The organism is Pseudomonas extremorientalis (assembly GCF_001870465.1).
Taxonomy (GTDB): Bacteria; Pseudomonadota; Gammaproteobacteria; order Pseudomonadales; family Pseudomonadaceae; genus Aquipseudomonas; species Aquipseudomonas extremorientalis.
This window is the reverse complement of the sequence record NZ_MDGK01000063.1, coordinates 115343-346028: the sequence shown is the minus strand read 5'-3', so window position 1 is coordinate 346028 and position 230686 is coordinate 115343. Positions and strand designations below refer to the sequence as shown.

Below are 230686 nucleotides of genomic sequence, written 5' to 3'. Positions count from 1 at the left end.
CTCCGGCCAATGCCAAGCCGGCGCATCCAGAATCCCCTGCCCGTCAATCCGGGTTTCCCCCAGCACCTTGTTCGCCGGCAAACCGGTAATTGGCCACCGCGTGGGTCTTGAGCATGGGCATCCAGTCGCCTTGGGAACCATTGGAGTATGGGAGCCTCCATGCAGATAAGGAACCCTGAACTAAGCTCACAGTCGCATACACACTGGCACGTCGGCATCACGCAAAAGGAGCCTGCATGGGCGCTCGCATTTCCACCTGTATTTTCGGCCTTGGCCTACTGGCGCTGTTGAGCGGCTGTGGCGAGGACAAGGCTGAACCCAAGGCCCATTCGCGGGTGTTCGTGCAGACCGTGCAGCCGGCGGACTTCGCGGCGGCGGTCACGCTGACCGGGGATATCCAGGCTCGGGTGCAAACCGATCTGTCCTTCCGCGTGGGCGGCAAAATCATCCAACGCATGGTGGATGTGGGCGACCGCGTGACCGCCAGGCAAGTGCTGGCCAAGCTCGACCCCAAGGACTTGCAGACCAACGTCGATTCCGCGCAGGCCCAGGTCGTGGCCGAACAGGCGCGGGTCAAGCAGACCGCCGCCGCCTTCGTGCGCCAGGAAAAACTCTTGCCCAAGGGCTACACCAGCCGCAGCGAATACGATTCCGCCCAGGCCGCGTTACGCAGCAGCCAGAGCGCCCTGGCTGCCGCCCAGGCTCAACTGGCCAACGCCCGCGAGCAACTCGGCTACACCGCGCTGATCGCCGAAGCGCCTGGGGTGATTACCGCACGCCAGGCCGAAGTCGGCCAGGTGGTACAGGCCACCGTACCGATTTTCAGCCTGGCGCGCGATGGCGAGCGTGATGCGGTGTTCAACGTCTATGAGTCCCTGCTGGTGGAGCCGCCGCCCGATGCGCCGATCACCGTCAGCCTGCTGGATAACCCCAGCATCAAGGCCGTGGGCAAGGTCCGTGAGGTCACCCCCGCCGTGGCCGCCAACACCGGCACTGTGCAGGTGAAAATCGCCCTGCAGGCCTTACCCAAAGGCATGGAGCTGGGCTCGGTGGTAAGCGCCACCGCCAATGGCCCGGCGAAGGCCAGTATCGAATTGCCGTGGGCCGCGCTGACCAAAGACCTCAGCGAACCCGCTGTGTGGTTGGTCGACGGCGACGGCAAGGCGCAATTGCACAAAGTCACCGTGGCACGTTACCTCACCGGCAAAGTCATCATTGGCGACGGCCTCAAGGGCGGCGAAAAAGTTGTGGTCGCCGGCGGGCAATTGCTGCATCCCGGCATGATTGTCGAGATCGCCCAGCCAGGAGCGCAGCCATGAAACGCCTCACGGGGATACTCGCCGCCAGCCTGCTGCTGGTGGCCTGCTCCAAGGAAGAACCGCCGCCCGAGCCCGTGCGCCCGGTCCTGTCCATGGAAGTGAAGTCGCAAGACCAGGAAAACCTCGGTCGCTTCGCCGGCACCATCCAGGCGCGCTACGAAAGTAATTTAGGCTTCCGCGTACCCGGCCGCATTGCCCGCCGCGCGGTGGACGTGGGCGCCGAGGTGGAGAAGGGCGCCTTGCTCGCCGTCCTCGACCCCACCGACCAACAGAACCAACTGCGCTCGGCCCAGGGCGACCTGGCCCGCGTGCAGGCGCAATACATCAACGCCCAGGCCAATGCGCGCCGCCAGCAGGAGCTGTTCAACCGTGGCGTCGGCGCCCAGGCCCAGCTGGATATCGCCCAGACCGACCTGAAGACCACCCAGGCCTCGCTCGATCAGGCCCAGGCCTCCGTCAATCAAGCCAAGGACCAGCTCAACTACGCCGAACTGCGCACTGACCACGCCGGTATCGTCACCGCCTGGAATGCCGAGGCCGGCCAGGTGGTCAGTGCCGGCCAGCAGGTCGTCACCCTGGCGCGCCCGGATATCAAGGAAGCCGTGATCGACCTGCCCGCCGGCCTCGCCGAGCGCTTGCCACCGGACGTGGTGTTCCTGGTTGCCGGGCAGCTCGACCCCAGCGTGCATACCACCGCTATCGTGCGCGAGATCGAACCCCAGGCCCAAAGCGCCACGCGCACCCGACGTGCGCGCCTGACCCTGGCCGACACGCCGCCCGCGTTCCGCCTGGGCACGGCGATCAGCGTAACGTTGAGCACCGCCATCGCCCCGCGCATCGAAGTGCCCCTGAGCGCCTTGCAGGACGTCGACGGCAAGACCCGCATCTGGCTGCTCGACACCCAGAGCCAGACGGTACAACCGCGTGATATCACGGTGATCAGCCGCGATGCCGACAGCGCCTTGCTCAACGGCGGCGTCAAACCCGGCGAGCGCATCGTCACCGCCGGCGTCAACAGCCTGAAACCTGGGCAAAAAGTCAAAATCGACGAGGACAGCCCGCGATGAAAGGGAGCTTCAACTTATCCGACTGGGCCCTCAAGCATCAGTCCTTCGTCTGGTACCTGATGTTCGTCGCGCTGCTGATGGGCGTGTTTTCGTACATGAACCTGGGCCGTGAGGAAGACCCTTCCTTCACCATCAAGACCATGGTGATCCAGACCCGCTGGCCGGGCGCGACCCAGGAAGAAACCCTCAAGCAGGTCACCGACCGTATCGAGAAAAAGCTTGAAGAGCTCGATTCCCTCGACTACGTGAAAAGCTACACCCGGCCGGGCGAGTCCACGGTATTCGTGTTCCTCAAGGACACCACCAGCGCCAAGGACATCCCCCATATCTGGTACCTGGTACACAAGAAGATCGACGACATTCGTGGCAGCTTCCCACCGGGTTTGCAGGGGCCGTCGTTCAACGATGAGTTCGGTGATGTATTTGGCTCGGTGTACGCCTTTACCGGCGATGGCCTGTCGATGCGCCAGTTGCGTGACTACGTGGAGCAGGTGCGCGGCGAGATCCGCTCGGTGCCGGGGTTGGGCAAGGTCGAGATGATCGGCCAGCAGGATGAAGTGATTTACCTGAACTTCTCCACGCGCAAACTGGCGGCGCTGGGGATTGACCAGCGCCAGGTGGTGCAGAGCCTGCAATCGCAGAACGCGGTGACGCCGGCCGGGGTGATCGAGGCCGGGCCGGAGCGGATTTCGGTGCGCACCTCGGGGCAGTTCGCCTCGGAGAAGGACCTGGCCAACGTCAATCTGCGGCTCAATGACCGTTTCTATCGCCTGGCGGATATCGCGGACATCAGCCGGGGTTATGTGGACCCGGCGCGGCCGATGTTCCGGTTCAACGGCAAGCCGGCCATCGGTCTGGCGATTGCCATGCAGAAGGGCGGTAATATCCAGTCGTTCGGCAAGGCCCTGCACGAGCGCATGGACGAACTCACCGCCGACCTGCCAGTGGGCGTCGGCGTGCACAAGGTGTCCGATCAGGCGGAAGTGGTGGAAGAGGCGGTCGGCGGTTTTACCAGTGCCTTGTTTGAGGCCGTCATCATCGTGCTGGTGGTGAGCTTTATCAGCCTCGGCATGCGCGCCGGACTGGTGGTGGCGTGCTCGATTCCGTTGGTGCTGGCCCTGGTGTTCGTGTTCATGGAATACAGCGGCATCACCATGCAGCGTGTGTCGCTCGGCGCGCTGATCATTGCCCTCGGCCTGTTGGTGGACGACGCGATGATCACCGTCGAGATGATGATCACACGCCTGGAAAAAGGTGAGACCAAGGAGCAGGCGGCGACCTACGCCTACACCTCCACGGCGTTCCCCATGCTCACCGGTACGCTGGTGACCGTCGCGGGGTTCGTGCCGATCGGCCTCAACGCCAGCTCGGCGGGCGAGTACACCTTTACCCTGTTTGCGGTGATAGCTGTGGCGATGCTGGTGTCGTGGGTGGTGGCGGTGCTGTTTGCGCCGGTGATCGGCGTGCATATCCTGAGTGCCAACGTCAAACCTCACAACGCAGAGCCGGGGCGGATTGGACGGGCTTTCAATGGCGGCATGCTGTGGGCCATGCGTAACCGCTGGTGGGCGATTGGCATCACCGTGGCGCTGTTCGCGGCGTCGGTGTTTTCCATGCAGTTTGTGCAGAACCAGTTCTTCCCCTCGTCGGACCGCCCGGAAATCCTCGTCGACCTCAACCTGCCGCAAAACGCCTCGATCAACGAGACGCGCAAGGCCGTCGACCGCCTGGAAGCGATCATCAAGGACGACCCGGACATTGCCCGCTGGAGCACGTACATCGGCCAGGGCGCGATCCGTTTCTACCTGCCCCTCGACCAGCAACTGGAAAACCCCTACTACGCGCAGTTGGTCATCGTAAGCAAGGGCCTGGAAGAGCGTGGCGAGTTGATCGCGCGCCTGCAAAAGCGCCTGCGTGATGATTTCGTCGGGATCGGCAGCTACGTGCAGCCGCTGGAAATGGGCCCGCCAGTGGGCCGGCCGATTCAGTATCGCGTGTCGGGCAAAGATACCGACCAGGTGCGCAAGCACGCCATCGAACTGGCGACCTTGCTGGACAAGAACACTCACCTGGGCGAGATCATCTACGACTGGAACGAGCCGGGCAAAGTGCTGCGCATCGACATCGCCCAGGACAAGGCGCGCCAGCTGGGGCTGTCGTCGGAAGACGTGGCGCAGTTGATGAACAGCGTGGTCAGCGGCGCTTCGGTGACCCAGGTGCATGACGATATCTACCTGATCAACGTGGTGGGTCGTGCCGAAGACGCTGAGCGCGGTACGCCGGAAACCTTGCAGAACCTGCAGATCGTCACGCCCAACGGTACGTCGATTCCGCTGCTGGCCTTCGCCACTGTGCGTTACGAGCTGGAGCAGCCGCTGGTATGGCGTCGCGACCGCAAGCCGACCATCACCATCAAGGCTTCAGTGCGCGATGAGATGCAGCCGACGGACCTGGTCAAGCAGCTCAAGCCGGAAATCGACAAGTTCAGCGCTGGCCTGCCGGTGGGCTACAAGGTCGCTACCGGCGGCACCGTGGAAGAAAGCGGCAAGGCCCAGGGGCCGATTGCCAGCGTGGTGCCGTTGATGCTGTTTCTCATGGCGACGTTCCTGATGATCCAGCTGCACAGCGTGCAGAAGATGTTCCTGGTGGCCAGTGTCGCGCCGCTCGGGTTGATCGGTGTGGTGCTGGCGTTGATCCCTACGGGCACGCCCATGGGTTTCGTGGCGATCCTCGGCATCCTGGCGTTGATCGGCATCATCATCCGTAACTCAGTGATCCTGGTGACGCAGATTCATGAGTATGAGGTGGCCGGCTATACGCCGTGGGATGCGGTGGTGGAAGCCACCGAGCATCGGCGCCGGCCGATCCTGCTCACGGCGGCGGCGGCGAGCCTGGGCATGATCCCGATTGCCCGTGAGGTGTTCTGGGGGCCGATGGCCTACGCGATGATCGGCGGGATCATCATCGCGACTTTGTTAACACTTTTGTTTTTGCCTGCGCTTTATGTGGCTTGGTACAAGATCCGGGAGCCCAAACCAGAGCAGAGCTGAACATGCCTCACTCCCTGCGCCACGGTCTGTTGATTTGCACACTGTTGCTGTCACCCATGGCTTTTGCCAGCACCGTATTGGAAAACCTCCTGTGGCGGGTCGAACTCGACCCGGCCACCCTCGCCATCCGCGTGACGCCCCACGGGCAGGCGACGGTACAAGCTTCCAGCGGCTTGCCGGCGCGTGCCGTCAGCCAGCTTGTGCGGAGCGATCAACAGGCCAGTTGGCAGTGGGATGACGGCGCCTTCCGGGTGAGCGCCAGTCTTGAACAGCGCGACCTCAAGTTGACCCTGCGCGCGCGTGGGCCTGGCGAGCTACCTATCCTTCAGCAACCCGCCAGCGCCCTGGGCAACGGGCTGATGTGGCCGTTGGCCGAAGGGCATTACGTGCCCGCCGACAACGCTGCATGGAAAGCGTTTTTGCAGGAACAAGGTGATCTCAACACCACCCAGGACCTCAGCCTGCCGCTGTGGGGCCTGGACCACGGGCGCTTCACCTTGAACTGGTTGCTGACCAACCCCTACAACAATCGCCTGCGCTGGCAGGAAGGGATGGCGCTGTCCGTGGCCCATGAGTTCACCGCGCTCGACCCTGATGCGCCGATGACCCTGCTGTTGCACCTGGGGGAGGCCGATCCCTTGGCCGGCGCCAAGCGCTACCGCCAATGGCTGGTGGAGCAAGGGCGTTATGAACCGCTGGCGGAAAAACTGCGGCAGACACCCGAGGCCGAGAAGTTGCTGGGTGCCAGCCATGTCTACCTGTGGGGTAATGACCTGCTGGCGCTGGAGGATGTCCGTGACTGGCCGTTGTTGCTCAAGCGCCTGCGTGGCCATGAACTCAAAGGCTTGCTCGACAAGGAGTCGACAAAGATCCTGGGGCAGGCGACGGCCTTGAATCGCTATGAGCAGACCGCGCTGCTGCGGGGGCTGAATGCGGCAATCAACAGCAAGGCCCGGCAGAGTTGGCAGGTGCAAGAGCCGGATATGAAGCGCCTCGCTGCACGTTATGGTGAGCTGCGCAGCGAGTTGGCCGTCGCGTTCGCCGGTGCGCTGAGCGACAACCCCCAAGCCTGGGGCAGCCGGGCGATCCAGTCGCTGCGTGATACAGGTCTTTCACGCTTGCTGCTGACCCTGGGCGAAGGCTGGGAGGGCGGCCTGTGGCACCCCGAGGCGATCCGCGCCGGGGTTGAGGCGGGTTACCTGATGGCGCCCTACGATTCCTATGAAACCGCGTTGTCTGCCACGGAAAATCCGGATTGGACCACCGCCCATCTGGGCAGCAGGGCTTACCGCGACTGCGCGATTATGTTGAAGGGTGGCACGCTGAAAACCGGCTTCCAGCAGTCCGGTCACTACACCGACCCACGTTGCGTGCGGCCTTTGCTCGAAGCCCGTGTGAAGGCCGTGCAGGCCAAGGCCGGTTTCAACGCCTGGTTCCTCGATGCCTATGCCACCAGCATGGTGTTCGACAGCTACCGCGCCGGCGCCGGGATGACCCAGGCGCAAAACGCCGAGGGCAATATCGACGCCTCGCGCTGGCTCAACACGGTGCTCAAATTGCCAACCGGTTCCGAAGACGGCAACGCCATCACCGCCCAAGGCATTCTGTTCGCCCATGGCATGCAGACGCCGGTGATTGGCTGGGGTGACCAGGCCATGACCCAGGACAAGCAATCGCCTTACTACGTGGGCAATTGGTACCCGCCGGAGCAGCCGACGGTGTTCTTCAAGCCGGTGCCGCTCAAAGAGCCGTTTCGTACGATCTACTTTGAGCCGAGCATGCGGCTGCCGTTGTACCAGGCGGTGTTCCACGGCTCGGTGATCACCACACACCACTGGCTGTTCGACAGTCTCAAACTGAACAATGTGCGGGTCGAGAATGAGCTGACGCAACTGCTCTACAACGTGCCGCCGCTGTATCACCTGAGTGCCTCGACCGTTAAGCAGCGGCTGCCGGTGATCCAGCGGCAGGATCGGTTCTTCCGGCCGCTGCACCAGCGTTTGGCGACCCAGGCGATGACGGATTTTCGTTGGCTGACGGCGGACAGGCAGGTGCAGCAAACCACCTTTGCCGATGGGACGCGGTTGGTGGCGAATTTTGCTGTCGAGGAAAAGGAGGGCTATGCCGGGCGCAGTGTGACTGCATATGGGGTGGGTGAAAAACCGCTGGTGTATCGGGTGGAGTAAGGTTGCTTCAGCAGGCGTCATCGGGGGCAAGCCCCCTCCCACATGTTGACTGTATTCACACATCAAACTGTGGGAGGGGGCTTGCCCCCGATGGCGTCAGACCAGGCAACGAAAATCTACCGCTTGCGCCACACACTCGCCAACCAGGGCTGCTGCGCCCTGGGCAATCCTGCCGGCCGGTAGTAATGCTCCAACTCCACAAACCCGGCTTGCGTCAGGAGTGTTTGCCACGCCGCCAGGTCGTGATAAGACCCGTACCGTGGCCCATTCCAGCCTTCCTGGTTGTCACCCCGAGGGTTGGAACTGAACAACACGCCGCCCGCCTTCAACGCCCCATGCAATTGCTTGAGCACACGTGGCAGTTCCTGCTTGGGGATATGAAACAACACCGCATTGGCGAAGATCCCGTCAAAGCGCTCGACAGGCAGGTCGAGCTTGAGGAAATCCTGCTGCAACACCTCGCAGCCACTGTCCTCCCGCGCCATCTGCGCAAACCGCTCCGAGCCGTCGAGCCCCACCGCGATATGGCCCATGCGGGTAAAGGTCTGCAAGTCACGCCCTGGGCCGCAGCCGAAATCCAGCACAGTAAACGGTGCCGGACCCTGGATATGCCGCAGCAGGGCATCGATGTTCTGGCTCACATCGTGATCGCGGGTGCCTTCACGGAAGTCCTCGGCCACTTTGTTGTAGTGGCCGAGGGTGGCGGAGGTGATCTGCTTAAGGTCGTCGGGTTTGAGTGTCATGACGGGTAATACCGGGCGTCTTCGATGACCCGACTATACCTCACCTCTTATTGAGCCCCCGCGCCAGGCGATCCCCACCCACCTGAATCACCGCCACCAGAATCACCAGCAGTACGATCACCGTGAGCATGATCTGCGTATCAAAGCGCTGATACCCATAACGGTACGCAATATCCCCCAAGCCCCCCGCACCAATCGCGCCGGCCATGGCCGATGAGTTGATCATGGTCACCAGCGTGATGGTGAAGCCGCCGACGATCCCCGGCAGCGCTTCCGGCAACAGCACGTGCCAGATGATGTGCCAGCGGCGGCAGCCCATGGCTTGTGCGGCTTCGATCAGGCCGTGGTCGACTTCGCGCAGGCTCACTTCGGCAATGCGTGCAAAGAACGGCGTGGCGGCGATGGTCAAGGGTACGACCGCTGCCCATACGCCGTAGGTGGTGCCGACGATCAGCCGAGTGAACGGGATCAGCGCCACCATCAGGATCAGGAACGGAATCGAGCGGAACAGATTGACGAACGCCCCCAGCACGCGGTTCAGCGCCGGGGCTTGGTAGATGCCGCCTTTGTCGCTGGTCACCAGGAACACCGCCAGCGGGATGCCCACCAGCAGCGCGATCAGCGATGACACGCCGACCATCAACAACGTGTCGATGGCGCCCTGCACTAAACGATCAAACCACATAGCCCAGCACCTCCACCTGTTGTGCCCAATTGCCGGCGCGGTTACGCAGTTCTTCCGCGCTGTGGGGCGAGCCATTGACCGCCAGCAGCAGTTGACCTAGGGCATGCCCCTGGATGCGTTCCACGCCGCCTTGCAGCAAGCGCACGCGCCCGCCTAGGGCGCCGAACAGTGCGGCCAGGTCCGGCTCGTCGGTATCGCTGCCGGTGAAGCGCAGGCGCAGCACCACCGAGGCATTGGCAGTCGCCGGTTTGGCCTGCAAACGGCTTTGCAACTCGTCCGGCAGACCGTGTTGCAGGGGGGCCAGCAGGGTTTTGCTGACTTCATGCTGCGGGTTGCCGAACACGTGCCACACCGGGCCTTGCTCGACGATGCGCCCATGTTCCAGCACCACCACGCGGTCGCAGATTTCGCGGATCACCGCCATCTCGTGGGTGATCAGCACGATGGTCAAACCCAGGCGCCGGTTGATTTCGCGCAGCAGGCCTAGGATCGATTGGGTCGTCTCCGGGTCGAGGGCCGAGGTGGCCTCGTCGCACAGCAGGATCTCGGGGTCGTGCACCAGCGAACGGGCAATGCCCACCCGTTGTTTCTGCCCGCCGGACAGCTGCGCCGGGTAAGACGTGTGCTTGTCCTGCAACCCCACCAGTTCCAGCAGCTCGCGTACTGTTTGCTCGCGCTGCTGCTTCGGCACGCCCGCCACTTTCAACGGCAACTCGACGTTCTGCCACACCGTTTTGGCCGACATCAGGTTGAAGTGCTGGAAGATCATGCCGATGCGTCGACGCAGGGCCACCAGACGGCCTTCATCAAACTCACCGATGTCAACCTGATCGATCAGCACCCGCCCGCTGCTGGGTTGTTCCAGGCGATTGATGGTGCGGATCAGCGATGACTTGCCGGCGCCGCTGCGGCCAATGATGCCGAACACTTCACCGCGCTGGATCGCCAGGTCGATGCCTTGCAACGCATGCACCGTGCCGTCGTAGGTCTTGCCCAGGTTGATGAAACGCACATGCGCGCGATTGAGGTTCGGGTGCAATTCGCTCTGCTCGGCGTCCCTGGGCGGCAGGCCCAGGTCGCGCAGTTGGGCATGGGCGGCGGTCATTTTTTATCTTCCCAGCCGACTTGGTAGAGCTTGCCGAGGGATTTATCCAAGGCGGCACGCACCACCGGCGAATGCTGGTAGATATCCACAAACTTGATCACCCGTGGGTCGGTCTTGCTTTTGGGCTGGATCACGAACTGGATCACGTACTCCGGATGGTCGAGGCCGTCGAACAGCAGCGCCGACTCGGCATCGAAGGTCTTGGACAGGCGGATATACGCCGGGTAGCCCTGCACCAGGTCGGCATCGTCATAGGCGCGCACCAGTTGCACCGCTTCGACCTGCAGGATCTTGATCTTCTTCGGGTTGGAAACGATGTCCTCTTCGGTGGCCTTGTAGCCCACGCCCGGCTTGAGCGTGATCAGCCCCGCCTTGGCCAGCAGTTGCAGGCCACGACCGCTGTTGATCGGGTCGTTGGCAATCGCCACGCTGGCGCCCTGGGGCAGGTCGTTGATGCTTTTGTACTTCTTGGAATACAGCCCGACGTTGTTGATGATGCCCGGCGCATAAGGCACCAGGTCAAAACCGGCGGCGGCCTTGGCGTTTTCCAGGAACGGGATGTGCTGGAAATAGTTCACGTCGATATCGCCGGCAGCCAGGCTGACGTTGGGTGCGATCCAGTCGGTGAACTCCACCAGCTCGACTTTGAGGCCTTGCTTGCCGGCTTCGGCTACAGCGGCTTCCAGAGGAATCGCAAAGGCGGCGGTGGTGCCGATCTTCAACGGCGCATCGGCGGCGAATACCGCTGAGCTGAACAGTCCGAATGCCAGGGCCAGTGCTTTGACTGGATGAGTGAGCAGTGTCTTTTTCATTGGGTATTTCCAGTCAGAGAAGCAATTTGTCGGTAGGTGGAACCGGTGTGTTGTTCGGGTAGGCGGGCGCTGCCCTGGAAGACTTTTTCCCGCAGCGTTCCCTGTTCATATTCAGTTTTGTACGACCCGCGCTTTTGCAGCTCCGGCACCACCAGGTCGATGAAGTCCACATAGCTTTCCGGCGTGACGATGCGCGTTAGGTTGAAGCCATCCAGGCCGGTCTCGCTGATCCACGATTCCAGCTCGTCGGCGACCTGTCCGGGCGAGCCGACCAGGGTGATGTAGCGCCCGCCCAGGGCGTGCTGTTCCAGCAATTTGCGTCGGGTCCAGTCGTTGTTCTGCAGGTTCTTGGTGGCCGACTGGATCGCGTTGCTCTTCACGTACTGGATCGGCTCGTCCAGTTCGTATTGGGCAAAGTCGATGGCGGTGGAGGCCGAGAAATGCGCCACGCCGGCTTCCGGGCTGGCGTAGCTGAGGTACTCGGCGTGTTTGGCCCAGGCCAACGCTTCTGTGGCACCCACGATCACGTTGAGGCCCATGAACACCTTGATGTCATCCGGGTTGCGCCCGGCCTCGACCGCGCTGGCGCGCACCTTGTCCACCTGGACCTTGGTCGCCGCCTTGTTCTGGCCGCTGATGAATACGCACTCGGCATGGCGCCCGGCGAACAGCAACCCGCGCTCCGAACTGCCGGCCTGGAACAGCACCGGCGTACGTTGTGGAGAGGGCTCGCACAGGTGATACCCGTCCACCTGGTAAAACTCACCCTGGTGCTCGACCTTGTGCACCTTGCCCGGCTGCGCATACACCCGCGCCTTGGGGTCGTTGAGCACCGCGCCGTCTTCCCAGCTGCCTTCCCAGAGTTTGTAGAGCACCTCCAGGTATTCATCGGCCTGGTCGTAGCGGCGGTCATGCTCGACTTGTTCAGTGAGGCCCATGGCCTTGGCGGCGCTGTCGAGGTAGCCGGTGACGATGTTCCAACCCACACGGCCACGGCTCAGGTGGTCCAGCGTGGACATGCGCCGGGCGAACAAATACGGCGGCTCGTAGGTGAGGTTGGCGGTGAGGCCGAAGCCGAGGTTTCTGGTGACGGCGGCCATGGCTGAGACCAACAGCAACGGATCATTCACCGGCAGTTGGATCGACTCTTTGAGCGGCACATCAATCGAGTTCTGGTACACGTCGTACACACCGACGATATCGGCGATGAACAAACCGTCGAACAGCCCGCGCTCCAGGGTTTGCGCCAGCTCGGTCCAGTACTCGATCGTCTTGTACTGGGTCGAAGTGTCCCGTGGATGCGTCCACAGGCCGTGGTTGATATGCCCGATGCAGTTCATGTTGAAGGCATTGAGCAGGATTTTTTTCTTCGCCATCAAATGGTCCCCCGCAGTGGCGGGTTTTCATCATTCAGGTAGTAATTACCCACCGCGTGGTACTTCCACCGCACCGGGTCGTGCAGGGTGTGCACCCGGGCGTTGCGCCAGTGACGGTCCAAGCCATGTTCAGCCAGGGTCGCCTGGCTGCCGGCCAGTTCGAACAGGGTGCTGCCGGCGGCCAGGGAAATTTCGGTGCTCAAGGCGCGTACTTCCGCGACGGCAATCGAGGCGGCAGCGACGGTCTCGGCGTTGCTGTCGGCCTGGGCGCGGTCCAGGTATTCGCCCGAGCGCTCCAACAGCGCCTCGGCGGCGTGCAGGCGGATGCTCAAGTGGCCGAAGCTTTTCAGGGTCAGTGGGTCTTCAGTGGCCTTGTCGTTGCCGGAGTCGATCCATGGGCGGGTCTTGGTGCGTACAAAGTGCAGCGCATCTTCAAAGGCCGCACGGGCGATCCCGGTGTCGATGGCAGCGTGAAGGATCTGGGCCAGCGGGCCGACGGTGGTCGGGCGTTCGAAGGCGCTCTGGAACGGGATCACGTCCTGCGCGGCCACCCACACGTTATCGAACACCACCGAACCGCTGCCGGTGGTGCGCTGGCCGAAGCCGCTCCAGTCGTCGATCACGCTCAGGCCTTCGCTGTCGCGTGGCACAAAGGCCAGTTGCTGCACGCCGTGTTCATCCACCACCGAAGTGGGGATGCGCTGGGCGTAGATCGCGCCGGTGGAATAGAACTTGCGGCCGCTGATACGGAAACCGTCACCGTCGCGGGTGATTTTGGTGACGCGGTCATGGGCGGTCTTGGTGCCCAGTTCCGCCAGGGCGTTGCCGAAGCGCTGGCCGGCGAGTACCTCGGTGTACAGGCGTTTTTGCTGTGCCGGGCTGCCGTTTACGCGCAGCACTTCCAGGGCGTAGAAATGGTTTTGCGGGATCTGGCCCAGGGATGCATCGGCCTGGGCTATCAAGGCAATGACCTTGGCCAGGGTGACATTGGATACGCCCGCGCCGCCGTATGCCTTCGGCACGCTGATGCCCCACAGGCCGGAGCGCGAGAACGCATCCAGCTCGGGCAAGGGCAGGCGGCGCTCGCGGTCGCGCTGGGCGCTGTCGCGGCGAAAGTCTTCGGCCAGGTCGCTGGCGACAACAAGGGCTTGTTCGTCGCTGGTGATGACCGCGACGGGATGAGAGAAAGTCATGATGTTCTCCAGATGTCTGGTCGGTCAGATCCAGGAATGGCGAGCCGGCAAGGTACCGTTCAAGCGATAGGCGCCGATGGCGTGATACTTCCAGCGCACCGGGTCGTGCAGCGTGTGCACCCGGGCGTTGCGCCAGTGACGGTCGAGGTTGAATTCGGCAAGGGTGGCGCGGCTGCCGGCCAGTTCGAAGAGCTTTTCGCTGACCAGCAGCGACACTTCGGTGGTCAGCACCTTGGCCTCGGCCACGGCGATGGAGGAAAGCGCGGCGGACTGCGCGGTGATCGGCGCGGCGCTGACCTGGTCCAGCACTTGCCCCGCTTTGCGCAGCAAGGCTTCGGCGGCGTGCAGTTCGATCTTCAGCTTGCCGATGTCGGCGATCACATACAGGTCATCGCTGGCACGTTCGACCTTGGCGTCGATCCAGGGGCGCGAGCGTTCGCGTACGAACGCGATGGTGTCATCCAGCGCGCCACGGGCGATGCCGGCGTCGATGGCCGCCTGGATCAATTGCGAGACGGCGCCCTGTATCGTCGGGGTTTCGCCGATGCGCCAGTTTTCCACGACCAGTTCGGCCTCCACCGGCACCTGATCCAGCAGCACCGTGCCGCTGGCGGTGGTGCGCTGGCCGAAGCCAGACCAATCGTCAACGATGCGCAGCCCTTCAGTACCTCGGCGCACGAACGCCATGACCTGCTTGCCATCATCGTTCAACGCCTTGACCGCGACCCAATGCGCAAACAGCGCGCCGGTGGAATAGAACTTCTGGCCGCTGATTACGTAACCGTCACCGTTGGCGGTGATGCGCGCCTTGAGCTCCAGGGTATTCCTGGTGCCGCGTTCCGGGCCGCCATTGCCGATGCGCCAGCCGTCGAGCACGCTTTGGAACAGCTGCTTTTTCTGGCGTTCGGTGGCGGCGCCCTGCAACAGGTGCAGGATGCCGAAATGGTTCTGCGGGATCTGACCGAGGGCCGGGTCTGCCGCGCTGATGATCGCAAACACCTCGGCCAGGGTCACGAACGACACCTGCGGGCCGCCGTACTCACGGGGAATGGAAATACTGCCCAGCCCGCTGCGGGTGAACTGCTCGATCTGCGCCCACGGCAGCTTGCGTTGCTGGTCGCGCCTGGCGGCTTGCAGGCGTGCCGCCCGGGCCAGCTCATGGGCAGCTTTCAGCGCCTCTGCGTCGTTGCGCAGCACGGTGGCCGGCAACAGCAGGGGGGCTACGTCCAGATCATTCTGGGGGGGTGTTAGAGCCAAGTTAGACATCAGCGCCGCTCCTTGGCTGCACGTAATGCCCTGGCGTTGCGCACCGGGGTAATCCTGACCATACCGACCTCGCATTCAATGAAATAAAAACAGAAAAATCAGAGATGTCCGGTGGTCCGGTGTATATACCCTAAGCGTGTTAAATATTTAAATAAACTAACTTTTGGGAATATGCATAGAAGGTCTGTCACCCAGGTTCACAGGGCGATCCCAGCGCTCGTGGCTGATAGGTCAGCGCGGTCCCGGCCGGGCGGGGCTGTGCCCCCGCTGCGATGCGCAAGGTGCGCGCGGGTGCCCAGCGTGAATTGTTGCCGACGCGGTCAAGAATGCAGTACGTGACTTCCAGCCGGCAGTCGTCGCCCGCTTCGATAATCACCGTCGAAGGTACCCATACCTGTACCGCCAGGCCGACTTCCCTGGCCCGGATCTTCGGCAGATCCAGGCGTACATCGCCCCAGCGCAAGGTGATGGCATCGCCGGTGGTCATGTGCAGGTAAGGCTCGATGGTCAGGGGAATACCGCGCCGAACCTGGCTGGCATTGACGCCGTAGCGGCGGATGATATCGGGCAGGCCCACGGGGGCGAGGTTCTGGTTTTCGTCACCGCAAAGGGGCGAGGGTTGGCCGCCTGGGCACAGGGTCTTTACACGCACTCGCGTCACGGCTGAGCGAGCAGGGCCGTGGCCGACCTGCATGACTTGGTAATGCACCTGCGTCGGCCCCTCCAGCACAAAACTCTCTGGTACTCGCAGGTGAGTGAACTCGCCGATCTTGCCTGTGGTGATCCGACGTGAAGCGGCGAAACAGTTGTTCCAGAACAGCTCGATCAGGTCGCCTTCATCCATGCCGGGATACGGCGGGATGTCAACCTGCAAGTGTGCGGCGGCCAGGGCATTGATGCCATTGCCGACGGCCTGGGGCAGTGTCGGGGCGGTGAGCAGGGGGTGCGTCATAAGTAATCTCCTTGATGCAGCCAGCAGCAATCGCTCCGGACCTTTGGCGCAGGTGTGCGCGGTGGGCCGAACGAAACGATTCAGTGAGTAGCCGGGATAGGATCCAATCCTCTGGGCGCTAGATAAGAGGGTTGGCCGGGGGGCGTCAATGGCGGCAAAGGGCTAAACGGCGGTGTTGGAGAGATTCAGAAGGGTCTGACTGAGGCGGGGATATTCGGACGGATGCCGTGGGGTGTTTTGCTGGTTGGAATGAGCACCTCGTGTAGGAACAGGCTTGTGTGGGAGCTGGCTTGCCTGCGAAGGCATCGCCCCGGTGTGAGAGGTTCACCGAGGTGGCTGTATCGCAGGCAAGCCAGCGCCTACCCAAAGCTTCAGTGGGCGAGAAACTTGCTCAGGAACTGTTTGGTACGCTCTTCCCTGGGGTTGGCGAACAGCGCCTTGGCTTCGCCTTGTTCCACGATCACACCCTTGTCGAAGAAAATCACCCGGTTGGCCACATCCCGCGCAAAACTCATCTCGTGGGTGACGATGACCATGGTGCGGTTTTCTTCGGCGAGGCTGCGGATGGTCGCCAGCACTTCACCGACCAGCTCCGGGTCCAGCGCCGAGGTGGGTTCGTCGAACAGGATCACCTCCGGCTCCATGGCCAGCGCACGGGCAATCGCCACGCGCTGCTGCTGGCCGCCTGACAGACGCCGTGGGTAGGCGTCTTCCTTGCCTGCCAGGCCTACCCTGGCCAACAGCTTGCGACCCAGTGCGACCGCGGCATCGTGCGGCATCTTCTTGACCACGGTGGGGCCTTCGATGACGTTTTCCAGCGCGGTGCGGTGGGGGAACAGGTTGAAGTTCTGGAACACAAAACCCACGTGCTGGCGCAGGCGCCGCACCAGGCTTTGTTGCTGGTTGATCGGCTTGCTGGTGTCGATCTCGATGTCACCCACCTTGATGCGGCCGCTGGTGGGTTGTTCGAGGAAATTCAGGCAGCGCAGGAAGGTGGTCTTGCCGGAACCGCTGGGGCCGATGATGGCGATGACTTCGCCTTCCTTGACCTCCAGGTCGATGCCGTTGAGCACCACCTGACCGTTGAATTGTTTGGTCAGTTTTTCAACCACGATCATGCTTCAGGACTCCAGGTCATGCCGGTTGACCCGGTCTTCCAGGCGGTTTTGCAAATGCGCCAGGATGCTCGCCAAAATCCAGTAGATCAGGGCAGCGGAGAGATACATGGTGAAGATTTCGAAGGTCCTTGCCGACACCAGTTGCGCCTGACGGAACAGCTCGGGCACCTGGATGGTGGCGGCCAGCGCCGTGTCCTTGACCAGCGAAATGAAACTGTTGCCCAGCGGCGGCAAGGCCGTGCGCATTGCCTGCGGCAGGATGGCCCGGCGCAGGGTTTGCGCGCGGGTCATGCCGATACTGGCGGCGGCTTCCCACTGGCCACGCTCGATGGAGCCGATAGCGGCACGCAGGATTTCACAGGCGTAGGCGGCCATGTTCAGCGAGAAGCCGATCATGGCTGCCGGGATAGGATCCAGCTCGATGCCCACTTGCGGCAAGCCGTAGTAGATCAAAAACAGCTGTACCAGCAAGGGCGTGCCGCGAAAGAACGACACGTAGACTCGGGCGAGCCAACTCACCAGCTTGAAGCGCGACAGGCGCATCAAGGCCAGGCCGAAGCCCAGCAGCAAGCCGAAAAACATCCCGCCGAGGCTGAGGATCACCGTGTAATACGCGCCCTTGAGCAGAAAGGGCGCGGAGTCCAGCGCGAGTTGGAAACCTGCTTCCATTATTGAGTGACGTCAGCGTTGAAGTACTTCTCGGACAGCTTCTTCAAGGTGCCGTCGGCGCGCAGTTTGTCGAGGGCCTTGTTCACGGCATCAAGCAGTTCTGGCTCACCCTTGCGCAGGGCAATACCGGCTTCCTGGCGGGAGAAGGCGTCGCCGGCAGCGGCGGTGTCCGGGGCTTTCTTGGCGTATTCCAGGGCGGCCAGGCGGTCGATCAGGATGGCGTCGATACGGCCGATGCGCAGGTCCTGGAACTTGGTCGGGTCGTCGTTGTAGGTCTTGATGATGGCTTTGGGTTGATTGTCCTTGAGCCATTGTTCGTAGTTGGTGCCCAGGCCTACGCCGACTTTCTTGCCGGCCAGGTCATCGGCGGTCTTGATGGTGTCGACGTTTTTCTTCAGGACCAGCGCCTGGATACCGGAGACGGTGTAAGGCTGGGAGAAGTCGTATTTCTTTTTACGTTCTTCGGAGATGGTCACCTGGTTGACCACGGCGTCCAGGCGCTTGGATTCCAGGGCGGCGAGGATGCCGTCCCATGGTGTCGCTTGCAGCTTGACCTTCACGCCCAGCTCCTTGGCCAGGGCTTCGGACAGTTCCACTTCGAAACCGCTGAGCTTGCCGCTTTCATCGACGAAGCTGAACGGCGGGTAAGTACCTTCCAGGCCGATCTTGATCTCGCCGGCTTTTTTGATGTTGCCCAGTTGTTCACCCGCGACTGCCTGGCCGATCAGGCCAGCCCCGAGTGCCAGGCCCAGAGTGCCAACCAGCAACGTGCGACGGAATACAGAAATAGTCATGAAGAGCCCCTGTGTTTTTATGGTGTGCGAAGCAGGTGACGCAGTAGTCGTATCCTGCCTTAAAGCGCGTAGCGCGTCTTCGCCTACGGCGCGACTATAAAGCCGGTTTTTAAGACTTGAAAATAATATAAATTAAATCTGATATTCCAATAAGAAATATATAGAGGTTCTAATGTGGGAGAGGGCTTGCCCCCTCCCACATGTTGGTCCACATTTAGTCCGCGTTGATTCAGTTGAAGGCGCTCTTGTAAGCAAACAACGCCGGCGCGCCACCGGTATGCAGGAAAATGATCGGGCCATCCTCGAAGCGCTGGCGCCCGATACCGTCCAGCAAGCCGGCCATGGCCTTGCCAGTGTAGACCGGGTCCAGCAGCAGGCCTTCCTGGCTCGCCAGCAACTTGACCGCCGCCAGGGTGCCTGCGTTCGGTTCGCCATAGCGCGGGCCAAAATATTCGTCCCACAGGATCACCTTGAAGGCCTCGGGAATATCCACACCCAACAATTCGGCGGTGCGTTCGGCCAGGCCCTGCACTTTCGGGAACTGTGCTTCTTCGGTGCGCGATACGGTGATACCGATCACGGGCAACTGCGGCAGCACTTCGCTCAACGCCAGCGCCAGGCCGCTGTGGGTGCCCGCACTGCCGGACGCTAGCACCACGGCGGCAAACTCGATGCCGCTGGCTTCGATCTGCGCGGCCAGCTCCAGCCCGGCGCGCACGTAACCCAGTGCGCCGAGGGCATTGGAGCCGCCGATGGGCACCAGGTATGGCTGCTTGCCGTTGCTGCGCAGGCGGTCGGCGACGGCACTGAGTTGGTCGTCGACGTTGTCGAGGTTCTCCACCAGCTCCACCTTGGCGTCGAACAGGTCCAGCAGCAGGCGGTTGCCGTTGCCCAGGTAGTTGGGGTCTTCGGTGCCGGTGGGGTTCTCCAGCAGCGCGACGCAGCCCAGGCCGAGCTTGGCGGCCAGCGCGGCGGTCTGGCGCACGTGGTTGGACTGGATCGCGCCAGCGGTCACCAGGGTGTCGGCGCCTTGGGCGATGGCATCTGCGGCCAGGTATTCGAGTTTGCGCAGCTTGTTGCCGCCCATGGCCAGCGGTGTGGTGTCGTCGCGCTTGACGTAGATGTCTCTGCCCGACCAGGCCGACAGCCGCTCGAGTTTTTCCAGGGCGGTGGCGCCACCCAGCAGTTCCAGGCGGTTAAAACGGTCGAGCTGTTGTTTGATCATGGCTACGCACGGTTGATGAGGATGGGGCGACTATAGGCAGGCACTTTTCATCGGGCAACCGCCAATCGCTTATTCCGGATGGTTCTTAGTATTGCACCATTGGTTCTTAAGGGCGGCCAGGGTGCATACCGTAAAGTGAGCGCCATTACGTCAGGAGTGAAAACCGTGAGTGAGCGTTCCAGTCATTGGCAATTACAGACCATCGTCAGCCAGTTGCGCGGCGCCCGGGACCAGTGGCGAACGCGCAATGGCCGCTTGAGCGGTGAGCATGGTGGCCGCGAGTTGCCTTCGCGTGAAGCGGTGGCGCAGATCCTGGAGTCGTTGTGTGGCGCGTTGTTCCCCATGCGCCTGGGCCCGGTGGACCTGCGTGAAGAAAGTGAAGACTTCTACGTCGGCCACACCCTGGATGTGGCGCTCAATGCCCTGCTCGGCCAGGCGCGCCTGGAACTGCGCTACGCCGCGCGCCAGAGCGGCGAGGACGACAGCGCCGTTAACGCCCACGCCATCCGCCTGATCCAGGATTTCGCCCTGGCCTTGCCGTCCCTGCGCAGCCTGCTGGACACCGACGTACTGGCCGCCTACCACGGCGACCCGGCCGCTCGCAGTGTGGATGAAGTGTTGCTGTGCTACCCCGGCATCCTGGCGGTGATTCACCATCGCCTGGCCCACCACCTGTACCGCGCCGGTCTGCCGCTGTTGGCGCGCATCAGTGCCGAGATCGCCCACTCGGCCACCGGCATCGACATCCACCCCGGCGCACAGATCGGCCCGAGTTTTTTTATCGACCACGGGACCGGCGTGGTGATCGGCGAAACCGCGATCATCGGCGAGCGGGTGCGCATCTACCAGGCCGTGACCCTGGGCGCCAAGCGCTTCCCGGCGGATGAGGACGGACAGTTGCAAAAGGGCCACCCGCGCCACCCGATTGTCGAGGATGACGTGGTGATCTACGCCGGGGCGACCATCCTGGGGCGCATCACCATCGGCAAGGGCTCGACCATTGGCGGCAACGTGTGGCTGACCCGCAGCGTGCCGGCGGGGGCGAATATCACCCAGGCGAACCTGCAGCATGATGACGGCACGCAGAAGTGAGCATGTCAGCGTTCAAGCCGCTCCAGTGACAGGTGGGTCTGTTCGCGCAGCCACTCCATGCGACGTTCCGACAGGTCATTGTAGAGCTGGTTGTACAGGTCCTCGGACATGACCTGGTCCGGGACGACTCGGTCCTCGATCTGTAACTGTTCGATCCGGGACTTCAGTGCCTCGCGTTTTTGCGTTTTCTCCTGCTCGTTCAGATCCTGCGCCTGGGCAAACGCTTTTTGTTCGGTATCCAGTTGCTCCAGGCTTTCCAACTGTTGAACCGTGTTTTCTTCGTTGGCTGCGTAGTCTTTTGCGTAGCGTTCCTTCAGGAAGGGCTCCCAGTAGGGTTCCTGCAACATGCGGTTCACCAGTCCGTCGCCTTCACTCAAGTCTTTCACGGCTTTGCCCGCATGGATGATGGAAGACTCGGGCACATTGGCGGTGTTTCGATACGTCATGCTGTCGCTGACCCAGGGCAGGTTGAGGCTTTTCGACAGGCGTGTCTGGTAGGCCAGGTAAACTTCCACCTCGTCGACGCTGCCGGGCTGTCCGTCCACAACCTGGGTGGACAGTCGCAGTCCCTGGCCACCTTGATTGGCAGGTTTGAGACGGTTGGCGATGTCCGCCCGGGCGACATCGTTCACCATTTTGAGACTCGCGGCGCCTTGGGCTAGACGGGTGATTGTCTCTTCATGTTCAGCTTGCGTTCGACTGTATCGCCTGGCCGTGGTGGCGGTGACCTGAATCCCCATTTCGGTGAATATCTGGCGGCTTGCGTCCGGGCACAGCCCCGGGAAGCTCGACATTTTGAACAGCTCCTGACGCAGCATCGTGTCTTCGTGCATGCTCAACAGCATATGCCGCACCTGATCGGTCAGGATTCTTCGGTTTTGTTCGTAACGCATCTCGTCCATCGGGTCCTCGAAAGCCTCGGGTTGCTCCAGTTTCTTGATGACTTCGAAAAAACCCTGGGAGCCTTCTTCATTTTCCAAGTCAAACCAGACATTGGCAAAACGTATCTGGTTGTCATCGTCCAGGTCATCCACCCAAAAGTCAGCATCGCCCTTGGGCGGGTAAGTGCGATAAGGGTCCAACCCAAAGTCAGTTTTGTGCTCGTCCCAAAGGGCCCTGGCTTCAGGCGTGAGGGTTGCGCGGTCCAGCCAGGTGTTAGCCACGGTAAATGCCTCTGCGGACTCCCTGGCGACCTCTGGAATTGTGGTAATGGGGTTGCCGCGAAGGTACAGGTCAAAAGACGCGTCTCGCTCGTGCGCAAAGAGGCCCGCGGGCCATTCGCTGATCCCTGTGTGGGACAAGTCCAACGCCGTCAGGTCGCGCATGTGACTAATATCCGGTACCCGTCCCAGAGGGTTTTTTGAAAGATCCAGCCCCTGCAACCGCCGCAGTTTTTTCAACTGCTGCACAGCGGTGTTGTCCAAGGCAATAGCGTTGTTGCTCACGTCAAGGGCTTTGAGCGAGCGCATGTTTCCGATGGCCTCGGGCAGTGTGACCAGACGGTTATCCGCTAAATCAAGCGTCTTCAATTTAGGGAAATGCGCCAGGAATGGCGTATGTTCAGCGGCAAACCCACTGCCATTCATATGCAAGTGCGTGACCAATCCCAACTCAAAGGGCAGCACGGGCAGTTCAGTCGGCAGCACTGTATCGCTCAGGTCCAAGTACACGTCGTTGCCTGCCGTATTGAACTCGTCGTGCAGTTTTGTGTACCCCTCGCGCCAGGCTTCTTTCAACTTCCTGGTAAATGCCTTCCTGGCAAGCACCTCTTCCAGCGAGTTGCGATAAGGAAATCGGGTACTGTCTTTCAAATAGGTGTGTAGTGCCTTGTCCAAGGCTTTGCCTTCGGCTTTCAGGTGTTCGAGTTGTAATCGTCCCTCATCACTCTCGGCTTTTTCAGCGAAGCGTTTCACGCCTTGCTCGGACATCCCCGGCAGCCAGTGTTTGATATTCCCCTGCACCGTAACGGGATTTACCTCGACATCGACCACGCGGCTCATGCTGTTGCCGCCACCGAGCAGGGTCAGTGTTTTACGTTCAGGATGGGTGGGGATAGGCGCCTCGGCGAGGGCCAAGCGCCGTTCGGTGGGCGCTTTGTTTTTTTCAATCAGCCATGTGCGCAGTGTGTCGCTATCGCGCAAGGAGCTCTCGGGCGGCAATGCCTGGAATACAGCATTGTAGAAGTCAGTTGGGCCGTGTATCAGCTTGCCTCCGGCGTCGAACACCCGATACTGGCCTTTTCGGTTACGCACCAGGATCTTGAGGTGTGCGGCATCCTCTGCGCCGACCTGGGTTCTCAGGTCGCCGGTGGGGGTTCGTTCACGCACCTGGATACGCAGATTCGCAAAACTGTCTGAGTGAATTCTGAGGGTATTGAGTGCCAGGTTTTCGGTGTGTGTCGAGGGCGGGGTACCCTGGACAAGCTGTTCGAACATGCGCGTACTGCGGACTTCGAAATCCAGCTCCAGCGCTTGGTTTTTTACCTCCAATGGAAGGCGTTTCTTTTCACTCATAATGCTCAGGTGGCGACGACGGGTATGGCGAACCAGGCTCTGAGCGATACTCAGGGGGAGGTCCGGGTACTGGCTGCGCAGCAATTGGATAGAGGGCTCGTCGCTGGCCTCCTGGCGGGAGTAGTCGCTGTGGGCGAGGGAGGCGCTTTGCTGCTCGACATACGCGGCCAGCCGTTCACGCAGCGCCTGTACGCGCTCATTCTCAGGCAACTGTTTGCCGAGTAACTGGGTCAGTTGTGGTTCATCCAGGTAGTCCACGACTTTTTCCGCCAGCCTGCCTGACATGACATCGGCGATGTTCAGGCTCAGGGTATCGGCGCCTGTTGCTTGTGCATTGCCATAACGACGGGGCGTGCCTGATGAATCGCCGCGCGGGTACACCAGCAAGGCTTTGTCGCGAGGCCAGCCCTCAAGCTCGGTGACCATTTGTTCGAACCAGTCCGACGACGGGTCAAGGGGCTGGCCTGTACGGATAGCGTCTCCGGCCTCTCTGATGCCCTTCTCACTGTTAAAGCGTTTGAGGGTATCGGCCAACAAGGGTGGGGTGGGTTCATTGTTGACATACATATGGCGTAAATCCCCGAACTCGACACCGCTTATCTGCCGTACCTGCTCCAGTTCACCGGCCGTCAGACCGTTTGTCTGTGGCCCGAGGCGTCTCAGCAGGCGAGCATTGTTCCAGGTCCTTGGCTGTTCACCGGCCAGCACGCACGCGCCGCTGCCATTGAGCGCCACGGGAGGCTGGTAGGCACTGGTGCGTTTGGGATGGGCAAGGGTGTACGTTTGGGTGACAGGGTCCTTGCGGACTTCATAGTGGTGGTTTTCCACTTTCGCAATCTGCTTGCCCTGATGGTGGTGAAGGCCATTTTCGTGCGCAATGGAGGTCTCGGGCAGGCGCAGGTTGGTATGTTGGTAAGGCGCGAGGTCAGGGGCCCAGAGGCGCGTCTGCGCGGAAGGTGTCTGTACGGGTTGGAGTTGCTCGACAAACGTGGACAGTTTCACCTTGGCAATTTCACCCACTCTGGCTCCCGCATCGAATAGCGCGAGCTGCAGCGCGTTCTCTGCGATCGAGAGCAGATGTTCTGCCGCTTCGCGCTGCAAGCCTTCGGCCCAATCGACGATGCCTTCAAATACATCGTCGAGCATCTGGTAGGTGGTGTAGGCCAACATCAACTCCCCCAGCAAGGGAACGAACGGAGTGATGACCAGGAGCGCGGCATTGAAAATGTCCGAGAGCATTTTCTCCAGGTTATCCCACCACTCCCAGCGCGCCATGCGATCGGCGTAGGCTGTGGAGATGGCAATCTCTCGGGCGTCGTTCACGCATTTGTTCAGTTTGACGCGGTAGAGGTAGTGCCAGAGATTATCCTGGCCCGGATTGTCGCCACGGTTTTGAATATCGTCACGAACAGCCAGGGTGCGAAATTGCAGGTTGGGTGTTTCTACCGGCTCTGGGCGCCAGTTGGGGCGGCTGTCCCCAGGTTCTCTGTCGTGCCAGCGCACAGTGGAGAGCAACTGATTGAGTTGGTAAAAAAAGCGCCCACGTTCCTGATGGGCCACGAATTGGCTGAAGAACTGCTGGTAGCTGCGGCGGGATGGGTCGTCGGAAGGCGTGCGGTCACGCAGTTGACCGGTCAGCTCTTTGACGAAGGCCTGGGCTGAGATGTAGTCCTTGAGAGGGTGGGCGGGGTCATCAGGGATATAGACCAGGATTTTATGAAGCGCTGCGTCCAACCGTGCGGGTGCGATGATGAAAATGCCCGGCAGGCGTGTATCCAGCAGGCTCAGCGCGTAGACGTCCATCGTTTGCCCGCCCAGTTGAAGCGGGCCGTCTCTTTGGAGCAGCGACTGAATGAGGGTGTAGCTGTCTTCGGTGATGTCTTTTTTGGCGAGCGCCACGTGAGCGGCACTGTTGAGGGCGGCTTTCAGGTTGTGGATGACTTTTTGTCGGAAGGAGGTGGCGACCGAGGCGTTGCCGAACCCCACTGTCAGGGTGAGGTTTTGCACATAGCGCGCACCGATATCCAGGTTTCGGCACACGGTTTTGAAATGGTCGGCGGTGAGGGGTTGACCTGTCACCCTGTGTTTGAACGTGAGTATCTCACGCTGCCCACGGGCATCCTCTGCTGCAAGGAAAGCGTAATCGACAAAGGTTTCCGAAGCTGAAAAGTTGTGCAAGGCGGCGTCGAGCAGCGTCGTTGTCCGGACGGAGACACCCGGGTGCGTCCCGAACGTCCACCAGGGCAGTGTGGCCGGCGCGTATAGACGGATCGAAGTATTCAACACATCAATAGCGCCGTAGTCACGCAGGGCATTTTTCAGCAAGGGCTCGGCGAAGGCCTTAATGTCGGTGAGTGTCTCGAATAGCGTGTCCAGTGCGTTCTGGCTGGCCCAGTGGGTGTCCAGGGCGTGCTTGAAGGGCAGTCGCTGCTCCGAGCCAGGGGCATTGCGATAGAGTTCCGTGAAGTCTGGGCGCTGTTTTTTCAACGCCGCAAAACGTTGCAGTGACGTGCTCCGCAACCATGGCGGCAATTGTTGCCGGATAAAATCAAAATGCTTCAATGTCTCTGGCATGGCTGAATGACCTCAGGTGGGCAGTGGTCATTCGATTGTGGTGAATGCAACAGGAGGCAGGCTGCACATATTGAAAGGCGTGCTGAACGTTTTTCAGCGCGATCCGTCATACCTTTCCTTGAGCTTGTGTAGGAATCACCTACCACTCAGCCCTGCGATTAGTCCCAGACCGCCTATCCATGTTTAACTTGAATGCTCGTTCAAGTTAAACCCGGTGGTTCGCTGCCCGCTCACAACAGGAGGCTTACCTTTGCTGAGTCCGTTTTTCACAGCCATATCCCTCATCCTTGGGGTGCATCGTTCATGAGTGCATCGTCCACCCCATCCAGCGGCCTGGTGCGCATGAATGCGCCGGTCTTCTACTTTGCCGCGACGTTTATCCTGCTGTTCGGCATCACCGTCATCGCTATCCCGCAACAGGCCGGTGCCTGGCTGCTGGCGGCGCAAAACTGGGCGGCCAACACGGTCGGCTGGTACTACATGCTGGCGATGACCCTGTATCTGGTCTTCGTGGTGGTCACCGCGCTATCGGGCTACGGCAAGATAAAACTCGGTGCCGACCACGACGAGCCCGAATTCAGTTACCTGTCCTGGGCCGGCATGCTGTTCGCCGCCGGGATCAGCATCACGCTGTTCTTCTTCTGCGTCTCCGAGCCGCTGACGCACCTGGTGCAACCGCCGCAAGGCGCGCCGATGAACGCCGACGCTGCGCGCCAGGCCATGCAGATCCTGTTTCTGCACTGGGGCCTGCATGGCTGGGGCGTGTTCGCGTTTGTGGGCATGGCCCTGGCGTACTTTGCCTACCGGCATAACCTGCCGCTGGCGTTGCGCTCGGCGCTGTACCCGCTGATTGGCAAGCGAATCAATGGCCCCATCGGTTACGCGGTGGATGGCTTTGGCATTATCGCCACGGTGTTCGGCCTCGGCGCGGATATGGGTTTTGGGGTGCTGCACCTCAACTCCGGTCTCGATTATCTGTTTGGCATTGCCCATACCCAGTGGATCCAGGTCGGTCTCATCACGCTGATGATGGGCGCCGCGATCCTGGTCGCTGTGGCCGGCGTCGACAAGGGCGTGCGGGTGATGTCCGACATCAACATGCTGCTGGCCTGTGCGCTGCTGCTGTTCGTGTTGTTCGCCGGGCCTACCCAGCATTTGCTTAACACCCTGATCCAGAACATCGGCGACTACCTGGGCGCCTTGCCGACCAAGAGTTTCGACGTATACGCCTACGACAAACCCAGCGACTGGCTGGGTGGCTGGACCGTGTTCTACTGGGCCTGGTGGATCGCATGGTCGCCGTTCGTGGGCCTGTTCATCGCACGGATTTCCCGTGGTCGTACCATCCGCGAATTCGTGTTCGGCGTGCTGCTGATCCCGCTGGGTTTCACCCTGGCCTGGATGTCGATCTTCGGCAACAGCGCCATCGACCAGGTGCTCAACCACGGCATGGCCGCGCTCGGCCAGTCGGCCATCGATGATCCGTCGATGAGCCTCTACCTGCTGCTGGAAACCTACCCCTGGAGCAAAACCGTCATCGCGGTCACGGTGTTTATCAGCTTCGTGTTCTTCGTCACCTCGGCCGACTCCGGCACCGTGGTGCTGTCGACCCTGTCGTCCAAGGGCGGCAACGCCGATGAAGACGGACCGAAATGGCTGCGTGTGTTCTGGGGGGCGATGACCGCGCTGGTCACCAGCGCCTTGCTGTTCGCCGGCAGTATTGATTCGCTCAAGTCAGCGGTAGTACTGACCTCGCTGCCGTTCTCGATGATCCTGCTGCTGATGATGTGGGGGCTGCACAAGGCGTTCTACCTGGAGTCGCAAAAGCAGATCGCCCAGTTGCATTCGCTGGCGCCGGTTTCGGCGGCGCGCAAGGGCCGAGGCGGCTGGCGTCAGCGTTTGAGCCAGGCGGTGCATTTCCCGTCGCGGGATGAGGTGTATCGCTTCCTGGAATCAACCGTGCGTCCGGCGATTGAGGAGGTAACGGCGGTGTTCGTCGAGAAGGGCCTGAGTGTGGTCACCCAGCCCGACCCTTCCAACGACAGCGTCAGCCTGGAAATCGGCCATGGCGAGGAACATCCCTTCGTCTACCAGGTGCAGATGCGCGGCTACTTCACGCCGTCGTTCGCCCGTGGCGGCATGGGCTCCAAGGAGATCAACAACCGCCGCTACTACCGCGCGGAAGTGCACTTGGCCGAGGGCAGCCAGGACTACGACCTGGTGGGCTACACCAAGGAGCAGATCATCAACGACATCCTCGACCAGTACGAACGGCACCTGCAGTTCCTGCACCTGGTGCGCTGAGGTTCAGGCCCTGATGTACAGGGCCAGTGCCACTCACGGCGCGCCGAACACGCCACTGCCGATCACCAGCTCTGACACCTGGGCTGGCCGGCAGTGACTACCCCTTGCCCAACGCATTGTCCAGGGAGTAGCGGCCTGCACCGCGAAACACCAGGTACAACGCTAGCAGCGCCATCAGTACCGGGTACTCGATGCCCCGGTCGATCCATGCCCACGTCGGCCCCAGTAAGTAAGCAATGGTCAGCATCTGCACGGTCACCATGGCCGCGACCAGCCGTGTGCCCAGGCCGAGGATCAACAGCAACCCGCCCACCGCTTCCAACAACGCGACCAGCAGGCCGATCAACTCCGGCTGCGGCAGGTGCAGGCGGTTCTCGATCAGGTTGATGGATGCCGCCATCGGATCGGCCATCGAACCATGTGCACGGCCCAGCAATTTGGGCAGGCCGTGGGTGAGCATGATTACCCCGAAACCTGCGCGCAGCAGCGCGTAGGCAAGGGGTTCGGCGAAGCGGTAAAGCGGGGCGAGTGCGGGGATCGATAAGGTTGGCATGAAAGAACTCCACAAAGTGAACATCGCTGGCCCAGATGTACGACTCAGACCAGCCCGCCATTGGCGCGCAGGATTTGCCCATTCACCCAGCCACCGGCCGGGCTCACCAGAAACGCCACCACGCGGGCGACATCTTCCGGTTGGCCCAGGCGTTCCAGCGGCGGCATCTTGGCCATGCCCTGGATCTGTTCTTCGGTCTTGCCGTGAAGGAACAGTTCGGTGGCGACCGGGCCTGGCGCCACCGCGTTGACGGTAATCCGGCGCCCGCGCATTTCTTTAGCGAACACTTGAGTCAGGGATTCCACCGCCGCCTTGCTGGCGATGTACACCGCGTAGCCGGGGAAATTGAGGCCGACGGTGCTGCTGGAAAAGTTGACGATGCGCCCGCCGTCGTTCAGGCGCGTGGCGGCTTCACGCAGGGCGTTGAAGGTGCCACGGGTGTGGATATCGAAATTCTGGTTGTAGAGCTCATCGCTGTGCTGGGCCAGGGGCAGGGTCTTGAGGATGCCGGCGTTGTTGATCAGTACGTCGACCTTGCCCAACTGTGCCTCGGCCTGGTCGAACAGGCGCGTGATGTCGGCGGGGTTGGCGACGTCGCCTTGAATCGCTATGGCCCGGTGACCGGCCTGGCGCAGTTCCACCACCAGCTTCGACGCCTCGGTGGCACTGCTGGCGTAGTTGATGGCCACGGCGTAACCGTCGGCGGCGAGTTGCTTGGCAATGACGGCGCCGATGCCACGGGAAGCGCCGGTGATGATTGCTACTTGAGTCGTCATGATCTGGGTTCCTTTAACGGTGGGTGGCAGCAGGTTCACATGTTTACCCAGGGCGATAAATGCGCCAGAGTTGCCTTGACTGTTCAATAATCGCCAACAATCGGCGCGACGGAGTGCAGCGTGGATCAAGTCAAGGCCATGAAGGTTTTCGTGCGGATTTACGAGCGTTCCAGCTTCACGCTGGCGGCCGATGACCTGAATCTGCCCCGGGCGACCCTGACCCACACCCTCAACCAGTTCGAAGCGTGGCTGGGCACGCGCCTGCTGGAACGCAGCACCCGTCGCGTGCGCCCGACCCTGGATGGCGAGGCGTATTACCAACGCTGTTTGCAGTTGCTGGCGCAGCTGGAAGAGGCCGAACTGGCATTTCGCAGCGTGGCGCCCAAGGGCCGTTTGCGCGTGGATTTGCACGGTACGCTGGCCAAGTATTTTGTGGTGCCGGCACTGCCGCAATTCATGGCGCGTTACCCGGAGATCGAGCTGTCGATCAGCGAGGCGGATCGCTTTGTCGACCTGATCGCCGAAGGCGTGGATTGCGTGCTGCGCGCAGGCGCCCTGGGTGATTCCGCGCTGATCGGCCGACGCGTCGCCAACCTGCGCCAGGTCACCTGCGCAAGCCCTGCCTACTTGCGTAAATACGGCGAACCCAAGAGCCTGGCCGAGCTGAGTGAGCACCGCGCGGTGAACTATGTTTCGCGCACCACGGCCAAACTGTTTCCCTTCGAGTTCATGGTGGACGGCGAGCTGCAGGAAGTGAGTATCCAGGGTGCGCTGTCGGTGTTCGGCGCCGAGATTTATTCCGCCAGCGCAGTGGCGGGATTGGGCATTATCCAGTGCCCGCACTACCGCATGGCCGAATTGATCGAGCAGGGCGTGATGCGCGAAATCCTTCCTGACACACCGCCGCCGTCGATGCCGGTGTCGGTGTTGTATCCGCAGAACCGACACTTGTCGCCGAGGGTGCGGGTGTTCGTCGACTGGCTTGCCGAAGTCTTCGAAAATGCCCGCTAAGCCGCGTAATAGAAGGGTTTCTTAAATTTAATTTCATCCGTTCACGCCACGGTTTGACGCGTAACTGTCATCTGGTCACTGCGTAATTGTGTGCAGCGTTTGACGCTTTCATTTCAGAACAGTGACGGAGACCGGTACCAATGAAGACGTTGATAAGCCCTATGGTGGGTGCCGCCATGGCGAGCTTTATGCTGTCCGCCCATGCCGATTTTATCGATGACAGCCACGCCGATGTGACCCTGCTCAACCGCTACCTCAACCAGCAGGGGCGTGACGTGGTGAACAGCAACGCCAAGGCCCACAGCATTCGCGATTGGGGCCAGGGTTTCGAGTTCAACTTCAAGTCCGGCTACACCGAAGGCCCGGTGGGGTTCGGCCTGGACCTGCAGGCGTTCTATGGGTTGAAGCTGGACTCCGGCGGCGACCTCAACGACAAGGATCACCAGGGCCGCTACCCGGGCAGCATGTTCCCGCTGGACAACGGCAAGTCCGCCGACCAGTTCGGTGTGTTGAGCCCGACGTTCAAGATGCGTTTCGCCAAGGACGAGTTGCGCTTGGGTACGCTCTACGGCAACAACCCGGTGCTGGCCAACACCGACGGGCGCCTTTACCAGCAGACCAACACGGGTGTACAGCTGGTGTCCAAGGACCTCAGTGACTTCACCTTCACCGGCGGCGATATCTTCAAGACCAAGATCCGCAACGAAACCGGCGACCAGGGCATGATCACCGCCGGTGGCACCAAAGAGAGCGATCGCTTCCTGTTCGGCGGTGCGGACTACACTGGCATCCAGAACACCACGGTCAGCCTGTGGTACTCCAACCTTGAGGATTACTACCAGCAGTTCTTCCTCGGCGCCAAGCGGCATGACGCCTTGTCCGTGGGCGCGATCGACACCGACTTGCGGGTGTTCCGCAGCCTGGGCGTGGGCGGCAACGCCGATGGCGACAAAGACTACGCAGCCGCCGGCCTCTACGGTGACGGCACGGGCAAGGGGCGTATCAACCAGACCACCGCCAGCCTGCTTGAGAGCTACAGCCTGGACGGCCACACCGTCGGCCTGGGCATCCAGAAGAACAGCGGCGACAGCGACTTCCCCTACCTGAATTCCGGCCTGAACAGCGGCGACAACCGCCAGGGCCCAGGCTCAGGCGCCGACACGCCGGCGCTGACCAACATGCAGTTGAATAAATTTCAACACGCCGGTGAGCGCACTTGGCTTGCGCAGTACAAGTATGACTTCGGTAAGCTTGGCCTCACGGGCCTGACGTTCTCCGCCGCCTATGCCCACGGCGATGACATCCGCACGGCGCAAGGCACTACCAGCGAATGGGAACGTAACGTCGCCGTGGCCTATCAAGTGCCTACCGGCACCCTCAAAGGCCTGGGTGTCACCTGGAAAAACGCCCACGCCAGCCCGGACATCAGCGGTGCCACCGTGCAAGATGAAAACCGCTTCTATGTGAGTTATGTCGTTCCACTCTGGTAGGCAATTGCTGTAGAACGGAACGGCAGACTTAAGCGATTCAGCTGGTTAAAAGGCCTGGGAATACCCTTATTCCCAGGCCTTATTTGCCGACGTCCAAGAGAGGATTCGATGACTTACATTGCTGCCGAAAACCGCTATGAATCTATCCCGTATCGCCGCGTAGGCCGCAGTGGGCTGGTGCTGCCCGCACTGTCCCTGGGCCTGTGGCACAACTTTGGCGACAGCACCCCGATCGACACCCAGCGCGCCTTGCTGCGCACCGCGTTCGACCTGGGGATCAACCACTTTGACCTGGCCAACAACTATGGCCCGCCCTACGGCAGCGCCGAGATCAACTTCGGCCGTTTGCTGCGTGAAGACTTCAAGCACTACCGCGACGAACTGATCATCTCCAGCAAGGCCGGCTGGGACATGTGGCCCGGCCCTTACGGCCAGGGCGGCGGTTCGCGCAAGTACGTGCTGGCCAGCCTCGACCAGAGCCTGCAACGCCTGGGTGTCGACTATGTGGATATCTTCTATTCCCACCGTTTTGACGCCGACACCCCCCTGGAAGAAACCGCCAGTGCCCTCGCCACTGCTGTGCAACAAGGCAAGGCGTTGTACATCGGTATCTCGTCCTACTCAGGGGTAAAAACCCGCGAAATCGCCGCCCTGCTCAAAGAGTGGAAAGTGCCGCTGCTGATTCACCAGCCGGCCTACAACCTGCTCAACCGCTGGGTGGAGAAAGACCTGCTGGACACCACCGAAGAGCTCGGCGCCGGGGTGATTGCCTTCACGCCGCTGGCCCAGGGTTTGCTGACCGACAAGTACCTCAATGGCGTACCGGCGGATGCACGGGTGAATCGCCCGGGCGGTGGTTCGTTGCAGGCCAAGCACCTGTCCGAAACCAACATCGCCCACGTGCGTGCGCTGAACGAGATCGCCCAGCGTCGTGGTCAGAGCCTGGCCCAACTGGCACTGGCCTGGACGTTGCGTGATCCACGGGTGACCAGTGCGCTGATCGGTGCAAGCCGGCCGGAGCAGATTATCGAGAACGTCGGTGCGTTGAAGAACTTGAGCTTTAGCGTGGAAGAACTGGCGGAGATCGATCGGTTTGCCCAGGAAGGCGGGATCAACCTGTGGGAAAAGCCATCCACGGCTGAATAAACAGTCCATGTGGGAGGGAGCAATCCCCCTCCCACATTTGATTTCTGGTGTGATGACTAACGGGCCTGGCCTTAGAACGGCACATCCCCGAGAATCGTCGCCCGATGCATCACCCGCCGCTGCGGCCGGTAGTCATCCACCGCGTAGTGCTGTGTCACGCGGTTATCCCAGAACGCCACATCGTTTTCCTGCCAACGCCAGCGAATGGTAAATTCCGGGCGTGTCGCGTGGGCGAACAAGAGCTTCAAGATGGCTTCACTCTCCGCCGGTTCCAGCTCATTGATCTTGGTGGTAAACCCATCACTCACGAACAGTGACTTGCGCCCACTCACCGGATGCGTACGCACCACCGGGTGCGATAACGGCGGGTTCTTCCTGCGGGTTTCTTCCCAGCGTGCCAGGTCTTCGGCGGTGTTGCCAAAGCGCTCCAGCGGAAAGGACTTGGTGAAGTCATGGGTCGCCGTCAGCCCGTCGAGCAAGCGCTTCAGCGGTTCGGACAATGCTTCATAGGCTGCAATCCCGCTGGCCCACAGCGTATCGCCACCAAACGCCGGCAGCAGCTTGGCGCTGAGTACTGCACCGAGCGCCGGAGTGGGCAGGAAGGTCACGTCGGTGTGCCACACGGCATTGTCGCGCACGTCGGTGACGGCGGTGTCGAGGATCAGCACTTCGGGCTGGTCCGGCACGTTGGGGTAGATCGGGTGGATATGCAGGTCACCGAAATTCGCCGCGAACCGCGCTTGCTGCTGCGGGGTGATCGACTGGCCGCGGAAGAACAGCACCGAGTGGGTGAGCAACGCCTGTTCGATGGCGTCGCGCTGTTCAGGGGGCAGCGGCTGGGTGATATCGACACCGCTGATCTGGGCGCCCAGGGCGGTGCTTAATGGGGTAACGGTCAGGCTGCTCATGCGGTTCTCATTCACTCAGTGTGCCTGGCCATGCCACGGCACCAGTTTACGCTGCAGGGCACGCAGGCCCATTTCCATGGCGAAGGCGATCAGGGCGATCACCAGAATCCCCAGCACCACCACATCGGTGACCAGGAACTGCGCCGCCGACTGCACCATGAAGCCCAGGCCGCTGGTGGCGGCGATCAGCTCGGCGGCGACCAGCGTGGACCAACCCACACCCAGCCCGATGCGCACGCCGGTCAGGATGTCGGGCAGGGCGCTCGGCAGGACCACATGGCGAATCAACTGGGCTCGGGTGGCACCCAGCGACTGCGCCGCACGCAGTCTGGCCGGGTCGACGGTGCGCACGCCGGTGGCGGTGGCGATGGCTATCGGCGCGAAGATTGCCAGGTAGATCAGCAGCACCTTGGACAGCTCGCCGATGCCGCACCAGATCACGATCAACGGCAGGTAGGCCAGCGGCGGGATCGGTCGGTAGAACTCGATCAGCGGGTCGAGGATGCCACGGGCGATTCGGTTGGAACCGATGGCGATCCCCACGGGCACGGCGGTCAGCACCGCGAAGCCCAGGCCCAGGCCGATACGGCTGAGGCTCGCGCCAAGGTGCTGCCACAAGGTGGAGTCCATATAGCCGGTGGTCGCCAGCAGCCAGCCCTTTTGCAGCACGGCGGACGGCGGCGGCAGGAACAGCGGTTCGATCAAGCCGCTGGCGGTCACGGCCCACCAGAGGGCCAGCAAGGCGACCAGGGTCAACACGCTGATCCAGCGCGTGCTCAGGCTGCGTCGTACCGCGACCACTGCGTGCGCCACCGGTTTGGTCACCGTGGCGGGAAGTTCGTAGCTGCTCATGCGGACACCTGCCGTTGGGAGAACACTTTGCCCAGCACGTGTTCGCGGGTTTCGATAAAGCGTGGGTCGGACTTGATCGCCCGCGCCGACTCACCGGCGGCGTAGCGTTGGCCGAAGTCCAGGTGCAGGCGTTCGACGATCTGGCCGGGGTTGGGCGCCAGCAGGATCAAATCGGTGGCGAGGAATACCGCCTCTTCGATGTCGTGGGTAATCAGGAACACCGGCTTGGCCGTGCGCCGCCAGACTTGCAGCAACAGCTCTTGCATCTGTTCGCGGGTAAAGGCATCGAGGGCGCCGAAGGGCTCGTCCATCAGCAGTACACGAGGGTCGGCGGCCAGAGCGCGGGCCAGGCCGACACGTTGTTTCTGGCCGCCGGAAAGCTGCCAGATGCGTCGGTTGTCGAACCCGGCCAGGTCGACCAGCGCGAGCATTTCCCGGGCGCGTACTTCGCGTTGCGCCTTGGGCACGCCGGCCAGCTCCAGGCCGAAGCCGACGTTGGCCAGCACATCCTGCCAGGGCAGCAGGGCGTCGTCCTGGAACACCACGCCGCGTTCAGCGCTGGGGCCTTTGACCGGCACGCCATCGAGGGTGATGCGCCCGGCGCAAGGTTCGACGAAACCAGCAATCAGGTTCAACAGCGAAGTCTTGCCACTGCCGGACGGGCCGAGAGCCACCAGCAACTGCTGGGGCCCCAGGTCGAGTGAAATGTCTGACAGCACCGGTTCTGTGGCGCCTGGGTACTGTGCGCTGATGCGCTCCAGTTGTAGCAAGGCCATCGCAATGAACTCCCGATCAGTGAGTGATGAATTTGGCGCTGACGTAAGGGGCGTAGTCCGGCAGCACGGCGTCGACCTTGCCTTGTTCCTTGAGGAACGCGGCGGTGTCGGTCACAGCCTTGGTGGTCGGTGCGCCCAGCAGGGTCACCTGGTCAGCGGCCAGCGGGTAGACGTTGCCTTGCAGCAGCAGTGGGATGTCGCTGGCCTTGGCGCCGGAGAGTTTCACCAGTTTGTCGACGTTGCCTTTGTCGGCGAGCCAGGCTTGTGGGTCTTTGCGGTACGCGGCGTAGGCATCCAGGGTGACTTTGGCGAACGCGGTGACGATTTCCGGGTGCTTCTCGGCGAAGTCCTTGCGCACGATCCAGGCATCGAAGGTCGGCGCGCCGAACTTGGCCAGTTCGCCCGAGGTGATCAGCACCTTGCCGTTTTCCTTGGCCACGCCCAGGGCAGGATCCCATACGTAGGTGGCGTCGATATCACCGCGCTTCCAGGCGGCGATGATCGCCGGTGGCGCGAGGTTGAGGATGGTCACTTTGGACGGGTCGATGTTCCAGTGCTTCAGCGCGGCCAGCAGGCTGTAGTGCCCGGTGGACACGAAGGGTACGGCGACTTTCTTGCCGACCAGGTCCTGCGGGCTGTTGATGCCCGAACCGTTGCGCGCTACCAGGGCTTCGGCGCCGCCGATCTGGGTGGCGACCAGGAAGGTTTCCACCGGTACCTTGCGGGTGATCGCGGCAGTCAGCGGGCTGGAACCGAGGTAGCCGATCTGCACGTCGCCGGAAGCGATGGCGGCGATGATGTCGGCGCCATTGTCGAATTTGCGCCAGTTGATCTTGGCGTTTGTGGCTTTTTCATAGGCGCCATCGGCCTGGGCGACTTTGGCCGGGTCCACGGTGGTCTGGTAAGCAATGGTCACGTCCGCCGCCTGGGCAAACAGGCTGGCACCGGCCAGGGACAATGCGGCCAGGAGACGCAGAGGGGTTAACAGTTTCAAGGGGAAGCTCCTCAATCAGGCGGCCGAGGGTCGGCGTGCGAGGAGACTAAATGATCTAAGAATCCGAAAATAAATAACATTTTCGAATTAGCTTATGAGAAGAACCGTGAGCGCTGATCGTCAATTGAAATGAGGTGAAATGTGAGAAGGGGCTTGCCCTCTCCCACATTTGCCCCGGTTTGAGCTTACTTAGTTGCTGATGGCGAGGATGCTGGCCTGGTACGACCCAACAAACACATCGAAATCGCCCACTTCGTTCTGCTCCAGCTCTGCTTGCTGCGCCAGCGACGTCCGCGCCAGCTCTTCAAAGCGCGCCTGCTCTTCAGCCGCCAGCGGCTCCTTGCGGAAATGCTCGGCGTGCAACTGGCTCTGATGCAGGGAGAATTGCGCAAAACTCTCTTTACGCTCGGCCATCGCCGCCAGCACCTGGGCCGACGGGGTCAGGGACGAATCGTTGACCTTGGCCAACTGGGCGTCGAGCGCCTGGCTGTGCTCAGTGATGCCGTGGCTCTCGTCCAGCAAGGCAGCCAGCGGTGCAATCTGCTCCAGCAACTCGGACGCCCACTCTTTCATGTCCACCGGCTGGCCCTGGCGTTGCAATTGCAGGCCCGGACGGCGACCTTCCTTGACCACGCTGAGGAAGTTGGAGGTGGCGTTGCCGCACTCGTTGTTGGCGAACAGCGGGCTGTCGTTCAGTGCGCAGAACAGCAGGAAGGCGTCGAGGAAGCGCGACTCTTGCAAGTCGATGCCCATGGGCAGGAACGGGTTGATGTCCAGGCAGCGCACTTCGATGTACTGGATGCCACGGGCCATCAGCGCCTGGATCGGCCGCTCGCCGGTATAGGTCACGCGCTTGGGGCGGATGTTGGAGTAGTACTCGTTTTCGATCTGCAGGATGTTGGTGTTGAGCTGTACCCACTCACCGTCCTTGTGCGTACCGATTTCGACGTAGGGCGCGTAGGGCGTTGCCACCGCTTCGCGCAGGCTGTCGGTGTAGCTGGCCAGGTCGTTGTAGCACGGCGTGAGGCCCGCCTGGGCGTTGCTCTGGTAACCCAGGTCACTCATGCGCAGGCTGGTGGCGTAGGGCAGGTACAGCGTGTCGGCGTCGAGCACTTCCAACTGGTGCGAACGACCGCGCAGGAACCCGGCGTCCAGGGCCGGCGAAGCACCGAACAGGTACATCAACAGCCAGCTGTAGCGGCGGAAATTGCGGATCAGCGCGATATAGGCGTTGGACTGGTAGTCGCGGTCGGTGCCGACAAACCCTTCCGTCTCCTTGAGCAGCGGCCACAGCTGCTCCGGCAGGGAAAAGTTGTAGTGGATGCCGGCGATGCACTGCATGGTCTTGCCGTAACGCAGGGCCAGGCCCTTGCGGTACACGTACTTGAGCTGGCCGATATTGGAGGTGCCGTAGTAGGCAATCGGAATATCTTCCTCGGCCGGCAGCGGGCACGGCATGGAGGGGCTCCACAGGTATTCGCTGCCGAGCTTGGTATAGGCAAAGCGATGGATCTTGTCCAGGCTGCTCAGGGTATCGGCCGGGTCGGGCAGGGCGGGAGTGATGAACTCCAGCAGCGATTCCGAGTAGTCGGTGGTGATCTGTTCGTGGGTCAACGCAGCGCCCAGGGCTTCGGGGTGCGGCGTTTGCGCCAGTCGACCCTCACCGGTGACACGCAGGCATTCGCGCTCGATGCCGTGCAAGCACTGCTCTAGCAGGGAGAGGTGTTCGCGCTTGCCGAGCAGGGCCAGGCGGCGGTTGAGAAGTTCGCTCAAGTTGGATTCCTTCACGCGTCAGTCGCCCCAATATGGGGGTGGGCAGGACGGTCTACAAGGGTGAAGTTGAAACTGGCGTGATCGCCTGGTTTTGAGTCGATTTGACCCGCTCTGAATATGCCGACTTCACTCCATGAATTTGGCTACAGCGCAGCGAGAAAATTCCGACGCCGTTAGTGCAGCGCCGAAATTAACTCAAATCGGGGGTGGGGAGCTATAGGACAGCGAACGTGCCCTGTGCTTTTGCGACAAGTCTTTCGTCCTGATACACCTCCGCCTCGACCACCAGCGTGCGGCGGCCGGCATGAATCACCCGGCTGGTGCACAGCACGTCACCGTCCGACACGGCGCGGATGTAATTGATCTTGCACTCGATGGTCGCGCTCTGCTGGTCGAAACCATGGGCGCTGGAACAGGCCAGCCCCATCGTAATGTCCACGAGGCTGAAAATCGCCCCCCCATGGAGCTTGCCCGCGCGGTTGCGCAGTTGCGGCTCCAGGGTCAGGGCCACCTCGGCAACGCCTTCTTCAAGGCGTTGCAGGCGGCAGCCGATCAGTTCGCTGAAGGCGCTCTGGGTCAAGCCGGCCGGGATCTCCATCAGCGCTTCTTCAACTGCTTGGCGTTGGCGAACAGCGAGGCCATGGCGTTGTTGCTTGGGGCTGCGGTGGCGGTTTCCTTGCGAGCCGTAGTGTTTTGCGACTGGCGCGGTGCCGAGCCTGGGCGCGCGCCACGGGCACCGTCGATTTTCTCGCCGGGGGTGTCGCTCATGCGCATCGACAGGCCGACGCGTTTGCGCGGGATGTCGACTTCCATGACCTTGACCTTGACCACGTCACCGGCCTTGACCGCTTCGCGGGGATCCTTGATGAATTTCTCCGAAAGCGCGGAGATATGCACCAAACCGTCCTGATGCACGCCGATGTCCACAAAGGCGCCGAAGTTGGTCACGTTGGTCACCACGCCTTCGAGGATCATGCCCGGTTGCAGGTCCTTGAGGTCTTCGACACCGTCCTGGAACTCGGCGGTCTTGAACTCGGGGCGTGGGTCGCGACCAGGTTTTTCCAGCTCTTGCAGGATGTCGGTGATGGTCGGCACACCGAAGGTTTCGTCCGTGTACTTCTTGGGATCCAGGCGCTTGAGGAAAGCGGCGTCGCCGATCAGCGAACGGATGTCGCGGTCGGTCTCGGCGGCGATGCGCTGCACCAGCGGGTAGGCTTCCGGGTGGACCGCAGACGCGTCAAGCGGGTTGTCGCCATTCATGACGCGCAGGAAACCGGCGGCTTGTTCGAAGGTTTTTTCACCCAGGCGCGCGACTTTTTTCAGCGCGGCACGGGTTTTGAACGCGCCGTTTTCGTCACGGTGGCTGACGATGTTCTGTGCCAGGGTGGCGTTGAGGCCGGAGATTCGCGCCAGCAGTGCCACGGAGGCGGTGTTCACGTCGACGCCCACGGCGTTTACGCAGTCTTCCACAACTGCATCCAGGCCGCGCGCCAGCTTCAGCTGCGACACGTCGTGCTGGTACTGGCCGACACCGATGGATTTAGGGTCGATTTTCACCAGTTCGGCCAACGGATCCTGCAGGCGACGGGCGATGGATACCGCGCCACGGATCGACACGTCGAGGTCCGGAAATTCCTTGGACGCCAGTTCCGACGCCGAGTACACCGAAGCGCCAGCTTCGGAGACCATGACCTTGGTCATCTTCATGGCTGGGTATTTTTTGATCAGTTCGGCGGCCAGCTTGTCGGTCTCGCGGCTGGCAGTACCGTTGCCGATGGCGATCAGGTCCACCGCGTGCTTGGCGCACAAGGCGGCCAGGATCGCGAGGGTCTGGTCCCATTTGTTGTGCGGCACATGCGGATACACCGTGGCGTGGTCCAGCAGTTTGCCGGTGGCGTCGACTACGGCGACCTTGCAGCCGGTACGCAGGCCCGGGTCGAGGCCCAGGGTGGCACGCGGGCCGGCCGGGGCGGCCAGCAGCAGGTCGTGCAGGTTGTGGGCGAACACGTTGATCGCCTCGGTTTCGGCGCCGTCGCGCAGCTCGCCCAGCAGGTCGGTTTCCAGGTGGGTGTAGAGCTTGACCTTCCAGGTCCAGCGCACCACTTCACCGAGCCACTTGTCCGCAGGACGGTTCTGATTCTGGATGCCGAATTGTTGGGCGATCATGCCTTCGCAGGGGTGCATGGTGCCCGGCAATTCGTCGCCGACCTTCAGCGCGGAGCTGAGAATACCTTCGTTGCGGCCACGGAAAATCGCCAGCGCGCGGTGGGACGGCATGCTCTTGAGCGGCTCGTCGTGTTCGAAGTAATCGCGGAACTTGGCGCCTTCTTCCTCTTTGCCGGCGATGACGCGGGCGCTGAGGATGGCTTCCTGCTTCAGGTAGCTGCGCAGCTTTTCCAGCAGGCTGGCGTCTTCGGCGAAGCGTTCCATGAGGATGTACTTGGCACCTTCGAGGGCGGCCTTGACGTCGGCGACGCCTTTTTCGGCGTCGATGAAACGGGCGGCTTCGGTTTCCGGGGTCAGCGACGGGTCGTTGAACAGACCGTCGGCCAGCTCGCCCAGGCCGGCTTCCAGGGCGATCTGGCCCTTGGTGCGACGCTTCTGTTTGTAAGGCAGGTAGAGGTCTTCGAGGCGGGTCTTGGTGTCGGCGAGCTTGATGTCGCGCTCGAGTTGCGGGGTCAACTTGCCCTGTTCCTCGATGCTGGCGAGGATGCTGATGCGCCGTTCGTCGAGTTCTCGCAGATAGCGCAGGCGCTCTTCCAGGTGACGTAGTTGGGTGTCGTCGAGGCTGCCGGTTACTTCTTTACGGTAACGGGCGATGAACGGCACCGTGGAGCCTTCATCCAGTAGAGCGACGGCCGCTTCGACCTGTTGTGGGCGTACACCGAGTTCCTCGGCGATGCGGCTGTTGATGCTGTCCATAAAACCACCTGAAATTCTGAAAAGCAGCTCGCAGGCCCGGAAAACAAGGCTCTGGGAGGCTGGTTGAGCGGCCCGACTGGCGCCGCTGCCTGGGTCAAGAGGCAGCCTATTGACCCTCGAAATCGAAAAATTCGCGACAAGCGGGTGAAAAAAGCCTCGGCAGCAAACGGTAACGATCTGACGTTGCCCTGCACGGCGGCGGCGCATTATAACCAGCGTTCTGTCCTTGGGGGGGATTGCGCCAACGGTTGTAGGGCGCGGGTTCGCTGGCGGTAGAGGAAAAATCTGCTAACAATGCACACGGTGCGTATAACGGCAGCTAGGCCATAATGCGCGCCGAGATAAGAGGAGCATCCAATGAGCAGCACTGCACAAACTGCTGAAGGCGAAAAAATTCTCATCGTTGATGACGATCCGGGGCTCAGCAGCCTGCTGGAGCGTTTCTTCAACTCCAAGGGCTACCGTGCCCGCGCGGTGCCGAATACCGAGCAGATGGACCGCCTGCTGGGGCGCGAAGTCTTCAACCTGGTCGTACTCGACCTCATGCTGCCCGGTGAAGACGGCCTGACCGCCTGCAAGCGCCTGCGCGGCGCGAACAACCAGATTCCAATCATCATGCTCACCGCCAAGGGCGATGAGCTGAGCCGCATCAAGGGCCTGGAACTGGGCGCTGATGACTACCTGGCCAAACCCTTCAACCCCGACGAGCTGATGGCGCGGGTCAAGGCCGTACTGCGTCGGCAGGCCCCACCGGTACCGGGTGCACCGGGCAGCGAAGATGAAAGTGTCACCTTTGGCGACTACGAACTGTCGCTGGCGACCCGTGAGCTCAAGCGTGGCGATGAAGTGCACATGCTCACCACCGGCGAATTCGCCGTGCTCAAGGCCCTGGTGATGAACGCTCGACAGCCGCTGACCCGCGACAAGCTGATGAACCTGGCCCGTGGCCGGGAATGGGATGCGCTGGAGCGCTCCATCGACGTGCAGATCTCCCGACTGCGTCGGATGATCGAGCCGGACCCGTCCAAGCCACGCTATATCCAGACGGTGTGGGGCGTAGGTTATGTGTTTGTGCCGGATGGCAACAAAACCAGTTGACCGATGATTTGCAGTTACGGGCCTCCCGGTGTCTGACTCCATGAGGGTCGACGGGATGCCCGGCGTCTGCAATTCTGCGAGCGCCGCTCGTTTCTGCAAGGTATCCAGCTGTCTTCTATGAAAACCCCGTTGTGGTTCCCCCAAAGTTTCTTCTCCCGCACCCTTTGGCTGGTGCTGATCGTCGTTCTGTTTTCCAAGGCACTCACGCTGGTTTATCTGTTGATGAACGAGGACGTGCTGGTGGATCGACAATACAGTCACGGTGTTGCCCTTACCCTGCGTGCCTATTGGGCAGCTGACCCTGAGAATCGCGAAAAAATCGCCAAGGCCGCTACGTTGGTTCGTGTGGCGGGCGCGGGTGTGCCGGAAGGCGAGCAGCATTGGCCCTACAGTGAGATCTACCAGCGCCAGATGCAGGCTGAACTCGGTGAAGATACCGAGGTGCGGTTGCGCATGCATGTATCGCCGGCATTGTGGGTGCGTGCGCCGAGCCTGGGCGAGGACTGGTTGAAGGTGCCGTTGTATCCGCATCCGCTGCGGGGGCAGAAAATCTGGAACGTGCTGGGCTGGTTCCTGGCGATCGGGCTGCTTTCAACGGCGTCGGCGTGGATCTTCGTGCGTCAGCTCAACCAACCGCTCAAGCGTCTTGTGTTTGCCGCCCGCCAGTTGGGTCAGGGGCGTAGTGTGCGCCTGCCAGTCAGCGATACGCCCAGCGAAATGACCGAGGTGTATGGCGCATTCAACCAGATGGCGGAAGACGTCGAACAGGCTGGGCGTGAGCGCGAGCTGATGCTGGCGGGGGTGTCCCATGACTTGCGCACACCGTTGACGCGATTGCGCCTGTCGCTGGAGTTGATGGGCAACCATACTGATCTCACCGATGACATGGTCCGCGACATTGAGGACATGGACGCGATTCTCGACCAGTTCCTGGCGTTTATCCGCGATGGCCGTGATGAGGTAGTGGAAGAAGTCGACCTGACGGACCTGGTGCGTGAGGTGGTCGCGCCCTATAACCAGAACGGCGAACAGGTGCGCATGCGTCTGGAGCCGATCCGGCCGTTTGCGTTGCGTCGGGTGTCGATGAAGCGCCTGTTGAACAACCTGATTGGCAACGCCTTGCATCACGCCGGTTCTGACGTGGAAGTGGCGGCGTATGTGTCTGGCGACAGTGCAGCGCCCTATGTGGTGCTGAGCGTGATGGACCGTGGGGCGGGCATTGACCCGGACGAGCTGGAAGGCATCTTCAACCCCTTCACTCGTGGCGACCGTGCCCGGGGTGGCAAGGGCACTGGCCTTGGGTTGGCGATTGTGCGGCGGATTGCTTCGATGCATGGTGGCAATGTTGAGTTACGCAACCGCGAAGAGGGTGGCCTGGAGGCGCGGGTACGCTTGCCGCTTGGGCTGATGTTGCCCAGGGATGCGGTATAGGCACAGTTGCAAGCTCCCAGTTTAAAGCTGCAAGAGAAAGGTGAATTGCTTTGCCTGTCCTTGCAGCTTAAAGCTTGAGGCTGTTGGCTGCTTCTCTAGCCCTTGCCCTTGGTCCTGGTCATATTTGGCCCACCATTCTTCTCCAGATGCTGAATGATGATCCCCGCCACATCCTTCCCGGTGGTGGTCTCGATCCCTTCCAGACCCGGTGATGAATTCACCTCCATCACCAGTGGCCCATGGTTGGAGCGCAATATATCCACACCCGCCACACTCAACCCCATCACCTTGGCCGCCCGCAGTGCGGTCATGCGTTCTTCCGGGGTGATCTTGATCAGGCTGGCGCTGCCGCCACGGTGCAGGTTGGAGCGGAACTCCCCTGGCTTGGCCTGGCGTTTCATCGCCGCAATCACCTTGTCGCCCACCACGAAGCAGCGGATATCCGCACCACCGGCTTCCTTGATGTATTCCTGCACCATGATGTTCTGCTTGAGCCCCATGAACGCCTCGATCACTGATTCCGCCGCCGTCGCAGTTTCACACAGCACCACGCCGATACCCTGGGTGCCTTCCAGCACCTTGATCACCAGCGGCGCGCCATTGACCATGTCGATCAGGTCGGGGATGTCGTCGGGGGAGTGGGCGAAGCCAGTCACCGGTAGGCCGATACCACGGCGCGACAGCAACTGCAGCGAGCGCAGCTTGTCCCGCGAGCGGGCAATGGCTACCGATTCGTTGAGAGGAAACACCCCCATCATTTCAAACTGGCGCAGCACTGCGCAGCCATAAAACGTCACCGAAGCGCCGATTCGCGGGATCACGGCATCAAACCCTTCCAGCGGCTTGCCCCTGTAGTGGATCTGCGGCTTGTGGCTGGCGATGTTCATATAGGCACGCAGCGTGTCGATCACCACCATTTCGTGGCCACGTTCGGTGCCGGCCTCAACCAGGCGGCGGGTGGAATACAGACGCGGGTTTCGCGACAGCACAGCAATCTTCATGCAGCACCTGGGGCAGATAGGGTAGAGACCGGGAACACCGGCTTGTCTTGTACGTACTTGATGCCGGGATTGACCACCAAATGGCCGTCAATCAAGGCTTTGGAACCCAGCAACAGGCGGTAACGCATGGCCTTGCGACAGGCCAGGGTAAACTCCACCCGCCATACCCGATCACCCAGCGCCAGCGTGGTGCTGATGACATAGCGCACCTGCGCATGGCCATTGGAGCTCTTGATGGTTTTCATCGTCACCAGCGGCGCTTCGCAGCGGCGGTGACGCAGTTGCACGACGCTGCCCAAGTGTGCGGTAAAACGCACCCACTGCTCGCCGTCGCGCTCGAACGGCTCAATGTCGGTGGCGTGCAGGCTCGAGGTGCTGGCACCGGTGTCGATCTTCGCGCGCAGGCCTGCGACTCCCAAGTCGGGAAGTGCCACCCACTCACGCAGACCCACAACGGTCAAATGGTCAAATGTCTTCAATATGGATAACCGATCAATTTGCCCAGGCCTGAGGGGATATCTCGGCCAGGGCTTTAAATGCAGGCTTGGCGAACCAGTAGCCTTGCATCAGAAATATTCCACAGTCGGAGAGAAAGTCCCGTTCGCCGGCACTTTCGATGCCTTCGGCGATGACAGTAACGCCCAACTGCTCACAGATTGTGACAATCCCCTGGACGATGACCTGACGGACACGGTCCTGATCAACATCGCGGATCAGCGCCATGTCGAGTTTGATCAGGTCAGGTTGGAAGTCGGCCAGCAGGTTCAGCCCCGAATAGCCCGCGCCGAAATCGTCGATGGCGGTCTTGAAGCCGAATTCGCGATATTCACGCAGAATATTCGTCAAATGGCGATAGTTATCTACATGCTCGCTTTCCAGGGTCTCGAAAATCAGCTGGTTCAACGGAAAATTATGTACGCGAGCCGCCTCCAGGGTGCTACGGATGCACAGTTCCGGGCGGTACACGGCATTGGGCATGAAGTTGATCGAAAGGTGAGTTTGCATTCCCAAGGTTGCCGCACCGGCGATCGCCTGGGTTCGGCAGCGTTGGTCGAAGCGGTAGCGGTTGCGTTCGTTGACCTGGTCCAGCACCGACAGCGCCCCTTCGCCTTGTGTGCCACGCACCAAGGCTTCATGGGCAAAGATCGAATGGTCCCGCAGGTCTACGATAGGCTGGTAAGCGAACGCAAAATCGAACCCGAGGGGCTCGCTTTGCTGGCAACCCACGCAGCGCTGGTTGGGCGAGGTGAGTGAAAGGGGGAATTCGGTCACAACATATCCTCGCGAAAACAGGGTGCTACCTGGCGTATCTTAGGTGAGCCTTGGGATTTATGCGTCGAAGGGTTTCAACGGTAAAGTTGCGACATTTTTCAGAGCGAGGAATTCAAGTGGCTCAAAAGCAGGAAGAGGAAGAAAAGGTCCGTCTGGACAAGTGGCTGTGGGCGGCGCGTTTCTATAAAACCCGTGCCCTGGCCAAGGCCGCCATCGAGAGCGGCAAGGTGCATCATCGTGGCGAGCGCTGCAAGCCGGGCAAAGAGCCACGTGTCGGTGATGAGTTTCAGATTCGTGCAGGGTTTGATGAAAAGACGGTCGTGGTTCAGGCGCTTTCCATCGTTCGTCGTGGCGCACCTGAAGCGCAAGCGTTATACGCCGAAACCGAAGCCAGCATTGCCAAGCGTGAAAATGCGGCGGCGATGCGCAAGGCCGGTGCCACTGGCATGACCACCGATGGCAAACCGAGCAAGAAACAACGCCGCGACCTGTTCAAGTTTCGCGGCAGTGGCAACCATGACTAGCCTCAATCGAACGGGCTTTTGTAGTGAGCGGGACAAGCCCGCTCGCCACAGATTATTGCCGTGTTCTAACGACGCTCATTCGCCCCACTATGGGTAAACGAGCAGCCATCCCGAACACCGGCGCCGTTACCCGCAACAACCCACCCGATACCTTCGCCGCAAACGGTGTGTAGTACCCCCAGCCCAACGCCAACAGTGCCAGCAACACTCCGCCGATGTAATCGTCTTGCCCCCAATGTGCCCCCGCCACCAGACGCGGCATCATGAACAGCAGCGCCAGGCCCCAGATCACCAGCACCTGGCCGATGCGCTTGGCGAACACGGTCATGAACATCCCCCAGATCAGCAGCACCGAGGCATGGTCCCCCGGGAAGCTCTGACTCGAACGGTCCTTCAACTCCCAGGTCTTCTCCAGGCCCGGGAAGTAGTCACTCATCTGGATCGCCCCGCTGATCACCATGGACGGGCTATTGTGTTGCCAGCCCATGTGCGCGGCGAGTTTGGAAAACAGCATGCGGATAAACAGCAACAGCAACAGAATGCCGACAAAACCTAACAAGGCCTGGCGCACTTGCACCGCCTTGAACACCCAATCGCCGCGAATCAACAGCATCAGCAGAATCACCCCGACCACTGCATCGAACGGTCGCAAACTGGCGACAGCCCACACGTGCAGCCATGTGGAGCTGCTCGCCAGCGGGTCATTGAGCAGGTGAAACAGCCACTCGTCGAACATCACACACAGCATCTGGCCGGTGGGCCACAGCCAAAAACACAGCAGCCCGATAGCGAGTAGATTGCAGACGGCCCATCGCCCGAGGTTCCACTTGGCTTGGAACAAACCCGGATTGTTCATAAACTGTCCCTCATGGCTCTAGAAACCGCACCAAAACGGTGCTAAAGCGTTTAATTCTATAAACCTTGTAATCATTTTGTCATCAATTCAGATACCCAGACCTATGACTGATCTACCGGATACCGACTTCACCCAACGCTTCATCTTCGACGAGAGCGACGCCCGCGGCGAACTGGTCTCGCTGGAGCGCAGCTATGCCGAAGTCCTTGCCAAGCACCCTTATCCGGAGCCGGTCGCGCAACTGCTCGGTGAGCTGATGGCCGCGGCAGCGTTGCTGGTGGGCACCATGAAGTTCGACGGTTTGCTGATTCTGCAGGCGCGTTCCGAAGGCCCGGTGCCGATGCTGATGATCGAATGCTCCAGCGAGCGTGAAATCCGTGGCTTGGCCCGTTATGAAGCCGATCAGATTGCGCCGGATGCCACCTTGTCCGACCTGATGGCCAACGGCGTGCTGGCAATTACCATCGACCCGACCGAAGGCCAGCGCTATCAGGGCATCGTCGATCTGGATGGCGAAACCCTGTCGGACTGCTTCACCAACTATTTCGTCATGTCCCAGCAGGTGGGCACCAAGTTCTGGCTTAACGCCGACGGCAAGCGCGCCCGCGGCCTGTTGTTGCAGCAATTGCCGGCTGACCGTATCAAAGACGACGATGATCGCGCAGAAAGCTGGCGGCACATCATCGCCCTGGCTGACACACTGAAAGCTGAAGAATTGCTGGGACTGGACAACGAAACCATCCTGCACCGCCTTTACCACGAAGAGGCCGTGCGACTGTTTGACGCACAGGGCCTGCGCTTCAACTGCAGTTGCTCGCGTGAGCGTTCGGCCAATGCGCTGGCCAGCCTGGGCCTGGAAGATGCGCAAAACCTGGTGGTGGAGCACGGTGGCCATATCGAGATCGACTGCCAGTTCTGCAACGAGCGCTACCTGTTCGATGCGGCCGATGTAGCGCAATTGTTCGCCGGCGCAGGCATCGACACCCCTTCCGACACCCGCCACTAAAACGTTTAAGCACAGGTAAATCACCTGACAAACGCCGGATTAGCGCAGTTCTGACGGGAGGGCCCTACTCTTTTTGGGCTTTTCTGGCATAATCCGGCCCACTTTTTTCGCGGTAGTAGTGCGCAACTTTCTACTACAAAACGTTTGGAGCACTCGGCCATAGGCCGACGGGGAACCTCATGACGCAAGCCAACAACGCCGTATACACCGATCTGAGTGTTGACGATCTGGTTAAAGAAGCCCTGCAGCGTGGTGAAGGCGTGCTCGCCGATACTGGCGCGCTGGTCGTCGAAACCGGTCACCGTACTGGCCGTTCGCCGGTCGACCGTTTCATCGTTGAAGAGCCATCCACCCAGGCTTCCATCGCCTGGGGCCCGATCAACCGCAAGTTCCCGGCCGACAAGTTCGATGCCCTCTGGGCTCGCGTCGAGGCATTCAACAACGCGCAAGAGCATTTTGTTTCCCACGTTCACGTAGGGGCTTCCGAAGACCACTACCTGGCTGTGAAAATGACCACCCAGACTGCCTGGCAGAACCTGTTCGGTCGTTGCCTGTTCATCAACCCGGCCCAGTACAACCCGGCCGGTCGTGACGAGTGGCAAGTGCTCAACGTGGCCAACTTCGAATGCGTGCCAGAGCGTGACGGCACCAACTCCGACGGTTGCGTGATCCTCAACTTCGCACAGAAAAAAGTCCTGATCGCCGGCATGCGCTACGCCGGTGAAATGAAAAAAGCCATGTTCTCGGTGCAGAACTTCCTGCTGCCGGCTTCCGACGTACTGCCGATGCACTGCGCCGCCAACATCGGCGAAGCAGGCGACGTGACCCTGTTCTTCGGTCTGTCGGGCACCGGCAAGACCACCCTGTCCGCCGACGAAAGCCGTTACCTGATCGGTGACGACGAACACGGCTGGGGCGAAGGCGTGGTGTTCAACATCGAAGGCGGTTGCTATGCCAAGTGCATCGACCTGTCCGAGAAGAACGAGCCAGTCATCTGGAAAGCCATCAAGCACGGCGCCGTGCTGGAAAACGTGGTGATCGACGAAGCCGGGCACGCCGACTACACCAACGTCAGCCTGACCCAGAACAGCCGCGCCGCCTACCCGCTGGAGCACGTGGCCAAGCGTTCCGAGAAGAACCTGGGCGGCGAGCCAAATGCGGTGATCTTCCTGACCTGCGACCTGACCGGCGTACTGCCACCGGTGTCGATCCTCAGCGAAGAACAAGCGGCCTACCACTTCCTGTCCGGCTACACCGCACTGGTGGGCTCGACTGAAATGGGTTCCGGCGGTGGCATCAAGTCGACCTTCTCCACCTGTTTCGGCGCACCATTCTTCCCGCGCCCGGCTGGCGAATACGCTGAACTGCTGATCAAGCGTATCCGTGGCTTCGGCTCCAAGGTCTACCTGGTCAACACCGGCTGGACCGGCGGCGGCTATGGCGTCGGCAAGCGCTTCAACATCCCGACCACTCGCGGCGTGATTGCAGCGATCCAGAGCGGCGCGTTGGTCGGTGCTGAAACCGAACACCTCGACACCATCAACCTCGACGTGCCATTGGCCGTACCGGGCGTTGAGACCGGCCTGTTGAACCCACGTAACACCTGGGCCGACAAGGCTGCCTACGACGAAGCGGCGAAGGCGCTGGCCGGTCTGTTCATCGAGAACTTCAAGAAGTTTGAAGTGAGCGATGCGATCAAGGCCGCGGGTCCCAAGTTGTAAGATTCAGTGGTTGTGAAAAAGCCGCCTCTTGTGAGGCGGCTTTTTTGTGCGTGTCGGATTAGTCGGCGATATGTAAAACCACTGCGCCGACCAGTACCAGCACAACCCCCAGCACCTGCACCGCCGACAACCGCTCCTTGAAAAACACGAATCCCAGGATCGCCGCAATCCCGCCCGACAACGTACTGATCACCGTCACTACCGAAACCGACCCCGCCATCGCCCCCCATGAAAACGCCGAGAACCCGCCGAGGTTCATCAAGCTCGCCCCGGTCAGCGTCGCGCAGTTTTTCAGCGGTGGGATTTTCAAGCCGTCCTTGATCTTCAACACCATCACCAGCAGTACGCACAGGCCTACCAGGTAACCCAGCCACAGCATGGTGATCGGTCCCAGCGCCGGCAGTGTGTAGCGGCCTTGCAGCCAGAAGCTGGTGCCATACAGCAGGGCGGCGAGCATGGCGTAGGCGATCGACTGGCTGGGGTTGTTGTGGGGGACGCCGTTGTCCTTATGGATGCTGGAGAGGATCACGCCGATTACACACAGGGCGATGCAGCCCAGTTGCGTCGGGCTGATGTGTTCACCGCTGGCCCAGGACAGAAGTGTGGTCACCACACCGTAGGACGTCACCAGCGGCGCCACGATGGCGGCTTTGCCCAGAGCAAAGGCCTTGGACAGTGCAAGAGCGCCGGAGACAGTGAACAGGGCGGCAGCGATGCCCAGCAGCCAGACGCTCAGCGCGGCGTCGAGGGCTTTGAACAGGAAGGTCGGGAGGATGACCAGCAGCAGGGTCATGATCAGAAAGCCCAGCGCCTGGCCGAAATACACCGCGCGTTTTACGCCCACGGCGCGGGCGTTGAGGCCCACGAGAAAATCCGTGCCGCCCCACAGCAGGGCGGCCAGCAGGCCCATTGTTACGTCCATGTAAGGTCCTTGTTGTTTTGAGCACGCTCATCGAATGTGGGAGGGGCTTGCCCCCTCCCACATTTGAGTACCGGTGTGCCTGGAATTTGTGTTCGCTCAGCTCAGGTTTTCCAGCGTCTGCGTGTCCCAGCTGTGGGTCTTGATCGCCAGGTAGAGCATGCCGATGGTCAGCGGCACTTTTTCGCCGCGCCCCTTGGCCCGGCGCTTGAGGAACACATCAAACACCGGCGGGTTGAAGTAACGATAAGTGTCGTAGTCACCCAAGTCGAGGGCGAATTCCTGCTCCAGCGCTTCCATCAGGTGCTTGGCCTCACTGCCGTCGCAGCCCAGGTCGAAGTTGATCGAAGTTTGCAGGCGGATCGTCTTGTGTTTTGGCAGGCCGATTTCTTCGTGCAAGAGCTGCAGGAGTTGCTGCATAACGGGGTCTTCGGGGAAGTTGGGGGCGAGGTTCATGGTGGGGGCACGCAGGAGTGGGTGATTGGCTTTTACTTTGCAATAGATATTCTGAGTGCTCAATAACCCGATGCCTGTCACGAAGGCGATTATCGGCAGGCTCCCAAGCTGGGCACCTCTGATCCATGAGGTGGCATACAACAGAAGTATTGGGCCGGTGACCAAGAGGCAGAGTCCAAACCATCTTCTGAGCACTGGTAGCCTTATTGACCTGTCAATTATGGCGGCCAGTGCGATGAGGAGGAGCAGATAAATCCATTCGATGTATTCGTTCATCGTCTTAGCCACTCTGGAGCTGTTGAGCCGTGGCCGATATGTTGAGTCCTTTCAATGTTCACTTGTATTTGCCGGGGCTGCTGAAAGGGCGCCAGTTTCAGTCAGAGAAAGGTGAGTTTTATAGAGGGGTGGGCAGGAGTTTTAAGCAGTTTCAGAAGGGGATGTCGTGGTATTTGGAGGTTTCTTACAGGGCTTTCCGGGATTTGTGGCTTGCAGTGACTTAACAGCAAAACAGGCAAGTGATGTGAGGGGGGGCTGGGGGTGTGTCAGTTGCCGACCGGCCTACTCACACACCGCTCAAAAATTGCCTCCAACCCCCGATAATCACAGGCCACCGCATCAATATTCGCCGGTATCCACGCCGCGTGTTTCACCAGCCACCAGTTCACTGAAAACCCGGCATTCACGATGATCTGCTCAAACAAGATCCGTTGTGCTCGGCCATTACCTTCGCGGAAGGGATGGATGACGTTGAGGTCGCCATAGGCTTCGGCAATCTGCTTCACCAGTTCGGCCTGGCTCGCCCCGACATACCAGTTCGCTGCCTCCATTTGCCGGATGATCTTCGCCGCTTCCGGCGGGATGCGTTCCGGGGTGCAGAACAGCGTGTCGCCCTTCTGGATGTTGACGCTGCGCAGTTCACCGGCCCAGTCGTAGAGGTCGCCGAACAGGACGCGGTGGATGTGTTGCAGGCGTTCGAGGTCGTAGGGCGGCGGGAAGAGAGGTAGGTTGCCTACGGCGATTTCGGATAATTCCCGCTCGGCCTGGTGCAGTCGGGTTTCGTCGTGCAGATCGAGGCGGTTGCGCAGGACGCTGCTACCGGGATAGCAGTACGGATCCTGGCCCACCCCGTATTTGTCGAGCATCAGCGTGGGGTGTTGCGGTACTTGGCAAGGACGGCTTCACGGGTCGGCAAGGGCTTGTCGACGTCGGCCGGTTGGGTGTCGAACCCTTCCAGGCGCAGGCTGGCCAGGTAATTGGAACGGCGGATCTTGTGGTAATGATCCTGTTTTTGCTCAAACGTCGGTTCGCTCATGACAGCGTACTCTTGGGTAGCAAGGTTTGATTGTAGCGCAATGCTTCAACAGGCAGGCGGGATAAAAACCACGTCACATTCTGTATAAATAATCCGCCAGCGCACGCATTTCGGAGTATGTTTCACCGCAAAATCTTGCAGGGCGATTCCGCCCGCTACTTAAAGGGAGTTAAGCATGGGTTTGCTGCGTGTTGCTTCGGCAATGTCATTGTGTGCGGTCGCGTTTTCAGTCCAGGCGGCGCAATTGCCGATTGAAGTGCTCAGTGCGGTGGTCAAGGACCAGAAAATCGCCGACGCCGAGGTGTTGCTGCAACGCAACGGTGCGCAGAACGTAGTGGGCCGTACCAACGCCCAGGGGCAAGTGACCCTCACCAGCGAAGCCGCAGACGATGCCACCAATCTTCTGATCATCAAGAAGCCCGGCTACTCGAACCTGGTGGTGAAGTGCCCATGCGCCGGGATGACGTATGCCATCAGCACGGTGATGGAAAACCTCGACGGCCTGCGTGTGGTACTGACCTGGGGCAAAACCCCGGAAGACCTCGACTCCCACATGATCTTCCCTGGCAACAATATCTACTTCGAGAACAAGACGGGCACCGACGCTGAACTGGACGTGGATGACGTCGACAGCTACGGCCCGGAAACCATCACCCTGCAGAAAAAACACTACGGCGAAAGCTACGTGTATGCCGTGCATGACTTCACCAACGGCGGCAATCCAGGCTCGCGCCAGCTGTCCAACAGCGAAGCCAAGGTATTCGTGTACATGGGCCAATCGCTGGTGCGTACCTACTACGTGCCGAAAAACCGCAGCGGCAACCTGTGGACCGTGTTCCGCATGACCGGCAGTGGCGACTTCCAGGACATCAACACCTTCAGTGGCGTGACGGTGAACGCGGCGAACGTGCTTAACGAAGTCAAACCGTTGCTGGATGACAGCGTGGCCGTTACCGCTGTGGCGGTGAGCTCTTCTGCACAAGCCGATGCGAAACGTCTGAACGTGCAAGGTGAAGCGGCTTACCAGGCCGGCAAGCTGGACCAGGCTATCGACCTGTTCCGCCAGGCTATCGAGTTGGACAATGGTTTCGGCAAGGCCTACGGCAACCTGGGCCTTGCGTATCAGAAGGCCGGCAACACCGCCGAGTCGATCTGGGCCAACCGCAAGGCTATCGCCCTCGCCACGGGCGCGAACGCTGCGACGGTGCGAGCGGGCGCTTACTACAACATTGCGCGGATCTACGAAGCGGCGGGGCAGTTCCCGGATGCGTTGCGTCACTATCAGTTGGCCAAGGAGCAGAAGGCTAACCCGGTGTATGACACGGCGATCGAGCGGGTGCAGAACCGCTGATACACAGCGACAAATGTTCTACCGACAACGCGCCTTAGGGCGCGTTGTTCGTTTGGGCACGATTACAGGCGCGAGGCAGCGTCCAGGTCCATCAACCCACGCCCATAGGCTTCGCTGTTGGCGTAGATGCCTGTTCGATTGGCGGTGCTGAGCAGGCGGTCACGCACTTGTTGCGGCGTCATTTCGGGAAAGCGACTTTGCAAGGCAGCCAAGGCGCCGCTGACCAGCGCAGCGGCTGGCGAAGTGCCGGCCGTAGGTCCGTAGCTGCCGTCCTTGTTGGTGGTCAACAGCCCTGCACCACCGTCACCTCCCGGTACCGCGATGCACCAGCGCGCCGCGAGGCCGCAATAGTTGGACTTGAGATTGATGGCGGTGCCGTCGCTCTTGAGTGCCATGACGGCTATCCAGCCCTTCTCCAGTTCAGGCACCAGTGCCGGCAGGCCGGGCTCGGCAAGCGGCTCACGCTTGACCTCATTGCCGGTGGAAAACACGAAAACATCACCCTCGGCGACCAGCTTTTTCGCCACGTCCAATGAGTCCCCCATCAAGCGTTCATAGATGGGAACTTCGTTGGTGTTGGCTTCGATGGGATTGGCCCATGAGTTGCTGAAGATCCGTGCGCCCTTTGTGTGTGCGAGCGTCCAGGCCCGGGCAATTTCACTGTCAAAATAAAAAGGCTCCTTGTCATCACCGAAGCGCATGGGAATCAACTGGGCGTTAAACGCAATGCCGTGGATGCCCTGGTCGTTCTTGTTGGCGGCGAGAATACCGGCCATCTGGGTGCCGTGACCCTTGATATCGAGCGTTCCTGGCTGGCTGCGCACAAAGTCGTAGCCCGGGTCGGCCACGCGACCGTAGAACTCAGGCAGGTCCTGGTTCAGGCCTGAATCAATCAGTGCCACTTTGACACCCTGGCCTGTGCCACCCCGTGCGTAGAGTGCTGATGCTTTGACGACGGGCAGGGCTTTTTGCGCCAGGTATTCGAGGGTTTCAAAGCGCTGTGTATCCGGCTCGGCGGGCTTTGGGGAGGGTGGGGTCACGCACCCCAACAGCAACAGCGGCAATGTGAGCAGGCTCAGGCGTAGCGATGAGAATACTGGCTTGTGCGACATTCACGACTCCGTGTCGGGCGCTTGTGATCAGGCATGTTAATGTCTTAGTTTTTGCGTCGGCCTGCTGGTTTTCTCTGTATCAGTTTGTAGCGTTTATCCCCGACCTATTCTCGATCGCTGATCTATGTTTTTGACTCCCTCAGCGGTCAATGGAGTGACAGCCTATGCACGACACCCTCCAACAGGTCTTTGGTTATCCACAGTTTCGTCCGGGCCAGGAAGAAACGGTCAGCGCCATACTGGCCGGGCGTTCGGCGGCCGCTATTTTCCCTACCGGGTCGGGCAAGTCCCTGTGTTACCAGCTGTCGGCGGTGTTGCTGCCGCACCTGACGCTGGTGGTATCGCCGCTGTTGGCGTTGATGCAGGACCAGCTGGGTTTCCTGCAGCGCCATGGCATTGCGGCGGGCAGTATCGACTCGGCCCAGAACCGCGATGAGGCCAATGAGGTCATGGCCCGTGCGCGGTCGGGCGAACTCAAGATCCTGATGATTTCGGTGGAGCGCTTGAAGAACGAGCGCTTCCGTAACTTCCTGCAAAGTGTGCGGATCTCGTTGTTGGTGGTGGACGAGGCCCACTGTATTTCCGAATGGGGTCACAACTTCCGTCCGGACTATCTGAAACTGCCGGACTACCAGCGTCAGTTCAATATCCCACAAGCACTGCTGCTGACGGCGACAGCCACGCCCAAGGTGATTGCCGACATGCAGGCCAAGTTCGCCATTGCCCCGGACGATGTGGTCACCACGGGCTTCTACCGGCCCAACCTCAACCTGCTGGTGGAGCCGGTCAGCGGTGCGGACAAGCGTCGCCGGCTGGTGCAGTGGATGAGTGAGCGCGTCGAGCAGCCGAGCATTGTCTACGTGACCTTGCAGAAAACCGCCGAGCAGATTGCCGAGCACCTGAATCGCAACGGCATCCAGGCCGAGGCCTATCACGCGGGTCTGCCCCACGATAAACGCGAGGGTATCCAGCAGCGCTTCATGGGGGGGCGCTCCAATTGCATCGTCGCCACCATCGCGTTTGGCATGGGCATCGACAAGAGTGATATCCGCAACGTGGTGCACTTTGACCTGCCCAAATCCATCGAGAACTACAGCCAGGAGATTGGCCGGGCGGGGCGTGATGGGCAGCCATCCGACTGCCTGGTGCTGGCCAATCGCGACAGCCTCAATGTGCTGGAAAACTTCGTGTACGGCGATACGCCAGAGCAGGAAGGTATCCGGCGGGTGCTGGAAGAGTTGCAGGCCGCGCGGGGCGATGGGCAGTGGGAGTTTTTGCTCAGGTCCTTGTCGGACCTCAGCAATATCCGCGAGCTGCCGTTGAAGACGCTGCTGGTGCAGTTGGAGCTCAAGGGCGTGATCGCGCCGCGTTACGCGTTTTATGCCGAGTACCGTTTCAAATACCTGGTCGAACCTGAGGCTTTGCTGGCACGTTTCTCCGGTGAGCGGCAGCAGTTTGTCGCGGCGATCATCCAGGTTTGCAAGCGCGCGAGGAGCTGGGCGACAGTGGATTTCGACGTGCTGTATCAGCAGCACAACGCCGAGCGCAATCGGGTGGTGAAGGCGCTGGATTATTTCCAGGAGCAGGGCCTGATCGAACTGGAAAGCAAGCAAATGACCGAGGTCTACAGCCTGCTGGAGACCGATTTCGATCCACAGGTGTTGAGCGCTGAGTTATACACAGGCTTCAAGCAGCACGAGGTAGCAGAAGTCGCGCGGATTCACGCCATGCTCGATCTGTTTGCCACCGAACACTGCCTGGGGCAGCGCCTGGCACAGTACTTTGGCGATGAAAATGCACCGCAGCGTTGTGGGCATTGCTCGGTGTGCCACGGTCATGTTGCGCGCCTTCCTTCGCCGCCGGGCTTGCCGCCGCTTGTGGATAAGAACTTCATGGAGCTGTGCGGCGATTTTATCCACAGGCATCATGAACACACCGGGCAACTGCCTGGCGCGGAACGCCTGACGCGTTTCCTCGGGGGCATCAGCGTGCCGTTGTTTACCAAGCTGAAGGCGCGAGGTATTCCGGGTTTTGCTGTGCTGGAAGAGTATCCGTACGCCGAGGTACGCGAGTGGGCCCAGGCCCATTTGAATGACCTGTAACTCACTTTCACGAGATGACCCGATGCCTGATACCGTACCGCAACGCGCCGATTTCCCTCACTTCCAGCCGATCATCACGCGTTGGCACGACAACGATGTGTATGGCCATGTGAACAACGTGACCTACTACAGCTTCTTTGACACGGCAGTGAATACCTACCTGATCGAGCAAGGTGGTCTGGATATTCAGGACGGCGATGTGGTGGGGTTTGTGGTGAGTTCGGCGTGTGATTACTTTGCGTCGATCGCCTTTCCCGAGCGCATCGACATCGGCCTGCGGGTGGGCAAGCTGGGCAACAGCTCAGTGCAGTACGAGTTGGCGGTGTTCAAGGCGGGCGAAGAAGACGCCTGTGCGGCGGGGCGGTTTGTGCATGTGTTCGTGGATCGGGGGACGAACCAGCCGGTGACGATTCCGGGGCGGTTGCGCGAGGCATTGCAGCGGTTGATCACCCTGTAGGAGCCGGCAAGCCGGCTCCTGCACTCAGCAACTATCAGTCGCGGTAGTGATGCTTGTTCTTGCGATGCCCATAGGCATGACCGCGCCCACGGTGGTCGTCACGGTCATAACGGCGGTGATCACGGCCACGGCTGCGACGGTCGTCGTCATCGCTCTTGTTGCCCATGTAGTTGCCCAGTGCTCCACCGGCACCACCGCCGGCCGCTGAACCGATCAGTGCGCCGGTGCTGCCGCCGACACTACGGCCCACAACGTTGCCGCCGGCTGCGCCCAATGCGCCGCCAATAGCGGCTTCGCCACGGCTGCGCTTGTCGGCGCCCACCGCACTACCACCCGCGCCACCCAAGGCTGCGCCGATGGTCGAACCCGTGTTGCCGCCTAGCTGCTGGCCAACGACCGAACCCAGAACCCCGCCCAATGCGCCGCCCACACCGGCTTCGGTGGTGCCACCGGCCATGGCTGCGCCACTGACCAGGCCAAGGGACAACAAGAGAATCGAGGAGAACTTCATTAGGGAGACCTCAAGAGGATGACGGCGCGATCCTGAGGCTGTATCTGGATTGTGACAATAGAAATCCGACCAGTAGCACGAGTTGTACACAATTCTATAAGTTACTGTTTTTACTCGGGAACTTAAGTCTGTTTTGCGAGTCTTTAGCTACTTCGGAACGGCCGCTTTTATGCAAAAGCGGCCTTTTTTGTGCCTGAAATTCCTTTGCGGGTAATTCCCTGTGGCGAGCAGGCCAATACAAGTCTGCCCACCACAACGGTCCCGATCAGGCCGAGCGCGCCATGATCAAGCCATTGTCGCTCGCCGCTTCCAACCGGATCGCCACGAACTTCGACGTCGGTGTATGGCTGCCATCCCCGGTGCTTTCCAACGGCACCAGCGGGTTCACTTCCGGGTAGTAAGCCGCAGCCTGCCCCGCCGGAATATCGAACGCCAGCAAGGTAAAGCCCTTCACACGGCGCTCGCGGCCGTCCTCCCACAATGACACGATGTCGGCCTTCTGCCCCGGCTTGAAGCCCAGGCGGATGATGTCGGCTTCGTTGACGAACAGCACGTCACGCTGGCCCTTGACCCCACGGTAGCGGTCGTCCAGGCCGTAGATGGTGGTGTTGTACTGATCGTGGGAGCGCATCGATTGCATGATCAGGTCCGGTACGCGGCCGGTCGCGTGGGTGCGTTCGTGGATCAAGTCCTTGGGCAGGATGTTCGGGCGGAAGTTGGCGCGGCCCGACGGGGTATTCCAGCGGCGCGCGCCCGCGGAGTTGCCCAGATAGAAACCGCCCGGATGCTTGATCTTCTCGTTGAAGTCCTTGAAGCCGGGAATGGTGTCGGCAATCAGGTCGCGGATGCGGCTGTAGTCGGCCACCAGCCAGTTCCAGTCCACCGGCTTGCTGCCCAGGGTCGCGGCAGCGATACCGGCCAGGATTGCCGGTTCGGATTTCATGAGTTTCGACAGCGGCTGCAACTGGCCATTGGAACCGTGGACCATGCTGAACGAGTCTTCCACCGTCACCGCTTGCGGGCCTTCGGCCTGGATATCGATGTCGGTACGGCCCAGGCACGGCAGGATCAGTGCATCTTTGCCGTGCATCAAATGGCTACGGTTGAGCTTGGTGCTGATCTGCACGGTAAGGTCGCAATTGCGCAGGGCTTCGAAGGTACGCAGGCTGTCCGGCGTGGCTTGGGCGAAGTTGCCGCCCAGGCCGATAAACACCTTGGAGCGGCCTTCGAGCATGGCGTGGATGGCTTCCACCACGTTGTGCCCGTTTTCACGCGGCACCTGGAATTGGAAGCGACGCTCCAGGGCATCGAGGAACGCCACCGGAGGGCGTTCGTTGATGCCCATGGTGCGGTCGCCCTGCACGTTACTGTGGCCACGCACCGGGCACAGGCCGGCGCCTGGGCGGCCGATATTGCCGCGCAGCAGCATCAGGTTGGCGATTTCCTGGATGGTCGGCACCGAATGGCGGTGCTGGGTGATGCCCATCGCCCAGCACATGATCACGTTCTTGCCTTTGGCGTACATGCGCGCCGCTTGCTCGATCTCGACCAGGGTCAGGCCGGACTGTTCGACGATCTCATCCCAGGAGGTATCGTCGATCTTGCCCAGGTATTCCAGCACGTTGGCGGTGTGCTCGTTGAGGAAGTCGTGGTCGAACACGGCCTCCTTGCCTTCGGCCTGGGCTTGGCGTTCCCACAGCAGCAGGAACTTGGCCATGCCGCGCAGGATGGCCATGTCGCCCCCCAGCGCCGGGCGGAAGTAGGCGGTGTTGGTTGGCTTGTCGCCGTTGGTGAGCATTTCCAGCGGGTGTTGCGGGTGCTGGAAGCGTTCCAGGCCGCGCTCTTTGAGTGGGTTGATGCACACCACCTGAGCGCCGCGTTTAACCGCTTCACGCAGCGGTTCAAGCATGCGCGGGTGGTTGGTGCCGGGGTTCTGGCCCCAGACGAAGATCGCATCGGCATGTTCGAAGTCATCAAAGGTCACGGTGCCTTTGCCGACCCCCACGCTTTGCGCCAGGGCAACGCCGCTGGCTTCGTGGCACATGTTCGAACAGTCCGGGAAGTTGTTGGTGCCGTAGGCGCGCACGAACAATTGGTACAGGTAGGCCGCTTCGTTGCTGGCGCGACCCGAGGTGTAGAACTCGGCCATGTCAGGGCTGGGCAGGGCGTTGAGGTGCCTGCCGACCAAGTCGAAGGCCGCTTCCCAACTGATGGGCGTGTAGCGGTCGGTTTCGGCGTCATAGCGCATCGGCTCGGTCAGGCGACCCTGGTATTCCAGCCAGTAGTCGCTCTGTTCCAGCAAGGCGGTGACGCTGTGCTTGGCGAAAAATGCACCATCCACACGGCGCTTGGTAGCTTCCCAGTTGACCGCCTTGGCGCCGTTTTCGCAGAACTTGACCATGCCGCTCTCCGGCGAGTCACCCCAGGCGCAGCCCGGGCAGTCGAAGCCGCCGTTCTGGTTGGTCTTGAGCATCATGCGCAGGTTTTTCAGCGCGTTGTCGCTGGTCAGCCAGGCCTGCGCCACGCTGATCAGTGCGCCCCAGCCGCCGGCCGGACCTTTATAGGGCTTGTAGCGCGGGGTCGGGGTTTGGTCGGCTTGGTGGTGCTGGCTCATGGCTGGTTCTCCATCGCAGGGCTGTAGACCCGCGGCGCACTTTTCTGCGGCAGGTGGATGAGATTGAGGTTATGCCGGCGCGCCCATTGCAGGGCGAGGCCGGTGGGTGACGACAGGCTGACCAGGGTCTGGATACCCGCGCGCAGGACTTTCTGGATCAACTCCAGGCTGCAACGGCTGGTAACAATCGCCAGGCCGCCTTCGGTCGGAATTTTTTGGCGGATCAATGCACCGATCAATTTATCCAGGGCGTTATGTCGGCCAATGTCTTCGCGGCCCAGCAACAATTCGCCCTGGCCGTTCATGAATACGGCGGCATGCACGGCGCCGCTGTACTGGCCCAAGGGCTGGAACGCGCTGATGCGTTGGCGCAGGCCATCCAGCCATTCGGCAGGCGGCAAAGGCGCACCCGGCAGTACATCAAGGTCAGGCAATGCTTGTTCTACCGCCTCTACACCGCACAGACCGCAACCACTGGTGCCGGCCAGTTGCCGGCGCTGTTGCTTGAGGTTCCAGAAGGCACGGCTGGAGATCTGCACCTGAGCGTATTGAGCAGAGCCCGATCCGCTGAGTTTTAGATCATAAATGTCGCTAACGTCGGCGATAATGCCGCTGCCTATACTGAAGCCGACGATAAAGTCTTCCAGGTCTGTCGGCGTCACCAGCATTACCGCTTGGCTGATGTCGTTGTAGGCAATCGCCAACGCCACTTCCTCGGCCAGGGCTGTGCTGGCGAATTCCGTATGTTCGAGATTGCAATACTGGTAGCTCTGGCTGGCGGCGGGCGCTGGCGTTTCAAGAGCGGGCGCCGCGCAGACTGGGCGCTTGGCGTTCATGGGGCAGTACCACCGGCGGATTGATCAGTGTTTAGACTAGGCGCGACAAAGCGTCGCGTCTAATCGCCAGTACTGATCTTCCGATAGATGACGTCGATCAAGACTCGTTTTGCGATTTCTGATACAGCGCGAAACACGCCTCTGCCAGCGCCGAGCGCGGTGCACTGCGGCGCATGATCAAGCCCAGGCGCGCGAGTGTATGGGCGTCTTCGATCGGCTGCAGGCGCAGATGCTCGGTGAGTGCATCCAGGCGACCGTCCAAAGGCATCACGGCGCAGCACAAGCCGCCATGCACGGCTTGCAACAACTGATGGACGGCATCGGTCTGCAACAATGGCTGCGGGTTGAGCCCACGGCTGTGGAAGTTGTGGTCGATGGATTGGCGAAAGTGCATGCCGCTGGTGAGCATGCCCAGGGGCAGTTCGATCAGGGCTTCCCAGCTCAATGGCGTGTCGCCAAAGCTGAAGAAGCGTTGGTCGTAGAGCAGGCCCATGCGGGTTTCGCCCAAGGCCAGCGAGTCGAAGCGCTCGGTGTCCAGGCGCTCCAGGTAAGACACGCCCAGGTCCAGGCGATTGCTCGCCAGTTGCTCAAGGATCTGTTCGGAGCTGAGCGCCGACAGCTCGAAGCGCAGGTTTGGGTGTTCTTTGTGCAGTTGCTGCATCAATGCCAAGGGATCGAAGCTCGACAACGGCACCACGCCCAGGCGCAATGTGCCGACGAGGTTGCCGCGACAGGCGGCCGCTTCGGCCTGCAAGCCGTCGTACGCCGCCAGCACCGTGCGTGCCCAGGCCAGCACGCGCTCACCGGGGGCGGTAAAGCCCTCGAAGCGCTGGCCGCGATTGACCAAAGGCAGGTCCAGCTCTTCTTCAAGGCTGCGCAGGCGCATCGACAGGGTCGGTTGAGTGATGTGGCAACGCGCGGCCGCCTGGCCGAAGTGGCGGGTCTCGTCGAGGGCGATGAGGAATTTCAACTGTTTGATGTCCATCTTCGCTCCAGGGCTTATTCCAATGGCGGGGGGATTCTAGCGCGTTTGGGTCTTTTGCCGGGCTGGAACCCAAGTCGGTAGGACTGGTCTAGTCTTGGGCATCTGGAAATCAATTAACAAGGAGCGCGCACTATGAGCATTTTCAGCTTTATCAAGGAAGCCGGCGAAAAGATTGTCGACCTGTTGACGCCGGGTAATGCAAACGCCAGTGAGCAGTTGAAGGAGCACGTGGCCAAAGTGGGCCTGGGTAATCCGAATGTGCAGACCACGGTGGATGGCGACAAGGTGACGGTGACCGGTGAAGTCGCCACCCAGGAAGAGAAAGAGAAGATCCTGCTGGCGCTGGGCAACATTGCCGGTGTGGCCAGTGTAGATGACCAGATCACCGTTTCCGGGCCTGTTGTGGCTGCCGCCCGTTTCGTCGTGGTGAAAAAGGGCGACACACTGAGCGCGATTTCCCTGGCGGTGTATGGCAACGCCAACCAGTACAACAAGATCTTCGAAGCCAACAAGCCGCTGTTGTCGCACCCGGACAAAATCTACCCAGGGCAGACGCTGCGTATTCCTGAGTAAAACGCAGGACGAAAGGTGGGATGGGGCTTGCCCCCGATGGTGGTGTGTCAGTGACTGAATGTGTCTCTGATGCACAGCAATCGGGGGCAAGCCCCCTCCCACATGGGGTCAGAGTCCGGCAATGAGATCTCGGTAGTCGTCGACCGCCGCAAATTCCGCCGTGTCCTTTGGACCTTTCTTGCTGTCCGGCTCCTTTACCGCCAACAAATGCCCCACGCCAAACGCCTGGGCGCTGCGCAGGATCGGCAAGGTGTCATCGATAAACAAACTCCGTGCCGGGTCGAAGCCGATATCGGCTTGCAGGGCATCCCAGAACTGCGGGTTCTCCTTGGCGAAACCGTAATCGTGGGAGCTGATCAACCGCTCGAAATACGGCGCCAGTTCAATGCGTTCCAGCTTCAATGACAGGGAATCACGATGAGCGTTGGTGATCAGGATCACGCGCTTGCCGGCCCGTTTGATTGCCGTGAGGAATGTGTCGGCATCCGGGCGCAGGGCGATCAGGTGCGCGGTTTCCAGCTTGAGTTCGCGCACCGGGATCTTCAGTTCGGTACTCCAGAAGTCCAGGCAATACCATTGCAACTGTCCGGCGTTACGCTCGAACAGCGGCTGCAACTCCATCTCGGCCAGGGCGCGGCTCACGCCATGCAGTTCGGCGTAGCGCTGGGGCAGGTGTTCCATCCAGAAGTGGTTGTCGTAATGCAAGTCGAGCAGGGTGCCGTCCATGTCCAGCAGGACAGTGTCGATGGCGTGCCAGGGCAAAGAGGGCATGGGGCGGTCTCATGTAAGTAAAGATATCCGACACAGACAATCGGAAAAGCCACGGTATAGTAACCCGATCACGCCAAGGAGCCGCTCATGCGCCAGAAACCCACCGTCCTCGCCCGCGAAATAGTCGCCAGTAGCCGTTTGTTCCGCGTGGAGGAAGTGCAATTGCGCTTCTCCAATGGCGTTGAGCGGACCTACGAGCGCCTGGTCGGTCGCGGTGCCGGCTACGGCGCGGTGATGATTGTGGCCATGATCGACGCAGACCATGCGTTGCTGGTGGAAGAATACTGCGGCGGTACCGACGAATATGAGCTGTCGTTGCCCAAGGGGTTGATCGAGCCCGGTGAAGACGTACTGGCGGCGGCCAATCGCGAACTCAAGGAAGAGGCGGGCTACGGCGCACGGCAGTTGGAGCACCTCACGGAACTGTCGCTGTCGCCTGGCTACATGAGCCAGAAAATCCAGGTGGTACTGGCCACCGACCTCTATGAAGAACGCCTGGAAGGCGATGAACCTGAGCCGATGCGTGTGGACCGGGTCAACCTGCGCGAGCTGTCGATGCTGGCGCAAAATGAGCAATTCAGCGAAGGTCGGGCCCTGGCCGCGCTGTACCTGGTACGAGACCTGTTGACCCAGCGAGGAGCGTTTAACGCATGAGCGAACTGTTTTTAGGCCACCCGTTTATTGCCCCGGTGATCGAGCTGGCCCGTCAGGCCGGTGAAGTGATCCTGCCGTACTGGCGCGCTGACGTGGCCGTTACGTCCAAAGCCGATGATTCGCCGGTGACGGCCGCGGACCTGGCCGCTCATCACCTGATCCTGGCCGGCCTGACCGCGCTGGACCCGAGCATTCCGGTGCTGTCCGAAGAAGATGCCGATATCGACCAGAGCGTGCGCGCCGGCTGGCAGCGCTGGTGGCTGGTGGATCCGTTGGATGGCACCAAGGAATTCATCTCCGGCAGCGAAGAATTCACCGTGAACATCGCCCTGATCGAACAGGGCCGCGTCGTGTTCGGCGTGGTCTCGATGCCCACCAACGGCCGTTGCTACTTCGGTGGCGCCGGCTTGGGTGCCTGGCGATCCGATGTGAATGAAGCGCCCAAGCAGATCCAGGTGCGTGAAGCACCGGCAGCGGGCGAGTCGTTCACCGTAGTTGCAAGTCGTCGGCATACCAGCGCGGAGCAGGAGCGTTTACTGGGCGGGCTGAGCGAAGGCCTGGGCGCGTTGAAGCTGACGAATATCGGCAGCTCGCTGAAGTTCTGTTTGTTGGCCGAGGGCAGTGCGGACTGCTATCCGCGCCTGGCGCCGACCTCGCAGTGGGACACGGCGGCAGCCCAGGGCGTACTCGAAGGCGCGGGGGGCGAAGTGTTGGAGCTGAGCGGTGAGCCGTTCAGCTACCCGGCGCGGGCATCGTTGTTGAACCCGTTCTTTTTGGCGTTGCCGGCCAAGGCTGCGTGGCGCGAGCGCTTGCTGACCCTGGCCAGATCCTGAGGCGGACGGTGGGAGGGGTGTGGCAGTCAGCGGTGCAGGACGTACTGCCCGGTAAAGGCCACTGCACGCTCCTCGCTGCCTTCATTCACAACCCACGTCTCCAGCGTGATGCGCGCGCGGCCATAGCGCTGGTACGTCGCTAAAAAGCGCTTCCACACCTTCTCCTCCGGCGCCTGGCACACCACCGTTGCATCCCGCGTGACCGGCAGCGGATAACTGATCTGCCCTTCCTGAATCACGATGTGCCCGTCTTCGATGCCTTCTTCACGCAGTTGCAAGTGCAGCCAGCCCCAACCCCCCAGCACTGCGCCGCAATACAGGCTGCCGCCGAACATGGTGCTCTTGTGGTTGATGTTGGCGTGCAAGGGCAGATGCAGTTCCAGCCGCCCGTGGTGCCAGTCGAGCACCTTGAGGCCCATTTCCCGGGTGAGGGGGATGTCGTGGTGAAGAATGGATTCCAGGTAACGGCTGTCGCGGTTCATGGGGGCCTCTTGGCGAGTGGGAGCGGTCATTCGTCATCGCCGCTTTGGTTGGCGAAATTCAGGCCGTGCTTGCGCAGCTTGTCGTGCAAGGTCTTGCGCGGTACGCCGAGGGCTTCGGCGAGGCTGCGCATGGAGCCGTGGGGGCGGGTCAGCTCAGCGGCGATCAGGCTTTTTTCGAACTGCTCGACCTGTTCGCTCAGGCCACCCGAGGTGGACGTCAACACACCGGCGGCAGGGTTGTCCGGCGTGGCATCCAGTGCCAGTTCCAGCCCCAATGCGAAGCGTTCGGCGGCGTTTTGCAGTTCGCGTACATTGCCCGGCCAGTTATGGCGCAGCAGCAGGGCGCGCTGGCCCGGTTGCAGTTCGTGCAGCGGCAGGCCGTGACGACTGCTGGCTTCATCGGCGAAGTGCTGGAACAGCATCAAGGCATCCTCACCCCGCTCACGCAGCGGCGGAATACGCAGCGGCGCGACGTTGAGTCGGTAATACAAGTCGGCACGGAAGCGACCCTGGTCGGCGGACTGGCGCAGGTCTTCCTTGGTGGCGGCGATGATGCGGATATCCAGCGGGATCAGTTGATTGCCGCCCAGCCGCTCCACCACACGCTCCTGCAGCAGGCGCAAGAGTTTGACCTGCACGTCCAGGCTCATGCTTTCGATTTCATCGAGGAACAAGGTACCGCCGTTGGCGAACTCGAACTTGCCGATGCGGCGTTTCTGCGCGCCGGTGAAGGCACCAGGCTCGTGGCCGAACAGCTCGCTTTCGACCACCGATTCAGCCAGCGCCCCGGCGTTGATCGCCACGAACGGCCCGCTGCGGCGGCTCGACAGGTCGTGCAGCGCACGCGCCACCACCTCTTTGCCGGCGCCGGTTTCGCCGAGGATCAGCACATCGGCCTTGGTCGCGGCCAGGGCGCCGATCTGTTCACGCAGGCGCAGCATTTGCGGCGAATGCCCGACCAGTCGCGTGCTCAATTGCTGACGATCGCTGAGGGCCAGGCGCAGGCTGCGGTTGTCCAGTACCAGGCGGCGCAGAGCCAGGGCACGGCGGACGCTGTCGAGCAGGGCGTCGCTGGCGAAGGGTTTTTCCAGAAAGTCATAGGCACCGGCGCGCATGGCTTGCACCGCCAGCGGCACATCGCCATGACCGGTGATCAGCAGCACCGGCAGGTCCGGGTCCTGGCCGTGCAGTTCGGCGAGCAGCTCCAGGCCGTCCATGCCGGGCATGCGGATATCGCTGACCACCACCCCCGGCCAGTCCCGCGACAGGCGTGCGGTGAGGCCGCTGGCTTCGCCCAGGGGCAGGACTTTCAGCCCGGCCAGGTCCAGGGTCTGGCACAGCGCCTGACGCAGATGTGGATCGTCGTCGATCAACACCACCTGAATCTGGTTATCGATACTCATACACTGCGGTCCTCGGACGGTTGCAGACTGACGCCCGGCGAGCCGGCGCGCAATTTCAAGGTTAACAGCGCGCCGCCTTCCTTGTGGTTGGCAAACAGCAGTTCGCCGCCGAAGGCACGCATCAGGGTCTCGCAGATCGCCAGCCCCAGGCCCAGGCCCTGGGTGCGTGTCTTGGTGGTGTAGAACGGTTCGCTGGCGCGCCCCAGGGCCTCCATGCAAAAACCCGGGCCGTTGTCGCGAATGTACAGGTTGACGCCCTGTTCGGTGGTTTCGGCACTCAGCCAGAGTCTGCGCGGCGGGCCTTTTTCGGTGAGGGCGTCGAGGGCGTTGGCCAGCAGGTTGCCCAGCACCTGGCGCAGGCGGGTTTCGCCGGCTTGTACCCAGAGGGTGGCTTCCGGCAAGTCGCGGATCAGTTCCACTTCCATCGACCGTCGCCGCTTGGCCAGCAACGCCAGCGCATCGTCGAGCGCCGGTTGCAGGGCCACGCTTTCGGGCGCATGGCGGTCGCGACGGGCGAAAGCGCGCAGGTGGGCGATGATCGAGGCCATGCGCCCGGTCAGTTCGCTGATCAGCTTGAGGTTGCCGCGGGCGTCATTGGTGCGTTCATGGTCGAGCAGGATTTCGGCGTTTTCCGCGTAGCTGCGAATGGCGGCCAGGGGCTGATTGAGTTCGTGACTGATGCTCGCCGACATGGTGCCCAGCGCCGACAGTTTACCTGCTTGCACCAGGTCGTCCTGGGCCCGTACCAGCTCCTGCTGGGCGTGTTCGCGCTCCAGCACTTCCTGTTTCAGGCGCCGGTTGAGGCCCTCCAGGTCACTGGTACGCTCGACCACCCGCGCTTCCAGCTCGCGGCGGGCCTTGGCTTCGAACGCAATGCGCTCCAGGTAGTGACGGCGACGTTGCATCATCAGTCCCAGCAGCAACATCAACACCAGCAGCGTCGCGCCGCCGACGGCAACCACGGTGCGCACCGGCCGGTTGATCAACGAGCGTGGCGCAAGGATTTCCACATTCCAGCCCGTTTCGGCGATGGCCGTGGATTGGCGCAGCCACGCGGTGCTGCTCAGGCTCAACGGCTGCGGGTCGCGGGTCGGGTAGGGCTGGATGGCGATGATGGCCTGGCGTTCTTCAGCGGTCAGCGGACGGGTCGCGCGGAATCGCCATTGCGGGCGCGAGGTCAGGATCACCACGCCGTTATGGTCGGTGACCAGCAGTTGTTCCGGGGTGTTGCCCCACAGGCTTTCGGTGTGGTCCAGGTCGACCTTGACCACCAATACACCGATGATCTTATCGCCGTCACGTACGGCGGCGGCGAAGAAATAACCGCGCTTGGCCGATGTAGTGCCCAGGCCGAAAAACCGCCCCAGGCGCCCGGCCATGGCTTCGCTGAAATACGGGCGGAACGAGAAGTTGCGCCCGACAAAGCTATCTTGTTTATCCCAATTGGACGCCGCGAGGGTCTTGCCGGTGGTGTCCATCAGGTACATCACTTCCACCCCGGCCTGGGCGGCGACCTCCTTGAGCAGCAGGTTGGCGTTGACCAGGTTGGTGCTGACGTTGGGCGCGTCCAATGCAGTGCGCAGGGCCGGCAGGTCGCCGAGGATTTGCGGCAGCACTTCATAGCGGTGCAGGGTGCCGAGCAGGTTGGCGACGTACAGGTCGAGGGTCTGGCGGTTCTGGCCGGCCAGTTCGCTGCGGTAATAACGCTCGGCCAGATGCTCCAGCGGCCACAATAGCGGCGCCAGGCAAAGCGCCAGGAGGGCGAGGCTGCGCCAGCGGGGTCTGCGCGGGAGGGGTGGAGTCATGGGAGTCGTGCGCCTGTGGGTACAGGCGCATTATGCCTAGTGCTGCTGTGCAAGACACTCGCGCAATGCGTCTTGCCACTGCGGCTGGCTGACGTGCCATTGTTGTTGCAAGCGGCTGCAATCGAGGCGTGAGTTCAAGGGACGCTGGGCGGGCGTCGGGTAGGCGCTGGAAGGGATGGCTTCCAGCTCGGCACAGGCTTTGCCCTGCTTGCGCAGATGCTCGCCGATGGCCTCGGCAAAACCGAACCACGACGTTTCACCTTGGGCGGTCAGGTGATATACCCCCCATTCCCCCGCTGTGCCGGCTTGCCAGCGCTCGATCAACGCAAGCGTACTGTTGGCGATGCTACCGGCCCAGGTCGGTGCGCCGATCTGATCGGCGACGATGCGCATCTGCGGTTTTTCCTGCAGCAGGCGTTGCATGGTCAGCAGGAAGTTCTTGCCGTGGTTGGAGTAGACCCAACTGGTGCGCAGAACCAGGTACTGACCCCCTACGGCTGCAATCGCCTGCTCGCCGGCCAGCTTGCTCTGGCCATAGACGCCCAGCGGGTTCGGCGTGTCGGCTTCGGTGTAAGGCGCCGGTTTGCTGCCGTCGAACACGTAGTCGGTTGAGTAGTGGATCAACGGGATGCCCAGTGCCTTTGCTTCCTCGGCGAGAATGCCGGGGGCGATGGCGTTGATGGCAAATGCGGCGTCCGGTTCGCTTTCGGCCTGATCGACAGCGGTGTGAGCCGCTGCGTTGATAATCAGGCTGGGGCGGTGGGCGCGCACTCGCTGGCGGATCTGTTCTGCATTGGCCAGGTCAAGCTGGTCGCGGCCCAGGACGATGAGTTCGCCCAAGCCCTGGAGGCGTTGTTGCAGTTCGCGGGAGACTTGGCCGTGCTGGCCACAGATCAGGATCTTCATGGGAACAGGTCGGCTTCCATCAAGGGTTTGGCTGCCTGGTCCTTGGCGGACAACTGTGGCGCTTCGGTCAGATGCCAATCGATGGCCAGCGTCGGGTCATTCCACAGGATGCTGCGTTCGGCGCTGGGCTGGTAGTAATCGGTGGTTTTGTACAGGAACTCGGCGTGATCGCTCAGTACCACGAAACCATGGGCGAAACCTTCCGGCACCCACAGCTGGCGATTGTTCTGTGCTGACAGCCGCACGCCGACCCACTGGCCGAAGTTCGGCGAGCTGCGGCGGATGTCCACGGCCACGTCCAACACTTCCCCGGCGATGACGCGCACCAGTTTGCCCTGGGTGTGTTCGAGCTGGTAGTGCAGGCCCCGCAGCACGCTTTTTTGTGAGCGCGAATGATTGTCCTGCACGAAGTCACGCTTGAGCCCGGTGGCGGCTTCAAAGGCGCGTGCGTTGAAACTTTCGTAGAAAAAGCCGCGTTCATCGCCGAACACTTTGGGTTCGAGGATCAGTACGCCGGGCAAAATGGTTTCAACAACGTTCACTTGTTCTCTCCGGCCAGCGAGTACAGATACTGGCCATAGCCGGTCTTGCCGAAATACTTGGCGCGTTCCAGCAGGTGGTCGCGGTCGATCCAGCCGTTGCCGTAGGCGATTTCTTCAAGGCAAGCGACTTTCAGCCCCTGGCGTCTCTCGATGGTCTGCACGTATTGCGAGGCATCCAGCAAGCTGTCGTGGGTGCCCGTGTCCAGCCAGGCGAAGCCTCGGCCAAAGCGCTCAACCTGCAAGTCACCCCGGTGCAGGTAGGCATTATTGACGTCGGTGATCTCCAGCTCGCCTCGTGCGGAGGGTTTGACGGCCTTAGCAATGCCAATCACGTCGTTGTCGTAGAAATACAGGCCTGTCACCGCGTAGCTCGACTTGGGCACCGTCGGTTTTTCTTCGATAGACAGTGCGCGGCCCTCGCTGTCGAAATCAATCACGCCGAAGCGCTCCGGGTCTTTGACCCAATAGCCAAATACCGTAGCGCCTTTGCCACGTTTTACCGCTGCGTGCAGTTGCGCGCTGAAACTCTGGCCGTGAAAAATGTTATCGCCGAGGATCAGGCATACCGGGTCGTTGCCAATGAACTGCTCGCCAATCAGAAAGGCTTGGGCCAGACCGTCTGGCGAAGGTTGCTCGGCATAGCTGAACGTCACGCCGAATTGGCTGCCGTCGCCCAACAGATTGCGATATTGCGGTAAGTCCGCCGGAGTGGAAATCACCAGGATTTCCTTGATGCCCGCCAGCATCAGCACCGAGATCGGATAGTAGATCATTGGCTTGTCGTAGACGGGCAATAGTTGCTTGGACACGCCCAGCGTGATGGGGTGAAGACGAGTGCCGGAGCCGCCGGCCAATACGATTCCTTTCATCATGCGATCAGATCCCTCATGTTGGTGTTGCCCAGTCGTTGGCCCTGATAACTGCCGTCCTGGACCCTACGGCACCATTCCAGGTTTTCCAGGTACCACTGCACGGTTTTGCGTAGCCCGCTTTCAAAGGTTTCCAGGGGCACCCAGCCCAGTTTGCGCTCGATCTTGCCGGCATCGATTGCATAGCGTAGATCGTGGCCGGGGCGGTCTTTTACGAAGGTGATCAAGTCGGCGTATTGCTGGACGCCTGTTGGGCGTTGCGGGGCCAACTCTTCCAGCAAGGCACAGATGCTGCGTACCACGTCGATGTTCTTTTGTTCGTTGTGGCCGCCGATGTTGTAGGTCTCGCCCACCACGCCCTCAGTCACTACCTTGAGCAATGCCCGCGCGTGGTCTTCGACGAAGAGCCAGTCGCGTACCTGCAAGCCATCACCATAGACCGGCAGCGGTTTGCCTGCGAGGGCGTTGAGAATGACCAGTGGAATGAGTTTTTCGGGGAAATGGAACGGCCCGTAGTTGTTCGAGCAGTTGGTCAGCAGCACCGGCAAGCCATACGTGCGCTGCCAGGCGCGCACCAGATGGTCGGAGGCCGCTTTGCTCGCGGAATAGGGCGAGCTGGGGGCGTAGGGGGTGGTTTCGGTGAACAAGTCGTCCACGCCATGCAGGTCGCCATACACCTCGTCGGTCGAGATATGGTGGAACCGGAACGCTTTTTTTTCCGGACCGGCGAGTGTTTGCCAATAGCCCCGAGCAGCTTCCAGCAGGCTGTAGGTACCGACGATATTGGTTTGGATAAAGTCCGACGGACCATCGATCGAACGGTCAACATGAGACTCGGCGGCCAGATGCATGATTGCCTGGGGGGCGAAACGCGCCAGTACAGCGCTGACGGTGGCCTGGTCGTTGATATCGGCCTGAACAAATTCGTAGCGGCTGTTAGAGGCGATGCTGGTCAGTGATTCGAGGTTGCCCGCATACGTGAGCTTGTCCAGGTTGAGCACTTCGTGCTCGGTGTGCTGAATCAGGTGACGTACCAAAGCAGAACCGATAAAACCGGCGCCACCGGTAATGAGAATGCGCATGTCGGAGGCCCTTTTTCTTAGACGAACGATTAGCGAGCATAGCCTGTGTTGCGACGCAGGGCAGGTAGGTATGCCTGGGGGGTTGCGTAAGCCCCCTGAACAATGGCGATATACACCCCTAAAAAACCGAGGCCACCCCCATGCTGCTCGCCACCCTGATCCATCGCGCCAGTCTACCCTGCCCGCAAGTAAGTCCCGATCAGGCGGCTCAACTGCTCGAGCAGCATTACGGCCTCACGGGCACCTTGCAGTCATTGGGCAGCCAGCAGGATCTCAACTACAAAGTCGACAGTGCCCGTGGCCGGTTCGTTCTGAAAATCTGCCGGGGCGACTACGCTGCCGTTGAGCTTCAGGCCCAGCACGCGGCGCTCAACACCCTGCAGGCCGTGCGCGCACCCAAGGTCATCAAGGCTCTGACCGGTGAAGAACTGCTGACCCTGACCCTCGACGGCCAAAACCTGCATGTGCGGGTGCTGGATTACATCGACGGCCAGCCGTTGACCCATCAGGTGCATTTGGGGCACAGGGTGATCGCAGGCTTCGGCGACCTGTGCGGTCGGATGAGCCAGGCGCTGGCGTCGTTCGAACATCCGGGCCTGGAGCGTACGTTGCAATGGGACCCGCGCCATGCCCTGGAATTGATCAAGCATCTGCTGGCCACCCTGGAAGATTTGCCCCACCGCGAAGCACTGGAGCAAGTGGCTGAGCAGGTCAGCAACCGTATGCGCTCCCTGGCCGACCACCTGCCGTGGCAAGCCGTGCACATGGATATCACCGACGACAATGTGGTGTGGCAGCGTGATGCGCAACGCCACTGGCAATTTCAGGGCGTGATCGATTTCGGCGATCTGGTGCACACCTGGCGCATTGCCGACCTGTCGGTGACCTGCGCCGCCCTGCTGCACCATGCCGAGGGCGATCCCTTTGCGATTTTGCCGGCAATCCAGGCTTGTCATGCGGTGACGCCCTTGCAACCCGCAGAATTACAGGCGCTATGGCCGCTGATCGTCGCCCGGGCGGCGGTGCTGGTCTTGAGCAGCGAGCAGCAACAACGGCTGGATCCGCATAACAGCTACCTGCTGAAAAACGCCGAGCATGAGTGGGAAATCTTCCATGTAGCGACCTCGGTGCCGTTTGAGCTGATGGAGGCGGCGATTCTCAGCTGTGTTGGCCAGGCACCCGCACCTATCGTCAGTCAAGGTTTTGCGCCTTTGTTGCCGGGGTTGGTAGGCCGCGAGTTTGCGCTGATCGACCTGGGTGTGCTCAGCCCGCATTTCGAGGCGGGCAACTGGGAGCAAGCCGGCATCGATCAACGCCTGTTGCAGGATGCGGCGGCGGTACATGGGCTGGCGGCGAGCCGCTATGGGCAATACCGTTTGTCGCGTACCCGGCCCGACAGTGCGACCGAGCCGGAGACGTTTGCGTTGCACGTTGAGCTGCACGTGCCATCGGGGACTTCCGTCGAAGCGCCGTTTGCCGGTGTGATACGACGAGGAGCCAATGATGAACTTCATGTGCATAACAGCGAAACGACCGTGCGGCTATGGGGTGTAAAGCCGCTGCTGCAGCCGGGGGCTGCGGTGCTCAAGGGCCAGGTGATCGGTGAGGTCGAGGGCCCGCTGACAGTGCAGCTTTGCCGTGTTGACTTGCCCGCACCGCTATTCTGCGCACCGTCCCGGGCAGCGGCGTGGCAAGCGCTTTGCCCATCGCCGGCTGCGCTGCTGGGGCTGGCTTGCGACGCCGAGCCCGAACTGGACCCCGAGGCCCTGCTGGCCCGCCGCGACGCCAGTTTCGCCCGTTCGCAAAAGCACTATTACGTCGATCCGCCGCGCATCGAGCGTGGCTGGCGCAACCACCTGATCGACATGCAGGGTCGTTCCTACCTGGACATGCTCAACAACGTGGCGGTGCTTGGCCATGGCCACCCGCGCATGGCGGCGGTGGCGGCGCGGCAGTGGTCGTTGCTCAACACCAACTCGCGGTTTCACTACGCGGCGATTGCCGAGTTTTCCGAGCGCTTGCTCGCGCTGGCACCAGAGGGCATGGACCGGGTGTTCCTGGTCAACAGCGGCACCGAGGCCAATGACCTGGCGATACGCCTGGCCTGGGCCTACAGCGGCGGGCGCGACATGCTCAGCGTGCTGGAGGCGTACCACGGCTGGTCGGTGGCGGCGGATGCGGTGTCCACCTCGATTGCCGACAACCCCCAGGCCTTGAGCAGCCGCCCGGATTGGGTGCACCCGGTGACCGCACCGAATACCTATCGCGGCGAGTTCCGCGGGCAGGACAGTGCGCCCGATTACGTACGAAGTGTGGAGCACAACCTGGCGAAAATCGCCGCGAGCCAACGCCAGCTGGCCGGTTTCATCTGTGAGCCGGTGTACGGCAATGCCGGTGGCATCTCGTTGCCGCCGGGCTATTTGCAGCGGGTGTATGCACTTGTCCGCGCCCAGGGCGGCGTGTGCATCGCCGATGAGGTGCAGGTGGGTTACGGCCGCATGGGGCATTTCTTCTGGGGCTTTGAAGAGCAGGGTGTGGTGCCCGATATCATCACCATGGCCAAGGGCATGGGCAACGGCCAGCCCCTGGGTGCGGTCATCACCCGGCGTGAAATCGCCGAGGCGCTGGAGGCTGAGGGCTACTTCTTCTCGTCGTCGGGGGGCAGCCCGGTCAGTTGCCGCATCGGCATGGCCGTGTTGGATGTGATGGAAGAAGAAAAACTGTGGGAAAACGCCCAGGTGGTTGGCGCGCATTTCAAGGCACGCCTGGAAGCTCTGATCGAGCGCTATCCGTTGGTTGGCGCCGTCCACGGTTCCGGATTTTACCTCGGCCTGGAATTGGTACGTAACCGGCAAACCCTGGAGCCCGCCACCGAAGAAACCACTTTGCTGTGTGATCGCCTGCGGGAGTTGGGCATTTTCATGCAGCCTACCGGCGACTATCTGAACATTCTCAAGATCAAGCCGCCGATGGTCACGTCGAGGCGCAGCGTGGACTTCTTTGTCGACATGCTGTCGAAGGTGCTGAATGAGCAGGTGTGATTAATCGATTGTTATCGGTTAACTACTGTCATACTCATCAGCTATGATCCTTTATCGCTTTTAAAGCCGATTTTTATCCGTTATAAAGTCGGCTTTTACCCCATTCGGAGTCCTGATCGCCATGACCACCCTGCACAGCACCCCTCGCGCCGATGGCTTCTACATGCCTGCCGAATGGGCGCCACAGACGCAAACCTGGATGATCTGGCCCGAGCGCCCGGACAACTGGCGCCTGGGCGGCAAGCCGGCGCAGGCTGCCCATGTGGCCGTGGCCAAGGCGATCGCACGCTTTGAACCGGTGACCGTTGCCGTATCTGCCGGCCAGTACGAAAACGCCCGCGCACGCCTGGATGTACCGAATATCCGCGTGGTGGAGATGTCCAGCGATGACGCCTGGGTGCGCGACACCGGCCCGACCTTCGTGATCAACAACAGCGGCGAAGTGCGCGGCGTGAACTGGGACTTCAACGCCTGGGGCGGTTTTGACGGTGGCCTGTATGCGCCGTGGAACCGCGATTCCCAGGTTGGCGGCAAGATCCTCGAGATCGAACGCGCACCGCGCTACCGCACCGAAGGTTTTGTGCTGGAAGGCGGTTCGATCCATGTCGACGGCGAAGGCACCCTGATCACCACCGAAGAATGCCTGCTCAACCGCAATCGCAACCCGCATCTGGGCCGGGCCGAGATCGAAGCGGTGCTGAGCGCCAACCTGGCTGTGGATAAGATCATCTGGTTGCCGGATGGCCTGTTCAACGATGAAACCGATGGCCATGTGGATAACTTCTGCTGTTACGTGCGCCCGGGCGAAGTGTTGCTGGCCTGGACCGATGACGAACAAGACCCCAACTACGCGCGCTGCCACGCCGCAATGGACGTGCTGCAAAGCAGCACCGACGCCCAGGGTCGCTCGTTCATAGTGCATAAAATGCCGATTCCCGGGCCGCTGTACGCCACCGAGGAAGAATGCGCCGGTGTCGACCCGGTTGACGGCTCCCAGGAGCGGAATCCGTCGGTGCGTTTGGCCGGTTCCTACGTGAACTTCCTGATCGTCAACGGTGGCATCATCGCCCCAAGCTTCGACGACCCGCTGGACAGCCAGGCCAAGGCGATCCTGCAGGACCTGTTCCCGCAGCACGAAGTGGTGATGGTGCCGGGCCGCGAACTGTTACTGGGCGGCGGTAATATCCACTGTCTGACACAGCAACAGCCGGCACCGCACAAAGAGTGAGTGCAGTTGTAACAGCGTCGAGGCGATAGCCGGGCGCAACCGGTTCCGGTGCCCACAGCAAGCCCGCGGCCCAGCAAGGTCGCGGGCTTTTTTGTGTCCCAATGCCTATAAACACGAGACATTGGCATAGCTCTTGTATCGGTGCTGTCACAGTGGCCCAAGGTGATGACTGCGCAGTTCTGTCATAAACCTTGAGTAAGTTAGCCGCTCACGCAGTAGGAGAGAGCGCTGAAATGAATGCCGATATCAACCTGATGTACACGCGTGCGGCCCACCCCTTGCGGGTCAGCGGCGACGCGATTCCCGCACTGGCGCTCTGGTTGAAGGAAAACGGCTCGCGACGGATCAGGCGCCAGCCTGACTTGCGCAGCGTGATGAATGAACGCTACCCGGCGGGGCTGTTCAGCGAGGATGAAGTGCACGTGTTGTGCGACCTGCTGAAAAACTGAGTAACACCGAGCACAAATGTGGGAGGGGGCAAGCCCCTTCCTACACCCTTTGGATGTATTCGATTCAGAAACTGTAGGTCCCAGTCACCACCACGCTGCGCGGTTCTCCCGGCTGGATCTGCGCCACGCTGGTCGCCGACGCATAGTAGGTGTTGTCCGCGATATTGTTCAGCGCCGCCCTCACGTCCCATTCTTTCTGGCGGAACCCCGCCAAGGCATCCCAACGGCCATAACCCGGCAGCACCACGGTGTTGAGACTGTCGGCGTAACGATCCCCCACCAGCGTCAAACCGGTTTCGGCGTACCAGCCCATCTCGGGTTTCCAGGTGATGAACAGGCTGCCGTTGCGCTTGGCCACATCACTGACGCGCTTGCCTTCAAAGCCGTTGTTGTCCTTCACGACCGTGGCGTCCTGCAGGCCGATTCCCCCGCGAACGTACCAATTGCCGACGATCTTGCCGGTGGCGGTCAGCTCCACGCCGCGTGAGCGTTGCAAGCCGCTGAGCAGGGTGATGGTGCGGTCCAGCGGGTCGCTGGTGCGGCGGTTGTAAAGCTCCAGTTCGTACACCGCCAGGGTGGTGCTCAGGCGGTCGTCGAGCCAATCGCTCTTGACCCCGATTTCCTTCTGTTTGGTCAGCTCGGGGCTCAGGTCGTTGACGCTGCCGGCGGCATTCGGGGTGATGCCGATCAGGCCGCCACCGGCCGGGGAGAACGTCTTGCTCCACGAGGCATAGAACGAGTGATGTTCCAGCGGCGTCCAGACCACGCCAAAGCGCGGGCTGGTGCTGTGGCTGTCGACGGCCTGTTGGGTGTTGAGGATTTTGTTCCTGGTGTCCACTTCGAAACGGTCGTAGCGCAGACCGGCCAGGAGCTGCCATTGATCATTCAGGCGCAGCTGGTCTTGTACATAAACCGCACGACTTTCCACTTCGGTGTGGTTGTTGCTCGACACGCTCATCCGCCCGTTATGGCTCAGGTGGCGGTTGGGCTGGTTGAGGTCCAGGCTCGGCACGGCCTGGCCACCACGGCTGACGGCGGTGGCGGTGTAGAGCTTGGGATCGCGGCGCTGGCTGCCCAGCTCGAGGCCGGTGAGCAAACGATGCTCCAGGCCGAAAGTGCTGAAGCCGCCTTCCAGTTCGACGTTGTTGAAGAGGTTCCGCGTGGTCAGGTCTTGCTGCCAGCGCTGGCGTGTCACGCTGTTGGTCGCAGGCACGTAGGCGGTCTGGTAGGTGTTGTCGAAATCGCTGTCGAGCTTGAATACGCCCAGGGTCTGGCGCAGTTGCCAGTTGTCGTTGAGCTCATAGGCCAGCCTGGAGCGCAGGGACTGGGATTTGTCGTCGATGTAGTCGCGGCTGTCGAAGTAAGTGGTGCTGCGGCTCACATCCGCCGGCCGGCCGTTGACCCCGGGAACGCCACGGTCCGGCGTGCGGTTGTAGCGGCTGTATTCGTATTGCACCAGCCAATTCAGGTCCGGCGTGAGCTGCCAGCTCATGGACGGTGCAAACAGCTGGCGATTGCCGCTGACGCCATCGCGCCAGCTGTTGTTGTCCTGGTTGCCCATGTTCAGGCGCAGGCTGATGTCATCGGTGGGGTCGGTGCTGAGGTCGGCATACAGACTGCGCAAATCGTTGCTGCCGCCTTGGGCCTCGATACTCGACTTGTGGCCGGCGCCAGGCAGTTTGCTCACACGGTTGACGATCCCTCCCTGACCGCCTCGCCCGTAGAGTACGGCTGCCGGCCCCTTGAGCACTTCGATGCGCTCGATGTTATGCAGGTCGCGCACGTACTGGCTGTCATCGCGGATGCCATCCAGGTAGAAGTCGTTGCTCGCGTCGAAACCCCGGATGCGCAGGCTGTCGAAGCGCGTATCGGCGCCGCTGCTGACGTTGGGAATGCCGCTCAACGCCTGGCCCAGGTCATTGGTGCCGTAGGCGCGCAGGCTTTCGGTCTTTACCGAGTCGATGGCCTGGGGCACATAACGCACCGGCGTGGCGGTGCGGGTGGCGGTGCTGGTTTCCTTGACGCGTGGGTCGTCTTCGTCAGCTTCGGCGCTGATCGAGGTTTCGGGCAACGTGGTGGCCGCGCAGGCAAAACCGGCAGACAGCAGAACGGAAAGCCCAAGGGTGATGGGCGTCAGGCGAGGGGCAGGCATTAAGAAATGTATCCGAGTGGTTTGGGAGAAAAACAGCACGTTAATGGTAATGCTTTGCATTTGCGCGCGTTATCCATTGCCAAACGTATCGGCTTTGAAATGTGTTACGAGATGTGTTTTTTGTCGTTTCGGATGCGGTTTTTTGTCGCTTTCGATGTGACTGTAGGCCCTGGCTTAGAATTATTTCGCCTAAATACAGACGATTCGCGAAATTGACACATAGTTCCGGGCGCGACTAGGATTGCGCCCAACGCCTGTGGCTAACCGCCATGACTCATCCAATAAAAAAGGCCCGCGGCATGTTCAGTCGTCCGCGGGCCTTCTTTTTTCCGGATTCAGTCGACACCAGAAAAAGCATTACGGAGCCTGGTGTCACAGCGCGTACTCAACCAGGAATAAGGAATACAAGAAAATGTTGAAGCAACGGATGAGTCTGATCGCTCTGGGGATTTTGAGCGCATCGACAGCAATGGCAAACGACCAGGACCAGTCCAAGGGTTTTATCGAAGACAGCCACCTGAACATCGCCGCACGTAACGCCTACATCAGCCGCGACTACAAAAACGGCAAGCAAGACAAAGCCGAGTGGGGCCAAGGCTTCATCGGCAAGCTGGAGTCCGGTTTCACCCAGGGCACCGTCGGTGTGGGTGTGGACGTGATCGGCCAATACGCTATCCGTCTGGACGGTGGTAAAGGTCGCGCCGGCGCGGGCGGTATCGACTTCTTCAAACCGGGTAATGGCACTGCCGACAACCCTGGCTCGGCACCACACGACCTGGCCAAGGGCGGCGCTGCCGTCAAGTTCCGCGTTTCCAACACCGTGCTCAAGTACGGTGATCAGTTCCCGGCCGTGCCTGTGCTGCAGTACGACAACTCCCGTCTGTTGTCGGAAACCTACACCGGTACCTCGATCGTTTCCAAAGAGATCGCCGGTCTGCAACTGGACGCGGGTCACTTCACCAAAGAAGCGCGCAAGAGCATGGAAGGCACCGACAGCGGTCGCCTGAAGAGCATCGACTACATCGGCGGTAGCTACAAATTCACCGAAAGCCTGTCCGCCGCGCTGTATGCCTCCGACATGCAGGACGTGCTGAAGAAGCAATACGTCAACGTCAACTACGTGCTGGCCCTGCCAGAGAAGCAGTCCCTGACTTTTGACTTCAACGGCTACAAAACCAAGCTGGACAAGAGCTTCGCCCTGGAAAACCAAGGCAGTGAAGATGCTCGCGACAACAAAATCTGGAGCCTGGGCGCGACCTGGGCCGTTGGCCCGCACAGCTTCACCGTGGCTCACCAGCGCAGCACCGGCGACACCGGCTACCTGTACGGCGGCTACCGCAATGCTGGCGGCATCGGCGACGGTGGCAACACCATCCTGCTGGCCAACTCCTACTGGTCCGACTTCAACGGCAAGGACGAACGTTCGTGGCAAGTGGGCTACGGCATCGATTTCGCCACCTTCGGCGTGCCGGGCCTGACCTACAACGTTGCCTACGTACGGGGTACCAACATCGACGACGGTACCAACCGCGGCGACGGCACCGAGCGTGAAATCTGGAACCAGTTCAAGTACGTGGTCCAGAGCGGCCCGGCCAAAGACCTGAGCCTGCGTGCGCGTGCGTCCTGGTTGCGCGTTTCCAACAACGCCAGCAACTACAACGTAGGCGGTAACGAAATCCGTCTGTTCGCCGACTATCCGATCAACGTTTTCTAATTGATCCTGCGTCGCGCCTGAGTGTCAGGCGAAAAAAACCCCGACTGGTTCGGGGTTTTTTTATGCCCGTCTATGCAAGGCGGACTTGTTACATCGGATCACCAATGAAGTAACCGGGCCCACCTTTATCCCCTTCCAGCGCAAGCCTAAATTGGCCCACTGCTCGCCCATCACCCCGATGGTCGACCACTGGAGTCCTCGCCATGCCCTTTGTCAGCCTGCGCATCACCCGTGACGGCGTTACCCCCGAGCAAAAAGCCCAGGTCATCGCCGAATTTACCGAAACTCTCGAACGCGTCCTGCACAAACGCCCGGACCTGACCCATATCGTCATCGAAGAAGTCGACACCGATAACTGGGGCTACGCCGGCATCACCACCACCGAATACCGCAAATCCCAAGCCTGAATCCCTACCGGAGCATCCTCATGAAAAAAGTCGTCATCATCACCGGCGCCTCCCAAGGTATCGGCGCCGCCGTCGTCCTGGCCTACCGTGCCCTCGACTACCGCGTGGTCGCCACCTCGCGCTCGATCCAGCCGTCCACCGACCCCGACATCCTCACCGTCGCCGGCGACATCGCCGACCCGGCCACGGCCCAGCGCATCATCCGCGACACCCTGGCCACCTTCGGGCGCATCGACAGCCTGATCAACAACGCTGGCATCTTCATCGCCAAACCCTTCACCGCCTACACCCAGGCGGACTACGCCAACGTGCTTGCGGTGAACCTCCATGGCTTCTTCTACATCACTCAACTCGCGATTGCCGAGATGGAAAAGAACCACGCCGGCCACATCGTCAACGTCACCACCAGCCTGGCTGACCACGCCATTGATGGCGTGCCGTCGGTACTCGCCAACCTCACCAAAGGCGGCTTGAATTCGGCAACCAAATCGTTGGCGATTGAATACGCCAAGCGTGGAATCCGTGTGAACGCAGTGAGCCCGGGCATCATCAAGACGCCGATGCACGGCGAAGAAACCCACGCGGCGCTCGGGCAATTGCACCCGGTCGGGCACATGGGGGAAGTGAGTGACATCGCCCAGGCAATTGTCTACCTGGAAACCGCCGGTTTTGTGACCGGCGAGATTCTGCATGTCGACGGCGGGCAAAGCGCCGGGCACTGATACACACGTCCCGGCCTAGCCCGGCCGGGCGTTGTCATCCCGAGGCGAGCGGCCGAAAAAAGCTTTATAGGCGCGACTGAACGCCGCTTCGGATTCATAGCCAATTGCAAAACCCACTTCTCCGATGCGGCCGTCCTGTTTGGCCAGCATGGTTTTCGCCAGGGTCAGCCGCCATTCATTCTGATACCGAAGCGGCGAGCGACCGACCAGGGCGCTGAACCGTTCGCAGAAATTCGACCGCGACATGCCCGCCACCTCAGCCAGGTTGTCGATGCGCCATTGCCTGCCCGGTGTTTCGTGAATGGCTTTCAGCACGCGGGCGATACGCGCGTCCGACAACCCACCCAACCATCCGGAAGCGGCGCCCTGGTGCACCCAGGTGCGCAGGATGCGAATCACCACCAGGTCGATCAGGCGCGAAATCATTAATGCCCCGCCCGGTTGCGTGTCGTGGGCTTCGAGCAACATGAAATGCAGAATGCCTTCCGCCCATGCGGCGGCGTCGGCTTGCTGGATGTGGATCAGCCGAGGCAGGGCGAACAGCATGGCCTGGAAACTGCTCGCGTCGAACCAGAAGCGGCAGATGACTACGGTTGCCGGCCCATTCAGGGCGGTCAGCGTGATGCCCGTTGGATCGTGGGGCAGCAGGATCACATCGCCTTGCTCCTGCGCTACGGGAGGCTGATCAGCAACGTTGAGATGCAACCGGCCGTGCTGGAGCACGCAGATGTGCGCGCTTTTTTCATCCAGCGTGAGGGGCTGTGCCTCCGTCAGCGTGCAGGAATGAACCCGATCACCCGTCAGGCGGATCTGCGCCAGTACCTGGGACAGCAGGTCGCCCTTGGCCAGCCCTTCCAGCTGCAATTGGGGATGAATGATCAAGTTTTCCAAGGGATTCATCATGTCGGTTCGACCCCGCCCTCACTAAGCTGACCGCCGAGATCATAGCGCGCCGGCGCCATCGGGATGAGTCTTTCCCGCGCTGACCGTTTTTGCACATCATCCAACCACATGGGAACCCCACTATGTTCGGAATCTCCGCTCTCGGCTGGCTGCACACCCTCGGCAGCCTGCCGGCCATTCCACTGGCCGCCTACATGTTTATCCGGCATGGCCGTATCGTGCCTCGGTCAGTGCCGGGGTTGTTGTATTTCGTGTCGATGATGATCGGTGGCCTCACCGTGTTCCTGGTCGCGCATCAGCCCGTCAGCAACGCCATCGGCATCATTACGATTGCGCTGCTGTTGGCGGGCTATGGGGTAGGGCGCGTGGCCTGGCTGGGGCGAGCCCGGGTGTATGTGGAGACGATCTTGCTGAGCCTGACGGCTTTTTTCCTGATGGTGCCCACCGTGTCCGAGACGTTGCGCCGCGTTCCCGATGGCCACCCCTTTGTCACTGACCTGAAATCGCCGGTGCTGCTGGGCGCGCAGGCGGGCATTGCGCTGGCGCTGGTGATCGGCGTGACGGCGCAAATGGTGTACCTGCGCAGGCAGTCGCGCCTCAGCACTGCCCAACGCTGAAAAACCGGGCAGGAACTACCAGCTTTCATCGCCCAACAGCGTGTAGCCACCCATGAAGTAGGAGCCAGCAATCGTCACGCAAGTCGTCTCGACCACACAGCCTGGGCCACGAATATGGGTGCAGTAGACGTGATACCTGGAAGGGTGAAAAAAAGACTGCGCCCTATTAGTAGCGTCAAATAAGTGGCAATTTTGACTCGGGTTTGCCGTCTGGCGGCATCTTAGACAATTTGTTGACAGTCTCTTTTGGATCCACCATGATTCCCGCGATGTTGATGGCTCTAAGCCATTAAAGTGACATTAGTAACGCGCATTCGTCCCATGCTGTGGTTCTTCAAGATTCAGGGATAAGGCGGCTTGGACTCGGATGGCCAGGCGACGTTGGTCAGGGTAGCCCTAAAACACTGTCACCTTTAATTAGCAGGCTCGTTTGTCGGTGCCTGCGCTCGAGTCTCTAGGAAGTAAACTTCATGGCTGTAGGACGAATTCTGGTCACCGGTGGTGCAGGTTTTATTGGTTCACATCTGGTAGATGCGTTGCTGGGCAAAGGCTACAAGATTCGCGTATTGGACAACTTGTCGACCGGTAAGGTGGCTAACCTGCCCGCCGGTAATCCTGATCTGGAACTGCTGGTTGGCGATGTCGCCGACAGCGCCGTGGTCGAGCAAGCCATGGTTGATTGCAGTGCAGTCGTGCATCTGGCTGCGATTGCGTCGGTGCAGGCCTCGGTAGACGATCCTGTCGCCACTCACCAGGCCAATTTCGTCGGCACTCTCAACGTGTGCCAAAGCATGCTCAAGGCCGGTGTGGCACGTGTGGTGTTTGCCTCCAGCGCGGCTACCTACGGCAACAACGGCGAAGGCACGGCCATCGCCGAAAACACGCCCAAGTCGCCACTGACGCCTTATGCCAGCGACAAGTTGGCCAGTGAGTACTACCTGGACTTCTACCGTCGCGAGCACGGCCTGGAGCCAGTGATCTTCCGCTTTTTCAATATCTTCGGCCCACGCCAGGATCCGTCTTCGCCTTATTCCGGCGTGATCAGCATCTTCACCGAGCGTGCGCTGGCAGGTAAGCCGATTACCGTCTTTGGTGACGGTGAGCAAACCCGCGACTTCGTCTACGTGCAGGACCTGGTGAGCATCCTCGTCCAGGCGGTGGAGACCCGCGAACCGGCACCTGAAGCCATCAACGTAGGGCTCAGCCGTTCGACCAGTCTCAACGACCTGATCGCTGAGCTGGGCCGTGCCACCGGTACTGCATTGAACGTGACGTACCAAGCTTCACGTCAAGGCGACATCCGTCATTCGCGCGCGAATAACGCCCGTCTGTTGGAGCGCTTTGCACTCCCGCAACCGACCTCCATTGGCCAGGGTTTGGCGCAGCTGTTGCGCAGCTTGTAGTTCGTCGGTCACTTCGCCCGACGTCTACGCAGTATTGGCTCAGTCATCTTCAAGAGTGAATTATGGAAATCGTTTTCCGCAGGACGCGTATCCGCGCGATCGCTGAGCGGCTGTTGGCTGCTTTTGCCTTATTCGTCGGCGTGCCGACTGTGCACGCTGCTGCCTTGGCTCAACCGAACAGCGTGGCTTTCTGGTACGCCGAGCAACCACCGCTGCCGGAACTGGCGCAGTTCGACTGGGCCGTGGTCGAACCGGGCCACATGACCCCTGGCGATGTGAAAACCTTGCGGGCGTTGGGCAGCCAGCCATTTGCCTACCTGTCCATCGGTGAGTTTGACGGCAATAAGGCTGAGGTCGAGAAAGCCGGGTTGAGCAACGCGGTTTCCCCTGTGCGTAATCACGCCTGGAACAGCCAGGTGATGGATCTCACGTCGCCGGTCTGGCGCGAGCATCTGTTCGGACGTGCCAAGGCTCTGGAAGCGCAAGGCTATGCGGGTCTGTTCCTCGACACCCTCGACAGTTTCCAACTGATGCCCGAGGCTTCGCGCGAGAACCAGCGCGTCGGCCTGGCCAGCTTGCTGCGTGAGCTGCACAAGCGTCAGCCGAACCTGAAGCTGTTCTTCAACCGTGGTTTCGAAGTGTTGCCTGAGCTGGACGGCGTTGCCGCCGCCGTGGCGGTCGAGTCGATCCATGCCGGTTGGGATGCTTCCACCAAACGCTATCGCCCGGTGTCCGAGTCTGATCGCCAGTGGCTCGAAACCCACCTGCAACCGCTGCGCGCCAAGGGCGTGCCGCTGGTGGCCATCGACTACTTGCCACCCGAGCGTCGTGAGGAGGCGCGCACGCTCGCCAAGCGTCTGCGCGATGAGGGGTTCATTCCCTACATCAGTACCCCGGACCTCAACACCCTGGGCATCAGCAGCATCGAGGTCCAGCCGCGCCGTATCGCGATGATCTACGACCCGCGTGAAGGTGCACTGGAAGATGCCGCTGGCCATAGCAACCTGGGTGGTTTGTTGGAGTACCTCGGTTACCGAGTCGATTACCTGCCCGCCGACAGTGACCTGCCGCTCTACGGTTTCAGTGGCTTGTACGCGGGTGTGGTCACCTGGATGACCAGCGGCCCGCCGCAGGATGCATCGGCGTTCAATCGCTTTATCAATGCCCGTCTGGACGAGCAGGTACCAGTGGTGTTTTTCAGTGGTCTGCCGGTTGAAGACAAGTTGTTGCTCAAGCGCCTGGGCCTCAAGCTGGATGCGCCGCCCGCCACTCAGGTGTTGACCATCACCCACCAGGACAAGGCCCTGCTGGGCGCATTCGAGGCACCGGTGGTGCCTCGCTCCCGTGACCTGGCAGCGGTCTTCGTATTGCCCAACGGCCCAACCCCGGCGTTGTCCTTGAGCGGTGCCAATGGCGCCGTTTTCAACCCGGTGGTGGTCGGTAAATGGGGGGGACTTGCGCTTGCGCCTTACCTGCTCGAAATCAACAACGAGCGTAGCCGCTGGATTCTCGACCCTTTCGCGTTCCTTCAGGCCAGCCTGCGTCTACCGGCTCAACCTCGGCCGGACACCACCACCGAAAATGGCCGGCGCATCGCGACCGTGCATATCGATGGCGACGGATTTCCCTCCCGCGCCGAAGTGCGCGGCACTCCCTATGCCGGTCGTCATACCCTGGACGACTACATCAAGCCCAACCCGTTCCTGACGTCGGTGTCGATCATCGAGGGCGAGATCTCGCCGCGTGGCGCGTTCCCCTTCCTGGCCCGCGAGCTGGAGCCGATTGCCCGCGAGATCTTCGCCAACCCTAAAGTCGAAGTGGCCACGCACACCTACAGCCACCCGTTTTTCATGCAGCCGGATAAGGCCGAGAAGCGCGAAAATTTCAACCCCGAATACGGTTTGAACATGAAAATCGCCGGCTACGAAAAAATCGATTTTCGTCGGGAGATTTTTGGCTCGCGCGATTACATCAATCAGAACCTGACTACGCCACAGAAGCCGGTGAAGATGGTGTTCTGGCCAGGCGATGCGCTGCCATCCGCCAGCACCATCAAGCTGGCCTATGACGCGGGCTTGAAAAACGTCAACGGCGCCGAAACCATCATGACCAAGGCCAACCCGTCCCTGACCGGGTTGAACCCGTTGCTGCGGCCGACGCCTGGGGGGTTGCAGTACTACGCGCCGATCATCAACGAAAACCTCTACACCAACCTGTGGAAAGGCCCGTACTACGGCTTCCGTGAGTTGATCGAGACGTTCGAACTGACCGACAGTCCGCGTCGCCTGCGCGGGCTGCACCTCTACTACCACTTCTATTCCAGCACCAAGCAAGCCTCGATCAAGGCCATGCACGAGATCTACGGCTACTTGCGCGAGCAACAGCCGATGTCGTTATGGATGAGCGACTACGTCGACCGTCTGCATGGTCTTTACCAGTCGAGCCTGGCCCGAACTGCGGACGGCGCCTGGCAGATTCGCGGGATGGACGCTCTGCGTACCGTGCGCCTGGATGCACAAATGGGCTGGCCGGACTTGCTCAAATCCCAAGGTGTCGCGGGTGTACGTGACTTGCCGCAAGGGCGCTATGTGGCCCTGAGCAGCGACAAGGCATTGCTCGCATTGCGTGCGGACAGAGATCCCCGCCCTGCGCTGGAGGAGGCCAACGTGCCGTTGCTCGATTGGCGTTACCTGGACGATCGGCGCGTGAGCTTTTCCTTCGCCGGTCAGTTCGACCTGACCTTCACCGTACGCTCGGCAACCGCCTGCCGCGTGGAAGTCGATGGGCAACGATTCGCAGGCAAGGCCTCGGCTGGCCTTTGGACTTTTCAACTTCCCATGAAGCAGGTGAGTAATGGTCAACTCCTCTGCAACTAAAAGCAGCCGCCTGCTCAACCCATGGGCACTGGCGGTGGTCGCTGTCGCCGTGGGCGGCCTGCTGTGGGCAACCTTCCAGCGTGAAGAAGTGTTCCAGCCCGACGGGCGCGAACCCGACGCCGTGTCGGCCAACTATGCCGAGCTGTTGCTGACGGCGCACCCGGATGACGACCATTTGCGTTTGCAATTGGTCGACTTGCTGATTCGCCTGGGTGACTACACCAAGGCGCGCCAACACGTGGACGCCTGGCCCAAGCCGCAGCCGGAGATCCAGGCCTACTATCGCCTGGAGCTGGACGCGCTGATCGCAGCCAGTGGCAACGACCTGATTGCGCAGCATGCGTTGGTCGAGCGTCTGCAAAGCTTCGATCATCGCAAGCTGCCGGTGGCCCAGCTGCAAAGCCTGGCGAAGCTGGCGTTGACCCTGCAGGCGCCGGCGTTTGCCGCCAGTGTGTTCGAAGAGATCGCAGGGCGTGACCCGGCGCAGCGCACCGAGGCGCTCAAATTCGCCGCGCAGTGGTACTTGGCGGGTGAGCAGCCTGCGCACGCGGCAGACATCTATCTGCAACTCAAGCGTGACGCCCAACAACCGGCCGAACGACGGGAGTACGCGCAACTTGCGTTCAACAGCCTGCTCTCGGCCGGCCGTGACGAGCAGGCCGCGCAAGTGCTGGCTGACGAGCTGCCCCGGCTGACGAACCCGCAGACCGACGTGGCGTGGCTGGAGCAAGGCGTGGATATCGCCGTTGCGACCAGGCAGTTCGACCTGGCCCAGCGCGTGCTCCGGCAGTGGCATGACCTGGAGCCTGGCAACCGCAAAATCCTGGTCAAAGAATTCCAGGTGCGCCTGTCTATCAATGATCTGGCGGGTGCGTGGGAAACCGGTCAGGAGCTGGTCATCGATTACCCGGATGACACCGAGTTGCTGGGGCAAATGGCCAAGCTCGGTGAGTGGCGCGGTGATAACGAAGCCGCGCTGGATTACTGGATTCGCTTGCTCAAACTCAAAGAGGACCCGAAAACCCGCGAGCACGCCTGGCGCCTTGCCAGCCTGCAATTCGACTTCGCCCGCTCGATCCCGTTGCTCGCCGACATCATGCAGCAGCGTGCGCTCACGGACATCGAGCTGGATGCGTTGATCTACGCTCATGAATCCCGTGGTACACCGGCTGAAGCCGAGGCATGGCTGCGCACCTACCTGCGCAAGTACCCGGCCCATCGCCTGGCCTGGACACGCTTGCTGCACAACCTGGAAAACACCGGGCAGTTCGCGGCCAAAGGCAAACTCTACAAGGACTATGCAAAACGCTACACGCTGACCACCGCCGAATTGGTCGATTGGGCCAGCACGCAAATGAAGCTGTTTGATGAGCCGGCGGCCTGGGAAGTGGTCAAGTCGGACGACTCATCCATCGATGACCCGGAATACTGGCGCACCCGTGCGGCGCTCGCCTGGGACCTGGAGCGCGACGAAGACTTGCGCGTCTCCCTGGAAAAACTGCTGTCCCTCAACGGCAAGCTGACCAGTGGCGACGAGAGCCAGTTGATCACCCTCTATCGCACCCGTGACCCGCAGCGTGCCTTGACGTTGATGGTCGACAGCTGGCACCGCGCCCAGGATCCGCAACGGTTGGTCGAGGCGCTGCAACTGGCCCAGGAGCTGCACGAGTGGGATCAGGTCGTGACCCTGCTGGAAGACGCCAGGCAATACCCGCAGGCCTACGAGCAAGCCCAGGTCCTGGCGGTACGCGGTGCCTTGGCGGTGGAGCAGGGCGATCCCTCCGAGGCCGAGCGTCTCTATCTGCTGGGCTTGTCGCGCTACCCCGATGACAACCTGTTCCGCGAGCGTTTGACCTGGCTGTATGTCGACCAGGCCGACACGGCAAAACTCAAACCCCTGCTGGCCAAATGGCGTGCCTATGCACGGGCAGACCGCCTGCTCTGGCTGCCGTTTGCCAGCGCCAGCCAGCTGTTGGGGCGCGATGCCGAGGCGTTGGCCTGGTATCGCATGTACCTCAAGCTCAGCCCGAACGACTGGCTGGTGCAGGCCGCGTATGCCGATGCACTGGACACATCCGGCTACCAGGACGCCGCCCAGCGCCTGCGCTTGAAGTTGCTGCGCAGCCCCGAGGCCGACAACCTGCAACCCTCGTCCCAACGCTATGCGATCTGGCTGCGCTTGATGTCGAGCAGCTACTCGCCGCAGAAGGCCCAGCAAGAATTGCTGAAGTGGAAAGACGGTTCGCCGTCGATGAAACAGCTGTGGTTCGAACGCCTGCTGGCCCGCCTGGATGCGACCAACCAGCAAGCGCAGAAAGACGACTGGCTGGCCTGGGCGCGCACCCAAGGGCTCAAGGTCGACCGTTACGAGCAGATCCAGGAAGCCTTGCGCAGCCGCAATAAAGCCCAGGTCGAAACCCTGTTGGCCAGCAGCGACCTGAACCCGGCGCAGCGCGCACAGGCGCTCAGCCGTTTGGGGCGTACCAACGAGGCACTGGACACCAGCCTGTCCGCACTGGGCGACGACCAGCCGGATTCGGTGAACGAGCAACTGCGTCGCCAGGCGGTGGAGATCCACGAAGCCACCCCGCAAGGCGCATTGCTGTCGTATCAGAAACAGGATTTCGGTGGCTTGTCGTTTGACTCGCCGCGCCTGGAAATCGCCCACAACCTGGGTGACAACTGGTACGCCGATGTCGAGATGGAACACGGCAACTATAAAGGCGACGACGTCATCTCTTCGCGCATCGGCGACGAGAGCAACGCGACCCTGACCTTGGTGCGCGCGGTGGAAAACGGCAGCTGGAAGCTGTTCGCCGACACCAGCCAACGCAAGGACGACGACCGTAACGGCCTGGGCCTGTCGCGCCTGTGGCAGTTGGGCAACAGCCACCAGATCGAGACCGGCCTGGACTGGCATCGCAAGAGCGACGACAGCGGCCTGATGCGTGCTTTCGGCCAGCAGGACCGCGCCTGGGTCGGCGGCCGTCACGGCCTGACTGCGCGGGACCAGTTGAGCTGGGAAGTGGCGCAGCGCTCTTTCTCGACCCGTGCCGGCGACTCGTTGGGCAGCGGTCATGCATTGAAGCTGGAGCTTAACCACACGCTGGAATTCGCCGGGCCTAACTGGACGGTGCGCAGTGGTGTGGATTACCAGAAGAACAATGTGAAGGATCGCAACCTGGATTACCTCTCCAGCGACTTCAAAGGCCCGATTCGAGTGCCTGATGTCGCGCCGCCTGAGCCGGGTGACCCGATCGAGTTGCAGACCATCCCGTCGGGCGACCTCCTGCAAAGCCGCTACGGCCAACTCTATGTCGGTACGTCATGGCGTCGCGGCATCCCCGGTGCGCTGGTGCGCAGCAAGCCGCAATACACCTGGCTGGTGGACATGACGGCGGGCTGGCAGTGGACCGACCAAACCTTCAACTACGGCGTCAACACGGGCATTGGTTTCGAAGTGCTGGGTGACGACGAACTGGCCCTCACCTTCGGCTACCAATCTGCGCCACAAGGCGGGGATGGCAAGTCCGGCGGCACACTGGGCATGAGCTACGGCGTGCGTTTCGGGCGCTGATTACAGAATCTACGGGAGAAAAACCTATGCAAGCAATTCGTAACCTGAGCCTGGCCCTGACAGTGCTGTTCGTCGCCGGCTGCTCCAGCTTCACCAGTGAAAACAGCCCTGACCTGCCGCGTAACGCGCAGTGGGGCATCGTGCCGATGATCAACTATTCGCAGACCCCGCAAGCCGGTGAGCGCAGCGAGCAGATCCTGCTCAGCGTACTCAGCAGCCATGGCCTGCAACCGCGTGTTTACCCGACCAGTACCCAGGGTGAGCAGGCGCTGATGGACGACAACGAGCGCCTGACCGGTGCCCTGGAATGGGCACGTGAGCAAAAGCTCGATTACGTCATCGCCGGCAGCGTCGAAGAGTGGCAGTACAAGAACGGCCTGGATGGCGAGCCGGCGGTGGGCATCAGCCTGCGTGTGTTGGACGCCAACAGTGGTCGTGTGCTCTGGAGCAAAAGCGGCGCGCGCGCCGGTTGGTCCCGTGAAAGCCTGGCGGGCAATGCTCAGACGGTAATCGACAAACTGGTTGGCGCCCTTCGATTCGAGTGAACGCAATGAATTCTCCACACATGGATTACAGCCTGGCGCCTCGCGCCAGCGGGCCGGTGTCTTGGCTGGAAACACTCCTGGTAACGGGCTTGGCCATTGGCCTCGGCTTCTGGCTGACTCCCGAAGACCCGTTGCAAATGCACGGTGGTTTCCCCTGGCCAATCCTGGCGCCACTGCTGTTGGGTGTGCGTTACGGTTTTGTGCGCGGCCTGTTCAGCGCCGTGCTGCTGGTGGCGGCGCTGTTTGCCCTGCGCTACACCGGGCATGCAGGTTATACCCAGCTTGAGCCCTCGTTCATCGTCGGTGTGCTGGTGTGCGGGATGCTGGTGGGTGAGGTTCGCGACCTGTGGGTGCGCCGCCTGGAGCGTCTGCAGATGGCTAACGAATACCGTCAGTACCGCCTCGACGAATTCACCCGTGCCCACCAGATCCTGCGGGTGTCCCATGACCTGCTGGAGCAGCGCGTGGCCGGCAGTGACCAGAGCCTGCGCAGCTCGTTGCTGGGCCTGCGTGAAAAACTGCGCGGCATGCCGGTCGAAGGCGACGCATTGAGCGAGCTGGCTGAGCCGATCGTGGCGATGCTCGGCCAATACGGTGCATTGCGCGTGGCAGGTTTGTACCGCGTCGACGACAGCGAGAAAAACCTACTGCCCCAGGCCTTGGCGATGATCGGCGTGATGGGGCCGCTGGAAACCGATGACGGTTTGATCCGGCTATGCCTGGAGCGCGGCGAACTGGTGAGCGTACGCCAGGAACTGATCGACGCCGGTAACGCCGCGCAGTTTTCCGCGCTGCAGGCCTGCATCCCGTTGATCGATGCCGAAGGCCGCTTGCTGGCGATCCTGGCGGTTCGGCAAATGCCGTTCTTTGCGTTCCAGGACCGCACCTTGAGCCTCTTGTCGCTGCTGGCCGGCCACATTGCCGACCTGTTGCGCCGCGATCCGCAAGTGCTGAGCCTGCCCGATGCGCACGCCCAGCAGTTTTCGTTGCAGCTCAAGCGGTCGTTGGTGGACGTGGAACAGCACACATTGCCCGCCGGGTTGTTCGCGTTCGAGATGACGCGCGCCAACGAGGAACTGTCGCGTCTGATGGAGCGCAGCCAACGTGGCCTGGACTTGCACCTGGCGGTGCGCAACAACCGCGAACATCGCCTGCTGCTGGTGCTGTTGCCGTTGACCAGCCCGGAAGGTACCGAAGGCTACCTGGCGCGGATTGGCATGCTGTTGCACGAGCACTTTGGTATCGACACGGACCTGGACAGCCTGGGTGTGCGGGCCATGCCTTTCAACCTGGAGCCTGGCTGTGATCGCAACGGGCTGCGTAACTTCCTTTACAACGAGTGTGGCCTGAATGATCAGCAAGTGGCTGTTTAGCGGCGCCGTGCTGCTGGAGGCGGGCAGTTGGGCCAGTCTGTGGCTCGATGCGCCGCAGATGCACCAACTGCTGGTGTTCACCTTCAGCCATGGCTTGGCCTGCCTGATGCTGTGCGGCGCCGTATGGTTGCTGTTGCCGGCGCGCTACCGGGCGCCTTTGCCGTGGAGCCCACTGTTCATTTTCAGCCTGGCGTTCTTTGTGCCGGTGATCGGCACCCTGGGCGTGGTTGCGTCGATCTTCCCGGCGCTGTACCTGCCGCGTAAACGCGACCAGCAGGCGTGGCGATCGGTGGGGATCCCAAGCCTGCCGTTCCGTGCGCAGGCCCAGACACGCACGCCGATTTTCGCCGATGGCGGTTTGCAGGACGTGCTGCGCCACGCGCCCGATCCCGATCAGCGTCTGGCCGCTTTGCTGGCGACTCGCCGCATGCCTGGCAAGGACGCGGTACCCATCCTCAAGCTGGCCTTGGGTGACCCCAGTGATGACGTGCGTCTCCTGGCGTACTCGATGCTCGACAAGCAGGAAAGTGACATCAACCTGCACATTCAGATGGCGTTGGAACAGTTGGCCGGCGTCAGCCCCCGAACTGCCGGCCCGGTGCACAGCATGCTGGCGCGATGGTATTGGGAATTGGCCTACCTCGGCCTGGCCCAAGGCAGTGTGCTCGAACACGTGCTGAACCAGGCCAGCGAGCATGCCGAGCAAGGTCTGGCGGCCGGTGAGGGCGGTGAGCTGTTGCTGCTGGCCGGCCGTATTGCCCTGGAGCGCGGTGAAAACGAGCGAGCCGAGGCCCTCTTGCACGAGGCTGAGCGAAACGGTCTGGGTGAGGCTCAGTTACTGCCTTTCCATGCCGAGCTGGCGTTTGAAGCGGGTCGCTATCACGAAATCCCCGGGCTGCTCGCCAGGCTGCCGGAAGAAACCCGTCAGCGGCCACCCTTTGCTGAGTTGGTGAGGAGCTGGAATGAATCATAAGGAAGCCACCCCGACGGCCGACATCTGCCTGCTGCTGGAAGGCACCTGGCCTTACGTGCGCGGCGGCGTATCGAGCTGGATTCACCAGATGATCCTCGGCCTGCCGGAGCTGACTTTTTCGGTGATGTTCATCGGTGGTCAGCGCTCGGCGTACACCTCGCGGCGTTATGAAGTGCCGGTGAACGTGGTGCACATCGAAGAGGTGTTCCTCGAAGACGCGACGCACCCCGCCGATACCCGTGGCACGCCGCGCGATGCCGACCCGCAGCAGTTGGCCGACCTGTATCGCTTTTTGCACCACCCGGACCCGCCCGAGCGGGAGCTGGGTGAGCGCCTGCTCAATTGCATCGTCGAGGGCCATATGACCCTGGATGATGTACTGCGCAGCCGTGCCAGTTGGGAAACCCTCAGCGAAGGCTACCGCCAGCACTGCGCCGACCCATCTTTCGTCAACTATTTCTGGACCCTGCGTTCGTTGCAGTCGCCGTTGCTGATGCTCGCCGAGGCCTCGCGCAAGATGCCGCCAGCGCGGGTGCTGCACTCGATTTCCACCGGTTACGCCGGGCTGCTGGGCTGCATCCTCAAGCACCGCTGGAAATGCACTTATCTGCTGAGCGAACACGGTATCTATACCAAGGAGCGCAAGATCGATCTGGCCCAGGCCACCTGGATTGCCGAAACCTCCGGGCAGGCGCTCAACCGCAGCCTCGACGGAGGCTCGGGGTATATCCGGACCCTGTGGGTGCGCTACTTCGAACGGATCGGCCAACTGGCCTACAACAGCGCCGACAAGATCATTGCCTTGTATGACGGCAACCGTCAGCGTCAGATCAAGGACGGTGCCGATCCGAGCCGCACGGCGTTGATCGCCAATGGCATCGACCTGTCGCAGTGGTCCCGCGCCATGGAAACCCGTGAGCCGGGCATTGCACCGGTGGTCGGGTTGATCGGGCGCGTGGTGCCGATCAAGGACGTGAAAACGTTCCTGCGTGCCATGCGCGGCGTGATCAGCGCCATGCCGCATGCCGAAGGCTGGATTGTCGGCCCCGAGGAAGAAGACCCGGAATACGTGAGCGAATGCCGCAGCCTGATGGCGAGCCTGGGGCTTGAAGGCAAAGTGCACTTCCTGGGTTTCCAGCGCATCCAGGACATCTTGCCCAAGCTTGGCCTGATGGTGCTGACCTCGATCAGCGAAGCACAACCCTTGGTGATCCTCGAAGCCTGGGCTGCCGGTACGCCGGTCGTCAGCAGCGACGTCGGCTCATGCCGCGAACTGATCGAAGGCGGCAGCGCCGAAGACCGCGACCTGGGCGTGGCGGGCAAGGTGGTGGCGATTGCCGACCCACAGGCGACGTCCGCCGCGATCCTGGAACTGCTGCGCAGCCCCGAGCGCTGGCAGGCTGCACAGGCCGCCGGCTTGCTGCGGGTCAACCGTTACTACACCGAAGCCCTGATGCTGCAGCGCTACCGCGACCTGTACCAGGCCGCCATGGAGAATAGTTAAATGGCCGGTATTGGCTTCGAACTGCGCAAGATCCTCTCGCGCGACTCATACACCGCCACCTTGCACGCCTATGTGTATGCAGGCCTGATCAGCTCCGGCCCGTGGGTGCTGTCGATCATCAGCGTAATGCTGGTGGGCATCATCAGCCTGGGCCTGCTGTTGCCCAACTCATTGGTGGGGCAGTTTCTGGTCACGGTGACGTACCTGATGGCCAGCTCATTGATCCTGACCGGTGGCCTGCAGTTGTTCTTCACCCGCTTCGTGTCCGACCAGTTGTTCGAGCACAACTACGAGCAGATTCTGCCCAACCTGCTGGGCATATTGTTGATGGTGACGGTCGGTGCCGGGGTGCTGGGGGTTATCGTGCTGGCGCTACTGTTCGATCAACCGCTGGTCTACCGCGTGCTGGTGCTGTCGAACTTCGTGGTGCTGTGCAACCTGTGGCTGGTGATCATCTTTCTCTCGGGGATGAAGAAATACAACCGCATCCTGCTGGTGATGGTGGTGGGTTACTCGCTGATGGTCGCGTGCGCCTACCTGCTGAGCTTTCTGAAGATGCCCGGCCTGTTGCTGGCGCTGTTGATCGGGCACGGCAGCCTGTTGTTCCTGTACCTGTACGACATCCTGCGCGAGTACCGTGCCGAGAAAATGATTGCGTTTGATTTTCTCAATCGTCGCAACGTGTTCCTCAGCCTGCTGGTGACCGGGTTCTTCTACAACTTCGGCATCTGGGTGGACAAAATCCTGTTCTGGTTCAACCCAGGCACTTCCAACGAAGTCATAGGCCCGCTGCGCGCCTCGATCCTGTACGACATGCCGATCTTCATCGCTTACTTGGCGATCATCCCCGGCATGGCCGTGTTCCTGGTGCGTATCGAGACCGACTTTGCCGAGTGGTACGACCGCTTGTTCCGTGCCATCCGCGATGGCGAGACCTTGCAGCACATCGGCTCGCTGAAAACCGAGATGACCCTCTCCATCCGCCAGGGCCTGCTGGAAATCTGCAAAGTCCAAGGCCTGACCGTGGTGCTGCTGTTCCTCTTCGCCCCGCGCCTGCTGGAATGGATCGGCATCTCCAGCTACTACCTGCCACTGTTCTACATCGACTTGATCGGCGTGAGCATCCAGGTGGTCTTCATGGCGTTGCTCAACGTGTTCTTCTACCTCGACAAACGCCGCGTGGTCCTGGAGCTGTGCGTACTGTTTGCCGTACTCAACGCAGCCCTGACACTGCTCAGCATGTACCTGGGGCCCAGTTTCTTCGGCTACGGGTTTACGTTGTCGTTGCTGGTGTGCGTATTGCTGGGGCTGGCACGGTTGTCGTCGGCGCTGGAAGACCTGGAGTATGAGACGTTTATGTTGGCGCGGTGATTGGGTTTCAGGTGGTGTGAGAAAGGCACTTGGCGTTCGCGGCAAGTGCCTTTTTTGTTGGAGGAGGGCGGTTTGGCTTAGCTGGCGCTTGCAGCAGGCGTGGGGGTTATCTGTTCAATGAGCCAGACGCCCAGGTCAGATATTGAGTAAGTCACGGGCGCGTTTGTGGCAGAGAACTCAACATTGCCCTCAAGTGCGTTGTTGCTGATGAACGAGTCGTTGAGCAACCCCTTTGAAATGAGATCTGACACACAAGAGGCAATCAGCATGGGGTCCAGATCGCTCGGCAGTAGGTCTTCAATTGCACTTGTGGCGAGTGACAGTTTCCTTCCCACCGAAAACATACCTTTACCGGGTTGTTCTACGTTGAGCTTGTTTGCTTCTGAAAGCACTAGGAAATGAACATCTTCCAGGTCGCGCACCAGACGCAAGGTTTGAGAGGTCGCGTCCCAGTTACTGGTTTTCTGGTGCCAGATATTGGCCAGAATCGAGGCGAAAACACGGACTTTCTCCTCGCTCCGTGACTCATTGAGCGCGTTGAGTGAGATTCGTAACGCGGGGATGAGGTCTGGTGAATCCGAGGGGGTGGTGCCTAGCGAATATTTTTCAAGCTCGGCAAGGAGCAGGCGGATTTGCCGGAGCTCGAAGTCCACTGCCTTTTTTGACAGATAACGGTCAACAATCCCGAGCCCACTTGCGTTAAGAATCAGGAACAGTGGTGCCCATAGTGGGTGTTCATTCTCGTAAATATGACCCAGTTTCTCACGTAGGTTTGCGTTATCCAGCGTGGATACGTCCATGCGTTTTCTCCCTTGATTGAAGTGTCCCAACCGATGGTTTACACCTGAATTGAGGCCGGCTGCGGTGGTGTCATGGTAATGACAAATCAATCAGGCGTGGCTGATAAACGTTACCGCTATTGCCTGGGCGATAGCGGTTGTGCGGGTATGCCACCGGATGGCGCTTTATATGGAGCGATAAAAAACCATCAGGCGGGTGTCGAGAGCAGCGAGATGCTTGAAGATGCGACTGAGATATGTGGCCCCGTCAAAAAGTGCAAAGCACCCGATTGAACCCTGAAGCGGCCCCTGCGCTCGGCGTATTCGACCTTGTGCGCGACTTCTTCCCGCATGTGAGGCCGATCCATTAAAGCCTGGAAACTACTCAAAGCCCAGGACACGATCCAGGGCCGTCGCATCGAATGGGACGCCAGCTGGAACGACATCGCCGCCGCGTTCCTGACCATCAAGCGCGGCGCCACCACCAGTGGCCAGATCACCTACAGCGCCTCACGCACCGACGCCACCGGCCACGCCGACATCGCCTGGGCGGTGATGCACGCCTTGGCCCACGAACCCCTCAACGTCCACAAGAAGCGGCGCAGCCGCTGGTCCACCCTCGAAGGCACCCATGAGCGATCCCAGACCCCCGGCCACTCTGCGCAAGGTAAAAACATTCAGCTTCGGCGCGCCCGAATCGGTACTGACCGGCCACCTGGGGGAGTACATGGGCGTGTTCGCCAGCGACGACGGCCAACTCTACACCCCGCCCGTGTCCCGCACGGGACTGGCCAAACTACTGCGCGCCAACGCCCATCACGGCACCATCCCGCGCTTCAAACGCAACCTTCTGCTGCGTGACTTCATCCCCTCGGCCGGGTGTAGCGCGCAGACCATGGGGCGGGTGGCGTTAGATTTTATGGTGTTTGGCGAAGGCTACTTTCAGCGTAAAACCAATGTGCTGGGGCAGGTGCTGGAGCTGGAACACCTGCCGGCGTTGAACATGCGCAGAAAGGTCGGCGGCGGGTTTGTGCTGCTGTTGCCCGGTGGCAAGCACCTGCACTTTGACGAGGACCAGGTGGAACATGTGATGGACTACGACGTGGAACAGAACATCTACGGCGTGCCGGACTACCTGGGCGGGATGCATGCGCTGTTGCTCAACGAATCGGCTACGTTGTTTCGGCGGCGGTATTACAACAATGGGGCGCACGCGGGGTTCATCTTCTACACCAATGACCCGAACCTGTCGGAGGCGGATGAGGAACGGATGCAGGCGCAGATCGGGGCGAGCAAAGGCGTGGGGAATTTTAGGTCGCTGTTTGTGAATATTCCAGGGGGTGGGGATAAGGCGATTCAGATCATCCCGGTGGGGGATATTGCGACGAAGGATGAGTTTGAGCGGATCAAGAACATCACCCGCAATGACGTGATTGCGGCGTGGCGCATGAACCCTGCGCTGGCGGGGTGCATGCCGGAGAATGCGGCGGGGTTTGGGGATGTGGAGAAGATTGATCGGGTTTACATGAATAACGAGATACGGCCGATCAGGCAGTTGTTTTTGCAGGTGAATGAACGAATGCGTAGGGATTGTAGAATGGGTTGGGCGATAGTTTAGAGCTCTAGAATCTAATTCGTACATTGACTTTTAGCCATGTCTGGCATGGTCACCGTGGCGCCATCTACGAGGCGCACCGTAGGACCCATCCAGCGCTAGAAGGATGGCGCGTTGCTGATGATCGTGTTGAGCGCGACAACGATGAAATCTTCATTGCCGGTAGCTCAAGGCTCTAATACTTCGGTTTTTATGGGTTGTCAAAAAAATAGCTATATCCGACAAACAGAATCGGTATAAAAAACTGGTAGTTCTAACAGGTTTCAAAGGATGCATAGCCCATTAGTCTTTTTTGCGAGACATTTAAAAATGACACTTACGATTCATATGCAAACTAACGATCTTGCTAGAAGAGGTGAAAATCATGGGGCAAGTTAATCCAAATGGGACTTATACCGGAGCCGTATATGATCCAGGCGAGCGTAATGCGGCGGTCTTGATGATTTACGCGTCAGACCCACAGACTGGTAATATATCCAATGCCCAGTTGAACTATTATGGACTTACTTTCAAGGTTGATGGAACATTCACCTATCAAAATCTTTCCGACGAGAGTCCTGTTTCTTTTAATCTTCGAGCAGAAGTTCAAGGTGGCGAGAATAATCTACTCACTATCACCTTGACATCGCCTGACAGGAGCTACCAGAACTTGAACGGTAAAGTTTATGTCGCGCGCGGTGGGCCGAATGTAGGCAAAACATACGACATTACCTTCCAAAAAGGCTGACCCCAAAGCAACCATTTAGGACTTGTGTATTAAGCCAGATTTATTAAGTCCTCATTAAAAAACCGTCGAGCGACGGTTTTTTTAATGTCGGTAGTTTATATTTTTTTAGTTGGCCTAAGCGTCCAGTCAAACTTTTATGTAACGCTGGTACGTCGCGTCCGACAATATCGACTTAATCTTCGATGCATTACCGGCAGTGCCGAAGGCTTGATAATGTCTGAAGCAGCCTAGGGGGGTATGCACACACAAATCGCGAGCAAGGTTGCGGGGAATTTTATCAGCTGTCTGTGAGCCTTCTAAGGGGCAGGCGAATCAGATCATTCCGGTGGGGGACATTGCGACCAAAGATGAGTTTGAGCGGATCAAGAACATCACCCGCAATGACGTGATCGCGGCGTGGCGGATGAACCCCGCGCTGGCGGGCTGCATGCCGGAGAATGCGGCGGGGTTTGGGGGGGTGGAGAAGATTGATCGGGTGTACACGAATAATGAGATACGGCCGATCAGGCAGCTTTTTTTGCAAGTGAACATTCATTTGCGCAGGGATCGCAGGATTAAATGGGGGGATGCAGCAGCCTGATGAGGTTGGTGAGGAACTCCATTCGCATTTCGTCCTAGGAAAAGAAGTTATCGCTATAGACGGAATGCATAATCATTCTAAAAACTGTTAATTCTGACAGTGGATAAGCAACATCGTATGACTTGACAATAGAGAGGTCGTATTCTTTTTGATGAGTTTGATAGTGAATCGTATTTTTTTGGAGAAGGGTGATGGAACAAGAAAAAGTGTCAGACGTAACGAACATAGAACTCGGTACCAGTCCAGAGAAGGTGAGAAAGACTCTTGAAGGAATTGGCATAAAAATTAAGTCACTGGATTACACGGTTGGTGAAACTCGAGCGACTGTAGTTCACTTTGTGGACGGAAGTAGCGCGGCTGACGGTGCGCAGTCAAAAGTGCGCGGACTCATTAATATATTGCTGATAGGGCATGTTGACAGTGGTAAGTCTAGCTAGGATTTACGCTGATAGTTTGCGAAATGTTGAGATTGCACACTGTAATAATAAAACGCTGAACGAGTAGCAACGTAACTCATACGGAAGCTGAAGAGTAGCGCCCGGTGCATTGGCCGGGCGCGTTCTATTTACTGTGGATGCGGACCGCCTGGTTGTATAGCCAGGTGCAGATCGTCAAGGACCGCTTTGCCCATTTCACACAGATAGTGCGCGGCAAAGGCTAGCCTCGCGTTTCTGGGGTCCATGGCAACTTCAAGCGAGAGGGTGGTGGCGCAGTCGAGGACGTGCGCTGCGTGTTCAAGGGCTTCACGCAACGGGATCCCGGCGTTTACACGGAACAGCTTCAAATGGTGTTTGCCCTCTCCGCAGTCTGCGAAGGTTTGGGCGCCAATGGTTGTGGCTGAGGGTGGGGTGCTCATTGCTGACCTCCCACACGATCGGTGGAGGTATTGGTACGGACGGCGCTACGGTAATCAAGCATGGTGTGAAGCCTCTCTGATGACCAACTGAGACGTCCACACATCGTTTCCAGGCGATGGGTGGCAGCCGTGCGCAGGCTGGAAACCGAGACAGAGACTACTCGGCAGACACGAATGTCTCCCACACACGGCCGCCAAAAAGCACAAACGGCAGACATAAAAAAAGCGCCTGCTGATTGTTTGACGACGCTGCGTGCGTCTCGGTAACGGGTTTCCAGGCCCGGTCGCTGATGAGCAGCGACTAGTAGAGATTAGCGTGATGCCGATTCATCTGCAACGTAGTGGTATAGGCCCAATAAAATCTACTGAAAGCAGGAGCGCGGATCACGGCAAAAAATGGTTCGTTGGAGGGGGCCAATGTTAGAAAGCTTAGAAAATTTGGGTCTCGTACGTAGGATGCAGGCTGTATTTTCTGTACGATTGATGAGGTGAACGAATGACTCGTAGACTATTTTAAGATTTGGTTTTTTCATCAGGAGTTAATATGGCAGGTAAGCTGGCTAACTTTCATTCTGCAGTTCAATCACTGAAACTTTATCGTAGGGCTGAGTTGCCAGGTCAAGATAATAATGCTGGTATTGTAGAGAAATTGTACGTTGATCCGCTTCCGAATGATCATGTTTTTGATACGGTTCGAACTCCCAATACTTCATTTATTATTGGGCGCAAAGGCACAGGTAAATCGACAATTTTTCAACGCCTGCAGTACGATCTCACAAAAGACAAGAAGAAAACTTCAGCATATGTAGATATCAAAACTATATTCGAGTCTTCGCAAGTTGATAGTAGGCTATATGCAAAAATCGCCGCAATGGAAACGGCATTGCCGCAGCAAGAGATTGAGCGCGTCTTACTCCTGAAGTCTTTTATTGTTTCGGTAATTGTTGAGATTAAGAAGGAGCTAAAAAAACGAACTGAAAGTTCTTTTTGGGAAACTATTAAGGACTCTTTCTCTGGAGGGTTGGATGAGCTATTCGAAGAGCTTGATGAGCTTGTTGATGAGATTGATGTAGAGAAATTTGTAAGCGTATTGGGTATTAAGCATATTCAAGGCAAACGTCAAGAAGAAGCTACTCGTTCTCAGTCAGGCAATGTAGATTTAAAAATTAAAGCAGATCCCAAGCCGATAGAGTTTTCCATGGGGGGCCAGATTGGGTCAAGTGGAAAGAATGCCAATGAAGTAAATTATAGTGATATTTTAATAAGTGTATTCGATATAAAAGACCTTCTCACTAAGTTGAAAACAATCCTGTCTAATCTTGGTGTTCGTCATTTGTACATTCTGGTTGATGACTTTTCAGAATTGCCCGAAGATGCTATGAGGGTTGTTGTTGATTTGCTGTTGGCACCTCTGAATAACTGGTCTGAGGAGTTTGTAAAGCTAAAGGTAGCAGCATATCCAGGTAGGATTTATTACGGTCAGATTGATAAGACGAAAATAGATGAGATTTATTTGGATATCTACAAGCTCTACGGCTCTAATGATGTTTCGACAATGGAGGATAATGCTACTGAATTTGTACGTCGTTTAGTGTTGATGCGTATCAAGGTTTATAAAGCAGGTAAGTTGTTGGATTATTTTGATAGTAATACTGACGAAATATTAAAGGAGCTATTCTACGCCACTATGGGTAATCCAAGGATAATTGGTTATATACTGCATTATTGCCATGAGTCTCATCTGATTTACGATAGAAAAATTGGTGTGCGAGCTATTCAGCAAGCAGCAAAAAAGTATTACGAAGATAAAATCGAGAGCTACTTTAGTCTTTCTAAATTTCTCCATGAGTCATTTGGGGAAAAGTCGTCGATATATGGGTTGAAAGAACTGCTTGAGATGTTGGTGGTTCGTGCCAAAGAGCTCAGGACTCACAGTTCGACAATATTTAATTCAATTCAAGGTCGCCCGCCTACCAGTCATTTTCATGTTTCGGTCGCGTATGAATCTATTCTTCATACCCTAGAGCTTAATTTTTTTCTGACCAAATACTATGAGATGAGCGACAGAGATGGTAAAAAAGTTACCGTCTATGCAATGAACTATGGTTTGTGTCAGAAGTACACTCTTGCGTTTGGACGGCCAAGCCGCGAGAGAGCTTATAGACTTTATTTTGTAGAGCGTGTTTTTGATTACTCTCCTATACTTCACAAGTATATGGCAAAGAACCAAGAGATCATATGCCAAGATTGTGGGTTCAAATATTCTATCGAAGACCTTGACGCAATTCGATGGAATAAGATGAAGTGTCGGGAGTGTGCGTCGGGAATTTGTGAGGTCGTTAATCTATCAAAAAAATATGAAAGCGTTTTGCGTGATGTTGATAAGTCGCTATTACTACCTGCTGCTGAGTTGGGTATATTGCAGACCCTGTATTTGGGTGCGGATAAAATGTTTGCAGGTGATATTGCTTCAGAACTTGATTGTTCTTACCAGTTGGTGGGCAGAAGAGGAAAGTATCTTCACGATAAGGGACTTGTAAATAGAGCTAAAAATGATTCTGGACGCCGCGTGTTTGCCATTACCGACCTCGCTGAAGAGTCTTATTTCTCACAGCGAGACGATGATGGACTAAGCGTAGAAACTGCAGACGATGACTTGGCTTAGAGTGATCCTTGGCCCAGATTGAAGAGAGCGGCAACGCTCTCTTTGATATTAGCCTGCGTATGGTGCTGGTATTTTTTTCACTTCCGAATTCTATTTATATTCGGTCAGGTGATAAAATATTATCTGATGTCCAGTCTGGCGGTGAGTTATGCGTGTTCGTTGCAAAATCTGCGGTGAGAAGGGACGCATTATTTCTCGTGACGAGCTCTCATTAGAGTTCGCCCGCCTCTACTGCCAATGCAACTCCCCCCACTGCGGCCACACCTGGGTCGCCAACCTGACCTTCTCCCACACCCTGAGCCCCTCCGCCCAGGCGGTCGACCGTTTGCTGTTCGACCGCCTGCGCAGTTTGTCCAAGGTCCAGCAGCGGGACCTGTTTGATCAACTCGGCGTGGTCTCCTCCACGTAGCTGCGCAACATCGCTTCGGCTTGTTCATAACATTTGAGCTGGGCCACGCCGTAGTCGATCAGGGCGAGTCTGGCGCGTTGGGAAACAGGGGTCAGACCACCATTATTGAAACCATGCTCTGACCCCTATGTTCACCTATTTTCATTGGCTGACAGCGTGAGATTAGATGTCGCCACCGGTGGATCACTTTTCGAAGGGACTACAGATCCAGATGGTTTCTGTGAGTCAGAAGATTTGTTGGAGGCTGCGATAAAAATCGGCCTTGAGCTGACTCACGAGGCAAACAAAAAGAAGGGAAGTTTGGAGAAATGCGGGCTGTGTTTTTTTGAGCTCGGGCATTTTGTGGACGTTTTCCCGAAAACCGTAGTATAGATTTTCAGTGTCTCCCAAACCCCAGAAACCACAAAGCCCCGCATTGCGGGGCTTCGAGATATGGTGCCGGCACCAGGAGTCGAACCCGGGACCTACTGATTACAAGTCAGTTGCTCTACCAACTGAGCTATACCGGCGTGTTAGGGCGACGATTATAGCGATTGGCAAGGTTCTGTAAACCCCTGAATTCTGACTATTTTTGCAGAACCCATGCTTTTTCCACGCTCGCCCCTTTTTCCAGCTGGCGAGTGTAGGATTTCTCCCTTGCCACCGAAGGGTCTACCCCGGCAAAAATCCTCTCCAACCCCAAGGAAGCCCCACGTGAAACGGATTCTCTCGCTGTCCCTCATCCTCCTCACTGTCGCGCTCGCTGCGTGTTCGTCCAACAAACCCGCCAACGACCCGGCGCTGGTGGGCACCTGGAAAGGTCTGCGCACCGAGACCGGTAAATGTCAGTTCCTGTCGTGGACCAATACCCTCAAGCCCGACGGTCGTTTTGTGATTACCTTCTACCGCGATGCACAGCAGACCAAGGTGATCCAGACCGAGCAGGGTTCGTGGTCGGCGGCCAATGGCAGGAATGAGTTGCGTACCGACGGCGTGCGTTCGCCGGATGTGTACACCTATAAGCTGCTGGACGCAGACACGGTGCATTACGTGAGTGTGGCGTCGGATCCGACCAGCGATTGCCAGGATGACTACGCGTTCACCGAGCGTCGTGTGCGCTAAGCCTTCAGAAACGCTCCGAAACCGGGCACTCAGGTGCCCGGTTCGCGCAAGCCTCAACTGCCTTCTGCGCAGTTATCTGCGAACTTTTTGTAGTCCAATACCTGTTGCTGCCCGTGGGAATCCAGGTAGGTCATGTGCGCATTCACGATCCCACACGCTCCGTTTGTGTCTTCGACAGTGGTCAGCACGCGCTGGATATCCAGCTTGGGCTGTACGTCGGCGTGGGCGTTGACGGCAAAAGCCAGCAGGCTGACGGCGATCAAGGTGTTCCAGTTCATGGTGAGTATCCTCCGGGTTCAACAAGTGGGTGTGGGCTTATTGAGCGCCCTGGAGGTATCTGCACTGTGTCATGCGGCGCGGGTTTTGCTTCGTTGTGTAGCGAGGCCGTGGCTGCATACACAGCGATACACGGGCGGTGGCTTTATGGACCATTTGGATCGACCGCTCAGCCGGTTTTCCCTTGAATACAGGTGAGGTTTCCGTATTCTGTGCCGCGATATAAACCGTCAGTTTTATCGCGGTTCCTTGTAGGCAAATTTCCGAGACAATGTAGGGCAATTGAAAATCTGTTGAAGCGTATGTCAGTTTTGTGCCGTTTCTGTCCACTCGGCCAACTTTTTTTGCGAAATAATGATGCAAGTTCATGTTCTTACAGCGAATGGCGTTTTCTGCACAAAATAGTCATAAAAATGGCGTTACGCCGTTCGTCGGATAAATTTGAACTAAAATCATCAAAATACTGACACCATCAATGTGATATCACAGAATGCGCCCGACACCACATAACTAGAAAAATACGAGGTCAGCTCATTGCTGGCCTTTTTATCGCCTTTTAAAGCGCAAATCAGGTGGGGGGGCAGTGAGTGAGTCGGGCAGATGATATTTCAAAGCTATTCAACAAGCTGGGTGCCAATCCGAGCGGCTATCGCGAAATCGACTTTGTCCATGAGTTCATCGAGGACGAAATAGAGGTCCTGGAAGCCCCCGCAGTCACTCCAGCCCCACCTGTGATCGAAGCTCCCTCGGCGCCGCTGCTGCGCCTGCTGGAGGAACTGAGCCAAGGTGAAGCCGACCACCTGCAGCCGCCCGAAGTGGTGGAAGGGCGGGACGGCCAGGTGTACTCCGAGCAATCCAGCCCTAAAGTCGTGGTGTTGGTCTCGGTCAAGGGTGGCGTTGGCCGCAGTACCCTGGCCGCCGCGATTGCCAGCGGTCTGCAGCGCCAGGGCCGCCCGGCGCTGGCCCTGGACCTGGACCCGCAAAACGCCCTGCGCCACCACCTGTGCCTGGGCCTGGACATGCCCGGCGTCGGCGCCACCAGCCTGCTCAACGAAAGCTGGGCCGCCCTGTCCGAGCGCGGTTTTGCCGGTTGCCGGCTGGTGGCATTCGGTGGCACTGACCACGAGCAACAGCACAGCCTCAATCGCTGGTTGGGCCAGGACAGCGAGTGGCTCAGCAAGCGATTGTCCGGCCTCAGGTTGAGCGGCCAGGACACCGTGATCATCGACGTCCCCGCCGGCAACAGCGTCTACCTCAGCCAGGCCCTGTCGGTCGCCGACGCTGTGCTGGTGGTCGTACAGCCGGACGTGGCCTCGTTCAGCACACTCGACCAGATGGACAGCCTGCTGGCGCCGCACCTCAAGCGCGCCAAACCGCCACAACGCTTCTACGTGATCAACCAGCTGGACGGTGCCCACCGCTTCAGCCTGGACATGGCCGAGGTGTTCAAGACCCGTCTGGGCGCTGCGTTGTTGGGGACTGTCCACCGTGACCCCGCGTTCAGCGAAGCCCAGGCCTACGGGCGTGACCCCCTCGACCCAACCGTCAACAGTATCGGCAGCCAGGACGTCCACGCCCTGTGCCGCACCTTGCTCGAACACATCGACTCGGACCTTCCATGACCGACACTACGTCCTCCACGCCCTTCGTCGAAGGGCGCGCCGAACAGCGCCTCAATGACGCCATCGCGCGCTTCAATCGGTGGCCTGCGGCGCTGCGTACGGTGCTGGTTGTCGCCAGTTGCGTGCTCGGCGCGCTGCTGTTGCTGGGCATTATCAGCGCGCCGCTCGATCTCTACAGCCAATGCCTGTTCGCCGGCGTGTGCTTCCTCGCGGTGCTGGTGCTGCGCAAGATCCCGGGGCGCCTGGCGATCCTCGCGCTGGTGGTGCTGTCGCTGGTGGCGTCGTTGCGCTACATGTTCTGGCGCCTCACCTCCACCCTCGGCTTTGAAACCTGGCTCGACATGTTCTTCGGCTACGGCCTGGTCGCGGCCGAGTTCTACGCCCTGGTCGTACTGATCTTCGGCTACGTGCAAACCGCCTGGCCGCTGCGCCGCACGCCGGTATGGCTCAAGACCGAGCCGGAGGAGTGGCCGACGGTCGACGTGTTCATCCCCACCTATAACGAAGCGCTGAGCATCGTAAAACTGACCATCTTCGCCGCCCAGGCGATGGACTGGCCCAAGGACAAGCTGCGCGTCCACGTGCTCGATGACGGTCGCCGCGACGACTTCCGCGACTTCTGCCGCAAGGTCGGGGTGAACTACATCCGCCGCGACAACAACTTCCACGCCAAGGCCGGTAACCTCAACGAAGCGTTGAAAGTCACCGACGGCGAATACATCGCGCTGTTCGACGCCGACCACGTGCCGACGCGCTCCTTCCTGCAAGTGAGCCTGGGCTGGTTCCTCAAGGACCCGAAGCTGGCGATGCTGCAAACGCCGCACTTCTTCTTTTCGCCGGACCCGTTCGAAAAGAACCTCGATACCTTTCGCGCCGTGCCCAACGAGGGTGAGCTGTTCTACGGCCTGGTGCAGGACGGCAACGACTTGTGGAACGCCACGTTCTTCTGCGGCTCCTGCGCCGTCATCCGCCGTGAGCCGCTGCTGGAAATCGGCGGGGTGGCCATCGAGACGGTGACCGAAGACGCCCACACCGCGCTCAAGCTCAACCGCCTGGGCTACAACACCGCTTACCTGGCTATCCCGCAGGCCGCGGGCCTGGCTACCGAAAGCCTGTCGCGCCATATCAACCAGCGGATTCGCTGGGCGCGGGGCATGGCGCAGATTTTCCGCACCGACAACCCACTCCTGGGCAAAGGCCTGAAGTGGGGCCAGCGCATCTGCTACGCCAACGCCATGCTGCACTTCTTTTATGGGTTGCCGCGCCTGGTGTTCCTCACCGCGCCACTGGCCTACCTGATTTTCGGCGCCGAGATTTTCCACGCCTCGGCGCTGATGATCGTCGCCTACGTGCTGCCGCACCTGGTGCACTCCAGCCTGACCAACTCACGGATCCAGGGGCGTTTCCGTCACTCGTTCTGGAACGAGGTGTACGAGACCGTACTGGCCTGGTACATCCTGCCGCCGGTGCTGGTCGCGCTGGTCAACCCCAAGGCCGGTGGCTTCAACGTCACCGACAAGGGCGGCATCATCGACAAGCAGTTCTTCGACTGGAAACTCGCCCGCCCGTACCTGGTGTTGTTGGCGGTGAACCTGGTCGGCCTGGGCTTCGGTATCCACCAGTTGGTCTGGGGCGATGCGTCCACAGCCGTGACGGTGGCGATCAACCTGACCTGGACCCTCTACAACCTGATCATCACCAGTGCCGCCGTGGCCGTGGCCTCGGAAGCGCGTCAGGTACGTTCCGAGCCACGGGTCAGCGCCAAGCTGCCGGTGAGCATCATTTGTGCCGACGGCCGTGTGCTGGACGGCACTACCCAGGACTTCTCGCAAAACGGCTTCGGCCTGATGCTCAGCGATGGGCACTCGATCACCCGTGGCGAACGCGTGCAACTGGTGCTGTCGCGCAACGGCCAGGACAGCCTGTTCGATGCGCGCGTGGTGTTCAGCAAGGGCGCGCAGATCGGCGCCCAGTTCGAACCCCTCAGCCTGCGCCAGCAAAGCGAACTGGTACGCCTGACCTTCTCCCGTGCCGATACCTGGGCCGCGAGTTGGGGTGCCGGCCAGCCGGACACGCCGTTGGCGGCCCTGCGCGAAGTCGGCGCCATCGGCATCGGCGGCCTGTTCACCCTCGGCCGCGCCACCCTGCACGAACTGCGTCTGGCCTTGAGCCGCACCCCCACAAAACCGCTAGATACGCTGATGGACAAGCCATGACCTCGAAGATATTCGCTCGCCCTCATCCGCGCCGTGCACTCGCGCTGATGATTGCCTCGCTAATGGGCCTCAACACCCTGGCGCAAGCTGCCGAGCAAGCGGCTGCCACCGTGCCGGTACAAAGCACCGATAACGGCTACAGCCTGACGCTCAAGCAGTTGGGCCGTCGCGACACCATGAACCTGCAAGGCGTGGAGTCGTCCGACAGCGTCAACTTCGATATCCGTGCCGATGAAGTGGTGAAGGGCGCACAACTGCTGCTCAAGTACAGCTACTCGCCGGCGCTGCTGGCGGACCTGTCGCAGATCAACGTGCTGGTCAACGGCGAAGTCGCCGCCAGCCTGGCGCTGCCCAAAGAAGGCGCGGGCACCCCGCAAGAGCAACTGGTGCAGATCCCGCCGAAGTTGATCACCGAGTTCAACCGCCTGAGCCTGCAGTTCATCGGCCACTACACCATGTCCTGCGAAGACCCGTTGCACAGCAGCCTGTGGGCCAAGATCAGCAACAGCAGCGAGCTGAAAGTGCAGGTCGAGCCGATCGTGCTCAAAGACGACCTGGCGGTGCTGCCGCTGCCGTTCTTCGACAAGCGCGACGCTCGCCAGGTGAGCCTGCCGTTCGTGTTTGCCACCGCGCCGGACAGCGCCGCACTGGAAGCCGCTGGCGCCTTGTCGTCGTGGATCGGCGGCCTCGCCAGCTACCGGGGCGCGACCTTCCCGACCACCCTCGGCGAGCTGCCGGCCAAAGGCAACGCCATCGTGCTGGTGCAAACCGCCGGCGCGATGGACGTGCACGGTGTGGCCATCGCCAAGCCGACCGGCCCGACCCTGACCCTCATCGCCAACCCCAACGACGCCAACGGCAAGCTGCTGATCGTCACCGGGCGTGACGGCGAAGAGCTCAAGCGCGCCGCCAACGCGGTGGTGCTGGGCAACCCGGTGCTGGCCGGTAACAGCGTGGTCATCACCAAGCTCGACACCCTGGCACCGCGCCGCCCGTACGATGCGCCGAACTGGCTGCCAAGCAACCGCCCGGTACGCCTGGGCGAGCTGATCGAACAGCAGAAACTCAGCGTGTCGGGCTACAACCCGGGCGCCATCAGCGTCGACATGCGCCTGCCGCCGGACCTGTTCAACTGGCGTGAAGAGGGCGTGCCGCTCAAGGTCAAATACCGCTACACGCCGCAGCAAGTGTCGACCAACTCCTCCCTGTTGATCGGCCTGAATGACCAGTTCATGAAGTCCGTGGCGTTGCCGTCGGTGGCCAACCTGGGCGGCGGCCAGACCCTGCTCGACCAGTTGAAGAAAGACGATAGCCTGCCGCGTGAAGTGACCACGCTGTTGCCGATCAGCTCGGCATCGCCCAAATCCAAGCTGCAGCTGCGCTTCATGTACGACTACATCAAGGAAGGCGAATGCCGCGACATCATCGTCGACAACATGCGCGGTTCCATCGACCCGGATTCGACCCTCGACGTCACCGGCTACCAGCACTACATTGCCATGCCTAACCTGGGCGTGTTCAACGACTCTGGCTTCCCGTTCACCCGTTTGGCCGACCTGTCGGAATCCGCCGTGGTCATGCCCGACAACTACGGCACCGACGAGTTGACCGCCTACCTGACCGTGCTCGGTCGCTTCGGCGAAGCCACCGGCTACCCGGCCACCGCCGTCAAAGTGGTGCAGGCCAAGGACGTGCAGAGTGTTGCCGACAAAGACCTGCTGGTACTTGCCACCGCCGCCAACCAGCCGTTGCTCAAGCAGTGGCAGCAATACCTGCCGGCGACCAGTGATGGCGAACAGCACCACTTCCTGCTGTCCGACCTGCCGCGTTATGTGCGCAGCTGGATCAGCCCCGACCCGGCGGCCAACCAGCATCCGGCCAACACCGGCATTACGTTCAAGGGCCTGAGCAACAGCACCTGGCTGGCCGGTTTCCAATCGCCGCTCAAATCGGGCCGCAGCGTGGTGCTGATCGCCAGCAACCAGCCGCAGGGCCTGCTGGAAGCCACCTCGGCGCTGATCGGCGGTGACGACTACAAAGACTCGATCCAGGGCAGCCTGGCCGTGGTGCAGGGCACAACCATCAGCTCGCTGGTCGGTGACGAGCAGTACTACGTCGGCAAGCTCAACTACTTCAAACTCATGCAGTGGCAACTGTCACAGAACCTGGGCTGGATGCTGTTGATCACCTTCCTCGGCCTGGCCGTGGTGACCAGCCTGGTCTACCTGTCGCTGCGCGCACGTGCAAAACGGCGGTTGGCATGAGCCTGCTCAAGCGTATGGCCCTGGCGACACTGGGCGCGATGATGTTCGCCGGCGGCGCCCAGGCGCAGACCTGTGACTGGCCGCTGTGGCAGAACTACGCCAAGCGCTTCGTGCAGGACGACGGCCGGGTGCTGAACTCGTCCATGAAGCCCACCGAGAGCAGTTCGGAAGGGCAGTCCTATGCGATGTTCTTCGCCCTGGTCGGCAACGATCGCGCGAGCTTCGACAAGCTGTGGACCTGGACCAAGGCCAACATGTCGGGCTCCGACATCGGCCAGAATCTGCCGGGTTGGTTGTGGGGTAAAAAAGCCGATAACACCTGGGGCGTGATCGACCAGAACTCCGCCAGCGACGCGGACTTGTGGATGGCCTACGCCTTGCTCGAAGCGGCACGCGTGTGGAATGCACCGCAGTACCGCGCCGACGCACAGCTGTTGTTGGCCAACGTCGAACGCAACCTGATCGTGCGTGTGCCGGGCCTGGGCAAGATGCTGTTGCCGGGGCCTGTCGGCTATGTGCATCCGGGTGGCTTGTGGCGTTTCAACCCGAGCTACCAGGTGCTTGCGCAACTGCGTCGCTTCCAGAAAGAACGGCCGAACGGCGGCTGGAACGAAGTCGCCGAAAGCAATGCGCGGATGCTTGCCGACAGCGCCAGCAACCCCCATGGCCTTGCGGCCAACTGGGTTGGTTACCGCGCCACCGGCGCCAACACCGGGGTGTTCGTGGTCGATCCGTTCTCCGATGACCTGGGCAGCTACGATGCAATCCGCACGTATATGTGGGCCGGCATGACCGCCAAGGGCGATCCTTTGGCAGCGGCGATGCTCAAGTCGCTGGGGGGTATTTCCCGTGCGACGGCGGCGTCGGTCACCGGCTTCCCGCCGGAAAAAATCCACGTACTGACCGGCGAAGCCGAGAAAAACAACGGCTATACGCCGATGGGCTTCTCGGCCGCTACCTTGGCCTTCTTCCAGGCCCGCGGCGAAACCGCCCTGGCGCAATTGCAAAAAGCCAAGGTCGACGACGCGCTCAATAAAGCCCTGGCGCCCTCGGCACCCGACAGTGCGCAGCCGATCTATTACGACTACATGCTCAGCCTGTTCGGCCAGGGCTTCGCCGATCAGAAGTACCGGTTTGAACAAGACGGTACGGTCAAACTTTCCTGGGAGGCAGCATGCGCCGTCACACGCTAGCCATTGCGATTCTCGCTGCCCTGGCTTCCACCGCCAGCCTCGCTGAAACCAGCGACCCACAGTCCTTGCTGATCGAGCAGGGCTACTACTGGCAGTCGAAAAAGAACCCCGAGCGCGCCCTGGAAATCTGGCAGAAACTCTTGAACCTGGCCCCGGAGCAACCGGACGCGTTGTACGGCATCGGTTTGATCCAGGTGCAGCAGAACCGCCCGGCCGAAGCCCGGAAGTACCTGGCCCGCTTGCAGGCGCTGAGCCCGGTGCCGCGCCAGGCGTTGCAACTGGAGCAGGACATCACCGTGGCGGTGCCGGACAACGCCAGGTTGCTGGAGCAGGCCCGCGAGTTGGGTGAACCCGAGGACGAGCGCGAAAAAGCCGTGGCCCTGTACCGCCAGATTTTCCAGGGTCGCCAGCCCCAAGGTCTGATCGCCCGTGAGTACTACAACACCCTGGGTTTCACCGCCAAGGGCACCAATGAAGCCATCGCCGGCTTGCAGCGTTTGTCCCGTGAGCGGCCGAACGACCCGATCGTTGCGCTGTTCCTGGCCAAGCACCTGGCGCGTAACCCCGCCACGCGGCCGGACGGCATCCGGGCGCTGGCCAAGCTGGCACCGAACAACGACGTGGGCGGCAACGCCGATGAAACCTGGCGCTTTGCGCTGATTTGGCTCGGCCCGCCGAAGCCGGACCAGGTGGCGTTGTTCCAGCAATTCCTGACCGCGCACCCGGATGACACCGAGATCCGCGCCATCATGGAAAAAGGCATCGCCCAAGGCAAAGGCGGTGGTGCCTGGCAGCGTGATCCGCAGATGACCAAGGCCTTCAAGGCCCTGGACGATGGCGACCTGAAAACCGCCGAGCCCCTGCTGGCAGCGCGCCTTGCGCAAAAATCCAACGACGTCGATGCCCTCGGCGGCATGGGCGTGTTGCGTCAGCAGCAGGAACGCTACGGCGAAGCGGAAAACTACCTGGTCCAAGCCACGCGCTTGCCCGGTGGTGCGGCCTGGCAGTCGGCCTTGAACGATGTGCGCTACTGGAACCTGATCAGCCAGAGCCGTGACGCTCAGCGCGCCGGTCGCAGCGCCCAGGCCCGCGACCTGGTGGCCCAGGCCGAGCGCCTGAACCCGGGCCAGCCCGGCGCGGCTGTTGCATTGGCGGGCTTCCAGGCCCAGGACAATCAGTTCGAGGAAGCCGAAGCCGGCTACCGCAAGGTGCTGGCCCGTCACCCTGGCGACCCGGATGCCTTGAGCGGCTTGATCAACGTGTTGTCCCAGTCGGGCCAGCCGGATGAGGCCTTGAAGCTGATCGACTCGGTGTCGCCGGCCCAGCGCGCCAAGTTCGCGCCGAGCGTGAAAATCAATGCGCTGCGGGCGACTCAGGTCGGCAAGCTGGCCGAGCAACGTGGCGATTTGAAAGGTGCGCAAGCCGCTTACCGCCAGGCGCTCGACGCTGACCCGGAAAACCCCTGGACGCGCTTTGCCCTGGCACGCATGTACCTGCGTGACGGCCAGATCCGCGCCGCCCGTGCCTTGATTGACGGCTTGCTCAAGACCCAACCCAACCAGCCGGACGCGCTGTACACCAGCACCCTGCTGTCGGCGCAATTGAGCGAATGGAAGCAGGCCGAAGCGACCTTGGGACGCATCCCCACGGCGCAGCGCACCGCCGACATGAACGAACTGGCGACCGATATCGCGCTGCACCAGCAGACCGACATCGCCATCGAGACCGCCCGCCGTGGCCAGCGCCCGGAAGCCCTGGCGTTGCTGGGGCGTTCCGAACCGCTGACCCGCAAGAAACCCGAGCGCGTGGCCGTGCTGGCCGCCGCCTATGTGGAAGTGGGCGCTGCACAGTACGGCCTGGACATGATGCAGAAGGTGGTGGAGAACAATCCCAACCCGACGGTCGACCAGAAGCTGCTGTACGCCAACGTGCTGCTCAAGGCCAACAAATACAGCGCGGCGGGTGAGATCCTGCGCGAAGTGCAAGGCCAGCCGCTGACCGAGACCGGGCGCCAGCGCTACGACGATTTGATCTACCTGTACCGGGTCAAGCAGGCCGACGCCCTGCGTGAGAAAAACGACCTGGTGGCCGCCTACGACATGCTGTCACCGGCCCTGGCCCAGCGCCCGAACGATGCCTTGGGTGTCGGCGCCCTGGCGCGCATGTATGCCGATAGCGGCAACGGCAAAAAGGCCATGGAGCTGTATGCGCCGTTGATCCAGCAGAACCCCGACAATGCACGGCTGCAACTGGGCCTGGCGAACATCGCCCTGAAAGGTCGCGACCGTGACCTGGCACAACGCGCCACTGACAAGGCGTTGGCGCTGGAGCCGGGTAACCCGGAGATCCTCACCTCGGCGGCTGGTGTCTACCAAGGCCTGGGCAAAAACAGCGAAGCCGCTGAACTGCTGCGCAAGGCCCTGGTGATCGAGAACGCGATGAAGGCCAGGACCCAGGTGGCCCAGGCCGGCACCGAAGCCAAGTCGTCGAACCCGTTCGTGGGCTTGCCCGGCCAGCGTCGCCAGGTCACCGACCTGACCATCGCCGGTGCGGTGCCACCACCGATCGATGCGCCGACCAACAGCGTGACCTCCAGCGCATTTGCGAGTGCAACGTCCAACGACCTGAGCGATCCGTTTGTTCCGCCGTCGAAAATCGCCTCCATCGACAGCCCCGAGCTGAGCCCGGCGCGTCGTGCGCTGGACACCATCCTGCGCGACCGTACCGGTTATGTGGTGCAAGGCTTGAGCGCGCGCAGCAACAACGGCGAAAAAGGCTTGAGCAAACTCACCGATATCGAAGCGCCGTTTGAAGCGCGCATGCCGGTCGGCGATAACACTGTGGCGCTGCGAGTGACGCCGGTGCATTTGAGTGCCGGCAGTGTCAGCGATGACGCTGCATCACGCTTTGGCGGCGGCAAAGCCACCTCACCCCGCACCCAGAACGCGACCGGTGTGGGCTTGGCCGTGGCTTTCGAGAACCCGGATGAAGGCCTCAAGGCCGACGTCGGCGTCAGCCCACTGGGCTTCCTCTACAACACCATCGTCGGTGGGGTGAGCGTGTCGCGTCCGTTCGAGGCCAATTCGAATTTCCGTTATGGCGCGAATATCTCGCGGCGCCCGGTCACCGACAGCGTCACGTCCTTCGCCGGTTCCAAAGACGGTGATGGCTATAAATGGGGCGGTGTGACCGCCAACGGCGGGCGGGGTGAGTTGAGCTACGACAACCAGAAGCTGGGCGTCTACGGTTACGGCTCCCTGCACCAACTGATGGGTAACCACGTTGACGACAACACCCGCATGGAGCTGGGCAGCGGCATCTACTGGTACCTGCGCAATAACCCGCAGGACACGCTGACCCTGGGTGTCAGTGCCTCGGCGCTGAGCTTCAAGGAGAACCAGGACTTCTACACCTATGGCAACGGCGGCTACTTCAGCCCGCAGCGTTTCTTCTCACTGGGCGTGCCGATCCGGTGGGCGCAGAGCTTTGATCGCTTCAGCTACCAGGTAAAAAGTTCGGTGGGTGTGCAGTATATCGGCCAAGATAGCGCGGACTTTTTCCCGGGCCGCAAAGACCTGGGTACCCAGGAGTACAAAAGCTCGGATAAAACCGGTATCGGCTACAGCTTCAATGCCGCCGCCGAATATCGCCTCAGCTCGCGCTTCTACCTGGGTGGCGAGATCGGTGTCGACAACGCCCAGGACTACCGCCAGTACGCCGGTAATGCTTACCTGCGCTACTTGTTCGAAGACCTGAGCGGGCCGATGCCCTTGCCGGTCAGCCCTTACCGTTCCCCTTATTCCAACTGATTAAATCGGAGTCATTCATGCCTGTTTCTGCGATTGCCGGCCTGACCATGCTGGTATTGGGCGAAAGTCATATGAGCTTTCCCGATTCGTTGCTCAACCCGCTGCAAGACAACCTCACCCAGCAAGGCGCGGTGGTTCACTCCATCGGTGCGTGCGGTGCCGGCGCGGCGGATTGGGTGGTGCCGAAAAAAGTCGAGTGCGGCGGCGAGCGCATGCCCACCGGCAAGGCTGTGATCTATGGCAAGAACGCCATGAGCACCACGCCGATCAAAGACCTGATCGCCAAGGACAAGCCCGACGTGGTTGTGTTGATCATCGGCGACACCATGGGCTCCTACACCAACCCGGTGTTCCCCAAAGCCTGGGCCTGGAAAAGCGTGACCTCGCTGACCAAGGAAATCGCCGCCACCGGCACCAAGTGCGTGTGGGTCGGCCCGCCATGGGGCAAGGTCGGTTCGCAGTACAAGAAGGACGACACCCGCACCAAGCTGATGTCGTCGTTCCTGGCCAGCAACGTGGCGCCGTGCACTTACATCGACTCGCTGACCTTCTCCAAGCCGGGCGAGTGGATCACCACCGACGGCCAGCACTTCACCATCGACGGCTACCAGAAGTGGGCCAAGGCGATCGGGACAGCCTTGGGTAACCTGCCGCCATCGGCCTACGGTAAAGGAAGCAAATAATGAAGCGAATGACCCTGGGCCTGGCGACCTTGCTTGCCAGCGTCAGCGCCTACAGTGCCGACATCCCGCTGTATCCGACCGGCCCGGAGCAAGACGCAGCGTTCCTGCGTTTTGCCAACGGCAGCCCGGGCGAATTGAAGCTGGTGGCGGACGGTTCCAAGGCCAGCTTGGTCCTGAGCGGCGACAAAGCCGTGTCGGCGTTCCTGCCGGTGGTCGGCGGCGACAAGCCGATCAAGGGCGTCTTGAGCAGCGGCGGCAAAAACGCGGATTTCTCGGTGAACGTCGCGCCGGGTGAGTTCGCCACAGTGGTCGCATTGGTCGACGCCAAGGGCGCCACGCGCCAGCTGGTGGTGCGCGAAGTGCCGGACGACTTCAATGCGCTCAAGGCCTCCCTGGCCTTCATCAACGCCGACGCCAGCTGCGCCGACGCCAGCCTGGAAGCCGTGGCGCAAAAGGCCGAGTTGTTCAAGAAGGTCGCTGAAGGTGCGGTGCAGCGGCGCATGATCAACCCGGTGGAACTGTCGGTGCAGCTCAAATGCGCCGGCGCGCCGGTCGGTCAGCCGCTGGCGTTCACGCTCAAGGCGGGCGAGCGCTACAGCGTATTGGCCGTTCCTTCAGATAAAGGCTCGAAGTTGCTGTTCGCCTCTGACGCACTCGCTAACTGATCGGGCCCGACACCACCATGGTCTTTGCCTCACTCGAATTCCTCACGCTGTTCCTGCCGGCCTTCCTGTTGATCTACGCGCTGGCTCGTCCGAGCTGGCGCAATGTCATCCTGTTGATCGGCAGCTGGCTGTTCTACGGCTGGTTGAGCCCGTTGTTCCTGTTGCTGCACATGGTGTTGACCGTGGTGGCATGGGTCGGCGGCTTGCTGGTGGACCGCTCCCGTGAGGACGGCAAAGGCCGGGTGCGCCTGTTGATCGCATTGATCGTGTTCAACACGGCGGTGCTGTGTTGGTACAAGTACGCCAACATCGTCGCCGGCACGGTGAGCGAGGTGATCACCTGGTACGGCGCGATGCCGCTGGACTGGCAGCGTGTGGCCTTGCCGGCCGGCTTGTCGTTCATAGTATTGCAGGCGATTTCCTACCTGGTGGATGTGCACCGGCATACGGTGCCGGTGGAACGCAGTTTCATCAACTACGCCACCTATATCTCGATGTTCGGGCACTCGATTGCCGGCCCGATCATCCGTTACGACTGGGTTCGCCGCGAGCTGAACCAGCGGTATTTCAACTGGGCGAATTTCTCCCTGGGCGCGCGGCGCTTCATGATCGGCATGGGCATGAAAGTGCTGGTGGCCGACACCCTGTCGCCGCTGGTGGACATCGCCTTCCACCTGGAACACCCCAGCCTGGTGGACGCCTGGATCGGTTGCCTGGCGTATTCGCTGCAACTGTTCTTCGACTTCGCCGGCTACAGCGCCATGGCCATCGGCCTGGGCCTGATGCTGGGCTTCCACTTCCCGGAAAACTTCAATCGGCCGTACCTGGCCAGCAGCATCCAGGATTTCTGGCGGCGCTGGCACTTGTCGTTGTCCAGCTGGTTGCGCGACTACCTGTACATCGCCCTGGGCGGGAACCGCGACGGCGTGTGGCGCACCTATCGCAACCTGTTCCTGACCATGGCGATTGCCGGGTTGTGGCACGGCGGCGACAGCTGGAACTACCTGTTGTGGGGTTCGGCCCATGGCGTGGCGCTGTGTGTCGACCGGGCCTGGTCGCGATCGAGCCTGCCGAGCATTCCGCCGGTGTTGTCGCACGTCCTGACCTTGCTGTTTGTGTGCCTGGCCTGGACCTTGTTCCGTGCGCCGGACTTCCACTCGGCACTGACCATGTACGCCGGCCAGTTCGGCCTGCATGGCATGGCCTTGGGTGACGCGATGGCCGTGGCCATGCGCCCGGCCCATGGCATGGCCGCGCTGTTGGGCCTGGTCTGCATCATCGCGCCAATCTGGCAGGTGCGTTGTGAACAGCGCTTCGGCACCCAACCGTGGTTTGTGCTGGCGGCTTCGCTGTGGCCGGTGGCCGGGTTTGTGTTGTCGTTCGCGCTGATCGCCAGCCGTGACGCCGTACCGTTTCTGTACTTTCAGTTCTAAGGACGCCCGATCATGCCTGCTCCTACCGCGCCGACGCCTCCGAGTGAACTGGCCGTTCGCACCAGCCCCCTGGCGGCCTGGGTGCTGGTGCCCTTCCTGGCGGCGGGGCTGTTGTCATGCGCCTGGCTGATGGTGAAGGGACCGATCAGCTATGTGCCGGCCAAGGTCGACAGCGACATGCTGCTGCACGGCGACCTGACCCACCGTTTTGCCAAGGAACTGGCCAAGGCACCGATGGCAATCCAGGCCGCCAACCTGGAGCGCGGCGGCAGCTGGCTGGCGTTCGGTGACACCGGGCCGCGGGTACGGCGAGGTTGCCCGGGCTGGCTGTTTATCAGTGATGAACTGCGCATCAACCGGCATGCCGAGGCCAATGCCCAGACCAAGGCCCAGGCGGTGATCGACCTGCAAAAACAACTGGGTCAAAAAGGCATCGACCTGCAAGTGGTGGTGGTGCCGGACAAGAGCCGCATCGCCGCTGCCGAACGCTGTGGCCTGTACCGCCCGGCGGTGCTCGACGGCCGCATTCAGGACTGGACCAAACGGCTGCAAGCTGCCGGCGTTTCCGCGCTGGACCTGACCGACACTTTGAAACCCCTGGGCGCCGAAGCCTACCTGCGTACCGATACCCACTGGAGCGAAATCGGTTCCAACGCCGGCGCACAGGCGCTCGCGCAGCGCATCCAGCAGCGGGGCATCAAGGCCACGCCGGAGCAGACGTTCGATATCACCCAGGCGCCGCTCGCCGTACGCCCGGGAGACCTGGTGCGCCTGGCCGGTCTGGATTGGTTGCCGCCCACGTTGCAGCCGCCGGGGGAGTGGGTCGCGGCCAGCAGCGCCCATGAAACCGGCGGCGCGACCAGCAATGCCGACGACCTGTTTGGCGACGCTGGCCTGCCCAATGTGGCGCTGATCGGCACCTCGTTTTCGCGCAACTCCAACTTCGTCGGCTTCCTGCAAAAAGCCCTGAATGCGCCGGTCGGCAATTTCAGCAAGGACGGGGGCGAGTTCTCGGGGGCGGCCAAGGCCTATTTCGAAAGCCCGGCCTTCAAGCAAACACCGCCCAAGTTATTGATTTGGGAGATTCCGGAGCGGGACCTGCAAACGCCCTACGATGCGATCACGGTTGGTCAGTAATTTGACTATTTGCCGTTTGTCTAAAAAATAGACAGCTTCCTCATCAGAATAATGACACTTTTGCGTGCCTGAAGCAGACTGGCTTGCACTAGGGCGACCACAAAAAGACCTGCGGTAAGCAGTCGTATCAGCTGACCTTTTCACGTCTTTGGGCTTCGCCGTGATGAGGGGTCAGCTATGAGCATTACCAATGGTCTTTTAGCCTTGCTCGGCAAGGACATCTGCCAGGATGAGCGCGGCAGGGAGGCGCGGATGCATTTCTTCGGCAGTATTCCCCGCGCGGATGATGGTGCCGTCAGCCAGGACGCAGACACCGTGCCCCTCAAGCCAAAAGTGGTGGCGCTGGTGTCGATCAATGGCGGCGTCGGCCGCAGTACCCTGGCCACTGCCTTGAGCAGTGGTCTGCAGCGTCAGGGCGAGTCCGTCGTGGCCCTGGACCTGGACCCGCAGAACGCCTTGCATCTTCACTTCGGCGTGAGTCCGGCGTTGCCGGGCATCGGGCGTACCAGCCTGGAACATGGGCCATGGAACCCGCTTCAACAGCTCAGCTTCGCCGGCTGCCAGGTAATCCCCTTTGGCGAAATCGACATCCCACAGCAGGAAAGCCTGGAGCGCTGGCTCAAGCAGGAGCCGCGCTGGCTGGCTCAACACCTGGCAGCCCTCGACTTGAGTGCGCGACAGACAGTGATCATCGACACACCTGCCGGTAACAACATCTACTTCCATCAAGCGCTGAGTGTCGCCGATGTGGTGCTGGTCATTGTGCAGGCAGACGCTGCATGCCTGGGCACCCTCGACCATCTGGATGCACTGCTTGCCCCGCACCTTGAAAGTGAACACGCGCCTCGCGTGCACGTGGTTATCAACCAAGTGGATGAAAGGAATGCTTTCTGCCTGGACATGATCGAGGCCTTTACCCAGAGGCTGGGGAAAGAGGCGCTGCAGGTGCATCGCGACATGCGGATCCATGAAGCGCTGGCTTTTGGTGACGACCCGGTGGAGAGCGCAGAGAAGGGCCTGGCGGGTGACGATATCAACGATCTTTGCCAACTGCTGAAGGCGCCAAACACCCGAGCATAAAGCGCTGGTTATACGCTTGACCCCAGATGCTTATGCACAATCGGTTGGATGCACCTGTCACCCAACAGCCATTTTGTGGAGCGTTTCTCATCACGCTGCAACTGCCTGTTTTGCGTGCATTTTATTTTGTGAACAAAAAATGACCAGTACGGCTTTTGGCCTGTAGCGCAGATGCCTACAGGCTCCGTAAAGAATCCATCAACAGAGTTATCCACAGGCTGCACTGCGACAATTTTGCCCTCTAATCGCGCTCGGCAAGCACCATCAAGTTGCGCGGCGTCAGTGCAGGATCGCAGAAGGTGCCTACGTCGACCTTGTAGCCGTTCTCACCGAGAAACAACGCCCGATCCAGCACCAGCCAAACCTCAAGCGGGCGCCGAAACAGACCACGCACCAATTCCAGGTTTCTCACCTCAGCCAGGCGGCGCCAGCCGTGGGCCTCCAGCGCCGCCCAATCCTGTTCACCTGTGGATAACCCTTTGAGGTTCGCCAGCTCCCGGCAGTAATCGGCGAAGGACTTGTCCAGCCAACGGGCAGGCAGGGACGGTGTGGGCAGGTATTCGTCGAGGCCGCGCAGTTCGCGTTGCAGTTGGTCGAAACCCAGGCGCCGTGCCATGGACGTATCGCGTTGCAAGCGCACGCGTTTGCCAGCGGTGACGGTTTCGCTCAGCGGCAGGCCGAGGTCATCGATGGACAGTTGCAGGGTTGAAGCACGGCCTGCGTTGGACAGTGGCTGGTAGGTGTCGGCAGTGATGCGGTTGTAGCAGCATGGCGCCAGCGCCAGCTGCTTGCAGCCGACCGCGCTGGCCAGTTGCAGCAGGCGCACATGCAGGTCGCCACAGGCGTGCAGGGCGACGGGGGTGTGTTCGGCGTGGATCGCCACATCGGCCATCACGTCTTGCAGGCGATGGGTGGCGGGCAGGCCATGGTGATCGCTCAAGGCCTGACCTGCCGCGATCAGTGCCGGGTCGTATTCCAGGCAGGTCAGGGCCTGATCGGCTTGCAACAGCCGGCGACCCAGGTGGCCCTTGCCTGAACACCAGTCCAGCCAGTGGGTGGGGGCTTGCGCAAACTGCAGCGTACTGCCGAAGGCTTCAATCTGTTCCCACTTGCGACCTGGAACATCGACATTCAGGCGATGGCGGGCGGGAGCCAGGGGCTGCGTCGGTAACTTATCCACAGCACTGAGCGCGCGAGCTTGCGCGGCGAGCTGCGCAAAAGGCGCCGGTGCCGGCAGGTCATGGGGGTGGTTGTGACAGGTTTCGGCATCGTCCAGCGAGCGTTGCCGCAGCCACTGGGCGAGTTCGGGGTGCTGGGTTTTCCAGGGCAAGTGCAGATGAGTAAAGGGCCGTGGTTTCCACAGCCCTTGGTGCTCGATCAGGAACGCATCCAGCGCCTGGAAGCGTGCCTCAACGTCCTTGGCAGGCATCGACGCGCAGCCAGCGTTCCAGCAGTTTGAAGGCGCGTACCAGCACGTAGGCCATCAACAGGTAGAACAGGCCCGCAGCGAAGAAAATCTCTACCGGCAAGTAGGTACGGGCAATGATGGTCCGTGCCATGCCGGTCAATTCCAGCAGGGTAACGGTACTGGCCAGGGCGCTGGCCTTGAGCATCAGGATCACTTCGTTGCTGTACGCCGGCAGGCCGATGCGCGAGGCACGCGGCAGGATGATGTAGAACAGCGTCTTCGGCCTGGACATGCCCAGGGCTCGCGCCGCTTCGATCTCGCCGGGCGGGATGGCCTGGATGGCGCCGCGCAGGATCTCGGCGATGTAGGCGGCGGTGTGCAGGGTCATGGTGGCGGTGGCGCACCAGAAGGGATCACGCAGGTAGGGCCACATGAAGCTCGCGCGCACTGAATCGAACTGCGCCAGGCCGTAGTACACCAGGAACAACTGCACCAGGAGCGGCGTGCCACGAAAGAAGAAAATATAGGCGTAGGGCAGGGCGCTGACGTACCAGCGGCGCGAGGAACGGGCGATGCCCAGCGGGATCGCCAGCAACAGGCCGGCGATCACCGCAATGGCCACCAGCTCCAGGGTCATGATGGCGCCCTGGGCCAACTTGGGCAGCCACTTGATGATCACGGCCCAGTTCAGGCCCAGGTCGAAATGCGCCAGCCAGCTGTAGTCGCCGCTCATTGGGTGCTCCTTGCAAAGCCGCGGGCGGCGCGTTTTTCCAGGAAGTGCATGCCGGTCATGGCCAGCACGGTGAGGCCCAGGTACATGAAGGCGGCGACCATGAAGAAGGTGAAGGGCTGCTTGGTGACAGTCACGCCGATCTGCGCATGGCGCATGATTTCTTCCAGGCCGATCACCGATACGAGGGCGGTGTCCTTCATCAGGATCATGAACAGGTTGCCCAGGCCCGGCAGGGCGATGCGCCACATCTGCGGCATGATCAGCCGGGTGAAGATCCGGAACTTCGACAGCCCCAAGGCTACACCCGCTTCACGGTGGCCCTTGGGAATGGCGAGGATCGCGCCACGGAACACTTCGGTCGCGTAGGCGCCAAAGCACAGGCCCAGGGCAATGACCCCGGCGGCGAAGGCACTCAGGGAAAGGTCGGGGTTGCCGAAGAACTCACCGAGGGCACGCATCAGGTTGACCGTGCCGAAGTAAATCAGCAGCACCCACAGCAATTCGGGAATGCCACGCACGATGGTCGAATACGCACCGCCCACCCATTGCAGCGGCTTGTACGGCGAAGTCTTGGCCAAGGCCCCGGCAAGGCCGAGCACCAACCCCAGGCACAGGGCCGTGAGCGCCAGTTTGACGGTCATCAGCGCGCCGGCGGCAAGCGCCGGGCCGAATCCGTAGAGATCGAAATTCATGGTGTTTTCATATCGCGGCAGGCATTGCAAAAAGCCGACGCGCTCAGGTGAGCGCGTCGGGCATACCGTTCAGATCATTCGATGCTGAAAGGGAAGTACTTGTCGTTGATCTTCTTGTAGGTGCCGTCTGCCTTGATCTCTGCCAGGGCTTTGTTCAGGCGCTCGCGCAGTGGGTCGCCCTTGCGTACGGCGATACCGATCTTGTCGCTTTCTACAACCGGGTCGCCCTTGAACTCGTAGGCCGAACCGTCTTTGCTCTTGAGCCATTCGTACTGCACGTACTTGTCGGCGAGGATGCCATCCAGGCGACCGGAGGTCAGGTCGAGGTAGGCGTTTTCCTGGGTGTCGTACAGCTTGGCTTCGGTTTCAGGCAGCTTGTCTTCCAGGTAGGTCCCGGCCAGCGTCGCGCGTTGTGCACCGATGACCTTGCCTTTCAGGTACGCCGCGTCAGTCTTGAAGTCGGCGGTGGCTTTAGGCGCGATGAATTGCAGCTTGTTGGAGTAGTACGGGTCGGTGAAGTCGACGGCCTGCTTGCGCTCGTCGGTGATCGACAGCGAGGACACCAGGAAGTCGAACTTCTTGGCGTTCAGGGCCGGGATGATGCCGTCCCAGTCGGACACATACACTTCGCACTTCTCGACTTTCATCTTGGCGCACAGGGCGTCGCCGATGTCTTTGTCGAAGCCGACCACGTTGCCGCTCGCGTCTTTGTTGTTGAACGGCGGGTAGGCCGCTTCAATCCCCATTTTCAAGGTTTCTGCCATGGCCGTGGCGCTGAACGCCATCGAGACGGCCGCGGCCAGAAGGAATTTTTTATAGTTCTGCATGCATGTTGCTCCGTTAGCGGTTGCTGGACATGAATTGTTTGCAGCGCGCCGAAAGCGGGTTTTCAAACACCTGCTGTGGCGATCCTTGCTCTTCGACCAGGCCCTGGTGGAGGAACACCACTTCACTGGACACCTGACGGGCGAAGCCCATTTCATGGGTGACCAGCAGCATGGTGCGGCCTTCTTCGGCCAGCGCGCGGATCACATTAAGTACTTCCTGAACCATTTCCGGGTCAAGCGCGGAAGTGGGCTCGTCGAACAGGATGACCTTGGGCTGCATCGCCAGGGTGCGCGCGATGGCGGCCCGTTGTTGCTGGCCGCCGGACAATTGCGCGGGGTAGGCGTGGCGCTTGTCGGCAATGCCGACCTTGTCCAGCAGCGCTTCGGCGACTTCGATGGCTTCGGCCTTGCTTTGGCCGAGCACGCGGCGCGGGGCCTCGATGATGTTGTCGAGGATGCTCATGTGCGGCCACAGGTTAAAGTTTTGAAACACAAAACCGATTTCGCTGCGCAGGCGGTTGATCTGCTTGCCGTCGGCGGCCATCAGTTCGCCGTTTTTCGCGGCCTTGAGCTTGAGTTCTTCGCCGGCCACCAGGATCTGGCCCTGGTGCGGGTTTTCCAGCAGGTTGATGCAGCGCAGGAAGGTGGACTTGCCGGAACCGGAGGAACCCAGGATCGAGATCACATCGCCGTCGCGAGCGGTCAGCGAGATACCTTTGAGTACCTCCAGCTCACCATAGCGTTTATGCAAGTTGCGGATTTCAAGCGCGGGCGTGGCCTCGGCCATGTGGGGTCCTCATTGTGTTCGTTGCAATCCTGCTGTTGGGCCGCCTTCCTGGCGAGGCGCCAAGCTAGCATAGCGTCCTGATGGCAGCCAACAGCGCGGCCGGCGGTAAACCGATGGTGTGCGGCGGGGTGTCGCATCGGCACAGCAGCGTGTCGCGCCATCAACAACCGAACAACCGTTTGAACCCGGAAAACCGCAGGCTTTGCGTAAAAAAGGGCGCGATGGTGCCAGCTTTGGCCGGGTGTTGGAAGGGTTAACCGGGCAAACGGTGCTTATCAGCCCTTTTATGGAGCGTCACGTACTTTTTGTGTGTGTTTATGGTGCGTTTATTCGTCTTGAATGTGAGTCGCACGGTAACGCTATAGCGGAATGCCATTGTTCTCAATGACTTGCGGTGGTTGTTGAATCGACCTACAGCCCGCGTCAATCGTGGCTCTGTAACATTTTGGCGCAAATCTTGCGTAAAAAATAAAGAACGCCCTGTTGGTTTCTTTTCACGAGAAAGATCCCGGGCCGGGTGGACCGTTTTCGCAATTCCTCGCAAAGGTGTGTCAATGAGTAGTACGCAAAGCTCCAATGACCTCGAACAGGGGCTCAAACCGCGTCACGTCACCATGCTGTCGATTGCCGGCGTCATCGGTGCCGGTCTGTTTGTAGGCTCCGGCCACGCGATTGCTGCCGCCGGCCCGGCCGTACTGCTGGCGTATGCCGCAGCGGGCACGCTGGTGGTATTGGTGATGCGCATGCTGGCCGAAATGGCCGTGGCGTCGCCGGACACCGGTTCGTTCTCCACTTATGCCGACCGTGCGATTGGCCATTGGGCCGGCTTCACCATCGGCTGGTTGTACTGGTGGTTCTGGGTCTTGGTGATTCCGTTGGAAGCCAACGCCGCCGCGACCATCCTGCATGCCTGGTTCCCGGATGTGGCTATCTGGGCCTTTACCCTGATCATCACCCTGCTGCTGACGGCGACCAACCTGTTCAGCGTGAAGAACTACGGCGAGTTCGAGTTCTGGTTCGCGTTGATCAAGGTCGTGGCGATCGTAGGCTTTGTGATCCTTGGCCTGGCCGCGATTTTCGGTTTCCTGCCGACCAGCCAGGTCAGCGGTGTTTCCCATCTGTTCGATACCCAGGGCTTTATGCCAAACGGCATGGGCGCCGTACTGGCTGCGATCCTGACCACCATGTTCTCGTTCATGGGTACCGAGATCGTCACCATCGCCGCCGCTGAATCGAAGAACCCAGGTCAGCAAATCACCAAGGCCACCAACTCGGTGATCTGGCGGATTGGTTTGTTCTACCTGCTGTCGATCTTCATCGTGGTGTCCCTGGTGCCTTGGAACGATCCGACCCTCGCGGCCGTGGGTTCCTACCAGACCGTGCTGGAACGCATGGGTATCCCGAATGCCAAGCTGATCGTCGACCTGGTGGTACTGGTGGCCGTGACCAGTTGCTTGAACTCGGCGCTGTATACCGCTTCGCGCATGCTGTTCTCCCTGGGCCGTCGCGGTGATGCACCGGCCGTGGCCAAGCGTACCAACAAGAGCGGCACGCCCTACTGGGCGGTGTTGTTGTCCACCGGTGCGGCGTTCCTGGCGGTCTTCGCCAACTACGTGGCCCCGGCGGCGGTGTTCGAGTTCCTGCTGGCCAGCTCCGGCGCCATCGCGCTGCTGGTGTACCTGGTGATCGCAGTATCGCAACTGCGCATGCGCCAGAAGCGCACGGCGGCGGGCGAGAAGATTGTCTTCAAGATGTGGCTGTTCCCTGGCCTGACCTACGCGGTGATGGTGTTCATCGTGGGGACGTTGACCATCATGCTGTTCCAGGAAGCGCATCGGGTCGAGATCATTGCGACCGGTGTGCTGAGCTTGCTGGTAGTGGCGGCGGGCCTGCTGGTGGCGAGTCGCCGCAAGGCGCAGCGAGTGGGGGCTGCGGTACTTAACTGACCCAATGTGGGAGGGGCAAGCCCCTCCCACTTTGTTTTCGCGTCAGGCTTCCGGGGTGATCAGCGCCTGAGACGCCGCGACGTAATCGGCCTGGAACTGCGGCGACTCGATCCACGCCAATGCAGCCGCCTCATCATCGGTATCCGTCGCCCACTGTCGATACTCGATCAGCGCCGCCAGGATGAAATCGGTGGCTTGCTCTTCACCTTCCTGCTCCAGCACCAGCGCCAACAACGGGTGCGCCAGGAATGCCGTGCACAACGCCTGCTGGCTGGTTTCGCCTGCAGTGCGCATCTCGACAAACATCTCCGTCAAATCCACCGACTCCAAGTCAATGCGGCTGTCATCGCCGGCAAACGCATCCGGTTTGGTCGCGACGGCGCGCTGGGTGCGGTTCTGCTTGGCCTTGGCCTTTGCCCGGTGGGCGCGTTTTTGCTGCTTGTTCGGCGAGGCCATGGGGTTGGCGTCCTAGGGTTCTGGATCGGGGGGAGTATTGAAGCGCAGGTTGGGGGAAATCCCAAGGGTATCTGCGGCCAATTGACCGTTTTGAAGCCACGCCAATGCAATCGGCCATAAACGGTCCTGATATTCGCTGCGGAAAAAGGCGAAATGCCCGACCTGGTTTTCGCCGATATCTTCCGGCGCTATGCGCAGGTGCGTACGCTCGCTGCCGTCAAAATAACCCAGCAACCGCTCGATGGCCGCCACGGTGCCGAAGGGGTCATCCGTGATGCTGATCGCCAGTATCTGCGCCTTCACGCGGCTGAAGGGCAGGTTGCCCAGCGCTCGACCGCTGGGGCGTGTTTCATATCGGGGCGTCGGCATGCTCCAGTCGCGCACTACGCCGGCTGGCGTATCTTCCAGCCAGCCCAGGCGCTTGCCGGGGAAGTATCCGCACAGTGCCGTCAGCAGCGGCATTACCACATGCCATTTGGCAAACATGCGCCAGCGTCCGCTCGGTGCGTAATCGCGCCAGTAGGCGAACTGTGCGCCCACCGTGACGATCCGTCGAATAACAGCACCCGACGCCGCGAGTCCTGCCGCGCAACCGCCAAAGCTGTGGCCGACTACGTCAATCGGCTGCCCTGGGAACTCCCGTTGCGCACGCGTGAGCATCGCCTCGAAATCCAGCACGCCCCAATCCGACCACGAGGCCTTGAAGTGGCGCAGCGAGCCGTTGCGGGATTCGCCGATGCCACGGTAGTCGTAGGTGAGGACATCGAAGCCGTTGGCGAACAGGTAGTCGGCGAAGCGAGCGTAGTGGCGGCAGCGTACGGAGGTGGCGGCGTTGATGATCACCACCGGGCGTGTGGGATCGGTCCTGATATGGCGCCAGGCGAAGCCGCCCAGGATATGGCCGTCGGCGGCGGGTTCCTTGAAGGGTTCGCTGTGATCGCGTGCAGACGGGGCTGGAGGCAATGGTAAAGAGGCGTCGTTCAAATTCATTGGTTTCTCGACCTCGATCGGTTTCTTGTTTTTTTAGAAACAATTGCTCAGTTTGCCAGCACTTGCGCTGTCATTTGGTGGTTTATCAAATGACGGATTGGATCGCCTGCTTGCGTCGCTCGACCTGGAGCCGGTAGATGCATAACCTTGCACTCTTTCGATTCGACTAGACCATCTTATGACCCGCGATGCCCTCGAACACAACCAGATTCCGATCTACCTCGTCACTGTGTTTCTGGCCGTCGTTTTCGGTCTGCTTCCCCTTTCATTCGCCCACGATCTCAGCGCACTGGTCACCCCCGCCATCGCCGTGCTGATGTACGCGATGTTCCTGCAAATACCGTTTCTGGACCTGCGTCAAGGCTTGGGTAACAAGCGCTTCCTGTCGGCATTGCTGCTGGCCAACTTCATCCTGGTGCCCTTGCTGGTGTGGGCGCTGACCCAAAGCCTGGTCGGGCGCCCGGCGTTGCTGGTGGGGGCGTTGTTGGTGTTGCTGACGCCTTGCATCGACTACGTGGTGGTGTTTACGCATATCGGCAAGGGCGATTCGCGGCTGATGCTGGCGGCGACGCCGGTGCTGTTGCTGCTGCAGTTGGCGCTGTTGCCGTTGTACTTGGGGTTGATGCTGGGGCCGCAGTCTGAGGTCGTGGTGGAGGTGGGACCATTTGTCGAAGCATTCCTGTCGTTGATTGTGATGCCGATGATTCTGGCAGTGCTCACGACTTCCCTGGCGCGGCGATCATCTGTCGTCAACGCGTGGAGCAGCGCCTGGGCGTGGCTGCCCGTGCCGGCGATGGCGCTGGTGTTGTTTGTGGTGATCGGTTCGCAAATCACTTCCGTGGTGCGGGATATCAACCTGCTGTTGCCGGTGATTCCGGTGTATATCGGCTTTCTGCTGTTGGCGCCGTTGATGGGTGCGCTGGCGTCGCGGCTGTTTGCGCTCCCGGCCGCAACGGCACGGGCGGTAACATTCAGCGCATCGACGCGCAATTCGTTGGTGGTGCTGCCCTTGGCGCTGGCCCTTCCCGAGGATGTGCGCGGGTTGGCGGCGACGGCGGTGATCCTGCAAACCCTGGTCGAACTGGCCGGGGAGTTGATTTATGTGCGGCTGATCCCGAAGTGGGTGTGGCCCGCAGGTCGGTAGACGCACAAATCTTCCAGTCTGTTCAGGCGCTATTCAGCAGGGCGGTCGGCACCATAAGTCGGCGCCCCTTACCTGACAGGTCAACCGATGGATCACCGCAACCGTTTTCGCCTGGAATCCTCAGGGATTTTCCTCTTCGCTCTATTGTTGTTCACCCTGGGCATCTGGGATCAACAGCCCCAAGGGTTTGATGGCCGATGGGCGCTGTTCCTGCAAGAGATGTTTCGCCATGGCGTGAGCTTTTTCCCGACCACCTATGGCCAGCCCTACGCGGATTATCCCGGCACCGCGACCTTCTTCAGTTATGTATTTGCCAGGCTGTTCGGTGCGCCCAACCATCTGGCGAATATCCTGCCGACCGCCCTGGCTTCTGCTGGCGTAGTCGCGGTGGTCTATCGCTTGCTGGTGCCTGCGAGCCGGCCGTGGGCACTGCTCACGGTGCTGCTGACGTTGCTCACCACCCAACTGCTCGAAAAGTCCCGCTCGGTATGCCTGGACCAGATGGTGGCGTTGCTCTGTGTAGGCAGTTTCTACCTGCTGCACAGCGGCGGACGCAGGAGGCGGCTTGCGGTGTTCCCGCTGTTTGTCCTGGGTTTTGCGATACGCGGGCCATTGGGGTTGATCGAGGTCTGTGGTGTGGTGTGTGTGTATTGGGCACTGGCCAAGCCTGGCGAGCGTGTGAAACAGGTGCTGATTCACGGCATCGTCGGCGTGGTGCTGCTGGCAGCCTGTTGGTGGCTGTTGGTGAAGCTGGCGCGCATCAGTGGGGGCGACGCGTTTGCCGATGAGGTGTTCAAGATGCAGGTCGGCGGACGCCTGGATGAAGCCGGCGAGCCGTTCTACTTCTATTTCCAGTTGAGTCTGTACCGCTATTTCCCGGTGGTGCCATTGGCGCTGGCCACGATGATTGCCCTGCGTCATCGCTGGCCCGAGCGGTTTGAGGGCGACATGCAACTGGTCGCGCGGCTGGGTGCCTGCGGCTTGATGATCTTGCTCGGGCTGTCGATACCGCACTTCAAGCGCGCTTATTACATCCTGCCCATGGTGCCGATGTTCGCGGCTGTCGCGGCCTATGGGCTGCTCCAGGCGCAAGGCTGGCTCACGGGCGTGCGCCGCTGCTACGAAGCGCTTGTCGTCGCGCTGCCGGCGTTGTGCGTGGTTGCGATCTTTGTGTGTCGGCATGGCTGGCAGAAGCACGGTTACTGGCCGGCTGTTTCACTGCCGCTGCTGATTGGCGGGCTGGTGGTGCTGCAGGTGGCGGCGCTGATCGCCTGGCATCGCGGAGGGCGGTTGGTGTGGCTCAGCCTGATCGCGTTGATGGCGCAGTGGGTGGTGTTGGTCACTGTGGTGGAGCCCTCCAAGGATATGCAGTTCGATACCCGGAAGTTTGTCGGCCAGGTGGAGGCGTTGCGTGCCGCGCAACCGGGGCCGCTGGTGTTTATCAATCTCGGCCGAGACACTTGGGCGGTGCGCTACATGATGAACCTTGACCATGATGAGCAACCGATCTTTATCGAAGGCAGCGAAATTGAGCGACTGGGAACTTTGCCTCGACCCGCCTGGGCAATTGTGTCGCGCAAGGAAACCGCGTTGCTGCAAGGAACGCCTCTGGAGAAGCAGGCGCCAAGGTTTGAAGGGCGGCTGAACGACAATCCGCTGATGGTGTTCTTGTTGAAGTAATAGAGGTCGTTCGTTTCGGGGTGGCGTAGGCCGCCCCTGGACAACGCAATAAACGACAGACAACAAAAAACCCGCACTAGGCGGGTTTTTGTGTGTTTCAAATGACGTTTGCACCACTTGAAACTGAATAGTGGTGCCCAGAGACGGAATCGAACCGCCGACACGGGGATTTTCAATCCCCTGCTCTACCGACTGAGCTATCTGGGCAACGGGGCGCATTAAACGGGTTTTTCAGGGGGTCGTCAAGCAAGTTTTCGAAAAATATTTAATTATTACCGTCGCTTACGTGCCGGCCCCGGTTTTTGATCAATTATTGAGCAGGCGGCACGTAGCCGTCGGCCTTGGCGTATTCCTCGCCGGAAAAGAACTTGTCCATCTCGCCCGCCAGGTATTTGCGATCTTCGGCGTTCATCATGTTCAGGCGTTTTTCGTTGATCAGCAGGGTTTGGTGTTTCAACCAGTCGCCCCAGGCTTTGGCCGAGACATGTTCGAAAATGTCCTGGCCCTTGGCGCCTGGATACGGAGGGCGTTCCAGGCCGGGCAATTCTTCTTTGTACTTGCGGCACATGATGGTGCGGGTCATGACGACACTCCTGCATTCAATACGTCGGCCGCGCGTTTCAGCAGTTTTTTTACCGGGGCGGCAAGGCCCAGGCGCGGCGGGGTGGCGAGGTTATACCAGAGCCAGTCGGCCTCGGCCACGTGATGGGCGGTTTCCTCGACCTGGATCAACCAGGGTTCGATGGCGAGCTGGAAGTGGCTGAAGGTGTGGATCAACCCCGGCAGCGCCTGTTGGTTGCCCAGTTCCAGCGCATGCTGGTGGGCCAGGTGTTCCAGGTCTTGCAGGTCATCCAGCTCCGGCAAACTCCACAGGCCGCCCCACAGCCCGGTGGAAGGACGACGGTAAAGCAGGATCGCGCCCTCGGCATTCGCCAGCATCGGCATCAGCGTGCGCTTTTGCGGGATGGTCTTGCGCGGCTTGGGGATCGGATAGCGCGTCTCCAGGCCGAGCATGTGGGCTTCGCAATGTTTTTCCAGCGGGCACAGCAGGCAACTGGGTTTGCTGCGGGTGCAGAGGGTGGCGCCCATGTCCATCATCGCCTGGGTGTAGGCGTTGACGCGGGTCTGGGGCGTGAAGCGCTCTGCGGTGGCCCACAGCTGCTTGGCCACCTTGGGTTCGCCGGGGTAGCCCTCCTGTGCGGTAAACCGCGCCAGCACACGCTTGACGTTGCCGTCGAGGATTGGCGCACGCAGGCCCATGCTCAGGCTGGCAATCGCGCCGGCGGTGGACAGGCCGATACCGGGCAGCTCGGTGAGCTTTTCGACATCCCTGGGAAACTCGCCACCGTACTCGGCCACGACAATCTTCGCGGTCTTTTGCAGGTTGCGCGCCCGGGTGTAGTAACCCAGGCCGGTCCACAGGTGCAGCACTTCATCTTCCGGCGCGGCGGCCAAGGCTTCGACCGTTGGCAATGACGCCATGAAGCGGTCGAAGTAATTGAGCACCGTGCTGACCTGGGTCTGCTGCAGCATGATCTCCGAGACCCACACCCGATAAGGCGTGATGCCCTGTTGCCAGGGCAGGTCATGGCGACCGTGGCGGTCGTACCAATTGAGCACGGCCTCTGAAAACTGCTCGTTTCTCATCGCTTGAACAGGCCCTTCAATGCATCTTTCAACTGCGGGTTCACCTTGTCGAGCTTCTCTTCCAGCTTGTCGCTGAGCTTGTTGCCGGCCGCCTTGATGGCGACCTGGGTCAAGCCGTCCTTGTCCAGGCGGCAGGCCTTGGCGCCCAGCTCCAGCGGGCCACGGCAGCGCAGCGGCACTTCGATGCCCTGGAAGTTGGAGCCGACCTGGCAGGCAGGGTCCGGCGTTTCGCGCTGGTCGCCCTCGACAATGATGCCGACGCGGTAGTCCATGCCCAGCACGCGCAAGTCCACATCACCGTTACCGTTGACGGTCAGGCCCGGGATGCGCACTTTCAGGTCAGGGTTGCTGGCCACACCGTTACGCAAGGTCAGGTTGCCTTTCAGCTCCTGGAACGGCGTGTCCTTGCCTGGCGGCGTGCTGCTCAGCGTCTTGCGGTTGAGCAGGGCAATGCCGGTGCACAGTTGTTGCTCAAGGTTGGCGTTGAGCAGCACGCCGTTGTTGATCACGAAACTGGCGGTGCCGTTGAGGCTGTCGATCAGGGCTTTCTGGCTGTTGCCGCGGCCTGTGAGGTTGCTGTCCAGGGTGATCTGGCCCTTCACCGGCGGGTTCTGCCCTTGGGCCTGCAGGATGCGCTCGACCGGCACCTGCTTGATCCGGCTTTGCAGCGCCAGCACCGGAATATCCTGACGCACATCGAGGCTGCCGTTGGCCTGGAAGGTGCCGTTGTAGAGACCGCCGCTCAAGGTGTCGAGCTTGAGTTGGCCGTCGAGGCCGGACGCTTTGAGCGCTGCATTCTGGATCGGCAATTTGCTCAGGGTCAGTTGACCGAAGGCGAGGTCGGCATCCACGTCCAGCGTGCGCAGGCGCGTCAATGGCAGCAGCTTGTCGGTGCTCCAGGCTCCCTTGGTCGGGGCGTCGGGCAATGGCGTGGTGCCGCCGGCGGCCATGGCACCGGCTTCGCTGTTCTGCACCTCGGCCTGGCGTGCGGCGCTTGCACCCTTGGCGGATTCGGACTTGGCCGGCAGGTAGTTGTCGGCGTTGAATGTATCGCCCTTGAGCTGCACACGCAGGGACTGTTTGGCGAAATCGTCCACCGCCAGGCGACCGGTGAAGGTGCTGCCGTCGAGTTTCAGGTTCAGGTCTTCCAGCGCCAGGCTGGTCGGGGTGCCCTTGAGGCGGCTGACCAGTTCGACCTTGCTCAGGCTGCCCTCGGCCATCGGTGGCAGGGGGTGGCCGACGCTGTCGAGGAACTTGGCCAGGTCGAACTGGGCAATGGACAGGGCGCCGCTGAGCTGCGGGGTCTTGTCCAGGTCGTTGACCTTAAGCTCGCCCAAGGCGCGCAACTGGTTGGCCGAGAGCTTCAGGTTGGTCCATTCGGCGATATTGGCCGCCTGGTCCACCAGCAGTTGGCCCTGGGTGGAGAAGGTCACGGTCTTGCCTTGCAGCGGTTCGCCCGTGGCTTCGCCGGTGATCTTCATGTCTTCCAGCTGATAACGCTTGAGGGCGCGCTGGATGCGCAGGTTGCCGTTGAGTTCGGTCTTGACGCGCATCACCGGCTGGTTGGTGCCGAAGAAGGCAGTGAGCTTCACCGGAATACTGGCGCCTTCGTGCACGGCGCCGGCGCTCAGCTGGATGCTTTCGGCGCTGAACTGCTTGCCGGTCTGCTCGTCGTTGTATTCGATGCGGGCGTTGTTGATGGTCAGGCTGTCGATGTCCAGCCGGATAGGTTTCGAGGGTTTCTCCGGCTCGGGCTCGGCGGCCTGTTCCGCGGCAGCGGGTGCGCTGGAGCTCGGCTCATTGGCGCTCTTGCCGATGTCTTCCCAATCGCCATGGCCTTGTTTGTCGCGGTTCAGGCGCAGGTTGAGGCCTTCGACACGCACATCGCTCATCTGCACTTCACGACGCAGCAGCGGTAAAACCCGTACCGACAGGCCGAGCATCTGCAAGTCGGCGAACGGTTTGGTCGGGTTGGTCAGGGTCGCCACGCTGGCTTCGTGCAGTTCCAGCCCGAGCCAGGGGAACAGGCTCCAGCCGATATCGCCATTGAGCGTCAGCTCGATGTGGGCCTTGTCGCGGGCAATCTGGCGGATCTCATCTTTATAGTCGTTGGGATCGAAGAGGTGGGTCAGGGCGAAGCCCAGGGCCACAATGATCAGCAACAGCCCGAGAAGTACCAGACCCAGGATTTTGCCGAACGCTTTCATGGGCGAGTCCTTGTATGTCGATTTCAAAATTTAGCCGCAGAGTATAACGCCCGACGGCCTGCGTCAGTGCCCCGATCGTTACATTGTATCCAGGGGCCGGGAAACGGGTTTTTGACGTCAAACAAAGCAGATTTCCTGAAAAAGGTGATGGCAGTTTGGTTTTTCTGTCATCCACAGATGCTAATCTCTGCATGTTCGTCCGCCTTCTGCGACTTAACGTCGCGCCTAAAACGGAGCTTCACTCAACAAAACGGCCGCGCTTTGCGTGCAAGGCCGAGGGAGAGAGCGCCTGACGGACACATACTAACAACTGGGGGAAACACCAATGAGCACTAGCACTGCGGCAGCTTCATCTGCCGCGCAGCCTGCGTTCCTGTCCAAGGAACGCATTATCGCCAAGCCCGGCTTCAACCGCTGGCTGGTTCCGCCGGCCGCCTTGGCCATCCACCTGTGCATCGGCATGGCCTACGGCTTCTCGGTGTTCTGGCTGCCACTGTCCAAAGCGCTGGGTATCACCAAACCGGTCGCCTGCGCGCCGGACATGAGCTTTATCGCTCAAGTCTTTTCGTCCCAATGCGACTGGCCCATCTCCATGCTGGGCTGGATCTACACGCTGTTCTTCATCTTCCTGGGCTGCTCGGCAGCGATCTGGGGCGGCTGGCTGGAACATGCCGGGCCACGCAAGGCGGGCGTTGTTTCGGCGCTGTGCTGGTGTGGCGGCCTGTTGATTTCGGCGTTGGGGATCTATACCCACCAGATCTGGCTGATGTGGATCGGCTCCGGGGTCATTGGCGGTATCGGCCTGGGCCTGGGCTATATCTCGCCCGTGTCGACCCTGATCAAGTGGTTCCCGGACAAGCGCGGGATGGCCACCGGCATGGCGATCATGGGCTTCGGCGGTGGCGCGATGGTGGGTGCCCCGTTGGCAGCGGCATTGATGGGTCACTTTGCTACGCCCACCAGCGTGGGCGTGTGGCAGAGCTTCCTGGTGATGGCCGCGATCTACTTCGTGTTCATGATCGGTGGCGCCTTGTCCTACCGCGTCCCGCCGACCGGCTGGAAGCCTGAAGGCTGGACCGCGCCGGCGAAAAAAGCCAGCAATGCAATGATCACCCACCGTCACGTACACGTGAACGTGGCGTGGAAAACCCCGCAATTCCGCCTGGTATGGCTGGTGCTGTGCCTGAACGTGTCCGCCGGTATCGGCATCCTCGGCATGGCTTCGCCCCTGCTGCAGGAAGTGTTCGGCGGCAAGTTGCTGGGTGTGGATGTGCCATTCGGCCAGCTGGACGCCGGTCAACTGGCCTCCATCGCCGCCATTGCGGCGGGCTTCACTGGCCTGTTGAGCCTGTTCAACATCGGTGGCCGGTTCTTCTGGGCGTCGTTCTCCGACTACCTGGGCCGTAAAAACACCTACTTCGTGTTCTTCGCCCTGGGCTTTGCCCTGTACGCGCTGATCCCGAACCTGGGGCACCTGGGCAACGTGGCGCTGTTCGTGGCGGCGTTCTGCATCATCCTGTCGATGTATGGCGGTGGTTTTGCGACCGTCCCGGCCTACCTGGCCGACCTGTTCGGTACGCAAATGGTCGGCGCGATCCACGGTCGCCTGTTGACCGCCTGGGCGGCGGCTGGCGTGTTGGGCCCGGTGTTGGTGAACTACCTGCGTGAGTATCAACTGAGCATCGGCGTTGAACGCGCTGCGGCCTATGACATCACGTTGTACATCCTCGCTGGCCTGCTGGTGCTGGGCTTCATCTGCAACCTGCTGGTCCGCCCGGTGGCGGACAAGTACTTCATGACCGACGCCGAACTGGCCGCCGAACAGGCGCTGGGCCATGACAAAGGCGCGGATGCCACCACTTCCCTGGAGTGGAAAGCAGCCCCGGGCACCGTGCCATTGGCGATCGCTGCCTGGCTGGTGGTGGGTATTCCGTTGGCGTGGGGTGTGTGGGTGACCCTGCAGAAGACCGCAGTCCTGTTCCACTAACACCGCAAAAATTTTGTGGGCGCGGTTCCTGTGGGAGCCGGGCTTGCCCGCGATGGCATCACCTCGGTGCAACTGAAACGCCGAGGTGCCTGCATCGCAGGCAAGCCAGCTCCACAAAAGCTGGTTCTCACATGTATGCACATGTCTATCCCCGACACTCCATCAGTCTTATCCCCTCCGATGTTTCTGTTTGGCGCCCGCGCCCCTATAATGGCTGCCTTTTTCGCCCAATGATTTTGCGGAGCTGGTGATGGCCGAACGTAAGGCGTCCGTCGAGCGCGACACTCTGGAAACCCAGATCAAAGCCTCGATCAACCTGGATGGCACCGGAAAGGCCCGATTTGATATCGGTGTACCTTTTCTTGAGCACATGCTGGACCAGATCGCCCGTCACGGGCTGATCGACCTGGATATCGTCAGCAAGGGCGACCTGCATATCGACGACCACCACACGGTGGAAGACGTCGGTATCACCCTCGGCCAGGCGTTTGCCAAGGCCATCGGCGACAAGAAAGGCATCCGTCGCTACGGCCATGCCTATGTCCCGCTGGACGAAGCGCTGTCGCGTGTGGTCATCGACTTCTCCGGCCGTCCAGGCCTGCAGATGCACGTGCCCTACACCCGCGCCACCGTGGGCGGCTTCGACGTCGACCTGTTCCAGGAGTTCTTCCAGGGGTTCGTCAACCACGCGCTTGTCAGCCTGCACATCGACAACCTGCGCGGCACCAACACCCACCACCAGATCGAAACCGTGTTCAAGGCTTTCGGCCGCGCCCTGCGCATGGCTGTGGAGCTGGATGAGCGCATGGCCGGGCAAATGCCATCGACCAAGGGCGTCCTGTAATGCAGACGGTCGCGGTTATCGATTACGGCATGGGTAACCTGCACTCGGTGGCCAAGGCCCTCGAGCACGTAGGGGCCGGCAAGGTACTGATCACCAGCGATGCCAACGTGATTCGCGAAGCCGATCGCGTGGTGTTTCCCGGCGTCGGCGCGATTCGCGATTGCATGGCCGAGATTCGCCGCCTGGGCTTTGACAGCCTGGTGCGCGAAGTCAGCCAGGACCGTCCCTTCCTCGGCATCTGCGTGGGCATGCAAGCCTTGCTCGACCGCAGTGAAGAGAATGAGGGCGTCGACTGCATCGGCCTGTTCCCTGGGCAAGTGAAGTTCTTCGGCAAAGACCTGCATGAAGACGGCGCTCACCTGAAAGTCCCGCACATGGGCTGGAACGAAGTCAGCCAGGCGGTGGATCACCCGCTGTGGCACGACATTCCGGACATGGCGCGCTTCTACTTCGTGCACAGCTACTACATTGCCGCCGGCAAGCCGGGCCAGGTGGTGGGTGGCGGGCACTACGGCGTCGACTTCGCCGCTGCGTTGGCCGAAGGCTCGCGGTTTGCCGTGCAGTTCCACCCGGAGAAGAGCCATACCCATGGCCTGCAATTGCTGCAGAACTTCGCCGCCTGGGACGGGCGCTGGTAATGGCCAGGAAGCCGAAGCAGCCGGTCTTGAACCTCACGCCTGAACAGGAGAGTGAGGCTACCCTCAAGATCAAGCGTTTCATGGAAGATCGCTTCGAGCTCAAGCTGGGGTCGTTCGAGGTCGCCGAGATCCTCGAACTGTTCACCACCGAAGTGGCTCCGCACTATTACAACAGGGCGATTTTCGACGCGCAGACGCTCCTTAAAGAAAGGTTCGAAAGCATCGAAAGCGACCTGTGGTCGCTTGAGAAACCCTGATTTCCCAAGCATTGCTGAATATCGAATAAGGTTTGCCAGATGCTGATTATCCCCGCTATCGATCTCAAGGACGGTGCCTGCGTACGTCTGCGCCAAGGCCGCATGGAAGACTCCACCGTGTTCTCCGATGACCCGGTGAGCATGGCCGCCAAATGGGTGGAAGGGGGCTGCCGTCGTCTGCATCTGGTGGACTTGAACGGCGCCTTCGAAGGCCAGCCGGTGAACGGTGAAGTGGTCACCGCCATTGCCAAGCGTTACCCGAACCTGCCGATCCAGATCGGTGGCGGTATCCGCTCCCTGGAAACCATCGAGCACTACGTCAAGGCCGGCGTGAGCTACGTGATCATCGGCACCAAGGCGGTGAAAGACCCGGCGTTCGTCGCCGAAGCCTGCCGCGCGTTCCCGGGCAAAGTGATCGTGGGCCTGGACGCCAAGGACGGTTTCGTCGCCACCGACGGCTGGGCTGAAATCAGCACGGTGCAGGTGATAGACCTGGCCAGGCAGTTTGAAGCCGGCGGCGTCTCCGCCATCGTTTATACCGACATCGCCAAAGACGGCATGATGCAGGGCTGCAACGTGCCATTCACCGCTGCGCTGGCGGCCGCCACGAAGATCCCGGTGATCGCTTCCGGCGGCATCCACAACCTGGGCGACATCAAGTCGCTGCTGGACGCCAAGGCGCCCGGCATCATCGGCGCCATCACCGGCCGTGCGATCTACGAAGGGACCCTGGACGTCGCTGAAGCCCAGGCTTACTGCGATGCCTACAACGGCTGAGGACTGACCATGGCGCTGGCCAAACGCATCATCCCTTGCCTGGACGTCGACAACGGTCGCGTGGTCAAGGGCGTCAAGTTCGAGAACATCCGCGACGCCGGTGACCCGGTGGAAATTGCCCGTCGCTACGATGAGCAAGGTGCCGACGAGATTACCTTTCTCGACATCACCGCCAGTGTCGACGGCCGCGATACCACGTTGCATACCGTCGAGCGCATGGCCAGCCAGGTCTTCATCCCGCTGACCGTGGGCGGTGGCGTGCGCACTGTGCAAGACATCCGCAACCTGCTCAACGCCGGCGCGGACAAGGTCTCGATCAACACGGCGGCGGTGTTCAACCCGGAGTTCGTGGGCGAGGCCGCACAGCACTTCGGCTCGCAATGTATCGTGGTCGCCATCGACGCCAAGAAAGTCTCCGGCCCGGGCGAAACCCCGCGCTGGGAAATCTTCACCCACGGCGGTCGCAAGCCGACCGGTCTGGACGCGGTGGAGTGGGCGATGAAGATGGAAGGCCTGGGTGCCGGTGAAATCCTGCTGACCAGCATGGACCAGGACGGCATGAAAAACGGTTTCGACCTGGGCGTGACCCGGGCCATCAGCGATGCGTTGGGCATCCCGGTGATCGCTTCCGGCGGCGTCGGCAACCTGCAGCACCTGGCCGACGGCGTGATCGAAGGCCACGCCAGCGCGGTACTGGCGGCGAGTATTTTCCACTTTGGCGAATACACCGTTCCCGAGGCCAAGGCCTACATGGCGGCGCGCGGTATCGTCGTTCGCTAAACGCTGCTGGACACCATGGCAGGCCAGAGGCACTCTCTGCGCTTGCCATGGATTCCGGTAACTTTCATGTTCAAGCACCTGCTGCTCGCCCTTGCCAGTACGTCCCTCCTGTTGACCGTTCCGGCCAGCGCCGAGGAACCGTCCGACGCCTCCCTGGTGTTGCTGACGGAAAACTTCCCGCCCTACAACATGGCGAAAAACGGCAAGAACTTCGCCAAGGACGAGAACATCGAAGGCATCGCCGTGGACATCGTGCGCGAAACCTTCAAGCGTGCGGGCATTTCCTACAATCTCACCCTGCGTTTCCCCTGGGAGCGCATCTACAAGCTCGCCCTGGAGAAGCCAGGCTACGGCGTGTTCGTGATGGCGCGCCTGCCGGACCGTGAGGCGCTGTTCAAATGGGTCGGCCCCATCGGTCCGGACGATTGGGTGCTGCTGGCCAAGGCCGACAGCAAGATCCAGCTGAACGACCTGGAGCACGCGCGCCGCTACAGGATCGGTGCCTACAAGGGCGATGCCATCGCCGAGACCCTGGAGAAGCAGGGACTCAACCCGGTCGTCGTGCTGCGCGACCAGGACAACGCGCAAAAGCTGCTGGATGGCCAGATCGACCTGTGGGCCACCGGCGACCCCGCCGGGCGTTATCTGGCGCGCCAGATCGGGGTCTCCGGGCTCAAGACAATCCTGCGTTTCAACAGCGCCGAACTGTACCTGGCGCTCAACAAGCAGGTGCCGGATGAAGTAGTGAGCAGGCTTCAAGCGGCGTTGGATCAGTTACGAGACGAGGGGGTCGTGGCTGACATCATGGGGCGTTACCTCTAGTGGCGGCTCCTTTGCGGGAACGGGCTGCGGGCGCTCGGCCTCTACGGAATCGGTGGTATTTGCCTCACTGAAATACACCTGCTCGGTATTGGTGTAGGTCACTGATGTTGCCAGGGGGCTGGCATCCCTGCGCAGCAATGTGTACTCGCTTTCGACCACATAGGCTGCCACGGTCTTGTGGGCCGGGACATATGCAGCGATGTCGGTGGTTTGCGGGGCGGTCCAACCTTTGGACGAAACGCTCGAGTGAGTGAATGCACTGCCCAGCCTTACCGAGCTTTTCGGGTTGGTTCTGAGAGAATGGCCTGTCCATGCCTCGGTCATGTCGACACCCGTGGCCCACTTGAGAAAGTTGGCTGCGAAACCGGGCGAGCCTTTGGTAATCGTCCATTTGAAGGTCTGGCTGGTGGTCGTTGGGTTGCGCGCCACATCGACCAGTACGTACTTGTCGCGTCTTTGCAGCCTGTAGAAGGGGGACCGCAAGGGTTGCTCGTCGGCTGGCAGCTCCGGGTCGGAGACTAGAAACCAGGGGAGTTGGCAGACATGCAAGGACTCTTCGGCGTCCAGGGTTGAAGGTTGCCCGTCCGCAGACGGTGCGGGCGGGGCCGGGAGCTCGCGCCCTGCCACCTCGGTCAGGGGGATATGCAAGGCATGCGCTAACCCGGGCGCTTCCGGCTTTGCATAGCCCCGCACCCCGAAAAATGTCCCTGGTGCCAGGTAAGCCTCGCCCGGATGAGCGGTCGGCGGCATGACGTCCCAGGCACTGAAGTCGATTTGGCCGCGGCTGCCTTTGTCATTCCAGATCTGATCGGCAACGTAAGCCGGCACGGCCAGGTCAGCCCGCACACAGCGCACGGTGTGCAGCGAAGGCCGTTGATAGCCCACGCCGCATACGGTACCCAGGGCCACATAGCCATCAGGCGGGACCGGCTGCCAGATCGAAATATCAGCGTTGGCGCCTGTGCCGCGACTGTTCCAGACTTCTATGAAGTCTTTCGGTTGGCGAAGTGCGGTGCCGTTGGTTTTGTTGGCTTCGCTGACAACAACGACGGTCTTGCGATGATTCAAATTGTCATGGCTCGGGTGAGCGACGTCTCCCAATGAGGAGAACGAGATCAAGTGATCGGCACTGGTGCTCGGGCGCCAAAGGCTGGCCGACTTTTTGGCTCCCGAGCCTTGGTCGTTCCAGAGTGGGGTGAACTCCGAGGTGAAGTTGATCAGCAGGTCTTTGACTTGGATGGGTTCCATGGGGGTACTCCTTGTGGATGGAATGGTTCTGTCTCTCGATGTGGTCGAGCCGGACCGGTCAGCGGGGCTTGAGCAAGTCCACGCGCAGTGTTGAGGGTTGGTCAGCCTGGTCGTAGGCGTAGGTGCAGATCTTGTAGGGTTTGTCCCGAACGGTGATCAGCCGTGCGTACTGCTCTGTTCGCGTGCTGGGGGAGTCATTGAGCGTGGAAAATATCTCGATAGGTTCGTCCTCCTCCTCCTCCACGGGAGGGGGCGGAAAGGCCAGGTAATCGACTGGCCTGAGGCAGTCGGTCGTGGTGACCGGGCCGAACTTGTAGGAGTAGCGATGCATGAATGGCGGCGCGAGCTTCCAGATCACGGTGTAGGCCGCCAGCCCCTGTTTATCCAGGCTGATGCTCAAGTTCGGCGTGCGTGCCGGCCCGGGTTCGGCCAGTTCCACCGCCAAGGTCAGGGCATTTTTCATCATGCCGTTGGTCGCCTGTTGTTCCTCGGAATCCAAGCCGACGATACACAGCATGTGCATACCGGTTTCCGGTCCGATGGCGTCATTCACGTACGCGTCCTGCGCCTTGATCGGGGTGCTGTAAAGCTCCGGTTTTTCGCAATCAATGGCGCGCCGTGTGGTTTTGTAGCGATAGAGCGCAGTGTTGGTCGTGAAGGAAAGGTTCCAGCGCGGCACGATATCCTTGTGTGTGCCGTCGGGTCGCTTGACGAAGTATTGCTGGATGGGGTCCGGGTGCTGAAAGGAAATGGTGGTGGTCGGGAAGAGTTCGCAGTGTTCACTGTCGGCTTTCAGAACGCCTTCGACAAAGCACCGGTTGAGGAACGTTACCGGGCTGCCGTAGTTCGTTTCGGGGTGCCAGGTGGGCATACCGTTGTTGACCTCGCAGGGCGCGTCCCTTTGGCATTTGCGTTCTTCGGTCTGGCCTGAGGTGCTGGTGCTGAGAATGCCGAAGAGCGTATTAGTCGCCCGCTCCAGCAGTGGCCCGCCGAAGCCGCCGCGGCCGATACCCTGGCATTGGTTTTTCATGGTCACCCGCCACACGAACGGCTGTTCCACCAGTTCGCGCGAGGCTTGCTGCGCGCAGGCGGAGAGATGCAGGGTGTCCCATTCCGGTGCGGCCAGCGCGAGGATATCGACCCCGTCGGCGGGGACCGCTTCGGCCAGTTTCAAAGGGGCGATGCCTGCCTTCAGCAAATCGGCAAGCGAAGCTTTCAGCTCGACGATCGCCAGGTCCACTCCCTGGCTACTGCTCCATTTCAGGGTTTTCAACGGAAAGGTCTTGAGGCTCTCCAGCGTGTCGTCGAAGTAGTTGAAGCTGATGTTGCCTTTGATATCCAGGTCTTTTTGTACCCCGCCGTTATGGCGATGAAGGCAGTGGCTGCTGGTGAGCACATAGGCCGGGCCGGACTTGCCTGCGTCGTCGCGGGTGTCCAGTAGGGAGGCGGTGCAGAGGGCCTGGGCTTCATTGCGGATGCGACCGACGCCAGTCCAATGGGCGTGCTGATGCTGCGCATTGGCGAGCATTCTGCGCGGGCTGGCGTTGGCAAGGCCTTCACCATAGTCCCTTGGTGCCGCGATAAGCAGGTTGGAAAGGCTGCAGAGCAGCAGCCCCGAAATCAAGTGGTGGAGCGTGTTCATGGCATGTCCTGAAAGAGTGAGCGCAAGGCTCGACTATTCAGGAATGTCAGCTGGGCAGTACGGTAGCTATCTAGTACTTGCCATTCTTGCCATGGCCGGCCATTGCCTGGTTACTGCGCACGCTGATCATCAACTTGATATCGATCCACTCCACGCCCTGGGCCTTGAGCTTGGGCAGCTCGCGCTCCAGCACCGCCAGGGTCTGTGGATAAGGATGGCCGATCATCACCGCCGAACCCTGTTTGTGCGCCAGTTTGATTGCGGTCTGCAACTGTGTGGTGATTGCCGCTTCGGTGCGTTCGTCGTCCAGGAACACGTCCCGCGAGACGCTGGCCAGGCCGATCTTCTGCGCCTCGGCGGCGGCGACTGTCTTGGCGCTGGTGCGGCTGTCGACAAAGAATTTGTTGCGCCGTTGCAGCTCGCCCATCAACCAGGCCATGGCCTCGGGCTGCGCGGTCATGCGGCTGCCCATGTGGTTGTTGATGCCCGCGGTGTAGGGCACTGCCTTGAAGGCAGCGTCCAGGCGCCTGCCGAGTTCCTCGATGGGCAGCTCCGGGTGCCAGGCGAACGGGCCGGTGGCCGGGTCCATGGGCATGTGCAGGATCACGATCTTGCCGGCCTTGTGGGCTTCGCGGGCGAATTCGGCGGCGTGGGGCGTGTCGGGCATGATCGCCGTGGTCACCGGCCCGGGCAGGGCCAGCACGCGACGATCCCTGGGCAGATTTTGCCCGAGGTCGTCGATGATAAGGGTCAGGTAGGCTTTGTTGGGCTCGTTGGCCGGGGTCGCATGGGCGACTCCGGCCAGGCTGCACAGCACGGCGATGATCAGGGCAAAACGCATATCAACGGCTGCGCGTAATGCTCAAGCCCTTGAGCAGGCTCAGCGCCTGGGCCAGCTGGTAGTCATCGTCCTGTGGCATCGGCTTGGCTTTCTTGCCGCTGCCGGTGGGCTGGTCGGCGCCGCCGTTGCCATTGCCCAGGTGGCCTTGCAGGTCCGCTTCTTTGTAGTACTCGCTGTCGATCTCGTTGGTGATCTTGGCTTTGCGCACCTCGATGTCCGGCACGATGCCCTGGGCCTGGATCGAGCGACCATTTGGCGTGTAGTACAGCGCCGTGGTGATCTTCAGCGCACGTTCGTTGTTCAGCGGCAACACGGTTTGCACCGAGCCTTTGCCGAAACTGGTGGTACCCATCAGCACGCCGCGCTTCTGGTCTTGCAGGGCGCCGGCGACGATCTCCGAAGCCGAGGCGCTGCCGCCGTTGATCAGCACGGCCAACGGGACGTTTTCGCTGAGGTCGTTGCCCGTTGCCGAGAAGCGCAGTTCGGAGTTGGCAATGCGGCCCTTGGTGTACACGATCAGGCCCTTGGTGATGAAGTGGTCGACCACTTCCACTGCCGACTGCAGCACGCCGCCCGGGTTGTTGCGCAGGTCGAGCACGATACCGCTGAGCTTCTTGCCGTTGTCCTTGCGCAGCTTGGCCAGGGCCTTGGCCACTTCGTCGCCGGTCTTGACCTGGAATTGGGTGATGCGGATGTAGCCGTAGCCCGACTCCAGCAGCTGGCTCTTCACGCTCTTGACCACAATGGTCGCCCGGGTCAGCGTCACGTCGAACGGGTTGCCGCCGTCGCGTACCAGGGTCAGGGTGATTTTCTGGCCGATCTTGCCGCGCATCTTGTCGACGGCTTCGGTCATGGTCTGGCCACGGGTCGGCTGGCCGTTGATCTTGACGATGAAGTCGCCGGCCTGGATGCCGGCCTTGGACGCCGGGGTGTCGTCGATCGGCGAGACCACCTTGATGTTGCCGTCTTCGGAGCCGACTTCGATGCCCAGGCCGCCGAATTCGCCGCTGGTGCTTTCCTGCAGCTCGGCAAAATCTTCCGGTCCCAGGTAGGCGGAGTGCGGGTCGAGGTTGCTGAGCATGCCCTTGATGGCATTTTCCAGCAGGGTCTTGTCGTCTACAGGTTCGACATAAGCGGCCTTGATCCGGTCCATGACCTCGGCAAAGGTGCGCAGCTCGTCCAGCGGCAGCGGCGCCTTGGTGGTCGCGGCCGTGCTGGCCGGGGCAGCCTGGTCGGCGAAAGCCAGGGGCGCGCCGATCACCAGGGCGATCGTCAGGGCCAGCGAAGTGAGGCGGGACAAATGCAGCATGTCGAACGAACTCCTAATGTAGATGCGCCCCTATCCTTGGGAGCGGCACCATTGTGCGGGATCGCTCGGGCGACCCTGCTGACGAATAGCGAAGTACAGCGCCGGAGTGTCCTGGCCACCACTGTTACCCACAGTGGAGATGGATTCACCGGCTTTTACAACATCACCTGCCGACTTGAGTAATGTCTGATTGTGGCCGTAAAGGCTCAAATAGCCATTGCCGTGGTCGAGAATCACCAGCAAACCGGCGCCCCGCAGCCAATCGGCAAACACCACACGCCCGCCATGAACGGCGTGGACCTGGCTGCCGGCGGAGGCGCTGATCATCACCCCATCCCACTTGGCGCGGGTGTCATCGCCACGGGTTTCCCCGAAGCGTGCCAGTAATCGACCATCAACTGGCCATGGAAGTTTGCCGCGGGCCGAAGCAAAAGGCCCACCGAACGACTCGCCGGCGCTGGAAACCAGCGGGCCAGGCGCTGAATGCGCCGGTTTACGCGGTGCCGGCGCATCCGTAGTGGCGGCCAGCTCGGCCTCACGCTGGCGCTTTTTTTCGGCTTCCTGCTGGGCGATCAGCGCTTTCTGCCGCGCTTCTTCGGCCTCGCGTGCCTGGCGTGCCAGGGTTTCTTCGATGGTTTTAAGCACTTTGGCCAAGTCGGCCTGGTCCTGCTCGCGGGCCTGGAGCTTGGCGTCGCGGGCCTTCACATCCTCATTGAGCTTGGCCAGGGCCAGTTGGCGCTCCTTGCGAACCTTGTCCAGCTCGTCGCGCTGGGCGTTGAGGGCGCTTTTCTGGTCTTCCAGCTGCGACTGCTGGTTGGCGATCTCCTGTTCGACGTTGACCAACTGGCGCAGGGTTTCGTTGAAGCTTTTAAGTTGCTCCAGCCGGGCCTTGCTCAGGTAGTCGTAGTAGGTGAGGGTGCGCGCGAATTTCTCGGGGTTCTGCTGGTTGAGCAGCAGCTTGAGGTATTCCTGGCGGCCGTTCTGGTAGGCGGCACGGGCCTGGATCGCGATCAGGCGTTGCTGTTCAACGCGTGCGCTCTGGAGTTTTTTTTTCTCAGCGTCGAGTCGCTCCAGTTCCGACTCGCTCTTCTTTAATTCTTTTTGTAGCTCCTGGACCTGCTTCTCCAGCTTGCCCATCTCGGTTTCCGTACCGCGCAGGTCTTTCTGCACTCCGGATTTCTCTTCCTGGAGCTTGCCGAGCAGTTTTTTCAGCTCGGTAATGTCCTGACGCGTAGCGTCCAACTGTTGTTGGGTTTGTGCGCGCTCGTCGGCAAACGCCGGTTGGAGCAGGCAGACAAGAGCAAGGGTAATCAAGGCGCGAAGCATAGAGGCGGGCGACACCAGGGAAATGGACGGCCTAGTATGCCCGCCAAGCGCGGCAAAAAAAACGCCCAATTCGGGCTGTAGCGCAAGATAGGTGCCGAGTGGCAGTGGTATGGCAAAAAGACATGTTCCAAACAGCGGAAAACAATGTGGAAGGGGGCAAGCCCCCTCCCACACTGTTGCGCGGTGTGGTTGAAATCAAATCAGAATCGAAGTCCCGGTCATCTCCACCGGCTTCTCCAGCCCCATCAGCATCAACATGGTCGGCGCCACATCCGCCAGCACGCCACCGCTACGCACCTTGAAATCACGCTTGCCGACGTAGATGAACGGCACCGGTTCGGTCGTGTGAGCAGTGTGGGCCTGGCCGGTGGATTCGTCGGACATCTGCTCGCAGTTGCCGTGATCGGCCGTGATCAGCGCTTCGCCGCCCACCTTTTCCAGGGCGTCGACGATACGGCCGACGCACAGGTCCAGGCATTCCACGGCCTTGGTCGCAGCTTCCAGGTTGCCGCTGTGGCCCACCATGTCGCCGTTGGCGTAGTTGACTACGATCACGTCGTAACGCTGGTGGTCAATGGCGTCGACGATCTTGTCGGTGACTTCCGGCGCGCTCATCTCCGGCTGCAGGTCGTAGGTGGCGACCTTTGGTGATGGGATCAGGATGCGCTCTTCACCCGGGAACGGCTCTTCGCGACCACCGGAGAAGAAGAAGGTTACGTGGGCGTATTTTTCGGTTTCGGCAATGCGTAGCTGGGTCTTGCCATTTTTTGCCAGGTAATCGCCCAGCACGTTGTCCAGGCTGCCCGGGGCAAAGGCGGCGGGGGCCGGGATGCTGGCGGCGTATTGGGTCAGGCCCACGTACTGCACTTTTGGCTGGCGGGCGCGCTCGAATTCCTTGAAGCCGTCTTCGACAAACACACGGCTGAGCTCACGGGCGCGGTCGGCGCGGAAGTTCATGAACACCACGGCGTCGCCGTCTTCGACCTTCACTGGCTCGCCGATGGTGGTGGCTTTGACGAACTCGTCGCTTTCGCCACGGGCGTAGGCGGCTTCCAGGCCTTCCTGGGCGGTGGCGGCGTTGAATTCGGCCTGGCCGTCGACGATCAGGTTGTAAGCCTGGGAGACGCGGTCCCAGCGGTTGTCACGGTCCATGGCGAAGTAACGGCCCACCAGGCTGGCGATGCGGCCCTTGCCGAGGGCGGCGAAGGTGGTGTCGAGCAGTTCGATGGACGATTGCGCGCTTTTCGGCGGGGTGTCGCGGCCGTCGAGGAAGGCATGCAGGTAGATCTTGTCGGCGCCGCGCTTGAAGGCCAGTTCGGCCATGGCGACCAGGTGGTCCTGGTGGCTGTGGACGCCGCCATCGGACAACAGGCCCATGAAGTGCACGGCCTTGCCGGCAGCCACTGCTTTATCTACCGCCGCGCAAATAGTCGGGTTCTCAAAGAACTCGCCATCGCGGATCGCTTTGGTCACGCGTGTGAAGTCTTGATACACCACTCGTCCGGCGCCGAGGTTCATGTGGCCGACTTCCGAGTTGCCCATCTGGCCGTCCGGCAGGCCCACGTCCATGCCCGAGCCGGAGATGAGGCCGTTGGGTACGGTGGCGGTCAGGCGGTCGAGGACAGGCTTGTTGGCCGCGTATACCGCGTTGTCGTGGTGGCTTTCACTGTGTCCGAAGCCATCGAGAATTATCAGGACCAAAGGTTTAGGCGTAGTAGTCATAGATCCTCTCGCGGCGGTAATAAAGGAAGACAATTGAAAAGGGAGTGGCAGTTTAAAGCGAAGTTCCGACCACGTCACCGCTTTACGGGGGTTGGCCCCCCCTGGCGGCTGTGTATACTTACCGCCATTTTAACGCCCTGGAACCTCCTTGATGGTTGATCACCTGATTGCATTTGCCACTGCCCACTACCTGCTCGTGGGTGCCTTCGTCATCCTGCTGGCGCTGCTGATCGCTCATGAATTGAGCCGCGGTGGCCGCAGCCTGAGCACGGCGGAGCTGACCGCGCTGGTCAACAAGGATGAGGCCGTTGTCGTGGACATTCGTCCGGCCAAGGATTTCGCCACCGGTCATATCGTCGGCGCCCTGAACATTCCTCAGGACAAGCTGATCGCGCGCCTGGCCGAGCTGGAAAAGCACAAGGCCAAGACCATCATCCTGGTCGATGCCCAAGGCCAGCACGCCGGCACCCACGCCCGCGAAATGCTCAAGACCGGTTTCACCGCCGCCAAATTGTCCGGTGGCATCAGCAGCTGGCGCGCCGATAACCTGCCACTGGTGAAGTGATATGAGCCAGGTTGTCGTGTATTCCAGCGATTGGTGCCCTTACTGCATGCGGGCCAAGGCCCTGCTTGAGAAGAAGGGTGTTGCCTTCGAAGAAATCAAGGTCGACGGCAAACCGCAAGTGCGCGCCGAAATGGCCCAGAAGGCGGGGCGCACGTCCGTGCCGCAGATCTGGATCGGCGCCAGGCACATCGGTGGCTGCGACGACCTGTTCGCCCTGGAGCGCGCCGGTAAACTGGATGCGCTGCTGCTCGTCTGACTCCTAACCCCTAAAAGACCTCAAGATCACAAGGATCTGCGATGACTGACCAACAGAACACCGAAGCTGCAGAAGCCCAAGCGCCACAGTTCTCGCTGCAGCGCATCTACGTGCGTGACCTGTCGTTCGAAGCGCCGAAAAGCCCGGCCATCTTCCGTCAGGAATGGACCCCAAGCGTTGCGCTGGACCTGAACACCCGCCAGAAGGCACTGGAAGGCGACTTCCACGAAGTCGTGCTGACCCTGTCCGTGACCGTCAAGAATGGCGAAGAAGTGGCCTTCATCGCTGAAGTGCAACAGGCCGGTATCTTCCTGATCCAGGGCCTGGACGAAGCGTCCATGAGTCACACCCTGGGCGCGTTCTGCCCGAACATCCTGTTCCCGTATGCCCGTGAGACCCTGGACAGCCTGGTCACCCGTGGCTCGTTCCCTGCGCTGATGCTGGCTCCGGTGAACTTCGATGCCCTGTACGCGCAAGAGCTGCAGCGCATGCAACAGGAAGGTTCGTCGACGGTTCAGTAATCTCGAACCCGGTGCAGGACCCCATGTGGGAGGGGGCTTGCCCCGATAGCGGTGGATCAGTCACATAGATGTTGACTGACACTCCGTCATCGGGGGCAAGCCCCCTCCCACATTTGTTATGTGTGTTATTTGAAGCCGAGCTGGCGCCAGCCTTCGTAGACGGCGACGGCCACGGTGTTGGACAGGTTCAGGCTGCGGCAGCCCTCGCGCATCGGCAAACGCAGGCGATGGCCGTCGGGCAGGGCGTCGAGCACCTCGGCCGGCAGGCCCCGGCTTTCCGGGCCGAACAGGAACGCATCGCCCTCGGCAAAGCTGGCATCATGGAACGGCCGCGACCCCTTGGTGGTGAACGCGAACAGCCGTGGGTGGCCCAGGCTTTCCAGGCAACTGGCCAGGTCGGCGTGGCGTTTGAGCGTGGCGTACTCGTGGTAATCCAGCCCGGCACGGCGCAGGCGCTTGTCGTCCATGTCGAAGCCCAGCGGTTCGATCAAATGCAGGTGGCAGCCACTGTTGGCGCACAGCCTGATAACGTTGCCGGTATTCGGCGGAATTTCTGGTTGAAAAAGGATGACGTGAAACATGCACGGCTCCGAAGGCAAAGATGCGCTGCATTCTACCCTCGAAGAGGACCCGAGGCCGAAGCTTATGCCGAGGGTCATGGGCTCTTTGGCGATTGTCGGCATGATGGTCGGCCTGATGATCGGTCGCCTGACCACCCCGGAGCCGGTCGAACTGCAACAGGTCGAGACCGCGAGGGACGGCGTGGTGGTGTGGTTCAACGGCGAACCCAAGTTGCACGGCGAGCACGTCGACGGCACTGTGGCGCTGTTGTTCGACGCCCAGGGCAAGGCCGCGAGTGGACGGCTCAAGGTCAATGACAAGGACGTGAACTGGCGCGTACGCAAGACCGATGGCGGCCTGCTGCTGAACCTGGTGGCGGCGCGACCGTTGCGTGGGGAGTGGAAGGGCGAGAAGGCCGATGGCCGTTGGCGGCTGGAGATCCATCTCCAGGAGGAATAAAAGAGGGAGTTCCCGGCCTGCCTGTACCAGGGCTCCCAAAACGGGGTGAAGCTTGCAAAGCTTCGGTGTTAAAGAGGGAATCCCCGGCCTGCCTGTACCGAGGTTCCCCAAAGCGGTGTGGAGCGCGACGCGATTCGCATCAAGCACCCCGGGTGTAAAGAGGGGATTCTCGGCCTGCCTGTACCAAGGTCCCCGAAACTGGGTAGTAACAGGGTTGTTGCAGGGCGCGTGCCAAAATTCGCAATGTGGGCCAAAAAATTTCTCCAGAAAGCGCAAAGCCCCGGAATACGGGGCTTTGGTGTTTTCGGTTCGCGGGTTTTATTGCGTGAGGCTCTGGCTTTCGCTACCAGATCCATGCCCGATGCCGGTTCATGGTGCATTGAAGCGGTGCACGGTGCTGGAGCCTTGTAGAGGTCCAAATGTGGGAGGGGGCAAGCCCCCTCCCACATTGGGTCTTGGGTGGATCCGAGATTCAGGTTTCATCACCCTCGTCATCATCCCCCCCGTCGACCTTCATCCCCAGTTCCTTGATCTTGCGCGTCAGGGTATTGCGGCCCCAGCCCAGCAACACGGCGGCATCGCGACGGCGACCGGCGGTGTGTTTCAACGCGGTCTCGATCATGATCCGCTCAAAGGCCGGCACGGCGCTGTCCAGCAGGCTCGACTGGCCGCGTGCCAGGGCCTGGTCGGCCCACTGGCGCAGCGCCTGTTCCCAGTTGGTTACTGGCGCAGAGTCTTGCGGCAGGCTCAGCAGCTCCGGTGGCAGGTCGCTGATATGCACTTCGCGCCCGGACGCCATCACGGTGATCCAGCGGCAGGTGTTCTCCAGCTGGCGCACGTTGCCCGGCCACGGCAGGTTCTTCAGGTACTCCTCGGTCTCGCTTTTCAGCAGCTTCGGCTCGACGGCCAGTTCCTGGGCGGCGCGGCTGAGGAAGTGACGGGCGAGGGTCGGGATGTCTTCGCGACGGTCCGACATACGTGGAATGTGGATACGGATCACGTTGAGGCGATGGAACAAGTCCTCACGGAATTTGCCGGCGTGTACCAGGGTTTCCAGGTTCTGGTGGGTTGCCGCAATGATGCGTACGTCGACCTTGACCGGCGTGTGCCCACCAACGCGATAGAACTCACCGTCAGCCAGTACCCGCAGCAGGCGGGTCTGGGTATCGGCCGGCATGTCGCCGATTTCATCGAGGAACAAGGTACCGCCGTCAGCCTGTTCAAAACGCCCGCGCCGCAGGTTGGCCGCGCCGGTGAACGCGCCTTTTTCATGGCCGAACAGCTCGGATTCCATCAAGTCCTTGGGAATCGCCGCCATGTTCAGCGCGATGAACGGCGAGGCGGCCCGTGGGCTGTGGCGGTGCAGTGCATGAGCGACAAGCTCTTTACCGGTGCCGGATTCGCCGTTGATCAGCACGGTGATGTTGGAGTGGCTCAAGCGCCCGATGGCGCGAAACACTTCCTGCATCGCCGGCGCTTCGCCGATGATTTCCGGGGTGCGGGTCAGGGCCGGTGGGGCTTCCTGGTTCTGCTGTTCCTGGGCGTGCTGATTGGCGCGCTTGACCAGTGCCACCGCCTCGTCCACGTCGAACGGCTTGGGCAGGTACTCAAAGGCACCGCCCTGGTAGGACGCGACAGCGCTGTCCAGGTCTGAGTGCGCGGTCATGATGATCACTGGCAGGCGCGGGTGCTGCTCGCGAATCCGCGCCAGCAAGTCCAGGCCACTGGCGCCGGGCATGCGGATGTCGGAGATGATCACATCGGGCTGCTGGCGCGCCAGGCGGCTCATCACCCCGTCGGCGCTGTCGAAGCTCTGGGTGGTCATGCCTTCCTGTTGCAAGGCTTTCTCGAGGACCCAGCGGATAGAACGGTCGTCATCGACGATCCAGACAGTTTCACTACGGCTCATGTCGATGGGGCTCCTTGTTCCAGAGGCAGAAAGATCGAGAACGTGGTGTGGCCGGGATGGCTTTCACATTCGATCAGACCCTGGTGCTGGCTGATGATGTTCTGGGTGATGGCCAGGCCCAGCCCGGTACCGTCCGGGCGGCCGCTGACCATGGGAAAGAAAATGGTTTCCTGGAGTTCCGCAGGAATGCCCGGGCCGTTGTCGATGATTTCGACCTTGGTCACCAGGCGATGGCGCACGTGGCCGATGGTGAACTGGCGCAGGGCGCGGGTGCGCAGGCTGATGCGACCCAGGCGCAGCTCATTCTGACTGCTGATGGCCTGCATGGCATTGCGCACGATGTTGAGCACTGCCTGGATCATCTGTTCGCGGTCGATCAGAACGTCAGGAATGCTCGGATCGTAGTCACGCACCAAGGTGATGCAGCCCTGGCTTTCGGCCTCGACCAGTTGGCAGACGCGCTCGAGCACTTCGTGCACATTGGTCATCGCCAGGGATGGCAACTTGTTGGAGCCGAGCATGCGGTCCACCAGGTTACGCAGGCGATCGGCCTCCTCGATGATGACGTTGGTGTAGTCCTTGAGGTGTTCCTCCGGCAGCTCACGGGCCAGCAACTGCGCCGCACCGCGAATGCCGCCCAGTGGGTTCTTGATCTCATGGGCCAGGCCGCGCACCAGCATCTTGCTGGTTTCCTGCTTGGACAGCTGCGCTTCCTCCTTGGTGATGCGCAGCAGGCGATCGCGCGGGTGTACTTCCAGCAGCAGCAACGTCGCGCCGTTGCTCAGGATGGGGGTCACGGCATAGTCGACGGTCAGCGTCTGGCCGGTGAGGGCGGTGAGCATCGCTTCACGTTTGGTGAACGGGTGTGCCTGCTCCACCGCCTGGCGCAACGAACTCAGGGCTTCGGCCGACTCGGTGAACAATTCGCTGATGAACTGCCCATGGCTGCGCTGGCCGCTGATGGCCAGGAGCATCTCCGCCGCCGGATTCATGTACTCAAGACGCAAGTCGTCATTGAGCAGGATGGTCGCGGTGGTCAGGTTGTCGAGTAGCAAACGGTGCAGTGCATCGCTGATGGTCATCAGGACCTCTTTTGGAGCAAGGCGCGGGCTTGAGGCACACGCTGATACATGGAAAATGCAAAAACCAAACCAAGGCTCCGAAAAGAAGCGTGAAAGCCCTGAAATGGGTGTTTCAGGCGCGAAACTGTGGCGTTCTGCCAGCTTGCACGGGAAGTTTCGAACCAAAATGGGCTGGGCAAGTGGGAAGGGTGCAGCCTATCGCACCAATATAGTGCGATTTGCTGGGGTGTGTTCAGAAAGGCAAAAATCAAGAGGCGGGGGTGATACACAACTCGGCGGTGGCGCGGATCATTGCCAGTTGACGCAACGGATCGTTCAGCGGCTCATGCACGGCCTCGGCCAACCACTGCGGACACTGCGGGTCAGTGCGCTGCGGGGTGAAGTCGGCAAGTTGCTGCAACAGACGCTTTTGCAACTCGTCCAACTGCGGGCGGATTTGCTTCACCAGGTCCGGACGCGGGTCGTCGGGTGCCTTGCCCTGGAACTGCCAGTCGGAGAGGTGGGTGTACTGCACCAGCTTGTTCGCCTCGATCTGCGCCGAAAAGAACTGCTCGGCGGCGGTCGGGGCCAGCTTGTAGCTTGGTGCCTGGGCGACGACGCTGGCGATCACCTCTTGTTCGCGCTTTTTATCTTCTACCGGCTTTTTGCTGTCCCATTTGCTCAGGGCGACCTGGTCGGCGATCTCCAGGCGTTCGGCGATGCTGTTGAGCAGCGGCTCCAGGGAGGGCGGCGCGGCACTGGCACTGGCACTTGCGAACAACAGGGCGAACACAAGTCTATGTTTCAATGAAGATCTCCTTGTGGGAGGGGCAAGCCCCTTCCCACCTTTTTGATTGGGTTTGCAGGTCTACAGCAGCGTCAGTCAGAGGCTACCTTATAGTTACGCGAGAATCCGCCGGCCAGCTAAACCCCAGGCAAAAAAAAGACCTCCCGAGGGAGGTCTTTTTCGTCACGCCACGTTAAGCAGCGCTACCGGATCAGCAGCTGTAGTACAGCTCGTATTCCAGTGGGTGTACGAAGGTGCGAACCTTGATTTCTTCTTCGCTTTTCAGCTCGATGTAGGCATCGATGAAGTCGTCGCTGAATACGCCACCTTTGGTCAGGAACGCACGGCCCTTGTCCAGCTCTTCCAGGGCTTCTTTCAGGCTGCCACACACTTGTGGGATCTCTTTGGCCTCTTCAGGCGGCAGGTCGTACAAGTTTTTGTCGGCGGCGTCGCCAGGGTGGATCTTGTTCTGGATACCGTCCAGACCGGCCATGACCAGCGCCGCGAAGGCCAGGTATGGGTTGGCTGCCGGATCCGGGAAGCGCGCTTCGATACGGCGAGCACGTGGGCTGGACACGTAAGGAATACGGATCGAGGCGGAACGGTTGCGAGCGGAGTAGGCCAGCATTACCGGAGCTTCGAAACCTGGGACCAGACGCTTGTAGGAGTTGGTTGACGGGTTGGTGAAGCCGTTCAGGGCCTTACCGTGCTTGATGATACCGCCGATGAAGTACAGGGCAGTGTCGGACAGGCCGGCGTAACCTTCGCCAGCGAAGGTGTTCTTGCCTTCTTTGGCGATGGACAGGTGAACGTGCATACCCGAACCGTTATCGCCGTACAGTGGCTTAGGCATGAAGGTCGCGGTACGGCCGTAGGCATCAGCCACGTTGTGTACGCAGTACTTCAGGGTCTGTACTTCGTCAGCCTTGGCGACCAGGGTGTTGAACTTCACACCGATTTCGTTCTGGCCGGCAGTGGCCACTTCGTGGTGGTGCACTTCGATGACCAGGCCCATTTCTTCCATGGCGTTGCACATGGAGGTACGGATTTCGTGGTCGTGGTCGAATGGCGGAACCGGGAAGTAGCCTCCCTTGACGCCTGGGCGGTGGCCTTTGTTGCCGCCTTCCACGTCCTGGTCGGACATCCAGGAGCCTTGTTCGGAGAAGATCTTGAACATGGAGCCGGAAATGTCGGACTTGAACTTGACCGAATCAAAGATGAAGAATTCTGGCTCCGGGCCTACGAATACGGTATCGCCAATACCGGTGGACTTCAGGTATTCCTCGGCACGCTTGGCGATCGCACGTGGGTCGCGGTCGTAGCCTTGCATGGTCGAAGGCTCGATCACGTCACAGACGATGATCAGGGTTGGGTCTTCGGTGAACGGGTCGAGAACGGCAGTGCTGTCGTCCGGCATCAGGATCATGTCGGAAGCTTCGATGCCTTTCCAGCCAGCGATGGAGGAACCGTCGAACATTTTGCCTTCTTCGAAGAAAGCATCATCCAGCGCGTCGCGAGCCGGCATGGTCACGTGGTGCTGAGTGCCTTTGGTGTCCGTGAAGCGCAGATCAATCCATTTAACGTCATGATCTTTGATGAGTTGAACCGACTTCGACATAGTGTCCTCCGGGTGGCTTCGGGCTGGGGTAGTGGAGTTAGCCCTTAGAATGTGGGTGATGCCGGCGCGGATACTCCGCCATGGCAACCTGCCTCACAAGAGAGCAAATTGCATGCCAGTGCGCCAACATGGGTTTTCTGTTCCAAAAACGCCCCTATAACGGTGCATTACGACAAAAGCCCGAAAATAGCGCACCTCAATGTAGCGCAAAGGCGCGCAAGCGCACCTATTTAGTGCGTTGCGCCTGCTGTGCATATTAACTGGTTAAACCTTGAGCGATTTCCGCTATAATCCGCGCCCCCCTTTTTCAGCAGGCCCGGCGCGCGCTGTTTCCATGAAATTAATCGTTAAAGTCTTCCCCGAGATCACCATCAAAAGCCGACCGGTACGGACGCGTTTCATCCGTCAGTTGGCCAAGAACATCCGTGCCGTGCTCCGCGATCTGGACCCGGCTGTGGTGGTGAACGGCGTGTGGGACAATCTCGAGCTGGAAACCCGTGTCACCGAGCCCAAAGCCTTGAAGGACATGACCGAGCGCCTGAGCTGCATGCCGGGCATCGCGCACTTCCTGCAGGTGGATGAGTACCCGCTGGGCGACTTCGACGACATCACCGAGAAGTGCAAACAGCACTACGGCGACTCGCTTACCGGCAAGATCTTTTCGGTGCGCTGCAAGCGTGCCGGCAAGCACAGCTTCAGCTCCATGGATGTCGAGAAATATGTCGGCAGCAAGCTGCGTCGCGAGTGCGGCGCTGCCGGAATTTCCCTGAAAGCACCGCAAATTGAAGTGCGCATGGAAATTCGCGACCAACGGTTGTTTGTGATCCACAGCCAGCACAACAGCATCGGCGGCTACCCGCTGGGCGCTCTGGAACAGACCCTGGTACTGATGTCCGGCGGTTTCGATTCCACGGTGGCGGCCTACCAGATCATGCGTCGCGGCCTCATGAGCCATTTCTGCTTCTTTAACTTGGGCGGGCGTGCACACGAATTGGGCGTGATGGAAGTTGCGCACTTTATCTGGAAGAAGTACGGCAGCTCCCAACGCGTGCTATTTGTGAGCGTACCGTTCGAGGAAGTGCTGGGCGAAATTCTCGGCAAAGTCGATAACAGTCATATGGGCGTGGTATTGAAGCGTATGATGTTGCGCGCGGCCTCGCGGATCGCCGACCAGTTGCAGATCGACGCGCTGGTCACCGGTGAAGCGATCTCCCAGGTATCGAGCCAGACGCTGCCGAACCTGTCGATCATCGATTGTGTTACCGAGAAGCTGGTACTGCGCCCACTGATCGCCAGCCACAAGCAGGACATCATCGACCTGGCAGAGCAGATCGGCACCGCCGATTTTGCCAAGCACATGCCCGAGTACTGCGGGGTCATCTCGGTGAACCCCAAGACCCACGCCAAGCGTCACCGCGTGGAGCATGAAGAGAAAGAATTCGACATGGCGATTCTGGAGCGTGCGCTCGAGAACGCCAAACTGGTCCCGATCGATCGTGTCATCGACGAGCTGGGCCAGGACATCAAGATCGAAGAAGTCAGCGAAGCCCTGGCCGGCCAGATCGTCATCGACATCCGTCACCCGGATGCCGCTGAGGATGAGCCGCTGGAAATCGCCGGCATCGACGTACAAACGCTGCCGTTCTATGCATTGAACGCGCGTTTCAAGGAACTGGATAACAGCCGTCAGTACCTGCTGTATTGCGACAAAGGCGTGATGAGTCGCCTGCATGCCCACCATTTGCTCAGTGAGGGGCATGCCAATGTGCGCGTTTATCGACCGAGCTAAGAGCCCGGGGCTGTTTGCCTGTGGCCTGCGTCACCGGCCCCCCGACTCTGCCGTCAAGCTGTAACGGCAAGGCCTGACTCTACTGTTAATCGCTGCCACGACCTGTCAGCACACCGAATCCTCTGATCGAGATACACAAGTGATCGAAAATCTACGTAACATCGCCATCATTGCTCACGTTGACCATGGTAAAACCACCCTGGTAGACAAACTCCTGCGTCAGTCCGGCACCCTGGAGCGCAACGAGCTCAACGACGAGCGCGTGATGGACTCCAACGACCAGGAAAAAGAGCGCGGTATTACCATCCTGGCGAAAAACACCGCCATCAACTGGAACGGCTACCACATCAACATCGTGGACACCCCGGGCCACGCCGACTTCGGCGGTGAAGTAGAACGCGTAATGTCGATGGTGGACTCCGTTCTGCTGCTGGTTGACGCTCAAGACGGCCCTATGCCGCAAACCCGTTTCGTGACTAAGAAGGCCTTCGAAGCCGGCTTGCGTCCGATCGTGTGCATCAACAAGGTTGACCGTCCAGGCGCGCGTCCGGACTGGGTTCTGGACCAGATCTTCGACCTGTTCGACAACCTGGGTGCCACCGAAGAACAGCTGGACTTCAAAGTCGTCTACGCCTCGGCCCTGAACGGTATTGCCGGTCTGGACCACACCGACATGGCTGAAGACATGACCCCGCTGTACCAGTCGATCGTCGACAACGTACCTGCGCCGGCTGTTGACCGTGACGGTCCGTTCCAGATGCAGATCTCGGCACTGGACTACAACAGCTTCCTGGGTGTTATCGGCGTTGGCCGTATCGCCCGTGGTCGCGTCAAGCCGAACACCCCGGTTGTCGCTATCGGCGCCGACGGCAAGAAGCGCAACGGTCGTATCCTGAAGCTGATGGGCCACCACGGCCTGCACCGCATCGACGTTGAAGAAGCTGCAGCTGGCGACATCGTGTGCATCAGCGGTATGGACTCGCTGTTCATCTCCGATACCCTGTGCCACCCGGACGCGGTAGAAGCGATGAAGCCTCTGACCGTTGACGAGCCAACCGTTTCCATGACCTTCCAGGTAAACGACTCGCCTTTCTGCGGTAAAGAAGGCAAGTTCGTGACCTCCCGTAACATCAAGGAGCGTCTGGACAAAGAGCTGCTGTACAACGTTGCCCTGCGCGTTGAAGAAGGCGACTCGGCTGACAAGTTCAAGGTTTCCGGCCGTGGTGAGCTGCACCTCTCGGTACTGATCGAAACCATGCGTCGCGAAGGCTTCGAAATGGGCGTTGGTCGTCCTGAAGTGATCATCCGTCAAGTTGACGGCGTGAAGCAGGAACCGTTCGAAAACGTCACCATCGACACCCCTGAAGAATCCCAGGGCAAGGTCATGGAAGAGATGGGCCTGCGTAAAGGCGACCTGACCAACATGGTGCCGGATGGCAAAGGCCGTGTGCGTCTGGAATACAACATCCCTGCTCGCGGTCTGATCGGTTTCCGTAACCAGTTCCTGACCCTGACCAACGGTGCTGGCATCCTGACCTCGATCTTCGATCGCTACGACACCATGAAGTCCGGCGACATGTCCGGCCGTCAGAACGGTGTTCTGGTCTCGGTAGAAACCGGCAAGGCACTGACCTACTCCCTGGAAACCCTCCAGGCGCGTGGCAAGCTGTTCGTTGAGCACGGTCAAGAGATCTACAACGGTCAGATCGTTGGTCTGAACAGCCGTGACAACGACATGGGCGTCAACCCAACCAAAGGCAAGAAGCTCGACAACATGCGTGCTTCGGGTAAAGACGAAACCATCGCCCTGGTTCCACCTGTTCGCTTCACCCTGGAACAGGCCCTGGAATTCATCCAGGACGACGAGCTGTGTGAAGTCACGCCTAAGTCGATCCGCCTGCGTAAGAAGATCCTGGACGAAGGCGAGCGTACCCGCGCTGCCAAGAAAGCCAAGAACTGAGTTAACTCAGGCTGAATGAAAAACGCCCCCGGTCGAAAGGCCGGGGGCGTTTTTTTATGCCTGCAGGTTTTGTGGTGACTGTGCCGACCCTATCGGGGGCAAGCCCCCTCCCACATTTTGAACTGTGAACACTTTCAAGTGTGGGAGGGGGCTTGCCCCCGATAGGGCCCTTGAAAGCCCCGCAAAACCCTGATCAGAACTTGTCGAGGGTCTTGAACGTGGTCTCGCGCGCCACTTCCTTCGGCTTGTACGCGCAATATCCCGGACGCGGCCCGATCTTCGGGTGGTTGCGGCAGGTATCCGGGCGCTTGTCATAAATAGTGCAGAAGCGCGTCTTACGATCCAGGTACAGGCAATCGTTGTTGCTCATGCGCTGCAGGGTAAAAATCTCGGATTTGGAATTGAAGCGCTCGACGATGCCTTCCTTCTGCAAGCGCTTGGCGATGTTCTTCGGCGGGTCGCCACGCTCGAATTCATCGACGATGCCAATGCGGATCAGGTCCTTGATCTTCACTTCGACCGGCAGCGTGCAGCAGCTGGACACGCAACCACCGCACATATGCGCGGAATATTTCTGCCACGTTTCAAGACGGTCGAGTTCCGCGGCGGCGATCAATTGAGGCTTCATCAGGGTTCCAAAAGGTGGGGCTGTGTCCGGGCGCGCGATCATACCGGGATTGGTGATTTTTTGAACAATATTTTCTGGGTTTCAGCTCAAAGGCAGATCGGGCACGACCCCTGCATCTAATTCACACAACGGTGAATGCGTTAAAAAACTGCCGAACCAGCGCGTCTACCGCCTGTCAGACCGTCTAGGCTCTAGCAACTCCTTCTATCTCGCCCGAGGTCGCAATTGATGTCTCAGGAACCACTTGCACGAGAAGCAGAGGTAGCCGCATTCCGCGATGCCGTCTTGACCAAACTCACCTACGCGGTGGGCAAGGACCCGGATCACGCCTTCGACCACGACTGGTTCGAAGCCATTGCCCTGGCCGCCCGCGACCAGATGGTCGACCACTGGATGGACCATACGCGGCGTATCTACCGCAAAGGCCAGAAACGCGTTTATTACCTTTCCCTGGAATTCCTCATCGGCCGCCTGCTCTACGACAGCCTGAGCAACCTTGGCGTGCTGGAGATTGCGCGCGAAGCGTTGTCCGAGCTGGGCGTCGACCTGGAGCGTATCCGCCTGCTGGAGCCTGACGCGGCGCTCGGCAACGGTGGCTTGGGCCGCCTGGCGGCGTGCTTCATGGAAAGCATGTCGACCCTGGGCATTGCCGGCCATGGTTATGGCATTCGTTATGAGCACGGCTTATTCCGCCAGGCGATTGTCGATGGCTGGCAGCAGGAGCAGACCGAGCGTTGGCTGGATTTCGGCAACCCGTGGGAGTTCGAGCGGGCCGAAGTGATTTACCCGATCGGCTTTGGCGGCAGCGTCGAAACCTTGGCGGATGCCTCCGGCAAGATGATTCAGGTGTGGTCGCCCAACGAAACCGTCCGGGCCGTGGCCTACGACACTCCGGTCGTCGGCTGGCGTGGCGCCAGCGTCAACACCCTGCGCCTGTGGCGTGCCCGTGCGGTGGAAGACTTGCACCTGGAGCGCTTCAACGCCGGTGACCACTTGGGCGCTGTCGCCGAAGTGGCCCGGGCTGAAAGCATCTCCCGCGTACTTTACCCAGCCGACAGCACCGAAGCGGGGCAGGAACTGCGCCTGCGTCAGGAATACTTCTTTGTCTCCGCTTCATTGCAGGACCTGCTACGCCGTCACAAGAACATGCACGGCTCGGTGCTGAGCCTGGGCGAACACGCGGCGATCCAGCTCAACGACACGCACCCGTCCATTGCCGTGGCCGAGTTGATGCGGCAGTTGGTGGATTTGCACGATATTCCGTGGGAAGCAGCTTGGGACGTCACCGTTGAAACCCTTTCCTACACCAACCACACGCTGTTGCCCGAAGCCTTGGAAACCTGGCCTGTGGGCCTGATGGAACGCATGCTGCCCCGGCACATGCAGATCATCTACCTGATCAACGCCCAGCACATCGATTCGCTGCGCGCCAAAGGCATCCACGATTTCGATGTGCTGCGCGCCGTCTCACTGATCGAAGAAGATAACGGCCGCCGTGTGCGCATGGGCAACCTGGCATTCCTCGGTTCCCACAGCGTCAACGGCGTGTCCGGCCTGCACACACAACTGATGCGCAGCACTGTGTTCTCCGAACTGCACAAGCTGTACCCGGAGCGCATCAACAACAAAACCAACGGCATTACCTTCCGTCGCTGGTTGTACCAGGCCAACCCCAAGCTCACGTCCATGCTGGTGGAGGCGCTCGGTCCGGACATTCTCGACAAGCCCGAAGAGCGACTGCTGGAACTTGAACCCTTTGCCGAGAAACAGACATTCCGCAAGACGTTTGCCGAGCAACGTTTACACAGTAAGCGTGCACTGGCCGACATCATCCACGAGCGCCTGGGCATTGCAGTGAACCCGGCGGCGATGTTCGACGTGCAGGTCAAGCGTATCCACGAGTACAAGCGCCAACTGCTCAACCTGCTGCACACCGTGGCGCTGTATCAGGCGATCCGTGCCGAACCGGGCACCGACTGGGTGCCGCGCGTGAAGATCTTCGCGGGCAAGGCGGCGGCCAGTTACCACCAGGCCAAGTTAATCATCAAGCTGACCAACGACATCGCGCGCACCGTCAACAACGACCCGACCGTGCGCGGCCTGCTCAAGGTGGTGTTCCTGCCTAACTACAACGTCAGCCTGGCGGAAAGCATCATTCCGGCGGCGGACTTGTCGGAGCAGATCTCTACCGCCGGCTTCGAAGCCTCGGGCACCAGCAACATGAAGTTCGGCCTCAATGGTGCGCTGACCATCGGCACCATGGACGGCGCCAACGTTGAAATGCATGAGCGCGTGGGGGCCGAGCACATGTTTATCTTTGGCCTCAGCGCGCAGCAAGTGGAAGCCCGCAAACACGCCGGGGAGTTCAACGCCGGGCCGGACATCGCCGCCTCCCATCGGTTGAACGATGTGCTGCAAGCGATCCGCGGCGGGGTGTTCTCGCCGGATGATCCGGGCCGCTACGTGGGGTTGATCGATGGGTTGATCGACTACGATCGATTCCTGGTGTGCGCCGACTTCGATTCGTACTGGGACGCCCAGGCGCGGGTCGAGGCGCATTGGCATGATTCCAAGGCGTGGTGGCGTTCGGCGGTGCTGAATACGGCGCGCATGGGCTGGTTCAGCTCGGACCGGACGATCAGGGAGTACGCGACCGAGATCTGGAAAGCCCTCGACTAAACATCGCTGATCCAAAAATGTGGGAGGGGGCTTGCCCCCGATAGCAGCCTGTCAGTTTGCAGATATGTCGACTGGTGCACCGCTATCGGGCGCAAGCTCCCTCCCACATTGGTTCTGCCTCGATATACTGGGCGTCGGTTTGCCTAGGGAATATCGACCATGCAATGGATTTTCATGCTGATTGGCCTGGTGCTCGGCTTGACGCTCGATGAGTCGTTCAGCGATGCGGGCATCGGTGCGCTGTTGGGGCTGGGCATTGGCCAGGCGATCCGCCTGGCGAAGCTGTCCTCCCAGGTGGACCAACAGGCGCGTCAGTTGGAAACCACGCAGAAGTCGCTGATAGCGCTGGGTGAGCGCCTGCGGCAACTGGAAGTGCCTGCGCCTGCAACCAGCAGCGTGTTTGTCGAGCCCGCCGTTGCAGAACCCACCCCCGTCGCCCAAACGCCTGAGCTGGTCTGGGAGCTGCCTGCCGAGCTGACACCTGTGACCATGGTCGCCGAAGCGAGCCAGCCGCTGCCGGATGATGTGTGGGCACCGGCTGCGTCGTCGTCCCCTAAAGAACCTGCCATCCCGCGTGGCCCCAACCTTATCGAGCGTGCCCTCAACGGTGCACGCAATTGGCTGTTTGGCGGCAACACGGTGCTGCGCGTCGGGGTGGTGCTGCTCTTTCTCGGCCTCGCGTTCCTGCTGCGCTACGCCACCGAAGGCATGGTGGTGCCGATCGAGCTGCGTTATGCCGGTGTGGCTGCGGCTGCGGTGGGCCTGCTGGGCCTGGGCTGGTGGCTGCGGCTGCGCAACAGCAACTACGGGTTGATGCTGCAGGGCGCGGGCATTGCGGTGTTGTACCTCACGGTGTTTGCGGCGATGCGTGTGCATCTGCTGATCGATCCCGGCGCGGCAATGGGGTTGCTGGTCGCCGTCACGGTATTTTCAGCGATCCTGGCGATCACCCAGGATGCCCTCGGCCTCGCCTGTGCGGCGGCTTTGGGCGGTTTTGCGGCACCGATCCTGGTATCGACCGGCGCCGGAAGCCATGTGGCGTTGTTCAGTTACTTTGCATTGCTCAATGCCGGCATTCTCGCGATTGCCTGGTTCAAGGCCTGGCGCCTGCTGAATGTGATCGGCTTTGTGGGCACCTTCGGGATCGGTTTTGCCTGGGGTATGCGTTCCTACACGCCGGAGCTGTTGTGGAGCACCGAGCCGTTCCTGCTCCTGTTTTTCGCGATGTACCTGGCAATCGGCCTGTTGTATGCCTGGCGCAAGTTGCTGGAGATGGGCGAGGGCGACAACCTGGGTACGCAATTGCGCAAGGGCGACTATGTCGACGGCACCTTGTTGTTCGGCCCGCCGCTGGTGGGCTTTGGCTTGCAGTTCGCGCTGGTGCAACACCTTGAGTTCGCCGCTGCGTTCAGTGCGCTGGGCCTGGGCATTATTTACATGGTCTTGGCCCGTGTATTCAGTGGTGGGCGCGCCGGGCTCCTGACGGAAACCTGTCTGGCCCTGGGGGTGATCTTCGCCAGCCTGGCCATTCCCTTGGGCCTCGATGCACGCTGGACCGCTGCGGCGTGGGCTGTCGAAGGCGCCGGGATCTTCTGGCTCGGCCTACGCCAGCATCGCCCCGTGGCGCGGGCGTTCGCCTTGCTGTTGCAACTGGGTTCGTTGCTCGCCTTCCTCAGCGAACTGCGCGATGGCCAGGACACCTTGCTGCTGGGCCCTCCATTAGGGGCGTTGTTGCTGGGCGCCGCACTGTTGTTCAGTTTTTACCAACTACACAAAGCCGCGCCGGAGCAGAGCCGGCGTTGGGAGCGTCTCGGCGCTCCAGGGCTCGCCATACTCGGCCTGGGTTGCGCCTACCTGCTGGCGCCGCTGTTGTTTTCAACCCAAGGCAGCATCGTCAGTTGGGCAGTTGCGGGCCTTGCGACCCTATGGGTGGGCCAGCGTATCGGCTCGCCGGTGGTAGTGCGCTGTGGCATTGCTGTGCAAGTCCTTTCGGGCGCGCTGTTTGCCCTCGACCCCGTGAGCAATGCCTGGACGCCGATGATCATTGCCTTGGCGGCAATGCCCGGCGCCTGGCGCTTGCCCCGTGGCCGTTTGTCCTCAGCTCTGCTGGCCTGGGGTGTGGCGTGGTGGGCGCTGGCGGTAATCATTGAAGTGTGGCGCTTGGCGCCTGTACCTTTGCACGCTGCACTGTTGCTGCTGGCGGCTGCGCTGAGCGGGGTGATCTGGACGTTACTGGCGCTGCGTTTGCGCTGGGTGGCGTTGGGTCTCCCCAGCACGTTGCTGATGCCTGCGGCGGGCCTGGTGTTGTGGGACGCATGGACCGAGTATTACCACCCAGCCGCGCAGTTCGGCTGGCTGGCCTGGCTGGCGGTGTTCGGGGTGCATTTCATCTCGCTGCGACGTTTGGCGGCACTGGTGCCTGGAAAGGTCTTAAGCGCGGCTCATGTACTGGGCTGCTGGATGCTGATCGGCGTACTGGCACTGGAACTGCGCTACGGCTTGCTGATGCTCTCGAGCGAATACAACGCCTGGCGCTGGCTGGGCTGGGCGATCCTGCCAAGCCTGTACCTGGTGCTGGCCGCCGCGCCGCGCAGCTGGCCGTGGCCTGTTTCCGCGTACCCAAGGGAATACCGCGTGCTCGCCGCATTGCCGCTGGCGGTGCTGTTGCTCGGTTGGTTCTGGCTGGCGAACATCTTCAGTGACGGCACTGCCAAGCCGCTGCCCTATCTGCCCATGCTCAATCCGCTGGACCTGGGCCTGCTGTTCGCGTTGCTGGGCATTTACCTGTGGTCGCGCAGCGCCGCGCCGCAGCGGGGGCCGCGTGTCGAGTCGATCGCCCAAGGTGTCGCGGGGCTTTCGCTGTTCGCCTTCTTTACCGCGCTGGTGATGCGCACGGCCCACCATTGGGGCGACGTGCCGTTTCAATGGTATGCCTTGCTGGAGTCGATGCTGGTACAGGCCGGCCTGTCGATTGTCTGGACCCTGATCGCCCTCGGCCTGATGATCGGCGGCCACCTGCGCCATCGTCGTGAAGTGTGGCTGATCGGCGCGGCACTGATTGCGGTGGTGGTGGCCAAGCTGTTCTTCGTCGAATTGAGTAACCGCGGCGGCCTGGCGCGGATCGTGTCGTTTATCGGCGTGGGCGGGTTGTTGCTGGTGGTGGGCTATTTTGCACCGCTGCCGCCCAAACGTATTGAAACTGAGGGAGCGTCTTCTTGATAGGCAAGCTGAGTCTGAGTGGGTTAACGATATGGATGCTGTGCTCGGTGGCGTTTGCTCAAGAGCGGCCGGCTGATTTCGCCACCCAGGTGCCGCTCGCCGTGAGCGGCACTGGCCCCTGGTATCGCCTGGACCTGCCGTTGGCGGTTCAACTGAATGCACGCCAGGCCGATCTCAGCGATGTGCGAGTGTTCAACGCCGCCGGTGAACCCCAGGCCTATGCGCTGTCGCGCCAGTCCGCGCAACGCTCCGAGAGTCGCAACGTCACTGACGTGAAGTGGTTCCCGCTGTACGCCGCCGACACTCAAACAGCGTTGCCCGACGTGGTGATGAAGGCCTCTACCACAGGCACCTTGGTGGAAATCACCCCATCCACTGCACCCAAACCCGGCAAGCAAGTACTGCGCGGCTGGGTGTTGGACGCCAGCGCGATCAAGGCGCCCTTGCAGCAATTGACCCTGGACTGGAGCCGCGAGCAAGAGGGCTTCCAGCGTTTCAGCATCGAGGCCAGTGATGACTTGCAGCACTGGGACGCCTGGGGCGATGGGCAGGTGGCGCGCTTGTCGTTTGCCGACGAACGGGTCGAGCAACATGACGTGAACTTGCCCGGGCAATCGGCGCGCTACCTGCGTCTGGTCTGGCAGGGCCAGGCGGCGCCGTTGCTGACCTCGGCCAAACTGGTGAGCGCTACCCGCAGCAGCGTGCCGCTGCCGTTGGTGTGGTCGCAGCCGTTCACGGGTACGCGGCTTGGCGCCGGGGAATACAGTTGGCAGTTGCCGGCAGGGGTGAGCATCGAACGCTTGCGCGTCGAGTTGAAGCAACCCAACACGCTGGCGCCCGTGACGTTATCCGGTCGAAGGGACAGCAAGCAGGCATGGCAGCCGTTGAGCAATGGTCTGTTGTATCGCCTGACCCAGAATGGCCAGGACGTGGTGCAGGACGAACTGCAATTGCCGGGGCAAACGGTGGCCGAGCTCAAATTGCAGGTAGATGAGCGCGGTGGCGGCCTGGGCGTCGAGGCGCCCGCGCTGCGCTTTGCAGTGCGCGCCACGCAGTTGGTGTTCCTGGCGCGGGGTGAGCCACCGTTTACGCTGGCGCTGGGCAATGCGTCGGCCAAGGCCGCGAGCTTGCCGCTCTCGACCTTGATCCCGGACTACAAACCCGAGCGCTTCAAGACGCTGGGGCAGGCCAAGGTCGCCGGGGAAGTCGCGGTCACACCGGTTGCGATGGTAGCCGCTGCCGATCCCGGGACGAACTGGAAAAAGCTCGGGCTCTGGGCCGTACTGCTGCTCGGCGTGGCGGCACTGGGCGCCATGGCCTACAGTTTGCTGCGCAAGCCGCCGGCGGCACGTTAAATAAAGTCCATGAACTCTATTGGGTTTAAATCCTCTGATAGGAGGAAATACGCCCCGACTCGCGTTAAACTGCGCGGGTTTTCAAGCCCCCCATTCTCCGGAGCCTTACATGTCCCGCGTTACCTTGAGTCGCTATTTGATCGAGCAGACCCGCAGCAACAACACGCCTGCCGATCTGCGCTTCCTTATCGAAGTGGTGGCGCGTGCTTGCAAGGAAATCAGCCACGCCGTGTCCAAAGGCGCACTGGGTGGTGTCCTGGGCAGCATGGGCACTGAAAACGTGCAGGGCGAAGTGCAGAAGAAGCTCGACGTCCTGTCCAACGAAATCCTGCTCGAAGCCAACGAATGGGGCGGTCACCTGGCCGGCATGGCGTCCGAAGAAATGGACAATGCCTACCAGATCCCCGGCAAATACCCGAAAGGCGCGTACCTGCTGGTATTCGACCCACTGGACGGTTCGTCCAACATCGATATCAACGCACCGGTCGGCACCATCTTCTCGGTACTGCGTTGCCCGAATGAATACCTGAGCCAGAACGAAGCGCTGAACGAAAAAGCCTTCCTGCAGCCAGGCACCGAGCAGGTCGCTGCCGGCTACGCGATCTACGGCCCGCAGACCATGCTGGTGCTGACCCTGGGTGATGGCGTCAAGGGCTTCACCCTGGACCGTGAAATGGGTAGCTTCGTACTGACCCACGAAGACATCTCCATTCCTGCGTCGACCCAGGAATTTGCGATCAACATGTCCAACCAGCGCCACTGGGAAGAGCCGGTGAAGCGCTACGTCAACGAGTTGATGGAAGGTGAGGAAGGCCCGTTGAAGAAAAACTTCAACATGCGCTGGGTGGCCGCGATGGTCGCCGACGTGCACCGCATCCTGACCCGTGGTGGCCTGTTCATGTACCCACGCGACAGCCGCGAGCCGTCCAAGCCGGGCAAACTGCGCCTGATGTACGAAGCCAACCCGATGTCGTTCCTGGTTGAACAGGCGGGCGGCGCGTCCACCGACGGCCATCAGCGCATCCTCGACATTCAGCCGGAAGGCCTGCACCAGCGTGTGGCGGTGTTCCTGGGGTCGAAGGAAGAAGTCGAGCGTGTGACGGCTTACCACAAGAAGTAAGCTGCGGCGACAAGTGACTGGTGTTGTTGTGAGCCGGTTCACCGTTGAAGAAGCCCCGAAACGTTTCAGCGTTTTCGGGGCTTTTTTGTTTTCGCTCATCGGGAACCAGACACCTCTTTTCCCTTCTAAGCTTCTGGCAGATACCCACGCTGCTTCGTCCCTCCAGGAGTGTTTCCATGTCGTTACGCCGTCTCGCTTTGCTGGCTTTTTGCGTGCTGTTGGCCGCTTGCAGCAAGGTCAACCAAGAAAACTATCAAAAATTGTCGGCTGGCATGGCCAAGGCTGAGGTGGAGTCGTTGCTGGGCAAGCCGACCGATTGTTCCGGCGCACTGGGCATGTCCAGTTGCACCTGGGGCGATAAAAACAGCTTTATCAGCGTTCAATATGCCGGTGACAAGGTTCTGATGTTTTCCGGGCAAGGCCTGAAGTAAACCGGGGCGCAAGCCTGCGGGAGAAGAAGAATGATGCGTTTTGTTTTGTTCCTTTGTGCCAGCCTGTTTTTGGCGGGCTGTGCCAGCCATTCTGGCGATGATCTGCAACCCAAGACAGCGAGCAACGTCAACCTCAAGCGTTACCAGGGCACCTGGTATGAGTTGGCCCGATTGCCGATGTACTTCCAGCGCAACTGTGCGCAGTCCGAAGCCCGCTACACCCTGTTGCCGGACGGCGACATGTCGGTGTTCAACCGCTGCCTGACGACTGAATGGAAGTGGGAGGAAGCCAAGGGTACCGCCACCCCGCAAGTGCCGGGCAAGACCGACAAGCTCTGGGTGGAATTCAACAACTGGTTCACCTCGCTGCTGCCGGGCGTCGCCAAGGGCGATTACTGGGTGCTGTATGTCAGCGATGACTACAAGACCGCCATTGTCGGCAGCCCGAGCCGGCGCTACATGTGGATCCTGTCGCGCACGCCAACGGTCAATGCGGACACCCGCGAAGACCTGCTGAGCAGGGCGCGACAGCAGGGGTATGACACCACACGGTTGATCTGGCGTACGTCGGACAAGCAGATGGCGAAGACTTCGCAATAATCTGAGAACTCCTCAATCCAATGTGGGAGGGGGCTTGCCCCCGATAGCGGTGTGTCAGTATCTGATTTGCTGGCTGACACTCTGCAATCGGGGGCAAGCCCCCTCCCACACGTTTTAACCGAGTAAGTCCCTTAGAACCTGCGTGAATGCGAGGCTACTGTCTTCCTCGCCGGCATGTCGCCCATCACGCACCACCCACTTTCCATTCACCAGCACATCCCGCACCTGCCGATCACCGCCGGCAAACAACCAGCGATTCAGAATCCCGTCCTCGGTCGCCGTGGCCAGGTACGGATCATTACCATCCAGCACAATCCAATCCGCACGCTTGCCCACTTCCAATCGGCCAATTGGCTGCCCCAGCGCCTGGGCACCACCGTCCAGCGCGGCATCGAACAGCGTGCGCCCAACCATCGGCTGGTCACTGCGATACAAGCGGTTACGCCGTTGATCACGCAGGCGCTGGCCGTATTCCAGCCAGCGCAATTCTTCCACCACGCTCAGTGACACATGGCTGTCGGAGCCGATGCCCAGGCGTCCGCCCTGGGCGAGAAAGTCCACCGCCGGGAAAATCCCATCACCCAGGTTGGCCTCGGTGGTCAGGCACAAACCGGCAATCGCCCGGCTCTTGGCCATGCGCATCACCTCATCGGCGTCGGCATGGGTGGCGTGCACCAGGCACCAGCGTTCATCGACGTCGACATTGTCATACAGCCATTGCAGCGGGCGTTTGCCGCTCCAGGCCAGGCAGTCATCGACTTCCTTCTGCTGCTCGGCAATGTGGATATGCACCGGGCACGCCTTGTCGCTGGCAGCCAGCACTTCGTTGATTTGTTGCGGTGTAACGGCGCGTAGCGAGTGAAAACACAGGCCCAGTTGCTGTGCGGGTTGCGCGGCCAGAATTGGCTGCAGACGCGCTTGCAGCTCCAGATAATTTTCAGTGCTGTTGATAAAGCGCCGCTGGCCTTCATTGGGCGCCTGGCCGCCAAACCCAGAGTGGGTGTAGAGCACCGGCAACAACGTCAGGCCAATCCCGCTGCTGGCCGCCGCCTGGCTGATCTGCCGCGACAATTGTGTGCGATCGGCATAGGGCTGGCCGCTGACGTCATGGTGCACGTAGTGAAACTCGGCCACCGAGGTATAGCCGGCCTTGAGCATCTCGATATACAGCTGGCGCGCGATGACCTGGAGTTGGTCCGGGTCGATCTTGCCGACCATGCGGTACATCAGGTCACGCCAGGTCCAGAAACTGTCATTCGGGTTGCCGGCCACCTCGGCCAAGCCGGCCATGGCACGCTGGAATGCGTGAGAATGCAAGTTCGGCATACCCGCCAAGACCGGCCCTCTCAGCCGTTCGGCCCCCTCTGCGCTGGCATTGGCCCCAACGTTGGTCAGCAGGCCATCGGCGCTGACTTCAAGACGTACATCATTGGCCCATCCATCAGGCAGCAGCGCGCGTTCGGCGAAGAAAGCGGACATGATCAAGGCACCCCGGTCGTGTGTTTATTTGTATATACATATACAGACGTTTGCCTGCTCGGTAAACTCCGGCAATCTATGCATCTTTTCCCCTGCAAGGATTCCCCGTGCCGACTCCGCCCGCCAACTCTTCGCTGGCTGCCCACATGGACGAAAGTCCGGCGCCCTTGTATGCCCGCGTCAAACAGATGATCAGCCAGCAGATCCTCAACGGCAACTGGCCGCCCCATTACCGCGTGCCATCGGAGAGCGAGTTGGTCAGCCAGCTGGGTTTCAGCCGCATGACCATCAACCGCGCCCTGCGCGAACTCACCGCCGAAGGGTTGCTGGTGCGCATGCAAGGCGTCGGCACGTTTGTCGCCGAACCCAAGAGCCAGTCGGCGCTGTTCGAGGTGCACAACATCGCCGATGAGATCGCCTCCCGCGGTCACCGGCATACCTGCCAGGTCATCACCCTGGGTGAAGAGGCCGCCGGTTCCGAGCGCGCCGTTGCCTTGGAGATGCGTGAAGGCGGGCGGGTGTTCCATTCATTGATCGTGCACTTCGAAAACGATATTCCCGTGCAAATCGAAGACCGCTTCGTCAATGCCCTGGTCGCGCCGGAATACCTGCAGCAGGATTTCACCCAGCAAACGCCTTACGCCTACCTGAACCAAGTGGCGCCACTGACCGAAGGCGAGCATGTGGTCGAAGCCATCCTCGCCGATGCGGCCGAATGCAAACTGCTGCAGATCGAGCCCAGTGAGCCGTGCCTGTTGATCCGCCGACGCACCTGGTCGGGGCGCCAGCCGGTGACTGCTGCGCGTTTGATCCACCCCGGTTCCCGTCACAGCCTCGAAGGACGTTTCAGCAAATGAGTAGCGTAAAAGTCTGGCGCGCCGCTGAGTACGTACGCATGCCGTGGAAAAACGGCGGTGGCAGCACCGAAGAAATCACCCGCGACGCCGGCGCAGGCCTGGATGGCTTTGGCTGGCGCCTGTCGATTGCGGATATCGCCGAATCGGGCGGCTTTTCCACCTTTGCCGGTTACCAGCGTGTCATCACCGTGATCCAGGGCGCCGGCATGGTGCTGACCGTGGATGGCGAAGAACAACGCGGGTTGTTACCGCTGCAACCCTTTGCGTTCAAGGGTGACAGCCAGGTGGCATGCCGGTTGATCACCGGGCCGATCCGCGACTTCAATCTGATCTACTCGCCACAGCGTTACCACGCGAGGCTGCAATGGGGTGACGGTGTGCAGCGGTTCTTCAGTACTGCGCAGACCGTGCTGGTGTTCAGCGTTGCTGATGAAGTGAAGGTGCTGGACCACAAGCTTGGCCATCACGACTGCCTGCAAATCGACGGTAACACCGGCCTGCTGGACCTTACCGTCAGCGGCCGCAGTTGCATTATCGAACTGACCCGACGCGGTTAAAAAAAGTGGGAGGGGGCTTGTCCCCTCCCACATTTGTTTCCCGCTGTTCTTGATAGCTGTTTCCTGGGCGCGCACCACTTTGTTACCGAATGCCCCAGCGTGGCGCAAAACCATGCTTTCGCGATAACCCCGCCGAACCACTAACGCCTCCCGTAAGAAATTTCATCACGCCTCGACACCTTGATTTTCAAGGCTCACACGCGCATTCCAAAAAAAACCAAACGCCTCGCCGAAAAAGTTGGCCGCTTGATTGCATATGCTTGTATGTACAAGTAAAGATGTGTGCGTAAGACTCTCCTTCGCACCATCCATGTTCGCGCATCATGCCGAGGAGTCCAGTCGTGACCGATTTTTCTAAAGCCAGGCCTACAAAATACCGTGACGTCGAAATCCGTGCCGCCCACGGTAACAAGCTCACCGCCAAAAGCTGGCTGACTGAAGCGCCGCTGCGCATGCTGATGAACAACCTCGACCCACAAGTGGCCGAGAACCCGAAAGAACTGGTGGTGTACGGCGGTATTGGCCGCGCAGCACGCAACTGGGAGTGCTACGACCAGATCGTCGAGAGCCTCACCCACCTGAATGACGACGAAACCCTGTTGGTGCAATCCGGCAAGCCGGTCGGCGTGTTCAAGACCCACAGCAACGCACCGCGTGTACTGATCGCCAACTCCAATCTGGTGCCGCACTGGGCCAGTTGGGAGCACTTCAACGAACTGGATGCCAAGGGCCTGGCCATGTACGGCCAGATGACCGCCGGCAGCTGGATCTACATCGGCAGCCAGGGCATCGTCCAGGGCACCTACGAAACCTTCGTCGAAGCCGGTCGCCAGCATTACAACAGTGACCTCAAAGGCCGTTGGGTACTGACTGCCGGCCTCGGCGGCATGGGCGGCGCCCAGCCGCTGGCGGCCACTTTGGCTGGCGCCTGCTCGCTGAACATCGAGTGCCAGCAGGTCAGCATCGATTTCCGCCTGAACAGCCGTTATGTCGACGAACAGGCCACCGACCTCGACGACGCCCTGGCACGCATCGCCAAATACACCAAGGAAGGCAAGGCTATCTCCATCGCCCTGCTGGGCAACGCCGCCGAAATCCTGCCGGAACTGGTCAAGCGTGGCGTGCGCCCGGACATGGTCACCGACCAGACCAGCGCCCACGACCCTCTCAACGGTTACCTGCCCGCTGGCTGGACCTGGGACGAATACCGCGCCCGCGCCAAGACCGAGCCCGCCGCCGTGATCAAGGCCGCCAAGCAGTCGATGGCCGTGCACGTCAAAGCCATGCTGGAATTCCAGAAGCAAGGCATCCCGACTTTCGACTACGGCAACAACATCCGCCAGATGGCCCAGGAAGAGGGCGTGGAAAACGCCTTCGATTTCCCGGGTTTCGTCCCGGCCTATATCCGCCCGCTGTTCTGCCGTGGCATCGGCCCGTTCCGCTGGGCGGCGCTGTCCGGTGACCCGCAGGACATCTACAAGACCGACGCCAAAGTCAAAGAGCTGATCCCGGACGACGCGCACCTGCACAACTGGCTGGACATGGCCCGCGAACGCATCAGCTTCCAGGGCCTGCCGGCACGTATCTGCTGGGTTGGCCTGGGCCAGCGCGCCAAGCTCGGCCTGGCGTTCAACGAAATGGTGCGCAGCGGCGAGTTGTCGGCACCGGTGGTGATCGGCCGTGACCACCTCGATTCCGGCTCGGTCGCAAGCCCGAACCGCGAAACCGAAGCCATGCAGGACGGCTCCGACGCCGTATCCGACTGGCCGCTGCTCAACGCTCTGCTCAACACCGCGAGCGGCGCGACCTGGGTGTCGCTGCACCACGGTGGTGGTGTGGGCATGGGCTTCTCCCAGCACTCCGGCATGGTCATCGTCTGCGACGGTACCGATGAAGCGGCTGAGCGGATCGCCCGTGTGCTGCACAACGACCCAGCCACCGGAGTGATGCGCCACGCAGACGCCGGTTACCAGATCGCGATCGATTGCGCCAAGGAGCAGGGCTTGAACCTGCCGATGATCAAGTAAGCCAGCACCACCCTGAAACAATCCATCAGAGGTTGAACCGACATGGCTGCAAATGACACCACCCCGTTGATCGAAAGGCGTTCGATCGACTACATCCCGGAAGCGGAAAGACACGGTCGTCTGTTCAGCCAGTTCACCCTGTGGATGGGCGCCAACCTGCAGATCACCGCGATTGTAACCGGGGCCCTGGCCGTGGTGCTGGGCGGTGATGTGTTCTGGTCGTTGATCGGTCTGTTGATCGGCCAACTGATCGGCGGTGGGGTCATGGCGTTGCATGCGGCGCAAGGGCCCAAGCTGGGCCTGCCACAGATGATCTCCAGCCGGGTGCAGTTCGGTGTGTATGGCGCGGCGATTCCGATCGTACTGGTGTGCCTGATGTACCTGGGTTTCACCGCCACTGGCACCGTGCTTTCGGGGCAGGCGCTGGGCCAGTTGTTCGGGGTCAGCGACAGCGTGGGCATCCTGATTTTCGCCAGCGTGATCGTGTTGGTCACGGTGCTCGGCTACCGGGTGATCCATTTCATTGGCCGCGTCGCCAGCGTCATTGGCGTGGTCGCCTTTGTCTACCTGTTCAGCCGGCTGGTGAGCCAGACCGATGTGGGCGCACTCCTGCAAATCCGCCACTTCAGCTGGAGCAGTTTCCTGCTGGCGGTATCGCTCGCGGCCTCCTGGCAGATTGCCTTCGGCCCGTACGTGGCGGACTACTCGCGTTACCTGCCAAGCAAGACGTCATCGGTGAAAACCTTTTTCGCCGCCGGCGCCGGTTCGGTGGTGGGCGCGCAGGTGGCCATGGTGCTGGGCGTGTTTGCCGCGGCCATGTCCAACGGTCAGTTCGCCGGGCATGAAGTGGCGTACATCGTGGGCTTGAGTGGCACGGGTGCTACCGCTGCGTTGCTGTACTTCAGTATCGCGTTCGGCAAGGTCACCATCTCGACGCTGAACTCCTACGGCAGCTTCATGTGCATCGCGACCATCATCAGCGGCTTTCGTGGTCGCCTGGAGGTCACGCGTCTGCAGCGCCTGGTGTTCGTGCTGGCGATTGTCGGCACGGCGACCCTGATCGCATTGCTCGGCCAGCACTCGTTCCTGGGGGCGTTCAAGTCCTTCATCCTGTTCCTGCTGGCGTTCTTCACGCCCTGGAGCGCGATCAACCTGGTGGACTACTACTGCATCACCCGCGAGCGCTATGACGTACCGGCGCTGGCCGACCCGAACGGTCGCTATGGCCGCTGGAACCTGCTGGGAATCAGCGTCTACGTGTTCGGCGTGCTGGTGCAGTTGCCGTTCATCTCCACCAAGTTCTACACAGGTCCCTTGGTGGCCGCGCTGGGTGATGTGGATATCTCCTGGATCATCGGCCTGGTACTGCCCGCAGCGCTGTATTACGTGTGTGCGAAAAAATGGCACGGCACCGTGCCCGATCAACTGATCCTGCCAACAGAGCAGGGCGCTATACCCACAACAAACGGGCTGGCTGCACAGGCCTGATGGGACGTGGACAGGGCAGGATGCCTACTGACTGCCGTAATCCATTTCAAGATTGGGAGCGTCACAACAATGAAAATGCATAAGACCCTGATGGCTACCTTGCTCTCTGCGGGCTTGCTGGCCAGCGCTGGCGCCCAGGCAGCCGGTTGGTGCGAATCCGGCAAACCGGTGAAATTCGCCGGGCTGAACTGGGAGAGCGGCATGTTGCTCACCGACATCCTGCAAACCGTGCTGGAAAAAGGCTACGACTGCAAAACCGACAGCCTGCCGGGCAACTCCATCACCATGGAAAACGCCCTGAGCAGCAATGACATCCAGGTGTTTGCCGAAGAGTGGGTCGGCCGCAGCGAGGTCTGGAACAAGGCCGAGAAGGCCGGCAAAGTCGTCGGCGTCGGTGCCCCTGTAGTGGGCGCTATCGAAGGCTGGTACGTGCCGCGCTATGTGATCGAAGGCGACGCCAAGCGCAAGCTGGAACCCAAGGCCCCGGACCTGAAAAACATCGCCGACCTCGCCAAGTACGCCTCGGTGTTCAAGGACCAGGAAGAGCCCTCCAAGGGTCGTTTCTACAACTGCCCGGCCGGCTGGACCTGCGAGCTGGACAACAGCGAGATGCTGAAAAGCTATGGGCTGGAAAGCACCTACACCAACTTCCGCCCAGGCACCGGCCCGGCGCTGGATGCGGCGGTGCTGTCGAGCTATAAGCGTGGCGAGCCGATCCTGTTCTACTACTGGTCGCCCACGCCGCTGATGGGCCAGGTCGACCTGGTCAAGCTGGAAGAAAAACCCGGCGTGGATAAAAGCGTGAGCATCAAGGTCGGCTTGTCCAAGACCTTCCACGAGCAAGCCCCTGAATTGGTGGCCGTGCTGGAAAAGGTCAACCTGCCCATCGACCTGCTGAACCAGAACCTGGGCCGCATGGCCAAGGAGCGAATTGAGTCGCCAAAACTGGCGAAAATTTTCCTCAAGGAACATCCTGAAGTCTGGCACGCCTGGGTGAGCGACGACGCAGCCAAGAAAATCGACGCGGCCTTGTAGGTCAAGCGTGCCCGGCTACCCTGAAGGGCCGGCCGGGCGCCTGGCCACAACCCACTGGATCGAGAGCACGATATGTTTCCTGAGAGTTTTACGTTTTCCATCGCCGACTGGGTCAACGGTTGGGTGGACTCACTGGTCACCAACTACGGCGATGTGTTCCGGCACATCTCCGACACCCTGCTGTGGGCCATCGTCAACCTGGAAGGCTTGCTGCGCGCAGCGCCCTGGTGGCTGATGCTGGCCATCGTCGGCGCCGTCGCCTGGCACGCGACCCGCAAGGTGGTGACCACGGCGGTGATCGTCGGCCTGCTGTTCCTGGTGGGCGCGGTTGGCCTGTGGGACAAGCTGATGCAGACCCTGGCCCTGATGATGGTCGCTACGGTGATCTCGGTGCTGATCGGCATTCCGCTGGGCATCCTGTCGGCGCGCAGTAATCGCCTGCGTTCGGTATTGATGCCGCTGCTCGACATCATGCAGACCATGCCGAGCTTCGTGTACCTGATCCCGGTGCTGATGCTGTTCGGCCTGGGCAAGGTCCCGGCGATTTTCGCCACGGTGATTTACGCCGCGCCACCGCTGATTCGCCTCACCGACCTGGGCATTCGCCAGGTCGACGGTGAAGTTATGGAAGCCATCAACGCCTTCGGTGCCAACCGCTGGCAGCAACTGTTCGGTGTGCAACTGCCGCTGGCATTGCCGAGCATCATGGCCGGTATCAACCAGACCACCATGATGGCGCTGTCGATGGTGGTGATCGCCTCGATGATCGGCGCCCGTGGCTTGGGTGAAGACGTGCTCGTCGGCATCCAGACCCTCAACGTCGGGCGTGGCCTTGAGGCCGGCCTGGCGATCGTGATTCTCGCAGTGGTCATCGACCGCATTACCCAGGCCTATGGTCGTCCACGGCATGAGGCGAGCAAATGACTATTGTCAGCAAAATCGAAGTCAAAAACGTCTTCAAGATCTTCGGCGCGCGTTCCAAGGATGCGCTGTCGTTGATCGGCCAGGGCAAGACCAAGGACCAGGTGCTGGCCGAGACCGGCTGCGTGGTCGGTGTGAACGACCTGTCCCTGAGCATCGGCACCGGTGAGATCTTTGTGATCATGGGGCTGTCGGGTTCCGGCAAGTCCACACTGGTGCGTCACTTCAACCGCCTGATCGACCCCACCAGCGGCGCGATCCTGGTGGACGGCGAAGACATCCTGCAACTGGACATGGAAGCCCTGCGCCAATTCCGTCGGCACAAGATCAGCATGGTGTTCCAGAGCTTCGGCCTGCTGCCCCACAAGAGCGTGCTCGACAACGTCGCCTATGGCCTGAAGGTGCGTGGCGAAACCAAGCAGGTCTGCGCCGAGCGCGCCTTGCAGTGGATCGAAACCGTGGGCCTCAAGGGCTACGAAAACAAATACCCGCACCAGCTCTCCGGCGGCATGCGCCAGCGTGTCGGCCTGGCCCGCGCCTTGGCGGCAGACACCGACATCATCCTGATGGACGAAGCCTTCAGCGCACTCGACCCGCTGATCCGCGCCGAGATGCAGGACCAGTTGCTGGAACTGCAAAAGACCCTGCACAAGACCATCGTGTTCATCACCCACGACCTCGACGAGGCCGTGCGTATCGGCAACCGCATTGCGATCCTCAAGGACGGCAAGCTGATCCAGGTCGGCACGCCTCGGGAGATCCTGCATTCGCCGGCGGATGAGTATGTGGATCGGTTTGTCCAGCGGCGGGCGGCGGTGGTCTGATCTGGATGTGTTGGTGAGGCTGATGGCCTCATCGGGGGCAAGCCCCCTCCCACAGGGGAATGCATTCCAAATGTGGGAGGGGGCTTGCCCCCGATAAGGCCGGTAAGGCTGCACAAGAATTGAAGAGAGTATGAACATGCCCCAGGCAACAAAAATCACCATCGCCGACACCCCGCTGCGCTGGCAGGACGTGGTCGCCGTCGCCCGCCACGGCGCCGTGCTAGAACTCTCGGGCCAGGCCTGGGCGCGCATCGACAATGCCCAGGCCATTGTGCAGCGCATCGTCACCAGCGGTGAGCGCGCCTATGGGGTGAACACCGGCCTGGGCGCGCTGTGCAATGTGTCGCTCAAGGGCGAGCAACTCAGCCAACTGTCGCGCAACACCTTGCTCAGCCACGCCTGTGGCGTCGGCCCGGTGCTGAGCGACGAGCAGACCCGCGCGATCATCTGCGCCGCCATCATCAACTACAGCCACGGCAAATCCGGCCTGCATCCGCAGGTGGTGCATTCGCTGCTGGCGCTGCTCAACCACGGCATCACGCCGCAAGTGCCATCCCAGGGCTCGGTGGGTTACCTGACCCATATGGCCCATGTTGGTGTGGCTTTGCTGGGCGTGGGTAACGTGAGTTACCAAGGTCGGGTCGTTCCGGCTCAAGAGGCATTGAGCGCGGAAGGTCTGCAGCCGGTGGTGCTCGGCGCCAAGGACGGCCTGTGCCTGGTCAACGGCACGCCGTGCATGACCGGCCTGAGCTGCCTGGCCCTGGCTGACGCCCATCACTTGCTGCAATGGGCTGACGTGATCGGCGCCATGAGTTTCGAAGCCCAGCGTGGGCAGATCGATGCCTTCGATGAAGAAATCATCGCGCTCAAGCCGCACCCGGGCATGCAGCACGTGGGGACCCATCTGCGCGCCTTGCTCGATGGCAGTGAAGTGATCGCCAGCAGCAAAGGTATCCGTACCCAGGACGCCCTGAGCATTCGTTCGATCCCGCAGATCCACGGCGCGGCCCGCGACCAGGTGGAGCACGCCACCCGTCAGATCGAGACCGAACTCAACAGCGCCACCGATAACCCGCTGGTGCTCGGCACGCCGGAACACTACCGCGTGGTGTCCCAGGCCAACCCGCACGGCCAGTCCGTGGCGCTGGCGGCGGACATGCTGGCGATCGCCATGGCCGAAATCGGTTCGGTGGCCGAACGTCGCCTGGACCGCCTGATCAATCCGCACGTCAGCGGCTTGCCGGCGTTCCTGGTCAGCAACCCCGGGGTCAACTCCGGGATGATGATCCTGCAGTACGTCGCCGCCTCCCTGTGCGGGCAAAACCGCCAACTGGCGCAACCGGCGGTGCTCGACAACTTCGTCACCTCGGGCCTGCAGGAAGACCACCTGAGCATGGGCACCAATGCCGCGCTCAAGCTGCACCAGGTGCTGGCCAACGTGACCCAGATTCTCGCCATCGAGTACTTGTTGGCGGCCCAGGCGTTCGAGTTTCTCAAGGAACAACGTTTCGGCGCCGGCACCGACCGTGCCTGGCGGTTGTTGCGTGAAGTCGTCCCGGCCTATGAACAGGACCGCTGGCTGGCGCCGGACATTGCCGCCGCCGCTCAGCTGCTGAAAAACACCGATTTACCGAATGTGCACTTTTAAAAGAACAATTCAGAAGGAGTATGAATGTGACTGCGCTAAACCTGATTCCAGGCCAACTGAGCCTTGCCCAACTGCGAGCCATCTACCAGCAGCCGGTAACCCTCAGTCTGGATGACAGCGCTACGGCGCAGATCGACGCCAGTGTGGCCTGCGTGGAGCAGATTCTCGCCGAGAACCGCACCGCCTACGGCATCAACACCGGTTTCGGCCTGCTGGCCTCGACCCGCATCGCCAGCGAAGACCTGGAAAACCTCCAGCGTTCCCTGGTGCTGTCCCACGCCGCCGGCGTCGGTGAGCCGATCAGCGATGCGCTGGTGCGGCTGGTCATGGTGCTCAAGGTCAACAGTCTGAGCCGTGGTTTCTCCGGCATCCGCCGCCAGGTGATCGACGCGCTGATCGCGCTGATCAACGCCGAGGTATACCCGCATATTCCGCTGAAAGGTTCGGTGGGTGCCTCCGGCGACCTGGCGCCGTTGGCGCACATGTCCCTGGTGCTGCTGGGCGAAGGCAAGGCACGCTACAAAGGCGAGTGGCTGGAAGCGACCGACGCGCTGAAAGTCGCCGGCCTCACGCCGCTGACCCTTGCCGCCAAAGAAGGCCTGGCGCTGCTCAACGGCACGCAGGTGTCGACGGCTTATGCACTGCGTGGCCTGTTCGAAGGTGAAGACCTGTTCGCCGGCGCCCTGGCCTGCGGCGGCCTCACCGTGGAAGCGGTGCTGGGTTCGCGTTCGCCGTTCGACGCCCGTATCCACGCGGCTCGCGGCCAGCGCGGCCAGATCGACGCGGCGGCGGCCTACCGCGACCTGCTCGGCGAAAGCAGCCAGGTGTCCCAGTCGCACCAGAACTGCGACAAGGTGCAAGACCCGTACTCGCTGCGCTGCCAGCCACAAGTCATGGGCGCCTGCCTGACCCAGTTCCGCCAGGCCGCTGAAGTGCTGGTGGTCGAGGCCAATGCCGTGTCGGACAACCCGCTGGTGTTTGCCGCTGAAGGCGACGTGATTTCCGGTGGCAACTTCCACGCCGAACCGGTGGCCATGGCGGCCGACAACATGGCGCTGGCCATCGCCGAAATCGGCTCCCTGAGTGAGCGCCGTATCTCGTTGATGATGGACAAGCACATGTCGCAACTGCCGCCGTTCCTGGTGGGCAATGGCGGTGTGAACTCCGGTTTCATGATCGCCCAGGTGACCGCTGCCGCGCTCGCCAGCGAGAACAAGGCGTTGTCTCATCCCCATAGCGTCGATAGCCTGCCGACCTCCGCCAACCAGGAAGACCACGTGTCGATGGCCCCGGCTGCGGGCAAACGCCTGTGGGAAATGGCTGAGAACACCCGTGGCATTCTCGCGGTTGAGTGGCTGGCCGCGTGCCAGGGCCTGGACCTGCGCGAAGGCCTGAAAACTTCACCGAAGCTGGAAAAGGCGCGTGGCATCCTGCGCGCCAAAGTGGGCTTCTATGACAAGGACCGCTTCTTCGCCCCGGACATCAATGTCGCCAGCAAACTGCTCGCCACTCGCTGCCTGAATGAGCTGGTGCCGGCCAAGCTGCTGCCGAGTCTGTAACCGATCCATAGGACGACATGCTTCCTGTGGTGAGCGGGCTTGCCCCGCGTTGGGGCGCGAAGCGCCCCCAAACCCGACGACCGCAGAAGGGCTGCTGCGCAGCCCAACGCGGGGCGAGCCCGCTCACCACAAGAGAAGGCATTCATCACGCAGCCGTTCGGATTTTTCTCAGGATAAAAATAATTAAGGACGAGAAATGCACCAGCAAGAAAAAGGTTTGAAACGCGGGCTCAGCGCCCGACATATTCGCTTCATGGCACTCGGTTCCGCGATCGGCACCGGGTTGTTCTATGGCTCCGCCTCGGCTATCCAGATGGCCGGCCCCGCTGTGCTGCTGGCCTACCTGATCGGCGGCGCCGCCGTGTTCATGGTGATGCGCGCCCTCGGCGAAATGGCCGTGCACAACCCGGTCGCCGGTTCCTTCGGCCAGTACGCCAGCACCTACCTGGGCCCCATGGCCGGGTTTGTCCTCGGTTGGACCTACGCGTTTGAAATGATCATTGTGTGCCTGGCCGACGTCACCGCGTTTGGCATCTACATGGGCTTCTGGTTTCCCGAGGTTGCGCGTTGGGTCTGGGTGCTCGGCATCGTGTTCCTGATCGGCGGCCTGAACCTGTGCAACGTCAAGGTGTTTGGCGAAATGGAGTTCTGGCTGTCGCTGCTCAAGGTCGGCGCCATCGTCGCGATGATCCTCGGCGGTTTCGGCATCCTGCTGTTCGGCATCCATTCCGCCGGTGAGGCCCAGGCCAGTGGCCTCAGCAACCTGTGGGCCCACGGCGGCTTCATGCCCAATGGCATTGGTGGCCTGATCGCCTCGTTCGCGGTGGTGATGTTTGCCTTCGGCGGCATCGAAATCATCGGCATCACCGCTGGCGAAGCCAAGGATCCGCAACGTGTGATCCCCAAGGCGATCAACGCAGTGCCACTGCGCATCCTGTTGTTCTACGTGCTGACCCTGTTCGTGCTGATGGCCATCTATCCGTGGCCGCAGATCGGCAGCCAGGGCAGCCCGTTCGTGCAGATCTTCAGCAACCTGGGCATCGGCTCGGCGGCGACCCTCCTCAATATCGTGGTGATCTCGGCCGCCGTCTCGGCCATCAACAGCGACATCTTCGGCGCCGGCCGCATGATGTACGGCCTGGCCCAGCAAGGGCAGGCGCCCAAAGGCTTTGCGCAGTTGTCAAAACACGGTGTGCCATGGATGACCGTAGTAGTGATGGGCGCAGCCTTGCTCGGTGGCGTGGTGCTCAACTACCTGATCCCGGAAAACGTATTCCTGCTGATCGCCTCGATTGCCACCTTCGCCACCGTTTGGGTGTGGCTGATGATCCTGTTCACCCAGGTCGCCATGCGCCGCTCGATGAACAAGCAGCAAGTCGAGGAGCTGAAATTCCCGGTGCCGTTCTGGCCCTATGCGCCGGCGGCCGCCATCGTGTTCATGCTGTTCGTGTTTGGTGTGCTGGGTTACTTCCCGGACACCCAGGCTGCCTTGCTGGTCGGCGCCGTATGGATCGTGCTGTTGGTGCTTGCCTACCTGCTGTGGGTCAAACCCGCTGCCGGTCAAGCGGCCAAGGTCCATTACGACCCGGCTTTGTCTCATCGTTAATCCAGGGAGGCGTTGATGAAAACGCTTTGGCAACACTGCCATATCGCAACCATGGCCCAGGGCAAATACTCGATCATCGAGGATGCCGCCATGGTCACCGCGGGTTCACTCATCGAGTGGATCGGCCCCCGCAGCCAGGCACCGACGGCGGATTACGCCCAGGTGCATGACCTGCATGGCGCGTGGGTCACCCCCGGGCTGATCGACTGCCACACCCACACGGTGTTCGGCGGTAACCGCAGCGGCGAATTCGAGCAGCGTCTCGAAGGCGTGAGCTACGCCGAGATCGCGGCCAAGGGCGGCGGTATTGCCAGCACGGTGCGCGCCACTCGCGCCGCAACCGAAGATGAGCTGTTTGCCAGTGCTGAAAAACGCCTGCGCAGTCTGCTACGGGACGGTGTCACCAGCGTGGAGATCAAGTCCGGCTACGGCCTGGACCTGGCCAACGAACGCAAGATGCTGCGTGTGGCCCGTCGCCTCGGTGAAGCGCTGCCGGTCAGCGTGCGCGCCACATGCCTGGCGGCCCACGCGTTGCCGCCGGAGTACAAAGACCGCGCCGACGATTACATCGAGCACATCTGCGCCGAGATGCTGCCGGCCCTGGCCGCGGAAGGGCTGGTGGACGCGGTGGATGCGTTCTGTGAATACCTGGCGTTTTCCACCGAGCAGGTGGAGCGGGTCTTCAAGGTCGCCCAGCAACTGGGCTTGCCGGTGAAGCTGCACGCCGAGCAGCTTTCGTCACTGCACGGCTCCAGCCTGGCCGCGCGTTACCAGGCGCTGTCGGCGGATCACTTGGAGTTCATGACCGAAGCAGACGCCATCGCCATGGCCGCCTCCGGCACCGTCGCGGTGTTGCTGCCGGGCGCGTTCTACTTCCTGCGCGAAACCCAGTTGCCGCCGATGGACGCCCTGCGCAAACACGGCGTGAAGATCGCCATCGCCAGCGACCTCAACCCCGGCACCTCGCCGGCGCTGTCGGTGCGCCTGATGCTGAACATGGCCTGCACCCTGTTCCGCATGACCCCGGAAGAAGCCCTGGCCGGTGCCACGCAACATGCGGCTACCGCATTAGGCATGGGCGACACCCACGGCTCCCTGGAAGTGGGCAAGGTCGCGGATTTTGTCGCCTGGCAAATCGATCGCCCCGCCGACCTCGCCTACTGGCTGGGTGGCGAGCTGGATAAACGCGTCGTGCGCCATGGCGTCGACGTCACTGTGTGAGGAGTACTGCTTGTGGATAAGGTTCTGAACTTCAAACAAGGCCGCGTGCCGCTGCTGATCAGCATGCCCCATGCCGGTCTGCGCCTGACGCCTGCGGTCGAAGCCGGGTTGATCCCCGAGGCGCGAAGCCTGCCGGATACCGATTGGCACATTCCTGCGCTGTATGACTTCGCCGAAGAGCTGGGCGCCAGCACCCTGGCCGCCGAATACTCGCGGTTTGTCATCGACCTGAACCGGCCATCCGACGACAAGCCGCTGTACGCCGGCGCGACCACCGGGCTGTACCCGGCAACGCTGTTCGACGGCGTGCCGTTGTTCCGCGAAGGGCTGGAGCCGTCCCCGGAGGAACGCGTCAGCTACCTCCAGAAAATCTGGGGGCCGTACCACCGTGCCCTGCAAGAAGAACTGGCGCGCCTCAAGGCCGAGTTCGGCTATGCCTTGCTGTTCGATGCGCACTCGATCCGCTCGGTGATCCCGCACCTGTTCGACGGCAAGCTGCCGGACTTCAACCTTGGCACTTTCAATGGCGCCGCGTGTGATCCCGAATTGGCCAGCCAATTGGAAGCCATTTGCGCCGCGCACCCGCAGTACTCCCATGTACTGAACGGGCGCTTCAAGGGCGGCCACATCACCCGGCATTACGGCGATCCGGCTCAGGATGTCCACGCGGTGCAGTTGGAGTTGTGCCAGAGCACTTATATGGAAGAGGTTGAACCGTTTCGGTATCGCCCTGACTTGGCCGAACCGACGCGGGTGGTGTTGAAGCAATTGCTGGAGGGGGTATTGGCCTGGGGGCAAGCGCGCTATCGGTGAATTGGGGTGCTGCTGGAATAGCTATCGGGGGCAAGCCCCCCTCCCACCTTTTGATTGGTGAACCCAGTCAAATGTGGGAGGGGGCTTGCCCCCCGATGGCGGTCTCACCGTCGCCCCAGTGCAACTGCCGGTCGCCACAGTTCGTGTTGAATGCATGCTCACTGCGTAAGGTTGTTTAATAAAAACAGCCGAGTGAGTGCTCACCCATGAAAAAACTGTTGTTGCCCCTCACCTGTGTCGCACTGCTCAGTGCACACGCCATGGCCGCCGAACCGACCTCCTGCAAAAGCATCCGCATGGGCGTGGTCAGTTGGACCGACGTGATCGCCACCTCGGGCATGGCCGACGTGCTGCTCAATGGCCTGGGCTACGACAGCAAGCAGACCAGCGCGGTGCAGCAGATCATCTTCGCCGGCATCCGCGACAAGCGCCTGGACATCTTCCTCGGCTACTGGAAACCCGCGATGGACAACAACATTGCGCCGTTCCTGGCGGCCAGGCAGGTCAAGGTTTTCGACACCCCAAGCCTCGCCGACGCCCAGGCCACCCTGGCCGTGCCGCAGTACGTAGCCGACGCAGGCTTGAAGACCTTTGCCGACATCGCCCGATTCAAGGACAAACTGGGCGGCAAGATCTATGGCATCGAGCCGGGCAGCGGCGCGAATACCGATATACAGAAAATGATCGACACCAATCGTTTCGGCCTGGGCGGCTTCAAGCTGGTGGCCTCGGGTGAGGCGGGCATGCTGGCCGCCGTGCAGCGCGCGGTGAATCGCAAGGAGTTCGTGGTGTTCGTCGGTTGGACCCCGCACCCGATGAACATCAACATGAAAATGGCCTATCTCACCGGCAGCGAAGACGTGTTCGGCCCCGACGAAGGCCGTGCCGCCGTGTCCACCGTCACCGCGCCGGACTTTGCCGAGCGTTGCCCCAACGCCAACCGCCTGTTGGAGAACCTTACCTTCACCGCCGCCCAGGAAAGCCAACTGATGGTGCCGATCATGGAACGCCAGTCGCCGCAGGATGTGGCCAGACAATGGCTGCGCGACCACCCCGAGGATTTGCAGCGCTGGCTGGCCGGGGTAAAGGCGTTTGATGGCGGCGATGGTGTGGCGGCGGTGCAGGCGAGCCTTAAATGAGTGGGTATCCGATTTCGCCTGAGCTGGCGGCGTTTGTGGAGAAGACGGAGTCCTTCACCAGCGAAGACACGTCGCTGGCTGGGTTGCGCAACGGCTACGACCGCATGTGCCAGGCGTTTACCCCGCCGTTGCCCGAGGGGCTGACGATTTCGGATTTTTCCCTGGCTGGCGTGAGTGTGCGCAGCTATCTGCCCACTGCCCCCACGCCCCTGGATGGCTGGCCGTGCCTCCTTTATATGCACGGTGGTGGTTGGGTGGTCGGTGGGCTGGACTCCCACGATTTCATCTGTTTCGAACTGGCCAGTACCTTGCAGGTGCTGGTGATCGCCATCGACTACCGGCTGGCGCCGGAGCATCCGTTCCCCGCTGCCTATCAGGATTGCCGCGCCGTGTGGCAGGCGGTCCAGGCGGGGCAGGGGCCGCATGCCATCAACCTGCAACGTCTGGTGGTGATCGGCGACAGCGCGGGCGGCAACCTGGCCGCGGCGTTGTGCCTGGGGTTGCGCGACGACCGGCAGCCACTGCCGCTGGCCCAGGTGCTGATTTACCCGGGGCTGGGCGGCCCGCCTGACTTGCCGTCGAGGCGCGACTGCGCGGATGCCCCCTTGCTCAGCAGCGCCGACACTGACAGTTACCTGACGCTGTACCTGCAGGGCAGCGGCAAGCCCACGCTCTATGCCATGCCGCTGCTGGCCAATGACTTCAGCGGTTTGCCCAGGGCGCTCATCGCCGTGGCCCAGTTCGACCCGCTGCGCGATGACGGCATGCTGTACGCCGAGCGCCTGCAAGCGGCGGGTGTGAGCACCGTGCTGTATCCGGGCAAAGGCCTGGTGCACGGCTGCCTGAGGGCGCGGCGGCACGTGCCGGAGGTGGACCGGCTCTACGATTTCCTGCTGGATTACCTGGGGAGCGAAGGGCTGACACAGGTCTAAGCGCTCTAGGACATGCTCATTGCACAATTCGGGTTTATAGTGCCAGACGGCAAAATAAAAGACGTCCCCCCAGGGATGAACCCGACCCCCTACGGAGCGCGCAATGCAGACTTGGTACCCGCAGATCAAACCCTACGCCCGGCACGATCTGGCAGTCGATGACACCCACACCCTGTACGTCGATGAAAGTGGCTCCCCCGAAGGCTTGCCCGTCGTATTCATCCATGGTGGCCCTGGTTCCGGTTGCGATGCACAGAGCCGCTGCTATTTCGACCCGAACCTGTACCGCATCGTCACCTTCGACCAGCGTGGTTGCGGTCGCTCCACCCCGCGCGCCAGTCTGGAAAACAACACCACCTGGGACCTGGTCGCCGACCTTGAGCGCATCCGCGAGCACTTGGGCATCGACAAATGGGTGCTGTTCGGCGGTTCCTGGGGCTCGACCCTGTCCCTCGCCTACGCGCAAACCCACCCGGAACGCGTGCATGGTCTGATCGTGCGCGGCATTTTCCTGGCCCGGCCGCAGGACATCCATTGGTTCTACCAGGAGGGCGCGAGCCGCCTGTTCCCGGATTACTGGCAGGACTACCTTGCGCCGATCCCGGCGGAAGAGCGCCACGACATGATTGCGGCCTACCACAAGCGTCTTACCGGCAACGACCAGATCGCCCAGATGCACGCGGCCAAGGCCTGGTCCGGCTGGGAAGGGCGCATGCTGGGCCTGTGCCCGAGCCCGCAGCATGTGGAGCGTTTTTCCGAACCGCAACGCGCGCTGTCCATTGCGCGAATCGAGTGCCACTACTTCACCAACAACTCGTTCCTTGAGCCCAACCAGTTGATCCGCGATATGCACAAGATCGCCCATCTGCCTGGCGTAATCATTCACGGGCGCTACGATATGATCTGCCCATTGGATAACGCCTGGGAGTTGCACCAGGCGTGGCCCAACAGTGAGCTGCAGGTGATCCGCGAAGCCGGCCATGCGGCGTCCGAACCCGGCATCACCGATGCCCTGGTGCGTGCGACCAGCCAAATGGCACGTCGCTTGCTCGATCTGCCGCCTGAAGAAGCATGAAGGGCCTGTTGCAACGGGTGAGAGGCGCCCGGGTGGAGGTCGCGGGCGAAATCGTCGGCGCTATCGACCAGGGGTTGCTGGTGCTGGTGGCCGTCGAGCCTACGGATACGCCGCACAGTGCCGATAAACTGCTGCACAAGCTGCTGAACTACCGGGTGTTCAGCGATGACCAAGACAAGATGAACCTGTCGTTGAAGGATATCGACGGCGGTTTGTTGCTGGTGTCGCAGTTCACCCTGGCGGCGGATACCAAGAGCGGGCTGCGGCCGAGCTTCTCCACAGCAGCCCCGCCGGCCCTGGGAGCGGCGCTTTTTGATCACTTGCTGTTACAAGCGCAACAATTGCATGGCAGGGTGGCGTCGGGGCGTTTTGGCGCCGATATGCAGGTGCATTTGGTCAATGATGGCCCTGTGACCTTCCTCTTGCAGACGTGAATGTATTAAAAACGACTTTTAATGCCTAAAAACGCAGGGTTTCGCTACAAATACTTCGTTGTCCCTGATGCGTTGTCTCGCGGGCTACTAGATAATCGCGCGCTACGGGGATCAGCGTTGTTTGGTCCATTTTTGACTTAGGTAGAGACTTGTCCGACAACCAATGGGGAATCATTTTGCCCCCGGGGAGTCGGAACAATGCTCGCCAACCTGGCATATAGATAGCTGGCCGTTGGTTTTTTGATCTGTTTTCGGCGAGGGTTGCTCGTGATTGTTAGTCCCTGTAATGCACCAAAATTGTCTGCCAAACGGTTACGAAACGCACTGGTGACGGGCTCCGCCCTGTTTTGCCTGTTCGGCGCGGGTCAACTGTGGGCATTCAGTCTGGATGATGTGTCGGCCAAGGCAAAAGAGCTGGCCGGACAGAAATACGAAGCTCCGCGCAGCAATCTGCCGAATGAATTCCGCGAAATGAAATTCGCGGACTACCAGAAGATTCGTTTCCGCAACGAAAAAGCCGAGTGGGCTGATCAGAACACCCCGTTCAAGCTGTCCTTCTATCACCAGGGTATGCATTTCGATACACCGGTGAAAATCAACGAAGTCACCGCCGACAGCGTCCAGGAAATCAAGTACGACCCGACGCGCTTCGATTTCGGCGACGTGAAGTTTGATCCCAAGGCCACCGAACAGCTGGGTTATGCCGGCTTCCGTGTGCTGTACCCGATCAACAAGGCCGACAAGCAAGACGAAATCATGACCATGCTGGGCGCGAGCTACTTCCGCGTGGTCGGCAAGGGCCAGGCCTATGGCTTGTCCGCCCGAGGCATGGCGATCGACACGGCATTGCCGTCCGGCGAAGAATTCCCGCGCTTCACCGAGTTCTGGATCGAGCGTCCAAAACCGGGTGAGAAACAACTGGTGATCTTCGCCCTGTTGGACTCCCCACGGGCTACCGGTGCTTACCGTCTGATCCTGCGTCCGGGCACCGACACCATTGTCGATGTGAAATCCCAGATGTTCCTGCGCGACAAGGTCAGCAAGCTGGGCGTTGCCCCGTTGACCAGCATGTACCTGTTCGGTGCGAACCAGCCGTCCAAGGTGCTCAACTACCGTCGTGAGCTGCACGATTCCAGCGGCCTGTCGATCCATGCCGGCAACGGCGAGTGGATCTGGCGCCCACTGAACAACCCTAAACACCTGTCGGTCAGCAACTTCACCGTCGAGAACCCGAGAGGTTTCGGCCTGCTGCAGCGCGGTCGCGACTTCAGCCACTACGAAGACCTGGACGACAACTACGACAAGCGCCCAAGCGCCTGGATCGAGCCTGAAGGCGACTGGGGCAAAGGCACTGTCAACCTGGTAGAGATCCCGACGGCCGATGAAACCAACGACAACATCGTTGCCTTCTGGAGCCCGGAAAAACTGCCGGAAGTGGGCCAGCCGCTGGACGTTTCCTACCGCCTGCACTGGACCATGGACGAAAAAGCCCTGCACCCGGCCGACAGCGCCTGGGTCAAGCAGACCCTGCGTTCCACCGGTGACGTGAAGCAATCGAACCTGATCCGCCAGCCGGATGGCAGCGTGGCCTACCTGGTGGACTTCGAGGGCCCGTCCCTCAAGGCCCTGCCGCCGGATGCCGCAGTGCGCAGCCAGGTGAGCGTCAGCGACAACGCCGAACTGGTTGAAAACAGCGTGCGCTACAACGAGCACACCAAAGGCTGGCGCCTGACCCTGCGCATGAAGATCAAGGACGCAGGCAAGCCTACCGAAATGCGCGCAGCGCTGGTGCAGGACGTTCCGCCTCCGGCCCCTGAGCAGGACACGAGCCACGTGCTCAAGGCCGACAAGGTCCTGGCCAAGCAACACGAGAAGCAGGCCAGGAAAGATGCCAAAGACAAGGAAGCCAAGCAGCCAGAAGCTGCCCCAGCCACGCCGGAGCCGATTAAGACCGAACAAGTCCTGACCGAAACCTGGAGCTATCAGTTGCCTGCCGATGAGTAATTCTCAAATCCAGCCAGAGACCCTCTCCGAGTATCTGGCGCATCTGCCCATGACCGCTGAGCAGCGCGCCGAACTGGCGGGCTGCACCTCCTTCAGCGAGTTGCACGAGCGCTTGTCGTCGAAGACCTTCGACGCGCCCATCGACGCCGCCCAGGCGTCGGTTGGCACGCGGTTGACCCTCAGCACCGCCGAAGAGCTGCAGGACGCCGAAATGCTGGCCCTCGATGCCGAAGGCCGCGTGTGCCTCAAGGCCACCCCGCCGATCCGTCGCACTCGCGTGGTCCCGGAGCCGTGGCGCACCAATATCCTGGTGCGTGGCTGGCGCCGTATCACCGGGCGCAGCAACCCGCCGGCCCCGCCGAAGGACGAGCGCGTATTGCCGGCTGCCCGCTGGCGTACCGTCGGTTCGATCCGCCGCTACATCCTGCTGGTGCTGATGATCGGCCAGACCCTCGTCGCCGGCTGGTACATGAAAGGCATCATGCCTTACCAGGGCTGGTCGCTGGTTGACTTCGACGAGATCCGCAACCAGACCCTGCTGCAAACCGCGACCCAGGTACTGCCGTACGCCCTGCAAACCAGCATCCTGATCATGTTCGGCATCTTGTTCTGCTGGGTGTCGGCCGGTTTCTGGACCGCGTTGATGGGCTTCCTGGAATTGCTCACCGGTCATGATAAATACCGCATCTCCGGTAAAAGTGCCGGCGACGAGCCGATCCCGAAAGACGCCCGCACCGCGCTGGTGATGCCGATCTGCAACGAAGACGTACCCCGGGTGTTTGCCGGCCTGCGCGCCACGTTCGAGTCAGTCGCCGCCACCGGTGACCTGGATCGCTTCGACTTCTTCGTGCTCAGCGACAGTAACGAGGCCGACATCTGCATCGCCGAACAGCAAGCCTGGCTTGACGTGTGCCGCGAAGCCGGTGGTTTCGGCAAGATCTTCTATCGCCGTCGTCGCCGTCGCGTCAAACGTAAAAGCGGCAACCTCGACGACTTCTGCCGTCGCTGGGGCGGTGACTACAAATACATGGTCGTGCTCGACGCCGACAGCGTGATGAGCGGCGAATGCCTGACCAGCCTGGTGCGCCTGATGGAAGCCACGCCGGATGCCGGGATTATCCAGACCGCGCCGCGTGCGTCGGGCATGGACACCCTGTACGCGCGCATGCAGCAGTTCGCCACCCGTGTGTACGGCCCGCTGTTCACCGCCGGCCTGCACTTCTGGCAGTTGGGTGAATCCCACTACTGGGGTCACAACGCGATCATCCGCATGAAGCCGTTCATCGAGCACTGTGCCCTGGCACCATTGCCGGGCAAGGGCGCGTTCGCCGGTTCCATCCTGTCCCACGACTTCGTAGAAGCTGCGCTGATGCGCCGTGCCGGCTGGGGCGTGTGGATTGCCTACGACCTGCCGGGCAGCTATGAAGAACTGCCGCCGAACCTGCTGGATGAACTCAAGCGTGACCGTCGCTGGTGCCACGGTAACCTGATGAACTTCCGCCTTTTCCTCGTCAAAGGCATGCACCCGGTGCACCGTGCGGTGTTCCTGACCGGTGTGATGTCCTACCTGTCGGCGCCGTTGTGGTTCCTGTTCCTGGTGCTGTCCACGGCCCTGCTGGCGGTGAACACATTGATGGAGCCGCAGTACTTCATGGCACCCCGTCAGTTGTACCCGCTGTGGCCGCAATGGCATCCGGACAAGGCGGTAGCGCTGTTCTCCACCACCATCGTGCTGCTGTTCCTGCCCAAACTGCTGAGCATCATCCTGATCTGGGCCAAGGGCGCGAAAGAGTTCGGTGGCAAGTTCAAGGTGACCTTGTCGATGCTGCTGGAGATGCTGTTCTCCATGCTGCTGGCGCCGGTGCGGATGATCTTCCACACCCGCTTCGTGCTCGCCGCATTCCTCGGCTGGGCGGCAACCTGGAACTCGCCGCAACGTGACGACGACTCCACCCCGTGGAGCGAAGCGGTCAAGCGTCACGGTCCGCAAACCGTGCTGGGCTTCCTGTGGGCGCTGCTGGTGGTGTGGTTGAACCCGAGTTTCCTGTGGTGGCTGGTGCCGATCGTCGGTTCGCTGATGCTGTCGATCCCGGTATCGGTGATTTCCAGCCGTGTCGGGCTGGGCCTCAAGTCTCGCGACGAGAGCCTGTTCCTGATCCCTGAGGAATACAACCCGCCGCAAGCCCTGCTGTCCACCGACAAGTACACCCACGAAAACCGCTGGCACGCGCTGAATGACGGCTTTGTGCGCTCGGTGGTCGACCCGCAGCAGAACGCTTTGGCTTGCGCCTTGGCAACCTCGCGTCACGCCCAGGCCGAACCGATCGAGTACCTGCGTACCGAACGTGTGCGCCACGCGTTGAAAGTCGGCCCTGCCGGCCTCAACAACGGCGAGCGCCTGGCGTTGCTCAGTGACCCGGTCGCCTTGGCCCGCCTGCACGAGCAGGTCTGGAGCGAAGGTCACGCCGAGTGGCTCGCCGCCTGGCGGGACTCGATCAAGGCAGATCCGCATGCACCGTTGCTGCCGCTGAAACCCCTGTCGTCCCAGGCCCAACCGGCCTGATTCGGATACCCCCGAGGGCTCACCTCGGGGGTGCTTCAAGCGCTGATCCTACAGCGTTTCCCGGTTCTTCCTTCTTTGTGCTAACCCCTTGTTTTTTCGAAACAAAAGACCCTGGTTCGAGGCGTATTGCCGTGCGCGTGGCTGCGTTAGCATCGCCCCCGAATTTGACTTGGTGCGGGGGATTCATGATCAAACGGTATGGTTCGGCGCTGCTGATCGGCGCTGTCGCTTTCATTCACATGGGCCTGGCCCAGGCCGGTGCAATCGATGACGCCGTTCGGCGCGGCGTGCTGAAAGTCGGCACTACACCCACTTACGTGCCCTTCGAAATGACCGATAATCAGGGGCGCATCGTCGGTTTTGAAATCGACCTGCTCAAGGTCATGAGCCAGGCCCTCGGGGTCGAGCTTGAGCTGGTCGCGGTGCCCTACACCGAACTGGTTACGGGGCTTTTGGCGAAGAAATTCGACCTGATCGGCAGCGGCATGACCGTCACTCAGGAACGTAACCTCAAATTGAATTTCAGCGATTCGTTCATCGTCGTTGGTCAGTCGGTGTTGTTGCACCCAAGCCTTGCGGGCAAGGTCAACGTTGTCGAAGACCTTGACGACGCCAGCTACCGAATTGCTGCCACCGAAGGCACCACGGGCGAGGCGGCGGCCCGACGGTTCCTGGGGGCGGCTCGGATCAGCAGTTTTGCCACGCCCGAGGAAGGGGTGCGCCAGGTGGTGCAGGGCAAGGCTGACGCCTTTATTCATGACGCCCCCTACAACCTGATCGCCCTGAGCCGCCCGGAAAACCGCACGCTGTTGGCGCTGGAACAACCCTTCACCTTCGAACCCCTGGCGTTCGGCTTGAAAAAGGGTGATTTCGACAGCCTCAACTGGATCAACCATTTCCTCAATCAGGTGGCGCAGGACGGGACCTATGATCGCTTGCACGACAAGTGGTTTAAAGACACCGACTGGATGGTGGAAATCGACTGAAAGTCATAACTGCTTACATATCAATCCGTTGCCCGGGCTGTCTGCGCGAGTGTCTACCCCTGCGCTTTGCTGCAGCGTTGTGGGGCTTTTCCGACATACGCCGACAACAAATAGCCGTGAAACCTTTGTGACGGCAGACGAGTGGGTTAGGATCGCACCCCGAAATGGTGCAGCCCTTTTGCGCGCCGACCTTACAAGAATGGTTCAGGGGACTTGATGATGAAAAAGTATCTTTCGATGCTGCTGCTCGGCGTCACCGCGCTGGTCGCGGCCAATGCGGCCCAGGCCGGCGCGATCGACGATGCCGTCAAGCGCGGTACGCTGAAGGTCGGCATGGACCCGACCTACATGCCGTTCGAAATGACAGACAAACGCGGCGAAATCATCGGTTTCGAAGTCGACATCCTCAAGGCCATGGCCAAATCCATGGGCGTCAAGCTGGAGCTGGTCTCCACCGGCTACGACGGCATCATCCCGGCCTTCCTGACCGGCAAGTTCGACATGATCGGCAGCGGCATGACCCTGACCCAGGAACGCAACCTGCGCCTGAACTTCAGCGAACCCTTCATCGTGGTCGGCCAGACCCTGCTGATCCGCAAGGAGCTGGAAGGCACCGTCAAGTCCTACAAAGACCTGAACGACGAGAAATACCGCCTCACCTCCAAGCTGGGCACCACCGGTGAAATGGTCGCCAAGAAGCTGATCTCCAAGGCCAAGTACCACGGCTACGACAACGAGCAGGAAGGCGTGCTGGACGTGGTCAACGGCAAGGCCGATGCCTTTGTGTATGACGCGCCGTACAACGTGGTCGCCGAGAAGAAAGTCGGTAACGGCAAGCTGGTGTTCCTGGAAGAACCCTTCACCTTCGAACCGCTGGCGTTTGGTTTGAAGAAGGGCGACTACGACAGCATCAACTTCATCAACAACTTCCTGCACCAGATCCGTAACGACGGCACCTACGATCGCATCCATGATAAGTGGTTCAAGAGCTCCGAGTGGCTCAAGGACATGGAATAACGCTTCAGACCGAGTTGCCTGTATCGCAGGCAAGCCAGCTCCCACATTTGACGGTGTTCACACATCAACATGTGGGAGGGGGCTTGCCCGAGATGGCGGCCTCACAGGCAACACAAATCGCGGAAAGTGAAATGAAACAGAAAAAAGCCCAATGGCCCTGGCACCTGCTGACCGTGGTCGTGCTGGTCGGCCTGGCCGGCGCCTTGTACTACGCCACTTCGCTGATGTCCTACGAGTGGCGTTGGAACCGTGTACCGCAATACTTCGCGTACCAGGCCGAAACGTCCCAGCGTGCCGCTGACATCTCCACCGTGGTCGAGCTGGTACGCAAAGGCGATGTAGCCGAGGTGACCCTGCGCAACGACGCGGGCGCCGAGCAAAAGCTGACCGTGGCCGACAACAGCCTGCAGGTGGCCCGTGGCGACGATGTGGCTGAAGGCGATGTGGTCGGCGTGACCCGGCAGTGGGCGTTGGGCCCGTTGATGTGGGGCTTGTGGACCACGCTGTGGTTGTCGGTGGTGTCCGGCATCCTCGGTTTGGCGATCGGGCTGGCGACTGGTTTGTGTCGCTTGTCCAGCAACCCGACCCTGCGGGATCTGTCGACGATCTACGTCGAACTGGTACGTGGTACGCCGCTGTTGGTGCAGATCTTCATTTTCTATTTCTTTATCGGCACGGTGCTCAACCTGTCCCGGGAGTTTGCCGGCATCGCGGCGCTGTCGTTGTTTACCGGTGCCTACGTGGCGGAAATCGTCCGCGCCGGCGTGCAGTCCATCACCCGTGGCCAGAACGAAGCTGCCCGTTCCCTGGGCCTGAGTGCCAGTCAGTCGATGCGCCACGTGGTATTGCCGCAGGCGTTCAAGCGTGTGCTGCCGCCGTTGGCCGGGCAATTTATCAGCCTGGTGAAGGACACGTCCCTGGTGTCGGTGATCGCGATTACCGAGCTGCTCAAGAGCGGTCGTGAAGTCATCACCACCTCGTTCTCACCGTTTGAAATCCTGTTCTGTGTTGCAGGCCTGTACCTGCTGATCAACCTGCCGCTGTCGAAAATGGCCAGCCGGCTTGAGCGGAGGCTCGCACAAAGTGATTGAAGTCCGCGATCTGGTAAAAGTCTTCGACACCCGTGGCCACGTGGTCCGCGCGGTGGACCACGTCACCACGCATGTGGCCAAGGGCGAAGTGCTGGTGGTGATCGGCCCCTCCGGCTCCGGCAAGTCCACCTTCCTGCGTTGCCTTAACGGCCTGGAAGAGTTCGATTCCGGCTCAGTGAGCATCGACGGCTTGCAATTGGCTGATCCGAAGACCGATGTGAACGCCTATCGCCGTGAAGTCGGCATGGTGTTCCAGCACTTCAACCTGTTCCCCCACATGACCGTGCTGGAGAACCTGTGCCTGGCGCAAAAAGTCGTGCGCAAGCGTGGCAAGCAGGAGCGCGAGGCCAAGGCCCTGGCGCTGCTGGAAAAGGTCGGTATTGCACAGAAGGCCAATGAGTTTCCGTCACGCCTGTCCGGCGGCCAGCAGCAACGGGTTGCGATTGCCCGGGCCCTGGCGATGGAGCCCAAGGTGATGCTGTTCGACGAACCCACTTCGGCGCTGGACCCGGAAATGGTCGGCGAAGTATTGGACGTGATGAAGACCCTGGCCCTGGAAGGCATGACCATGGTCTGCGTCACCCACGAAATGGGCTTTGCCCGTGAGGTGGCCGATCGTGTGCTGTTCTTCGACCATGGCAAGTTGCTCGAAGATGCCGCCCCGGCCGAGTTCTTCGATGCACCCAAAGACCCACGGGCCCAGGCGTTCCTGCGCCAGGTTCTGTAAGGATCAGAGCCTGAATTTGCCTACCAGCGTCTGCAAGTCCAGGCTCAGTTTGGTCAGTTGGACGCTCGCCGCCGCCGTTTCCTCGCTGGCGGCGGCGGTCTGTTCCGATACATCCCGCACCTTCAACACGCTGCGATTGATCTCTTCAGCCACTGCACTTTGCTGTTCGGCCGCCGCGGCAATCTGCGGGTTCATTTCCTGGATCACCGAGACCGTGCGCGCAATCGCCGCCAAGGCGTCACCTGCGTCGCGGGTCAGCCCGACACTGTAGTCGGTCAGGCTGCGGCTGCTGTCCATGATGTCGGCGACTTGCTGGGTGCCGGTCTGCAACCCCTGGATCAGTCCTTCGATTTCTTCGGCCGATTCCTGGGTGCGCTGTGCAAGGCTGCGTACTTCATCGGCCACCACCGCAAAGCCTTCGCCGGCCGTGCCCGCGCGTGCGGCTTCGATGGCGGCGTTCAGCGCCAGCAGGTTGGTCTGCTGGGACACCGATTTGATCACGTCCAGCACACTGCCGATCTTCTGGCTTTCTTGCTGTAACGCCAGCATCGCCCGGCCCGCGAGGGCCATCTCATCTGCCAGTTGGCTTATCTGCTCAACGGCCTGGGTCACCACCTTCTCCCCGGCGCTGGCTTGCAGATCGGCTTCGTTCGCCGCGACCGAGGCTTGCTCGGCGTGCCGGGCAACTTCCTGTGTGGTGGCGAGCATTTCGTTCATGGCGGTGGCCACTTGATCGGTTTCGTCTTTTTGGTGGTTGATGCCGGTGTGACTGTGTTCGGTAACGGCCGACAGCTGTGTGGCGGCGCTGGCGACCTGGCGGGCGCTGTCGCCGATGCCGCTGATCAGGCTGCGCAGGTTGCGGTTCATGTCACTGATAGTTCGCTGCAATTGCCCCAACTCATCGCGGCGTTCCACTTGGATGTCATGGCTGAGATCGCCCTGGGCGATGCGGTTGGCAGACACCAGCACCTGGCGTAGCGGCACGGCGATCTGGCGGGCGATCCACCAGGCTGCGAGGGCACCGAGCAGCAGGGCAGCCACCGTGACGCTGATGAGCAGTGTCCGGGTGTCGTCGGCTTCCTTGCCGCGCTTGAGAATCTGGCTATTGCTCACCGCTTCGCTGTGTTCAAGCAACTGGTTGAGCTGCGTTTCAAACCGCCCCTGCGCAGTTTCGGTGGTGAGCTGAGCGTCCTTGAGCTTGATCAACTGCGCGCGATAGTTCGCCAGGTCGGTTTTAAGCAAGGTGGAATCGATCGGCAGGTCTGTCACCGCCGCTTGGGCAATGTCCAGGGCATCGAGGGCCTGGCCGACGGCTTCGGCATAGGCTTGCAGCGATTCCTCCGCCCAGGCGGGGCTGCGGGCGCGGTCCTCGGCTTGCTCCATAGCCTGGCGCAGGTTCTCGATGGCATCGAGTGCCTGCTGGTCCTGCTGGTCAGGCAGTTCGCTGGCCAGTTGTACGAGCGTGTCGCTGGCCTGGAGTGCTGTGGCGTGGAGGGGGGAGCGCAAGTTCTCGCGCGCCTGGATCAACGGCGGCAGCTCCACCAGCGCCGCCTTGAAGCTGGCCGACAGGCGTTCCGCTTCCTGGACGCGCTGCAAATCGGCTGGGTCTTTCAGATGGGTTGACAGGAAGCCGAGGTGCTCATCGATCTGAACGACCTGCCTCTTCATTTTGTCCAGGCTGGCCGTGTCCGCCAGGGTCCGGTACACGATACGGTCCGCACGCATGGCTTCAGCAACAACCGACAGTTGGCTCAAGGCAGTCAGGTTGCCTGAGCGGAACAACACCGCATTCAGGGCTTGCCAGCCGGCCACGGCGATGGCGAAGCTGAGCATGAGCACCTGGCCAAACCCCAGGGCGAGCTTGAGGCGGACGCTGGCATTGACCAGCCAACGGGTCAGTAGAGGAAGCATGGTGAACCTCCAAATCTGAAAAAGCGTTTCGCGACAAAAGAAACGCTAATTCGATTCGGAGTATTGCTGGGCTGATAACTGCGTAGGAAATTTCACAAGGTGCTGATTAGATGCGGAAGCGCCCCACCAGTGTCTGCAGGTAAATGCCCAGGCGTGCGAGCTCGGCACTGGAGGCGGCGGTTTCTTCACTGGCCGAAGAGGTTTGTTCCGACACATCGCGCACGTTCAATACGCTGCGGTTGATCTCCTCAGCCACCGCACTTTGCTGTTCTGCGGCAGTGGCAATCTGCGAGTTCATCGCCTGGATGGTCGAGACCGTGCGCGTGATGCTCGCCAACGCGCTGCCGGCTCGACGGGTCAGCTCGACGCTGCTGTCAGTGAGGCCACGGCTGTTGTCCATGATGGTCGCGACCTGCTGGGTGCCGCTCTGCAGGCCGACGATCAGCTCTTCGATCTCTTCGGTGGACTTCTGTGTACGCTGGGCCAGGCTGCGCACCTCATCCGCCACCACAGCGAAGCCTCGCCCGGCTTCCCCGGCACGTGCGGCCTCAATCGCGGCGTTGAGGGCCAGCAGGTTGGTTTGCTGGGCAACGGACTTGATCACATCAAGCACGCTGCCGATCTTGTCGCTTTCACGCTTCAGGTCGCCCATGGCAACGGTGGAGTTGCCCACCTCGGTGGCCAGGCGTTCGATCTGGGCGATGGCTTCACCCACCACCTTGTCACCCTCACGGGCCTGTTGATCGGCGGCCACGGCCGCTTCAGAGGCTTCCTCGGCGTTGCGCGCGACTTCCTGCACGGTGGCGGCCATTTCGTTCATGGCGGTGGCGACCTGGTCGGTCTCGACCTTCTGGCTGTTGACGCCGGCACTGGTCTGTTCGGTCACGGCCGACAGCTGCTCGGCGGCGCTGGCGATCTGGGTGACACCTTCGCTGATCCCGCCGATCAGCTCCCGCAGGCCGACGGTCATGCTTTGCATGGCGCGTTGCAACTGGCCCAGTTCATCCTGGCGCACGGAAGTGAGGTTGTGGCTGAGGTCGCCGGAGGCCACGCGTTCGGCCACCTGCAGCGTCTGGTTCAGCGGAAGAATGATCTGGCGGGTGATTGCCCAGGCGGCCACCAGGCCGAAGATCAACGCCAGCACGGTCGCCAGCAGCAACAGTTGTTTGGCATGTGCGGCATCGGTGTCGCGCACCACGGTTTGCGACGTGGTGAGTTGTTCGCTGTGGCTCTGCAGAGTGTCGCCCTGGGCGCTCATGATTTTCAGCGCGGCAGCGGCGGCCGTCTGTGAGTCGCGGTACTGGCTGACGGCAGCGCGGTAGGCTTGCAGCGAAGTGCTGGCCTCCTGCAGGTTGGCCTGGTACTGCGCGGGCAGTTGTCCTTCGAGTTCGGTGATTTTCTTCAGGGCATTGTCGATGGCATCCAGGGCCGGTTGCTCGGCCTCGACCTTGCCGCTGTAGGTGTAGCCACGCACCTGGAAGCGCGCTTGCTGGATCAGTTTGCTCAGGTCGACCACGCTGTTGAACTGGGTGACGCTATCGCCTTGAAGCAGGGATTTTTCCACCTCACTGACCTTGGCCACGGCGTTGTCGGCGGTGTCGCCCAGCCTGCTGCGCGCACCTTCACGCTTGAGCCCGGCCTGGACCATGGCGCCAAAGGCTTTTTTGTATTGGTTCAGGGCATCCTGTTGCTGTTCCACCAGGGCCTTGTCGGCGGGTTGCTCGATCAGGTCGGCGGCGGTTTTGAGGCCGCTGTCCAGTTTGGCGATCAAGCCGTTGACCGCGTCCGTGCCTTGTTCGCCGCGACGCATTTCGAAGTCCAGGCGCGCCAGGCGCAAGTCCTTGGTCAGCCCGTTGAGGCTGGAGATATAACCCAGCTTGTCACCGCGACTGGTGACATCCCCCAAGCCGGTCCAACCGGTGAAGGTGATCATCAGCGTGAGCAGCAATACCAGGCCGAAGCCCACGCCGAGTTTGGTTTTGACGCTGACATTCCCCAGCTTTTCGGCTAACCAACGATACATGCTGCGAACTCCCCTGGAACAAGGCTTGGACTTATTCAAAGGGTATCGGCCGGCATGCGCAATTCTGTAGTGAAGCTGTACCCGTGTGGGAGGGGGCTCAGGGCGGTCAGAAGAGGCGGGCGAGCAGGGCGGTGACGGCGGTTTCGACGCGCAGGATGCGGGCGCCGAGTTGTACCGGCTGCAAGCCGGCCTTGGCCAGCAGGTCCACTTCGTAGGGAATCCAGCCGCCCTCGGGACCAATCGCCAGAGTCACTGGCTCGTCGAGGCCGCGGGGGCAGGCTGGGTAGTCGCCAGGATGACCGATCAGGCCCAGGGTGCCTTCAACCAGTGCCGGCAGGCGGTCTTCGACAAACGGCTTGAAGCGCTTCTCGATAATGATCTCGGGCAGCACCGTGTCCCGCGCCTGTTCCAGGCCGAGGATCAATTGCTCGCGAATCACCTCGGGCTCCAGGAAGGGGGTTTGCCAGAAGCTCTTCTCGACCCGGTAACTGTTGACCAGCACTACTTTGGGCACGCCCATGGCCGCTACGGTCTGCAGCACTCGGCGCAGCATCTTCGGGCGCGGCAGGGCCAGCAGCAGGGTCAGCGGCAGTTTGGCCGGCGGCGGTTGGTCGAAGCTCACATGCAACTCGGCTTCACTGGCCTCCAGGCGCAGCAGTTGGGCATTGCCCATCAACCCGCCGATGCGGCCGACGCGCAGGTTGTCGCCTACGGCGGCGCGGTGGACTTCCTGCATGTGCACCAGGCGCCGATCACGCAGCACCACGCGGTCGGCCGCGATGAAGTCGGCCTCCTCCAGCAGCAACAGGTTCACGGCTGGGTCGCTGGCGGCTGGTCGTCGTCGCGCTGGTCGTCCGGGTGTTCGCCGCGCTTGCTGATCAGGCTGCTGAACAGGATGCCGATCTCGAACAGCATCCACATCGGCACGGCCAGCAGGGTCTGGGAGAAGATGTCCGGCGGCGTGAGGATCATGCCGACCACGAAGCAGCCGATGATCACGTACGGGCGAATCTTCTTCAGGTACGCCACGTTGACCACGCCGATCCATACCAGCAGCACCACGGCCACCGGAATTTCGAAGGCCACGCCAAAGGCGAAGAACAACGTCATCACGAAGTCGAGGTAGCTGGTGATGTCGGTCATCATTTCCACACCGGCCGGGGTGGCGGCGGCGAAGAACTTGAAGATCAGCGGGAACACCAGGAAGTAGGCGAACGCCATGCCGGTGTAGAACAGCAGGATGCTCGACACCAATAACGGCACCGCAATGCGTTTCTCGTGCTTGTACAGGCCCGGCGCGATGAAGCCCCAGATCTGGTGCAGGATCACCGGGATCGCCAGGAACAGCGAGACCATCATGGTCAGCTTCAGCGGCGTGAGGAACGGCGACGACACATCGGTGGCGATCATCGTCGCGCCGGCCGGCAGGTACTGGCGCAGCGGCGTGGAGACAAAGGTGTAGATCTGCTGGGTAAAGGCGAACAACCCGGCAAAGATGATGAAGATGGCCGCTACGCAACGCAGCAGGCGGGTACGCAGCTCGGTGAGGTGCGAGACCAGCGGCATGTGCTGGTCGTTTTCCGGTTTATCAGCGCTCATGGGGCTCGCGGCGGCAATGTAGGGTCATGGGGCGCGGGCGACGCGACAGGCGTCGGCGCAGGCTCGGTTGGCGCGGAGGGTGCCACGGGAGCGGCTGCAACGGTCGGCGCGATGCTGTTTTGAGCAGCAGGTTCGACCGGTTTGGCAGGTTCCTGCACGGGCGACAGAATCTTGCGGGCTTCCTGCTCCAACGAGAGGATGTGCTCGTTGTGCAGTTGCCGGCGGATCTCGTCGGCGCCGATTTCCCGTTCAACTTCCTGTTTGATGGCGTTGAAACTGCGTTTCAGGCGCCCGATCCACAGGCCGGCCGTGCGCGCTGCACCGGGCAGGCGTTCCGGCCCCAATACCAGCAGGGCCACGAGGCCGACGAGCAGCAGTTCAGAGAAGCTGATACCAAACATTAGTCAGTGCTCACGAGTCTTTGCGGGTCGGCTCTTCGACTTTCTCAGCCTGTACGTCGAAAGTACGACGCTCGCTGATTGGCTGGGTAGCCTGCGGGTGCACAGGCTGCGCCGGAGGCACGGGGTTGACGGCAGGGTCGGCCGGCTTTTCGTCGTCGTTCATGGCTTTACGGAAGCCCTTGATCGACTCGCCCACATCGGTGCCCAGGTTCTTGAGTTTCTTGGTGCCGAATACCAGTACCACGACCACCAGAATGACGATCCAGTGTTTCCAGTCAAAAATGCCCATGCTGCGTATCCTCTAGTCTTGGTTATTCAGGCGGACGGGCGCGAGGCCTTCTCGGCGTGCCCGGACAAGCCGAAGCGACGGTCCAGTTCATCCAGCACAGCCTGTGGGTGCTGCCCCAGTTGGGCGAGCATGACCAGGCTATGGAACCACAGGTCGGCGGTCTCGTAGATGACATCGCTGCAGTCGCCGCTGAGCTGCGCATCCTTGGCGGCGATGATGGTCTCGATGGACTCTTCGCCAAGTTTTTCCAGAATCTTGTTCAGGCCCTTGTGGTACAGGCTGGCGACGTAGGAGCTGTCGGCGTCCGCGCCTTTGCGGTCTTCCAGCACCTGGGCCACACGGTTCAGGGTATCGCTCATGTCTAGTGTCCTGCCGAGTAGATAGCGTGCGGGTCTTTGAGCACCGGCTCCACGACTTTCCATTCGCCGTTCTCGAACACGCGATAGAAGCAGCTGTGACGGCCGGTGTGGCAGGCGATGTCGCCGATCTGCTCGACCATCAGGATCACCACGTCGGCGTCGCAGTCGATGCGCATCTCGTGCAGGGTCTGCACGTGCCCGGACTCTTCGCCCTTGCGCCACAGTTTGCCACGCGAGCGTGACCAGTAGATGGCACGCTGCTCAGTGGCGGTGAGGCTCAGGGCCTCGCGGTTCATCCAGGCCATCATCAGCACGCGCCCGGTCTTGTAGTCCTGGGCAATGGCCGGCACCAGGCCGTCACTGTCCCACTTGATCTCGTCCAGCCAGTCTTTCATGTTCAGCTCCGGCAATTTGCGACAGTGTATAACCGGATTGGCTATCGACGCACGATCAGATAAACACCCACGGCGACCATGATGCCGGCCGGCCAGTGGCCCAGTGGGTTCAGCGGGCCACCAATGGCGAGCATGACGCCGCCGACCAGATGCGCGGCGCCCAGCAGGCGCAGGAACCAGTCGTCCTTGGGCTTCTTCCAGGGCGGCGACGGGTCCTTGGCGTGGGGTTGGGACATGCGCTCCAACAGGTCGCGGGTCATGTTGGCCAGATGCGGCAGTTGCTCCATCTGGCTGTGCAGGTTGCCGAGCATGGTTTTCGGGCTCATACGCTCGCGCATCCAGCGTTCGAGGAACGGCTGTGCGGTGTTCCACAGGTCGAGGTCCGGGTACAGCTGGCGGCCCAGGCCTTCGATGTTCAGCAGGGTTTTCTGCAATAGCACCAATTGTGGCTGCACTTCCATATTGAAGCGCCGCGCGGTCTGGAACAGGCGCATCAGCACCTGGCCGAAGGAAATATCTTTTAACGGTTTTTCGAAGATTGGCTCGCACACCGTGCGGATCGCCGCTTCGAACTCGTTGAGCTTGGTCTCGGCCGGCACCCAACCCGAGTCGATGTGCAATTGCGCCACACGACGGTAGTCGCGCTTGAAGAAGGCGAACAGGTTGCGCGCCAGGTAGTCCTGGTCTTCCGGAGTCAGGCTGCCGACGATGCCGCAGTCGATCGCGATGTACTGCGGGCTCCACGGATTGACCGTGCTCACGAAGATGTTGCCCGGGTGCATGTCGGCGTGGAAGAAACTGTCGCGGAACACCTGGGTGAAGAAGATCTCCACGCCACGCTCGGCAAGCATCTTCATGTCGGTGCGCTGGTCGGCCAGGGTCGCGAGGTCGGTGACCTGCACGCCATAGATGCGCTCCATCACCAGTACTTTCGGGCGGCACCAGTCCCAGTACACTTGCGGCACGTACAGCAGCGGCGAGCCTTCGAAGTTGCGCTTGAGCTGGCTAGCGTTGGCCGCTTCGCGCAGCAGGTCGAGTTCGTCGTAGATGGTTTTTTCGTAGTCGGCGACCACGTCCACCGGGTGCAGCAGGCGTGCGTCGGCGCTGAAACGCTCGGCAGCGCGGGCGAGGATGAACAGCCACGCCAGGTCCTGGCCGATGATCGGCTTGAGGCCGGGGCGGATCACCTTCACCACCACTTCTTCGCCGGTCTTGAGTTGCGCGGCGTGCACCTGGGCGACCGAGGCCGAGGCCAGCGGGTCGACGTCGAAACGGCTGAACACGTCGCTGATCTTCTTGCCCAGTTGCTCTTCGATGAGCTTCATCGATTGCTGGGAGTCGAACGGCGGCACGCGGTCCTGCAGCAGCATCAGCTCGTCGGCGATGTCTTCGGGCAGCAGGTCGCGGCGGGTCGAGAGGATCTGCCCGAACTTGATGAAGATCGGCCCCAGGTCCTGCAAGGCCAGGCGCAGGCGCGCGCCTCTGCTGAGTTCCAGCTGTTTGCGCGGGAACCAGCGCCATGGCAGCACATAGCGCACGGCGAGCAGGAACCACGGCAGGGGCAGGGCGAACAGCAGGTCATCGAGGCGGTAGCGGATTACGACGCGCTGGATACGAAACAAACGGCGGACGGCGAGCAGCTTCATGCGTTATCGCTTGGATCAAGGGAGCGGCTCAGGCGCTCGAAGCGCGCCTCAAGGCGTTCCAGGTCGATTTTGGCCTTGTCGAGTTCACGAAAGCGCGCTTGCGCTTCCCGCTCCCCGACCAGGGTGCGCGATTCTTCGCTCAGGTATTCGGCGAGGTTCTGGTTGAGGCTGGCGAACCCTTGCTGGTACCAGCGCGAACGGCTGCGCAGGTGCCCGCTGATCAACTGGGTGGCGACGGGGCCGATCCAGCGCGACAGTTCGTATTCCCAGTCCAGTTCCAGGTCCTGCAGGATGGCGGCGAGGTCCATCAGCACCGAGCTGTCGCCCTCCAGCTCGACTTCGGCGCTGTGCAGGATGGCGGTCTTGTTGCGGCTCAGGGCCAGGTGCAACAGGCTCGATGCCGGCGCACGCAGCGTGCAGTCGGCGTCGGCGGCCCACTGGGTCGCAAGCATCAGGCCTTCATCGCTGGGCAGGATAAACAGCTGCAAGCGGGGGCTGCGGCAATCGACGGCAATGACTTTACCGTTGAGGTGCGCAAGCCGTGCCAGGGCGGTGCTGTCCAGGCGCAGCACACGGTTGAGGCCGTGTTCAACGCTGGCGAGAAGGCCTTTGATCAGCATCAGGGCTTGATGCCGCGGTGCAGGGCGACGATACCCGAGGTCATGTTGTGGTAGGTCACGCGGTCGAAACCGGCCTCTACCATCATCGACTTCAGGGTTTCCTGGTCGGGGTGCATGCGGATCGATTCGGCCAGGTAGCGATAGCTGTCCGGGTCATTGAGCACCAGCTTGCCCACCAGTGGCATGAAGGCGAACGAGTAGGTGTCGTAGACCTTGGACATCACCGCATTGGTCGGCTTGGAGAACTCCAGCACCAACAGGCGGCCACCCGGCTTGAGTACGCGCAGCATCGAGCGGATCGCGTCTTCCTTATGGGTCACGTTGCGCAGGCCGAAGGCGATAGTCACGCAGTCGAAATGGTTGTCCGGGAATGGCAGCTTCTCGGCATCCGCCTGGACGAACTCGATATTGCCGGCCACGCCTTTATCCAGCAGGCGATCGCGACCGACCTTGAGCATCGAACTGTTGATGTCGGCCAGCACCACCTGGCCGGTCGGGCCGACGAGCTTGGAGAACTTGGCCGCCAGATCGCCCGTGCCGCCGGCGATGTCCAGTACGCGGTTGCCGGGGCGAACGCCCGACAACTCGATGGTGAACCGCTTCCACAGGCGGTGCATGCCGCCCGACAGCACGTCGTTCATCAAGTCGTACTTGGCTGCCACGGAGTGGAACACCTCAGCGACTTTTTCCGCTTTTTGGCTTTCCGGGACGTTCTTGAAGCCGAAGTGAGTGGTGGGTTCGGCATCGCTGCCTTTGCGCTGATCAGTCATATCGCTGTCACCAAAAGAGAATGCGGGACATGATAATCCCCAAGGCCTGCTTTGTCTTGGCAAGGCTGACGGTAAGATGGGCGGTCAGCGAGACCTTTTGCCGCATCGAAGGTATCCAAGTCCCTATAAAGAGGAGTCATTGCAATGGCCCGTATAACTGTTGAGCGTGCACATTCCCTGGGTAAAGAGGGCGCGCGGGCAAAGGCCGACAAGTTGGCGCACAAACTCAAGGAGCAATACGGCCTGGAGCCGTCGTGGTCCGGCGATACCTTGAATCTCAAGCGTTCGGGGGTTAAAGGCACGGTATTAGTCGCTGAGGATTCGCTGCGCATTGATGTGGAGCTGGGGCTGTTGATGTCGGCCATGAGTGGCACCATCAAGTCCGAAATCGAAAAGGCCCTGGATAAGGCGCTGGCGTGATCCCATTGTTCTTAGGGTGCCGATTCTAATTTTCCCGCCTACTTTGTGCCCAAGCCCTCAACTCCTGTGGGCCGTTCCTCCCCCCTATTCTGCGTGAGGTGCACCATGGCCAAAGTTATCCTGAAGAAAAAAATCGACGCCCAGACCACCACCCTGAGCGAGGTCAAGTCCTATGCCCGCAAGATTTGGTTGGCGGGTCTGGGGGCTTACGCCAAGGTCGGAAGCGAGGGCGGCGAGTACTTCAAAGAGCTGGTTAAAACTGGGCAACATGTTGAAAGCAAAGGCAAAAAAGTTGCAGTTGAACAACTTGAGGCCGCCAACAGTCAGATTGACCAAGTAAAGAGTAATGTCTCCGCAGTCAAAGGTCTGGTAGAAGTTCAGCTGGATAAAGTTGAAAAAGCTTTTGATACTCGCGTTGCCAGTGCCTTGAATCGAATCGGCATTGCGTCTAAACATGACGTTGAGACACTCTCTGCTAAGCTCGAAGAGCTGACGACATTGCTAGAACGTGTCGCGCGTAAACACTAAGGAGACATCGGGATGGCTGTTAAAAAGACTACTCAGAAAGAAGGCAGCTCGTGGGTCGGGGAAGTTGAAAAATATTCCCGTAAGATCTGGCTTGCTGGTTTAGGCGTGTACTCGAAGGTTAGCAGTGACGGCGGCAAATACTTCGAGACTTTGGTCAAGGACGGCGAGAAGGCCGAGAAGTTGACCAAAACCACGGTTGGAAAAAAAGTTGAAGCGGCCAAGGCAACTGCCGGCTCTGCCAAATCCAGCATTGCTGACACTTGGGAGAAGTTGGAACAGACTTTCGACAAGCGCCTCGCCAGTGCCGTTTCGCGACTGGGCGTGCCGAGTAAAGCTGAACTCAAAACGCTGCACAGCAAGGTCGATACCCTGACCAGGCAAATTGAAAAACTCACCGGCGCCAAAGTGGCTCCGGCGAAAACCGCAGCCGCCAAACCTGCTGCCAAGCCTGCCGCTAAAACAGCAGCGGCCAAACCGGCTGCGAAAACTGCCGCCAAGCCTCTGGTAAAAGCCGCCGCCAAGCCGGCCGCCAAACCAGCGGCCAAGGCTGCTGCGAAGCCAGCCGCCAAAACTGCTGCAGCCAAACCCGCTGCCAAGCCTGTCGCTGCGAAAGCTGCTGCCAAGCCAGCCGCTAAACCAGCGGCTAAACCCGCAGCCAAGGCTGCTGCAAAACCAGCAGCAAAACCTGCCGCCAAGCCAGCGACCAAAACCGCAGCGGCCAAGCCAGCCGCCAAGTCGGCCGCCGCGAAACCGGCTGCCAAGCCAGCGGCAAAACCAGCCACCGCGAAGAAGCCTGCGGTAGCGAAAAAACCAGCAGCACCGAAGCCAGCTGTTGCCAAGCCTGCTACTGCGCCAACCGCCTCCACAGCCAACTCGGTGTCCGCGCCGACCCCTGCTGCTGCGACCCCGACTGCAACGCCGGTAACCCCGACGCCATCCAGTCAGTCCTGATTTTTTCCAGGAGACGAAAAATGCCCGGCCTACGAAGGTCGGGCATTTTTTTGCGCCCTTAAGGCCGTTTCGTCAGTTGTAAGTGATGGAAACGGTGACCGCGCTGACCAGGCTGCCCTGAGTGATGGCTTCACCAGTCTTATGGTAAGCCGCCGCGAGGGGAAGTACGGCCTTGTTGCCGTTCGTCGCCACAGTTCGGCTGCGCTGCTCAGGGGTGCCATTGGCGGGGATGGTCGAAAGGGTGGGCGCGCGATGTGTCAGCCACAGCGCAGTGCCTTTTGAGCCGCCGGTATTGGCAAATAACTCGCCGTTGCCCACGGCGGGTGTTCCGGCAAATAGGAAGATCACGTTACGGATATCCGATTCGCAGTCGGCGGTAACCTCGAAGTCGAGCTGGCCGGCGGAGGGGCTCGCGTCCAGGTCGGAAATCTTGATCGTTGGCAACGTAATGTTCCGATTTTCGTCGCCCGCTGCCAGGTTGCAGGTGCCGGCGTTGACTTGTCCGGCGAAACTCAAGGTGCCGGTAGTCGCGGCGTGGGCGGTGAGGCTGACGAGTCCGCCAATCATGGCCATCAGCAAGGGAATGCTTCGAAGGTACATCGGGTTTTCCTCGGGTTTCAGTTAGTTGTAGGTAATGCTGACGGTGGCGGTACTAGCCAGAGTGCCTGGGCTGACCCTGCCGTTTTTGTGGTACGCGGCGCTGAGCGGCAAGACCGCCCGATCACCGGACACCGTCACCGTGCGCTGGTCATTGACGCTGATGGTCTGAGGCACGCCATTGATGCGTGAGTAGAGCCACAGCCCTATGCCTTGGGCGGTGCCCGTATTGGCGAACAGTGCGGTGTTGTCTGGCGCGGGCGTCCCGGTAAAACGAAAGGTGACGCTGCCAGCGTCGGTGCAATTGGCGGTGAGATCGAAGTTCTGAACGCCGGCGTACGGTGCGTCTTTCAAATCGCCGACATTGATCGGGGCAAGTGTGATCAGGCGGTTGACGTCCCCGGCGGCGAGGTCACAAGTGGCGGGAGCCCGGATGAAACGTATGGCGTTGCCGAACACCAATCGAAAACTTTCCGGGACGTTATGCCACCTGTCCTCCCAGAGGCTCCCACTGGGTATGGTCCCGTCTGCCACTGTGCCCATCTTGTAGAACGTGACTTGCGCCGAGGTGAAGCTTTGGACTTTTCCAGGGTACATAACGGTGCTCTGACTGAAGAGCCCGAAGTTTGCCGGCCCGCCATCGGCCCATGTCATCGACACCGTGATACCGATACCGGGTACCTCAGTGCGATAGATGAGTGTGCCGGGGTACAGATCGCGTGCGTAGCGCCCGGTAATCGTCCTCAGCGTCTGCCCCCAGCAATGGGTTGTGAAGCCGGGTGATGTGCCGTTGAACGCCTGTCGCAGGATCACGCCGCCGACAGGAATGCTGTCCGGCACGCTGATTGTCGTGGCCGTATTGAGGGTCAGCGTTGCATCCGGGTACCTGTCACAGGCCGCCTGTGCAGTGATCGATGTGCCCAGGGCCAGTAGTGCCGCCAGGAAGGGGAGGTGTTGTTTCATCTTCAGTCCATCGTGAAAAGTGGCTGTGTAAACACGGGATGAACGGCGGGCCGCAGTCATTGGCATGCACCTGCGTCCACCTGAAGCAAGCGGTTGGCGCCCTGTTGTCCACTGACGTCGTAACGAAGCCGGCAGGAAGCGTTTCCCTCGGAGCCCCACTTCACCGCCAGCACCCCGTGGGAGCGCGGTACGCGCGCAAAGGCTTTGCCACCCTGGCCGACCACGCCGACGCTGTCGCCATTCTCGTCGAACACATCGGAACCGAAGGGCAGCGGGCTGCCATCCTTGCGTAATGCAGAGATCAATAAGGCTTGGCCGCTGACGGTGTCGAAGTGCAGTTTCACCACCGAGCCTGCACGGGGGGCGACGTTTTGCGCGGCGCTCTTGAGTTCCACATCTACAGACAGGTCCTTGGGGTCCAACTCGACCACGTTCTGGCGATAAGGTGTGAGGTACGGCACCACGGCATACCCGCCCTTGCCGACCTGGGCGCCGTGATTGCCATTGATCCGCGCACCTTGTGCGCCTGGGGCCTGGACAATGCCAATGGTTTCGCCCAGTTCCGGTGCGAAAATCACACCACCTGCGTGAGCGACGATGCCGCCGGTCATGCCCAGGGACGTTGCGCGGTAGGCGTTGCTCTGGCCGAACCCTGCCGACAGCACGCCGTGGCTGGCCTGGTATTTCATGTCGGCAGAGACCGAATTACTGCGGCCCTGCGTACGGCTACCCCCTACTCCGTAGCTGAATTGGCCGCGCTCGCCCAGGGTGCCGCCGAGGTTCATCCGTTCACCGCTGCTTTGATCGCCGCGATAGACAGTGGTGGTCAGGGTGGGGGAGCGAGCGTCGCTGCCTAAGGGCAGGCTCAGGGTCAGTTCCACTTGCTTGTCGACCCGCTCGCTCAGCAGATCCTTGGTGCGCTGGGCGCTGAGGGTGTAGCGCAGGCCCTTCCAGTTGCCGCTGTAACCGGTGGTAAAGGTCAGGTTGCCGCTGTTGCGGTTCCAGTAGTTTTGTGAGGATCCGGTCAGGTAGACCGTGCCGTTGCTCAAGCTTTGATTGAGGCTGATGTCCATCCTGTCGCGCAGACGCGATACGTTATCCAAGTTGTGCCCGCCGATGGCGAGGTCGCGAACCCGTGCGGCGTCGGCGATGCTCAGAAAGCCTTGCGTGGAGTATCGGTAGGCGCCGAGGGCAAAGTGGGTGCCGGTGTCGGTGAAGTTCTTGCTGTAGCGCAGCTGCACGCTTTGCCCCTGGCGTGAACCGTGGCCCGGTAATGTTGCATCTGAGTGGGTCAGGTCAAGGGAGAGCGCGCCATACGGGGTATTGAATGCCGCGCCCAGCAATTGCGACAAGTAGTCGTCACCTGCCACCGTCCCGGTGTAGCCGGTCACCAGGTTACTGAGGCCGTGCTGGTAAGTGGCTTGTACGAGCCTTGGGGGGTGGCGCAGGCCGATTTCATCCATCCTGCCGACGCTAAGGGAATAGCGGCTGTGGCCAGTGCGCAGCAGATTGGCGTTGGCGGCGAATGGCACTATGAATTCGCGTCGACGGCCATCTGCCTCGGTCACCGTGACGGTCAAGTCGCCGCCATAACCGGTAGGAAACAAATCGTTGAGCACGAACGGGCCAGGAGCGACCGACACTTCATCCAACAACACGCCCCGTTGGCGCACGGTAACCCGTGCATTGGTCTCGGCGATGCCGCGCACGACCGGGGCGAACCCGGTCTGAGAGTCCGGCAGCATCCGATCATCGCTGAACAGGCTGGCGCCACGCAGGCGCACGCTGTCGAACAGTTCGCCTGGGGTATAGATCTCGCCGAGCATCATCTGTGATCGCAGCGGGCTCAACTCGCGCTGCACATAGGTGCTGCTGCGCTGATAGCCCGAGGAGGTATCGGTCTGGCTGAAGCTGCCGCTGTGGCGCCAGTGCCAGTCTCCCAGATTGAGCCCCGTATTCAGGCCCAGGTAATGAGCGTCGACGGAGCGGCCATTTGTGCGGGTCTCAAAGGTGTTGGCGTTGTAGCGCACGAAAGCCGCATCGACCCCGCCGTCCCAGTGCCTGGGGTCGACATAACCGCGCGCTTTACGTGCCAGGTAGATCTGAGGAACCTGCAGGGTCAGGCGGTTTTCGCCCGAGTCGAATTGACCGGTGCTTCCCGGCAGGTAGGTTGAGATGTCTTCGCAGGGTGCAAACGCGGGAGTGGGCGTTTGTCTGGCTTCGGTGGGTTGAGCTTGTGCCGCGTCCAAGTCGATGCCAAACCTGAGCACGACATCCCGCTCCAGGCACATCTGTGCGGAATCTCGGCCCTTTACCGCGACAAACGTGAGGCTTTCGCGCCCAATCCATTGGCCATTGAGATAAACGTCGGTGCGGTAGCTGCCGGGCAGCACGACGTTACCCTGGCTGAATTTGCCTATGTCGACTTGTTGGCCGCCAACCCCATCCGGGAAGAAGGCCGGGTTGAACCTGACATTCTCGACACCTTGGGCGCCCACAGCATAGGCGCTGCTCATCAGTAAAAGGCAGCGCGTCGCAAGCATCAATTGATGACGCGCAAAAGGCCAGTTTCTTAAACTGGCGCGGGTGACAAAACTCATGTGTACCACTTCCAAAAAATAGGGGCTGTCCGAATTTGGGCAATGGGAAGCCCTACCCTGAAAACCGGGCATCAAACGAACGTGTGCAGTGAGGTCAGTAGCGGGGGGCGGGCCAATACGGCGCTAGGCACCTCTCGGGGTCATGTCGAGACCCGGGCACTGTGGGTATTGCGCACTCCGTAGTCGTCGAGTGTCTGGAACTCCACGGTGGCGGCGCTGCCTGGTGGGGTTTTGAGGCTGGGCAGTTCGAAGCGCGTGCGATCACCCGGCGCCACCATGTTTCCAGCACCTGAAGACGCGGCCTTGCGTGGATGGCGCTGCCGGGACTCCAGCAACTCGACCTGTTCGAAGGTTACGTAGTAAGGCGTGGGGTTATAGACCTCCAGTACCTGGCCTTGCGCGGTCGATTCACGCCGCCATTGCAGTTTTCCCGGCGCCGCGTCGACCCCGGAAGGCAGGTTCGACGGTCGGAAAAACAGCTTGATCCGCGAGCGGAAGGCCAGTTGCAACTGATTGGCCTCCTGGGAGTGCGCGGGCACCTCCAACAGGTTGAGCCAGAACAGACTTTCCTGTTCGGTGGGCAAGGTGTCGCCCGTGTACGCCAGGCGTACGACCTGCTGCTTGCCTGGATCCATGCGAAAGATCGGCGGCGTGGCGATAAACGGCACCGTGGCCCTATCCGGGGTCGAGTGTTCGTCACCGCTGTCCAGCCAGACTTGGACCAGCACGGGTGCCTGGTTCTTGCTTTCGAGCCTGACCGTCACCTCCTTGTCGCGCTGCGGGTAGATGATCCGAGTGGTGCCAATGACCACGCTGGCGTGCCCGGCGGCGGCACCAGACAGCGCAAGTGTCAATGCAATGAGACGGGCCACCCAGTGTGAAGTGAAAATGGCATTCATGGTTTTGATCGCCTGGCGCCTGGCGGTGTGACGCTTGCCGAGTGGCGCACGCGGGCACCGAAGTCGCTGACGGCGGTGAATTCGACGTTCAGCGCTCCGGTGGGGTATTCGCGCAACAATGGCAGTGCAAACAGTTTCACGTCGCCGCACGGCATCATCAGGCTGTCGTTGGCCTCTTTGTTTGGTGCTTTAGTGAATCGTTTTCCTTCGTTCAGCAAATCCACCGAACTCAGGGAAACATGATATGGCGTGGGGTTGGTGGCTTGCAGGGCGTAGCCATGCTCATGTGCGACCAGTTTCCATTGCAGCTTTGACGCAGCACTGGCTACGGAGTAGGGCAATGCCTGTGGTCGCAGGAACACACGCAAGCGAGTCCGAAATGCCAGTTCGATCTGGTTGCCTTGTTCGGTACCGGCGGTAAGCGGTGGTACTTCCAGCACATTCAGCCAGTAGAGGCTTTCGCGATCGGGGGCTGCGGCCGCTCCGGTATAGCGCAGCCGCAGCGCCTGCTGCTGGTGGGGCTCAATGCGGAAAATCGGTGGCGACAGGGTAAATGGCGTGCGTACCGTCGCCGGCGTCGAGCGGATATCGCCCGTGTCCAGCCAGGCTTGTACCAGCGCTGGACGGTCACCTTTGTTCTCCAGGCGTACCACCACTTCCTGCTGGTCAGCGGGATAGATCACGCGGGTGCCATGCATAATGACCCCGGCCCGGGCGGGAACTGCTTGCAGCAATAACCCCACAACACCACAGGTGTAAAGCACGAGGCAGGCCAGCTTTTTCATGCTCAAAGCTCTCTTCGAATCAAGCGGGTGGGCCTGCCTGGCGGCGGCAGGCCCGTTGCGCGCAAGGCCCGCCAGAGCGGGCCTGCTTTTCTATCAATCGGCGTACACGACCATGAAGCCGACGCGGGTCTTGACAGTACCTTCAGTCGCGGCACCACTGGCGTACATCTGTGCGGCCAATGGGATGACAGCCTGGTTGTCGGCGATGACCACACCTTCGGATTTTTCCGTGTAAACGTTGATCGGAGTGCCATTACGGTTGGTCACCTCAACCTGTACGTTCTTGGCGTTGGTGGTGTCGGACGGGTCATCGTAGCCGTCGATGTTCAAGCGCCCGGTCGCCACATCAATGGCCGGGCTGGTAGGGTCGAATGCAACCATTGCGGTGCGTCCGTTGGTGCAGCCACCTTCGCCAGGTGCGCCGATGCGGATGGTGAAGCCGGTCAGGTTGGCGCGATCACCCGGTTTCTGCAGGCGTGCGGCGGACACGCCACCGAGGTTGACGTCTTTGACCACGGCGCCGGTGCCTGGCGCTGCGCCTTCAATGGTGCAGGTCGTATCGCTCACCAACCCGGTGAAGTTGATGGTTCCGTCGTTGGCAGCCTGTGCCGGCTGCGAAACCGCCGCGGCTAAGGCGAGTACTACGGCGAGGGTGGAGAAAACGTTGACTTTCATAGTGTTCCCAATCGTGAGTTATCTGAGTAACCCGCCACACATTGAAGTGTTGCATCGGTAATTTGTTTCGTTTTTTTACCGAATGGCAGGTGGCAGTAATTTGGCTGGGAACGTTATTTTTGCCTATCGACAGGTCACGAGATTTATCTCGTAAATATTCGAAGTCTAAAATTTTAATTAAAACAATTGTATGTGGTGGTGTCTGTAGGGTTTCAATGTAAGACATGTATGTAGGAATAACTTGTCAGGCGCATGTTGGCTGTTTTTGATGGATTGATTCACGAAAAAGGCTGCGCTATACACTGTTCGTGCAACGAGCATATGTGTACTAATTTTTACTTACTTGAGCGAACTTCCGGGTGTCTGAAATGCACACCATCATGTTGCTGGATAATCATGAAATGGTTCGGCAGGGAATTGAACTGGGCCTGCGCAAAGAGCCCGACCTGGAGGTCATCGGGTCCTTCGGCACATCCAGGGAGTTGCTTGATGCGCTCGGCCAACAACCTGCGGATGTGGTGGTGATGGACTTTACACTGGGGCCGTCAGACATCGATGGCCTCGGCCTGATCCAGATGCTGGGCAGGCGTTTCAAACGTTGCAAGGTGCTCGTTGTGTCATCCCGCTGCACGCGCGCAACGGTGATACTGGCGTTGAAGGCCGGGAGCTTTGGAGTGCTGGGCAAGACCGAACACCTCACGGAATTGATCGTGGCTATTCGGACTGTCGCCCAGGGGCGGATTTACCTGCAGCGTTGCATGTTGTCGGTGCTGCGGGAGGGAGAGTCTGTTCTGGCACGGGAGAATATCAAGTCGACACTTGAAAATGCACTGCCGGTACGATTGAGCGGCGCCTTGACCCCCAGGGAACAGGAGGTCCTGCGTTGTTTTCTGGACGGAATGTCCGTGAATTCAATTGCGGCAAAGTTTTCGCGTAGCGCGAGTACTATCAGTACACAAAAACAGTCGGCGTATCGGAAGTTGGGTATCAGGACTGACAGTGAGCTTTTTATGTTTACCAAGCAGTTTGGTCGTCCTGATTAACGCCGCGTGGTTTGAATGTTTGACTTGCGCGAGTATTTAAATCGGCCTGTCCAGATAACGCAGGGCCAATTGCTCAGTTGTCTGGCGTGCCGGCGATAGCAGATGGGGCGCCACCAGCATCATGATCTGGTAAACCACCACCTGTACTTCGCCTTCACGATCGAGAATCCGTTGGTAATCCAGGGAGAACAGCAAGGTCATGGTGATCTGCTCCACCAGTTGCCCCAGGGCCTGGGTGCTACTGACCAGTTGTCCTGCCGTCTTCAACCGCGCCAGCAATGACGCCAGGGTCCGTTTCAGCGCCGTCAGCAGGTTGCGAATGCCCTTGGCCAGCTTCGGCAGGCGCCCTGCCAGATTCGACAGGTCCTGAAACAGAAACCGATAATGCGCCATGCGCTCGACAATCAAGTGCAAGAACAGCCAGTAATCCTCGGCTTCCAATTGCGCGTCTGGCGGTGGGTCCAGCAGGGGTGCCAGCTCATTCTGGAAACGCTCGAACAGCCCCAGGACCAGCGGCTCCTTGCCATGGAAGTGGTAGTAGAGGTTGCCGGGGCTGATCCCCATTTCATTGGCCACCTCCATGGTCGACACGTTGGGTTCGCCCTTCTGGTTGAACAGTTGCAGGGCGCATTCAAGGATACGGTCGCGGGTCTTCATCCAGTCTTCTTAAGGTGATCGTTGAGCTCAGCGCACGCGCACGTAAGTGCCCGGTGCCGCTTCCATCGGTGGGTAATTCTGGTTGCCCAGGGCGGTGAGGGTTTCGCGTTGTACGCCGGAACGCTGTTGGATCCATTCCAGCCAACGCGGCCACCAGCTGCCTTCGACGTGGTTGGCGTCGTAATACCAGGCGCGTGGGTCGCTGCTCAGCTTGAGGTTCTCGACGTAGTTGGCCTTGGGGTTGCCCGGCGGGTTGAGAATGCTCTGGATATGCCCGCTGTTGGACAGCACGAAGCGCCGCTCGCCGCCCAGCAACTGAGTGGAGCGATACACCGCATCCCACGGCGTGATGTGGTCGTTGATGCCGGCCACGCTGAAACTGTCCACCGTGACCTTCTGCAAATCGATGGGCGTGCCACACACTTCCAGGCCGCCCGGATGGCTCAGTGGGTTGTGCTTGAAGAAGTCCAGCAGGTCGCCGTGCAAGGCGGCGGGCAGGCGCGTGTTGTCGTTGTTCCAGTACAGGATGTCGAAGGCCGGTGGTTCCTTGCCCAGCAGGTAATTGTTGATCCAGTAGTTCCAGATCAGGTCATTGGGGCGCATCCAGGCAAATACCTTGGCCATGTCGCGGCCGTCGAGCACGCCTTGCTGGTAGGAGCGACGCTTGGCGGCTTCCAGGGTCTGCTCGTCGGCGAACAGGGTGGCGGGGCTGTCGATCTGGCTGTCCAGCAGGCTCACCAGGTAACTTGCGCTGGAGATGCGGCGCAGCTGGCGCTTGGCCTGTAGGTGGCCTTGCAGCGCGGCGATGGTCAGGCCGCCGGCGCAGGCGCCCATCAGGTTGACCTCGCGGGCGCCGCTGATCGCGCGACAGACGTTGAGTGCTTCCTCCAGCGCGGCGACATAGGTGGAAAGGCCCCATTCGCGATGCCGCACATCCGGATTGCGCCAGCTGATCATGAAGGTCTGCAGGCCGTTTTTCAGGGCGTACTGCACAAAGCTGTTGGCCGGGCTCAGGTCGAAAATGTAGAACTTGTTGATTTGCGGCGGCACGACCAGCAGCGGCTTGGCGTACTGTTTTTCGCTCATGGGCTTGTACTGGATCAGCTCCAGCAGCTCATTGCGAAACACCACCGAACCGGGGGTGGTGGCGACCGTCTTGCCCACTTCGAAAGCGTGCTTGCTCACCTGGCGTGGCAGGCCATTGTTGTGCAGCAGGTCTTCGACCAGGTTGGTCACCCCGCGCACCACGCTGTTGCCGCCGGAGTTGAGCAGCTCCTTGACCGCCAACGGATTGAGCAGGGTGTTGGACGGCGAGACCGCATCGTTGAGCAATGAGAAGGCAAAGTGCGCACGGGCCCGGTCATCGTCGCTGAGGGTGCTGTCATCGATCCAGTGACGTGTCTGCTTCTGCCAGCTCAGATAGGCCTGCAGGCTGCGGCGGTACAGGGGGTTTAGCTTCCAGGTGGGGTCGTTGAAGCGGCTGTCGTTGGGGTTGGGTTCGTGCACGGTTTCACCGAGCAGTACGCGGCCCAGTTGCCCGCTCAGCGCCCAGGCATGCCGAACGGTATGCACCGGGTTGCGCAGGCCATGGGCAGCCACGCTGCGCAGCGTCGACAGCAAATCCCGGCCGCGCAGGCCGGTGATCGCATTTTGCGCGTTGATGAACGCGGCGGGTGTGGGCGCCGGGTTCGTCACGGGTCTTTCTCGCATGAGCCAACACTCCTTCGTCAAGCCATCAAACAGGCACGCCAATTCAGAACCATAGTCGGTTCCTGGCAAGTTGCGCGGCGGTGTGGTCCTTACACGGCCGGTCGCGGATGAATCACCGCGCGCATGCGCTCCTCTTCAAGAAACTTCATGATGATCGGCGCCACGGCTTCGGCCCGGGTGATCAGGAACAGGTGGCCGTCATCGATGATGTGCAACTGTGCATTGGGAATGCGCCAGGCGAGCATGCGCATGTTGATCAGCGGGATCAGCGGGTCATCGTCCCCCGCCAGCACCAGGGTGGGCTGGCGGATCTTGTGCAGCCAGTGGATGCTGGTCCAGCCCAACCCGGCGAACAGTTGCCAGTAGTAGCCGAGCTTGCCGGCCGAGCGCACTTTGCTGGCGTGTTCGGCGGCCAGTTTCGAATCGCGGCGGAACGAACCGCCGTAGATCATCGGCGCGATGCGCACCACGTGGGACGGCTGGATGTAGCGGCGCGGGCTGGCCATCAGCCACAGCACTTTTGGCTTGCCCGGCACCATCACTGCACCCGCCGCCGTGGCTGCGAGGATCAACTTTTTGCACCGCTCCGGGTAGTCATAGGCAAACTGCTGCGCCAGCGCGCCGCCCCAGGACACGCCAACGGCATTCACCTGGCCATAGTTCAGGTAATCGAGCATACGCGCGGTGAGTTTGGCCAAACCGGGAAAGCGGTACGGTCGATTGGGTGTCGACGAACCGCCCACGCCGGGCACATCGAAGGCGATCACTTCCAGGTCCGGGTCCAGCGCCTGGACGAACGGAAACACCAACTCAAGGTTGGCGCCGATGCCATTGAAGATCAGCAGCGGCGTCAAGTGAGGCTTGCCCGGGCGTACCGCCGTGCGGATGGTCTGGCCATCCAGGTCGATGGTACGGAAGATGAACGGTTGCGGCATGCTCAAACCCTGTGAAGTGTTACAGCCGGAATGCGGTCAATGTGGGACGGGGCAAGCCCCCTCCCACATTTGAATGCATTTCAATTTAGCGTTCGTGTACGTAGGTGCCGGGCGCCGCCTCTGCTGCGGCGTAGGTTTTGTTACCCAAACTCGTAGGCGCCTTTTTCAACTTACCCGCTCGCTCCGCCTGCCATGCCTGCCAATGCAGCCACCACGAATCCGTATGCTTGGTCGCATTCTCCTGCCACTCAAGCGGCTTGCCCGCCAGGCCATCGCTGGTCTGGTAGCGCGCCTTGGGGTTGCCCGGCGGGTTGAGGATGCTCTGGATATGCCCGCTGCTCGACAGCACGAACTCGACCTTGCCACCAAACAGCTGCGCCGACTTGTAGCAGGATTGCCACGGCGTAATGTGATCGTTGGTGCCCGCCAATGAATAGATATCGGCGGTGACCTGCTTCAGGTCGATGGGCGTGCCGCACACTTCCAGTGCGTTGGCGCGCACCAGTGGGTTGTTCTTGAACAGTTCGATCAGATCGCCGTGGAACGCCGCCGGCAAGCGCGTGGTGTCGTTGTTCCAGAACAGGATGTCGAACACCGGCGGCTCGTTGCCCAGCAGGTAGTTGTTCACCCAGTAGTTCCAGATCAGGTCATTGGGGCGCATCCAGGCGAACACCTTGGCCATGTCGCGGCCTTCGAGCACGCCGGCCTGGTAGGAATGGCGCTTGGCCGCCTCCAGGGTCTGCTCGTCGACGAACAGCGCCACCTGGGTGTCCAGCGTGGTGTCCAGCACGCTCACCAGCAGGGTCAGGGCGTTGACCTTCTTCTCCCCCAGCGCCGCGTAGTGGCCAAGCAGGGCGGTGCAGGTAATGCCGCCGGAGCAGGCGCCGAGCATATTCACGTCTTTGCTGCCGGTGATCGCGGTGACCACATCGACGGCTTCCTTGAGCGCTTCGATATAGGTCGACAGGCCCCACTCGCGCTGCGCCTTGGTCGGGTTGCGCCAGCTGACGATGAACGTCTGCTGGCCGTTGCGCAGGCAAAAGCGCGCCAGGCTCTTCTCCGGGCTCAGGTCGAATACATAGAATTTGTTGATCTGCGGCGGCACCACCAGCAGCGGGCGTTCGTGCACCTGTTCGGTGATCGGCTTGTACTGGATCAACTCCAGCACGTCATTGCGAAACACCACCGCGCCTTCGGTGGTGCCCAGGGTCTTGCCCACTTCAAAGGCGCCCATGTTGACCTGGCTGGGCATGCCGCCGTTGTGCACCATGTCCTTGGCCAGGTGGGACAGGCCGTCGAGCAGGCTCTTGCCGCCGGTTTCAAAGAAACGCTTGACCGCCGCCGGGTTGGCCGCGCTGTTGGTGGGGGCCATGGCTTCGGTCATCAGGTTGATCACGAAGTGGCCACGGCTGATGTCCTGTTCCGACAGGTTGCTGTCGCCGATCCAGTCGTGCAGTTCCTTGCGCCACGCCAGGTAGGTTTGCAGGTAGCGCTTGTAGAGCGGGTTCTGGCTCCAGGCCGGGTCGGTGAAACGACGGTCATCGCTTTCCGGCACCAGCGCGGATTTGCCAAACATCACATTCTTCAGTTCGACGCCAAAATGGGCGACGTGCTTGACGCTGTGCAACGGTTGCTTGATGGCTTGGGTCAGCACCATCTTCGCCGAGGCGAGTAAATCCTTTTTACGTAACGCGATGATCGGGTTGAGCCCCAGAGTGTTTTCCGAGGCCTGGCGTTTCAAGTCATCGTTGTTCTTGTTACTCATCTACGACGCTCCATTGTCCGAAAGACGAGTACCGGGGACCGCTGCGCACCCAGTTTCGATACACAACACAAGCCTGGTACTGCGACTCGGGTGACCGTTGATACCACATCGTCAAATGCAGGGAACTTGCCAGTTCCATTGGTTACCCGAGTTTAATTTTTTTCGCAAGCGGGCCAATCGTTGGCCACGCGACAGGGCATTCAAGCAGATGAAATTAGAAAATGCGCTCTAAAGAGCAAGACGCCTGAGCTAGAGCATCAGCCGTACGACCGACTCGCTCGGGTCGCGGGTTTTGCCGGCGGCTTTGAGTTCGGCAAGATAGTCGGCCCACAGCGCGTCCTGACGCACGGCCAACTGATAGAGGTAGTCCCAGGTGAACAGTCCACTGTCATGCCCGTCGTCAAAGGTCAATTTCAGTGCGTACTGGCCGGCCGGTTCGATCTTGATCAGCTTCACGTTGAGCTTGCCGAATTGCAGGATCGGCTTACCGTGACCCTGGACCTCGGCGGAAGGCGAGTGGGTGCGCAACAGTTCGGCAGGAAGTTGGTACACCTCGTCAGGCCCGTAGGTGAGGCCTAGGGTGTTGGAGGTTTTGTGCAGGTTTACCGCGGTGGGGAATTTGGACATGGGTAATGATCCTGAAGAGACCGGCTTCAACATGTGGGAGGGGGCTTGCCCCCGATAGCAGTGTGTCAGTCAGTACATAGTTGTCTGACAGACCGCCATCGGGGGCAAGCCCCCTCCCACATTCAAGCGAAGCGATTCTGTGTGAGGCTTACAGAATATAGCGCGACAAGTCTTCGTTTTGCGCCAATTCGCCCAAGTGGCTGTTGACGTAAGCCGTGTCGATCTTGATCACTTCGCCATTCTGCGCACCGGCCAGGTCGCCGGCACTGAAAGACACTTCCTCCAGCAGCCGCTCCAGCAAGGTGTGCAGGCGACGGGCGCCGATGTTCTCGGTCTTCTCGTTGACCTGCCAGGCGATCTCCGCCAGGCGCTTGATACCGTCTGTCTGGAACTCGATGCCCAAGCCTTCGGTTTTCAGCAGTTCACGGTACTGCTCGGTGAGCGAGGCGTGCGGCTCGCTGAGGATGCGTTCGAAGTCGCCCGGGGTCAGCGCCTTCAACTCCACGCGAATCGGCAGGCGGCCTTGCAGCTCCGGCACCAGGTCGCTTGGCTTGCTCAGGTGGAACGCACCGGAGGCGATAAACAGGATGTGGTCGGTCTTGACCATGCCCAGCTTGGTGTTCACGGTGCAACCTTCGATCAGCGGCAGCAGGTCGCGCTGTACGCCTTCACGGGACACATCGACGCCGCCGGAGTTACCGCGCTTGGCCACCTTGTCGATCTCGTCGATAAACACGATGCCATGCTGCTCGACCGCCTCCAGGGCCTTGGCCTTGAGTTCTTCCTCATTCACCAGGCGCCCGGCTTCTTCGTCGCGCACCAGTTTCAGCGCTTCCTTCACCTTGAGCTTGCGGCTTTTCTTCTTGCCCTTGCCCATGTTGGCGAACAGGTTCTGCAACTGACTGGTCATCTCTTCCATGCCAGGCGGGGCAGAGATGTCGACGCCGGACACTTCGGCGACTTCGATCTCGATTTCCTTGTCGTCCAGCTGGCCTTCACGCAGGCGCTTGCGGAACAGCTGGCGGGTGTTGGAGTCCGAGGCCGGTGCGGCGTCTTCGTTGAAACCCATGCGTGCCGGCGGCAGCAAGGCGTCGAGGATGCGTTCTTCGGCGGCGTCTTCGGCGCGATGGCTGACCTTGGTCATTTCCTGTTCGCGCAGCATTTTCAGGGCTGCGTCGGCCAGGTCACGAATGATCGACTCGACGTCACGGCCCACATAGCCCACTTCGGTGAACTTGGTGGCTTCTACCTTGATGAACGGCGCGTTGGCCAGCTTGGCCAGGCGACGGGCGATCTCGGTTTTGCCGACGCCGGTCGGGCCGATCATCAGGATGTTCTTTGGCGTTACTTCAACGCGCAGTTCTTCGGGCAGTTGCATCCGGCGCCAGCGGTTACGCAGCGCGATGGCTACGGCGCGCTTGGCATCGTCCTGGCCGATGATATGGCGGTTGAGTTCATGGACGATTTCGCGGGGAGTCATGGACATAATGTTTGGCGGCCTCAAGCGGGAATAAGCCTACGGCTTACTCGGCGAGGTCCTGCTCCTCAATGGTGAAGTTGTGGTTGGTGAACACGCAGATATCGCCGGCGATGCCCAGGGCAGTCTCGACGATTTCGCGGGCCGACAGGTCGGTTTTCTTCAACAGTGCGCTGGCTGCCGCCTGGGCGTAGCCACCGCCGGAACCCATGGCGATCAGGCCATGTTCGGGCTCAACCACATCGCCGTTGCCGGTGATGATCAGGGACGCGTCTTTGTTGGCGACGGCCAGCATGGCTTCCAGACGGCTGAGGGAGCGGTCGGTGCGCCATTCTTTGGCGAGTTCGACTGCGGCGCGCACGAGGTGGCCCTGGTGTTTTTCCAACTGGCCTTCGAAACGTTCGAAAAGGGTGAAGGCGTCGGCGGTAGCGCCGGCAAAGCCCGCGAGAACCTGGCCGTGGTACAGGCGACGCACTTTCTTGGCGTTGCCTTTCATCACGGTATTACCCAGGGAAACCTGGCCGTCGCCGCCCATGACGACTTTGCCGTGGCGACGTACTGAAACGATGGTGGTCAAGGGGAGAGTCTCCACGCAGCGGGGCGAAAATGCCCTGATGGAAACTCATATGGGGGTGGCGGAGGGGATTTCAACCATAGGGGGTTATGGCGGACGAGTGGTGCTCAAGGGTCTGACACACATCCACAGCGCTGCAAAACCAAATGTGGGAGGGGACAAGCCCCCTTCCCACATTTGATCCAGGTTGGCTGAAGGTCAGCGGCTCTGGCGTTGTTGTAACAACAGGTTGCTAAAACCCGCGCCGGCCAATTGCTTTTGCGCCACGGTCAGCTGTTCACGGTTGCTGAACGGTCCTACCAGTACGCGATACCAGGTCGCATCCTTCACAGTGCCGGACTCCACTGTCACCGACTGGCCCAGCAGAATGATCTGCGCCCGCACGCGGTCCGCATCCGCCTGTTTGGGGAACGAGCCCGCTTGCAGGAAGAACTTGGTCACTGGCGCGGCCTTGGTTTCGGCCACCGGCGGTGCTGGCGGCGGGGTGATCCCGGCCAATGCGGCCTGGGCGCGCGCTGTGTCGATTTTAGCGGCTTCCGCCGGGGTGACCGGGGTGGTCGGCACTTGCGGCGTCGGCAGGGTTTTCTCCGGCACGGCGTCCGGCGGCACGATCACTTCCGATTCGGGCAACAGCGTGTAGAAGTCGTACTTCGGCTTTACCGGAGCGGTCGGGCTCGGCGCAGTCTTGTTGGCTTCAGCCATTTTCGTGGCCTTCTGTTGCTCCTGCTTGACCCGTTTGACGTCATCGCCCTTGCCCGGATCCAGTTTCATCAGGAATACGATAAACGCGCCGACGGTGAGGCCGATCGCCATCCACAACCAGCCCGGGATCGGCTTCTTCGCCGGGGCCTGATAGCGGCTGGCGCCGCGCTTGGGTGCAGGTTTTTTCTTGGCAGCCAACTTACATACGCTCCAGTGTTTCCAGGCCCAACAGTTCCAGGCCTTGCTTGAGGGTCCGTCCAGCCAGGGCGGCGAGGCGCAGGCGGCTTTGCTTCTGGGCTTCGTCGTCGGCAGTCAGGATCGGGCAGTTCTCGTAGAAGCTGGAGAACAGGCCGGCGACTTCGTACAGGTAGGTGCACAGGATGTGCGGCGTGCCTTTTTCGCCGACGCTGTTCAGCACTTCGCCGAATTGCGCCAGCTTGGCGGCCAGTTCCTGCTCGTGCGGGGCGTCCAGCACGATGTGCCCTTCAACTTCGCTGAAGTCCTTGCCCCGCTTGCGGAACACGCCGGCCACGCGGGTGTAGGCGTAAAGCAGGTACGGTGCGGTGTTGCCTTCGAAGTTGAGCATCAGCTCGAAGTTGAAGCTGTAGTCGCTGGTGCGGTGCTTGGACAGGTCGGCGTATTTCACCGCACCAATGCCTACCACGCGGGCGATGTTGCGCAGGTCGGCCTCGGCCAGTTCCGGGTTCTTTTCCTTCACCAGGTTGTAGGCACGTTCCTGGGCTTCGGTCAGCAGGTCGATCAGCTTCACGGTGCCGCCGTCACGGGTCTTGAACGGGCGGCCATCGGCGCCGTTCATGGTGCCGAAGCCCATGTGTTCCATGTGCATCGGGTGGGTGACGAAGCCCGCGCGGCGTGCCACTTCGAACACTTGCTGGAAGTGCAGGGCCTGGCGCTGGTCGACGAAATACAGCGCACGGTCGGCCTTGAGCACCCCACTGCGGTAGCGCACGGCCGCCAGGTCGGTGGTGGCATACAGATAGCCGCCATCGGCCTTGACGATGATCACCGGCAGCGGCTCGCCGTCGGCGGTCTTGAATTCTTCGAGGAACACGCATTGCGCGCCGTTGCTCTCCACCAGCAGGCCCTGGGCCTTGAGGTCGTTGACCACGTTGATCAGGTCGTCGTTGTAGGCGCTTTCGCCCATCACGTCGGCCATGGTCAGCTTGACGTTGAGCAGATCGTAGATTTCCTGGCAGTGCGACAGCGAGATCTCACGGAAACGGTTCCACAGCGCCAGGCATTCCTCGTCACCGGCTTGCAGTTTGACCACCAGGCCACGGGCGCGGTCGGCGAACTCTTCGGATTCGTCGAAGCGCTTCTTGGCGGCGCGGTAGAAGTTTTCCAGGTCCGACAGCTCGTTGCTGGTGATCGGGTTTTCTTGCAGGTAAGCCATCAGCATGCCGAACTGGGTGCCCCAGTCGCCCACGTGGTTCTGACGGATCACGCTGTCGCCGAGGAACTCCAGCACCCGCGCCACGCCATCGCCGATGATGGTGGAGCGCAGGTGGCCCACGTGCATCTCTTTGGCCAGGTTCGGTGCCGACAGGTCGATGACCACGCGCTGCAGCGGGCCGGCCTTGAGCACGCCGATCCTGGCGTCGGCCAGGGCTGCATCCAGGCGCGAAGCCAGGGCCTGGGTGTTCTGGAAGAAGTTGATAAAACCGGGGCCGGCGATTTCGGCCTTGGTGACGCTTTCGTCGGCCGGCAGCGCGGCGATGATTTTTTCCGCCAGGTCGCGCGGTTTCATGCCGGCCGGCTTGGACAGCATCATCGCAATGTTGCTGGCGAAGTCACCGTGGGTCTTGTCGCGGGTGTTTTCC

Annotated in this window: 196 protein-coding genes, 2 tRNA genes and 5 pseudogenes (2 of these 203 cut by a window edge); 100 read left to right on the top strand and 103 right to left on the bottom strand. The window is 60.9% G+C overall.

The window, feature by feature from the left end:
- A pseudogene (locus BFN10_RS29835) lies at positions 1-69 on the bottom strand (ATP-binding protein); its annotated part reaches 3 nt to the left of the window's first position; the annotation flags it as partial.
- 167 nt (positions 70-236) lie between these two features.
- Between BFN10_RS29835 and BFN10_RS28490 the strand changes: the two are divergent.
- The 4 genes from BFN10_RS28490 to BFN10_RS28475 are packed head-to-tail and all read left to right on the top strand — an operon-like array spanning position 237 to position 7622.
- Positions 237-1319: an efflux RND transporter periplasmic adaptor subunit gene (locus BFN10_RS28490; protein ID WP_071492524.1), complete on the top strand. Its 1083-nt coding sequence runs from the start codon at positions 237-239 to the stop codon at positions 1317-1319.
- A complete protein-coding gene (locus tag BFN10_RS28485; RefSeq protein WP_071492523.1) occupies positions 1316-2386 on the top strand; it encodes an efflux RND transporter periplasmic adaptor subunit in 1071 nt (356 codons plus the stop codon). The genes BFN10_RS28490 and BFN10_RS28485 overlap by 4 nt, the downstream gene beginning before the upstream one ends.
- Positions 2383-5436 carry an efflux RND transporter permease subunit gene (locus tag BFN10_RS28480; RefSeq protein WP_071492522.1) on the top strand — a complete coding sequence of 1018 codons (3054 nt, stop codon included), beginning with the start codon at positions 2383-2385 and terminating at the stop codon, positions 5434-5436. Before BFN10_RS28485 ends, BFN10_RS28480 begins: the two co-directional genes overlap by 4 nt.
- 2 nt (positions 5437-5438) lie before the next feature.
- Entirely contained in the window at positions 5439-7622 is a 2184-nt protein-coding gene (locus tag BFN10_RS28475) for a glycoside hydrolase (RefSeq protein ID WP_071492521.1), read from the top strand.
- 116 nt (positions 7623-7738) lie between these two features.
- On the opposite strand, the gene BFN10_RS28470 is transcribed toward BFN10_RS28475, so the two are convergent.
- The 12 genes from BFN10_RS28470 to BFN10_RS28415 all read right to left on the bottom strand — a co-directional run bounded on the left by BFN10_RS28470 (position 7739) and on the right by BFN10_RS28415 (position 19560).
- Positions 7739-8365, bottom strand: coding sequence for a class I SAM-dependent methyltransferase (locus BFN10_RS28470; RefSeq protein WP_071492520.1), 627 nt, complete (start codon positions 8363-8365; stop codon positions 7739-7741).
- A 40-nt stretch (positions 8366-8405) separates the two neighbouring features.
- Entirely contained in the window at positions 8406-9050 is a 645-nt protein-coding gene (locus BFN10_RS28465; protein ID WP_071492519.1) for a methionine ABC transporter permease, read from the bottom strand.
- The gene (locus BFN10_RS28460) at positions 9040-10155 is read right to left on the bottom strand and encodes a methionine ABC transporter ATP-binding protein (protein WP_071492518.1); all 1116 of its coding nucleotides are present in this window, start codon (positions 10153-10155) and stop codon (positions 9040-9042) included. Before BFN10_RS28460 ends, BFN10_RS28465 begins: the two co-directional genes overlap by 11 nt.
- Positions 10152-10967, bottom strand: coding sequence for a MetQ/NlpA family ABC transporter substrate-binding protein (locus BFN10_RS28455; RefSeq protein ID WP_025855519.1), 816 nt, complete (start codon positions 10965-10967; stop codon positions 10152-10154). The genes BFN10_RS28460 and BFN10_RS28455 overlap by 4 nt, the downstream gene beginning before the upstream one ends.
- Complete coding sequence (locus tag BFN10_RS28450; protein ID WP_071492517.1) at positions 10964-12343, bottom strand: LLM class flavin-dependent oxidoreductase; 1380 nt, start codon at positions 12341-12343, stop codon at positions 10964-10966. The genes BFN10_RS28455 and BFN10_RS28450 overlap by 4 nt, the downstream gene beginning before the upstream one ends.
- Positions 12343-13536, bottom strand: a complete 1194-nt coding sequence (locus BFN10_RS28445) for an SfnB family sulfur acquisition oxidoreductase (protein WP_071492516.1) — start codon at positions 13534-13536, stop codon at positions 12343-12345. Before BFN10_RS28445 ends, BFN10_RS28450 begins: the two co-directional genes overlap by 1 nt.
- A gap of 24 nt (positions 13537-13560) precedes the next feature.
- Entirely contained in the window at positions 13561-14802 is a 1242-nt protein-coding gene (locus tag BFN10_RS28440; protein ID WP_071492515.1) for an SfnB family sulfur acquisition oxidoreductase, read from the bottom strand.
- 187 nt (positions 14803-14989) lie between these two features.
- Positions 14990-15754 (bottom strand): hypothetical protein, encoded by a 765-nt coding sequence (locus BFN10_RS28435; protein WP_071492514.1) that lies wholly within the window; start codon positions 15752-15754, stop codon positions 14990-14992.
- A 371-nt stretch (positions 15755-16125) separates the two neighbouring features.
- Positions 16126-16872 (bottom strand): L-cystine ABC transporter ATP-binding protein TcyN, encoded by a 747-nt coding sequence (gene tcyN, locus BFN10_RS28430; RefSeq protein WP_071492513.1) that lies wholly within the window; start codon positions 16870-16872, stop codon positions 16126-16128.
- Positions 16873-16875: 3 nt separating this feature from the next.
- Positions 16876-17541: a cystine ABC transporter permease gene (gene tcyL, locus BFN10_RS28425; protein WP_010214112.1), complete on the bottom strand. Its 666-nt coding sequence runs from the start codon at positions 17539-17541 to the stop codon at positions 16876-16878.
- Complete coding sequence (gene tcyJ, locus BFN10_RS28420) at positions 17541-18335, bottom strand: cystine ABC transporter substrate-binding protein (RefSeq protein ID WP_071492512.1); 795 nt, start codon at positions 18333-18335, stop codon at positions 17541-17543. Before tcyJ ends, tcyL begins: the two co-directional genes overlap by 1 nt.
- Positions 18336-18564: 229 nt before the next feature.
- Positions 18565-19560, bottom strand: a complete 996-nt coding sequence (locus BFN10_RS28415; RefSeq protein WP_071492511.1) for a D-cysteine desulfhydrase — start codon at positions 19558-19560, stop codon at positions 18565-18567.
- Positions 19561-19725: 165 nt separating this feature from the next.
- Here BFN10_RS28415 and epsC point away from each other — a divergent pair, with 165 nt between their 5' ends.
- Positions 19726-20652, top strand: coding sequence for a serine O-acetyltransferase EpsC (gene epsC, locus BFN10_RS28410; RefSeq protein WP_071492510.1), 927 nt, complete (start codon positions 19726-19728; stop codon positions 20650-20652).
- A 5-nt stretch (positions 20653-20657) separates the two neighbouring features.
- On the opposite strand, the gene BFN10_RS28405 is transcribed toward epsC, so the two are convergent.
- Positions 20658-25739, bottom strand: a complete 5082-nt coding sequence (locus BFN10_RS28405) for an NEL-type E3 ubiquitin ligase domain-containing protein (protein WP_071492509.1) — start codon at positions 25737-25739, stop codon at positions 20658-20660.
- Between the two features lie 342 nt (positions 25740-26081).
- On the opposite strand from BFN10_RS28405, the gene betT reads away from it, so the two are divergent.
- Complete coding sequence (betT, locus tag BFN10_RS28400) at positions 26082-28043, top strand: choline transporter BetT (protein ID WP_165447923.1); 1962 nt, start codon at positions 26082-26084, stop codon at positions 28041-28043.
- 97 nt (positions 28044-28140) lie between these two features.
- Here the strand turns inward: betT and BFN10_RS28395 are convergent, their stop codons facing one another.
- Positions 28141-28596, bottom strand: coding sequence for a DoxX family protein (locus BFN10_RS28395; protein ID WP_231999475.1), 456 nt, complete (start codon positions 28594-28596; stop codon positions 28141-28143).
- 44 nt (positions 28597-28640) lie between these two features.
- Positions 28641-29372: an SDR family oxidoreductase gene (locus tag BFN10_RS28390; RefSeq protein WP_071492507.1), complete on the bottom strand. Its 732-nt coding sequence runs from the start codon at positions 29370-29372 to the stop codon at positions 28641-28643.
- A gap of 120 nt (positions 29373-29492) precedes the next feature.
- On the opposite strand from BFN10_RS28390, the gene BFN10_RS28385 reads away from it, so the two are divergent.
- The 3 genes from BFN10_RS28385 (at position 29493) to mgrA (ending at position 33019) form a co-directional block, all read left to right on the top strand.
- Positions 29493-30383, top strand: coding sequence for a LysR family transcriptional regulator (locus tag BFN10_RS28385; RefSeq protein ID WP_071492506.1), 891 nt, complete (start codon positions 29493-29495; stop codon positions 30381-30383).
- 161 nt (positions 30384-30544) lie between these two features.
- The gene (locus tag BFN10_RS28380) at positions 30545-31873 is read left to right on the top strand and encodes an OprD family outer membrane porin (RefSeq protein ID WP_083351521.1); all 1329 of its coding nucleotides are present in this window, start codon (positions 30545-30547) and stop codon (positions 31871-31873) included.
- A 108-nt stretch (positions 31874-31981) separates the two neighbouring features.
- Positions 31982-33019 carry an L-glyceraldehyde 3-phosphate reductase gene (mgrA, locus tag BFN10_RS28375; protein ID WP_071492504.1) on the top strand — a complete coding sequence of 346 codons (1038 nt, stop codon included), beginning with the start codon at positions 31982-31984 and terminating at the stop codon, positions 33017-33019.
- A gap of 71 nt (positions 33020-33090) precedes the next feature.
- Here the strand turns inward: mgrA and tauD are convergent, their stop codons facing one another.
- The 7 genes from tauD to BFN10_RS28340 all read right to left on the bottom strand — a co-directional run bounded on the left by tauD (position 33091) and on the right by BFN10_RS28340 (position 41244).
- A complete protein-coding gene (tauD, locus tag BFN10_RS28370) occupies positions 33091-33927 on the bottom strand; it encodes a taurine dioxygenase (RefSeq protein WP_071492503.1) in 837 nt (278 codons plus the stop codon).
- 15 nt (positions 33928-33942) lie between these two features.
- The gene (gene tauC, locus BFN10_RS28365; protein ID WP_071492502.1) at positions 33943-34779 is read right to left on the bottom strand and encodes a taurine ABC transporter permease TauC; all 837 of its coding nucleotides are present in this window, start codon (positions 34777-34779) and stop codon (positions 33943-33945) included.
- Positions 34776-35555, bottom strand: coding sequence for a taurine ABC transporter ATP-binding subunit (gene tauB, locus BFN10_RS28360; protein ID WP_071492501.1), 780 nt, complete (start codon positions 35553-35555; stop codon positions 34776-34778). The genes tauC and tauB overlap by 4 nt, the downstream gene beginning before the upstream one ends.
- A 16-nt stretch (positions 35556-35571) precedes the next feature.
- A complete protein-coding gene (tauA, locus tag BFN10_RS28355; protein WP_071492500.1) occupies positions 35572-36549 on the bottom strand; it encodes a taurine ABC transporter substrate-binding protein in 978 nt (325 codons plus the stop codon).
- Between the two features lie 189 nt (positions 36550-36738).
- The gene (gshA, locus tag BFN10_RS28350; RefSeq protein WP_071492499.1) at positions 36739-38322 is read right to left on the bottom strand and encodes a glutamate--cysteine ligase; all 1584 of its coding nucleotides are present in this window, start codon (positions 38320-38322) and stop codon (positions 36739-36741) included.
- Between the two features lie 214 nt (positions 38323-38536).
- Positions 38537-38920, bottom strand: coding sequence for a PaaI family thioesterase (locus tag BFN10_RS28345; RefSeq protein WP_071492498.1), 384 nt, complete (start codon positions 38918-38920; stop codon positions 38537-38539).
- The gene (locus BFN10_RS28340) at positions 38920-41244 is read right to left on the bottom strand and encodes a Tex family protein (protein WP_071492497.1); all 2325 of its coding nucleotides are present in this window, start codon (positions 41242-41244) and stop codon (positions 38920-38922) included. The genes BFN10_RS28345 and BFN10_RS28340 overlap by 1 nt, the downstream gene beginning before the upstream one ends.
- A 357-nt stretch (positions 41245-41601) precedes the next feature.
- On the opposite strand from BFN10_RS28340, the gene ompR reads away from it, so the two are divergent.
- Together ompR and BFN10_RS28330 are read left to right on the top strand one after the other, a co-directional pair.
- Entirely contained in the window at positions 41602-42342 is a 741-nt protein-coding gene (ompR, locus tag BFN10_RS28335) for an osmolarity response regulator transcription factor OmpR (protein WP_016979041.1), read from the top strand.
- Between the two features lie 117 nt (positions 42343-42459).
- The gene (locus BFN10_RS28330; RefSeq protein ID WP_071492496.1) at positions 42460-43773 is read left to right on the top strand and encodes an ATP-binding protein; all 1314 of its coding nucleotides are present in this window, start codon (positions 42460-42462) and stop codon (positions 43771-43773) included.
- Between the two features lie 95 nt (positions 43774-43868).
- Here BFN10_RS28330 and rimK read toward each other — a convergent pair whose 3' ends face one another.
- Genes rimK through rimA form a run of 3 tightly spaced genes read right to left on the bottom strand, consistent with a single transcriptional unit; the run spans position 43869 to position 46046 of the window.
- Positions 43869-44774: a 30S ribosomal protein S6--L-glutamate ligase gene (gene rimK / locus BFN10_RS28325; protein WP_010214091.1), complete on the bottom strand. Its 906-nt coding sequence runs from the start codon at positions 44772-44774 to the stop codon at positions 43869-43871.
- Positions 44771-45253, bottom strand: coding sequence for a retropepsin-like aspartic endopeptidase RimB (gene rimB / locus BFN10_RS28320; RefSeq protein WP_071492495.1), 483 nt, complete (start codon positions 45251-45253; stop codon positions 44771-44773). The genes rimK and rimB overlap by 4 nt, the downstream gene beginning before the upstream one ends.
- A gap of 13 nt (positions 45254-45266) precedes the next feature.
- Positions 45267-46046 (bottom strand): S6 modification regulatory phosphodiesterase RimA, encoded by a 780-nt coding sequence (rimA, locus tag BFN10_RS28315; protein WP_071492494.1) that lies wholly within the window; start codon positions 46044-46046, stop codon positions 45267-45269.
- A 116-nt stretch (positions 46047-46162) separates the two neighbouring features.
- On the opposite strand from rimA, the gene BFN10_RS28310 reads away from it, so the two are divergent.
- Positions 46163-46570 carry an RNA-binding S4 domain-containing protein gene (locus BFN10_RS28310; protein ID WP_071492493.1) on the top strand — a complete coding sequence of 136 codons (408 nt, stop codon included), beginning with the start codon at positions 46163-46165 and terminating at the stop codon, positions 46568-46570.
- Positions 46571-46622: 52 nt separating this feature from the next.
- Here BFN10_RS28310 and BFN10_RS28305 read toward each other — a convergent pair whose 3' ends face one another.
- Entirely contained in the window at positions 46623-47426 is an 804-nt protein-coding gene (locus BFN10_RS28305) for a phosphatase PAP2 family protein (protein WP_071492492.1), read from the bottom strand.
- Positions 47427-47529: 103 nt separating this feature from the next.
- On the opposite strand from BFN10_RS28305, the gene hslO reads away from it, so the two are divergent.
- Positions 47530-48432 carry an Hsp33 family molecular chaperone HslO gene (hslO, locus tag BFN10_RS28300; protein ID WP_071492491.1) on the top strand — a complete coding sequence of 301 codons (903 nt, stop codon included), beginning with the start codon at positions 47530-47532 and terminating at the stop codon, positions 48430-48432.
- A 179-nt stretch (positions 48433-48611) separates the two neighbouring features.
- A complete protein-coding gene (locus tag BFN10_RS28295) occupies positions 48612-50153 on the top strand; it encodes a phosphoenolpyruvate carboxykinase (protein WP_071492490.1) in 1542 nt (513 codons plus the stop codon).
- 58 nt (positions 50154-50211) lie between these two features.
- Here BFN10_RS28295 and BFN10_RS28290 read toward each other — a convergent pair whose 3' ends face one another.
- From BFN10_RS28290 to BFN10_RS29115, 4 genes are all read right to left on the bottom strand, one after another.
- The gene (locus BFN10_RS28290) at positions 50212-51075 is read right to left on the bottom strand and encodes a DMT family transporter (protein WP_231999476.1); all 864 of its coding nucleotides are present in this window, start codon (positions 51073-51075) and stop codon (positions 50212-50214) included.
- Positions 51076-51171: 96 nt separating this feature from the next.
- Positions 51172-51804 (bottom strand): DUF1493 family protein, encoded by a 633-nt coding sequence (locus tag BFN10_RS30280; RefSeq protein WP_231999477.1) that lies wholly within the window; start codon positions 51802-51804, stop codon positions 51172-51174.
- A gap of 266 nt (positions 51805-52070) precedes the next feature.
- Positions 52071-52670 (bottom strand): putative adenosine monophosphate-protein transferase Fic, encoded by a 600-nt coding sequence (locus BFN10_RS28275; protein ID WP_071492487.1) that lies wholly within the window; start codon positions 52668-52670, stop codon positions 52071-52073.
- On the bottom strand, positions 52670-52840 hold the full coding sequence (locus tag BFN10_RS29115; protein WP_016979054.1) for a YhfG family protein: 171 nt from the start codon (positions 52838-52840) through the stop codon (positions 52670-52672). The genes BFN10_RS28275 and BFN10_RS29115 overlap by 1 nt, the downstream gene beginning before the upstream one ends.
- Positions 52841-53015: 175 nt before the next feature.
- Here BFN10_RS29115 and BFN10_RS28270 point away from each other — a divergent pair, with 175 nt between their 5' ends.
- Positions 53016-54191 (top strand): tetratricopeptide repeat protein, encoded by a 1176-nt coding sequence (locus tag BFN10_RS28270; RefSeq protein ID WP_071492486.1) that lies wholly within the window; start codon positions 53016-53018, stop codon positions 54189-54191.
- Positions 54192-54253: 62 nt separating this feature from the next.
- On the opposite strand, the gene BFN10_RS28265 is transcribed toward BFN10_RS28270, so the two are convergent.
- Positions 54254-55303: a S8 family peptidase gene (locus BFN10_RS28265; RefSeq protein WP_071492485.1), complete on the bottom strand. Its 1050-nt coding sequence runs from the start codon at positions 55301-55303 to the stop codon at positions 54254-54256.
- Positions 55304-55467: 164 nt separating this feature from the next.
- Here BFN10_RS28265 and BFN10_RS28260 point away from each other — a divergent pair, with 164 nt between their 5' ends.
- A complete protein-coding gene (locus tag BFN10_RS28260) occupies positions 55468-57405 on the top strand; it encodes a RecQ family ATP-dependent DNA helicase (protein ID WP_071492484.1) in 1938 nt (645 codons plus the stop codon).
- Between the two features lie 22 nt (positions 57406-57427).
- Positions 57428-57862, top strand: coding sequence for an acyl-CoA thioesterase (locus tag BFN10_RS28255; RefSeq protein ID WP_071492483.1), 435 nt, complete (start codon positions 57428-57430; stop codon positions 57860-57862).
- A 34-nt stretch (positions 57863-57896) separates the two neighbouring features.
- Here BFN10_RS28255 and BFN10_RS28250 read toward each other — a convergent pair whose 3' ends face one another.
- From BFN10_RS28250 to BFN10_RS28235, 4 genes are all read right to left on the bottom strand, one after another.
- Positions 57897-58373: a glycine zipper domain-containing protein gene (locus tag BFN10_RS28250; RefSeq protein ID WP_058424794.1), complete on the bottom strand. Its 477-nt coding sequence runs from the start codon at positions 58371-58373 to the stop codon at positions 57897-57899.
- Between the two features lie 265 nt (positions 58374-58638).
- Positions 58639-60987 (bottom strand): FdhF/YdeP family oxidoreductase, encoded by a 2349-nt coding sequence (locus BFN10_RS28245; RefSeq protein ID WP_071492482.1) that lies wholly within the window; start codon positions 60985-60987, stop codon positions 58639-58641.
- Positions 60984-61823, bottom strand: a complete 840-nt coding sequence (gene fdhD / locus BFN10_RS28240; RefSeq protein ID WP_071492481.1) for a formate dehydrogenase accessory sulfurtransferase FdhD — start codon at positions 61821-61823, stop codon at positions 60984-60986. Before fdhD ends, BFN10_RS28245 begins: the two co-directional genes overlap by 4 nt.
- A 97-nt stretch (positions 61824-61920) precedes the next feature.
- On the bottom strand, positions 61921-62808 hold the full coding sequence (locus BFN10_RS28235; RefSeq protein WP_071492480.1) for a LysR family transcriptional regulator: 888 nt from the start codon (positions 62806-62808) through the stop codon (positions 61921-61923).
- 132 nt (positions 62809-62940) lie between these two features.
- On the opposite strand from BFN10_RS28235, the gene lysM reads away from it, so the two are divergent.
- The gene (gene lysM, locus BFN10_RS28230; protein WP_071492479.1) at positions 62941-63381 is read left to right on the top strand and encodes a peptidoglycan-binding protein LysM; all 441 of its coding nucleotides are present in this window, start codon (positions 62941-62943) and stop codon (positions 63379-63381) included.
- Between the two features lie 108 nt (positions 63382-63489).
- On the opposite strand, the gene yrfG is transcribed toward lysM, so the two are convergent.
- The gene (gene yrfG / locus BFN10_RS28225; protein WP_071492478.1) at positions 63490-64152 is read right to left on the bottom strand and encodes a GMP/IMP nucleotidase; all 663 of its coding nucleotides are present in this window, start codon (positions 64150-64152) and stop codon (positions 63490-63492) included.
- 87 nt (positions 64153-64239) lie between these two features.
- On the opposite strand from yrfG, the gene nudE reads away from it, so the two are divergent.
- Together nudE and cysQ are read left to right on the top strand one after the other, a co-directional pair.
- A complete protein-coding gene (gene nudE, locus BFN10_RS28220) occupies positions 64240-64806 on the top strand; it encodes an ADP compounds hydrolase NudE (protein WP_071492477.1) in 567 nt (188 codons plus the stop codon).
- Positions 64803-65639, top strand: a complete 837-nt coding sequence (gene cysQ, locus BFN10_RS28215; protein ID WP_071492476.1) for a 3'(2'),5'-bisphosphate nucleotidase CysQ — start codon at positions 64803-64805, stop codon at positions 65637-65639. Before nudE ends, cysQ begins: the two co-directional genes overlap by 4 nt.
- 26 nt (positions 65640-65665) lie before the next feature.
- On the opposite strand, the gene BFN10_RS28210 is transcribed toward cysQ, so the two are convergent.
- The 7 genes from BFN10_RS28210 to rfbB are packed head-to-tail and all read right to left on the bottom strand — an operon-like array spanning position 65666 to position 72728.
- The gene (locus BFN10_RS28210; RefSeq protein ID WP_071492475.1) at positions 65666-66121 is read right to left on the bottom strand and encodes a YiiD C-terminal domain-containing protein; all 456 of its coding nucleotides are present in this window, start codon (positions 66119-66121) and stop codon (positions 65666-65668) included.
- A 26-nt stretch (positions 66122-66147) separates the two neighbouring features.
- Positions 66148-67524 carry a sigma-54-dependent transcriptional regulator gene (locus BFN10_RS28205; protein ID WP_071492474.1) on the bottom strand — a complete coding sequence of 459 codons (1377 nt, stop codon included), beginning with the start codon at positions 67522-67524 and terminating at the stop codon, positions 66148-66150.
- Positions 67521-69329, bottom strand: coding sequence for a sensor histidine kinase (locus BFN10_RS28200; protein WP_071492473.1), 1809 nt, complete (start codon positions 69327-69329; stop codon positions 67521-67523). The genes BFN10_RS28205 and BFN10_RS28200 overlap by 4 nt, the downstream gene beginning before the upstream one ends.
- A 36-nt stretch (positions 69330-69365) precedes the next feature.
- On the bottom strand, positions 69366-70235 hold the full coding sequence (gene rfbD / locus BFN10_RS28195; protein ID WP_071492472.1) for a dTDP-4-dehydrorhamnose reductase: 870 nt from the start codon (positions 70233-70235) through the stop codon (positions 69366-69368).
- A complete protein-coding gene (gene rfbC, locus BFN10_RS28190; protein WP_071492471.1) occupies positions 70232-70777 on the bottom strand; it encodes a dTDP-4-dehydrorhamnose 3,5-epimerase in 546 nt (181 codons plus the stop codon). The genes rfbD and rfbC overlap by 4 nt, the downstream gene beginning before the upstream one ends.
- Positions 70774-71649, bottom strand: a complete 876-nt coding sequence (gene rfbA / locus BFN10_RS28185) for a glucose-1-phosphate thymidylyltransferase RfbA (protein ID WP_071492470.1) — start codon at positions 71647-71649, stop codon at positions 70774-70776. The genes rfbC and rfbA overlap by 4 nt, the downstream gene beginning before the upstream one ends.
- Positions 71646-72728, bottom strand: coding sequence for a dTDP-glucose 4,6-dehydratase (rfbB, locus tag BFN10_RS28180; protein WP_071492469.1), 1083 nt, complete (start codon positions 72726-72728; stop codon positions 71646-71648). Before rfbB ends, rfbA begins: the two co-directional genes overlap by 4 nt.
- Positions 72729-72868: 140 nt before the next feature.
- Here rfbB and BFN10_RS28175 point away from each other — a divergent pair, with 140 nt between their 5' ends.
- The 3 genes from BFN10_RS28175 to BFN10_RS28165 all read left to right on the top strand — a co-directional run bounded on the left by BFN10_RS28175 (position 72869) and on the right by BFN10_RS28165 (position 77446).
- Complete coding sequence (locus BFN10_RS28175; RefSeq protein ID WP_071492468.1) at positions 72869-75769, top strand: aminotransferase; 2901 nt, start codon at positions 72869-72871, stop codon at positions 75767-75769.
- 121 nt (positions 75770-75890) lie between these two features.
- Positions 75891-76997, top strand: coding sequence for an agmatine deiminase (gene aguA / locus BFN10_RS28170; protein ID WP_071492467.1), 1107 nt, complete (start codon positions 75891-75893; stop codon positions 76995-76997).
- A 233-nt stretch (positions 76998-77230) separates the two neighbouring features.
- Entirely contained in the window at positions 77231-77446 is a 216-nt protein-coding gene (locus tag BFN10_RS28165; protein ID WP_071492466.1) for a hypothetical protein, read from the top strand.
- Between the two features lie 64 nt (positions 77447-77510).
- Here BFN10_RS28165 and BFN10_RS28160 read toward each other — a convergent pair whose 3' ends face one another.
- Positions 77511-79598 (bottom strand): TonB-dependent receptor, encoded by a 2088-nt coding sequence (locus BFN10_RS28160; RefSeq protein WP_071492541.1) that lies wholly within the window; start codon positions 79596-79598, stop codon positions 77511-77513.
- A gap of 412 nt (positions 79599-80010) precedes the next feature.
- Between BFN10_RS28160 and BFN10_RS28155 the strand changes: the two genes are divergently transcribed.
- From BFN10_RS28155 to BFN10_RS28145, 3 genes are all read left to right on the top strand, one after another.
- Complete coding sequence (locus BFN10_RS28155; RefSeq protein WP_071492465.1) at positions 80011-81312, top strand: OprD family porin; 1302 nt, start codon at positions 80011-80013, stop codon at positions 81310-81312.
- A 203-nt stretch (positions 81313-81515) separates the two neighbouring features.
- Positions 81516-81719, top strand: a complete 204-nt coding sequence (locus BFN10_RS28150; RefSeq protein ID WP_016979078.1) for a tautomerase family protein — start codon at positions 81516-81518, stop codon at positions 81717-81719.
- Between the two features lie 20 nt (positions 81720-81739).
- Entirely contained in the window at positions 81740-82441 is a 702-nt protein-coding gene (locus BFN10_RS28145) for an SDR family NAD(P)-dependent oxidoreductase (RefSeq protein WP_071492464.1), read from the top strand.
- A 15-nt stretch (positions 82442-82456) separates the two neighbouring features.
- Here the strand turns inward: BFN10_RS28145 and BFN10_RS28140 are convergent, their stop codons facing one another.
- Complete coding sequence (locus BFN10_RS28140) at positions 82457-83341, bottom strand: AraC family transcriptional regulator (protein WP_231999478.1); 885 nt, start codon at positions 83339-83341, stop codon at positions 82457-82459.
- Between the two features lie 125 nt (positions 83342-83466).
- Here BFN10_RS28140 and BFN10_RS28135 point away from each other — a divergent pair, with 125 nt between their 5' ends.
- From BFN10_RS28135 to pelG, 9 genes are all read left to right on the top strand, one after another.
- Positions 83467-83961 (top strand): hypothetical protein, encoded by a 495-nt coding sequence (locus BFN10_RS28135; RefSeq protein WP_071492462.1) that lies wholly within the window; start codon positions 83467-83469, stop codon positions 83959-83961.
- 470 nt (positions 83962-84431) lie between these two features.
- Positions 84432-85364, top strand: a complete 933-nt coding sequence (locus tag BFN10_RS28130) for an SDR family NAD(P)-dependent oxidoreductase (RefSeq protein WP_071492461.1) — start codon at positions 84432-84434, stop codon at positions 85362-85364.
- Between the two features lie 62 nt (positions 85365-85426).
- A complete protein-coding gene (locus BFN10_RS28125; protein WP_071492460.1) occupies positions 85427-88240 on the top strand; it encodes a bifunctional glycoside hydrolase/polysaccharide deacetylase family protein in 2814 nt (937 codons plus the stop codon).
- Complete coding sequence (locus BFN10_RS28120) at positions 88218-91817, top strand: tetratricopeptide repeat protein (protein ID WP_071492459.1); 3600 nt, start codon at positions 88218-88220, stop codon at positions 91815-91817. Before BFN10_RS28125 ends, BFN10_RS28120 begins: the two co-directional genes overlap by 23 nt.
- 26 nt (positions 91818-91843) lie before the next feature.
- The gene (locus tag BFN10_RS28115) at positions 91844-92362 is read left to right on the top strand and encodes a penicillin-binding protein activator LpoB (RefSeq protein ID WP_071492458.1); all 519 of its coding nucleotides are present in this window, start codon (positions 91844-91846) and stop codon (positions 92360-92362) included.
- A 5-nt stretch (positions 92363-92367) separates the two neighbouring features.
- The gene (locus tag BFN10_RS28110) at positions 92368-93735 is read left to right on the top strand and encodes a PelD GGDEF domain-containing protein (protein ID WP_071492457.1); all 1368 of its coding nucleotides are present in this window, start codon (positions 92368-92370) and stop codon (positions 93733-93735) included.
- A complete protein-coding gene (locus BFN10_RS28105) occupies positions 93713-94708 on the top strand; it encodes a HEAT repeat domain-containing protein (protein WP_071492456.1) in 996 nt (331 codons plus the stop codon). Before BFN10_RS28110 ends, BFN10_RS28105 begins: the two co-directional genes overlap by 23 nt.
- Positions 94698-96212, top strand: a complete 1515-nt coding sequence (gene pelF / locus BFN10_RS28100; protein ID WP_071492455.1) for a GT4 family glycosyltransferase PelF — start codon at positions 94698-94700, stop codon at positions 96210-96212. The genes BFN10_RS28105 and pelF overlap by 11 nt, the downstream gene beginning before the upstream one ends.
- Positions 96213-97583: an exopolysaccharide Pel transporter PelG gene (gene pelG, locus BFN10_RS28095; protein WP_071492454.1), complete on the top strand. Its 1371-nt coding sequence runs from the start codon at positions 96213-96215 to the stop codon at positions 97581-97583.
- A gap of 77 nt (positions 97584-97660) precedes the next feature.
- Here pelG and BFN10_RS28090 read toward each other — a convergent pair whose 3' ends face one another.
- Positions 97661-98383, bottom strand: coding sequence for a hypothetical protein (locus BFN10_RS28090; RefSeq protein ID WP_071492453.1), 723 nt, complete (start codon positions 98381-98383; stop codon positions 97661-97663).
- A 345-nt stretch (positions 98384-98728) separates the two neighbouring features.
- Between BFN10_RS28090 and BFN10_RS29825 the strand changes: the two are divergent.
- Positions 98729-98875 (top strand): annotated as a pseudogene (locus BFN10_RS29825) (hypothetical protein); the annotation flags it as partial.
- Here the strand turns inward: BFN10_RS29825 and BFN10_RS29915 are convergent.
- On the bottom strand, positions 98873-98995 hold the full coding sequence (locus tag BFN10_RS29915) for a hypothetical protein (protein WP_278045772.1): 123 nt from the start codon (positions 98993-98995) through the stop codon (positions 98873-98875). The pseudogene BFN10_RS29825 and the gene BFN10_RS29915 sit on opposite strands and share 3 nt — an antisense overlap.
- A gap of 94 nt (positions 98996-99089) precedes the next feature.
- Here BFN10_RS29915 and BFN10_RS28080 point away from each other — a divergent pair, with 94 nt between their 5' ends.
- Positions 99090-99980, top strand: coding sequence for a phage portal protein (locus BFN10_RS28080; protein WP_071492540.1), 891 nt, complete (start codon positions 99090-99092; stop codon positions 99978-99980).
- A 361-nt stretch (positions 99981-100341) separates the two neighbouring features.
- Positions 100342-100704 (top strand): hypothetical protein, encoded by a 363-nt coding sequence (locus tag BFN10_RS29370; protein WP_130898146.1) that lies wholly within the window; start codon positions 100342-100344, stop codon positions 100702-100704.
- Positions 100705-100830: 126 nt separating this feature from the next.
- Here BFN10_RS29370 and BFN10_RS29820 read toward each other — a convergent pair.
- Positions 100831-100929: pseudogene (locus BFN10_RS29820) on the bottom strand (class II fructose-bisphosphate aldolase); the annotation flags it as partial.
- A 79-nt stretch (positions 100930-101008) separates the two neighbouring features.
- On the opposite strand from BFN10_RS29820, the pseudogene BFN10_RS28075 reads away from it, so the two are divergent.
- A pseudogene (locus BFN10_RS28075) lies at positions 101009-101284 on the top strand (phage portal protein); the annotation flags it as partial.
- A 565-nt stretch (positions 101285-101849) separates the two neighbouring features.
- Here the strand turns inward: BFN10_RS28075 and BFN10_RS28070 are convergent.
- Positions 101850-102140 (bottom strand): DUF3077 domain-containing protein, encoded by a 291-nt coding sequence (locus tag BFN10_RS28070; protein ID WP_071492450.1) that lies wholly within the window; start codon positions 102138-102140, stop codon positions 101850-101852.
- A gap of 544 nt (positions 102141-102684) precedes the next feature.
- Here BFN10_RS28070 and BFN10_RS28065 point away from each other — a divergent pair.
- Together BFN10_RS28065 and BFN10_RS28060 are read left to right on the top strand one after the other, a co-directional pair.
- Entirely contained in the window at positions 102685-104805 is a 2121-nt protein-coding gene (locus tag BFN10_RS28065) for a MarR family transcriptional regulator (protein ID WP_071492449.1), read from the top strand.
- 148 nt (positions 104806-104953) lie between these two features.
- Positions 104954-105214: an ogr/Delta-like zinc finger family protein gene (locus BFN10_RS28060; protein ID WP_071492448.1), complete on the top strand. Its 261-nt coding sequence runs from the start codon at positions 104954-104956 to the stop codon at positions 105212-105214.
- 433 nt (positions 105215-105647) lie between these two features.
- Here the strand turns inward: BFN10_RS28060 and BFN10_RS28055 are convergent.
- Positions 105648-105723: transfer RNA gene (locus tag BFN10_RS28055), tRNA-Thr, on the bottom strand.
- A 184-nt stretch (positions 105724-105907) separates the two neighbouring features.
- On the opposite strand from BFN10_RS28055, the gene BFN10_RS28050 reads away from it, so the two are divergent.
- Entirely contained in the window at positions 105908-106315 is a 408-nt protein-coding gene (locus tag BFN10_RS28050) for a hypothetical protein (protein WP_071492447.1), read from the top strand.
- Between the two features lie 53 nt (positions 106316-106368).
- Here the strand turns inward: BFN10_RS28050 and BFN10_RS28045 are convergent, their stop codons facing one another.
- Positions 106369-106593, bottom strand: coding sequence for a DUF2790 domain-containing protein (locus tag BFN10_RS28045; protein ID WP_058426315.1), 225 nt, complete (start codon positions 106591-106593; stop codon positions 106369-106371).
- Positions 106594-107178: 585 nt separating this feature from the next.
- Between BFN10_RS28045 and bcsQ (BFN10_RS28040) the strand changes: the two genes are divergently transcribed.
- The 10 genes from bcsQ (BFN10_RS28040) (at position 107179) to bcsQ (BFN10_RS27995) (ending at position 122693) form a co-directional block, all read left to right on the top strand.
- Entirely contained in the window at positions 107179-108213 is a 1035-nt protein-coding gene (gene bcsQ / locus BFN10_RS28040) for a cellulose biosynthesis protein BcsQ (RefSeq protein ID WP_083351526.1), read from the top strand.
- On the top strand, positions 108210-110429 hold the full coding sequence (gene bcsA, locus BFN10_RS28035; protein ID WP_071492446.1) for a UDP-forming cellulose synthase catalytic subunit: 2220 nt from the start codon (positions 108210-108212) through the stop codon (positions 110427-110429). Before bcsQ (BFN10_RS28040) ends, bcsA begins: the two co-directional genes overlap by 4 nt.
- A complete protein-coding gene (gene bcsB / locus BFN10_RS28030) occupies positions 110426-112693 on the top strand; it encodes a cellulose biosynthesis cyclic di-GMP-binding regulatory protein BcsB (protein ID WP_071492445.1) in 2268 nt (755 codons plus the stop codon). Before bcsA ends, bcsB begins: the two co-directional genes overlap by 4 nt.
- Positions 112690-113886 (top strand): cellulose synthase complex periplasmic endoglucanase BcsZ, encoded by a 1197-nt coding sequence (bcsZ, locus tag BFN10_RS28025; protein ID WP_071492444.1) that lies wholly within the window; start codon positions 112690-112692, stop codon positions 113884-113886. Before bcsB ends, bcsZ begins: the two co-directional genes overlap by 4 nt.
- Positions 113868-117695, top strand: coding sequence for a cellulose biosynthesis protein BcsC (locus BFN10_RS28020; protein WP_071492443.1), 3828 nt, complete (start codon positions 113868-113870; stop codon positions 117693-117695). The genes bcsZ and BFN10_RS28020 overlap by 19 nt, the downstream gene beginning before the upstream one ends.
- A gap of 17 nt (positions 117696-117712) precedes the next feature.
- Positions 117713-118378, top strand: a complete 666-nt coding sequence (locus BFN10_RS28015; RefSeq protein WP_071492442.1) for an SGNH/GDSL hydrolase family protein — start codon at positions 117713-117715, stop codon at positions 118376-118378.
- Positions 118378-119043: a cell division protein FtsQ gene (locus BFN10_RS28010; protein WP_071492441.1), complete on the top strand. Its 666-nt coding sequence runs from the start codon at positions 118378-118380 to the stop codon at positions 119041-119043. Before BFN10_RS28015 ends, BFN10_RS28010 begins: the two co-directional genes overlap by 1 nt.
- Before the next feature lie 17 nt (positions 119044-119060).
- The gene (locus BFN10_RS28005; protein WP_071492440.1) at positions 119061-120476 is read left to right on the top strand and encodes an MBOAT family O-acyltransferase; all 1416 of its coding nucleotides are present in this window, start codon (positions 119061-119063) and stop codon (positions 120474-120476) included.
- Positions 120477-120488: 12 nt separating this feature from the next.
- On the top strand, positions 120489-121613 hold the full coding sequence (locus BFN10_RS28000) for an alginate O-acetyltransferase AlgX-related protein (RefSeq protein WP_071492439.1): 1125 nt from the start codon (positions 120489-120491) through the stop codon (positions 121611-121613).
- Between the two features lie 177 nt (positions 121614-121790).
- Entirely contained in the window at positions 121791-122693 is a 903-nt protein-coding gene (bcsQ, locus tag BFN10_RS27995; RefSeq protein WP_071492438.1) for a cellulose biosynthesis protein BcsQ, read from the top strand.
- A gap of 241 nt (positions 122694-122934) precedes the next feature.
- On the opposite strand, the gene BFN10_RS27990 is transcribed toward bcsQ (BFN10_RS27995), so the two are convergent.
- The 5 genes from BFN10_RS27990 to BFN10_RS27970 all read right to left on the bottom strand — a co-directional run bounded on the left by BFN10_RS27990 (position 122935) and on the right by BFN10_RS27970 (position 127140).
- Complete coding sequence (locus BFN10_RS27990) at positions 122935-124122, bottom strand: methyltransferase (RefSeq protein WP_071492437.1); 1188 nt, start codon at positions 124120-124122, stop codon at positions 122935-122937.
- On the bottom strand, positions 124103-124792 hold the full coding sequence (locus tag BFN10_RS27985; RefSeq protein WP_071492538.1) for an ABC transporter permease: 690 nt from the start codon (positions 124790-124792) through the stop codon (positions 124103-124105). The genes BFN10_RS27990 and BFN10_RS27985 overlap by 20 nt, the downstream gene beginning before the upstream one ends.
- Positions 124793-124830: 38 nt before the next feature.
- The gene (locus BFN10_RS27980; protein ID WP_016979103.1) at positions 124831-125526 is read right to left on the bottom strand and encodes an ABC transporter permease; all 696 of its coding nucleotides are present in this window, start codon (positions 125524-125526) and stop codon (positions 124831-124833) included.
- Between the two features lie 74 nt (positions 125527-125600).
- Positions 125601-126353 carry an ABC transporter substrate-binding protein gene (locus tag BFN10_RS27975; RefSeq protein WP_071492436.1) on the bottom strand — a complete coding sequence of 251 codons (753 nt, stop codon included), beginning with the start codon at positions 126351-126353 and terminating at the stop codon, positions 125601-125603.
- A gap of 13 nt (positions 126354-126366) precedes the next feature.
- Positions 126367-127140: an ABC transporter ATP-binding protein gene (locus BFN10_RS27970; protein WP_012721734.1), complete on the bottom strand. Its 774-nt coding sequence runs from the start codon at positions 127138-127140 to the stop codon at positions 126367-126369.
- A gap of 554 nt (positions 127141-127694) precedes the next feature.
- Here BFN10_RS27970 and gabP point away from each other — a divergent pair.
- Positions 127695-129086, top strand: coding sequence for a GABA permease (gene gabP / locus BFN10_RS27965; RefSeq protein ID WP_071492435.1), 1392 nt, complete (start codon positions 127695-127697; stop codon positions 129084-129086).
- 42 nt (positions 129087-129128) lie between these two features.
- Here the strand turns inward: gabP and BFN10_RS27960 are convergent, their stop codons facing one another.
- Together BFN10_RS27960 and BFN10_RS27955 are read right to left on the bottom strand one after the other, a co-directional pair.
- Positions 129129-129542, bottom strand: a complete 414-nt coding sequence (locus BFN10_RS27960) for a hypothetical protein (RefSeq protein ID WP_071492434.1) — start codon at positions 129540-129542, stop codon at positions 129129-129131.
- Between the two features lie 12 nt (positions 129543-129554).
- Positions 129555-130532, bottom strand: a complete 978-nt coding sequence (locus BFN10_RS27955; protein WP_071492433.1) for an alpha/beta hydrolase family protein — start codon at positions 130530-130532, stop codon at positions 129555-129557.
- A gap of 178 nt (positions 130533-130710) precedes the next feature.
- Between BFN10_RS27955 and BFN10_RS27950 the strand changes: the two genes are divergently transcribed.
- Positions 130711-131676 carry an arsenic resistance protein gene (locus BFN10_RS27950; RefSeq protein ID WP_071492432.1) on the top strand — a complete coding sequence of 322 codons (966 nt, stop codon included), beginning with the start codon at positions 130711-130713 and terminating at the stop codon, positions 131674-131676.
- An 87-nt stretch (positions 131677-131763) separates the two neighbouring features.
- Positions 131764-133356 carry an ArnT family glycosyltransferase gene (locus tag BFN10_RS27945; RefSeq protein ID WP_071492431.1) on the top strand — a complete coding sequence of 531 codons (1593 nt, stop codon included), beginning with the start codon at positions 131764-131766 and terminating at the stop codon, positions 133354-133356.
- A 131-nt stretch (positions 133357-133487) separates the two neighbouring features.
- Here the strand turns inward: BFN10_RS27945 and BFN10_RS27940 are convergent.
- From BFN10_RS27940 to BFN10_RS27925, 4 genes are all read right to left on the bottom strand, one after another.
- Positions 133488-133563, bottom strand: a tRNA-Phe gene (locus BFN10_RS27940).
- A 103-nt stretch (positions 133564-133666) separates the two neighbouring features.
- Positions 133667-133939: an oxidative damage protection protein gene (locus BFN10_RS27935; protein ID WP_028615361.1), complete on the bottom strand. Its 273-nt coding sequence runs from the start codon at positions 133937-133939 to the stop codon at positions 133667-133669.
- Entirely contained in the window at positions 133936-135003 is a 1068-nt protein-coding gene (gene mutY, locus BFN10_RS27930; protein ID WP_071492430.1) for an A/G-specific adenine glycosylase, read from the bottom strand. The genes BFN10_RS27935 and mutY overlap by 4 nt, the downstream gene beginning before the upstream one ends.
- A complete protein-coding gene (locus tag BFN10_RS27925) occupies positions 135000-137210 on the bottom strand; it encodes an AsmA family protein (RefSeq protein WP_071492429.1) in 2211 nt (736 codons plus the stop codon). Before BFN10_RS27925 ends, mutY begins: the two co-directional genes overlap by 4 nt.
- Positions 137211-137535: 325 nt before the next feature.
- On the opposite strand from BFN10_RS27925, the gene BFN10_RS27920 reads away from it, so the two are divergent.
- From BFN10_RS27920 to BFN10_RS27890, 7 genes are all read left to right on the top strand, one after another.
- Positions 137536-139197, top strand: a complete 1662-nt coding sequence (locus BFN10_RS27920; protein ID WP_071492428.1) for an OFA family MFS transporter — start codon at positions 137536-137538, stop codon at positions 139195-139197.
- A 250-nt stretch (positions 139198-139447) separates the two neighbouring features.
- Positions 139448-140041 (top strand): imidazoleglycerol-phosphate dehydratase HisB, encoded by a 594-nt coding sequence (hisB, locus tag BFN10_RS27915; RefSeq protein WP_017849940.1) that lies wholly within the window; start codon positions 139448-139450, stop codon positions 140039-140041.
- Complete coding sequence (gene hisH / locus BFN10_RS27910; RefSeq protein ID WP_071492427.1) at positions 140041-140679, top strand: imidazole glycerol phosphate synthase subunit HisH; 639 nt, start codon at positions 140041-140043, stop codon at positions 140677-140679. Before hisB ends, hisH begins: the two co-directional genes overlap by 1 nt.
- Positions 140679-140936, top strand: coding sequence for a DUF2164 domain-containing protein (locus BFN10_RS27905; RefSeq protein WP_071492426.1), 258 nt, complete (start codon positions 140679-140681; stop codon positions 140934-140936). The genes hisH and BFN10_RS27905 overlap by 1 nt, the downstream gene beginning before the upstream one ends.
- A 39-nt stretch (positions 140937-140975) precedes the next feature.
- Entirely contained in the window at positions 140976-141713 is a 738-nt protein-coding gene (gene hisA / locus BFN10_RS27900; RefSeq protein ID WP_071492425.1) for a 1-(5-phosphoribosyl)-5-[(5-phosphoribosylamino)methylideneamino]imidazole-4-carboxamide isomerase, read from the top strand.
- Between the two features lie 9 nt (positions 141714-141722).
- Positions 141723-142493: an imidazole glycerol phosphate synthase subunit HisF gene (gene hisF / locus BFN10_RS27895; RefSeq protein WP_003171107.1), complete on the top strand. Its 771-nt coding sequence runs from the start codon at positions 141723-141725 to the stop codon at positions 142491-142493.
- Between the two features lie 66 nt (positions 142494-142559).
- Entirely contained in the window at positions 142560-143315 is a 756-nt protein-coding gene (locus tag BFN10_RS27890; protein ID WP_071492424.1) for a substrate-binding periplasmic protein, read from the top strand.
- Here BFN10_RS27890 and BFN10_RS27885 read toward each other — a convergent pair.
- The 6 genes from BFN10_RS27885 to gpmI form a co-directional block, all read right to left on the bottom strand.
- A complete protein-coding gene (locus BFN10_RS27885; RefSeq protein ID WP_071492423.1) occupies positions 143268-144563 on the bottom strand; it encodes a Vps62-related protein in 1296 nt (431 codons plus the stop codon). The genes BFN10_RS27890 and BFN10_RS27885 overlap by 48 nt on opposite strands.
- A gap of 58 nt (positions 144564-144621) precedes the next feature.
- A complete protein-coding gene (locus tag BFN10_RS27880; RefSeq protein WP_071492422.1) occupies positions 144622-146205 on the bottom strand; it encodes a trypsin-like serine protease in 1584 nt (527 codons plus the stop codon).
- 70 nt (positions 146206-146275) lie between these two features.
- Positions 146276-147046, bottom strand: coding sequence for a divergent polysaccharide deacetylase family protein (locus tag BFN10_RS27875; protein WP_071492421.1), 771 nt, complete (start codon positions 147044-147046; stop codon positions 146276-146278).
- Between the two features lies 1 nt (position 147047).
- Entirely contained in the window at positions 147048-148355 is a 1308-nt protein-coding gene (locus BFN10_RS27870) for a S41 family peptidase (protein ID WP_071492420.1), read from the bottom strand.
- A 30-nt stretch (positions 148356-148385) separates the two neighbouring features.
- The gene (locus BFN10_RS27865; protein WP_071492419.1) at positions 148386-149681 is read right to left on the bottom strand and encodes a murein hydrolase activator EnvC family protein; all 1296 of its coding nucleotides are present in this window, start codon (positions 149679-149681) and stop codon (positions 148386-148388) included.
- Between the two features lie 195 nt (positions 149682-149876).
- Complete coding sequence (gene gpmI / locus BFN10_RS27860) at positions 149877-151403, bottom strand: 2,3-bisphosphoglycerate-independent phosphoglycerate mutase (protein WP_071492418.1); 1527 nt, start codon at positions 151401-151403, stop codon at positions 149877-149879.
- A 151-nt stretch (positions 151404-151554) separates the two neighbouring features.
- On the opposite strand from gpmI, the gene BFN10_RS27855 reads away from it, so the two are divergent.
- From BFN10_RS27855 to secB, 3 genes are read left to right on the top strand one after another with little or no spacing between them, the layout of a single operon-like run.
- Positions 151555-151968, top strand: coding sequence for a rhodanese-like domain-containing protein (locus BFN10_RS27855; protein WP_010213877.1), 414 nt, complete (start codon positions 151555-151557; stop codon positions 151966-151968).
- Between the two features lies 1 nt (position 151969).
- On the top strand, positions 151970-152224 hold the full coding sequence (gene grxC / locus BFN10_RS27850; protein ID WP_033896917.1) for a glutaredoxin 3: 255 nt from the start codon (positions 151970-151972) through the stop codon (positions 152222-152224).
- 41 nt (positions 152225-152265) lie between these two features.
- A complete protein-coding gene (gene secB, locus BFN10_RS27845; RefSeq protein WP_010213875.1) occupies positions 152266-152745 on the top strand; it encodes a protein-export chaperone SecB in 480 nt (159 codons plus the stop codon).
- A 125-nt stretch (positions 152746-152870) separates the two neighbouring features.
- Here the strand turns inward: secB and BFN10_RS27840 are convergent, their stop codons facing one another.
- A complete protein-coding gene (locus BFN10_RS27840) occupies positions 152871-153326 on the bottom strand; it encodes a tRNA (cytidine(34)-2'-O)-methyltransferase (RefSeq protein ID WP_003171120.1) in 456 nt (151 codons plus the stop codon).
- On the opposite strand from BFN10_RS27840, the gene BFN10_RS27835 reads away from it, so the two are divergent.
- On the top strand, positions 153325-153765 hold the full coding sequence (locus BFN10_RS27835) for a hypothetical protein (RefSeq protein WP_071492417.1): 441 nt from the start codon (positions 153325-153327) through the stop codon (positions 153763-153765). The two genes, BFN10_RS27840 and BFN10_RS27835, sit on opposite strands and share 2 nt — an antisense overlap.
- A gap of 472 nt (positions 153766-154237) precedes the next feature.
- On the opposite strand, the gene ntrC is transcribed toward BFN10_RS27835, so the two are convergent.
- From ntrC to glnA, 4 genes are all read right to left on the bottom strand, one after another.
- Complete coding sequence (ntrC, locus tag BFN10_RS27830; RefSeq protein WP_058423720.1) at positions 154238-155674, bottom strand: nitrogen regulation protein NR(I); 1437 nt, start codon at positions 155672-155674, stop codon at positions 154238-154240.
- Positions 155671-156756, bottom strand: a complete 1086-nt coding sequence (gene glnL / locus BFN10_RS27825; protein ID WP_056860661.1) for a nitrogen regulation protein NR(II) — start codon at positions 156754-156756, stop codon at positions 155671-155673. Before glnL ends, ntrC begins: the two co-directional genes overlap by 4 nt.
- A gap of 247 nt (positions 156757-157003) precedes the next feature.
- A complete protein-coding gene (locus BFN10_RS27820; protein ID WP_071492416.1) occupies positions 157004-157543 on the bottom strand; it encodes a chorismate mutase in 540 nt (179 codons plus the stop codon).
- Between the two features lie 190 nt (positions 157544-157733).
- A complete protein-coding gene (glnA, locus tag BFN10_RS27815; RefSeq protein ID WP_017529544.1) occupies positions 157734-159140 on the bottom strand; it encodes a glutamate--ammonia ligase in 1407 nt (468 codons plus the stop codon).
- Positions 159141-159474: 334 nt separating this feature from the next.
- Between glnA and thiI the strand changes: the two genes are divergently transcribed.
- Both thiI and typA read left to right on the top strand, forming a co-directional pair.
- Positions 159475-160929 carry a tRNA uracil 4-sulfurtransferase ThiI gene (thiI, locus tag BFN10_RS27810; RefSeq protein ID WP_071492415.1) on the top strand — a complete coding sequence of 485 codons (1455 nt, stop codon included), beginning with the start codon at positions 159475-159477 and terminating at the stop codon, positions 160927-160929.
- 139 nt (positions 160930-161068) lie between these two features.
- Positions 161069-162889 carry a translational GTPase TypA gene (gene typA / locus BFN10_RS27805; RefSeq protein WP_058423717.1) on the top strand — a complete coding sequence of 607 codons (1821 nt, stop codon included), beginning with the start codon at positions 161069-161071 and terminating at the stop codon, positions 162887-162889.
- A gap of 193 nt (positions 162890-163082) precedes the next feature.
- Here typA and BFN10_RS27800 read toward each other — a convergent pair whose 3' ends face one another.
- Positions 163083-163517 (bottom strand): YkgJ family cysteine cluster protein, encoded by a 435-nt coding sequence (locus BFN10_RS27800; RefSeq protein ID WP_071492414.1) that lies wholly within the window; start codon positions 163515-163517, stop codon positions 163083-163085.
- A 228-nt stretch (positions 163518-163745) separates the two neighbouring features.
- On the opposite strand from BFN10_RS27800, the gene BFN10_RS27795 reads away from it, so the two are divergent.
- From BFN10_RS27795 to BFN10_RS27770, 6 genes are all read left to right on the top strand, one after another.
- Positions 163746-166196: a glycogen/starch/alpha-glucan phosphorylase gene (locus tag BFN10_RS27795; protein ID WP_071492413.1), complete on the top strand. Its 2451-nt coding sequence runs from the start codon at positions 163746-163748 to the stop codon at positions 166194-166196.
- 159 nt (positions 166197-166355) lie between these two features.
- Positions 166356-169415 carry a DUF2339 domain-containing protein gene (locus BFN10_RS27790; protein WP_071492412.1) on the top strand — a complete coding sequence of 1020 codons (3060 nt, stop codon included), beginning with the start codon at positions 166356-166358 and terminating at the stop codon, positions 169413-169415.
- The gene (locus BFN10_RS27785) at positions 169415-170770 is read left to right on the top strand and encodes a DUF3999 domain-containing protein (protein ID WP_071492537.1); all 1356 of its coding nucleotides are present in this window, start codon (positions 169415-169417) and stop codon (positions 170768-170770) included. The genes BFN10_RS27790 and BFN10_RS27785 overlap by 1 nt, the downstream gene beginning before the upstream one ends.
- A 109-nt stretch (positions 170771-170879) precedes the next feature.
- Complete coding sequence (locus BFN10_RS27780) at positions 170880-171890, top strand: class 1 fructose-bisphosphatase (protein WP_003187818.1); 1011 nt, start codon at positions 170880-170882, stop codon at positions 171888-171890.
- Positions 171891-172066: 176 nt separating this feature from the next.
- On the top strand, positions 172067-172321 hold the full coding sequence (locus tag BFN10_RS27775) for a lipoprotein (RefSeq protein ID WP_033897714.1): 255 nt from the start codon (positions 172067-172069) through the stop codon (positions 172319-172321).
- 30 nt (positions 172322-172351) lie between these two features.
- Complete coding sequence (locus tag BFN10_RS27770) at positions 172352-172921, top strand: lipocalin family protein (protein WP_058423714.1); 570 nt, start codon at positions 172352-172354, stop codon at positions 172919-172921.
- Between the two features lie 114 nt (positions 172922-173035).
- On the opposite strand, the gene BFN10_RS27765 is transcribed toward BFN10_RS27770, so the two are convergent.
- On the bottom strand, positions 173036-174400 hold the full coding sequence (locus tag BFN10_RS27765; RefSeq protein ID WP_071492411.1) for a formimidoylglutamate deiminase: 1365 nt from the start codon (positions 174398-174400) through the stop codon (positions 173036-173038).
- 146 nt (positions 174401-174546) lie between these two features.
- On the opposite strand from BFN10_RS27765, the gene hutC reads away from it, so the two are divergent.
- From hutC to BFN10_RS27655, 22 genes are all read left to right on the top strand, one after another.
- Positions 174547-175257 (top strand): histidine utilization repressor, encoded by a 711-nt coding sequence (hutC, locus tag BFN10_RS27760; protein ID WP_173668614.1) that lies wholly within the window; start codon positions 174547-174549, stop codon positions 175255-175257.
- Positions 175254-175814 (top strand): HutD/Ves family protein, encoded by a 561-nt coding sequence (locus BFN10_RS27755; RefSeq protein WP_071492410.1) that lies wholly within the window; start codon positions 175254-175256, stop codon positions 175812-175814. Before hutC ends, BFN10_RS27755 begins: the two co-directional genes overlap by 4 nt.
- A 341-nt stretch (positions 175815-176155) precedes the next feature.
- A complete protein-coding gene (hutU, locus tag BFN10_RS27750) occupies positions 176156-177841 on the top strand; it encodes a urocanate hydratase (protein WP_242626978.1) in 1686 nt (561 codons plus the stop codon).
- A gap of 42 nt (positions 177842-177883) precedes the next feature.
- The gene (locus BFN10_RS27745) at positions 177884-179329 is read left to right on the top strand and encodes a purine-cytosine permease family protein (RefSeq protein ID WP_071492408.1); all 1446 of its coding nucleotides are present in this window, start codon (positions 177884-177886) and stop codon (positions 179327-179329) included.
- Between the two features lie 69 nt (positions 179330-179398).
- The gene (locus BFN10_RS27740) at positions 179399-180364 is read left to right on the top strand and encodes an ABC transporter substrate-binding protein (RefSeq protein ID WP_071492407.1); all 966 of its coding nucleotides are present in this window, start codon (positions 179399-179401) and stop codon (positions 180362-180364) included.
- Between the two features lie 72 nt (positions 180365-180436).
- On the top strand, positions 180437-181288 hold the full coding sequence (locus BFN10_RS27735; RefSeq protein WP_012721776.1) for an ABC transporter permease: 852 nt from the start codon (positions 180437-180439) through the stop codon (positions 181286-181288).
- Positions 181285-182109 carry a quaternary amine ABC transporter ATP-binding protein gene (locus tag BFN10_RS27730; protein WP_071492406.1) on the top strand — a complete coding sequence of 275 codons (825 nt, stop codon included), beginning with the start codon at positions 181285-181287 and terminating at the stop codon, positions 182107-182109. The genes BFN10_RS27735 and BFN10_RS27730 overlap by 4 nt, the downstream gene beginning before the upstream one ends.
- Before the next feature lie 136 nt (positions 182110-182245).
- A complete protein-coding gene (hutH, locus tag BFN10_RS27725) occupies positions 182246-183757 on the top strand; it encodes a histidine ammonia-lyase (protein WP_071492536.1) in 1512 nt (503 codons plus the stop codon).
- A gap of 20 nt (positions 183758-183777) precedes the next feature.
- The gene (hutH, locus tag BFN10_RS27720) at positions 183778-185316 is read left to right on the top strand and encodes a histidine ammonia-lyase (protein ID WP_130898145.1); all 1539 of its coding nucleotides are present in this window, start codon (positions 183778-183780) and stop codon (positions 185314-185316) included.
- Between the two features lie 196 nt (positions 185317-185512).
- On the top strand, positions 185513-186922 hold the full coding sequence (locus tag BFN10_RS27715) for an amino acid permease (RefSeq protein ID WP_071492405.1): 1410 nt from the start codon (positions 185513-185515) through the stop codon (positions 186920-186922).
- Positions 186923-186937: 15 nt separating this feature from the next.
- Complete coding sequence (hutI, locus tag BFN10_RS27710; protein ID WP_071492404.1) at positions 186938-188143, top strand: imidazolonepropionase; 1206 nt, start codon at positions 186938-186940, stop codon at positions 188141-188143.
- A gap of 12 nt (positions 188144-188155) precedes the next feature.
- Entirely contained in the window at positions 188156-188956 is an 801-nt protein-coding gene (gene hutG, locus BFN10_RS27705; protein WP_071492403.1) for an N-formylglutamate deformylase, read from the top strand.
- A 206-nt stretch (positions 188957-189162) separates the two neighbouring features.
- On the top strand, positions 189163-190095 hold the full coding sequence (locus tag BFN10_RS27700) for a choline ABC transporter substrate-binding protein (protein ID WP_071492402.1): 933 nt from the start codon (positions 189163-189165) through the stop codon (positions 190093-190095).
- Positions 190092-191027 (top strand): alpha/beta hydrolase, encoded by a 936-nt coding sequence (locus BFN10_RS27695; RefSeq protein WP_071492401.1) that lies wholly within the window; start codon positions 190092-190094, stop codon positions 191025-191027. Before BFN10_RS27700 ends, BFN10_RS27695 begins: the two co-directional genes overlap by 4 nt.
- Positions 191028-191130: 103 nt before the next feature.
- Entirely contained in the window at positions 191131-192102 is a 972-nt protein-coding gene (gene pip, locus BFN10_RS27690; protein ID WP_071492400.1) for a prolyl aminopeptidase, read from the top strand.
- Positions 192099-192536 carry a D-aminoacyl-tRNA deacylase gene (gene dtd, locus BFN10_RS27685; RefSeq protein ID WP_071492399.1) on the top strand — a complete coding sequence of 146 codons (438 nt, stop codon included), beginning with the start codon at positions 192099-192101 and terminating at the stop codon, positions 192534-192536. Before pip ends, dtd begins: the two co-directional genes overlap by 4 nt.
- Positions 192537-192803: 267 nt before the next feature.
- Positions 192804-194540, top strand: coding sequence for a glucan biosynthesis protein G (locus BFN10_RS27680; protein WP_071492534.1), 1737 nt, complete (start codon positions 192804-192806; stop codon positions 194538-194540).
- Complete coding sequence (gene mdoH / locus BFN10_RS27675) at positions 194533-197103, top strand: glucans biosynthesis glucosyltransferase MdoH (RefSeq protein ID WP_071492398.1); 2571 nt, start codon at positions 194533-194535, stop codon at positions 197101-197103. The genes BFN10_RS27680 and mdoH overlap by 8 nt, the downstream gene beginning before the upstream one ends.
- A gap of 185 nt (positions 197104-197288) precedes the next feature.
- Entirely contained in the window at positions 197289-198089 is an 801-nt protein-coding gene (locus BFN10_RS27670; RefSeq protein ID WP_071492397.1) for a transporter substrate-binding domain-containing protein, read from the top strand.
- A 219-nt stretch (positions 198090-198308) separates the two neighbouring features.
- Positions 198309-199106, top strand: coding sequence for a transporter substrate-binding domain-containing protein (locus BFN10_RS27665; RefSeq protein WP_071492533.1), 798 nt, complete (start codon positions 198309-198311; stop codon positions 199104-199106).
- 131 nt (positions 199107-199237) lie between these two features.
- The gene (locus BFN10_RS27660; RefSeq protein WP_071492396.1) at positions 199238-200197 is read left to right on the top strand and encodes an amino acid ABC transporter permease; all 960 of its coding nucleotides are present in this window, start codon (positions 199238-199240) and stop codon (positions 200195-200197) included.
- Entirely contained in the window at positions 200190-200924 is a 735-nt protein-coding gene (locus BFN10_RS27655) for an amino acid ABC transporter ATP-binding protein (protein ID WP_071492395.1), read from the top strand. The genes BFN10_RS27660 and BFN10_RS27655 overlap by 8 nt, the downstream gene beginning before the upstream one ends.
- Before the next feature lie 3 nt (positions 200925-200927).
- Here BFN10_RS27655 and BFN10_RS27650 read toward each other — a convergent pair whose 3' ends face one another.
- The 12 genes and pseudogenes from BFN10_RS27650 to ubiE all read right to left on the bottom strand — a co-directional run bounded on the left by BFN10_RS27650 (position 200928) and on the right by ubiE (position 210937).
- The gene (locus tag BFN10_RS27650) at positions 200928-202835 is read right to left on the bottom strand and encodes a methyl-accepting chemotaxis protein (RefSeq protein WP_071492394.1); all 1908 of its coding nucleotides are present in this window, start codon (positions 202833-202835) and stop codon (positions 200928-200930) included.
- A gap of 106 nt (positions 202836-202941) precedes the next feature.
- Positions 202942-203655 (bottom strand): methyl-accepting chemotaxis protein, encoded by a 714-nt coding sequence (locus BFN10_RS30275; RefSeq protein WP_370468602.1) that lies wholly within the window; start codon positions 203653-203655, stop codon positions 202942-202944.
- Positions 203656-203799: 144 nt separating this feature from the next.
- Positions 203800-204768: pseudogene (locus tag BFN10_RS30270) on the bottom strand (methyl-accepting chemotaxis protein); the annotation flags it as partial.
- Between the two features lie 196 nt (positions 204769-204964).
- Positions 204965-205672 carry a 16S rRNA (uracil(1498)-N(3))-methyltransferase gene (locus BFN10_RS27640; protein WP_071492392.1) on the bottom strand — a complete coding sequence of 236 codons (708 nt, stop codon included), beginning with the start codon at positions 205670-205672 and terminating at the stop codon, positions 204965-204967.
- On the bottom strand, positions 205669-206457 hold the full coding sequence (tatC, locus tag BFN10_RS27635) for a twin-arginine translocase subunit TatC (RefSeq protein WP_058423693.1): 789 nt from the start codon (positions 206455-206457) through the stop codon (positions 205669-205671). The genes BFN10_RS27640 and tatC overlap by 4 nt, the downstream gene beginning before the upstream one ends.
- Complete coding sequence (tatB, locus tag BFN10_RS27630) at positions 206454-206858, bottom strand: Sec-independent protein translocase protein TatB (RefSeq protein ID WP_071492391.1); 405 nt, start codon at positions 206856-206858, stop codon at positions 206454-206456. The genes tatC and tatB overlap by 4 nt, the downstream gene beginning before the upstream one ends.
- Before the next feature lie 10 nt (positions 206859-206868).
- Positions 206869-207147 (bottom strand): twin-arginine translocase TatA/TatE family subunit, encoded by a 279-nt coding sequence (locus BFN10_RS27625; RefSeq protein ID WP_071492390.1) that lies wholly within the window; start codon positions 207145-207147, stop codon positions 206869-206871.
- Positions 207148-207173: 26 nt separating this feature from the next.
- Positions 207174-207506, bottom strand: a complete 333-nt coding sequence (locus BFN10_RS27620; RefSeq protein ID WP_071492389.1) for a phosphoribosyl-ATP diphosphatase — start codon at positions 207504-207506, stop codon at positions 207174-207176.
- 2 nt (positions 207507-207508) lie between these two features.
- Positions 207509-207901, bottom strand: coding sequence for a phosphoribosyl-AMP cyclohydrolase (hisI, locus tag BFN10_RS27615; RefSeq protein WP_058423690.1), 393 nt, complete (start codon positions 207899-207901; stop codon positions 207509-207511).
- Between the two features lie 41 nt (positions 207902-207942).
- Complete coding sequence (ubiB, locus tag BFN10_RS27610; RefSeq protein WP_071492388.1) at positions 207943-209547, bottom strand: ubiquinone biosynthesis regulatory protein kinase UbiB; 1605 nt, start codon at positions 209545-209547, stop codon at positions 207943-207945.
- Positions 209544-210167: a ubiquinone biosynthesis accessory factor UbiJ gene (locus tag BFN10_RS27605; RefSeq protein ID WP_071492387.1), complete on the bottom strand. Its 624-nt coding sequence runs from the start codon at positions 210165-210167 to the stop codon at positions 209544-209546. The genes ubiB and BFN10_RS27605 overlap by 4 nt, the downstream gene beginning before the upstream one ends.
- Positions 210167-210937, bottom strand: coding sequence for a bifunctional demethylmenaquinone methyltransferase/2-methoxy-6-polyprenyl-1,4-benzoquinol methylase UbiE (ubiE, locus tag BFN10_RS27600; protein ID WP_016972732.1), 771 nt, complete (start codon positions 210935-210937; stop codon positions 210167-210169). Before ubiE ends, BFN10_RS27605 begins: the two co-directional genes overlap by 1 nt.
- Positions 210938-211081: 144 nt before the next feature.
- Between ubiE and BFN10_RS27595 the strand changes: the two genes are divergently transcribed.
- From BFN10_RS27595 to BFN10_RS27585, 3 genes are all read left to right on the top strand, one after another.
- A complete protein-coding gene (locus BFN10_RS27595; RefSeq protein ID WP_071492386.1) occupies positions 211082-211357 on the top strand; it encodes a polyhydroxyalkanoic acid system family protein in 276 nt (91 codons plus the stop codon).
- A gap of 105 nt (positions 211358-211462) precedes the next feature.
- Complete coding sequence (locus BFN10_RS27590; RefSeq protein ID WP_028615406.1) at positions 211463-211885, top strand: phasin family protein; 423 nt, start codon at positions 211463-211465, stop codon at positions 211883-211885.
- A gap of 12 nt (positions 211886-211897) precedes the next feature.
- Positions 211898-212836 carry a phasin family protein gene (locus tag BFN10_RS27585; protein ID WP_071492385.1) on the top strand — a complete coding sequence of 313 codons (939 nt, stop codon included), beginning with the start codon at positions 211898-211900 and terminating at the stop codon, positions 212834-212836.
- A gap of 72 nt (positions 212837-212908) precedes the next feature.
- On the opposite strand, the gene BFN10_RS27580 is transcribed toward BFN10_RS27585, so the two are convergent.
- From BFN10_RS27580 to BFN10_RS27555, 6 genes are all read right to left on the bottom strand, one after another.
- On the bottom strand, positions 212909-213436 hold the full coding sequence (locus BFN10_RS27580) for a fimbrial protein (protein ID WP_071492384.1): 528 nt from the start codon (positions 213434-213436) through the stop codon (positions 212909-212911).
- 21 nt (positions 213437-213457) lie between these two features.
- Positions 213458-214396, bottom strand: coding sequence for a fimbrial protein (locus tag BFN10_RS27575; RefSeq protein WP_071492383.1), 939 nt, complete (start codon positions 214394-214396; stop codon positions 213458-213460).
- A gap of 56 nt (positions 214397-214452) precedes the next feature.
- Positions 214453-216996, bottom strand: a complete 2544-nt coding sequence (locus BFN10_RS27570; RefSeq protein WP_071492382.1) for a fimbria/pilus outer membrane usher protein — start codon at positions 216994-216996, stop codon at positions 214453-214455.
- 140 nt (positions 216997-217136) lie between these two features.
- Positions 217137-217895: a fimbrial biogenesis chaperone gene (locus BFN10_RS27565; RefSeq protein ID WP_071492381.1), complete on the bottom strand. Its 759-nt coding sequence runs from the start codon at positions 217893-217895 to the stop codon at positions 217137-217139.
- Complete coding sequence (locus BFN10_RS27560) at positions 217892-218680, bottom strand: fimbrial biogenesis chaperone (protein ID WP_071492380.1); 789 nt, start codon at positions 218678-218680, stop codon at positions 217892-217894. Before BFN10_RS27560 ends, BFN10_RS27565 begins: the two co-directional genes overlap by 4 nt.
- Positions 218681-218773: 93 nt before the next feature.
- Complete coding sequence (locus tag BFN10_RS27555) at positions 218774-219355, bottom strand: fimbrial protein (protein ID WP_071492379.1); 582 nt, start codon at positions 219353-219355, stop codon at positions 218774-218776.
- 368 nt (positions 219356-219723) lie between these two features.
- Here BFN10_RS27555 and BFN10_RS27550 point away from each other — a divergent pair, with 368 nt between their 5' ends.
- A complete protein-coding gene (locus tag BFN10_RS27550) occupies positions 219724-220398 on the top strand; it encodes a response regulator transcription factor (RefSeq protein WP_231999479.1) in 675 nt (224 codons plus the stop codon).
- A 36-nt stretch (positions 220399-220434) separates the two neighbouring features.
- Here the strand turns inward: BFN10_RS27550 and BFN10_RS27545 are convergent, their stop codons facing one another.
- From BFN10_RS27545 to argS, 9 genes are all read right to left on the bottom strand, one after another.
- On the bottom strand, positions 220435-221055 hold the full coding sequence (locus BFN10_RS27545; protein WP_071492378.1) for a TetR/AcrR family transcriptional regulator: 621 nt from the start codon (positions 221053-221055) through the stop codon (positions 220435-220437).
- Between the two features lie 27 nt (positions 221056-221082).
- The gene (gene phaC / locus BFN10_RS27540; protein ID WP_071492377.1) at positions 221083-222765 is read right to left on the bottom strand and encodes a class II poly(R)-hydroxyalkanoic acid synthase; all 1683 of its coding nucleotides are present in this window, start codon (positions 222763-222765) and stop codon (positions 221083-221085) included.
- An 89-nt stretch (positions 222766-222854) separates the two neighbouring features.
- On the bottom strand, positions 222855-223700 hold the full coding sequence (phaZ, locus tag BFN10_RS27535; protein WP_071492376.1) for a poly(3-hydroxyalkanoate) depolymerase: 846 nt from the start codon (positions 223698-223700) through the stop codon (positions 222855-222857).
- Positions 223701-223785: 85 nt separating this feature from the next.
- Positions 223786-225465, bottom strand: a complete 1680-nt coding sequence (gene phaC / locus BFN10_RS27530) for a class II poly(R)-hydroxyalkanoic acid synthase (RefSeq protein WP_071492375.1) — start codon at positions 225463-225465, stop codon at positions 223786-223788.
- A 249-nt stretch (positions 225466-225714) separates the two neighbouring features.
- Complete coding sequence (locus tag BFN10_RS27525) at positions 225715-226092, bottom strand: gamma-butyrobetaine hydroxylase family protein (RefSeq protein ID WP_071492374.1); 378 nt, start codon at positions 226090-226092, stop codon at positions 225715-225717.
- Positions 226093-226240: 148 nt separating this feature from the next.
- Entirely contained in the window at positions 226241-227578 is a 1338-nt protein-coding gene (hslU, locus tag BFN10_RS27520) for an ATP-dependent protease ATPase subunit HslU (RefSeq protein WP_071492373.1), read from the bottom strand.
- A 37-nt stretch (positions 227579-227615) separates the two neighbouring features.
- Entirely contained in the window at positions 227616-228146 is a 531-nt protein-coding gene (gene hslV / locus BFN10_RS27515; RefSeq protein ID WP_010563201.1) for an ATP-dependent protease subunit HslV, read from the bottom strand.
- 195 nt (positions 228147-228341) lie between these two features.
- Complete coding sequence (locus tag BFN10_RS27510; RefSeq protein ID WP_025858692.1) at positions 228342-229043, bottom strand: SPOR domain-containing protein; 702 nt, start codon at positions 229041-229043, stop codon at positions 228342-228344.
- A 1-nt stretch (position 229044) separates the two neighbouring features.
- A protein-coding gene (gene argS, locus BFN10_RS27505; RefSeq protein WP_071492372.1) for an arginine--tRNA ligase crosses the window boundary here: on the bottom strand, positions 229045-230686 show its 3' portion. It continues 95 nt past the right edge of the window; the window shows 1642 of its 1737 coding nt (coding positions 96-1737); its start codon lies beyond the right edge, outside the window — the gene reads right to left on this strand; its stop codon occupies positions 229045-229047.

Coding starts and splice junctions, on each gene's coding strand:
- BFN10_RS28010 (WP_071492441.1), top strand. CDS start 118,378: ATGAAGCGAATGACCCTGGGCCTGGCGACCTTGCTTGCCAGCGTCAGC.
- BFN10_RS28105 (WP_071492456.1), top strand. CDS start 93,713: ATGATCAGCAAGTGGCTGTTTAGCGGCGCCGTGCTGCTGGAGGCGGGC.
- bcsA (WP_071492446.1), top strand. CDS start 108,210: ATGACCGACACTACGTCCTCCACGCCCTTCGTCGAAGGGCGCGCCGAA.
- phaC (WP_071492375.1), bottom strand. CDS start 225,465: ATGAGTAACAAGAACAACGATGACTTGAAACGCCAGGCCTCGGAAAAC.
- BFN10_RS27945 (WP_071492431.1), top strand. CDS start 131,764: ATGGATCACCGCAACCGTTTTCGCCTGGAATCCTCAGGGATTTTCCTC.
- BFN10_RS27970 (WP_012721734.1), bottom strand. CDS start 127,140: ATGGCCGAGGCCACGCCCGCGCTTGAAATCCGCAACTTGCATAAACGC.
- BFN10_RS27795 (WP_071492413.1), top strand. CDS start 163,746: ATGTCTCAGGAACCACTTGCACGAGAAGCAGAGGTAGCCGCATTCCGC.
- BFN10_RS28415 (WP_071492511.1), bottom strand. CDS start 19,560: ATGATCAAACAACAGCTCGACCGTTTTAACCGCCTGGAACTGCTGGGT.
- BFN10_RS28480 (WP_071492522.1), top strand. CDS start 2,383: ATGAAAGGGAGCTTCAACTTATCCGACTGGGCCCTCAAGCATCAGTCC.
- BFN10_RS27650 (WP_071492394.1), bottom strand. CDS start 202,835: ATGCTTCCTCTACTGACCCGTTGGCTGGTCAATGCCAGCGTCCGCCTC.
- ubiB (WP_071492388.1), bottom strand. CDS start 209,547: ATGAAGCTGCTCGCCGTCCGCCGTTTGTTTCGTATCCAGCGCGTCGTA.
- pelF (WP_071492455.1), top strand. CDS start 94,698: ATGAATCATAAGGAAGCCACCCCGACGGCCGACATCTGCCTGCTGCTG.
- gpmI (WP_071492418.1), bottom strand. CDS start 151,403: ATGACTACTACGCCTAAACCTTTGGTCCTGATAATTCTCGATGGCTTC.
- BFN10_RS27865 (WP_071492419.1), bottom strand. CDS start 149,681: ATGCTTCGCGCCTTGATTACCCTTGCTCTTGTCTGCCTGCTCCAACCG.
- BFN10_RS28435 (WP_071492514.1), bottom strand. CDS start 15,754: ATGACGCACCCCCTGCTCACCGCCCCGACACTGCCCCAGGCCGTCGGC.
- bcsZ (WP_071492444.1), top strand. CDS start 112,690: ATGAGCCTGCTCAAGCGTATGGCCCTGGCGACACTGGGCGCGATGATG.
- hisB (WP_017849940.1), top strand. CDS start 139,448: ATGGCCGAACGTAAGGCGTCCGTCGAGCGCGACACTCTGGAAACCCAG.
- BFN10_RS27565 (WP_071492381.1), bottom strand. CDS start 217,895: ATGAATGCCATTTTCACTTCACACTGGGTGGCCCGTCTCATTGCATTG.
- BFN10_RS28265 (WP_071492485.1), bottom strand. CDS start 55,303: ATGTCGCACAAGCCAGTATTCTCATCGCTACGCCTGAGCCTGCTCACA.
- BFN10_RS28460 (WP_071492518.1), bottom strand. CDS start 10,155: ATGACCGCCGCCCATGCCCAACTGCGCGACCTGGGCCTGCCGCCCAGG.
- BFN10_RS30275 (WP_370468602.1), bottom strand. CDS start 203,655: ATGAACGAAATGGCCGCCACCGTGCAGGAAGTCGCGCGCAACGCCGAG.
- BFN10_RS27770 (WP_058423714.1), top strand. CDS start 172,352: ATGATGCGTTTTGTTTTGTTCCTTTGTGCCAGCCTGTTTTTGGCGGGC.
- BFN10_RS29115 (WP_016979054.1), bottom strand. CDS start 52,840: ATGAGCGAACCGACGTTTGAGCAAAAACAGGATCATTACCACAAGATC.
- ntrC (WP_058423720.1), bottom strand. CDS start 155,674: ATGAGCCGTAGTGAAACTGTCTGGATCGTCGATGACGACCGTTCTATC.
- BFN10_RS27775 (WP_033897714.1), top strand. CDS start 172,067: ATGTCGTTACGCCGTCTCGCTTTGCTGGCTTTTTGCGTGCTGTTGGCC.
- BFN10_RS28380 (WP_083351521.1), top strand. CDS start 30,545: ATGGTGGGTGCCGCCATGGCGAGCTTTATGCTGTCCGCCCATGCCGAT.
- BFN10_RS28070 (WP_071492450.1), bottom strand. CDS start 102,140: ATGAGCACCCCACCCTCAGCCACAACCATTGGCGCCCAAACCTTCGCA.
- BFN10_RS27905 (WP_071492426.1), top strand. CDS start 140,679: ATGGCCAGGAAGCCGAAGCAGCCGGTCTTGAACCTCACGCCTGAACAG.
- BFN10_RS28445 (WP_071492516.1), bottom strand. CDS start 13,536: ATGACTTTCTCTCATCCCGTCGCGGTCATCACCAGCGACGAACAAGCC.
- BFN10_RS28160 (WP_071492541.1), bottom strand. CDS start 79,598: ATGCCTGCCCCTCGCCTGACGCCCATCACCCTTGGGCTTTCCGTTCTG.
- phaZ (WP_071492376.1), bottom strand. CDS start 223,700: ATGCCGCAACCGTTCATCTTCCGTACCATCGACCTGGATGGCCAGACC.
- BFN10_RS28345 (WP_071492498.1), bottom strand. CDS start 38,920: ATGGAGATCCCGGCCGGCTTGACCCAGAGCGCCTTCAGCGAACTGATC.
- bcsQ (WP_071492438.1), top strand. CDS start 121,791: ATGAGCATTACCAATGGTCTTTTAGCCTTGCTCGGCAAGGACATCTGC.
- hutI (WP_071492404.1), top strand. CDS start 186,938: ATGAAAACGCTTTGGCAACACTGCCATATCGCAACCATGGCCCAGGGC.
- BFN10_RS28340 (WP_071492497.1), bottom strand. CDS start 41,244: ATGGACAGCATCAACAGCCGCATCGCCGAGGAACTCGGTGTACGCCCA.
- glnL (WP_056860661.1), bottom strand. CDS start 156,756: ATGACCATCAGCGATGCACTGCACCGTTTGCTACTCGACAACCTGACC.
- hisI (WP_058423690.1), bottom strand. CDS start 207,901: ATGAAAGACTGGCTGGACGAGATCAAGTGGGACAGTGACGGCCTGGTG.
- BFN10_RS27870 (WP_071492420.1), bottom strand. CDS start 148,355: ATGCTGCATTTGTCCCGCCTCACTTCGCTGGCCCTGACGATCGCCCTG.
- hutC (WP_173668614.1), top strand. CDS start 174,547: ATGGACGAAAGTCCGGCGCCCTTGTATGCCCGCGTCAAACAGATGATC.
- hisA (WP_071492425.1), top strand. CDS start 140,976: ATGCTGATTATCCCCGCTATCGATCTCAAGGACGGTGCCTGCGTACGT.
- gabP (WP_071492435.1), top strand. CDS start 127,695: ATGAGTAGTACGCAAAGCTCCAATGACCTCGAACAGGGGCTCAAACCG.
- lysM (WP_071492479.1), top strand. CDS start 62,941: ATGAGCATTTTCAGCTTTATCAAGGAAGCCGGCGAAAAGATTGTCGAC.
- hutH (WP_071492536.1), top strand. CDS start 182,246: ATGCCCCAGGCAACAAAAATCACCATCGCCGACACCCCGCTGCGCTGG.
- BFN10_RS28175 (WP_071492468.1), top strand. CDS start 72,869: ATGCTGCTCGCCACCCTGATCCATCGCGCCAGTCTACCCTGCCCGCAA.
- BFN10_RS27755 (WP_071492410.1), top strand. CDS start 175,254: ATGAGTAGCGTAAAAGTCTGGCGCGCCGCTGAGTACGTACGCATGCCG.
- BFN10_RS28275 (WP_071492487.1), bottom strand. CDS start 52,670: ATGCTCGACAAATACGGGGTGGGCCAGGATCCGTACTGCTATCCCGGT.
- BFN10_RS28045 (WP_058426315.1), bottom strand. CDS start 106,593: ATGAACTGGAACACCTTGATCGCCGTCAGCCTGCTGGCTTTTGCCGTC.
- rfbA (WP_071492470.1), bottom strand. CDS start 71,649: ATGATGAAAGGAATCGTATTGGCCGGCGGCTCCGGCACTCGTCTTCAC.
- BFN10_RS28005 (WP_071492440.1), top strand. CDS start 119,061: ATGGTCTTTGCCTCACTCGAATTCCTCACGCTGTTCCTGCCGGCCTTC.
- hisF (WP_003171107.1), top strand. CDS start 141,723: ATGGCGCTGGCCAAACGCATCATCCCTTGCCTGGACGTCGACAACGGT.
- BFN10_RS27980 (WP_016979103.1), bottom strand. CDS start 125,526: ATGAATTTCGATCTCTACGGATTCGGCCCGGCGCTTGCCGCCGGCGCG.
- BFN10_RS28205 (WP_071492474.1), bottom strand. CDS start 67,524: ATGAGTATCGATAACCAGATTCAGGTGGTGTTGATCGACGACGATCCA.
- BFN10_RS29915 (WP_278045772.1), bottom strand. CDS start 98,995: ATGGGTGCCTTCGAGGGTGGACCAGCGGCTGCGCCGCTTCTTGTGGAC.
- BFN10_RS28455 (WP_025855519.1), bottom strand. CDS start 10,967: ATGAAAAAGACACTGCTCACTCATCCAGTCAAAGCACTGGCCCTGGCA.
- BFN10_RS28125 (WP_071492460.1), top strand. CDS start 85,427: ATGGAAATCGTTTTCCGCAGGACGCGTATCCGCGCGATCGCTGAGCGG.
- BFN10_RS27625 (WP_071492390.1), bottom strand. CDS start 207,147: ATGGGCATTTTTGACTGGAAACACTGGATCGTCATTCTGGTGGTCGTG.
- fdhD (WP_071492481.1), bottom strand. CDS start 61,823: ATGAACGCCAAGCGCCCAGTCTGCGCGGCGCCCGCTCTTGAAACGCCA.
- BFN10_RS28080 (WP_071492540.1), top strand. CDS start 99,090: ATGGGCGTGTTCGCCAGCGACGACGGCCAACTCTACACCCCGCCCGTG.
- BFN10_RS28490 (WP_071492524.1), top strand. CDS start 237: ATGGGCGCTCGCATTTCCACCTGTATTTTCGGCCTTGGCCTACTGGCG.
- BFN10_RS28250 (WP_058424794.1), bottom strand. CDS start 58,373: ATGAAGTTCTCCTCGATTCTCTTGTTGTCCCTTGGCCTGGTCAGTGGC.
- BFN10_RS28470 (WP_071492520.1), bottom strand. CDS start 8,365: ATGACACTCAAACCCGACGACCTTAAGCAGATCACCTCCGCCACCCTC.
- BFN10_RS28450 (WP_071492517.1), bottom strand. CDS start 12,343: ATGGCGAAGAAAAAAATCCTGCTCAATGCCTTCAACATGAACTGCATC.
- BFN10_RS28200 (WP_071492473.1), bottom strand. CDS start 69,329: ATGACTCCACCCCTCCCGCGCAGACCCCGCTGGCGCAGCCTCGCCCTC.
- tcyJ (WP_071492512.1), bottom strand. CDS start 18,335: ATGACTATTTCTGTATTCCGTCGCACGTTGCTGGTTGGCACTCTGGGC.
- tatC (WP_058423693.1), bottom strand. CDS start 206,457: ATGAGCGCTGATAAACCGGAAAACGACCAGCACATGCCGCTGGTCTCG.
- BFN10_RS28290 (WP_231999476.1), bottom strand. CDS start 51,075: ATGGACGTAACAATGGGCCTGCTGGCCGCCCTGCTGTGGGGCGGCACG.
- BFN10_RS28060 (WP_071492448.1), top strand. CDS start 104,954: ATGCGTGTTCGTTGCAAAATCTGCGGTGAGAAGGGACGCATTATTTCT.
- BFN10_RS27715 (WP_071492405.1), top strand. CDS start 185,513: ATGCACCAGCAAGAAAAAGGTTTGAAACGCGGGCTCAGCGCCCGACAT.
- BFN10_RS28020 (WP_071492443.1), top strand. CDS start 113,868: ATGCGCCGTCACACGCTAGCCATTGCGATTCTCGCTGCCCTGGCTTCC.
- BFN10_RS27570 (WP_071492382.1), bottom strand. CDS start 216,996: ATGAGTTTTGTCACCCGCGCCAGTTTAAGAAACTGGCCTTTTGCGCGT.
- BFN10_RS28235 (WP_071492480.1), bottom strand. CDS start 62,808: ATGGACATCAAACAGTTGAAATTCCTCATCGCCCTCGACGAGACCCGC.
- BFN10_RS27885 (WP_071492423.1), bottom strand. CDS start 144,563: ATGGAACCCATCCAAGTCAAAGACCTGCTGATCAACTTCACCTCGGAG.
- BFN10_RS29370 (WP_130898146.1), top strand. CDS start 100,342: ATGGGGCAAGTTAATCCAAATGGGACTTATACCGGAGCCGTATATGAT.
- BFN10_RS28110 (WP_071492457.1), top strand. CDS start 92,368: ATGAATTCTCCACACATGGATTACAGCCTGGCGCCTCGCGCCAGCGGG.
- bcsB (WP_071492445.1), top strand. CDS start 110,426: ATGACCTCGAAGATATTCGCTCGCCCTCATCCGCGCCGTGCACTCGCG.
- mdoH (WP_071492398.1), top strand. CDS start 194,533: ATGAGTAATTCTCAAATCCAGCCAGAGACCCTCTCCGAGTATCTGGCG.
- BFN10_RS27545 (WP_071492378.1), bottom strand. CDS start 221,055: ATGAAGACCCGCGACCGTATCCTTGAATGCGCCCTGCAACTGTTCAAC.
- BFN10_RS27835 (WP_071492417.1), top strand. CDS start 153,325: ATGCACGGCTCCGAAGGCAAAGATGCGCTGCATTCTACCCTCGAAGAG.
- secB (WP_010213875.1), top strand. CDS start 152,266: ATGACTGACCAACAGAACACCGAAGCTGCAGAAGCCCAAGCGCCACAG.
- BFN10_RS27605 (WP_071492387.1), bottom strand. CDS start 210,167: ATGCTGATCAAAGGCCTTCTCGCCAGCGTTGAACACGGCCTCAACCGT.
- ubiE (WP_016972732.1), bottom strand. CDS start 210,937: ATGACTGATCAGCGCAAAGGCAGCGATGCCGAACCCACCACTCACTTC.
- BFN10_RS27665 (WP_071492533.1), top strand. CDS start 198,309: ATGAAAAAGTATCTTTCGATGCTGCTGCTCGGCGTCACCGCGCTGGTC.
- BFN10_RS28390 (WP_071492507.1), bottom strand. CDS start 29,372: ATGACGACTCAAGTAGCAATCATCACCGGCGCTTCCCGTGGCATCGGC.
- nudE (WP_071492477.1), top strand. CDS start 64,240: ATGCGCCAGAAACCCACCGTCCTCGCCCGCGAAATAGTCGCCAGTAGC.
- BFN10_RS27765 (WP_071492411.1), bottom strand. CDS start 174,400: ATGTCCGCTTTCTTCGCCGAACGCGCGCTGCTGCCTGATGGATGGGCC.
- BFN10_RS27735 (WP_012721776.1), top strand. CDS start 180,437: ATGTTTCCTGAGAGTTTTACGTTTTCCATCGCCGACTGGGTCAACGGT.
- BFN10_RS28065 (WP_071492449.1), top strand. CDS start 102,685: ATGGCAGGTAAGCTGGCTAACTTTCATTCTGCAGTTCAATCACTGAAA.
- glnA (WP_017529544.1), bottom strand. CDS start 159,140: ATGTCGAAGTCGGTTCAACTCATCAAAGATCATGACGTTAAATGGATT.
- BFN10_RS28255 (WP_071492483.1), top strand. CDS start 57,428: ATGCCTGATACCGTACCGCAACGCGCCGATTTCCCTCACTTCCAGCCG.
- BFN10_RS28120 (WP_071492459.1), top strand. CDS start 88,218: ATGGTCAACTCCTCTGCAACTAAAAGCAGCCGCCTGCTCAACCCATGG.
- BFN10_RS27525 (WP_071492374.1), bottom strand. CDS start 226,092: ATGTCCAAATTCCCCACCGCGGTAAACCTGCACAAAACCTCCAACACC.
- BFN10_RS27555 (WP_071492379.1), bottom strand. CDS start 219,355: ATGAAAGTCAACGTTTTCTCCACCCTCGCCGTAGTACTCGCCTTAGCC.
- tauC (WP_071492502.1), bottom strand. CDS start 34,779: ATGAGCAGCTACGAACTTCCCGCCACGGTGACCAAACCGGTGGCGCAC.
- yrfG (WP_071492478.1), bottom strand. CDS start 64,152: ATGCCCTCTTTGCCCTGGCACGCCATCGACACTGTCCTGCTGGACATG.
- BFN10_RS28015 (WP_071492442.1), top strand. CDS start 117,713: ATGCCTGTTTCTGCGATTGCCGGCCTGACCATGCTGGTATTGGGCGAA.
- BFN10_RS28465 (WP_071492519.1), bottom strand. CDS start 9,050: ATGTGGTTTGATCGTTTAGTGCAGGGCGCCATCGACACGTTGTTGATG.
- phaC (WP_071492377.1), bottom strand. CDS start 222,765: ATGCGAGAAAGACCCGTGACGAACCCGGCGCCCACACCCGCCGCGTTC.
- pip (WP_071492400.1), top strand. CDS start 191,131: ATGCAGACTTGGTACCCGCAGATCAAACCCTACGCCCGGCACGATCTG.
- tauB (WP_071492501.1), bottom strand. CDS start 35,555: ATGGCCTTGCTACAACTGGAGCGCATCAGCGCACAGTACCCAGGCGCC.
- BFN10_RS28150 (WP_016979078.1), top strand. CDS start 81,516: ATGCCCTTTGTCAGCCTGCGCATCACCCGTGACGGCGTTACCCCCGAG.
- BFN10_RS27695 (WP_071492401.1), top strand. CDS start 190,092: ATGAGTGGGTATCCGATTTCGCCTGAGCTGGCGGCGTTTGTGGAGAAG.
- BFN10_RS27670 (WP_071492397.1), top strand. CDS start 197,289: ATGATCAAACGGTATGGTTCGGCGCTGCTGATCGGCGCTGTCGCTTTC.
- BFN10_RS28210 (WP_071492475.1), bottom strand. CDS start 66,121: ATGAACCGCGACAGCCGTTACCTGGAATCCATTCTTCACCACGACATC.
- BFN10_RS28295 (WP_071492490.1), top strand. CDS start 48,612: ATGACGCAAGCCAACAACGCCGTATACACCGATCTGAGTGTTGACGAT.
- BFN10_RS27990 (WP_071492437.1), bottom strand. CDS start 124,122: ATGCCTGCCAAGGACGTTGAGGCACGCTTCCAGGCGCTGGATGCGTTC.
- BFN10_RS27800 (WP_071492414.1), bottom strand. CDS start 163,517: ATGAAGCCTCAATTGATCGCCGCCGCGGAACTCGACCGTCTTGAAACG.
- BFN10_RS27730 (WP_071492406.1), top strand. CDS start 181,285: ATGACTATTGTCAGCAAAATCGAAGTCAAAAACGTCTTCAAGATCTTC.
- BFN10_RS27975 (WP_071492436.1), bottom strand. CDS start 126,353: ATGCAGAACTATAAAAAATTCCTTCTGGCCGCGGCCGTCTCGATGGCG.
- BFN10_RS28000 (WP_071492439.1), top strand. CDS start 120,489: ATGCCTGCTCCTACCGCGCCGACGCCTCCGAGTGAACTGGCCGTTCGC.
- BFN10_RS27660 (WP_071492396.1), top strand. CDS start 199,238: ATGAAACAGAAAAAAGCCCAATGGCCCTGGCACCTGCTGACCGTGGTC.
- BFN10_RS27840 (WP_003171120.1), bottom strand. CDS start 153,326: ATGTTTCACGTCATCCTTTTTCAACCAGAAATTCCGCCGAATACCGGC.
- ompR (WP_016979041.1), top strand. CDS start 41,602: ATGAGCAGCACTGCACAAACTGCTGAAGGCGAAAAAATTCTCATCGTT.
- BFN10_RS28475 (WP_071492521.1), top strand. CDS start 5,439: ATGCCTCACTCCCTGCGCCACGGTCTGTTGATTTGCACACTGTTGCTG.
- BFN10_RS27700 (WP_071492402.1), top strand. CDS start 189,163: ATGAAAAAACTGTTGTTGCCCCTCACCTGTGTCGCACTGCTCAGTGCA.
- BFN10_RS27935 (WP_028615361.1), bottom strand. CDS start 133,939: ATGACCCGCACCATCATGTGCCGCAAGTACAAAGAAGAATTGCCCGGC.
- BFN10_RS28305 (WP_071492492.1), bottom strand. CDS start 47,426: ATGAACAATCCGGGTTTGTTCCAAGCCAAGTGGAACCTCGGGCGATGG.
- BFN10_RS27550 (WP_231999479.1), top strand. CDS start 219,724: ATGCACACCATCATGTTGCTGGATAATCATGAAATGGTTCGGCAGGGA.
- BFN10_RS27580 (WP_071492384.1), bottom strand. CDS start 213,436: ATGTACCTTCGAAGCATTCCCTTGCTGATGGCCATGATTGGCGGACTC.
- BFN10_RS27595 (WP_071492386.1), top strand. CDS start 211,082: ATGGCCCGTATAACTGTTGAGCGTGCACATTCCCTGGGTAAAGAGGGC.
- BFN10_RS28440 (WP_071492515.1), bottom strand. CDS start 14,802: ATGTCTAACTTGGCTCTAACACCCCCCCAGAATGATCTGGACGTAGCC.
- BFN10_RS28330 (WP_071492496.1), top strand. CDS start 42,460: ATGAAAACCCCGTTGTGGTTCCCCCAAAGTTTCTTCTCCCGCACCCTT.
- BFN10_RS27875 (WP_071492421.1), bottom strand. CDS start 147,046: ATGCGTTTTGCCCTGATCATCGCCGTGCTGTGCAGCCTGGCCGGAGTC.
- dtd (WP_071492399.1), top strand. CDS start 192,099: ATGAAGGGCCTGTTGCAACGGGTGAGAGGCGCCCGGGTGGAGGTCGCG.
- aguA (WP_071492467.1), top strand. CDS start 75,891: ATGACCACCCTGCACAGCACCCCTCGCGCCGATGGCTTCTACATGCCT.
- BFN10_RS27925 (WP_071492429.1), bottom strand. CDS start 137,210: ATGAAAGCGTTCGGCAAAATCCTGGGTCTGGTACTTCTCGGGCTGTTG.
- BFN10_RS27960 (WP_071492434.1), bottom strand. CDS start 129,542: ATGGCCTCGCCGAACAAGCAGCAAAAACGCGCCCACCGGGCAAAGGCC.
- BFN10_RS27590 (WP_028615406.1), top strand. CDS start 211,463: ATGGCCAAAGTTATCCTGAAGAAAAAAATCGACGCCCAGACCACCACC.
- pelG (WP_071492454.1), top strand. CDS start 96,213: ATGGCCGGTATTGGCTTCGAACTGCGCAAGATCCTCTCGCGCGACTCA.
- BFN10_RS27585 (WP_071492385.1), top strand. CDS start 211,898: ATGGCTGTTAAAAAGACTACTCAGAAAGAAGGCAGCTCGTGGGTCGGG.
- BFN10_RS28260 (WP_071492484.1), top strand. CDS start 55,468: ATGCACGACACCCTCCAACAGGTCTTTGGTTATCCACAGTTTCGTCCG.
- rimK (WP_010214091.1), bottom strand. CDS start 44,774: ATGAAGATTGCTGTGCTGTCGCGAAACCCGCGTCTGTATTCCACCCGC.
- mgrA (WP_071492504.1), top strand. CDS start 31,982: ATGACTTACATTGCTGCCGAAAACCGCTATGAATCTATCCCGTATCGC.
- grxC (WP_033896917.1), top strand. CDS start 151,970: ATGAGCCAGGTTGTCGTGTATTCCAGCGATTGGTGCCCTTACTGCATG.
- BFN10_RS27575 (WP_071492383.1), bottom strand. CDS start 214,396: ATGAAACAACACCTCCCCTTCCTGGCGGCACTACTGGCCCTGGGCACA.
- BFN10_RS28245 (WP_071492482.1), bottom strand. CDS start 60,987: ATGAGCCAGCACCACCAAGCCGACCAAACCCCGACCCCGCGCTACAAG.
- BFN10_RS27740 (WP_071492407.1), top strand. CDS start 179,399: ATGAAAATGCATAAGACCCTGATGGCTACCTTGCTCTCTGCGGGCTTG.
- betT (WP_165447923.1), top strand. CDS start 26,082: ATGAATGCGCCGGTCTTCTACTTTGCCGCGACGTTTATCCTGCTGTTC.
- hslO (WP_071492491.1), top strand. CDS start 47,530: ATGACTGATCTACCGGATACCGACTTCACCCAACGCTTCATCTTCGAC.
- hutH (WP_130898145.1), top strand. CDS start 183,778: ATGAATGTGACTGCGCTAAACCTGATTCCAGGCCAACTGAGCCTTGCC.
- tatB (WP_071492391.1), bottom strand. CDS start 206,858: ATGTTTGGTATCAGCTTCTCTGAACTGCTGCTCGTCGGCCTCGTGGCC.
- BFN10_RS28395 (WP_231999475.1), bottom strand. CDS start 28,596: ATGCCAACCTTATCGATCCCCGCACTCGCCCCGCTTTACCGCTTCGCC.
- tauD (WP_071492503.1), bottom strand. CDS start 33,927: ATGAGCAGCCTGACCGTTACCCCATTAAGCACCGCCCTGGGCGCCCAG.
- BFN10_RS28135 (WP_071492462.1), top strand. CDS start 83,467: ATGTTCGGAATCTCCGCTCTCGGCTGGCTGCACACCCTCGGCAGCCTG.
- BFN10_RS28485 (WP_071492523.1), top strand. CDS start 1,316: ATGAAACGCCTCACGGGGATACTCGCCGCCAGCCTGCTGCTGGTGGCC.
- rfbB (WP_071492469.1), bottom strand. CDS start 72,728: ATGCGCATTCTCATTACCGGTGGCGCCGGTTTTATCGGTTCTGCTTTG.
- BFN10_RS28115 (WP_071492458.1), top strand. CDS start 91,844: ATGCAAGCAATTCGTAACCTGAGCCTGGCCCTGACAGTGCTGTTCGTC.
- rfbD (WP_071492472.1), bottom strand. CDS start 70,235: ATGAAGATCCTGATCTGTGGCCAGCACGGCCAAGTCTCCCGCGAACTG.
- BFN10_RS28155 (WP_071492465.1), top strand. CDS start 80,011: ATGTTGAAGCAACGGATGAGTCTGATCGCTCTGGGGATTTTGAGCGCA.
- BFN10_RS28405 (WP_071492509.1), bottom strand. CDS start 25,739: ATGCCAGAGACATTGAAGCATTTTGATTTTATCCGGCAACAATTGCCG.
- tcyL (WP_010214112.1), bottom strand. CDS start 17,541: ATGGAAGCAGGTTTCCAACTCGCGCTGGACTCCGCGCCCTTTCTGCTC.
- BFN10_RS27950 (WP_071492432.1), top strand. CDS start 130,711: ATGACCCGCGATGCCCTCGAACACAACCAGATTCCGATCTACCTCGTC.
- BFN10_RS27880 (WP_071492422.1), bottom strand. CDS start 146,205: ATGAACACGCTCCACCACTTGATTTCGGGGCTGCTGCTCTGCAGCCTT.
- thiI (WP_071492415.1), top strand. CDS start 159,475: ATGAAATTAATCGTTAAAGTCTTCCCCGAGATCACCATCAAAAGCCGA.
- BFN10_RS27890 (WP_071492424.1), top strand. CDS start 142,560: ATGTTCAAGCACCTGCTGCTCGCCCTTGCCAGTACGTCCCTCCTGTTG.
- BFN10_RS28270 (WP_071492486.1), top strand. CDS start 53,016: ATGGGTTTGCTGCGTGTTGCTTCGGCAATGTCATTGTGTGCGGTCGCG.
- BFN10_RS28140 (WP_231999478.1), bottom strand. CDS start 83,341: ATGAATCCCTTGGAAAACTTGATCATTCATCCCCAATTGCAGCTGGAA.
- BFN10_RS27790 (WP_071492412.1), top strand. CDS start 166,356: ATGCAATGGATTTTCATGCTGATTGGCCTGGTGCTCGGCTTGACGCTC.
- BFN10_RS28090 (WP_071492453.1), bottom strand. CDS start 98,383: ATGGACGTATCCACGCTGGATAACGCAAACCTACGTGAGAAACTGGGT.
- mutY (WP_071492430.1), bottom strand. CDS start 135,003: ATGAGAAACGAGCAGTTTTCAGAGGCCGTGCTCAATTGGTACGACCGC.
- BFN10_RS27855 (WP_010213877.1), top strand. CDS start 151,555: ATGGTTGATCACCTGATTGCATTTGCCACTGCCCACTACCTGCTCGTG.
- hslU (WP_071492373.1), bottom strand. CDS start 227,578: ATGTCCATGACTCCCCGCGAAATCGTCCATGAACTCAACCGCCATATC.
- BFN10_RS27955 (WP_071492433.1), bottom strand. CDS start 130,532: ATGAATTTGAACGACGCCTCTTTACCATTGCCTCCAGCCCCGTCTGCA.
- BFN10_RS28145 (WP_071492464.1), top strand. CDS start 81,740: ATGAAAAAAGTCGTCATCATCACCGGCGCCTCCCAAGGTATCGGCGCC.
- BFN10_RS27920 (WP_071492428.1), top strand. CDS start 137,536: ATGAGCACTAGCACTGCGGCAGCTTCATCTGCCGCGCAGCCTGCGTTC.
- tcyN (WP_071492513.1), bottom strand. CDS start 16,872: ATGATCGTGGTTGAAAAACTGACCAAACAATTCAACGGTCAGGTGGTG.
- BFN10_RS27745 (WP_071492408.1), top strand. CDS start 177,884: ATGGCTGCAAATGACACCACCCCGTTGATCGAAAGGCGTTCGATCGAC.
- cysQ (WP_071492476.1), top strand. CDS start 64,803: ATGAGCGAACTGTTTTTAGGCCACCCGTTTATTGCCCCGGTGATCGAG.
- BFN10_RS27560 (WP_071492380.1), bottom strand. CDS start 218,680: ATGAAAAAGCTGGCCTGCCTCGTGCTTTACACCTGTGGTGTTGTGGGG.
- BFN10_RS30280 (WP_231999477.1), bottom strand. CDS start 51,804: ATGAACGAATACATCGAATGGATTTATCTGCTCCTCCTCATCGCACTG.
- BFN10_RS27780 (WP_003187818.1), top strand. CDS start 170,880: ATGTCCCGCGTTACCTTGAGTCGCTATTTGATCGAGCAGACCCGCAGC.
- BFN10_RS28130 (WP_071492461.1), top strand. CDS start 84,432: ATGGCTGTAGGACGAATTCTGGTCACCGGTGGTGCAGGTTTTATTGGT.
- BFN10_RS28165 (WP_071492466.1), top strand. CDS start 77,231: ATGAATGCCGATATCAACCTGATGTACACGCGTGCGGCCCACCCCTTG.
- hisH (WP_071492427.1), top strand. CDS start 140,041: ATGCAGACGGTCGCGGTTATCGATTACGGCATGGGTAACCTGCACTCG.
- BFN10_RS27620 (WP_071492389.1), bottom strand. CDS start 207,506: ATGAGCGATACCCTGAACCGTGTGGCCCAGGTGCTGGAAGACCGCAAA.